This window comes from Bacillus sp. FSL M8-0277 (assembly GCF_037975305.1).
GTDB classification, from domain to species: Bacteria; Bacillota; Bacilli; order Bacillales; family Bacillaceae; genus Bacillus; species Bacillus pumilus.
Genome location: NZ_CP150255.1, coordinates 2,473,396 through 2,704,081 on the forward strand (window position 1 = coordinate 2,473,396; position 230,686 = coordinate 2,704,081).

Annotated in this window: 218 protein-coding genes, 1 tRNA gene, 1 riboswitch and 4 other annotated features (1 of these 224 cut by a window edge); of the genes, 49 read left to right on the forward strand and 170 right to left on the reverse strand. The window is 42.0% G+C overall.

Going from position 1 to position 230,686, the window contains the following annotated elements:
- The 4 genes from MKZ05_RS12495 to MKZ05_RS12510 all read right to left on the reverse strand — a co-directional run.
- A protein-coding gene (locus MKZ05_RS12495; protein ID WP_212046181.1) for an A24 family peptidase crosses the window boundary here: on the reverse strand, positions 1 to 585 show its 5' portion. Its footprint begins 135 nt before the window's first position; the window shows 585 of its 720 coding nt (coding positions 1-585); the start codon lies at positions 583 to 585; the stop codon falls past the left edge of the window.
- 763 nt (positions 586 to 1,348) lie between these two features.
- Complete coding sequence (locus MKZ05_RS12500) at positions 1,349 to 1,567, reverse strand: DUF3951 domain-containing protein (protein ID WP_339160298.1); 219 nt, start codon at positions 1,565 to 1,567, stop codon at positions 1,349 to 1,351.
- Positions 1,568 to 2,150: 583 nt separating this feature from the next.
- Entirely contained in the window at positions 2,151 to 3,455 is a 1,305-nt protein-coding gene (locus tag MKZ05_RS12505) for a folylpolyglutamate synthase/dihydrofolate synthase family protein (protein ID WP_339160299.1), read from the reverse strand.
- 65 nt (positions 3,456 to 3,520) lie between these two features.
- Positions 3,521 to 6,163, reverse strand: a complete 2,643-nt coding sequence (locus tag MKZ05_RS12510) for a valine--tRNA ligase (protein ID WP_321999437.1) — start codon at positions 6,161 to 6,163, stop codon at positions 3,521 to 3,523.
- 58 nt (positions 6,164 to 6,221) lie between these two features.
- Positions 6,222 to 6,451 (reverse strand) — a binding site (T-box leader).
- Positions 6,452 to 6,619: 168 nt separating this feature from the next.
- Between MKZ05_RS12510 and MKZ05_RS12515 the strand changes: the two genes are divergently transcribed.
- Entirely contained in the window at positions 6,620 to 6,808 is a 189-nt protein-coding gene (locus MKZ05_RS12515; RefSeq protein ID WP_003216497.1) for a hypothetical protein, read from the forward strand.
- 34 nt (positions 6,809 to 6,842) lie between these two features.
- Here the strand turns inward: MKZ05_RS12515 and ysxE are convergent, their stop codons facing one another.
- The 8 genes from ysxE to hemA all read right to left on the reverse strand — a co-directional run bounded on the left by ysxE (position 6,843) and on the right by hemA (position 15,744).
- Positions 6,843 to 7,874: a spore coat protein YsxE gene (ysxE, locus tag MKZ05_RS12520; protein ID WP_050943646.1), complete on the reverse strand. Its 1,032-nt coding sequence runs from the start codon at positions 7,872 to 7,874 to the stop codon at positions 6,843 to 6,845.
- 37 nt (positions 7,875 to 7,911) lie between these two features.
- A complete protein-coding gene (locus tag MKZ05_RS12525; protein WP_339160302.1) occupies positions 7,912 to 9,162 on the reverse strand; it encodes a LysM peptidoglycan-binding domain-containing protein in 1,251 nt (416 codons plus the stop codon).
- A 323-nt stretch (positions 9,163 to 9,485) separates the two neighbouring features.
- Positions 9,486 to 10,778, reverse strand: a complete 1,293-nt coding sequence (gene hemL, locus MKZ05_RS12530; protein WP_003216796.1) for a glutamate-1-semialdehyde 2,1-aminomutase — start codon at positions 10,776 to 10,778, stop codon at positions 9,486 to 9,488.
- Between the two features lie 27 nt (positions 10,779 to 10,805).
- Positions 10,806 to 11,777 carry a porphobilinogen synthase gene (gene hemB / locus MKZ05_RS12535; RefSeq protein ID WP_339160304.1) on the reverse strand — a complete coding sequence of 324 codons (972 nt, stop codon included), beginning with the start codon at positions 11,775 to 11,777 and terminating at the stop codon, positions 10,806 to 10,808.
- Entirely contained in the window at positions 11,774 to 12,565 is a 792-nt protein-coding gene (locus tag MKZ05_RS12540) for a uroporphyrinogen-III synthase (RefSeq protein ID WP_335365421.1), read from the reverse strand. The genes hemB and MKZ05_RS12540 overlap by 4 nt, the downstream gene beginning before the upstream one ends.
- The gene (hemC, locus tag MKZ05_RS12545) at positions 12,562 to 13,497 is read right to left on the reverse strand and encodes a hydroxymethylbilane synthase (RefSeq protein WP_251190245.1); all 936 of its coding nucleotides are present in this window, start codon (positions 13,495 to 13,497) and stop codon (positions 12,562 to 12,564) included. The genes MKZ05_RS12540 and hemC overlap by 4 nt, the downstream gene beginning before the upstream one ends.
- A gap of 41 nt (positions 13,498 to 13,538) precedes the next feature.
- A complete protein-coding gene (locus tag MKZ05_RS12550) occupies positions 13,539 to 14,369 on the reverse strand; it encodes a cytochrome c biogenesis protein (protein ID WP_050943641.1) in 831 nt (276 codons plus the stop codon).
- A gap of 7 nt (positions 14,370 to 14,376) precedes the next feature.
- Positions 14,377 to 15,744, reverse strand: coding sequence for a glutamyl-tRNA reductase (gene hemA, locus MKZ05_RS12555; protein ID WP_106029071.1), 1,368 nt, complete (start codon positions 15,742 to 15,744; stop codon positions 14,377 to 14,379).
- A gap of 242 nt (positions 15,745 to 15,986) precedes the next feature.
- Here hemA and MKZ05_RS12560 point away from each other — a divergent pair, with 242 nt between their 5' ends.
- Positions 15,987 to 16,472 (forward strand): hypothetical protein, encoded by a 486-nt coding sequence (locus tag MKZ05_RS12560; RefSeq protein ID WP_044139987.1) that lies wholly within the window; start codon positions 15,987 to 15,989, stop codon positions 16,470 to 16,472.
- 43 nt (positions 16,473 to 16,515) lie between these two features.
- Here MKZ05_RS12560 and yihA read toward each other — a convergent pair whose 3' ends face one another.
- The 14 genes from yihA to ilvE form a co-directional block, all read right to left on the reverse strand.
- Entirely contained in the window at positions 16,516 to 17,103 is a 588-nt protein-coding gene (gene yihA, locus MKZ05_RS12565; RefSeq protein ID WP_003216344.1) for a ribosome biogenesis GTP-binding protein YihA/YsxC, read from the reverse strand.
- Positions 17,100 to 19,424: an endopeptidase La gene (gene lon / locus MKZ05_RS12570; RefSeq protein ID WP_003216539.1), complete on the reverse strand. Its 2,325-nt coding sequence runs from the start codon at positions 19,422 to 19,424 to the stop codon at positions 17,100 to 17,102. The genes yihA and lon overlap by 4 nt, the downstream gene beginning before the upstream one ends.
- Before the next feature lie 171 nt (positions 19,425 to 19,595).
- Positions 19,596 to 21,257: an ATP-dependent protease LonB gene (gene lonB, locus MKZ05_RS12575; RefSeq protein WP_339160308.1), complete on the reverse strand. Its 1,662-nt coding sequence runs from the start codon at positions 21,255 to 21,257 to the stop codon at positions 19,596 to 19,598.
- 136 nt (positions 21,258 to 21,393) lie between these two features.
- Positions 21,394 to 22,659: an ATP-dependent protease ATP-binding subunit ClpX gene (clpX, locus tag MKZ05_RS12580; RefSeq protein WP_003216176.1), complete on the reverse strand. Its 1,266-nt coding sequence runs from the start codon at positions 22,657 to 22,659 to the stop codon at positions 21,394 to 21,396.
- A gap of 251 nt (positions 22,660 to 22,910) precedes the next feature.
- Complete coding sequence (tig, locus tag MKZ05_RS12585; protein WP_226803790.1) at positions 22,911 to 24,185, reverse strand: trigger factor; 1,275 nt, start codon at positions 24,183 to 24,185, stop codon at positions 22,911 to 22,913.
- A 239-nt stretch (positions 24,186 to 24,424) separates the two neighbouring features.
- A complete protein-coding gene (ddcA, locus tag MKZ05_RS12590; protein WP_339160310.1) occupies positions 24,425 to 25,432 on the reverse strand; it encodes a DNA damage checkpoint antagonist DdcA in 1,008 nt (335 codons plus the stop codon).
- A 125-nt stretch (positions 25,433 to 25,557) separates the two neighbouring features.
- The gene (leuD, locus tag MKZ05_RS12595; RefSeq protein WP_003216415.1) at positions 25,558 to 26,157 is read right to left on the reverse strand and encodes a 3-isopropylmalate dehydratase small subunit; all 600 of its coding nucleotides are present in this window, start codon (positions 26,155 to 26,157) and stop codon (positions 25,558 to 25,560) included.
- Between the two features lie 13 nt (positions 26,158 to 26,170).
- A complete protein-coding gene (gene leuC, locus MKZ05_RS12600; RefSeq protein ID WP_339160311.1) occupies positions 26,171 to 27,586 on the reverse strand; it encodes a 3-isopropylmalate dehydratase large subunit in 1,416 nt (471 codons plus the stop codon).
- Positions 27,587 to 27,626: 40 nt separating this feature from the next.
- Positions 27,627 to 28,724: a 3-isopropylmalate dehydrogenase gene (gene leuB, locus MKZ05_RS12605; RefSeq protein ID WP_106035293.1), complete on the reverse strand. Its 1,098-nt coding sequence runs from the start codon at positions 28,722 to 28,724 to the stop codon at positions 27,627 to 27,629.
- 18 nt (positions 28,725 to 28,742) lie between these two features.
- Positions 28,743 to 30,296 carry a 2-isopropylmalate synthase gene (locus tag MKZ05_RS12610; RefSeq protein WP_050943635.1) on the reverse strand — a complete coding sequence of 518 codons (1,554 nt, stop codon included), beginning with the start codon at positions 30,294 to 30,296 and terminating at the stop codon, positions 28,743 to 28,745.
- Positions 30,283 to 31,311 carry a ketol-acid reductoisomerase gene (gene ilvC / locus MKZ05_RS12615; protein ID WP_003216490.1) on the reverse strand — a complete coding sequence of 343 codons (1,029 nt, stop codon included), beginning with the start codon at positions 31,309 to 31,311 and terminating at the stop codon, positions 30,283 to 30,285. The genes MKZ05_RS12610 and ilvC overlap by 14 nt, the downstream gene beginning before the upstream one ends.
- An 18-nt stretch (positions 31,312 to 31,329) precedes the next feature.
- Positions 31,330 to 31,848, reverse strand: a complete 519-nt coding sequence (gene ilvN / locus MKZ05_RS12620; RefSeq protein ID WP_003216637.1) for an acetolactate synthase small subunit — start codon at positions 31,846 to 31,848, stop codon at positions 31,330 to 31,332.
- Positions 31,845 to 33,569: an acetolactate synthase large subunit gene (gene ilvB, locus MKZ05_RS12625; RefSeq protein ID WP_003216845.1), complete on the reverse strand. Its 1,725-nt coding sequence runs from the start codon at positions 33,567 to 33,569 to the stop codon at positions 31,845 to 31,847. Before ilvB ends, ilvN begins: the two co-directional genes overlap by 4 nt.
- A 122-nt stretch (positions 33,570 to 33,691) precedes the next feature.
- Positions 33,692 to 33,938 (reverse strand) — a binding site (T-box leader).
- A gap of 8 nt (positions 33,939 to 33,946) precedes the next feature.
- Positions 33,947 to 34,861: a branched-chain-amino-acid transaminase gene (ilvE, locus tag MKZ05_RS12630; RefSeq protein WP_339160312.1), complete on the reverse strand. Its 915-nt coding sequence runs from the start codon at positions 34,859 to 34,861 to the stop codon at positions 33,947 to 33,949.
- A 433-nt stretch (positions 34,862 to 35,294) separates the two neighbouring features.
- Between ilvE and MKZ05_RS12635 the strand changes: the two genes are divergently transcribed.
- Positions 35,295 to 36,338 carry a lactonase family protein gene (locus MKZ05_RS12635; protein WP_339160313.1) on the forward strand — a complete coding sequence of 348 codons (1,044 nt, stop codon included), beginning with the start codon at positions 35,295 to 35,297 and terminating at the stop codon, positions 36,336 to 36,338.
- A gap of 83 nt (positions 36,339 to 36,421) precedes the next feature.
- Here the strand turns inward: MKZ05_RS12635 and MKZ05_RS12640 are convergent, their stop codons facing one another.
- The 9 genes from MKZ05_RS12640 to MKZ05_RS12680 form a co-directional block, all read right to left on the reverse strand.
- The gene (locus MKZ05_RS12640) at positions 36,422 to 36,844 is read right to left on the reverse strand and encodes a YkvA family protein (RefSeq protein ID WP_339160314.1); all 423 of its coding nucleotides are present in this window, start codon (positions 36,842 to 36,844) and stop codon (positions 36,422 to 36,424) included.
- A 95-nt stretch (positions 36,845 to 36,939) separates the two neighbouring features.
- Complete coding sequence (dltD, locus tag MKZ05_RS12645) at positions 36,940 to 38,106, reverse strand: D-alanyl-lipoteichoic acid biosynthesis protein DltD (RefSeq protein WP_268459525.1); 1,167 nt, start codon at positions 38,104 to 38,106, stop codon at positions 36,940 to 36,942.
- A complete protein-coding gene (gene dltC, locus MKZ05_RS12650; RefSeq protein WP_003216498.1) occupies positions 38,106 to 38,342 on the reverse strand; it encodes a D-alanine--poly(phosphoribitol) ligase subunit 2 in 237 nt (78 codons plus the stop codon). Before dltC ends, dltD begins: the two co-directional genes overlap by 1 nt.
- Positions 38,343 to 38,363: 21 nt before the next feature.
- Positions 38,364 to 39,548 (reverse strand): D-alanyl-lipoteichoic acid biosynthesis protein DltB, encoded by a 1,185-nt coding sequence (gene dltB, locus MKZ05_RS12655; RefSeq protein ID WP_050943632.1) that lies wholly within the window; start codon positions 39,546 to 39,548, stop codon positions 38,364 to 38,366.
- On the reverse strand, positions 39,545 to 41,050 hold the full coding sequence (dltA, locus tag MKZ05_RS12660; RefSeq protein WP_050943631.1) for a D-alanine--poly(phosphoribitol) ligase subunit DltA: 1,506 nt from the start codon (positions 41,048 to 41,050) through the stop codon (positions 39,545 to 39,547). Before dltA ends, dltB begins: the two co-directional genes overlap by 4 nt.
- Before the next feature lie 14 nt (positions 41,051 to 41,064).
- Positions 41,065 to 41,214, reverse strand: a complete 150-nt coding sequence (locus MKZ05_RS12665; protein WP_024427820.1) for a teichoic acid D-Ala incorporation-associated protein DltX — start codon at positions 41,212 to 41,214, stop codon at positions 41,065 to 41,067.
- A 253-nt stretch (positions 41,215 to 41,467) separates the two neighbouring features.
- A complete protein-coding gene (locus MKZ05_RS12670; protein ID WP_339160315.1) occupies positions 41,468 to 42,694 on the reverse strand; it encodes a DUF1668 domain-containing protein in 1,227 nt (408 codons plus the stop codon).
- Positions 42,695 to 42,909: 215 nt separating this feature from the next.
- Positions 42,910 to 43,551, reverse strand: coding sequence for a DUF4241 domain-containing protein (locus MKZ05_RS12675; RefSeq protein ID WP_339160316.1), 642 nt, complete (start codon positions 43,549 to 43,551; stop codon positions 42,910 to 42,912).
- Between the two features lie 408 nt (positions 43,552 to 43,959).
- Positions 43,960 to 44,124, reverse strand: coding sequence for a hypothetical protein (locus tag MKZ05_RS12680; protein ID WP_162531759.1), 165 nt, complete (start codon positions 44,122 to 44,124; stop codon positions 43,960 to 43,962).
- Positions 44,125 to 44,364: 240 nt separating this feature from the next.
- Between MKZ05_RS12680 and MKZ05_RS12685 the strand changes: the two genes are divergently transcribed.
- The 3 genes from MKZ05_RS12685 to MKZ05_RS12695 all read left to right on the forward strand — a co-directional run bounded on the left by MKZ05_RS12685 (position 44,365) and on the right by MKZ05_RS12695 (position 46,604).
- Positions 44,365 to 44,553: a hypothetical protein gene (locus MKZ05_RS12685; RefSeq protein WP_212046193.1), complete on the forward strand. Its 189-nt coding sequence runs from the start codon at positions 44,365 to 44,367 to the stop codon at positions 44,551 to 44,553.
- 136 nt (positions 44,554 to 44,689) lie between these two features.
- The gene (locus MKZ05_RS12690; RefSeq protein WP_339160317.1) at positions 44,690 to 46,246 is read left to right on the forward strand and encodes a T7SS effector LXG polymorphic toxin; all 1,557 of its coding nucleotides are present in this window, start codon (positions 44,690 to 44,692) and stop codon (positions 46,244 to 46,246) included.
- 19 nt (positions 46,247 to 46,265) lie between these two features.
- The gene (locus MKZ05_RS12695; protein WP_113387203.1) at positions 46,266 to 46,604 is read left to right on the forward strand and encodes a hypothetical protein; all 339 of its coding nucleotides are present in this window, start codon (positions 46,266 to 46,268) and stop codon (positions 46,602 to 46,604) included.
- A 338-nt stretch (positions 46,605 to 46,942) separates the two neighbouring features.
- Here the strand turns inward: MKZ05_RS12695 and MKZ05_RS12700 are convergent.
- From MKZ05_RS12700 to MKZ05_RS12745, 10 genes are all read right to left on the reverse strand, one after another.
- A tRNA-Arg gene (locus tag MKZ05_RS12700) sits at positions 46,943 to 47,016 on the reverse strand.
- A gap of 120 nt (positions 47,017 to 47,136) precedes the next feature.
- Complete coding sequence (locus MKZ05_RS12705; protein ID WP_339160318.1) at positions 47,137 to 47,661, reverse strand: metallophosphoesterase; 525 nt, start codon at positions 47,659 to 47,661, stop codon at positions 47,137 to 47,139.
- A gap of 14 nt (positions 47,662 to 47,675) precedes the next feature.
- Positions 47,676 to 48,278 carry an XTP/dITP diphosphatase gene (locus MKZ05_RS12710; RefSeq protein ID WP_181185471.1) on the reverse strand — a complete coding sequence of 201 codons (603 nt, stop codon included), beginning with the start codon at positions 48,276 to 48,278 and terminating at the stop codon, positions 47,676 to 47,678.
- Positions 48,279 to 48,288: 10 nt separating this feature from the next.
- Complete coding sequence (gene rph / locus MKZ05_RS12715; RefSeq protein WP_003216792.1) at positions 48,289 to 49,017, reverse strand: ribonuclease PH; 729 nt, start codon at positions 49,015 to 49,017, stop codon at positions 48,289 to 48,291.
- Between the two features lie 151 nt (positions 49,018 to 49,168).
- Positions 49,169 to 50,230 (reverse strand): GerMN domain-containing protein, encoded by a 1,062-nt coding sequence (locus tag MKZ05_RS12720; RefSeq protein ID WP_003216461.1) that lies wholly within the window; start codon positions 50,228 to 50,230, stop codon positions 49,169 to 49,171.
- Positions 50,231 to 50,331: 101 nt separating this feature from the next.
- Positions 50,332 to 51,150 (reverse strand): glutamate racemase, encoded by an 819-nt coding sequence (racE, locus tag MKZ05_RS12725; protein WP_339160319.1) that lies wholly within the window; start codon positions 51,148 to 51,150, stop codon positions 50,332 to 50,334.
- 7 nt (positions 51,151 to 51,157) lie between these two features.
- The gene (locus tag MKZ05_RS12730) at positions 51,158 to 51,598 is read right to left on the reverse strand and encodes a MarR family transcriptional regulator (protein WP_003216546.1); all 441 of its coding nucleotides are present in this window, start codon (positions 51,596 to 51,598) and stop codon (positions 51,158 to 51,160) included.
- A gap of 149 nt (positions 51,599 to 51,747) precedes the next feature.
- The gene (gene gerE / locus MKZ05_RS12735) at positions 51,748 to 51,972 is read right to left on the reverse strand and encodes a spore germination transcription factor GerE (protein WP_003184172.1); all 225 of its coding nucleotides are present in this window, start codon (positions 51,970 to 51,972) and stop codon (positions 51,748 to 51,750) included.
- Positions 51,973 to 52,177: 205 nt separating this feature from the next.
- On the reverse strand, positions 52,178 to 53,494 hold the full coding sequence (locus tag MKZ05_RS12740) for a citrate:proton symporter (protein WP_113387207.1): 1,317 nt from the start codon (positions 53,492 to 53,494) through the stop codon (positions 52,178 to 52,180).
- Positions 53,495 to 53,647: 153 nt separating this feature from the next.
- The gene (locus MKZ05_RS12745) at positions 53,648 to 54,508 is read right to left on the reverse strand and encodes a LysR family transcriptional regulator (RefSeq protein ID WP_113387208.1); all 861 of its coding nucleotides are present in this window, start codon (positions 54,506 to 54,508) and stop codon (positions 53,648 to 53,650) included.
- Positions 54,509 to 54,644: 136 nt separating this feature from the next.
- On the opposite strand from MKZ05_RS12745, the gene MKZ05_RS12750 reads away from it, so the two are divergent.
- Positions 54,645 to 55,775: a PrpF domain-containing protein gene (locus tag MKZ05_RS12750; RefSeq protein ID WP_339160320.1), complete on the forward strand. Its 1,131-nt coding sequence runs from the start codon at positions 54,645 to 54,647 to the stop codon at positions 55,773 to 55,775.
- 27 nt (positions 55,776 to 55,802) lie between these two features.
- On the opposite strand, the gene MKZ05_RS12755 is transcribed toward MKZ05_RS12750, so the two are convergent.
- The 5 genes from MKZ05_RS12755 to MKZ05_RS12775 all read right to left on the reverse strand — a co-directional run bounded on the left by MKZ05_RS12755 (position 55,803) and on the right by MKZ05_RS12775 (position 60,356).
- A complete protein-coding gene (locus tag MKZ05_RS12755; protein WP_339160321.1) occupies positions 55,803 to 56,522 on the reverse strand; it encodes a biotin--[acetyl-CoA-carboxylase] ligase in 720 nt (239 codons plus the stop codon).
- 78 nt (positions 56,523 to 56,600) lie between these two features.
- Positions 56,601 to 57,062 (reverse strand): thioesterase family protein, encoded by a 462-nt coding sequence (locus MKZ05_RS12760; RefSeq protein ID WP_050943617.1) that lies wholly within the window; start codon positions 57,060 to 57,062, stop codon positions 56,601 to 56,603.
- Between the two features lie 121 nt (positions 57,063 to 57,183).
- Positions 57,184 to 57,948, reverse strand: a complete 765-nt coding sequence (gene sdhB, locus MKZ05_RS12765; protein ID WP_050943616.1) for a succinate dehydrogenase iron-sulfur subunit — start codon at positions 57,946 to 57,948, stop codon at positions 57,184 to 57,186.
- Position 57,949: 1 nt separating this feature from the next.
- Entirely contained in the window at positions 57,950 to 59,710 is a 1,761-nt protein-coding gene (sdhA, locus tag MKZ05_RS12770) for a succinate dehydrogenase flavoprotein subunit (RefSeq protein ID WP_003216403.1), read from the reverse strand.
- 37 nt (positions 59,711 to 59,747) lie between these two features.
- Entirely contained in the window at positions 59,748 to 60,356 is a 609-nt protein-coding gene (locus tag MKZ05_RS12775; protein WP_106032633.1) for a succinate dehydrogenase cytochrome b558 subunit, read from the reverse strand.
- 280 nt (positions 60,357 to 60,636) lie between these two features.
- Between MKZ05_RS12775 and MKZ05_RS12780 the strand changes: the two genes are divergently transcribed.
- Positions 60,637 to 61,080, forward strand: a complete 444-nt coding sequence (locus MKZ05_RS12780) for a YslB family protein (RefSeq protein WP_003216293.1) — start codon at positions 60,637 to 60,639, stop codon at positions 61,078 to 61,080.
- 166 nt (positions 61,081 to 61,246) lie between these two features.
- Here MKZ05_RS12780 and MKZ05_RS12785 read toward each other — a convergent pair whose 3' ends face one another.
- The 15 genes from MKZ05_RS12785 to zapA form a co-directional block, all read right to left on the reverse strand.
- Complete coding sequence (locus tag MKZ05_RS12785) at positions 61,247 to 62,476, reverse strand: aspartate kinase (RefSeq protein ID WP_339160322.1); 1,230 nt, start codon at positions 62,474 to 62,476, stop codon at positions 61,247 to 61,249.
- Positions 62,477 to 62,617: 141 nt separating this feature from the next.
- Positions 62,618 to 62,795, reverse strand: a riboswitch (Lysine riboswitch).
- Between the two features lie 63 nt (positions 62,796 to 62,858).
- The gene (gene uvrC, locus MKZ05_RS12790; RefSeq protein WP_050943614.1) at positions 62,859 to 64,631 is read right to left on the reverse strand and encodes an excinuclease ABC subunit UvrC; all 1,773 of its coding nucleotides are present in this window, start codon (positions 64,629 to 64,631) and stop codon (positions 62,859 to 62,861) included.
- A gap of 139 nt (positions 64,632 to 64,770) precedes the next feature.
- Complete coding sequence (gene trxA, locus MKZ05_RS12795; RefSeq protein ID WP_003216330.1) at positions 64,771 to 65,085, reverse strand: thioredoxin; 315 nt, start codon at positions 65,083 to 65,085, stop codon at positions 64,771 to 64,773.
- 245 nt (positions 65,086 to 65,330) lie between these two features.
- Positions 65,331 to 66,809 carry an alpha-N-arabinofuranosidase gene (locus tag MKZ05_RS12800; RefSeq protein WP_339160323.1) on the reverse strand — a complete coding sequence of 493 codons (1,479 nt, stop codon included), beginning with the start codon at positions 66,807 to 66,809 and terminating at the stop codon, positions 65,331 to 65,333.
- Positions 66,810 to 66,884: 75 nt separating this feature from the next.
- Positions 66,885 to 67,862, reverse strand: coding sequence for an electron transfer flavoprotein subunit alpha/FixB family protein (locus MKZ05_RS12805; protein WP_339160324.1), 978 nt, complete (start codon positions 67,860 to 67,862; stop codon positions 66,885 to 66,887).
- A 44-nt stretch (positions 67,863 to 67,906) separates the two neighbouring features.
- Positions 67,907 to 68,680, reverse strand: a complete 774-nt coding sequence (locus MKZ05_RS12810) for an electron transfer flavoprotein subunit beta/FixA family protein (protein WP_339160325.1) — start codon at positions 68,678 to 68,680, stop codon at positions 67,907 to 67,909.
- Positions 68,681 to 68,711: 31 nt separating this feature from the next.
- The gene (locus tag MKZ05_RS12815; RefSeq protein WP_339160326.1) at positions 68,712 to 69,491 is read right to left on the reverse strand and encodes an enoyl-CoA hydratase; all 780 of its coding nucleotides are present in this window, start codon (positions 69,489 to 69,491) and stop codon (positions 68,712 to 68,714) included.
- A gap of 26 nt (positions 69,492 to 69,517) precedes the next feature.
- Positions 69,518 to 70,102, reverse strand: coding sequence for a TetR/AcrR family transcriptional regulator (locus MKZ05_RS12820; protein ID WP_003216590.1), 585 nt, complete (start codon positions 70,100 to 70,102; stop codon positions 69,518 to 69,520).
- A gap of 167 nt (positions 70,103 to 70,269) precedes the next feature.
- Entirely contained in the window at positions 70,270 to 71,991 is a 1,722-nt protein-coding gene (locus MKZ05_RS12825; protein ID WP_335353041.1) for an AMP-binding protein, read from the reverse strand.
- A 101-nt stretch (positions 71,992 to 72,092) separates the two neighbouring features.
- Positions 72,093 to 72,548, reverse strand: a complete 456-nt coding sequence (locus MKZ05_RS12830) for an immunity 63 family protein (RefSeq protein ID WP_050943611.1) — start codon at positions 72,546 to 72,548, stop codon at positions 72,093 to 72,095.
- A gap of 163 nt (positions 72,549 to 72,711) precedes the next feature.
- Positions 72,712 to 73,116, reverse strand: a complete 405-nt coding sequence (locus MKZ05_RS12835; protein ID WP_008345990.1) for a DUF350 domain-containing protein — start codon at positions 73,114 to 73,116, stop codon at positions 72,712 to 72,714.
- Positions 73,117 to 73,130: 14 nt separating this feature from the next.
- Positions 73,131 to 75,488, reverse strand: a complete 2,358-nt coding sequence (locus MKZ05_RS12840) for an endonuclease MutS2 (protein ID WP_309217196.1) — start codon at positions 75,486 to 75,488, stop codon at positions 73,131 to 73,133.
- A gap of 21 nt (positions 75,489 to 75,509) precedes the next feature.
- Positions 75,510 to 77,222 carry a DNA polymerase/3'-5' exonuclease PolX gene (gene polX / locus MKZ05_RS12845; RefSeq protein ID WP_339160327.1) on the reverse strand — a complete coding sequence of 571 codons (1,713 nt, stop codon included), beginning with the start codon at positions 77,220 to 77,222 and terminating at the stop codon, positions 75,510 to 75,512.
- Between the two features lie 114 nt (positions 77,223 to 77,336).
- On the reverse strand, positions 77,337 to 77,870 hold the full coding sequence (locus tag MKZ05_RS12850) for a CvpA family protein (RefSeq protein WP_003216761.1): 534 nt from the start codon (positions 77,868 to 77,870) through the stop codon (positions 77,337 to 77,339).
- Between the two features lie 7 nt (positions 77,871 to 77,877).
- Positions 77,878 to 78,144, reverse strand: coding sequence for a cell division protein ZapA (gene zapA, locus MKZ05_RS12855; RefSeq protein ID WP_044139945.1), 267 nt, complete (start codon positions 78,142 to 78,144; stop codon positions 77,878 to 77,880).
- 134 nt (positions 78,145 to 78,278) lie between these two features.
- On the opposite strand from zapA, the gene rnhC reads away from it, so the two are divergent.
- Positions 78,279 to 79,202 carry a ribonuclease HIII gene (gene rnhC / locus MKZ05_RS12860; protein WP_339160328.1) on the forward strand — a complete coding sequence of 308 codons (924 nt, stop codon included), beginning with the start codon at positions 78,279 to 78,281 and terminating at the stop codon, positions 79,200 to 79,202.
- Positions 79,203 to 79,240: 38 nt separating this feature from the next.
- Here rnhC and pheT read toward each other — a convergent pair whose 3' ends face one another.
- The 3 genes from pheT to MKZ05_RS12875 all read right to left on the reverse strand — a co-directional run bounded on the left by pheT (position 79,241) and on the right by MKZ05_RS12875 (position 83,826).
- Positions 79,241 to 81,655 carry a phenylalanine--tRNA ligase subunit beta gene (pheT, locus tag MKZ05_RS12865; protein WP_339160329.1) on the reverse strand — a complete coding sequence of 805 codons (2,415 nt, stop codon included), beginning with the start codon at positions 81,653 to 81,655 and terminating at the stop codon, positions 79,241 to 79,243.
- Between the two features lie 15 nt (positions 81,656 to 81,670).
- The gene (pheS, locus tag MKZ05_RS12870) at positions 81,671 to 82,705 is read right to left on the reverse strand and encodes a phenylalanine--tRNA ligase subunit alpha (protein WP_050943608.1); all 1,035 of its coding nucleotides are present in this window, start codon (positions 82,703 to 82,705) and stop codon (positions 81,671 to 81,673) included.
- A 377-nt stretch (positions 82,706 to 83,082) separates the two neighbouring features.
- Positions 83,083 to 83,826, reverse strand: a complete 744-nt coding sequence (locus tag MKZ05_RS12875) for an RNA methyltransferase (protein WP_339160330.1) — start codon at positions 83,824 to 83,826, stop codon at positions 83,083 to 83,085.
- A gap of 113 nt (positions 83,827 to 83,939) precedes the next feature.
- On the opposite strand from MKZ05_RS12875, the gene sspI reads away from it, so the two are divergent.
- On the forward strand, positions 83,940 to 84,161 hold the full coding sequence (gene sspI, locus MKZ05_RS12880) for a small acid-soluble spore protein SspI (protein WP_003216243.1): 222 nt from the start codon (positions 83,940 to 83,942) through the stop codon (positions 84,159 to 84,161).
- Positions 84,162 to 84,202: 41 nt separating this feature from the next.
- Here the strand turns inward: sspI and cstA are convergent, their stop codons facing one another.
- Both cstA and MKZ05_RS12890 read right to left on the reverse strand, forming a co-directional pair.
- The gene (cstA, locus tag MKZ05_RS12885; protein WP_050943606.1) at positions 84,203 to 85,999 is read right to left on the reverse strand and encodes a carbon starvation protein CstA; all 1,797 of its coding nucleotides are present in this window, start codon (positions 85,997 to 85,999) and stop codon (positions 84,203 to 84,205) included.
- 352 nt (positions 86,000 to 86,351) lie between these two features.
- Positions 86,352 to 87,440: a M42 family metallopeptidase gene (locus MKZ05_RS12890; protein WP_050943605.1), complete on the reverse strand. Its 1,089-nt coding sequence runs from the start codon at positions 87,438 to 87,440 to the stop codon at positions 86,352 to 86,354.
- Between the two features lie 179 nt (positions 87,441 to 87,619).
- On the opposite strand from MKZ05_RS12890, the gene MKZ05_RS12895 reads away from it, so the two are divergent.
- Positions 87,620 to 88,024, forward strand: coding sequence for a hypothetical protein (locus tag MKZ05_RS12895; RefSeq protein ID WP_003216690.1), 405 nt, complete (start codon positions 87,620 to 87,622; stop codon positions 88,022 to 88,024).
- A 17-nt stretch (positions 88,025 to 88,041) separates the two neighbouring features.
- Here the strand turns inward: MKZ05_RS12895 and MKZ05_RS12900 are convergent, their stop codons facing one another.
- The 8 genes from MKZ05_RS12900 to MKZ05_RS12935 all read right to left on the reverse strand — a co-directional run bounded on the left by MKZ05_RS12900 (position 88,042) and on the right by MKZ05_RS12935 (position 93,618).
- Positions 88,042 to 88,308 carry a DUF1294 domain-containing protein gene (locus MKZ05_RS12900; RefSeq protein ID WP_003216616.1) on the reverse strand — a complete coding sequence of 89 codons (267 nt, stop codon included), beginning with the start codon at positions 88,306 to 88,308 and terminating at the stop codon, positions 88,042 to 88,044.
- A 63-nt stretch (positions 88,309 to 88,371) separates the two neighbouring features.
- On the reverse strand, positions 88,372 to 88,731 hold the full coding sequence (gene rplT, locus MKZ05_RS12905) for a 50S ribosomal protein L20 (RefSeq protein ID WP_003216409.1): 360 nt from the start codon (positions 88,729 to 88,731) through the stop codon (positions 88,372 to 88,374).
- Between the two features lie 31 nt (positions 88,732 to 88,762).
- Positions 88,763 to 88,963, reverse strand: coding sequence for a 50S ribosomal protein L35 (rpmI, locus tag MKZ05_RS12910; protein WP_003216324.1), 201 nt, complete (start codon positions 88,961 to 88,963; stop codon positions 88,763 to 88,765).
- A gap of 24 nt (positions 88,964 to 88,987) precedes the next feature.
- Positions 88,988 to 89,503 carry a translation initiation factor IF-3 gene (gene infC, locus MKZ05_RS12915; RefSeq protein ID WP_034620611.1) on the reverse strand — a complete coding sequence of 172 codons (516 nt, stop codon included), beginning with the start codon at positions 89,501 to 89,503 and terminating at the stop codon, positions 88,988 to 88,990.
- Between the two features lie 71 nt (positions 89,504 to 89,574).
- Positions 89,575 to 89,706: a sequence feature (ribosomal protein L20 leader region), on the reverse strand.
- Positions 89,707 to 89,835: 129 nt separating this feature from the next.
- Positions 89,836 to 90,531 carry an antiholin-like protein LrgB gene (gene lrgB / locus MKZ05_RS12920; protein WP_170966027.1) on the reverse strand — a complete coding sequence of 232 codons (696 nt, stop codon included), beginning with the start codon at positions 90,529 to 90,531 and terminating at the stop codon, positions 89,836 to 89,838.
- A gap of 14 nt (positions 90,532 to 90,545) precedes the next feature.
- Positions 90,546 to 90,989, reverse strand: coding sequence for an antiholin-like murein hydrolase modulator LrgA (gene lrgA / locus MKZ05_RS12925; protein WP_003216712.1), 444 nt, complete (start codon positions 90,987 to 90,989; stop codon positions 90,546 to 90,548).
- Between the two features lie 137 nt (positions 90,990 to 91,126).
- The gene (locus MKZ05_RS12930; protein ID WP_044139936.1) at positions 91,127 to 91,864 is read right to left on the reverse strand and encodes a LytTR family transcriptional regulator DNA-binding domain-containing protein; all 738 of its coding nucleotides are present in this window, start codon (positions 91,862 to 91,864) and stop codon (positions 91,127 to 91,129) included.
- Positions 91,861 to 93,618 carry a sensor histidine kinase gene (locus MKZ05_RS12935; RefSeq protein WP_050943603.1) on the reverse strand — a complete coding sequence of 586 codons (1,758 nt, stop codon included), beginning with the start codon at positions 93,616 to 93,618 and terminating at the stop codon, positions 91,861 to 91,863. The genes MKZ05_RS12930 and MKZ05_RS12935 overlap by 4 nt, the downstream gene beginning before the upstream one ends.
- Before the next feature lie 175 nt (positions 93,619 to 93,793).
- Between MKZ05_RS12935 and MKZ05_RS12940 the strand changes: the two genes are divergently transcribed.
- Complete coding sequence (locus MKZ05_RS12940; RefSeq protein WP_113387222.1) at positions 93,794 to 94,573, forward strand: HAD family hydrolase; 780 nt, start codon at positions 93,794 to 93,796, stop codon at positions 94,571 to 94,573.
- Between the two features lie 57 nt (positions 94,574 to 94,630).
- Here the strand turns inward: MKZ05_RS12940 and MKZ05_RS12945 are convergent, their stop codons facing one another.
- The 20 genes from MKZ05_RS12945 to MKZ05_RS13040 all read right to left on the reverse strand — a co-directional run bounded on the left by MKZ05_RS12945 (position 94,631) and on the right by MKZ05_RS13040 (position 117,105).
- Positions 94,631 to 95,551 (reverse strand): methyl-accepting chemotaxis protein, encoded by a 921-nt coding sequence (locus MKZ05_RS12945; protein WP_137055316.1) that lies wholly within the window; start codon positions 95,549 to 95,551, stop codon positions 94,631 to 94,633.
- A gap of 170 nt (positions 95,552 to 95,721) precedes the next feature.
- Positions 95,722 to 97,662: a threonine--tRNA ligase gene (thrS, locus tag MKZ05_RS12950; RefSeq protein WP_050943600.1), complete on the reverse strand. Its 1,941-nt coding sequence runs from the start codon at positions 97,660 to 97,662 to the stop codon at positions 95,722 to 95,724.
- 337 nt (positions 97,663 to 97,999) lie between these two features.
- Entirely contained in the window at positions 98,000 to 98,869 is an 870-nt protein-coding gene (ytxC, locus tag MKZ05_RS12955) for a putative sporulation protein YtxC (RefSeq protein ID WP_050943599.1), read from the reverse strand.
- A gap of 60 nt (positions 98,870 to 98,929) precedes the next feature.
- On the reverse strand, positions 98,930 to 99,568 hold the full coding sequence (locus tag MKZ05_RS12960; protein WP_003216366.1) for a TVP38/TMEM64 family protein: 639 nt from the start codon (positions 99,566 to 99,568) through the stop codon (positions 98,930 to 98,932).
- Positions 99,569 to 99,601: 33 nt separating this feature from the next.
- Positions 99,602 to 100,531 (reverse strand): primosomal protein DnaI, encoded by a 930-nt coding sequence (gene dnaI, locus MKZ05_RS12965; RefSeq protein WP_034620615.1) that lies wholly within the window; start codon positions 100,529 to 100,531, stop codon positions 99,602 to 99,604.
- Positions 100,532 to 100,548: 17 nt separating this feature from the next.
- Entirely contained in the window at positions 100,549 to 101,973 is a 1,425-nt protein-coding gene (locus MKZ05_RS12970; RefSeq protein WP_339160331.1) for a replication initiation and membrane attachment family protein, read from the reverse strand.
- Positions 101,974 to 102,075: 102 nt separating this feature from the next.
- Positions 102,076 to 102,534 carry a transcriptional regulator NrdR gene (gene nrdR, locus MKZ05_RS12975; RefSeq protein WP_003216720.1) on the reverse strand — a complete coding sequence of 153 codons (459 nt, stop codon included), beginning with the start codon at positions 102,532 to 102,534 and terminating at the stop codon, positions 102,076 to 102,078.
- Between the two features lie 4 nt (positions 102,535 to 102,538).
- Entirely contained in the window at positions 102,539 to 102,925 is a 387-nt protein-coding gene (locus MKZ05_RS12980; protein WP_003216254.1) for a hypothetical protein, read from the reverse strand.
- 186 nt (positions 102,926 to 103,111) lie between these two features.
- The gene (speD, locus tag MKZ05_RS12985) at positions 103,112 to 103,492 is read right to left on the reverse strand and encodes an adenosylmethionine decarboxylase (protein ID WP_003216492.1); all 381 of its coding nucleotides are present in this window, start codon (positions 103,490 to 103,492) and stop codon (positions 103,112 to 103,114) included.
- Between the two features lie 234 nt (positions 103,493 to 103,726).
- Positions 103,727 to 104,749 carry a glyceraldehyde-3-phosphate dehydrogenase gene (locus tag MKZ05_RS12990; RefSeq protein WP_003216683.1) on the reverse strand — a complete coding sequence of 341 codons (1,023 nt, stop codon included), beginning with the start codon at positions 104,747 to 104,749 and terminating at the stop codon, positions 103,727 to 103,729.
- A gap of 170 nt (positions 104,750 to 104,919) precedes the next feature.
- Complete coding sequence (gene coaE, locus MKZ05_RS12995; RefSeq protein WP_050943596.1) at positions 104,920 to 105,525, reverse strand: dephospho-CoA kinase; 606 nt, start codon at positions 105,523 to 105,525, stop codon at positions 104,920 to 104,922.
- 14 nt (positions 105,526 to 105,539) lie between these two features.
- A complete protein-coding gene (gene ytaF / locus MKZ05_RS13000) occupies positions 105,540 to 106,172 on the reverse strand; it encodes a sporulation membrane protein YtaF (protein WP_339160332.1) in 633 nt (210 codons plus the stop codon).
- Between the two features lie 174 nt (positions 106,173 to 106,346).
- Positions 106,347 to 107,180 carry a DNA-formamidopyrimidine glycosylase gene (gene mutM, locus MKZ05_RS13005; protein ID WP_003216358.1) on the reverse strand — a complete coding sequence of 278 codons (834 nt, stop codon included), beginning with the start codon at positions 107,178 to 107,180 and terminating at the stop codon, positions 106,347 to 106,349.
- 28 nt (positions 107,181 to 107,208) lie between these two features.
- Positions 107,209 to 109,848 (reverse strand): DNA polymerase I, encoded by a 2,640-nt coding sequence (polA, locus tag MKZ05_RS13010; protein ID WP_050943594.1) that lies wholly within the window; start codon positions 109,846 to 109,848, stop codon positions 107,209 to 107,211.
- 253 nt (positions 109,849 to 110,101) lie between these two features.
- Positions 110,102 to 111,844 (reverse strand): ATP-binding protein, encoded by a 1,743-nt coding sequence (locus tag MKZ05_RS13015; protein ID WP_253622347.1) that lies wholly within the window; start codon positions 111,842 to 111,844, stop codon positions 110,102 to 110,104.
- Positions 111,837 to 112,565: a response regulator transcription factor gene (locus MKZ05_RS13020; protein WP_003216596.1), complete on the reverse strand. Its 729-nt coding sequence runs from the start codon at positions 112,563 to 112,565 to the stop codon at positions 111,837 to 111,839. Before MKZ05_RS13020 ends, MKZ05_RS13015 begins: the two co-directional genes overlap by 8 nt.
- A 187-nt stretch (positions 112,566 to 112,752) precedes the next feature.
- Positions 112,753 to 113,691, reverse strand: coding sequence for a malate dehydrogenase (gene mdh / locus MKZ05_RS13025; protein ID WP_003216833.1), 939 nt, complete (start codon positions 113,689 to 113,691; stop codon positions 112,753 to 112,755).
- Between the two features lie 34 nt (positions 113,692 to 113,725).
- A complete protein-coding gene (gene icd / locus MKZ05_RS13030; protein WP_003216780.1) occupies positions 113,726 to 114,997 on the reverse strand; it encodes an NADP-dependent isocitrate dehydrogenase in 1,272 nt (423 codons plus the stop codon).
- 149 nt (positions 114,998 to 115,146) lie between these two features.
- Positions 115,147 to 116,265, reverse strand: a complete 1,119-nt coding sequence (gene citZ, locus MKZ05_RS13035) for a citrate synthase (RefSeq protein WP_008346063.1) — start codon at positions 116,263 to 116,265, stop codon at positions 115,147 to 115,149.
- Between the two features lie 375 nt (positions 116,266 to 116,640).
- Positions 116,641 to 117,105, reverse strand: coding sequence for a DUF441 domain-containing protein (locus tag MKZ05_RS13040; protein WP_044139290.1), 465 nt, complete (start codon positions 117,103 to 117,105; stop codon positions 116,641 to 116,643).
- Between the two features lie 100 nt (positions 117,106 to 117,205).
- Here MKZ05_RS13040 and ytvI point away from each other — a divergent pair, with 100 nt between their 5' ends.
- Positions 117,206 to 118,324: a sporulation integral membrane protein YtvI gene (gene ytvI / locus MKZ05_RS13045; RefSeq protein WP_113387226.1), complete on the forward strand. Its 1,119-nt coding sequence runs from the start codon at positions 117,206 to 117,208 to the stop codon at positions 118,322 to 118,324.
- A gap of 25 nt (positions 118,325 to 118,349) precedes the next feature.
- Here ytvI and MKZ05_RS13050 read toward each other — a convergent pair whose 3' ends face one another.
- The 7 genes from MKZ05_RS13050 to dnaE form a co-directional block, all read right to left on the reverse strand.
- Complete coding sequence (locus tag MKZ05_RS13050; protein ID WP_003216718.1) at positions 118,350 to 118,739, reverse strand: FxsA family protein; 390 nt, start codon at positions 118,737 to 118,739, stop codon at positions 118,350 to 118,352.
- A gap of 103 nt (positions 118,740 to 118,842) precedes the next feature.
- The gene (pyk, locus tag MKZ05_RS13055; protein ID WP_050943588.1) at positions 118,843 to 120,603 is read right to left on the reverse strand and encodes a pyruvate kinase; all 1,761 of its coding nucleotides are present in this window, start codon (positions 120,601 to 120,603) and stop codon (positions 118,843 to 118,845) included.
- A 27-nt stretch (positions 120,604 to 120,630) separates the two neighbouring features.
- The gene (gene pfkA / locus MKZ05_RS13060) at positions 120,631 to 121,590 is read right to left on the reverse strand and encodes a 6-phosphofructokinase (protein WP_012010865.1); all 960 of its coding nucleotides are present in this window, start codon (positions 121,588 to 121,590) and stop codon (positions 120,631 to 120,633) included.
- A 342-nt stretch (positions 121,591 to 121,932) separates the two neighbouring features.
- Entirely contained in the window at positions 121,933 to 122,910 is a 978-nt protein-coding gene (gene accA / locus MKZ05_RS13065) for an acetyl-CoA carboxylase carboxyl transferase subunit alpha (RefSeq protein ID WP_003216264.1), read from the reverse strand.
- Positions 122,895 to 123,770 carry an acetyl-CoA carboxylase, carboxyltransferase subunit beta gene (gene accD / locus MKZ05_RS13070; RefSeq protein WP_034661853.1) on the reverse strand — a complete coding sequence of 292 codons (876 nt, stop codon included), beginning with the start codon at positions 123,768 to 123,770 and terminating at the stop codon, positions 122,895 to 122,897. The genes accA and accD overlap by 16 nt, the downstream gene beginning before the upstream one ends.
- Before the next feature lie 304 nt (positions 123,771 to 124,074).
- Entirely contained in the window at positions 124,075 to 125,307 is a 1,233-nt protein-coding gene (locus MKZ05_RS13075) for a malic enzyme-like NAD(P)-binding protein (RefSeq protein WP_335353035.1), read from the reverse strand.
- Positions 125,308 to 125,448: 141 nt separating this feature from the next.
- Positions 125,449 to 128,784 carry a DNA polymerase III subunit alpha gene (gene dnaE / locus MKZ05_RS13080; protein ID WP_335353034.1) on the reverse strand — a complete coding sequence of 1,112 codons (3,336 nt, stop codon included), beginning with the start codon at positions 128,782 to 128,784 and terminating at the stop codon, positions 125,449 to 125,451.
- Positions 128,785 to 128,921: 137 nt separating this feature from the next.
- On the opposite strand from dnaE, the gene MKZ05_RS13085 reads away from it, so the two are divergent.
- The 3 genes from MKZ05_RS13085 to MKZ05_RS13095 all read left to right on the forward strand — a co-directional run bounded on the left by MKZ05_RS13085 (position 128,922) and on the right by MKZ05_RS13095 (position 130,058).
- Positions 128,922 to 129,263: a YtrH family sporulation protein gene (locus MKZ05_RS13085; RefSeq protein WP_034661856.1), complete on the forward strand. Its 342-nt coding sequence runs from the start codon at positions 128,922 to 128,924 to the stop codon at positions 129,261 to 129,263.
- Positions 129,260 to 129,763, forward strand: coding sequence for a sporulation membrane protein YtrI (ytrI, locus tag MKZ05_RS13090; protein ID WP_003216226.1), 504 nt, complete (start codon positions 129,260 to 129,262; stop codon positions 129,761 to 129,763). Before MKZ05_RS13085 ends, ytrI begins: the two co-directional genes overlap by 4 nt.
- Positions 129,764 to 129,872: 109 nt before the next feature.
- A complete protein-coding gene (locus MKZ05_RS13095) occupies positions 129,873 to 130,058 on the forward strand; it encodes a hypothetical protein (RefSeq protein ID WP_003216400.1) in 186 nt (61 codons plus the stop codon).
- 49 nt (positions 130,059 to 130,107) lie between these two features.
- On the opposite strand, the gene MKZ05_RS13100 is transcribed toward MKZ05_RS13095, so the two are convergent.
- On the reverse strand, positions 130,108 to 131,049 hold the full coding sequence (locus MKZ05_RS13100) for a bifunctional oligoribonuclease/PAP phosphatase NrnA (protein ID WP_044139298.1): 942 nt from the start codon (positions 131,047 to 131,049) through the stop codon (positions 130,108 to 130,110).
- A gap of 147 nt (positions 131,050 to 131,196) precedes the next feature.
- On the opposite strand from MKZ05_RS13100, the gene MKZ05_RS13105 reads away from it, so the two are divergent.
- A complete protein-coding gene (locus tag MKZ05_RS13105) occupies positions 131,197 to 131,499 on the forward strand; it encodes a YtpI family protein (RefSeq protein ID WP_003216665.1) in 303 nt (100 codons plus the stop codon).
- A gap of 55 nt (positions 131,500 to 131,554) precedes the next feature.
- On the opposite strand, the gene MKZ05_RS13110 is transcribed toward MKZ05_RS13105, so the two are convergent.
- The 14 genes from MKZ05_RS13110 to sppA form a co-directional block, all read right to left on the reverse strand.
- Positions 131,555 to 132,877, reverse strand: a complete 1,323-nt coding sequence (locus tag MKZ05_RS13110) for a CBS domain-containing protein (RefSeq protein ID WP_003216834.1) — start codon at positions 132,875 to 132,877, stop codon at positions 131,555 to 131,557.
- Between the two features lie 145 nt (positions 132,878 to 133,022).
- A complete protein-coding gene (locus tag MKZ05_RS13115; protein WP_050943583.1) occupies positions 133,023 to 133,706 on the reverse strand; it encodes a metal-dependent hydrolase in 684 nt (227 codons plus the stop codon).
- A 66-nt stretch (positions 133,707 to 133,772) separates the two neighbouring features.
- Positions 133,773 to 134,528: an SDR family oxidoreductase gene (locus MKZ05_RS13120; protein WP_050943582.1), complete on the reverse strand. Its 756-nt coding sequence runs from the start codon at positions 134,526 to 134,528 to the stop codon at positions 133,773 to 133,775.
- A gap of 106 nt (positions 134,529 to 134,634) precedes the next feature.
- Positions 134,635 to 135,537 carry an aminoglycoside phosphotransferase family protein gene (locus tag MKZ05_RS13125; RefSeq protein ID WP_335353033.1) on the reverse strand — a complete coding sequence of 301 codons (903 nt, stop codon included), beginning with the start codon at positions 135,535 to 135,537 and terminating at the stop codon, positions 134,635 to 134,637.
- A 118-nt stretch (positions 135,538 to 135,655) separates the two neighbouring features.
- A complete protein-coding gene (gene argH, locus MKZ05_RS13130) occupies positions 135,656 to 137,029 on the reverse strand; it encodes an argininosuccinate lyase (protein WP_339160333.1) in 1,374 nt (457 codons plus the stop codon).
- Positions 137,026 to 138,237, reverse strand: coding sequence for an argininosuccinate synthase (locus MKZ05_RS13135; RefSeq protein WP_335353032.1), 1,212 nt, complete (start codon positions 138,235 to 138,237; stop codon positions 137,026 to 137,028). The genes argH and MKZ05_RS13135 overlap by 4 nt, the downstream gene beginning before the upstream one ends.
- 173 nt (positions 138,238 to 138,410) lie before the next feature.
- Entirely contained in the window at positions 138,411 to 138,926 is a 516-nt protein-coding gene (locus MKZ05_RS13140) for a MogA/MoaB family molybdenum cofactor biosynthesis protein (protein ID WP_034620671.1), read from the reverse strand.
- Positions 138,927 to 139,030: 104 nt separating this feature from the next.
- Positions 139,031 to 140,215 carry an acetate kinase gene (locus tag MKZ05_RS13145; RefSeq protein WP_003216471.1) on the reverse strand — a complete coding sequence of 395 codons (1,185 nt, stop codon included), beginning with the start codon at positions 140,213 to 140,215 and terminating at the stop codon, positions 139,031 to 139,033.
- 229 nt (positions 140,216 to 140,444) lie between these two features.
- Positions 140,445 to 141,419 carry a class I SAM-dependent methyltransferase gene (locus tag MKZ05_RS13150; RefSeq protein ID WP_003216620.1) on the reverse strand — a complete coding sequence of 325 codons (975 nt, stop codon included), beginning with the start codon at positions 141,417 to 141,419 and terminating at the stop codon, positions 140,445 to 140,447.
- A gap of 88 nt (positions 141,420 to 141,507) precedes the next feature.
- Positions 141,508 to 142,008 carry a thiol peroxidase gene (tpx, locus tag MKZ05_RS13155; protein WP_003216787.1) on the reverse strand — a complete coding sequence of 167 codons (501 nt, stop codon included), beginning with the start codon at positions 142,006 to 142,008 and terminating at the stop codon, positions 141,508 to 141,510.
- 112 nt (positions 142,009 to 142,120) lie between these two features.
- Positions 142,121 to 142,573, reverse strand: a complete 453-nt coding sequence (gene ytfJ / locus MKZ05_RS13160) for a GerW family sporulation protein (protein ID WP_003216488.1) — start codon at positions 142,571 to 142,573, stop codon at positions 142,121 to 142,123.
- Positions 142,574 to 142,587: 14 nt separating this feature from the next.
- A complete protein-coding gene (locus tag MKZ05_RS13165) occupies positions 142,588 to 143,295 on the reverse strand; it encodes a DUF2953 domain-containing protein (protein WP_339160334.1) in 708 nt (235 codons plus the stop codon).
- Between the two features lie 99 nt (positions 143,296 to 143,394).
- Positions 143,395 to 143,916: an RDD family protein gene (locus MKZ05_RS13170; RefSeq protein ID WP_050943577.1), complete on the reverse strand. Its 522-nt coding sequence runs from the start codon at positions 143,914 to 143,916 to the stop codon at positions 143,395 to 143,397.
- A 14-nt stretch (positions 143,917 to 143,930) separates the two neighbouring features.
- Positions 143,931 to 144,932 (reverse strand): signal peptide peptidase SppA, encoded by a 1,002-nt coding sequence (gene sppA, locus MKZ05_RS13175; protein ID WP_050943576.1) that lies wholly within the window; start codon positions 144,930 to 144,932, stop codon positions 143,931 to 143,933.
- A 445-nt stretch (positions 144,933 to 145,377) separates the two neighbouring features.
- Here sppA and MKZ05_RS13180 point away from each other — a divergent pair, with 445 nt between their 5' ends.
- The 8 genes from MKZ05_RS13180 (at position 145,378) to MKZ05_RS13215 (ending at position 153,897) form a co-directional block, all read left to right on the forward strand.
- Positions 145,378 to 146,181, forward strand: coding sequence for an NAD kinase (locus MKZ05_RS13180; RefSeq protein WP_003216672.1), 804 nt, complete (start codon positions 145,378 to 145,380; stop codon positions 146,179 to 146,181).
- A gap of 252 nt (positions 146,182 to 146,433) precedes the next feature.
- Positions 146,434 to 147,876: a DEAD/DEAH box helicase gene (locus MKZ05_RS13185; protein WP_251190226.1), complete on the forward strand. Its 1,443-nt coding sequence runs from the start codon at positions 146,434 to 146,436 to the stop codon at positions 147,874 to 147,876.
- A 189-nt stretch (positions 147,877 to 148,065) separates the two neighbouring features.
- Positions 148,066 to 149,121 carry a fatty acid desaturase gene (locus MKZ05_RS13190; RefSeq protein ID WP_050943573.1) on the forward strand — a complete coding sequence of 352 codons (1,056 nt, stop codon included), beginning with the start codon at positions 148,066 to 148,068 and terminating at the stop codon, positions 149,119 to 149,121.
- Positions 149,122 to 149,237: 116 nt separating this feature from the next.
- On the forward strand, positions 149,238 to 150,374 hold the full coding sequence (locus MKZ05_RS13195; protein WP_003216252.1) for a sensor histidine kinase: 1,137 nt from the start codon (positions 149,238 to 149,240) through the stop codon (positions 150,372 to 150,374).
- Positions 150,371 to 150,970, forward strand: coding sequence for a response regulator transcription factor (locus MKZ05_RS13200; RefSeq protein WP_058015072.1), 600 nt, complete (start codon positions 150,371 to 150,373; stop codon positions 150,968 to 150,970). Before MKZ05_RS13195 ends, MKZ05_RS13200 begins: the two co-directional genes overlap by 4 nt.
- 202 nt (positions 150,971 to 151,172) lie before the next feature.
- Positions 151,173 to 152,093, forward strand: a complete 921-nt coding sequence (locus MKZ05_RS13205) for an iron-hydroxamate ABC transporter substrate-binding protein (RefSeq protein ID WP_003216500.1) — start codon at positions 151,173 to 151,175, stop codon at positions 152,091 to 152,093.
- Between the two features lie 110 nt (positions 152,094 to 152,203).
- Entirely contained in the window at positions 152,204 to 152,893 is a 690-nt protein-coding gene (locus tag MKZ05_RS13210; RefSeq protein WP_226805363.1) for a response regulator transcription factor, read from the forward strand.
- Positions 152,893 to 153,897, forward strand: coding sequence for a sensor histidine kinase (locus MKZ05_RS13215; protein ID WP_251190223.1), 1,005 nt, complete (start codon positions 152,893 to 152,895; stop codon positions 153,895 to 153,897). Before MKZ05_RS13210 ends, MKZ05_RS13215 begins: the two co-directional genes overlap by 1 nt.
- Positions 153,898 to 153,967: 70 nt before the next feature.
- Here MKZ05_RS13215 and MKZ05_RS13220 read toward each other — a convergent pair whose 3' ends face one another.
- A complete protein-coding gene (locus tag MKZ05_RS13220) occupies positions 153,968 to 155,215 on the reverse strand; it encodes an FtsW/RodA/SpoVE family cell cycle protein (RefSeq protein WP_335353030.1) in 1,248 nt (415 codons plus the stop codon).
- Positions 155,206 to 155,550, reverse strand: coding sequence for a PadR family transcriptional regulator (locus tag MKZ05_RS13225; protein WP_003216467.1), 345 nt, complete (start codon positions 155,548 to 155,550; stop codon positions 155,206 to 155,208). Before MKZ05_RS13225 ends, MKZ05_RS13220 begins: the two co-directional genes overlap by 10 nt.
- A 322-nt stretch (positions 155,551 to 155,872) precedes the next feature.
- Between MKZ05_RS13225 and MKZ05_RS13230 the strand changes: the two genes are divergently transcribed.
- Positions 155,873 to 156,634 carry an ABC transporter ATP-binding protein gene (locus MKZ05_RS13230; RefSeq protein ID WP_003216695.1) on the forward strand — a complete coding sequence of 254 codons (762 nt, stop codon included), beginning with the start codon at positions 155,873 to 155,875 and terminating at the stop codon, positions 156,632 to 156,634.
- Entirely contained in the window at positions 156,624 to 158,561 is a 1,938-nt protein-coding gene (locus tag MKZ05_RS13235; protein ID WP_050943568.1) for an ABC transporter permease, read from the forward strand. Before MKZ05_RS13230 ends, MKZ05_RS13235 begins: the two co-directional genes overlap by 11 nt.
- A gap of 40 nt (positions 158,562 to 158,601) precedes the next feature.
- Here the strand turns inward: MKZ05_RS13235 and MKZ05_RS13240 are convergent, their stop codons facing one another.
- Both MKZ05_RS13240 and MKZ05_RS13245 read right to left on the reverse strand, forming a co-directional pair.
- A complete protein-coding gene (locus tag MKZ05_RS13240) occupies positions 158,602 to 159,954 on the reverse strand; it encodes an amidohydrolase family protein (protein WP_321999459.1) in 1,353 nt (450 codons plus the stop codon).
- A 104-nt stretch (positions 159,955 to 160,058) separates the two neighbouring features.
- On the reverse strand, positions 160,059 to 160,646 hold the full coding sequence (locus MKZ05_RS13245) for an NAD(P)H-dependent oxidoreductase (protein WP_003216455.1): 588 nt from the start codon (positions 160,644 to 160,646) through the stop codon (positions 160,059 to 160,061).
- Positions 160,647 to 160,763: 117 nt separating this feature from the next.
- Between MKZ05_RS13245 and MKZ05_RS13250 the strand changes: the two genes are divergently transcribed.
- Positions 160,764 to 161,195, forward strand: a complete 432-nt coding sequence (locus MKZ05_RS13250) for a MarR family transcriptional regulator (protein ID WP_212046213.1) — start codon at positions 160,764 to 160,766, stop codon at positions 161,193 to 161,195.
- Positions 161,196 to 161,306: 111 nt separating this feature from the next.
- Here the strand turns inward: MKZ05_RS13250 and MKZ05_RS13255 are convergent, their stop codons facing one another.
- From MKZ05_RS13255 to MKZ05_RS13275, 5 genes are all read right to left on the reverse strand, one after another.
- Positions 161,307 to 161,921 carry a LysE/ArgO family amino acid transporter gene (locus MKZ05_RS13255; protein ID WP_212046214.1) on the reverse strand — a complete coding sequence of 205 codons (615 nt, stop codon included), beginning with the start codon at positions 161,919 to 161,921 and terminating at the stop codon, positions 161,307 to 161,309.
- Positions 161,922 to 162,051: 130 nt separating this feature from the next.
- Positions 162,052 to 163,632 carry an acyl--CoA ligase gene (locus MKZ05_RS13260; protein ID WP_003216281.1) on the reverse strand — a complete coding sequence of 527 codons (1,581 nt, stop codon included), beginning with the start codon at positions 163,630 to 163,632 and terminating at the stop codon, positions 162,052 to 162,054.
- A gap of 225 nt (positions 163,633 to 163,857) precedes the next feature.
- A complete protein-coding gene (locus MKZ05_RS13265; RefSeq protein ID WP_003216385.1) occupies positions 163,858 to 164,070 on the reverse strand; it encodes an alpha/beta-type small acid-soluble spore protein in 213 nt (70 codons plus the stop codon).
- Between the two features lie 89 nt (positions 164,071 to 164,159).
- A complete protein-coding gene (gene thiI, locus MKZ05_RS13270; RefSeq protein WP_050943563.1) occupies positions 164,160 to 165,365 on the reverse strand; it encodes a tRNA uracil 4-sulfurtransferase ThiI in 1,206 nt (401 codons plus the stop codon).
- A gap of 4 nt (positions 165,366 to 165,369) precedes the next feature.
- Entirely contained in the window at positions 165,370 to 166,512 is a 1,143-nt protein-coding gene (locus MKZ05_RS13275; protein WP_339160337.1) for a cysteine desulfurase family protein, read from the reverse strand.
- Positions 166,513 to 166,712: 200 nt separating this feature from the next.
- Between MKZ05_RS13275 and brnQ (MKZ05_RS13280) the strand changes: the two genes are divergently transcribed.
- Positions 166,713 to 168,056: a branched-chain amino acid transport system II carrier protein gene (gene brnQ / locus MKZ05_RS13280; RefSeq protein WP_050943561.1), complete on the forward strand. Its 1,344-nt coding sequence runs from the start codon at positions 166,713 to 166,715 to the stop codon at positions 168,054 to 168,056.
- Positions 168,057 to 168,264: 208 nt separating this feature from the next.
- Complete coding sequence (brnQ, locus tag MKZ05_RS13285; protein WP_003216733.1) at positions 168,265 to 169,608, forward strand: branched-chain amino acid transport system II carrier protein; 1,344 nt, start codon at positions 168,265 to 168,267, stop codon at positions 169,606 to 169,608.
- Positions 169,609 to 169,648: 40 nt separating this feature from the next.
- Here brnQ (MKZ05_RS13285) and ezrA read toward each other — a convergent pair whose 3' ends face one another.
- On the reverse strand, positions 169,649 to 171,352 hold the full coding sequence (ezrA, locus tag MKZ05_RS13290) for a septation ring formation regulator EzrA (protein WP_106033049.1): 1,704 nt from the start codon (positions 171,350 to 171,352) through the stop codon (positions 169,649 to 169,651).
- Positions 171,353 to 171,692: 340 nt separating this feature from the next.
- Here ezrA and hisJ point away from each other — a divergent pair, with 340 nt between their 5' ends.
- The gene (hisJ, locus tag MKZ05_RS13295) at positions 171,693 to 172,508 is read left to right on the forward strand and encodes a histidinol-phosphatase HisJ (protein WP_106035227.1); all 816 of its coding nucleotides are present in this window, start codon (positions 171,693 to 171,695) and stop codon (positions 172,506 to 172,508) included.
- On the opposite strand, the gene refZ is transcribed toward hisJ, so the two are convergent.
- Entirely contained in the window at positions 172,478 to 173,143 is a 666-nt protein-coding gene (gene refZ / locus MKZ05_RS13300) for a forespore capture DNA-binding protein RefZ (RefSeq protein WP_050943558.1), read from the reverse strand. The two genes, hisJ and refZ, sit on opposite strands and share 31 nt — an antisense overlap.
- A gap of 126 nt (positions 173,144 to 173,269) precedes the next feature.
- Between refZ and MKZ05_RS13305 the strand changes: the two genes are divergently transcribed.
- Positions 173,270 to 173,767, forward strand: a complete 498-nt coding sequence (locus MKZ05_RS13305; protein ID WP_335355728.1) for a GAF domain-containing protein — start codon at positions 173,270 to 173,272, stop codon at positions 173,765 to 173,767.
- Positions 173,768 to 174,064: 297 nt separating this feature from the next.
- Positions 174,065 to 174,667 carry a 30S ribosomal protein S4 gene (gene rpsD, locus MKZ05_RS13310; RefSeq protein WP_012010904.1) on the forward strand — a complete coding sequence of 201 codons (603 nt, stop codon included), beginning with the start codon at positions 174,065 to 174,067 and terminating at the stop codon, positions 174,665 to 174,667.
- Between the two features lie 181 nt (positions 174,668 to 174,848).
- Here rpsD and MKZ05_RS13315 read toward each other — a convergent pair whose 3' ends face one another.
- The 6 genes from MKZ05_RS13315 to acsA all read right to left on the reverse strand — a co-directional run bounded on the left by MKZ05_RS13315 (position 174,849) and on the right by acsA (position 181,746).
- A complete protein-coding gene (locus tag MKZ05_RS13315; RefSeq protein ID WP_339160341.1) occupies positions 174,849 to 176,267 on the reverse strand; it encodes a collagen-like protein in 1,419 nt (472 codons plus the stop codon).
- 294 nt (positions 176,268 to 176,561) lie between these two features.
- A complete protein-coding gene (locus tag MKZ05_RS13320; protein ID WP_050943556.1) occupies positions 176,562 to 177,125 on the reverse strand; it encodes a cysteine hydrolase family protein in 564 nt (187 codons plus the stop codon).
- A 71-nt stretch (positions 177,126 to 177,196) separates the two neighbouring features.
- Positions 177,197 to 177,406, reverse strand: coding sequence for a hypothetical protein (locus MKZ05_RS13325; RefSeq protein WP_106029022.1), 210 nt, complete (start codon positions 177,404 to 177,406; stop codon positions 177,197 to 177,199).
- Between the two features lie 98 nt (positions 177,407 to 177,504).
- On the reverse strand, positions 177,505 to 178,152 hold the full coding sequence (locus tag MKZ05_RS13330; protein ID WP_339160342.1) for a triacylglycerol lipase: 648 nt from the start codon (positions 178,150 to 178,152) through the stop codon (positions 177,505 to 177,507).
- A 250-nt stretch (positions 178,153 to 178,402) separates the two neighbouring features.
- The gene (tyrS, locus tag MKZ05_RS13335; RefSeq protein WP_050943554.1) at positions 178,403 to 179,671 is read right to left on the reverse strand and encodes a tyrosine--tRNA ligase; all 1,269 of its coding nucleotides are present in this window, start codon (positions 179,669 to 179,671) and stop codon (positions 178,403 to 178,405) included.
- 53 nt (positions 179,672 to 179,724) lie between these two features.
- Positions 179,725 to 179,963 (reverse strand) — a binding site (T-box leader).
- 58 nt (positions 179,964 to 180,021) lie between these two features.
- A complete protein-coding gene (acsA, locus tag MKZ05_RS13340) occupies positions 180,022 to 181,746 on the reverse strand; it encodes an acetate--CoA ligase (protein ID WP_310024139.1) in 1,725 nt (574 codons plus the stop codon).
- Positions 181,747 to 181,901: 155 nt separating this feature from the next.
- Between acsA and MKZ05_RS13345 the strand changes: the two genes are divergently transcribed.
- The 3 genes from MKZ05_RS13345 to MKZ05_RS13355 are packed head-to-tail and all read left to right on the forward strand — an operon-like array spanning position 181,902 to position 184,372.
- On the forward strand, positions 181,902 to 182,534 hold the full coding sequence (locus MKZ05_RS13345) for a GNAT family N-acetyltransferase (RefSeq protein WP_003217598.1): 633 nt from the start codon (positions 181,902 to 181,904) through the stop codon (positions 182,532 to 182,534).
- 39 nt (positions 182,535 to 182,573) lie between these two features.
- A complete protein-coding gene (locus MKZ05_RS13350) occupies positions 182,574 to 183,215 on the forward strand; it encodes a CBS and ACT domain-containing protein (protein WP_003217690.1) in 642 nt (213 codons plus the stop codon).
- The gene (locus MKZ05_RS13355) at positions 183,212 to 184,372 is read left to right on the forward strand and encodes an acetoin utilization protein AcuC (RefSeq protein ID WP_003217659.1); all 1,161 of its coding nucleotides are present in this window, start codon (positions 183,212 to 183,214) and stop codon (positions 184,370 to 184,372) included. Before MKZ05_RS13350 ends, MKZ05_RS13355 begins: the two co-directional genes overlap by 4 nt.
- A gap of 42 nt (positions 184,373 to 184,414) precedes the next feature.
- On the opposite strand, the gene ccpA is transcribed toward MKZ05_RS13355, so the two are convergent.
- The 11 genes from ccpA to MKZ05_RS13410 all read right to left on the reverse strand — a co-directional run bounded on the left by ccpA (position 184,415) and on the right by MKZ05_RS13410 (position 196,199).
- The gene (gene ccpA / locus MKZ05_RS13360; RefSeq protein ID WP_003217727.1) at positions 184,415 to 185,416 is read right to left on the reverse strand and encodes a catabolite control protein A; all 1,002 of its coding nucleotides are present in this window, start codon (positions 185,414 to 185,416) and stop codon (positions 184,415 to 184,417) included.
- A 450-nt stretch (positions 185,417 to 185,866) separates the two neighbouring features.
- Positions 185,867 to 186,943, reverse strand: coding sequence for a bifunctional 3-deoxy-7-phosphoheptulonate synthase/chorismate mutase (locus MKZ05_RS13365; protein ID WP_003217626.1), 1,077 nt, complete (start codon positions 186,941 to 186,943; stop codon positions 185,867 to 185,869).
- A 412-nt stretch (positions 186,944 to 187,355) separates the two neighbouring features.
- Entirely contained in the window at positions 187,356 to 187,679 is a 324-nt protein-coding gene (ytxJ, locus tag MKZ05_RS13370; protein ID WP_003217729.1) for a bacillithiol system redox-active protein YtxJ, read from the reverse strand.
- A 33-nt stretch (positions 187,680 to 187,712) separates the two neighbouring features.
- A complete protein-coding gene (locus MKZ05_RS13375; protein WP_003217681.1) occupies positions 187,713 to 188,183 on the reverse strand; it encodes a YtxH domain-containing protein in 471 nt (156 codons plus the stop codon).
- Between the two features lie 26 nt (positions 188,184 to 188,209).
- A complete protein-coding gene (locus tag MKZ05_RS13380; RefSeq protein ID WP_024424855.1) occupies positions 188,210 to 188,629 on the reverse strand; it encodes a DUF948 domain-containing protein in 420 nt (139 codons plus the stop codon).
- A gap of 225 nt (positions 188,630 to 188,854) precedes the next feature.
- Positions 188,855 to 190,153 carry a UDP-N-acetylmuramate--L-alanine ligase gene (gene murC / locus MKZ05_RS13385; RefSeq protein WP_003217748.1) on the reverse strand — a complete coding sequence of 433 codons (1,299 nt, stop codon included), beginning with the start codon at positions 190,151 to 190,153 and terminating at the stop codon, positions 188,855 to 188,857.
- A gap of 303 nt (positions 190,154 to 190,456) precedes the next feature.
- Positions 190,457 to 193,213, reverse strand: a complete 2,757-nt coding sequence (locus tag MKZ05_RS13390) for a DNA translocase FtsK (RefSeq protein ID WP_339160346.1) — start codon at positions 193,211 to 193,213, stop codon at positions 190,457 to 190,459.
- A 196-nt stretch (positions 193,214 to 193,409) separates the two neighbouring features.
- Entirely contained in the window at positions 193,410 to 194,015 is a 606-nt protein-coding gene (ytpR, locus tag MKZ05_RS13395; protein WP_339160347.1) for a YtpR family tRNA-binding protein, read from the reverse strand.
- A 16-nt stretch (positions 194,016 to 194,031) separates the two neighbouring features.
- Positions 194,032 to 194,844, reverse strand: a complete 813-nt coding sequence (locus MKZ05_RS13400) for a DUF1444 domain-containing protein (RefSeq protein ID WP_044142203.1) — start codon at positions 194,842 to 194,844, stop codon at positions 194,032 to 194,034.
- Positions 194,845 to 194,863: 19 nt separating this feature from the next.
- The gene (locus MKZ05_RS13405) at positions 194,864 to 195,184 is read right to left on the reverse strand and encodes a thioredoxin family protein (RefSeq protein WP_003217665.1); all 321 of its coding nucleotides are present in this window, start codon (positions 195,182 to 195,184) and stop codon (positions 194,864 to 194,866) included.
- A complete protein-coding gene (locus MKZ05_RS13410) occupies positions 195,171 to 196,199 on the reverse strand; it encodes a PTS sugar transporter subunit IIC (RefSeq protein ID WP_050943550.1) in 1,029 nt (342 codons plus the stop codon). The genes MKZ05_RS13405 and MKZ05_RS13410 overlap by 14 nt, the downstream gene beginning before the upstream one ends.
- 200 nt (positions 196,200 to 196,399) lie before the next feature.
- Between MKZ05_RS13410 and MKZ05_RS13415 the strand changes: the two genes are divergently transcribed.
- Positions 196,400 to 196,846 (forward strand): YtoQ family protein, encoded by a 447-nt coding sequence (locus MKZ05_RS13415; RefSeq protein ID WP_003217634.1) that lies wholly within the window; start codon positions 196,400 to 196,402, stop codon positions 196,844 to 196,846.
- Between the two features lie 42 nt (positions 196,847 to 196,888).
- Here MKZ05_RS13415 and MKZ05_RS13420 read toward each other — a convergent pair whose 3' ends face one another.
- A complete protein-coding gene (locus MKZ05_RS13420) occupies positions 196,889 to 197,962 on the reverse strand; it encodes a M42 family metallopeptidase (RefSeq protein ID WP_003217679.1) in 1,074 nt (357 codons plus the stop codon).
- A 199-nt stretch (positions 197,963 to 198,161) separates the two neighbouring features.
- On the opposite strand from MKZ05_RS13420, the gene MKZ05_RS13425 reads away from it, so the two are divergent.
- Positions 198,162 to 198,476, forward strand: coding sequence for a PepSY domain-containing protein (locus MKZ05_RS13425; protein WP_003217759.1), 315 nt, complete (start codon positions 198,162 to 198,164; stop codon positions 198,474 to 198,476).
- Between the two features lie 43 nt (positions 198,477 to 198,519).
- On the opposite strand, the gene MKZ05_RS13430 is transcribed toward MKZ05_RS13425, so the two are convergent.
- The 3 genes from MKZ05_RS13430 to trmB form a co-directional block, all read right to left on the reverse strand.
- Positions 198,520 to 200,217, reverse strand: coding sequence for an NAD-dependent malic enzyme (locus MKZ05_RS13430; protein WP_113768674.1), 1,698 nt, complete (start codon positions 200,215 to 200,217; stop codon positions 198,520 to 198,522).
- Between the two features lie 73 nt (positions 200,218 to 200,290).
- Complete coding sequence (locus MKZ05_RS13435) at positions 200,291 to 201,139, reverse strand: MBL fold metallo-hydrolase (protein WP_339160349.1); 849 nt, start codon at positions 201,137 to 201,139, stop codon at positions 200,291 to 200,293.
- Positions 201,140 to 201,254: 115 nt separating this feature from the next.
- Positions 201,255 to 201,896, reverse strand: a complete 642-nt coding sequence (gene trmB / locus MKZ05_RS13440; protein ID WP_050943547.1) for a tRNA (guanosine(46)-N7)-methyltransferase TrmB — start codon at positions 201,894 to 201,896, stop codon at positions 201,255 to 201,257.
- Between the two features lie 188 nt (positions 201,897 to 202,084).
- Between trmB and MKZ05_RS13445 the strand changes: the two genes are divergently transcribed.
- Positions 202,085 to 202,360 carry a YtzH-like family protein gene (locus MKZ05_RS13445; RefSeq protein WP_126740821.1) on the forward strand — a complete coding sequence of 92 codons (276 nt, stop codon included), beginning with the start codon at positions 202,085 to 202,087 and terminating at the stop codon, positions 202,358 to 202,360.
- Here MKZ05_RS13445 and MKZ05_RS13450 read toward each other — a convergent pair.
- From MKZ05_RS13450 to thpR, 4 genes are all read right to left on the reverse strand, one after another.
- Positions 202,357 to 203,157 (reverse strand): phosphotransferase family protein, encoded by an 801-nt coding sequence (locus tag MKZ05_RS13450; protein WP_170966030.1) that lies wholly within the window; start codon positions 203,155 to 203,157, stop codon positions 202,357 to 202,359. The genes MKZ05_RS13445 and MKZ05_RS13450 overlap by 4 nt on opposite strands.
- 285 nt (positions 203,158 to 203,442) lie before the next feature.
- Positions 203,443 to 204,372, reverse strand: coding sequence for a YegS/Rv2252/BmrU family lipid kinase (locus tag MKZ05_RS13455; RefSeq protein WP_284906085.1), 930 nt, complete (start codon positions 204,370 to 204,372; stop codon positions 203,443 to 203,445).
- Between the two features lie 48 nt (positions 204,373 to 204,420).
- On the reverse strand, positions 204,421 to 205,356 hold the full coding sequence (locus MKZ05_RS13460) for a hypothetical protein (RefSeq protein WP_106033037.1): 936 nt from the start codon (positions 205,354 to 205,356) through the stop codon (positions 204,421 to 204,423).
- Positions 205,357 to 205,381: 25 nt separating this feature from the next.
- The gene (gene thpR / locus MKZ05_RS13465; protein ID WP_003217661.1) at positions 205,382 to 205,933 is read right to left on the reverse strand and encodes an RNA 2',3'-cyclic phosphodiesterase; all 552 of its coding nucleotides are present in this window, start codon (positions 205,931 to 205,933) and stop codon (positions 205,382 to 205,384) included.
- A 91-nt stretch (positions 205,934 to 206,024) separates the two neighbouring features.
- Between thpR and cysK the strand changes: the two genes are divergently transcribed.
- Positions 206,025 to 206,957, forward strand: a complete 933-nt coding sequence (gene cysK / locus MKZ05_RS13470) for a cysteine synthase A (RefSeq protein ID WP_339160352.1) — start codon at positions 206,025 to 206,027, stop codon at positions 206,955 to 206,957.
- A 217-nt stretch (positions 206,958 to 207,174) separates the two neighbouring features.
- Here the strand turns inward: cysK and MKZ05_RS13475 are convergent, their stop codons facing one another.
- Positions 207,175 to 207,801 (reverse strand): Type 1 glutamine amidotransferase-like domain-containing protein, encoded by a 627-nt coding sequence (locus MKZ05_RS13475; protein WP_137055369.1) that lies wholly within the window; start codon positions 207,799 to 207,801, stop codon positions 207,175 to 207,177.
- A gap of 22 nt (positions 207,802 to 207,823) precedes the next feature.
- Positions 207,824 to 209,224: a dipeptidase PepV gene (gene pepV / locus MKZ05_RS13480; protein ID WP_339160354.1), complete on the reverse strand. Its 1,401-nt coding sequence runs from the start codon at positions 209,222 to 209,224 to the stop codon at positions 207,824 to 207,826.
- 94 nt (positions 209,225 to 209,318) lie between these two features.
- Here pepV and MKZ05_RS13485 point away from each other — a divergent pair, with 94 nt between their 5' ends.
- Both MKZ05_RS13485 and MKZ05_RS13490 read left to right on the forward strand, forming a co-directional pair.
- On the forward strand, positions 209,319 to 210,617 hold the full coding sequence (locus MKZ05_RS13485; RefSeq protein WP_339160356.1) for an NCS2 family permease: 1,299 nt from the start codon (positions 209,319 to 209,321) through the stop codon (positions 210,615 to 210,617).
- A gap of 371 nt (positions 210,618 to 210,988) precedes the next feature.
- On the forward strand, positions 210,989 to 211,210 hold the full coding sequence (locus MKZ05_RS13490; protein ID WP_008356419.1) for a DeoR family transcriptional regulator: 222 nt from the start codon (positions 210,989 to 210,991) through the stop codon (positions 211,208 to 211,210).
- A gap of 69 nt (positions 211,211 to 211,279) precedes the next feature.
- Here MKZ05_RS13490 and MKZ05_RS13495 read toward each other — a convergent pair whose 3' ends face one another.
- Together MKZ05_RS13495 and MKZ05_RS13500 are read right to left on the reverse strand one after the other, a co-directional pair.
- Positions 211,280 to 211,996, reverse strand: a complete 717-nt coding sequence (locus MKZ05_RS13495) for a pseudouridine synthase (protein ID WP_339160357.1) — start codon at positions 211,994 to 211,996, stop codon at positions 211,280 to 211,282.
- Between the two features lie 16 nt (positions 211,997 to 212,012).
- Positions 212,013 to 213,635: a polysaccharide biosynthesis protein gene (locus MKZ05_RS13500; RefSeq protein WP_003217649.1), complete on the reverse strand. Its 1,623-nt coding sequence runs from the start codon at positions 213,633 to 213,635 to the stop codon at positions 212,013 to 212,015.
- 175 nt (positions 213,636 to 213,810) lie between these two features.
- Between MKZ05_RS13500 and MKZ05_RS13505 the strand changes: the two genes are divergently transcribed.
- From MKZ05_RS13505 to MKZ05_RS13520, 4 genes are all read left to right on the forward strand, one after another.
- Positions 213,811 to 215,082, forward strand: a complete 1,272-nt coding sequence (locus MKZ05_RS13505; protein WP_050943539.1) for an NAD(P)/FAD-dependent oxidoreductase — start codon at positions 213,811 to 213,813, stop codon at positions 215,080 to 215,082.
- Positions 215,079 to 215,276 (forward strand): hypothetical protein, encoded by a 198-nt coding sequence (locus MKZ05_RS13510; RefSeq protein WP_050943538.1) that lies wholly within the window; start codon positions 215,079 to 215,081, stop codon positions 215,274 to 215,276. Before MKZ05_RS13505 ends, MKZ05_RS13510 begins: the two co-directional genes overlap by 4 nt.
- A 139-nt stretch (positions 215,277 to 215,415) precedes the next feature.
- Complete coding sequence (locus tag MKZ05_RS13515) at positions 215,416 to 216,948, forward strand: BCCT family transporter (protein ID WP_003217541.1); 1,533 nt, start codon at positions 215,416 to 215,418, stop codon at positions 216,946 to 216,948.
- A gap of 325 nt (positions 216,949 to 217,273) precedes the next feature.
- Entirely contained in the window at positions 217,274 to 217,798 is a 525-nt protein-coding gene (locus tag MKZ05_RS13520; RefSeq protein ID WP_137055375.1) for a CbrC family protein, read from the forward strand.
- A 29-nt stretch (positions 217,799 to 217,827) separates the two neighbouring features.
- Here MKZ05_RS13520 and MKZ05_RS13525 read toward each other — a convergent pair whose 3' ends face one another.
- From MKZ05_RS13525 to MKZ05_RS13555, 7 genes are all read right to left on the reverse strand, one after another.
- Positions 217,828 to 218,010, reverse strand: coding sequence for a sporulation protein Cse60 (locus MKZ05_RS13525; protein ID WP_003217582.1), 183 nt, complete (start codon positions 218,008 to 218,010; stop codon positions 217,828 to 217,830).
- 101 nt (positions 218,011 to 218,111) lie between these two features.
- Positions 218,112 to 218,423, reverse strand: a complete 312-nt coding sequence (locus MKZ05_RS13530) for a rhodanese-like domain-containing protein (protein ID WP_003217560.1) — start codon at positions 218,421 to 218,423, stop codon at positions 218,112 to 218,114.
- A gap of 54 nt (positions 218,424 to 218,477) precedes the next feature.
- Complete coding sequence (locus MKZ05_RS13535; protein ID WP_050943535.1) at positions 218,478 to 219,161, reverse strand: YesL family protein; 684 nt, start codon at positions 219,159 to 219,161, stop codon at positions 218,478 to 218,480.
- Positions 219,162 to 219,182: 21 nt separating this feature from the next.
- Positions 219,183 to 220,475, reverse strand: coding sequence for a Gfo/Idh/MocA family oxidoreductase (locus tag MKZ05_RS13540; protein WP_339160360.1), 1,293 nt, complete (start codon positions 220,473 to 220,475; stop codon positions 219,183 to 219,185).
- 17 nt (positions 220,476 to 220,492) lie between these two features.
- Entirely contained in the window at positions 220,493 to 221,017 is a 525-nt protein-coding gene (locus MKZ05_RS13545) for a lipoprotein YteS (RefSeq protein WP_339160362.1), read from the reverse strand.
- Positions 221,014 to 222,126, reverse strand: a complete 1,113-nt coding sequence (locus tag MKZ05_RS13550; protein WP_339160363.1) for a glycoside hydrolase family 105 protein — start codon at positions 222,124 to 222,126, stop codon at positions 221,014 to 221,016. The genes MKZ05_RS13545 and MKZ05_RS13550 overlap by 4 nt, the downstream gene beginning before the upstream one ends.
- Positions 222,127 to 222,144: 18 nt before the next feature.
- Positions 222,145 to 223,110 (reverse strand): sugar ABC transporter permease, encoded by a 966-nt coding sequence (locus MKZ05_RS13555; protein ID WP_003217645.1) that lies wholly within the window; start codon positions 223,108 to 223,110, stop codon positions 222,145 to 222,147.
- Between the two features lie 231 nt (positions 223,111 to 223,341).
- On the opposite strand from MKZ05_RS13555, the gene MKZ05_RS13560 reads away from it, so the two are divergent.
- Positions 223,342 to 225,642, forward strand: coding sequence for a helix-turn-helix domain-containing protein (locus tag MKZ05_RS13560; RefSeq protein ID WP_339160365.1), 2,301 nt, complete (start codon positions 223,342 to 223,344; stop codon positions 225,640 to 225,642).
- A gap of 40 nt (positions 225,643 to 225,682) precedes the next feature.
- Here MKZ05_RS13560 and MKZ05_RS13565 read toward each other — a convergent pair whose 3' ends face one another.
- Positions 225,683 to 226,054 carry a winged helix-turn-helix transcriptional regulator gene (locus tag MKZ05_RS13565; RefSeq protein WP_003217763.1) on the reverse strand — a complete coding sequence of 124 codons (372 nt, stop codon included), beginning with the start codon at positions 226,052 to 226,054 and terminating at the stop codon, positions 225,683 to 225,685.
- Positions 226,055 to 226,209: 155 nt separating this feature from the next.
- Here MKZ05_RS13565 and MKZ05_RS13570 point away from each other — a divergent pair, with 155 nt between their 5' ends.
- Both MKZ05_RS13570 and MKZ05_RS13575 read left to right on the forward strand, forming a co-directional pair.
- Positions 226,210 to 227,397, forward strand: coding sequence for an MFS transporter (locus MKZ05_RS13570; protein WP_226803838.1), 1,188 nt, complete (start codon positions 226,210 to 226,212; stop codon positions 227,395 to 227,397).
- Between the two features lie 12 nt (positions 227,398 to 227,409).
- The gene (locus MKZ05_RS13575; protein ID WP_251190203.1) at positions 227,410 to 228,249 is read left to right on the forward strand and encodes an aldo/keto reductase; all 840 of its coding nucleotides are present in this window, start codon (positions 227,410 to 227,412) and stop codon (positions 228,247 to 228,249) included.
- Between the two features lie 45 nt (positions 228,250 to 228,294).
- Here the strand turns inward: MKZ05_RS13575 and MKZ05_RS13580 are convergent, their stop codons facing one another.
- Both MKZ05_RS13580 and MKZ05_RS13585 read right to left on the reverse strand, forming a co-directional pair.
- Positions 228,295 to 229,791 (reverse strand): extracellular solute-binding protein, encoded by a 1,497-nt coding sequence (locus MKZ05_RS13580; RefSeq protein WP_339160367.1) that lies wholly within the window; start codon positions 229,789 to 229,791, stop codon positions 228,295 to 228,297.
- 25 nt (positions 229,792 to 229,816) lie between these two features.
- A complete protein-coding gene (locus MKZ05_RS13585) occupies positions 229,817 to 230,677 on the reverse strand; it encodes a carbohydrate ABC transporter permease (RefSeq protein ID WP_087976618.1) in 861 nt (286 codons plus the stop codon).
- Positions 230,678 to 230,686 lie beyond the last annotated feature (9 nt).

Below are 230,686 nucleotides of genomic sequence, written 5' to 3' on the forward strand. Positions count from 1 at the left end.
GAGAAAAAGCATGAGAAGGAACGGCTTGAAGCCAAAGCAAAACGCAAGCACACTGAACAGCTTCATATCAGCTCCGCCCAGACTATTCGGCTTAAAATAATCTAAACTAGAAAACAAAAGAATGCAAAAAATCAGAGAAGCCGCCCCTTCCCACCAGATCAGAAGCGGTTCCAGCGTGCGGTATATGACGAAAAGAGGGAAAAAGAAGAGAAACAGCTCGTTCGGCACCCTCATATAGAGAAGATCACTCACGACAGCAATCACGAATAAACTACAAAGAATCACAAGGAAAAGACTTTCAAACGAAACACCAGCGATCCTATAAATGAACAAAAAAAGACCGCCTGACAGCATTTCAATCGTTGGATAGAGCCAAGATAGCCGAATGCCGCAATGTTTACAAGACCCCTTCCATACAGCATAAGAAACGAGCGGGATCATCTCATGCAGGGATAGCGGCTGTTTACAGGCTGTGCAGTGAGATCGAGGAAGAAGAATAGACCGCTTAAGTGGCAGCCTTTCACCAACTAGATGAAAGAACGACCCCATGGTGATGCCTGCAAGAAACACAAAAATGCCAATCATATATCGCGGCTCCTTCCGGAAATAGAATATCCCGGATTGTACCATAGCGATTCACCTTGAACACCTAATGAAAATGTGATTTCCCCTCTCATTTACATTTCAAAAGAAAAAAAGACGCACATTACATACAACCAATTGCGTCTTTTGATTACCTTAAAATACGATTTCGGATATCTGAGAAAAAAGTGTTACAAATACCCTCCCCTTTTTCCTTCAAACTCACAAATTTTTGATCAAATATTACAAGTTAATAAAGCAAATATCCTAACAAGAAAGAGCACAAGATAGAAGTTTATCACTCCTTTATAAAATTCCCCTATAAATACACGTGTAGACAAACTCTCGCATTCGTTGTCTGTCCTGCGCGCTGATGCTCACGAATGTTCAATGCGCTCCGCAAAAGTAGATTTTCTTCCTAGACTTCAATGGTTTTCTATCACACTGAAAAGAAGACAAAAAATAAAGATCATTTTAGCCTTTGTCAACAATCTGAATGTTGAATAAGCAATTATTTTACGTCCGTTTTTTAAAGAAGAGTGTTAAAAATAACACAACATATTATCTCAATTACATAATATTTAAATAGAGGAAATAACAAGCCCCTACTATAAGTATTGAATATGGACTTATGTTCTAGTTAAAAAGAAATAAAATTCGTTTGAAGAGATGTTTATTTAAATATAAGGGGATGAATATGTCCCTGATAGACGTTATATAATTGGCTTTTTTATACAGGTGGATATAATTAATTATTTAATAGTGACTAGAACCTTTTTTCTTTATTTCTATCCTTATCATTACCTTGATTGTCTTCATTTTGCTCTTCATGAAATTCAATACTGGTGTTTCCAGTAATATTGTCAAAGGGAGTATAGTGAACACCTATGCTTTTACCTAAAATAATTCGTTTAAAAAGGATTATAACTATTAAAACAACTACTAATAACATAAAAGAAAGAAGTACTCCACTGATAATAAACATGCTATCCTTCCTTTCAGATGAACCTTGCAGGAAAGCCTTTTAAAAATTAAATTATGTGATACATTTTTTATTTATTGTACCATATAATTACATTAAACCTAAAATAAACTATGATGTTTAAAGGCTTCTTTAAACATTTTGCGTGGGTGGACAATCGATGAAGAACTTGATTTTTTGTATTGAGATAAAGACAAACAAAGTTCTCATGTGTAAGAAATCTCACCTCTTCCATCACAACACAATTACGCCTCGCCCTCTTGTATACGAATGACATATTGACCGCCAAATAATTGCAGAAGTCTTGCGAATAATTGAAGAACAAATTTTTTGTGCAATTTCTTAAAAGGATCGCGACAAGTTCATGGTTTGACAAACTACTTGGACCATATTTGAAAAATCGTTCTCGAGGCTTTTCATTATGAAGAAAATGCTTGAGCAACATGGATAAACGGCCCATGCCGCTCACTCCATTTAGAATTCCTTCCCGTCATCAGCGAATTACCTTGAGTGCCTAGTAAACTCAATCTTTTACATTTCAAAAGAAAAAAGACGCACATTGCCTAAAAGCAATTGCGTCTTTTGACTACCTTAAAATACGATTTCGTATATCTGAAATAAAATAAAGAGAGCCTGTCACAAGGATCACCGCTGAAGGATCATCACTTTTTTTCTGAATGAACTCAAGCACTGTTCGAGGGTCATCATCATACGATGTTGCCTCTAACTGACTGCATGCATAAAGCTTTTCCGCTGATTCAGCTCTTGGAAAATCAAATGAAACAAAATGGATAGAGGAACTAATGGCTTCAAGTTTTTGAATCATTTGCTTGTACGGCTTATCTTTTAAAGCACTAAAACAGACATGCACTTGTTTACTAGAAAAATGAGCTTGTACCGTTTCAATTAAACGGTCGATCCCTTCTTCATTATGAGCGCCGTCTAAATAAACTGGTGGATGGTCTTTGACTTTTTCAAATCTTCCAGCCCAAACTGCATGCCGAATACCTTCATATACCTGCTCTTCTGTCACGCTAATATAGCCTTCTTGCTCCAGCCATTCAATGAGTAGAACAGCAAGGGAAGCATTTTGCTGTTGATGCGTTCCGATTAACCCTGTTTCAAGCTGCGGATACTGCCTTTTTGATGTGCTTAACGTAAATCGTTCTCCTGTTTCTGTTGGCTGCTGATGACTGAAGGTACAAGTATCCTGTAATGAAATGCATTCCGTCTTCTTTTCTTTTGCGATATTTTGAATGACCGCAAGTGCTTCCGGTTGATGAACTGCGGTGATCATCGGAATACCCTCTTTGATAATGCCCGCTTTTTCAGATGCAATTTGTTCAAGTGTATCACCTAGAATCGCCATATGATCATGACCAATCGATGTAATCGCTGTTAAGATAGGTACGGCAACATTTGTTGAATCAAGTCTTCCACCAAGCCCTGTCTCTAATAGGACAAAGTCTACTTGCTGCACATCGGCAAAATAAGCAAATGCACATGCGGTAATGATTTCAAACTCTGTTGCTGCGCCAAGCTCTGTTTGATCTAACTCATCAACAAAAGGCTTGATTTTATTCACCAAACTCAGCCATTCTTCATCCTGTATAGGTGCTCCGTTCACGCTGATTCGTTCATTGAACGTTAAAATAAACGGGGAGGTGAAGGTGCCGACTGAATAGCCTGCTGCCTGTAAAACGGAACGAGTAAACGCAATCGTTGAACCTTTTCCATTTGTACCTGCAACATGTACCGCTTTTATGCGTTGTTCCGGATGGCTTAGTTTGTTCATCAGCCACTTCATTCTTTCAAGACCCGGTTTTACACCAAAGGCCAGTCTACTGTGAATCCACTCAATGGCTTCATGATAGGTTGTAAACAATGTCATCTCTCATTTCATCCGAAATTTTCAAAAAAGACGACTCCATTTTGTTAGGAGCCGTCTTTTCAACCTTATGCTTTCAGCTCTTCAATACGCTTTTGAACAGCTTCGCGTTTTGCGACATAGTCACGTTCTTTCGCACGCTCTTCTTCTACGACACTTTCAGGCGCTTTTTTCATAAAGCCTTCGTTGCCAAGCTTTTTCTGGACGCGCTCTACTTCTTTTGTCAACTTATCAAGCTCTTTTTGCAGACGAGCGATTTCCTCATCTAAGTTGATTAAGCCTTCAAGCGGCAGAATGAGCTCTGCTCCAGAAATAACAGCCGTCATCGCTTTATCACTAGCTGGGACATCTGTGCCAATTTCAAGTACACTTGGGTTCGTAAAACGCTCAATATATGAACGGTTTTTCTCTAAGCGTTCCTGCACATCAGATGTAGAAGCTTTAATGTAAAGCTCCACCTGTTTGCTCATTGGCGTATTCACTTCACTGCGGATGTTACGAACAGAACGGATGAGTTCCACAAGCAGCTTCATATCAGCAGACGCTTGTTCGTTTGAAAGCTCTGGCTTCACCTCAGGCCAAGCCGCTACAGTAATCGATTCACCTTCGTGCGGAAGATGCTGCCAGATTTCTTCTGTTAAGAATGGCATGAACGGATGAAGAAGTCTCATCGTCTGATCTAATACGTACGCAAGGATCGAACGAGTCGTTTTCTTCGCTGCTTCATCTTCTCCATAAAGCGGAAGCTTCGCCATCTCAATGTACCAATCACAGAAATCATCCCAAATGAAGTTGTATAAATGTCTGCCCACTTCACCGAATTCATACTTGTCAGCTAGCTGTGTGACACTTTCAATCGTTTCATTTAAGCGGGTTAAAATCCATTGGTCAGCAACTGATTTTTCTCCTGTTAAATCAAGCTCATCATACGTTAAGCCATCCATGTTCATTAAAGCAAAACGTGATGCGTTCCAAATTTTGTTCGCAAAGTTCCAAGTGGATTCAACCTTTTCAAAGCTAAAGCGAAGATCCTGACCTGGTGAGCTTCCAGTTGCTAAGAAATATCTTAATGAATCTGCACCGTACTTGTCGATGACCTCCATTGGATCAATTCCGTTACCTAGCGACTTACTCATTTTACGTCCTTGCTCGTCACGGATCAGCCCATGAATCAGAACGTCTTTAAACGGTTTTTCTCCTGTGAATTCAAGACCTTGGAAGATCATGCGAGAGACCCAGAAGAAAATGATGTCATAGCCTGTAACAAGCAGGTTTGTTGGATAGTAGCGCTTGAAGTCTTCACTATCTGCATCCGGCCAGCCCATTGTAGAGAAAGGCCAAAGCGCTGAACTAAACCATGTATCAAGCACATCGTTATCCTGTTCCCAGTTTTCTATATCTTCTGGTGCTTCCAGTCCAACGTATACTTCTTTCGTTTCTTTATGATACCAAGCTGGAATGCGGTGTCCCCACCATAGCTGACGAGAAATACACCAGTCACGGATATTTTCCATCCAGTGTAAATACGTCTTTTCAAAGCGGTCAGGAACAAATTGAACTTGGTCGTCCCCATTTTGAAGGTTAATGGCTTCGTCTGCCAGCGGCTGCATTTTTACAAACCATTGAGTAGATAAATAAGGTTCAACGACAGCTCCGCTTCGCTCACTATGACCAACTGAATGCATATGGTCCTCAATTTTGAACAAAATACCCTCTTCTTGCAAGTCTTTTACAAGCTGTTTACGGCATTCAAAGCGGTCCATTCCTTTGTATTGCAGTGCATTTGCATTCATTGTGCCATCTTCATTCATGACAAGAATACGCTCTAAGTTATGGCGGTTTCCAAGCTCAAAGTCATTCGGGTCATGAGCAGGTGTAATTTTCACAGCTCCTGATCCAAACTCCATATCGACATAGTCATCAGCAACGATTGGAATCTCGCGTCCTGTAATTGGCAAGACCACTGTTTTTCCAATTAAATGCTGATAACGTTCGTCATCAGGATGCACGGCAACGGCTGTATCTCCGAGCATTGTTTCAGGTCTTGTCGTCGCAATTTCAATTGAACCCGTGCCATCTGAAAGTGGGTATCTTAAGTGATAAAACGCGCCTTGAACATCTTTATAAATGACTTCAATATCAGAAAGTGCCGTTTTCGTCGCTGGATCCCAGTTAATGATGTACTCTCCGCGATAGATCAGCCCTTTTTCATACAATTGAACAAACACTTGGCGTACCGCTTTATTCAGACCTTCATCTAATGTAAAACGTTCACGTGAGTAATCAAGACCAAGTCCCATTTTCGCCCACTGACTGCGAATAAAGTCCGCATATTCTTCTTTCCATTTCCACGTTTCTTCCACAAATTTCTCCCGGCCAAGGTCATAACGGCTTACGCCTTCTTCGCGAAGCTTTGCCTCAACCTTTGCTTGGGTCGCAATACCGGCATGATCCATTCCTGGAAGCCATAGAACGTCATAGCCCTGCATCCGCTTCATACGTGTCACGATGTCTTGAAGGGTCGAATCCCACGCATGCCCAAGGTGCAGTTTTCCTGTCACGTTTGGTGGAGGAATGACGACTGTATATGGATCTTTCGTTTTGTCATTTTGTGCTTCAAAGAATTTTCCTTCAAGCCAGTACGTATAGCGGTCTTTTTCAATCGCATTTGGGTCGTACTTTGTTGGCATTTCTTGATTATTTGTTTCCATTTATGTAACCTCCACATTTTTTCGGCTGATGAAACATAAAAAAGCCTTTTCATCCTTATAAAAGGACGAAAAAGCTTTTTCGCGGTACCACCTTTTTTCATGGAACACATAGACGTGTCCCATACACTCTAAAGGATAACGGGGTTCTCCCGAATTTCTCTACTTGTTCATTCAAGAAATTAAGCTCACAGGCGACCTTCCAAACAAGTGCATCCTAGGAAACCTTTCAGCTCATGGTCTCCCTCTCTTTAGGGTCTTGCTTGTACTCTTCCTGATCCACGCTTACGATATATCACGTTCATCAGCACATACTCATCTTTTATTTATATTACTAAATGCCTTTTGTTTTCGTCAATCATCTTTTCCGCTTTTCTTCTTCTTTATACAAATTGGGCAAGCACCCTTTTCCTCTTTGCCCATATGATAATAACAAAATGAAGAAGGAGGGCGTTTGCTTTGAAAAAGATCAATCCTTACACACTTCCCCCCTGGCTGAGACAAATTCGGGCAGTGGCCTCCCAAGTCGTTCTCCCGATTGCGATATTTCAAGGGTTTCGTACGATCATTTTCCCCACAACATTTGACGTCCTCATCCTAGGTATTCTCATTTTTCTCGCCTGCGCCTTTCACCTTGATTGGTTTTAAACACTCGCGCTTATGTACACACAAAATAACCTCGTCATTCCGCTGATGACGAGGCACTTTGTTCTTCTTCAAGCCGTCTAGCCTGCTCAATCTCGTGAATCTTCATGACGGTCGGCTCTGAATTTTTCATCTGCCAATACGCTCTTAACAGCTGTTGACAGCTTTCCATCTCATCCTGCCCGCCTGCTTCATAGGTTTTAACTGTATCAAACAGACCTTGCGGATAAGCAAGGTAACTAAGAAACAAATGAAGCTCTTCCTCCCGAAGAGGATTTCCTTTTTGGTACGTATAAAACAAGGAAGTGCATTCAGGACAAGACGTGGGATAGGTTTTGAATGTCCGATAGTAAAAGGTCAGAAGGTCATAAATGGGGGCGGCTTTTTTTGACCGCTCAAAATTGGTGAAATGTCCTGTACCCACATCATTATACAAAAAGTGATGAATCGACAGCTGCCCATGATTTAACACAACACGTGTTGTTTCTTTATCTTTCATTTCTTCATGCCAGTCTTCTAGTCGTTCGAGGGCAAATTCGCTGGCAGACATCGCCTCTGAAAAATACATCGCAGCAGCCAGTTCAAATGGCGACATATACCAAGTTTGCTCTGCCCGCTCTATGAATCGTTCATACATGTCTTTCTCTGTTTCCCATTTGGTCTTGATTTGTGTGTAGTGCGCTTCGATCTCTTGCTCTGTGATATCCATCATCACTTCAGTCCGCTTATGAAGTCTTGCAATCTCCTGAAATAAATATTCATGTTTATCGTCCTGCTCTTCTCTCTTTTCATTCGTCAGCCAAGGCATGAGATAGTATGCGTACTGGCTTTCACGATGACTTGAGAAAAAAGAACCGCTCTTCGTCCGATAAATCGGCACAAAAGAGCGATAGCCCTTTGATTCTAGTTCAAGCATTTGCTCTGTAAACTGCATATGCCTGTTGGCTTTTACTCGCTTTAAGGCAAATACGCCCTGCTTTGTATATACTTTGACGACAGCAGGACTGACAGGTTCAACGTATTCCGCCTCAAGCCCGTATTCGTATAGGACAGATTGGATCTCATCCACGTTCACTCACCACATTTTCTCGATCGGTCATCTCTTGTTAGGCATTGCTTTTTTGATATTCAGGAATATAAAGAATCTGCCCTTCTTCAAGCTCCGCATCCACCGATAATGAGTTTGTGCGAAGAAGCTGCTGCACATTCAACTGATATCGCTCACAAATACGATCGACCGTATCTTCTTGCTGAACTATACATATTTTCATGCGAGAAAAATCTTCCTCCTCCTGCTTAGCAAACAGCTTTGTTAAATAAAGAGAGTTTTCACTGCCAGACGTTTCTCTCACATCTTCTTCAAACTCCTCTTCTTCTTGAGCTGCCTCATATACTTTTGGCGCTTCTCGTTCATATAACCGTCCGAGCTGGTACGTGTCATCCTGCGCCTCTTGCTCCTCTTCCATGTGATAAGCCGGTGATTCAAATACCGGATACGGCTGAACCGTTTCTTCCAGCTCTTCAGCTGCTTCGGGATCTTTTCTCACTTCCACCTCAAAGAATGTATCCTCCCGTTTCTCTTCTTCTAAGAGCTTAGGCGGTTCAAAAAATGGTGGTTCTTGCACCTGAGCTTCTGGTAAAGAGCGATAACCAAGCGCCACTTCTTCTTGGCTCTCCGATTCTTCCAGTTCTTCGGTTTCTTCTTCCCTACTCATCAGCTCTATCTCAATTTCTTCTTCCTGCTTTTCTTCTTCGGCGCGCGTGTCATGCTGTAATACAGCCTGATCCTCATCAATCTCACGTTCATAGCCTTGTAGCTCTTCTTGCTCTTCATCTTCTGGCTGCAGCTGATAATCGTAGGTCACGTCGCCATATTCTTCTTCAGAACGATGAACAAATTCATACGACTCCTCTACAGGCGCTTGGGGCATTTCCTCGTCTAATAGACCCTCAATCGCCAGATCAGCTTGAATGGTGAGCAAACGATTTTCTGTCAGCTGGTAATCAAACGCATCAATAAACACAAACACATCATTTAAATGACTGATTTTGTTTTTAGGAATCGTGATATCGACTGGGAATTGATGCAGAAGCTCCGCCGTCCCGTCTTCTCTGACCTTCACCTCATCAGCTTCTCTGTATGATGCATAGGAACTCAATTCACCCAATAGCTCCTCTTGATTTATGTTGTATTCTCCTGTTAGCTCGAGTGAACCTCTAATCGAAACATAATCATTCACTTCTTGAACGAGAATGTCAGGATCGAGAGAAATAGACAGCAGCTCACTGACTTCCTGTCCGCTTTTGAAATAGATGGATTCTTCTACTGAAAACTGTAATCGATTGTTTTGAGACAAGTCGGTGTCCTCCTTTCATCTAATCCTTCAAAATAAAATTAGATGTCAATACAGATGTATGAGAGAGGCAGTGAAAATATGATTGGTTTTCAGCAACACAAAAAAACCGATATGTCTCCATATCGGCGCAGCGTGTAGACAAACCCTCGCATTCGTTGTCAGTCCTGCGCGCAGGTGCTCACGAATATCAATTCGCTCCGCTCCTGTGCTCGACCTTCCTAGACTTCAAAGGTTTTCAATTCACGCTGAAAGGAAGAACACAAGGCTGAAAGCAAGCCTTGTGTCATGATCAAAAGCCGATATGTTTCCATATCGGCTTTCGTTTATCGACGTAGTTTTTGAAATACTTTTTCCACTGTCTCAATCGTATATTCGATGTCTTCATCTGTGTGAGCTGTTGACAGGAATAGTCCTTCGAATTGAGAAGGGGGAAGGAAGATGCCGTGGTCGGCCATTTCCTTGTAAAATTCAGCAAATAAAGCGAGATCAGCTGTTTTGGCTTTGTCATAATTGACCACTTCTTCATTTGTAAAGAAGAATCCAATCATCGAACCCGCACGGTTAAACGTTAATGGAATTCCATGTGCTTTCGCCGCATTTGAAATGCCTTCTTCCAGCCGGTCTCCTTTTCGTCTAAACTCTTCATAAGACTCAGGTGTCAGCTGTTTTAAGGTTTCTAAGCCTGCTGTCATCGCAAGTGGGTTACCAGATAACGTTCCTGCTTGATAAATTGGACCGCTTGGCGCAATTTGTCTCATAATATCCGCTCTTCCGCCATAAGCGCCGACCGGAAGACCGCCTCCGATCACTTTACCAAGACACGTCAGATCAGGTGTGATGCCAAAGTAGCCTTGCGCGCAATGATAATCCACACGGAAGCCGGTCATGACCTCATCAAAAATGAGTAAAGCTCCGTATTGCTCTGTAATGTCTCTCAGCCCTTGTAAGAAACCGTCTTGCGGAGGGACAACCCCCATATTTCCTGCAACCGGCTCGACAATGACACCTGCAATATCGTCTCCAAATTCCTGAAAGGCAACTTGAATGCTTTCTAAATCATTGTACGGCACTGTGATCGTGTTGCTTGCAGTTCCTTCAGGTACCCCTGGGCTATCTGGAAGCCCTAGCGTTGCGACACCTGAACCTGCTTTAATGAGCAAAGAATCACCGTGGCCATGATAGCAGCCTTCAAATTTCACAATTTTATTTCTGCCTGTAAAGCCTCGAGCCAGACGAAGTGCACTCATGGTTGCCTCTGTACCAGAGCTGACCATACGAATGACTTCGATAGAAGGAACCCGCTCTGATACAAGCTTAGCTAGTTCATTTTCAACTAATGTCGAAGCACCAAAGCTTGTCCCCTTTTCTGCCACTCGCTGAATGCTTTCAACCACACGGTCATTCGTATGCCCTAAAATAAGCGGTCCCCATGATAAGACATAATCGATGTATTCATTTCCATCAATATCATAGATTTTGGCGCCTTTGCCTCGTTCCATAAAAATCGGATCTGTGTTCACTGATTTAAATGCACGTACAGGGCTGTTGACACCACCAGGCATTAAATGCTGCGCTTCTTCAAATGCTTGCTTTGATTTTTCATAGCTACGTCCCATTTCAACGTCCTCCTGTCTATCCGTTCTTTATTCTGAGAGCCATTTTGCTGCATCTTTTGCATGATACGTAATGATGAGTTCTGCTCCTGCACGTTTCATGCTTGTCAGCATTTCAAGAACAAGCTCTTTTTCAGAAATCCACCCATTTTGAGCAGCGGCTTTGACCATTGCATATTCTCCGCTCACATTGTAAGCAACAATAGGGAGTGTAAATTCATTTTTCACATCACGCATAATGTCTAAATAAGAAAGAGATGGTTTCACAATGAGGAAGTCAGCTCCCTCTTCTACGTCAGATTGCGCTTCTCTTAGTGCCTCTAAACGGTTTGCAGGGTCCATTTGGTATGTTTTACGATCTCCAAACTGCGGTGTGCTATGCGCCGCGTCACGAAACGGACCGTAAAACGCACTTGCATATTTCACAGCATATGACATGACAGGTACATGAATAAAGCCAGCTTCATCAAGCGCCTCACGAATGGCAATAACAAATCCATCCATCATATTGGAAGGAGCAATGATATCTGCACCTGCGCGCGCTTGGCTAACAGCAGTTTTCGCTAATAGCTGAAGAGATTCATCATTTAAAACTTCTCCATCTTCAACGATTCCGCAGTGTCCGTGATCTGTATATTGGCATAAGCAAGTGTCTGCAGTGACCACGAGCTCTGGGAAATGCTTTTTGATCTCAAGCGTCGCTCTTTGCACAATGCCATGGTCGTGATACGCTTCACTGCCCACATGGTCTTTATGATCTGGAACACCAAATACAATAATTGATTTGATGCCTAGGTCGACAAGCTCTTGGACTTCTTCTTTTACAAGGTCCACTGAAATGTGATAAACACCCGGCATTGAAGAGACTTCTTTTCGGACATTTTCTCCCTCTACAAAAAAGATCGGGTAAATGAAATCAGATGGTCTTAAAAAGGTTTCTCTGACTAATTCTCTCATTCCTGCACTTGTCCGCAGTCTGCGGTGTCTGTTAAATTTCATCATTTATTCAACTTCCTTTCAGATAAACGGCACATCAATTCAAGCATTCCGTCTATCGTATAAGTATCTGGGGTTTCAGAAGAAATCCCGTATTGAAGCAGCGCCTCTTTTGTCAGAGGACCGATCGTCACAAAACAGGTGTCAGAAGCAGCTAGCTTCGCTGCATCTGCCTCCATGGCATGCATAAATGAATGGACAGTGGATGAGCTCGTAAATGTAATAAAATCAAATGATTGCTTCGTCATTGCCGTTTTGAGAGCGGCAATTCCTTCCTCATCCTTGACCGTTTCATATAAAATCCATTCCTTTACTTCTATGCCAAGTGGAACGAGTGTTTTCTTCACGACATCTCGAGACAGGTGTCCTTTTGCTACAAACACACGCTCTCCCGGACGCACATGGTCAAGCAGCGCATCTGCGAGCTCTTCCGCTATGAATCGTTCTGGTACGACATCCACCTTCAAGCCGTGCTGCTCAAGATAGGCAGAGGTTTTCTCACCTACCGCAGCCACTTTCAAATGGGATAAACTCTTATGTAAATGATGGTCTTCTATGTAGCTCAGAAAAAAAGACGCGCCATTTACACTCGTGAAAACAAGCCATTGGCTATTTTCTAAGTCCTTTAAAAAGGCCTGCGCTTTTTCATTTGTGAGCGTAGGCTCAAACCGAATAAGAGAGGTTAAAACAGCATGGCCGTTCAGCTCTTCAATCTTCTGCTGAAACACACCCGCTTGACGTTCATTTCGAGTGACAAGCACCGTCTGTCCGTGAAGCGATTGGCCTATGGTCATTGGGAGGACAGATCCTTTTTCACCTTGTCGATTAAATCCTTTGCTCCCTTATCAGCCATCTGCTTCGCACATGCTGTTCCAATTGCCTCAGGGTCAGAGCCTGATACAGTTTCTCGAATAATCGTGTGTCCGTCAGCAGATGCCACAAGACCCGTCAGTTCAATTTCATCGCGCTCATTTATCGTTGCATAGCCAGCGATCGGTACCTGACAGCTGCCATCCATTTGTTTGAGGAAGGCTCGTTCAGCGAGAACCGTTTTCTTTGTGTATGCATTCGTAAATTGAGCGAGGAGCTGCAATAGCTCTTCATCATCTCCACGGCACTCAATTGACAAAGCGCCTTGGCCAACTGCGGGCAGGCAAGTCTCAGGAGATAAAAATTCAGACACGACCTCTTTGCTCCAGCCCATTCTGGACAGACCGGCAGCCGCTAGAATAATGGCATCATATTCTTCATTTTTCAGCTTTTCCAATCGTGTATCAATGTTTCCTCGAATCCATTTAATGTTCAGATCTGGTCTTTCCTGAAGAAGCTGGGCACTGCGCCGTAAGCTGCTCGTTCCCACAATAGCACCCTTCGGCAGCTCGTGAAGACGCAGATGATCCTTCGATATAAGAGCGTCCCTTACATCTTCACGCTCAGGAATACAGCCAATGACTAATCCTTCAGGAAGAGCAGCCGGCATATCCTTCATACTGTGAACGGCCATATCGATGTCGTGATTTAGCATCGCCTGTTCAATTTCTTTGACAAACAGTCCTTTTCCGCCAACCTTTGATAAGGTCACATCTAAAATTTGATCACCCTTTGTCACAATCTCTTTTATTTCAAAAGAATAAGAAGGGTTTAGTTCAGACAGCTTTTGAATGACCCATTTTGTTTGTGTAATTGCAAGCTTACTTCTTCTAGAACCTACTTTAATTGTACGCAATTCGTCTTCCTCCCGACAATGCCCTTAAGACTCATCATTATTTATTGAAACCAATGAAAGGTTGATAAGCTACCAAGCAGAAAATAATTGATCATCAGCACAAGGAATGAACCGACATTCCACAGTGCCACGACTTTGCCCTGCATATTTCTCACCAATCTGATATATAAGTAAACACCATATAAAAACAGCATAATAAACGAACCAAGCACCTTTGTATCTGTCCAGTACAACGTATCATACGAAATATATGCCCAAATGATGCCAAGAATCAAACTAAGTAAGAGCATCGGCACGCCAATAATGTTTAATACGTATGCCATATGATCAAGCTTCGATAAATCTTCAATTCTTAGAAGCCATTTTCCCCATTTTTTCTTTTTCAGCAAACGATATTGAAAGAGATAGAGAAGAGAGAAAGCAAATGAAAGTGAAAAGGCACCGTATGATAAAATCGCCATCGTAATATGGATCACTAGCAATTCACTCGTCAGCTTCCCCGTTAGTTCTGCTGAGTGGAGATCCGATGGTGTAAAGGTGTGAATCGCCATCAAGGAAAAACCGATGACATTTGTAAAAAAGACGATAAATTCAACACGCAGTACTTTTGTGAGAACAAGTGAAAGTGTCACAAGCACCCACGTATAAAAATATAACCCCTCTGCTACATTCAACACAGGGAATCGGTCTGTTTCCATCATAATATAGAACATGTAGACTGTTTGCAGCAGCCAGACAATAGAAAGCAACCAGAAAGCCATTTTTCCAGCCTTCCGGTTGTGTTGAAGAAAATCTATGAAATAGAACAAGACACTTAGTGCATAGATCAAGGTCGTCGCTTCGCCTAGTCTCGCTACAATGGATTCCATCATCGCTTAATCACTCACTGGCAACTGTAGCAAGGCCTTGTGCCATATTTGGTTTAAACAGCTGAAATGACCCTTGCTCCACCTGCATCGGCTCCGCCTTTTGCTCTTCATCTTCAACCTGTAAATCAAAGATTTCTTTGAAGAGTAAAAGTTTTTCCTCTGCATTCGGCTCCGCGGCAATTTCTTTTGCCTTTAAGATAGGATCTTTCAGCATTTGATTGATAATGCTTTTCGTATGTTTATTTAATAGCTTCATTTCACGGTGTGTGAGATTCGGAAGCTTTCGCTCAATACTCTGCATCGTATCCGCTTGAATCGTCAGCGCCTTTTCTCTAAGTGCAGAAATGACAGGAACCACACCAAGCGTATTCAGCCATTGCTTAAATTCCACAATTTCTGCTTCAATGAGGAGCTCAACCTGCTCAGCCACCGCACGGCGTTCTTTTAAGTTAGCTGCCACGATGCCCTCAAGGTCATCAATGTCATACAAAAAAGCACCTTCTACTTCAGAAATGGCTGGATCTAAATCACGGGGCACAGCAATATCCACCATAAATAGAGGTCTGCCTTTCCGCTTTTTATTCGCACTTTCGACCATTTCTTTTGTAATGACAAATTGTTTCGCACCAGTGGAACTAATTAAAATGTCCGCTTCGGATAATGTTTTTTCCAATTGGTTTAAGCTTTTAGGCTCTCCTGAAAAACGGCCCGCCAATTCTTTTGCTTTCTCATACGTTCGATTGATAACCGTTACTTGACCAATCCCTTGACCTTGAAGGTTTTGAGCCGCTAGTTCGCCCATTTTACCCGCACCAAGAATCAGGACATGTTTATCAGAAAGACGTCCAAAGATTTTTTTCGCAAGCTCGACAGCTGCATAGCTGACAGACACGGCATTAGACGCAATGTCTGTTTCCGCATGAGAGCGTTTTGCAACGGTGACCGCCTGTTTGAATAAATAATTGAAAACGGTACCAATGGTCTTCTCCTCTTGAGCTACTTTAAAGCTAGAGCGCACTTGACCAAGTATTTGTGTTTCGCCAATCACCATGGAATCAAGTCCACAGGCCACACGGAATAAATGCTCGACCGCTCCATCATTTTCATAGAACTTCAAATACGGCGAGACATCTTCCTTTTCTAAACCGAACCAATCAGCTAAAAATCTTTTTATATAAAACCGTCCAGTATGAAGCTGATCTACCACTGCGTAGATCTCTGTTCGATTACATGTTGAGATGACGATATTCTCTAGAATGCTTTTTTCTTCTTTAAGCTTGGACATCGCTGTTCCGAGCTCGCTCGGTTCAAAGCTCAGCTGTTCCCGTATCTCAACAGGGGCTGTTTTATAATCTAAACCCACAACAAGAATATGCATAACTTCAGCTTGCACCCCCAACGCCCTGTCTAATTTATAATAATTACAATATAGAATTTATTATTTATAGTGATTATAACATATATTCATTTTTAACTGGATGAAAATTGTGAACAGATTTCAAAAATGTTGTGATATAGTAGAAAAATGTTCGACACCCATTATGCCATATCATCACTTCAAGCAATTTACCAGATTTGGCGCGTGCGGACAAATGATCTGCTTAAAAGAAGGTGACATCTTTGAAGAAGAAATCCATTTTGCTACCGCTCACTTTGCTGGCTGTAGCGCTATATGCCATTCTCTCAGGAGGTCAATTTGACATTTGGAAGGATCAAGAGAAATGGTATACACTCGTACTGCTTTTTGGCCTTGCTTTCTTATATCAAGGAAAGAAGGAGCAAGAAAGCGCTCATGTGTTTATCGGTATGCTGATGACGGGCCTTTCGCTACACTTTATTCTTCAGCCAAAATTGGACTACTGGCCAGACACATTTACGATGATCGTATTCATCGTTGGACTTGCTCTTTTTGTGAAATCATCTCAGAAAAAAGAATATCGTATTGAAAGTGTTGTTCTCATTGCACTCGGTCTGTTCCTTTATTTCTTTCAGCAAATTACAAAGCAGCTAAGTTCCCTTTCGATCCCTACTTCCGGTTTTGAATTGTACTGGCCTTATGTACTGATTGCTGTCAGTCTCCTCTTATTATTTTTAAAAAGGAAATAACTTATACAATAAAAAGGCATCTGCTCATGACAGATGCCTTTTTTTAGTTATTTATCTTCGCAAGGATGGCATTCCAGGCTTCGTCTTTTCCCTTTTTTGTTTCAGAAGAGAATAGGACTAGTTCATCTGATGGGGCAATGTCGAGTGTCTGTTTGACAACTTTCGCATGTTTTTCCCATTTGCCTTTTGGAATTTTGTCCGCCTTTGTTGCGATGACGATCACGGGAACGCCGTAATATTTCAGGAATTCATACATGTTCACATCATCTACTGATGGCTTATGACGCAGGTCCACAATTTGGACAACTGCTTTTAATTCTTCACGCATTGTAATATACGTTTCGATCATTCTACCCCAGGCTTCACGCTCTGTCTTTGATACTTTAGCAAAGCCGTAGCCCGGAACGTCCACAAAATGGAGCATATCATTAATAATGTAGAAATTAAGCGTTTGAGTCTTTCCTGGTTTAGAAGACGTACGCGCTAAATTTTTACGATTAATCAATGAGTTGATGAACGAGGACTTCCCAACATTTGATCGTCCAGCAAGAGCGATTTCAGGCAGTCCCCCGCTCGGGTACTGCTCTGGTTTTACCGCACTAATGACGATATCTGATTTTGTTACTTTCATCTTCCCTCTCCTACCAACGCTTTCTCAAGCACCTCATCTAAATGCGAGACCGGAATAAAGGTTAGTCCTTCTCTCACACTTTCAGGAATATCATCAATATCCTTTTCATTGTCCTTTGGAAGAATAATGGTTTTCAGTCCTGCACGATGTGCGCCTAATGCTTTTTCTTTTAGTCCGCCAATTGGAAGCACTCTTCCTCTTAACGTGATCTCTCCTGTCATACCAACCTCTTTTGACACAGGTCGTCCTGTGAGGGCTGATACAAGAGCCGTCGCAATGGTGATACCAGCTGATGGCCCGTCCTTTGGAACCGCACCCTCTGGAACATGGATATGAATATCATGCTTTTCATTAAAATTAGGATCAATGTTCAGTTCATCTGCTTTCGAACGAATATAACTGAATGCCGCCTGTGCAGATTCTCTCATGACATCACCAAGCTTACCTGTTAACAACAGCTTGCCTTTACCCGGAGAAAGTGATACCTCAATTGACAAGGTGTCTCCGCCAACAGTGGTATACGCAAGTCCTGTGACAACTCCCACTTGGTCTGTCGTTTCAGCCTGACCATAACGGTAAAGTCTTTTTCCGAGAAATTCAGATAAGTTCTTTTCTGTCACCGTGATGCGTTTGCGGTCTTCAGCCACAATCGCTCTTGCCGCTTTACGGCATATCGCCGCAAGCTGACGCTCTAATCCACGAACACCAGCTTCTCTTGTGTAATAGCGAATCGTATCATAAATCGCTGCTTCACGGAGCTGCAAGTTCCCTTTCTTTAATCCGTGCTCCTTTAGCTGCTTCGGCAGAAGGTGATCTTTCACAATTTCTGCTTTTTCAACCTCTGTATACCCTGCAATCGTGATAATCTCCATTCTATCACGAAGTGGACCTGGAATGGTTGCTAAATTGTTGGCAGTGGCAATAAATAGCACCTGAGACAAATCAAATGTTTCTTCAATATAGTGATCGCTGAAGTTATGATTTTGCTCTGGATCTAAGACTTCGAGCATCGCAGAAGATGGATCGCCTCTAAAATCAGAGGACATTTTATCAATTTCATCTAAAAGGAAGACCGGATTCATCGTTCCTGCCTTGCTCATTCCGCGAATGATACGGCCTGGCATCGCACCTACATACGTTCTTCTATGTCCACGAATCTCAGACTCATCACGCACACCGCCAAGGGAGATACGGATAAACTTTCGGTCAAGTGATTTGGCAATCGATTTGGCAAGTGACGTTTTCCCTACGCCAGGAGGTCCTGCTAAGCAAAGAATCGGTCCTTTTAATGAATTGGTCAGCTTCTGTACAGCAAGATATTCAAGCACCCGTTCTTTGACCTTTTCCAGCCCGTGATGCTCATCATCTAAAATTTCACTTGCAAGCTTTAAATCGAGACGATCTTCTGTATAGATGCCCCACGGGAGGCCGATCAGCCAATCAATATAATTTCGAATCACAGAGCTCTCAGCAGAGCTTGAAGGAATTTTTTCATAACGATTCAATTCTTTTAGCGCCGTTTCACGAACAGAATCCGGCATGCTCGACTCTTCGATTTTAGACATTAAAGAACTGACTTCGCCCGTTTTCCCTTCTTTGTCTCCAAGCTCTTTTTGAATGGCTTTCATTTGTTCACGTAAATAATATTCTTTTTGCGTTCGTTCCATTGAACGTTTCACGCGCTGCCCGATTTTCTTTTCAATCTCGAGCACTTCTTTTTCATTGTGAATTAAGCTGATGACCCGATTCAGCCGTTTTTTGACATCTACTGTTTCCAGTACTTCTTGTTTGTCCTTTAATTTAAGCGGCAGGTGAGAAGCAACGATATCTGCCATTCTCCCCGGTTCTTCAATGTCCGTCACTGTTGCATATGTTTCAGCTGAGATTTTTTTTGAAATTTTTATGTATTGATCAAAGTGATCTAACAATGTACGCATGAGGGCTTCTGCTTCTGCGTCCTTTAATTCTTCTTCTGTCAATTCTTTAATGTCGACGGACGTATAGTCCTCCAGCTCGACATATGATTCGATCTGCGCTCGATTTAGGCCTTCAACGAGTACACGAATCGTTCCATTTGGCAGCTTCAGCATTTGTTTAATTTTTGTGTAGGTGCCGACTTTGAAAATTTCCTCTTCACCTGGTTCATCTATTGAAATTTCCCGCTGTGTAGCTAGAAAAATCATATGATCGTTCATCATCGCCTGTTCTAATGCTTGAACAGACTTTTCGCGTCCAACGTCCAAATGCAAGACCATTGTTGGATAAACAAGCAAACCTCGCAATGGAAGGAGCGGAACATTCTTTTTGATTTCATCTGCCATGTTGATTGACACCTCCGTCACTAGTATGAATCATTATAATATACCTGTTTCAGTCTTGTACAATGTAAAAGACTTGAGAAATGTTGATCTTACCGTAGTATACCCTTTCTTTTTATCTTGAAAAAGAAAAAAAGATCTATTTCACTAAAAAATCCCCATATGTGATGGGGATTAAACAGATTTTCTTTTCATTTCTTCTTCTAGTCCATCTTTCTTCTCGTCTGGCGGGTTAACCAAACACTGATCCAGCACTTCTTGGAAGTGCTTCACAGGCATAATGGTGACCCCTTCAATCTCTTTTAAGATCGACTGCTGGTTGTCATAAGGAATAATGACGGTTGTGGCACCAGCCTGCTTCGCTGCCTTTATCTTCGGTATCACACCACCGATCGGCTTCACCTGACCTTGCAATCCGATTTCACCCGTCATGGCTGTCAGATGATCAATCGGGATTTGATGTATGGCTGAGAAGATTGCGGTCGCCATGGCAATCCCAGCAGACGGCCCATCAATAGGGGCACCGCCTGGAAAATTAATATGGATGTCATATTCATTTGTCCGAATGCCTAAATTTCGAAGTACCGTTAATACATTTTCAACTGACCCTTTGGCCATACTTTTTCGTCTAATGGATTTCGATTGATTGCCAATGCTTTCTTCTTCTGCAATCCCTGTAATGTTGATACTACCTTTTTCAAGCGCCTTACAGATGTTCACTTCAATCTCAAGCAAGGCACCGCTGTTTGGTCCATAAACAGCCAATCCATTGACTACCCCCACTTTTGGCTTTTCTGGTACTTTTTGTTCATATCTTGGTGTCAGCTGGCTCGAATGAATAACCCATTCTACATCTTCGATCGTGATGTCTTTTCGATTTTCCGTGACCGCCATGCCAGCGGCAATCTGCACCATGTTGACGGCTTCACGTCCATTTTTCACATAGGAGGTTAACAGGTTCAGCCCTTCATCACTTAATTCCTTTTGAATTTTTTGGACAGCCTTGGCAGCGACGATTTTCAGTTCATGCTGGTCAAGGTCTTTAAAGAAAATTTCGAGACATCTTGACCGGATCGCTGGTGGAATTTCGTCAGGTGTTCTTGTCGTGGCACCAATCAATCGAAAATCGGCCGGAAGTCCATTTTGGAAAATATCATGAATGTGATTCGGGATTTGGGTATTTTCTTCACTGTAGTAGGCACTGTCTAAAAAGACTTTCCGATCTTCCAGCACTTTGAGCATTTTGTTCATTTGGATCGGATGCAGCTCACCAATTTCATCGATAAACAGAACCCCGCCATGAGCATGTGTGACGGCTCCTTGTTTTGGCTGCGGAATGCCTGCCTGTCCCATTGCTCCAGCCCCTTGGTAAATTGGGTCATGCACAGAACCAATGAGCGGATCTGCAATGCCTCGTTCATCGAATCTCGCGGTTGTGGCATCGAGCTCTACAAAGACCGCATCTTTTTTAAAAGGAGAATCAGCGTGACGCTTTGCTTCTTCCATCACAAGACGGGCAGCGGCTGTTTTACCGACTCCCGGTGGTCCGTAGACGATGACATGCTGTGGGTTCGGCCCGCATAGTGCCGCTTTTAGTGCACGAATGCCGTCTTCCTGCCCTACAATATCCTGAAACCCCTTTGGCCGGACTCTCTCTGATAAAGGTTCACTCAGCTTGATTGACCGCATCTTTCTGAGTGCCTCCATTTCTTTCTTTGACTCTTTGTCTATCGTCACCTTTTGTGTGCGCTGATTTCGCAGTAAGTTCCAAAAGTACAGCCCGATGACGATACCAAAGAACAGCTGTATGAATAAAACGATTCCTGTCCAGCTCAATCGGTGCTCCCTCCTTCATCTATCGTATGTATTGGTTTCTGTCTGCTAGTATTTCCTAGAGCTGGACGGAATAAACACAACTTCCACGATAAATAAAAAACTCCTGAATCAAAAGGATTCAGGAGTGAGACTACTCTTATGCAGATGTTTTCGTATCTTTATTAACGACTGTGCCGTCCTTTAACACAAGACGCGGCGACACGCCATCAGCAACTGTTGCACCAGTGATGACACATTTTTCAATATCATCACGTGATGGAAGGTCAAACATCACATCAAGCATGATGCCTTCAATGATTGAACGTAGACCACGAGCTCCTGTTTTACGCTCAATTGCTTTTTTCGCAATTTCGCTAAGAGCATCTTCTTCAAATTCTAGCTCTACATCATCAAGCTCAAGCATTTTTGTATACTGCTTAACGAGTGCATTTTTAGGCTTCGTCAAGATCTCTACAAGTGCTTTTTCATCTAACGGCTCTAGGCTTGCAATAACCGGTAGACGGCCGATGAATTCTGGGATTAAACCGAAGCGAAGCAAGTCTTCTGGGAGTACTTTTGATAAAAGAACTTCTTTTTCAAGATCTTCGATTTTATTTTCCGCACCGAATCCAATGACTTTTTGACCTAAGCGGCGTTTGATGATTTGCTCAATGCCGTCAAAGGCTCCACCACAAATAAAGAGGATATTTGTTGTATCGATTTGAATGAATTCTTGATGAGGATGCTTACGTCCACCTTGAGGCGGTACACTAGCGACAGTTCCTTCAAGAATTTTTAATAGTGCTTGCTGAACACCTTCCCCAGATACATCACGAGTGATAGAAGGGTTTTCTGATTTTCTTGCTACTTTATCGATTTCATCGATGTAGATAATACCTTTTTCTGCTTTTTCTACATCATAATCGGCTGCTTGGATCAGCTTTAGTAAAATATTCTCTACGTCTTCACCAACATAACCTGCTTCAGTTAAAGATGTTGCATCTGCAATCGCAAATGGCACATTTAAAATACGAGCAAGCGTTTGAGCAAGTAATGTTTTACCGCTTCCTGTTGGCCCAATCATAGAGATATTACTTTTCGAAAGCTCAACATCATCAATCTTGCTGTTGGAATTGATCCGTTTGTAGTGATTATAAACCGCTACAGCTAAGGATTTCTTCGCATTTTCTTGGCCGATGACATATTCATCAAGAATCTCCCGAATTTCATGAGGCTTCGGAACATCCTTGAATTCAACTTCTTCCTCAGTGCCGAGCTCTTCTTCAACTATTTCCGTGCAAAGCTCGATACATTCATCACATATATATACGCCAGGTCCTGCGACCAGTTTACGCACTTGATCTTGCGTTTTTCCGCAAAACGAGCATTTTAATTGACCTTTTTCCTCGTTGAATTTAAACATTCTTTCACCCCTTATTCTTCTTCACTTGCCTGTAGCTAACAGTCAGCTACCTTTCTGGGTCCAGTATGTATGCATTTTACCATACTTTCCTAAAAGACGGTAATGATGTGTTTCTAACACTGCACATCGAGATATGTATAACAGAAAGATGCGACTTACACTATCGTTTCCAAAAGAAGCGATGATAAGTCAAAAATTGTACAAAACAAGGCACGAGTCACTCGCGCCCTGTTTTATTATTATGCACCATATTAACGGTTTTCTACAAGAAAATCAATTGCTTTACGAACTTTTAGATCTTCTTTCATTGCGTCAGTAGATCCGATCGCTTGTTTAATATTTTCAATTGGCATGTTGTATGCTTCAGCCATTTTTGAAAGCTCTTCTTCTACTTCTTCATCAGACACTTGTACGTTTTCTGCAGCAGCAATTGCTTCAAGTGTTAGGTTAGATTTTACGCGTTTAGCAGCATCTTCTTTCATTTGCTCTTTCAGCGCATTTTCATCTTGTCCTGAGAATTGGAAGTAAAGCTCAAGGTTCATTCCTTGCATTTGAAGGCGTTGTTCGAATTCTTTCATCATACGGTCTAGCTCTGTGTCAACCATCGCTTGTGGGATGTCAACTTCCGCATTTTCAGAAGCTTTCTCAACTAGCTCTTCACGAAGTTTACCTTCTGCTTCGTTTTCTTTCGCTTCTTCAAGACGTTTCTTTGTTTTTTCAGTTAGTTCAGCAAGAGTTTCTACTTCTTCATCAACATCTTTCGCGAACTCATCGTCAAGTGCTGGAAGTTCTTTTGCTTTGATTTCGTGAATTTTCACTTTGAATACAGCTGGTTTACCTGCAAGGTCTTCAGCATGGTATTCTTCTGGGAAAGTGACTTCTACGTCTTTTTCAGCTCCAGTTTCAAGACCAACTAACTGCTCTTCAAAACCAGGGATGAATGAATTAGACCCTACTTCAAGAGAGTAGTTCTCAGCTTTTCCGCCTTCGAATGCTTCTCCATCAACGAATCCTTCGAAATCAAGAACAACTGTATCGCCGTTTTCGATTGCGCCTTCTTCTTTGACAACAAGCTCAGCTTGACGGTTTTGCATGCCTTTTAACTCTTCTTGTACATCTTCATCAGTGACAGTAGCGTCGTCTTTTTCTACGTTAAGACCTTTGTAGTCACCAAGTTTCACTTCAGGCTTCACTGTTACTTTTGCAGTGAAGATTAAGCTTTCGCCTTTTTCGATTTTCTCAACATCGATTTCAGGGCGGTCAACTGGCTCGATACCAGCTTCGTCGATTGCTTTTGGATACTCAACTGGAAGAAGAATATCTAATGCATCTTGATAAAGAGATTCTACACCAAAACGCTGTTCGAAAAGACCACGTGGTACTTTCCCTTTACGGAATCCAGGGATCGATACTTGCTTAACAACTTTCTTAAACGCATCATCAAGTGCTTTGTTAAATGTTTCAGCATCAACTTCTACCGTTAAGATGCCTTCGTTACCTTCTTGTTTTTCCCATTTTACTGACATGTGTGTTTCCCTCCAAAAATCTATTCAGATTGTGCGTTGTTACATTCTAAAGCATCATAAAGACTTCGTCCAATTAAAAACCACGCACGCCGCTAAAGAAGCGGTATTATGTATACAACATTTGACTTGATTATACATATCGTCTTTCAACCATTGGAATCGACAACTGCACGATATATGCACAAATACAACCATTATATTATAACATAACAAGTCCGTCTTTCAACTAAATCGACAAATTACAAATAAGAAATTTCTTCAATATCTTTCAGCATTGTGCAAGCTTCTCTCAGCTCTCGTTCATCAAATTCATACAATAGATGCAATTCTTCGAGGTCAATCTCGATCCCATGCATTTCATAGCCGACTTTATGAAGTGCTGCTGCCCAAAGATTCGGATCTGTGTATTTAGGAAGAAATGGATATAGTACAAATAAGTGCCGGCGCCATAACTCTTCCACGCCTTGGTAAAGGGTTGGGTTCTCGTTGCCGAGTGTGTCATCGAGCTTTCGAAGGACTTGCTGAAGCAGCGGCATTTGCTCTGGTTTAACAGCCTCAGAAGGAACAAGCGTTAAAGAATCACCGAACTTCGTCACATGAACCGGCTTTACCACATCATGATCTGACAGAAGCTGCAGAATCAATGATTTGACCAAAGGGTTTCCATCAGGCTTTTGTAGGATCGTATTTAATAGACCCATGTGCGGCGTGATGTTTCGGTCTTTCAGCGAATGGATGAACTGCACCTGCTCCTCTGGACGCTCGAGCAGATCATCTATATTGATTTCGCTGCCGCCCTCTTCATCTTCATCTAAAATCTGTTCAGGCGATTCGATCATTTTTCTACTAAATTCGAGCAGCTTGTAAAAATGCTCCGCGCTTTCTGCTGGAAGGTGGTTTTCCTCAAGTACTGCTTCAATTGTCTGCTTCACTTCTTCATATTCTTTCAGCTGAATTAAGATTGTCATATACACTTGAAGCACGGTGAAGTAATGACCATATCCTTCATGCAGCATCTTTTCACACACACGCTTTGCATCCTGCAGCTCGCCCAGCTCCAGAAAACAAATCGCCATACCGAGATGAATATCGGATTCTTCATCGTCATCATAAGATTTTGCTTCTGAAAACAAGTGAAGTGCCTCTTGATACTGTTTATCTTTTAATGCTGCCATTCCTTTTTCAATCAGTCTTTCTTTCAGACCAGGAAACAAAATGACATTATCTTTCTTCTTGTCATGTTTCATGCTTACGTTCCTTTCGGGCGCATATTTTTTATCAGTTTACCAACGAAGGTTAGTAAACACAAGTAACGAGAGGTTTTCATGCAAAAAAGAAGCCGTCACACCTCGGGCGGACGGCTTCTTGTTGTTTACGCACGCAGCCAGCTGCTGCGCTTATCTTCAAATGCTTGAATGTCATCTTCTAGTAGTAAAGTTAATGAGATTTCATCATAGCCATTCAGGAGCATTTCTCTCCAGTGAGGATCCACATCAAAAGGAGTGATATTCCCTTCGTGATCTTCTATTTGCTGTTTTTCAAGATCAACCGTCATCTCATACCCTTTGTTCTCATATGACGCAGCGAATGTTTTCCACACATCATAATCAAGACGAATCGGAAGCATCCCATTTTTAAAGCAGTTTTGGTGAAAAATATCTGCGAATGATGGTGCGATGACAATTTTGAAACCATAATCATCAAGTGCCCAAGGAGCATGTTCCCTTGATGATCCGCAGCCAAAGTTTTCTCCTGCGATCAAAATGGATGAACCTTCATAAATCGGCTGATTCAGTTCGAAATCAGGATTTGGGCTGCCATCGGCTAAATACCGCCAGTCGAAAAAGGCAAACCGGCCATATCCTGTTCGTTCAATTCTTTTCAAAAATTGCTTCGGAATAATTTGATCTGTATCTACGTTGATACGGTTAAGCACAGCGGCTTTTCCTTTGTGTGTGACTAAAGGCTCCATCTATGACAACTCCTTACACGACTGTTTTCTCTTGATTAAACTTCCTGACATCGACAAACCGGCCATGTATTGCAGCCATTGCGGCCATTGCCGGGCTGACAAGATGCGTTCTCGCACCTTTTCCTTGACGACCCTCAAAGTTACGGTTTGATGTGGATGCGCAGCGTTCTCCTTCTGGTACCACATCGTTATTCATGCTGAGACACATACTGCAGCCAGATTCTCTCCATTCAAATCCTGCTTCAAGGAAGATTTCATGAAGACCTTCTTCTTCTGCCTGCAATTTGACGCTTTGAGAGCCAGGCACGACAATCGCTCTGACATGATCAGCTACCTTTTGTCCTTCTATCATAGAAGCTGCTTGGCGTAAATCAGTCATTCTTGAGTTCGTACATGAGCCAATAAACACATGCTCAATCGTAATATCTTCAATACGCTGATGCGGATGAACACCCATGTATTCGTACGCACGGACCGCTTCCTTTTGGTCATCCTCTTGCGCAAAATCTTCAGGTCCTGGGATGGATGCATCTACAGGCAGCACCATTCCTGGGTTAATTCCCCATGTGACCATTGGTGAAATCTCATTCCCATCTAAAACAATCGTTTTATCATAGGTTGCACCCGGATCTGTTTTAAGTTCTTCCCATTCTTTAATCGCTGCTTCGAAGTCTTCTCCCTGCGGTGCATATTTGCGGCCGCGGCAATATTCAAAGGTGACTTCATCAGGTGCAATCAATCCTGCTCTTGCGCCTGCTTCAATCGACATATTACAAACGGTCATACGTTCATCCATCGTCATGTTTCTGAATACTTCCCCAGTGTATTCAATGACATAACCTGATCCAAACTTCACGCCATGCGCACCAATGACTGCTAAAATGACATCTTTGGCCGTTACCCCTTTTTGCAGCTTTCCGTCTACTCTAATTTCTAATGTTTTCGGACGCTGCTGCCAAAGTGTTTGTGTGGATAGTACATGTTCAACCTCACTTGTACCGATGCCAAAAGCAAGTGCGCCAAATGCGCCATGAGTGGATGTATGACTATCTCCGCAAACGATTGTTTTTCCCGGAAGTGTCAAACCAAGCTCTGGTCCAACGACATGGACGATTCCTTGGTCTACACTGTGAAGGTCAGCTAGACGGACACCAAATTCAGCACAGTTGCGCTCTAGAGCACTCACTTGTTTTTTAGCAACCTCATCTTTGATCACAAATCGATTCACAGTCGGGATGTTGTGATCCATCGTCGCAAACGTATTTTGAGGTCTTCTCACCTTGCGCCCTTTTTGTCTTAATCCTTCAAACGCTTGAGGCGATGTCACTTCATGCACCAAGTGCAGATCAATATATAAAAGGTCTGGTTTCCCCTCGCCGCTTTTGACAACGTGCTGATCCCATATTTTTTCGATGATTGTTCGAGGCATAACCCTTTTCCTCCCTCTACCTAATTCCACAAGATTCTATTTATACAATTGTTTTCGCGCGCTGCTTGAGTGCGTCTACAACTGCATGAGTGATGTCTTCAGTTGTTTGATACGTTCCCTCTTTTGCAGATAAATCCTTTGTTCTTTTGCCAGAGGCAAGAACAGCTTCAACAGCTTCTTCTATGGCAGCCGCTTCATCTTCTAATGCAAAGGATGTTCTAAGCAAGCTTGCTGCCGACAAAATAGTTGCCAGAGGGTTTGCGACGTTTTGCCCCGCAATATCGGGTGCTGATCCATGAATCGGCTCATATAAATGAAGGCCGGTGCTTGATAGACTAGCAGATGGCAACATACCGAGTGATCCAGTAATCATTGAAGCCTCGTCACTTAAGATGTCACCAAACATATTCTCTGTCACAATGACATCAAATTGTGCAGGCTTATAAATCAGCTGCATGGCGGCATTATCAACTAGCATGTGCTCAAATTCAACGTCTGGATATTGAGAAGCCACTTCTTCTACCGCATCCCGCCATAGTTTACTAGAAGCCAGAACATTCGCTTTATCCACAGACGTTACTTTTTTCCGTCTCGTTAACGCCATGTCGAATGCTTCTTTTAGTACACGGACAATCTCTTCCTTTGTATAAAGAAGCGTATCAACCGCAGCTTCTTTTCCTTCTTCATCTGTATAGCGCTCGCTTGGTTCACCAAAATAGAGACCACCTGTTAATTCACGAACGATGACAAAATCGACTCCGTTAATGTGATCCTGTTTTAACGGTGACGCCTCGCTTAAGCTATCGAACACTTTGACAGGACGAATATTAGCAAATAAGTCCAATTGTTTACGAATGGCGAGCAAGCCTTTTTCCGGACGAAGCTCTGGTGGGTTTTGATCCCATTTTGGTCCGCCGACTGCTCCTAATAAAATCGCATCCGCGCTCTTGCAAACATTAACCGTTTCTTTTGGGAGCGGATTGTTTTTTTCATCTATTGCGATACCACCAATGAGCGCCGTTTCGAATTCGAATTCGTGCCTAAATTGAGCCGCTGTCTCTTTGAGGACAGCGACCGCTGATGTCACAACTTCCGGTCCGATTCCATCGCCGGGCAAAAGTGCAATTTTCTTTTTCATGAGGACCTACCTCCTTTCCTATGAGATCGCGTGATGTTTCTCAATTTCAATGAGATTTGATTTAAAGATTAAATGCCTGTTTACTGCATTGACGTAGGCTTTCGCCGATGCTTCCAGCACATCTTGCGCTACACCGCGTCCAGCTGTTTCTTTTCCTTCTATTGAAACATTCACATATACTTCCGCTAGTGCATCTCTGCCTTTTCCATTTGATTGAATACGGTAGTCTAGCAAATGAATTCTTTCCTCCATACAGCGCTCCAGTGTGTTGTACACAGCTTCTACACTGCCTGCGCCTGTAGCTGCTTCTTGAATAACTTCTTGCGTTTCTTGATTTTTCAGAGAGACCGTTGCTGTCGGCATCTGTTCTGTTCCATAATGCACTTGAAGACTTTCAAATTCGTAGCCAATTTTTCGGTCTGCTACTTTTTCTTCCAATATAATAGAAATCAAATCATCATCTGTAATTTCTTTTTTCTTCTCCGTCAAATTCTTGAAGGTTTCGAAGAACTTATTGATTTCTTCTTCTGTTAGTTTAAAACCTAACGTTTTCATGCGGTCTTTAAACGCATGTCTTCCGGAGTGTTTCCCAAGGACAAGTACATCTGTTGTCACACCGACAAGCTCTGGAGATATGATTTCATAGGTTGTTTTTTCTTTGAGGAAACCATCTTGGTGAATACCTGATTCATGTGCAAAAGCGTTGTTACCAACGACAGCTTTATTGCGCGGTACAATCATTCCTGAGTATTTGCTCACTACATCACTTGTACGCTTAATTTCATTCAATTGAATCGTTGATTCGACCTGGTAGAAGTCTTTTCGAATATGAAGAGCGACTGCAATTTCTTCTAAAGCGGCATTTCCTGCACGTTCTCCAATTCCGTTAACAGCCGTTTCAATTTGATTTGCTCCATTTTCAATGGCTGCAAGTGAGTTTGCTACAGCCATCCCTAGATCATCATGACAGTGAGCAGACAAGTTGACGCGGTCGATATTTGGAACGTGTTCCTTCATATATTTAAAGATATTGCCATACTCTTTTGGCGCTAAGTATCCAACTGTATCTGGCAAGTTAATGACACTCGCTCCAGCGTCAATGACCTTCTCTACAATTTCTGCTAAGAAAGCAAGATCTGTACGACATGCATCTTCTGCTGACCACTGGACAACTGGAAAACGTTCCTTCGCGTATTTCACCATGGAGACAGCCTGTTCTACGACCTCTTCACGTGTTTTCTTTAGTTTATGCTCCAAGTGAATATCAGAAGTAGCGATAAAGATATGAATTCTTGGTTCCACTCCATCTTTTAACGCTTCCCATGCAGCATCAATGTCACCTTTTACACATCTCGCAAGACCAGCAACTGAACAATTTTTGATCGTTCTAGCAATTTCTTGTACGCCTAAGAAATCCCCTCGGGATGAAGCGGGAAAACCCGCTTCAATGATATTAACCCCAAGGCGCTCAAGCTGCTTTGCAATGATTAGCTTTTCTTGTGCATTTAAGTTCACTCCTGGTGATTGCTCTCCATCTCGAAGTGTTGTGTCAAAAAAATTAATTTTCCGCACCGACGCTCACCGCTTCCTTTTTCTTTCCTTGTTTGACGAAAGGCATCATTTCACGAAGCTTTCTTCCGACGATTTCAATTTGGTGCTCATTTTCATTAGCATTGATCGCATTGAAACGTGGACGATTCACTTGGTTTTCAACAATCCATTCTTTTGCAAATGTTCCGTTTTGGATATCAGTCAAGACGGCTTTCATCGATTCTTTTACGTTTGCATCCACAACGCGTGGTCCTGATACGAAGTCACCCCATTGTGCTGTATCAGAGATTGAATATCTCATGCCTTCTAATCCTTCTTCGTACATAAGGTCAACGATCAGTTTCAGTTCATGTAGACACTCGAAGTATGCAAGCTCTGGCTGATAACCAGCTTCTGTTAATGTTTCAAATCCTGCTTTTACTAGTGAAGTAAGACCCCCGCAAAGGACTGCTTGCTCACCGAATAGATCCGTTTCCGTTTCTTCTTTAAATGTTGTTTCAAGAACGCCCGCTCTTGCTCCACCAATTGCTTTTGCATAAGCAAGTGCTTTATCTTTCGCTTGACCAGATACATCTTGATAGATGGCAAATAGTGCAGGTACACCAGCGCCTTGCTCATATGTTCTTCTCACAAGATGTCCTGGACCTTTTGGAGCCACAAGATACACATCTACGTCACTTGGAGGAACGATTTGATGGAAATGAACGTTGAATCCGTGTGCGAATACAAGTGAGTTGCCTGCTTCTAATTGATCTTTGATTTCTTCGTCATATACTTTCTTTTGCTGCTCATCTGGAAGTAGTACCATGACGATGTCTGCTTGTGCTGCCGCTTCTTTTACTGTGAATACTTGATGGCCGTCTTCTTGTGCTTTTGTATAAGATCCGCCTTTTCTCACGCCGACGATGACATCTACGCCGCTTTCTTTTAAGTTCAATGCATGTGCATGACCTTGTGATCCATATCCAATGATGGCAACCTTTTGACCATTTAATACGTTTTCTTGAATATCACCGTTATAATATACTTTTACCATTTGACTCTCTCCTTTTGTTTAGACAATTGAAATTGTTTTATTTTGTTGCGGCTTTTGCTGATTATCTCTCGCAAAGGCCGTGGTGCCAGTTCTGGCGACTTCTTTAATGCCGTATGGCTTAAGTAATTCAATGAGTGCTTCAATTTTTGAAGACTCACCTGTCACCTGAATGACGACACTCTCTCTGCTCACATCTACAATAGAAGCTCTAAAAGGTTCAATGACCCCCGTGATCTCCATTCTAGATGCTGGTGCAGATACGACTTTTATCAAAGCCAGCTCTCGCTGAACGATTGATTGGTTTGTAATGTCTGTTACTTTGAGAACATCGATTTGTTTGTTCAGCTGTTTTGTCAGCTGTTCGATGTCTTTCTCTTGGTCTACATGGACGACGAACGTGATGCGTGATACATCTTGAATCTCAGAATGGCCGACCGTAATGCTTTCAATGTTGTAATGTCGTTTAGTAAAAAGGCCAGTGATTCGGTTCAGTACGCCTGATCGATTTAATACAGTCAACACAATAATTCTTTTCAAGGTTTCACCCCCACCATCTCATGAAGTCCTTTCCCCGGTGCTACCATCGGGAATACTTTTTCATCTCTCGCTACATTGACATCGATGAAAACAGGCTCTCTAGAGGTTAGCGCTTCTTCAAGCTTTTCTTTCGCCTCTTCGTCTGTTGAGATTCTGATTCCTTTAATGCCATAAGCTTCAGATAATTTAACGAAGTCTGGCTGCTCTGAAAATTTAGAATATGAGTAGCGTTCTTCGTAGAAAATTTCTTGCCATTGTCTTACCATTCCAAGGCTATGATTATTTAGAACAATCACTTTCACTGGAAGGTTCAGCTCACGGATAACGGCAAGTTCTTGCAAGGTCATTTGGAAACCTCCGTCTCCTAAAATCGCCACAACCGTTGCCTCTTGATCAGCCAGCTGAGCGCCGATGGCTGCCGGTAAACCGAAGCCCATTGTACCAAGGCCACCAGATGTGACCCACTTATCAGCATTTTCAAACGGGTAGAACTGCGCTGCCCACATTTGATGCTGCCCAACATCAGTTGCCACAATGGCTTCACCTTTTGTGAATTGATGAATGTATTCAATCAGCTTTTGAGGTTTAAAACCCTCTGCTTCGTTTTCAACGTACCAGAGTGGATATTCTTCCTTCCACTGATCTAGTTGGTTTTTCCATTCGTCTGACTCTCCTTGCTTCCCGTCTTGCTTAATCAGCTCTTCAAGGACTAGCTTACTGTCTCCAACAACCGGGATATGGGTATGAATGTTCTTGCCAATTTCTGCTGGGTCGATATCGATATGTGCTACCTTCGCATGTTTCGCAAAGTGATTGAGATTGCCAGTTACCCTGTCATCGAATCTCGCACCAATTGAAATGAGCAAATCACATTGATGAAGAGCCATGTTCGCTGCATATGTGCCATGCATACCAGCCATCCCTAGGAAAAGAGGATGCTTTGCCGGGAAGCCGCCAAGTCCTAGCAGTGTATGAGCGACTGGAATTTGCTGCTGCTCTACATACTGCCTTAACTCTTCAGATGCTTTGCCATGAAGAACGCCAGCTCCTGCTAGAATGACCGGTTTCTTCGCTCTACTGACAGCTTCTACTAATTTGCGAATTTGCAAATAGTTTGGCTCTACTTTTGGCTGATAACCAGGTAAATCAATTGGCTGATCGTATTCAAACGTTCCTTCAATGCCTGCCACATCTTTTGGAATATCAATCAAGACTGGGCCAGGTCTCCCTGTCGTTGCGATGTGGAATGCTTCTTTAATGACACCCGGTAATTCCTCTGGATTTCTCACCTGGTAGCTGTGCTTTGTGATAGGCATTGTGATGCCGAGCACGTCTGCTTCCTGGAAAGCGTCTGATCCAATAACTGAGGTTGCCACCTGTCCTGTGAAGACGACAAGAGGAAGTGAATCAATCATCGCATCTGCAATTCCTGTGACTAGGTTTGTCGCTCCTGGTCCTGATGTAGCAATGACAACACCCGGTTTACCAGATACTCTAGCGTATCCTTCTGCCGCATGAATCGCTCCCTGCTCATGCCTTGGCAGGACATGAAATAAACCAGAATCATAAATTTTATCGTAGATCGGTAAAACCGCTCCGCCTGGATATCCGAAAATGACTTCTACTTTTTCTCTTTTGAGTGCTTCAATTAGCATGAGTGCACCGTTCATCGTTTGTGGTGCTTTAGATGTTTCCGTCTCCACTTGTACATTTGTCCCCATTTGATTTCCTCCTCTTTGTCTTGCTTCAGTCAAGTTTTTTCACCCTTTTCTATTCAAGGTCGAGATTTTAACCATATAAAAAAAGCCTTCTCACCCCACAATGACACTACTTTTCACTAGGTCAAAGGGGCGAAAAAGCTTTGTTTTTCGCGGTACCACCCTTGTTCACGGCAACATCTGCTGCCGTCTCATGGACATCTTTCATCCATTTTGGTAACGAGTGAGCAATGTCACTCGGTCTGCCCTACTATCATTTCAAGCAGACACTCAGAGGTGAGTTCACTTTAGAAAGTAACACCGGTTTCCAGCTACCACCGGCTCTCTGTAGATACTGACTCTAAAACTACTAGTCCTCTTCAACGTTTATCGATATCTATTTAGCTTGCGTGAATGTTTTCATCTGTAAAAACGACTTTTTCTCCTTCTTCAACGACTCGCTTGCGGAATTGTTCAAGAAGTTTGTTTGTGTGAACCCCAGGTTTCCCTTCACCGATTGTACGGCCGTCAACCTTTACAACGGCAATCACTTCGGCTGCGGTTCCAGTTAGAAAAACTTCTTCTGCTGTATACACATCGTGCCTTGTGAATGGTTCTTCTTTCACTTCATAGCCTAAGTCTTCTGCAATCTCCATAATGGCATTTCTTGTGATGCCTTCAAGAGCGCCGATATAACCTGGCGGTGTATAGAGCTTACCTTTTTTATAAATAAACACATTGTCTGCAGAACCTTCTGCCACGTACCCTTGATCGTTCAGCATCAGTGCTTCACTCACACCGGCCATATGGGCTTCGATTCGGACAAGGATGTTATTCAAATAATTTAATGATTTCACTTTTGGACTCAGTACATCGGGACGATTTCGCCTCGTCGGTACCGTCACAATATCAATACCTGTTTCATATAGGTGCTTTGGAAAGATGGCCAGCGGCTCTACAATGATCACTGTGTTGGCTCTCCCGCAGTTGTTTGGATCTAAACCAAGATCACCAGCTCCTCTTGAGACAACAAGACGGATATAGGCATCCTTCAGTCCGTTCCTTTCAACTGTATGAATCATTTTTTCCGTGAGTTCCTCAAGTGAATATGGAATGTTCAGCATAATCGATCTGGCGGAATCATACAGGCGGTCTAAATGTTCTTTCATTCGAAAGATATTTTCGTTATACACGCGTATCCCTTCGAACACACCGTCACCGTATAAGAAGCCATGATCATAAACTGAAATTTTCGCATCCTCTTTTTTCACGAGTTCATCGTTTAAAAAGATCCACTGTTCCTTTTGGTCTTCCATTTTCAGTGAGCACCCTCTCTTTCAAACAAAAAGTAGTTGAATTTTCAGACACTTTATATTAAAGCGCCTCACGCTTGCTCTGCGTGTTTGTTTAGCTTTTGTTGAACCCATCTTACGCCGCTTTCCATACAGTGTCAACAGCATTTTTAAAATTATTAGACAATTTAGACTAATCAAAATTAAATGTATACGCTTACACCTTTGCTAGACAAGGAATGAAAAAAACTTAAAATTTTTTGTATTTTTTCTTCAATTGATTTACTTTACCTGAACGCTTTTCATTTGAGAAAACGTTTGTCATATTTTTTCACATTATTTTTAATGAAGATTGGTAGATTCCAGCGCTTTTGATTTTCTTTCGGTATGCCTTTCTAAAGCGTTTTCCTATGAATTTATGATAGAATGAGAGCATCTTATAGAAGGAGGGCAATACATGGCTAACATCAGAGGTTATATCGGAACGTATACAAAGGGAGACAGTAAAGGCATTTATACTTTTACATTAAATACGGACAAGCAGCAGATCGAACAAGTAGAAGTGGCTGCTGAACTTGAAAATCCTACATATTTAACCGTCTCAGATTCTCAAAAATTTGTGTATGCTGTTGTGAAAGAAGGATCACAGGGCGGCGTGGCTGCTTATCAAATCGATGCTGAAACCGGCACACTTCGTTTCATCAACCAAGAACTTGCCGAAGGCGCTTCTCCTTGTCACGTCAGCGTGGACAGTCAAACAAAAACAGCTTTTACAGCAAACTATCATAAAGGAACAGCAGAGATGTATGAAATCGATGCTGAAAATGGCTCAGTGATTCGCACGCTGTCACAGGCGCAGCATGAAGGAACTGGCCCTAATGAAGATCGTCAGGAAAAACCGCACACTCACTTTATGGGTCTGACACCAGATGAACAATTTGCAGTAGCGGTTGACCTTGGGACAGATGGCATTTATACGTATAAGAAAGAAAACGGCAAACTTGAGCTAGCTCTTACATTTGAAGCAAAACCAGGCACCGGGCCTCGCCATATTACATTCCATCCAACGAAACCTGTGGCATATGTGATGACAGAGCTAAGCTCAGAGGTGATTGTGCTTCGTTACTTTGAAGATGGTCATTTCGAAGAGATTCAAACGATCGCAACCATTCCAAGCGACTTTACAGAGAACAATCAAGGCAGTGCCATTCACGTCTCTTCAGACGGCCAATTTGTTTATGCAGGAAATCGCGGACATGACAGCATTGCGATTTTTAAAGCAGACGCTGACGGCCAATTAAGTCTTGTCGAGATTGCTTCTTCTGAAGGAAACTGGCCTAGAGACTTTGTGCTTGATCCAACTGAAGAATTCCTCGTCGGTTCAAACCAAGAGTCTAGCAACCTAGTGTTATACAAACGCGACAAAGAAACAGGACGACTCACTGTCTTACAATCAGACATCTCAGTCCCTCATCCAGTTTGCGTGAAATTTTTAGGATAATGAAAAAAAGCCTCCAACTGTGGAGGCTTCATATTGTTGACAAAGGGCTAAAATGATCTTGATTTTAGCCCTTTGTCTTCTTTTCAGCGTGTAGACGGCATCCCGCCATCTTCAAGCTTTTGATCAATCAGAGACGTATCGGTTTTTTCACTGAACCATTTTGACAGCCTGTCCTGCGCTTTTCCTTTCACATCATCATCAATGTAGACCGCTACTTGAATCAGAGCAAATGTGATCGCTCCTAAATCATCTGTATAGCCTACACCAATCAATGTATCGGGAATGAGGTCAATTGGAAGGATAAAGTATCCGAGTGCCCCAATAATAAGGGTCTTCGCTTTGACAGGTACTTCAGGTTTTTGCAATGTATAGTAAAGTAATAGCACAGCATAGACAAGAGAGACACCAGCTTTTTGTGCCGTCTTTTTTAACTTTTCCCAAAAGGCATGATCATTAAAATGCTTCTTTGAACGCTTCAATAGTTCTTTTTTCTCAGAACGATTCATCATATCGCCTCCATTTACAGCATAGACCTTTTCCCTTCGTTATACAAGATATTCGCCAATTCGACAAACAAAAAGCAGCAGAAAGCTGCTGCATTCTACTGCTCTTTGTAAAACTTTTCGATTGCCTTATCGATGTACACCCATCCTTTATAAGACACATGAATCGTATCTTTAAAGAAATAAGGATCGTACTCATGCTTAGTCAAATCTGCGACTTCATACCCGTTATCGCGTATTTGACGATTGATTTTCTCATAATACTCTGTACGTCCCTCTTTCGGAAAACCGGTATAATCATACCATTTTCCGTTAACAGGAATCGTCACAAACAAAGGCTTTGCCCCTGCCTGTTTTAAAATATCCAGCATGATTTGAAAATCTTTGTATTCTGGTGATTCCGCATAAGAATGACCTTCACGGGAATCTTTCATCTTTTTCATGATCGGTTTCAGCTTGCGGTCAAACAGTTTTTGATTAATATAAAACGGGTTGTTCCCTGCTTTTTCCGCACCTAAGACACTTGCTTCTTTTTCAAGCTCAGTCCATGTTTTTCCTTTGACTGATGGAGACGGTTGAAGCTTACGTTCATGTCCCGATCCAATTGTATAGTACATGTCTTTCTTTTGAAGCATGCCATAATACATTTTTGCAATAGGAGAAATCGCGCCATAAGCGAATTTGTTCCCAGAAAGCTCTGCTTTAAAAAGCTCTGTGATGACCATGTCGTTCTTCACTGCTTTAAACTTCATGATTCTCTTGATCAGTTCTTTTTTCACAGCTGGATCAATTTCTTTATTATAAGCGAGATTCAGTGCTTGAAGCGCTGAATAGTTCGGTGCAAAGTGATTTTCGTCAGATCCCCATTTCACAAACCACTGCGGGGACACGATAAACACAAGCTTCTTCCCTTTTAATTCATCCATATGCGCTGCAAAGTTCATCGCATGAATTAATGATTGCGATCCACCTTTTCCAATAAGATAAGGTGTAAACCCTTGAGGATTCTCATGAAAGAAATTTGAAGGGTGATATGGATCAAAACGTGATAGTTCAGAAGATCCATAGATCGGCAAATAAGTTGGATCTTTTAGCATTTCGTCTTGTAAATAAAGCCCTTGGAACATCCCCGGATCTAATTCTGTGGCTGACTTTTGTAATTTGTCTTTTGGGATCATATGTGAGAGCCATGCATTTGGTACAAGAAGAACACCAATGAATAGAACAGCCGCTAAAATAAGCGGCCCAAAAAAACGCTTTTTCATTACTTCATCTCTGCCAGCTGCTCAGCAATGTGATTCGGTGTATCCCACACATCACGATCAAACTCTGTAATCGGAACAGTAATTCCAAGTTGACTTTCGATTGCCATAAGCAGTTCTACTGTACCAAATGAATCTAGAAGACCTTCGTCAAAAATTGCAATCTCTGGATTTTCTTTCACAACGTCATCCTGACAAACCTCTGCAATAATACCGTATACTTGATTTTTAAATTCCATAATTTTCTACTCCCTTAATCATTAATGATGAAATGGTTTTCCTGAAAAAATATAAAATCCGAAACAAATCACATGGAATGTAATAATGATCGACACAACCATTGTGACCTTATTATCCGGCCACCACTTGTGTTTTTTATTCCATTTCTCAAATAAATTGTAACCGGACATCACAACTGCGTGATATAGTCCGTAAATAATATATTGAAGTGCTAGACCATGCCAAGCACCCATCAATAGAAAGAGGACAAAGTACCCAATATTTGATACTGCCATACGGTTCTTGATCCACTTCTTTTTTGTCATAAAGAACACAAATCTCATAAACACGTAGTCTCTGAACCAGAAGGACAGGGACATGTGCCAGCGATTCCAGAAGTCTTTAATGTTCCGGCTGATAAACGGTTTGTTAAAGTTTTCTGGTGATTTAATGCCCATCATATAACTCACACCAACAGCAAATGCTGTATAACCAGCAAAGTCAAAGAACAAATACATACTGTACGCATACATATATGTTAACTGTTGAACAAAGTGACTGCTGCTAATGTGATGAATATTCATGAGAATATACGTGTGAATCAGATAACCAATAATGAACTTGTATAAGAAGCCGATAAAAATTTTATGAATACCGGCGTATAGAAGATCACTGTACGCTTCCTTTTCAGGGGGCGTATCCATATCCTTTTCAAACCGGCGGTAACGATCAATCGGACCTGATGAAATCGTCGGGAAAAAGACAATGAAATAGACCAAACGATGAATCGGCATTTTCTTCTTAATCAAGCCGTCTCTTGTCTCGATAATTAACTGAACACCTTTAAATGTTAAGTACGAGATCCCTAAAAAGCTCAGCCAGTTCATTGGCGGCGGTTGATGCGGCTGATGAGTTAAAAAGAACGGTAAAACCTTTGATAGCACTAGCGGCAAAATCGATGCCACCACTGCCATATAGAAAACAGACGCTTGATTCGCTTTCAACCGGTACGAAAGGTACAGGCGGATGATCAAGACTTGCCACACTGTAAACAAGAAAAGCAGCAGCGCGCCATGTGCATCCTTAGAGAAAATAAGGGCGAGTGCCACAACCGTTGCAAACATGTTGTAGCCCTGCATTCTTTTGCCGCGAAGACCAAGAATGATCGTCGGCAAAAGAAGAACACCAATTAGAATGAAGAAAAAGAATGAACTAAACGGAATCATAGAAGAACCTCTTTCGCGATTCTTTTACGGTCAACCTTCCCGTTTGGCGTCATGTATAGCTGCTCAAGATAGACAAACTTTCTTGGAATCATGTACGCAGGCAGTGAATCCGCCATTTCTTTCTTAATTGCACTTGTCAGCTGATATTCTTTTTCAAAAGAATGCGCTGCTGGAACAATGGCTGCAATTAAGTACTCCACATGACCGTTTGGCTGGAACGGCACAATCACACAAGCATTGACATACGTTGTCTCACTCACATGATATTCAATTTCTTCAAGCTCCATTCGGTATCCATGCAGCTTAATTTGATAGTCCAGACGGCCGTGGCATGTAATCAAACCATCCTGCGTCACACCTGCGTCACCTGTACGGTAAGCAGGGCGTCCTTCGTATTCAAAGAACACTTTATCTGTTAAGGCTTGTTCACCTAAGTAACCTCTCGTGACGCTTGGCCCCACGATGACAATTTCCCCTTTTTCACCGTCAGGAAGTGCATTGCCTTCTTCATCTAAAATAACGATATCTGTATCCGGTTTGGCGTAGCCGACTGGTAAAGAATCGTGCTGATCAAGAATCGCTTGCGTGACTTCAATCGATGTGATCGCAACAGTTGCTTCAGTCGGACCATACGTATTAAAGACCTGCGCCTTTGGAAAACGCTCAAGGAGCGCACTTGCTACAGATACAGGAAGTGCCTCTCCGCAGAACAAGAAAACTTTCAACTCTGGTAAAAGCTCCCCTGTAAAGGAAGGGTCCATTAAGCACATTTGCACAAAGGAAGGTGTTGATGTCCACACTTCAACGTCAGATTGACCAAGTGCTGCAAACATATCCTTCGGCTTATTCACTAGATCTTTCACTAAACAGTAAAGCGTGCCGCCTGATTGAAGCGCTGGATACAAATCCATCACTGATAAGTCAAAAGAAAATGGTGCTTGATTTAAGAACGTGCGTCCCCCGCCAATTGGGAAGTCTCGGCACATCCACTCTGTAAAGCTTTCTAAATTATTGGCTGTTACCTGAACGCCTTTCGGTTTTCCGGTACTGCCAGACGTATAAATGATGTAAAAGACATCATCCTGTTGAACCCACTGCGAGGATGGCGGTGCTTCTTTTTCAAGAGCTAAAAGAGATGCCGCACTTTTCACTTCAATGTGTTCTTCTACATCTAGTACATTCAGCTCATTTGCACAAATCAACAGACTGGCTTTTGAGCTTTCAATAATTGAGACGATACGCTCGGCAGGGATTGAGATGTCGACCGGAATGTATGGTCTACCTGATTTCACACTGCCTAAGAAAGAAATGAGCATCTCTGGCTCCATATGACCGTATACAATGACAGGTGCACTATCTGTAGCGACTGCATCTATGGCACCAGCCATTTGGTCTGATAGATGCCAAAGCTCATCATATGTGATCGAAGCATGTTGAGAAACAAATGCTGGCTGTGTTGGTTTCGTTTGTTGGTATTCTTGAATCGTGTGTAATAGTTTCATAGTTTAATCTCCAATTAAAAATCGTTGTAAATGAATGATCCCGTATTAGCTGTGTGGAATCCGTAAATAAAGAACAATAATAGCAAAATAAGTAAGTAAAAGCTCGTATATCCTATCCATTTTACAGACTTATTTTCTGATAGCTTTTTGAATAGCATATTGATAACCTCTTTTCTTTTGACACTTATAGAGACGCATGAATCATTAAAAGAGTTTCATATCAAAACATAAAAATTTTAAGAAATCATGAAAAAAGATGTCGAACCTTGGAACGTCTCTTTTGGCAAAGCTGTCTTATTGTAACAAAGATTTAATACATTTGAAATAAAATCCGAGCTTAAATTTGCCTTAAAATTGGTGAAAGCTGTCGAATAAACACAAAAGCCACCTAGTTTACCTAGATGGCTTTGATTTTAATTACTTCTTATATTTATTGACTTCGAACATGAGAATATTTTTGAACACCACATAATCCTTTTTACTTTCAAAGGGACCTTTATTGTTGTCATGCTCGTCAATCTCATAAAACCCTGGTCCTTCTCCGGCATCACGCTTTTTGTACCAGGATAGGAAGCCGTTGACTTCTTTCATGGAGAGGTCATACTCTTTTTGCAATCCATTGACCATAGTGATGATGAGGAGAGCATCTCCGTCTTCATCTGTTGCATCGTCTTTTGGTGGTGTGGTTGGTTCTGGGTCTTTGTCACCCGGGGTTTCTGTATTGTTTGGAAATTCTAGGTCTTTTAAAGATAAAGAGATAAAAGATTTGTAGTTTTTGTCTGCAGTCTCTGTATAATTCAAATTATAATCTCGACCACCTAAAAGGTATAACATGTCTCCAATAACTACTGATGAAGCTCCTATACGCATATTATGGTAAGGCACATCTATTCTAACTAATTCTTCTTGCTCTGTATCATATGTAATTAAACTTCTTGTTGAACTACCGGGAAATATCATGTTATTTTTATAAGTTACACCATTCAAATAACCACTGACAAACCCTTTTTTCTTTGCAGTCCAAACTTCTTTTTTAGCGTCAAATTCAAAAACTTCACGTTTATCGTTTTTGCCAAAGATATAAAACTTCTCATCTAATACTAGACCGATTGCTCCTTCTATTTTAACATTTAGAGGAGCTTCTTCTTTCCATGTTTGACTGGTTAGATCATAACTAAAAAATTCTTTACCGCCTAGTACATAAATTTTATTTCCAATAACACCCGCTTGAACGTTATAAGAGCCTTTTGATTTGCTAACAAAGGGAATATCAGGTAGCGTTTCCCATTCATCTTTTTTTGTATCATACACTTCGAACTTATTATAAGTAAAACCCGTATGTTTTCCAGCAAGGACATAAATTTTTGAACCTACTACTACTGATGCTGCTCCCCCTCTTCCAGTTGGTATATTATTCTTTTTAGTCCATTTATTTATAGATGGATCATATTCTAACGTTTCTTTGTCCGCATTAAACCCACCAATTACATAAATTTTCCCATCTACAGCATTAGCTACAGCTCCCACTCTTGCTGTTGGCAAATCAGCTAATTGATTCCATTCATCCTTAGCAGCATTTACAACTTGAAATACCTGTGTGAATGAAAGAATTACTAGTAACATCATGACGATCCATTTTTTCAAAAATAACACTCCCTTTTCATTATCTTACTTCTTCATTATCGGAGTGTTTTTTAATTTGTATAGAATAATTCATCTTTTTAAAGAGAAATTAATAGAAAAAACATCGAAAAAGTAACTTACTAAAGAGTCGCTTAAAATAATAGGTTCAATCAAAAACTGCCTGAGTCTATAATCAAAGAACACAATAAAAAACCCATGATTTCATGAGTTTCTTCTCAGTCCATTATTAAAAAATCCGTCACAAGGCAAGCAGGCTCTCCGTTTTGATCTAGCCCCCAAAAGCTTGGATACATCCCGTCGCCGAAGCCTGTTGTAAACATGGCAATGTCCACTTTGTCATGAAAACGGGCGACGAGCCAGTCCCATGTGTGCTTGTAGTTTTGCTCAAGGGCTTCTGCAAATTCTTCATAAAGATAGAAATCATTGTCCTCTTTATATCGTTTATCTTCATAAGCTTGTAAATATCGTGCTGCTTCCGCATCCATGAAACAACCCATTCCCGTATTTACACCGTAGCCGAAGAACTCGTCTTCTTTCAATTGATTGAGTTCTTGCCCTGCTCTTGTGGCAAGCTCCCATTCTGTTGCTTGCTCGTTTGTGAACTTGACCATTGCATAGGCAACGCGTTCGTCACCGCTTTGCAACCGCTTAACTATAAGTAGAATAGGATATTTTCCTAGAGCAACCTTCCTCGTAAACGATTGGTCTCCTTCAGAAACAAAAGGATCACATGCAACGATATGACCGCTAGTGATCTCGATATGGCCTAACTGTTTGGCGAATAATTGATCACCTTCTGAGCTGCTTGATTTCTCTCTATTTTCATATAGTAGGTTTGTTGGATTGATGTTGTACAAGTGACCATTCCTTTCAATGTTTTTCTAGGGCGTTTGGGATTATGTGCTTTTTCCCCATTTAATCCGTCAATAAAAAATCTGTAACGAGACAAGTTTCATCTCCATTCTCGTCCATCCCCCAAAAGCTTGGGTATACGCCATCACCAAAACGAGTAGAAAAGATCGCTAAATCAACTTTCTCCTGAAAGCGCGTGACTAACCAGCTTCTTGTATCCTCATAACTTTTCTCCAAACAGTTCTATGAGAGGGTTCTCCTTCTACTATACACTTTAATTTTTTTAGTTGGAAAATGAATATTCTCTCTTTTGAACATTTATCCCTTTGCGATGTCTTTTTCATTAGTTAAAAATAAATGGAAGGTTCATTAAAAAACGCCCTTCCAATGGAGGGGCTGTGTTATTAACTATTTTATTTTGAATATCTCTTAATAAATGTTTCGCTAATCCTGCTTACGATATAGATCGCAACCGCTAAAATCAGCATCAACGGAAACATACTTAAACGATCATCTGCAGCATAAACAATGATCCCCACAATGATAGCCACTACGATTGCCGTTAAAAAATGCTTCACCGCCATCTCACCCCTTTGTATACATCATATACATTTTATTACACAAAAGGTTCTATTGAAATAATTTCCACAAAATCAGATATACGCAAGTCTAGATTGATTTCGACCACAAGCAGAAGTGGGTTTCCTTTGTTTCGCTCTATAAGTGGGTTTCTCCCCTCCCTTATATTGTTCGTATAATCTCTATATGCTAAAATTAACTAAAATACCTAGATAATGGATCAACCAGGAGGTCATTCAGTGACACAGCAAAGCAAACCATCCAAAATGTTATTAATTACTTTACCCGGCGCTATTATCGCCCTTGTGATGGTCTTAGGAAAAATTGATACACCTGTAACAAATGTTTTATTTTATATTGTGGCTTTTAGTGTTATGGGTTTAGTGGTTTCAAGCTTAGTGAAAGACTACAGAAAAAAGAATAGTTAAACTCTTCGTCTAGGAAGCTGTCGTTTATGCAGCTCCCTTTCTTTATGTGAACCCTCTCAAATTTCTACATTAAAGCAAAAACAACTGGAATTAAAAAGAGGGAAGTAAATGAGTAGAGAAATTAAAGGAGAATGGAATGAAAACCCTTGACGTCTTTGAGTTGAAGAATGGAATTGACCAAACGCTGAACAAGTTGAAGCAGCAATTACAGAATGTTAAGTCCCTAGAAAAACAAATCAATCAAATCATCTCCTTGGATGGCGCATTAAAGGGAGAAGCTGGACAAGCGATAAAAGCTTTTTATTTGGAGTGTCACATTCCCTTTTTGCAATTCTTTCAGATCATCATTGAAGAATACAGTGGTGCGCTAAAAAAGACAAAACAGGCACTTCATGCTTTTGAATCAAACCCGAATGGTTTTATCTCTCAATCATTCATTGAACACGAGCTTGACCAAGGGTTAAAAAAAGCCGAACGGGCCATTTCTGATATCGTATCAGATGTGAATCAAGCCATTGGCAGAGTAAACCATATTGTGCATTTGCCTCATGTAGACGAATCTACTTTCCAACAAAGCTATCAAAAAGCATGGCTTGAGACGTCCAAAACCATTGGGCTACTTCATGCTTTTGACAGAGAACAAACAAGTGCACTAAATGAAACAAAAAGTTCCCTTCACACAATGAAGCAATACATAGACACTTTAAGTACGATGTTCACTGGCCCGAAAATTGAGATGACCAGTTATCAAAAGGGCTCTATTTTCAAAGATGGAAAAGAAGAAAAAATCAAGAGCACCATCAACGGATTGAATGAAAAAATAGACAACCCTAAAGAAAACCCAATGATGATCATGCTCAAGAAGCTGAATGAAAAAGAGCGATCGAATGTGGATACGGTTGTGAAGAAGAAACCATCTAATAAAATCAATCAAAACGCCGTGTTCGTAAATAGAAAAGTATATAATACAAATGAAAAGATTGACTTCGCAAATGCCAAAACAGTTGAAGTTATTCGAGATGGAATGCTGTATCGGTTACGAATATCGGATCAAAACAAAGTGAATATTGAAAGCATCACAAAGATTTCTGATGTGAAAACGGTTGAACAAACCTCAAACATCTTAAATACGGCGGTTGAATTTACAGGAATAAATGATGCAATTCGAGTCATCACAGGGAGAGATCCTGTAACAGGTGACAAAGTCGCTGACATGGACCGTCTAGTATCAAGCTTGTACATGATACCAGGAGCTAAAATCGCTAAAGTTGGAAAATACGTTTTTAAAATCATGAAAGGAGAGAAAGTAGCCAAGAAGATTGTCAAAACACCTTCCTTCGGCAAACACTCCGTACCAAAAGGTCCGTATCGTGAAGTAAATGGTTTCCCTGCAAAAGTAAAACCAGGAGCTCAAGAGAAACATATTCCTGATGCACCTAACTATAAACAGGAGCTAGCTAATGGAAAGAAAAAAAGCATCTTTTACGGTGACAATAAAAAAGCACAAGAATTGCTTGATAAATATGCTGGTAAAGGAGAAATGATGGTAAATGGAAGGGAAGTTGTCAATTTCGGTCAAAAAATAGGACAGACCTATGACTTAAAAACCGGGAAATATATAGAGACTACAAGAGGTACTATCCATTATTCAAAAAACGGTGCTCATATAGTCCCTTCAAAACCATTAGAATGAATGAAAAGGATGATTAACTATGGAATATAACTCTTTAATAAAAACATTAGATGAAAATGGAGGGAAAGAACTTATATTAGTTTGGAAAAATGGATTAAAGATCGTTGGTAAACCAGACACACTCTATGAATCAGATAATGGTTTAGAGGACGATGATGTAAATTATACAGAATACTATGCTGTTGCTTTTAGGGTAATAGAAGTTTTGACCCAGCCTACTCATAACGAAAGCAGTATATATGATTGGATTAGTACAGGAAAAAGCTCATTAGTAGAAATATCTCTTTATAAAGATACACCAAATGCAGTATATTTAGCAGACGGTCAAAAATTATGGGAATTGGACAGTGATAATTAACAAAGGAAGGCCCCTCCAAATTGGAAGGGCTTTTCGTTTGTTTTTGCTTTACCTCAATATATTAAGTAGCAACCCTACATATAAGCCCATTTTCAATTTATACATTTTTGATTTTGATCCATTTACGTTCATAGTCATTGAAGAAGCTAATCAGAAATCAGCCACCCATCTTGATAGCTTCTTTGATACAAAAATAGGGAACGGAAATACTTAAAAACAAATTCGCCCCCAACCCGCTCCCAAAACCCTAATTTGAAGCGATAAACGAACTTATATTCCAAGAAACAAAAAAGCCTGAAATCCTTTCATATCAAGGATTTCAGGCTTTTACATTAGTACGTCCCAGGAGAGATTCGAACTCCCGACCGACGCCTTAGAAGGGCGTTGCTCTATCCAGCTGAGCTACTGGGACATGTTGTTATGTAGTGTTCTGTTGGTGAGTACCTCACCGACAAGATTTATTATATTACTATTGTTCTTTAAAGTCAACGGTTTTTCGAAAGTTTTTTCATAAGGGGCAAATGCTGCACCCTTATGAAATACCTTCCAATGTGACAGTGTTTTCGAGGTCTTGTATGGCTTGACCTTCGTCTGTGAAAAACTGTACGTTTGCTTCGCTTCCATCTAGTGTCAGTATAGCGTAGCTGCGCTCTTTACGCACTCTTGGCAGGTGCACACTGCCTGGGTTAATGAGCAGTTTTCCTCTTAGCAGCTCACTGCCTGGGATGTGCGAGTGACCAAAGCAGATGATATCTGCGCCTAGCTCTTCTGCACGGTAGTAGACTTGAAGCAAGGATTGTTTGATGCCATGCAGATGTCCGTGAGTGAGAAATAGTTTTCCGCCTCCATCCAGTGGGAGCAGGAGCTCTTCTGCAAAATCGCCCATAAAGTCACAATTTCCTTTGACGACTTTGTATCCTTCGAGAGCTGGGTGGTTCGTGTCGAGTTCTGAATCTCCGCAGTGAATCATCATGTCGACTTCAGCCGCATGCCGTTTGGCAATGGTTTGAAGTTCGTCTGTGAGTCCATGACTGTCACTAATGATGAGTATCTTCATGGCTTCATTCCCCCTTATTCATTTGCGTCTAGCAGTGATGAAAGCTTTTGAAGCGCGACCGCTCGATGGCTGATCTTGTTTTTCTCCTCAGGTGATAATTCAGCCATCGTCTGGTCTTTGTCTTTGACGATGAAAATCGGGTCGTATCCGAAGCCGTTTTCGCCGATTGGTTCCTCTGCGATGAAGCCTTCTACTGATCCTTCTACCGTCTTTGTTTCTTTACCCGGTATGCTGACAGCAAGGGCACATCTGAATCTAGCTGTACGGTCTTCTTTTTCAATGCCTTGAAGCTCGCTCAGCACTTTTTCTACATTCTCAGCATCGTTTTTATGTTCACCAGCGTATCTCGCTGAATATACGCCAGGTTTTCCGCCAAGATAGTCAATCGACAAACCGGAATCGTCTGCAATGACCATTTCACCTGCTTTGGCTTGAATCGCCTCGGCTTTGATGATGGCATTTTCTTCGAAGGTTTGTCCTGTTTCTTCAATCTCTTCAGTAAAGCCGATGTCTGCTAGTGTTTTGACCGTGAATCCTTTTGGCTCAAGAATGGCTTTGAATTCTTTCGCTTTGCCCGCATTGTGCGTTGCAATGATGGCTGTTTTCATCCTGATCAAACCCTTCTCTTTATTCGATGACTTCTCCTGTCACTGCTTTTTGCTTTTCGATTAATTCTTTGATGCCCTTTTCGGCTAAATCAAGCAGTCCGTTTAGCTGTTCTCTTGAGAATGTCGCTTCTTCGCCTGTGCCTTGAAGTTCAACAAAGCGTCCAGCGCCTGTCATGATGACATTCATATCTACTTCAGCTGAAGAATCTTCTTCATAATTTAAATCTAACAGAAGACCTTGCTGAGAATCAATTCCGACGGATATCGCCGCTAAATAATCAGTGATCGGGTTTTGTTTGATGACACCTTCTGCTCGAAGCTTTTGAATCGCAAGCGTCATGGCGACAAAAGCACCGGTAATAGATGCTGTGCGTGTGCCCCCGTCTGCTTGAATGACATCACAGTCAATCCAAATCGTGCGTTCGCCAAGCTTTTCTAAGTCAACGACTGCACGGAGTGCTCGTCCAATTAATCGCTGAATTTCCATTGTACGTCCTGTCACTTTTCCTTTAGATGATTCTCTAATGGTTCTTTGAGCGGTTGCTCTTGGAAGCATGCTATATTCTGCTGTAATCCAGCCTTTTCCTTGTCCTCTTAAAAAAGGAGGTACGCGGTCTTCGATGGATGCGTTACAAATCACCTTCGTATTGCCCGCTGAGATTAAGACAGAGCCTTCTGGATGCGTAATGTAGCCTGCCTCTATTTCAATTTTTCTTAATTCGTCATAGTGTCTTTCATCTAATCTCATGATTTACCTCCGTTACAATATACATTCCGCGCGGATGCCAGCGGGGTTCTCCTACTAACTTTGACAACCTCGGCTCGTTCTAATCGCTTGGAATAAAAAAGAGGCAGCGAATATGCATGCCTCTTTTTCTCCATTATATCAATGTGTGCCGTTAAAAACTACCTGTATTCACTTGTTCTGGTCTTGAAACCGGCTTTGTCAGCTCTGCTCCTTTTTCGTTCACAAGCTCAGCCTTGCCGTTTACCTTAACGGATACGCTTTTGACGTCCGGCAGCTCTGTTAATGTGAGCACGATGCTATCAAGAACTTTTTGTGAAATCACCTTTTTCTTTTCATCTGCGCTGCCGAAAATGGATTCGTTGAAATCAAGTGTCACATGTCCGTCTTTTACTTTCGGGATATCATTCAGCTTTACATCTTGATCAAAGTCTGTGAGCAAATGGCTTTTTTTGCTTGGTCCAGAGACGAGCTCATCAATGGCTGCTGTAATTTGATCATCCTCATCTTTTGGCGCCCTTTTGGTCACAGGAACATAGTACGTCTGTTCATCAGATTCAGCTAAGTAATAAACTGTCACTGGCTTTGTCGATGTCATATCAGCGGCAGCCTCGTGCTGAATATTAATACCGTCTTCTCTGCTTAAATCATCTGAAATCGGTGTGCCGTTCACAGGCATTTCTTTTAGTTCATGACCATTCATTTTCAATTTGACTTTGGCGACAGAATCAAACTGCGTTAACGTCCAAGTGACCGATTGCAGGATGCGCTGTTCGTCTTCTTTTTTATAGTTTTTGAATTCATTTGAAAAATCTACTACGGCCGTTCCGTCTTTAATGTCGACAGATACACTCGTGTCGGCCGGCAAAACAGCCCGGAATCCATTTGGCATGAGGTTAGAAATCGGTCCTCCGTCCACGAGGTATTCTAAGGTTTGTTTGGCACTCCCCTCATTTTTCGGCAGTGGAATGGATTGAGAAACGACATACCCGTTTTTATCAATTAAATATAATTCTCTCATGACTGTATCTGCCTTCTTCTCTTCTTTTCCTTCTTTCGCTGTTTGTTTATCTTCTTTATTTTCTTTCACATATGTGACGTTTTGTGGCGGGTCAATCTCTGTTTTCGCTTGGTCTGTTTGAAACAATCCGCATCCTGACAAAAGCATGGCTGACGCGATACACGTCACAGCTGCTGTAGATCCTTTTTTCAGCATACTTCACCCTCCTCTAGTAGTTTGTACTACTATGTATACGAGCTCCTCCTGCGGATTAGACCCTTTTCATAAAAAAATAACCCACTTCAAATAGAAGGGGGTTATTGCTGATAGACGTGTTCGAGTGATACGGTTTCGACCTTCCCTGGCAGGTAGCCAAACCAGTCACGAGCGATGTTTTCAAAATTTTGCTGCTGCCCTGTTGTATAAAATGTATGAACAGGCGCTTCTTTAGAGGTATTTAACAGCCCTTTATAGGAAAGAATCGTACTTGCTTCTCTCGCTGTCTCGTCCCCTGATGAAATGATGCTCACATCACTGCCCATAAAGCGCTGAATCGACTCTTTTAAAATTGGATAGTGTGTACAGCCAAGAATGAGTGTATCAATTCCTGTTTCTTTCATCGGTTCAAGGGAATCTTTCACCACTTCATCTGCTGTCTGATCTAAAAACGTCCCGCTTTCCACAAAGGGAACAAGCAACGGACATGCCAGACTTTGAACCGCTAGTCCTGCTTTTAGGGATAGCAAAGCTTCTTTGTATGCCTCGCTTTTGATCGTATTGGCTGTACCAATGACACCAATCTGCTGATTGTTTGTCACCTTGATGGCTGTGCGGGCGCCGGGCTGAATCACGCCAATGACCGGAATATCAAGCGTTCCTTTGATTTCATCTAGTGCGATCGCCGTCGCTGTGTTGCATGCGATGACGAGCATTTTAATATGATGATGTCTTAATAAGTAGTTTGCCATTTCCCAAGTATATTGAAGAACCTCTTCTTCTTTCCGAGGGCCATACGGGCACCGTTTTGTATCGCCTACGTAAATGATTTTTTCTTTTGGCAGTTGTCTCATGATTTCCTTTGCAACGGTTAAACCGCCGACGCCGGAATCAATGACGCCGATTGGTTGATCCAACAAAATCGCCTCATTTTCTTTTCATTTGCTGCTGTAGTTTCGTTAAGGATTGGTTGAAAACGATGGCTTCTTCTTCTGAGAAAGCCCCTAGAAGTTCACTGACGTATTCTTGGCGTTTAACAATCACTTCTTGAATGATCCGCTCGCCTTCAGGCAATAAATGAATGCGAACCACGCGGCGGTCAGAAGGATCTTTTACTCGTTCGACAAGTTCACTTTTTTCCATTCGATCAATTAAGTCGGTGGTTGTACTGCAAGCCAAATACATCTTTTGTGATAGCTCACCTATTGTCATATCTCCGAATTCATAAAGCCACTGAAGCCCTACAAATTGAGGAGGTGTAATCGTATATTGATTCAGGATTTCTCTGCCTTTTTGCTTAATAATTGCAGCAATATGGCGCAATGATTTTTCAATCTCTGCTACATGGTCGAACTCATTCGTTTCCATTTCATTGATACCTCACTATAGCATCTCACTTTGATTAAAACGTACATTCCTATTTTCCTCGTTTTTCAGAGAAAATGCAAGAAGAGACTCATGGAAACCATATAGAAATAACCGGTTCCTTCCTAGAGTGGAAGGAAAACCGGCTGACTTTAGAGCTCTAGCTCACCCATACGCAGAAGCTCGACTACGGCCTGTGAACGACCTTTGACTCCTAGCTTTTGCATGGCATTCGAAATATGATTTCGAACAGTCTTTTCGCTAATAAAAAGCTCGCTTGCAATTTCTTTTGTTGTTTTATCTTGGACGAGCAATTCGAATACTTCTCTTTCTCTTTTGGTTAATAGCGGCTTGGATTGAAACTCTTTCTCCTTCAAGTATTGTAACCCTCCTTGCTAAGGTGAGAGCTCTAGTCTCTATAGAATGGGATTCTGTATAGTCGAGATATCATATGCTGGCTGCCCGAGGTAGGTGACGTTAAAATCGAGAATTCCTGCATATGAGCGTCCATTTTGTACGGTTTTATCCGCACAAAAAAGGACGAGTCTCCTACCCGAGACGTCGTCCTTTTCATACACGTATTTAAAAGATAGAAATGGCTCCTGTTAACAAAGCAATAAGCGTTGTAAAAAGGGCAGTTAACACGGTCCACAGCAATGCGTATTTTTGCAAATCGCCAATATCTTTGTTCAGCATACTGACAAGAAGTAGCGTTGAAGCCACAAGAGGGCTCAGCAGATGAACAGGCTGTCCTATAATAGAGGCGCGTGCAATTTCCACTGGATCAATTCCGTAAGCTGCGCCGGCTTCTGCCAAGATTGGCAGCACCCCGAAATAATAAGCATCATTTGAAAGAACAAATGTAAATGGCATACTCGTTAAAGCCACAATGAGCGGAAAAAACGAACTGTAAGAATCTGGAATTAAGTAAATCACCAAGTTGGCAATCGACTCCACCATTTTTGTCCCCGAAAAGATTCCTGTAAAAATTCCTGCTGCAAACACAAGGGTAATGACCGTTAAGGCATTTCCCGCATGTGATAAGATTCTCTCGCGCTGATCTTCAACCTTTGGATAGTTGATCATGAGAGCGATGACAAATCCAATTAAGAAGAGAACTGGAATCGGTACGATATCTAAAACAAGTGTCGCCATCACCGCAATCGTCAAGAAGAAGTTCACCCAAATGAGATTCGGTCTCTTTATATCTTCTACGCCATCTTCGATTGACGCTGCCAGTTCAGGGGAGATCGAGACCTCTTCTTTGTACTGAATTTCTGCAACCCCAATTCGCTTTCGCTCTTTTTTCCCAAGCACATAAGCAGTAAAAAGGATGAATAGACCGCCAGCTACCATCGTTGGAATTAATGGAATAAAAAATTCAGCTGCATCCAAGCCAAGCGCAGCAATTGCTCGAGTAGCTGGACCACCCCACGGGGTCATACCGCTCATAATGCCTAATGATAATAATGAAATCGTTCCTAAAATCAGCGGGTTCATCCCAATTCTTAAGAAAAGCGGCAGCAAAGCGGATACGGTAATCATGTAAGTTGTCGTCCCATCACCATCTAATGCAACAAGCATAGACAAAATCGCTACCCCAAACGCAATTTTGACAGGATCCCCTTTCACAATACGTAAAATGAGTTTAATCAGTGGATCAAACAGCCCAGCATCCAGCATGACACCGAAGAATAAAATGGCAAATAACAATAAAGCAGCAGATGGCGCAACCGTTTTGAGTCCATCGAGCATCATATCCCCTAACCCACTGTAAAACCCACCAATCAATGCAAAGATGATCGGTACTACGGTTAACGCCACCACCGGATGCATACGTTTTGTCATAATAAGAAATGTAAAAGTCACGACCATTAAGAGCCCTAAAATAGCTAGCACTATATATCCCTCCATCCTCTTCTTTACACGATCAGCAAGCGCCCCTTTGCACTTGTGATCTGAATGTTAGCGCTTTCTATTTCAAGGATATAATAGCTTTTTTCATAATGAAAATATTGATTTTTTCGTATCTTCTATAAATTCTTTTTATAATCAGCCTTGCTGGCTTCTTAAAAATTCGATGAATGCTTTCACAACAGATAAATGAAGGGAGTCAGGCTGGTACATAAGCCATGTATCTCTTAAAACAGGCTGTCCATCTTTATACGAAAGACCTTTTACAAATAGCTCATCACTTGGCCTGAGGCAAATTTCCGGGACAATGGCATAGCCTAAACCGTGCTTGACCATCTCTTTTGATGTATCCTGGCGATCTGTCTCCATCGTCACAAGCGGAGGCATGGCAAACGTTTCCTGCCACCATCTGTTAATCAATCGTTTTAATGAACTATCTGTATGATAGTCAATGAGCGGCAGCTTCGGAAGGTCCTTTAGCTGAATTTCTGATTTTGAAATGATACAAAGCCGCTCTTTATCAAGCAAAAACCGCTCTCCATTCCAGTCGTAATCCCCTCTTAAAATCCCTAAATGAACACTTGATGTGCCTAATAAATCCATGACTTTCGTACTCCAGCCTGTATTCACCATGAATTGAACATGTGGATACTGCTTAGAAAATTCTCTTAAAATTTCTGGGAGCTTATACTGAGCAAAGTTACTTGAGACCCCTAACCGGATTGTCCCTTTGACCTTTTTTTGCATGTTGAGCATACCATCTTTTGTTTGCTGAAGCTGTTTGAGCATGTCATTTGCATATGCAGCCAAGTACTCGCCTTCTGACGTAAATTCAATCCCTCGTTTTCTTTTAAAGAAAAGCTTCATATCAAACTCCTCTTCAAGCTGCTTCAACCGATAGCTTAAGGCAGGCTGAGAGACAAATAATTTCTCCGCCGCTTTTGTGATGTTCTTTTCTTCATAGAGCACCTTTAGAAACCGCCAGTCTTTCTCATCCATGGTGTGCCCTCCTTTTTCACTAGTTATAAAAAAATTTTATTGATTCATCTTAAAATAATGTATTTAACTTATTTCTTATTATACTTTACCATTTTGATTAGATAAACAGTTCATTAAAAAATTGAGGGTGAGAGCAATGAGAAAAGTTCCAATCACAATGATGCGAGGCGGTACAAGTAAAGGGGTATTCATTCAAGCAAACAATTCACCATTTGAACACGATGAGCTCGAGGCATTTCTTTTAGACATTATGGGCAGTCCTGACCGGCTGCAGGTCGATGGAATCGGCGGCGGTAATTCTTTAACAAGCAAAGTGGCCATTATCGATAAAGCCACACGTCCAGATGTGGATGTGAACTATACGTTTGCACAAGTCAGCATCAATGAGAGATATGTCGACTTTAAAGGAAACTGCGGGAATATCTCATCAGCGGTTGGACCATACGCCATCATTAAAGGACTTGTTCAAGCGGTTGAACCCATTACGACTGTACGTATCCTCAATACCAACACAAATAAAGTCATCGTAGCAGAGGTTGAGGTTGAAAACGGTGAAGTGAAATTTGAGGGAGATGTAGAAATTCCAGGTGTAAAAGGGACAGGATCTCCCATCTATCTATCCTTTGAAAAACCTGAAGGCGCTGTGACTGGTAAAACCTTTCCGACAGGGAACCGCATGGATACGATTCAGACAAAATTCGGAGAGATTCCGATCTCGATCGTTGACATCGCAAATCCCATTGCCTTTGTCCGTGCGAAGGATCTTCATTTAAAAGGAACCGAATTACCTGAGGAGTTTACAGACGCATTACTGAATGATTTAGAAGAGATTCGTTCCATCGCTGCTGAAATGTGTCACTTTGCACCAAAAGACATGGCGACATTACAGTCACCAGCTGTTCCGAAGCTTGCGATCATTAGCGAGCCTGCTGATTATGTGGATACAACCGGAGTGATGAGACGAGCAGCCGATATGGATATCATCGTACGCATGTTATCGATGCAAAGACCACACCAAGCGCTTGCCATTACCGGTTCTGTCTGCGTGTCAGCCAGCTGTTTTATGGAACAAACACTTCCTGCACAGCTTTATGATGGACAACATGATACGCTTCGAATCGGTCACCCTGCCGGAATTATGCAAACAGACATTGACGTGTCCCAAAATAGAGTCAAAGTCATTCGAACTGCAAGAGAAATTCTAGACGGGGTTGTCTTTACGAAACAAGATTATATTGTGCAGCCTCATATTAAAAGAGAAGCCTAAAGCAGACGAGAACATCGTCTGCTTTTTTTAATGCTGAAGCGGGGCATCAATATCTCCGGCAGAATGAGCTTTGATCTGTCCTTTATCATCTTTTAGCTGAAGATGACCAAAGCGGTTAACGCCGCAGCAAATGCCTTCTTCCCATGTTTGTTTTTCACGATCTAACGAAATGCGAAGCGGCTTGTTGAGACGATATAACCGTTTGTTATAAAGTGCAGTGAGTGCTTCAAACCCTTCATTCTGCCAGCGTGTATGGTATTTTTTAAAAGCCGCTGCCAGGTTTTTCACTAGCTGATCGGCTTTCACCTCTGTCAGCTCTGATAAGCAAATGGTTTTGTACGGGACATGCTCCGGCTTCGTCTCTACATTGATGCCAACACCGATATAAATGGCGCTGCGATCTGCTTCAATTAATGTGCCGGATACCTTTGCTTCATTAATGAGGATATCATTCGGCCATTTGATCGCCAGCTGATCGTCCGCTCTTATGAGTGGTTTCAGCACATCATAGATTGCTAGCGCTGTTAGCGGGGCGATCGTTGACTGGGTGGAGAGTTCTTCTGGCGGCATGACTGTCATGGTCACTGCCACATTCCCTAAAGGTGTTTCCCACGGCCTGCCGAGTCTGCCTCTTCCTTCTGTCTGCTGGCGTGCATAGACAGCAAATGAGGGCTTTTCTCCTTGCTGCATGAGCCTTTTCGCTTCATTATTTGTACTATCAATGGTGTCATATTGAAAAATCTTCATATGTTCTCCTCTTGTTTCTTCTTGATATGGTGCTTTTATTATAACAAAATGAAGCGTGCACGTTGATGAGCCAGCATGCTACTCATTTCGCTGCGCCCTAAATGTCTCTTTTTCTTCTTCAGTAAATGGGACAGATGTGCCTGTATCTTTACTAATTTGCACCATGGTGACTGAGCCTGTAAAGCATGGTTCCTGCTGTTCATTTTCTCCTAAATAATGAAGAATGAGTGAGCTTGAGCCGACCTTCTCAGGCTTAACATACACTCGAAGCCTCTCTCCAATCTCTACCTGCTTGATGTAATCACATTGCAGGTTAGCGACGACTGTCATGGTTTCTCGCACACGTTTCATCCGTTTATCAACAATTCCTGTTTTTTGAAAAAAGGCAATGCGCGCCTCTTCAAAATACACAAAAGGGGTAACATTGTTCATGTGGCCAAACATATCCGTTTCTGAAAACCGAACGGTCGTTTCGACATAAAATCGAAAGGATGCCCTCCACTCTTCAAACGGTGCTTCAATATATGACGGCAATCTCACTTGATCATCTCCTTATTTGGAAACAAAACGCCTCTCCCGTATTGGAAGAGGCGTTTGTTTCAATATTGCATCCAGCCTCTTAAACACTCATCATGATTGGCAAAGAGGACTGAATGTGATGTTATTCTGCGTGATCGCTTCCGAAGAAGTTACGGAATGCTTGTAAAGTTGTATCTCGGTTAAGTGCAGCAATTGACGTTGTCAGCGGGATTCCTTTCGGACAAGACTGCACACAGTTTTGGGAGTTCCCGCAGTTCGCAAGACCACCGTCCCCCATAATTTCTTCTAGACGGTCAGACTTATTCATCGCACCTGTCGGATGTGCGTTAAATAAACGAACTTGCGAAAGCGGTGCAGGTCCCATAAAGGAAGATTTATCATTCACGTTTGGACAAGCTTCAAGGCAGACACCACATGTCATACATTTCGAAAGCTCATAAGCCCATTGACGTTTTTTCTCAGGCATTCTTGGTCCAGGACCAAGGTCATACGTGCCATCGATCGGTACCCATGCTTTCACCTTTTTCAAGGAATTGAACATCCGGCTTCTATCAACCTGCAAATCTCTCACAACCGGGAATGTCTTCATCGGCTGAAGACGAATCGGCTGGTCTAATTGATCAATAAGAGCTGTACATGATTGGCGCGGCTTTCCATTAATGACCATAGAACAAGCTCCGCACACCTCTTCAAGACAGTTCATATCCCAGTTGATCGCCGTTGTTTTTTTCCCTTGTTTATTGACCGGGTTCCGTCTAATTTCCATGAGTGCGGAAATGACGTTCATATTTGGGCGGTAAGGGATTTCGAATTCTTCATCATAAGGCTTTCCATCTGCTGTATCTTGACGTGTGATTATAAATTGAATCGTGTTTTTTTCACTCATCTTATTTCTCCACCTTTTTCTTCGAGTAATCTCGTTTACGAGGTGCAATTAACGATACATCGACGTCCTCATAGTGGAATGCAGGCTTTTGATTTTTTCCTTTGAACGTAGCCATCGTTGTTTTTAGGAACTCTTCATCGTTTCTCTCTGGGAAGTCCGGTTTGTAGTGTGCGCCTCGGCTCTCATTCCGGTTGTAAGCCCCGATCGTAATGACTCTTGCCAGCTGAAGCATGTTGTCAAGCTGACGTGTGAAGGCAGCGCCTTGGTTGCTCCATGAAGCTGTATCGTTGATGTTGATCTGCTTGTAGCGCTCCATTAGTTCTTCGATTTTCTGATCTGTTTTTAAGAGTTTGTCATTGTAACGAACAACTGTGACGTTATCCGTCATCCATTCTCCAAGCTCTTTATGAAGCACGTACGCATTTTCTGTTCCGTCCATGCCGAGGATGTTGTCCCATTTCTCCTGCTCTTTCTTCACGGCGCTGTCAAATGTTGCAGAAGATAGGTCTTCCGCAGACTTTTCAAGACCGCTAATGTACTTCACAGCATTTGGTCCAGCGACCATTCCGCCGTAAATGGCAGAAAGCAGTGAGTTTGCACCAAGTCTGTTTCCGCCGTGCATAGAGTAATCACATTCTCCGGCAGCAAATAGACCTTTGATATTCGTCATTTGATCATAGTCAACCCATAATCCGCCCATTGAGTAATGAACAGCAGGGAAAATTTTCATTGGAAGCTTACGCGGGTCATCACCCATGAATTTTTCATAGATTTCAATGATGCCGCCAAGTTTAATATCAAGTTCTTTTGGATCTTTATGAGAAAGATCGAGATATACCATGTTCTCTCCGTTGATGCCAAGCTTTTGCTCGACACATACGTCAAAGATCTCACGTGTTGCAATATCACGCGGTACAAGGTTTCCGTATGCTGGATATTTTTCTTCTAGGAAGTACCAAGGCTTCCCGTCTTTATATGTCCAAACACGTCCGCCTTCACCACGAGCCGATTCACTCATGAGACGAAGCTTGTCATCTCCAGGGATCGCTGTTGGATGAATCTGAATGAATTCTCCATTTGCGTAATGAGCCCCTTGCTGATAGACGATAGATGCAGCAGATCCAGTGTTAATCATGGAGTTCGTTGATTTTCCGAACACGATTCCAGGACCGCCTGTTGCCATGATCACTGCATCTGAACGGAAGGATTCAATTTCCATTGTTGTTAAGTTCTGCGCGACAATGCCTCGGCATACTTCCTCGTCATCTAACACAGCGCCAAGGAATTCCCAGCCTTCATATTTCGTGACAAGTCCTGCTACTTCATAGCGGCGAACCTGCTCATCAAGTGCATATAATAGCTGCTGGCCTGTTGTAGCTCCAGCAAATGCTGTACGGTGGTGCTGTGTTCCCCCGAAGCGGCGGAAGTCCAATAATCCCTCTGGTGTTCTGTTAAACATCACACCCATCCGATCAAGTAAATGGATAATGGACGGCGCTGCTTCACACATTGCCTTAACTGGCGGCTGGTTGGCTAAGAAGTCTCCGCCATACACCGTGTCGTCAAAATGCTCATAAGGTGAATCCCCTTCACCTTTTGTATTCACCGCTCCGTTGATTCCGCCCTGTGCACATACAGAATGCGAACGTTTTACAGGTACGATTGAAAATAGTTTAACAGCTGTTCCCGCTTCTGCTGCTTTAATAGTTGCCATGAGACCAGCTAAGCCGCCTCCGACAACGATGATGCTAGAATTACTCATTGTAGCCCCTCTCCCTCTTCTACTAATCTATTTCCTCTTAAACAAAAGCGAAAATTGCTCTTAGCCCTACATATGAAAGCGCTATAAATATACCTAATGTCACATATGTGGAGATTCTTTGTGAGCGTGGTGAAACAGTAATTCCCCAGCTGACAGCAAATGACCACAAGCCATTAGCAAAGTGGAAAATAGTAGATAAAACGCCGACAATATAGAAGCCTAGCATAAATGGAGAGCTTAAAATATTCGCCATCATGTCATAGTTCACTTCAGCTCCAAGCTGAGCTTGAATTCGTGTTTCCCATACATGCCAAGTCACAAAAATCAATGTGATGATACCTGAAATCCTTTGCAGTCTGAACAACCAGTTTCTTAAGTAACTGAAGCGAGACGTATTGTTTTGTGCCGTAAAGGCTATGTACACCCCATAAACAGCATGATAGATCAGTGGTAAGAAAATCACGAACAGCTCAAGTGCATATCTGAATGGAAGCTGTTCCATAAAGTGTGCAGCTTTGTTAAACGCCTCTGGTCCATTCGTCGCAAAGTGGTTAATCACTAAGTGCTGAATTAAAAATAGACCGACCGGAATGACGCCAAGCAAAGAATGCAATCTCCGATAAAAAAATTCTTTGTTCCCCGACATTACTTTACCCCCTAGTAAAAAGTGCAATTGCTGAAAATTGTCTTACCCCCGCTTCTTTCAATTGTAAGCACTTTATTCAAATTTATTGACAATTTCATTTTACTCCTATGTCAAAAAAGCGTCAAGAAACCGCGTACATAAATTAAAATTTTCCGAAATTTAAAAGTTTTAAATCAAAATTCGTTTTACTACAATAAGAATTTCTTAGACTTCAGGGAAAACTCTGTCATCATATGCTCACATAAGCTATAATAAATTGTTGAAAGAGGGGAGCCGTACAATGAATAAATTCGAATCTAACTTAGAACAGCTAAAAGAAATTGAAGTCAATGGATTTGCCTACGAGCTGATACGCGAAGTTCTGCTGCCTGATATTTTGGGTCAGGATCATTCATCTATGATGTATTTTGCGGGTAAGCTGCTTGCTCGTAAATTCCCTCAAGAGTCATGGGAGAAAATCCCCGAATTTTTCCATGATGCCGGATGGGGAACTCTCACGATGGTCCATTCGAAAAAACAGGAAATTGAGTTTGAGCTCGAAGGTCCACTTGTATCAAATCGACTTACCTATCAAAAGGAGCCATGCTTTCAGATGGAAGCAGGTTTTATTGCTGAACAAATCCAGCTTCTCAACGAGCACGTGGCTGAATCTTATGAACAAGTGAAAAAGCGTGCTGATAAAGTCATTTTAACCGTTAAATGGGATTTAAGAGACCCTAGCTAACACTCTTTATGAAAGGCGCGGACTTTAGGTCACGCCTTTTTTGTTTGCCTTCTTCTATCATAGCATACTTAGTGAATGGGTTTACGCACGTTTTCCTTTCTAGCATGGGGAGTTTCGGATATAAAAAAGAGGTGCACTCTTTCAAGAGATACACCTCTCTGCCTGTTTAAGAATGGGCAGCTACCTTTGATAAATCAAACGCATCATGCAGTGCTTCAACTGCTTTGACCATATCGTCACGGCCAACCACTGTTGAGACTTTGATTTCAGACGTACTGACCATTTTCACTTGTATGTCTTTTTCCGCTAACACAGCGAACATTTCAGCGGCTACGCCTGGATTTGAGACCATACCAGATCCAACGATAGATACTTTGGCTAATTTGCTTTCTGTCTCGATCTGTTCGTAGCCAAGTGCTCCTTTATATTCTTCTAACACTTCAACTGTTTTAGACAAATCATCCGTTTTCACAGAGAAAGAGATCGACGTCTGATTGGTGCTTGTGACGGACTGAATGATGATATCCACATTGATATTTTGTTTCGCAAGTGTCGTAAAAATGGTCGATAATGTGGTGAGACCGCTTGAAAGACCGCACACCGTCACGCGTGTAATCTGATCCTCAAATGCAATGCCTCTGACGACTAAATTTTGTTCCATGGATGATTCCTCCTCAATTAACGTACCCGATTCATTTTCAATACTAGAACGGACTTCTAGTGGGACTTGATAATTTTTCGCAAATTCGACAGCTCTCGGATGCAAGACACCAGCTCCTAAATTAGCCAGTTCGAGCATCTCATCGTATGAAATACCTGCAAGCTTCCGCGCGGCCGGTACATAGCGCGGATCTGTCGTAAATACTCCTGGTACATCTGTGTAAATATCACATTTATCCGCTTTTAGTACGGCAGCAAGTGCTACAGCCGTCGTATCTGATCCACCGCGTCCAAGTGTTGTGATATGCAGGTCATCTGCAATTCCTTGGAAGCCTGCCACAACAACGACTTTCCCAGCACTTAATTCCTCTTTTATTCTTGATTCATCGATGTCCACGATTCTTGCGTTACCGTGTACTTGCTCTGTTTTCATACCAGCCTGCCAGCCTGTAAAGGAAATCGCATCATAGCCTTTTGCTTGCAGCGCCATCGTTAATAAAGAAATGGTCACTTGCTCTCCAGTTGCGAGCAGCATATCCATTTCTCTTTTGCTCGGATGATCTGTGAGTTCTTTCGCTAGGTCTACTAGAACATCCGTTGATTTACCCATTGCCGACACAACCACAACCACATCATGTCCGGCCTCGCGTTCAGCGATGACCCTTTCTGCAGCATTGCGAATTTTTTCTGTCGATCCAACAGACGTTCCGCCAAATTTTTGTACAATTAGTCCCATGTCTACCACCCTTTTTCAAAAGATCACGTGTGAGAGAAGAGGCAAGAAGCGGCTTTGGAGACTGCCTGCTCACTGCAAATAAAAAAAGCAATGAGAGAACAGATCTCCCATTGCTTTATAATCATCATCAAACGATGCAAACAATGAGATAGCCCTCCAAGAAATACATTCTTGACAGCCCTACATTTCTTCAATGTACAGCCAGCGAATAAAATGAGTGGATTTTATTCACTTCGGCGACGCTCCCCTTTTAGCCCTCTTCCTAGATCCCATCGATCTCTGAAGGCTTACTCTTGAAGTTCGCACCTCTATCTTCAACAAACAACACGTTCATTTATTAAATTTAGTCACAATCTTAACAGACTTTTGGAAAAAGTACAATCTATTTTTTTAAAGCTTCCATTAAAAGCTCGGCCGTTTGTTTCGGGATACCAGCCTCCTGAAAGTCTTGGATAGAGGCTTCTTTCATCTTTTTCACAGAGCCAAAATGTTTAAGAAGCTGTTTTTTACGCTTTTCTCCGATACCTGGCACATCGTCTAAAATAGATTGAAATGCATTTTTTCCGCGCAGCTGCCGGTGAAAGCTAATCGCGAACCGGTGCACTTCATCTTGAATGCGCTGCAATAAATAGAAGGCTTGGCTATTTCGCTCTAGTGCAACAATTTCCAGTGTATCGCCCATCATCAAATTGGATGTCCGGTGCTTTTCATCTTTGACTAGACCTGCTACTGGAACAGACAGATTCAATTCATTTTCAAGCACATCTATCGCTGCATTGATCTGTCCCTTTCCCCCGTCAATTAAAATCAAATCTGGTAGCGGGAGCTCATCCTTTAACACGCGGGTATATCGCCTTCTAATGACTTCACGCATCGATGCATAATCATCTGGACCTGTGACGGTTTTAATTTTGTATTTTCGATATTCTTTTTTATACGGCTTCCCGTCCTGAAAGACGACCATGGCAGAAACCGGGTCTGCACCTTGAATATTCGAGTTATCAAATGCCTCAATCCGGTAAGGCATATAAATATTTAGTGCATCTCCAAGCTGCTTCACTGCACCAATGGACCGCTCTTCATCACGCTCAATGAGCGAAAATTTTTCTTTTAAGGCGATTTTGGCATTTTGATGGGCAAGTAATAGCAAATCCTTTTTCTTTCCTTTTTTTGGCTGATGAACGTTCGTCTCAAGCAATTGTTCAATCATCTCTTGATCTACGCTATCTGGCACCAAAATTTCCTTCGGCAGAAAGTGGTTGTTCTTTGCATAAAATTGTCCCATAAATGTGAGAAACTCTTCCTCAGGGTCTTGATACATAGGAAACAGGCTGACATCACGTTCAATCAATTTCCCTTGCCTGATGAAGAAGACCTGGACACACATCCAGCCCTTGTCATAGGCATATGCAAAAACATCTCGATCTGATAAATCGCTCATCGTCATTTTCTGCTTTTCCATCGTTGAGTCGATGTAAGCGATTTGGTCTCTCAGTTCTTTTGCCCGTTCGAACTCTAATTGTTCGGCGGCTTCCTGCATCTTTTCGGTGAGTTCTTTTTTGATTTGCTGATGTCCTCCGTTTAGAAACCTTATGATTTCGTCCACGAGCTGCTTATTCGTTTCTTCAGAAATGTCATACACACATGGCGCGAGACATTGTCCAAGATGATAATAGAGACAGACACGGTCAGGGAGGGTGCTACATTTTCTGAGAGGATATAAACGGTCGAGCAGCTTTTTCGTTTCTCTTGCTGCTTGAACGTTCGGGTATGGACCGAAATATTTCCCTTTATCCTTCTTCACATTGCGTGTGACGATCAGCTTAGGATGCCGTTCATTCGTAATTTTAATAAAAGGATACGTTTTGTCATCCTTGAGCATGACATTGTATTTTGGGTCGTATTTTTTGATTAAATTCAGCTCTAAAATGAGTGCCTCGATATTAGAAGAGGTGACAATGTATTCAAAGTCCTCAATTTCACTGACAAGCCGCTGCGTTTTGGCGTCATGAGATCCAGTGAAATAAGAGCGTACTCTATTTTTTAAGACCTTTGCCTTCCCCACATAAATGACTGTATTTTGCCGATCTTTCATTAAATAGCAGCCTGGTTGATCTGGCAAGACCGATAGCTTTTCTTTGATCAGTTTGTTCATCTTTTCATCCGTCCTTGTTTTCCTCTTTCACTCCTTCTAGTGTATCACGAACATTTGTTTTATACCATATTGAAAGAAAAGCGGCTCTCGTCTTTACGAGAACCGCTTTAGTGAGTATGCCGATTGGGCATAGACAGGTTTATAGATGTTTGTTAACAAGCTCAGCAAGTGCTTCTTTTGGTTTGAAACCAACAGAAGTTTCTACCACTTCACCGTCTTTTAAAACAAGAAGTGTTGGGATACTCATCACGCCGTATTTACCAGCAGTTTCTTGGTTATCGTCTACATCAATTTTTACAATTTTCATTTTATCGCCCATTTCTTGATCAAGTTCTTCAAGAACTGGAGCAATCATTTTACAAGGTCCGCACCATGGTGCCCAAAAGTCCGCAATAACAACACCTTCTGCAGTTTCTTGTGAAAATGTTGCGTCAGTAGCTTTTACGATTGCCATTATTCATTCCTCCAATGTAAATTATGCTTTTTAGTATAGCATCTACCAATGTGACTTGCGAATGAAATGCTTACGAATCATTTTTTATGAAATGAATTAAAAAACAAACCGTACAATCGCACCAATGACAACAATTGCACCGATAATCATGAGAATCGTTCTAAGCATATAAATAACTCCCTTTCCGCTTCGTTTACAATGTATGATGCCCCAACATCCTGCTCATCAAACATCTAAATATGCGATCAAGCGAGATCAATCGTAATCATCACCACAGACATTGGCGGCAGCTCTATGCTCAACTCACCGGGTTTTACAGCAAATTGCTCAAACTCTGCTGGCTGGACAGCATGAGGATCATCAAATGTGTTGTGCGCATTCATGCGGTTTGCTGTCAGCACGCGGCCTGTGACTTTCGTTTCTGCATCCACACCTTCAATGGCAAGGGATACTTCGTTTTGTTCATGCGGATTCAGGTGACAGAAGCTAATATGCATCTTATCTGACGAACGCGAAGCTGACACGCTAACCTGAGGTATTTTTTCTCCTCTGCGTTCATAAGGCGTTGACACGAATTCCACTTCAAGTGCTTCTTCCTCTTGATGCACTTGAAACATGTGAAACACATGATACGTAGGTGTCAGAAGTATCTTTTCGTCTTCCGTTAACACCATTGCTTGCAGAACATTGACCGTCTGGGCAATATTCGCCATATGAATCCGCTGGCAATGACGATGAAAGATATGAAAATGAAGGGCACAAACAAGTGCGTCTCTTAGTGTGTTTTGCTGATACAAAAACCCTGGATTTGTTCCTGGTTCTGGGTCATACCATGTCCCCCATTCATCAATGATCATCCCGATTCGCTTATCTGGATCATAACGATCCATGATCTCTCCATGATCCACGACAAGCTGTTCCATCTCATAGGCTTTTTTCAACGTAATAAACCATTCATTTTCATCAAATTCAGTCGCTGACCCTTTCTTCTCCCACGTACCAGGTACAGTGTAGTAATGCAAACTGAGTCCATCCATCCAAGGTGCGGCGCGCTCCATTAATACTTTTGTCCAATTCACATCATTTGAATTGGCTCCGCACGCAATTTTGTATATGGATTGACCTGCAAACTCTCTCACATACGTTTGATATCGTTTATATAAATCGGCATAGTATTCAGGCGTCATATTCCCGCCACAGCCCCAGCTTTCGTTTCCTACACCAACATAGGTCAAATCCCAAGGTTCTTGTTTTCCATTTTGAATGCGCCAATCAGACATAGGTGTTCCCTTTGGAAAGGTGATGTACTCGACCCAGTCTGCTAATTCTTGAACAGTCCCACTTCCCACATTTCCGCAAATATAAGGCTCACATTCAAGCAGCTCACACAATTTCATAAACTCATGTGTACCAAATTCATTGGATTCAACCGTACCACCCCAATGAGTGTTCACCATCGGCTTTCGTTCGCTGAGATCACCTACACCATTTGCCCAATGATACTCGTCTGCAAAGCAGCCGCCCGGCCACCTAAGCACCGGAATATGTAATGCTTGAAGGGCTTTTAGCACATCCGTACGAATCCCCTCAATATGATCGATCTCTGAATCTTTTCCGACCCAAATCCCATCATAAATCCCTCTTCCTAAATGCTCTTGAAAATGTCCATAGATGTGTTTAGAAATACGTCCGATCACGTCATTCACTTTTACTGTCCCCTTCACTTGTCAACCGCTCCTTTGTGTATTGATTACATACAAAAAAACCCAGAATACCTAGGCATTCTGAGTGTATGAGCGTTACGAGTGGATATTCATCTTTTTTAACTCTTCATTCAAAAGCGGTACCACTTCAAACAAGTCACCGACGATTCCGTAATCGGCAATTTTGAAGATCTCAGCTTCTGGGTCTTTGTTAATCGCCACAATGACTTTACTGTTAGACATCCCGGCTAAATGCTGAATCGCTCCTGATATCCCGCACGCAATATAGAGATCAGGTGTGACGACCTTGCCTGTTTGCCCAATTTGCAGGGCATAATCACAGTAGTCTGCGTCACAGGCACCACGCGAGGCACCGACTGCTGCGCCCAGCGTCTCAGCGAGTTCATTCAGCGGTTCAAACCCTTCCTTACTCTTGACCCCGCGTCCCCCGGCGACGATAACTTTTGCTTCAGATAAATCTACACCTTCTGACGTTTTTTTAATGACTTCCTTCACGATCGTTCGCAGGTTCTGAATATCGACAGAAACCGGTGTAATGTCTCCGCTGCGTGAGGCATCCCGCTCAAGAGGTGCCACGTTGTTCGGGCGTATGGTGGCCAAAAGCAGACGATCTGTTGAAATCACTTTTTCGAAGGCTTTTCCAGAGTAAATCGGTCTTGTGAAAACAAGATGTTCTCCGGTAACGCTTACATCAATCGCATCTGAAATTAAACCAGTCTGCAAGCGTGCAGCTATTTTCGGCGACAAGTCTTTTCCGATAGATGTATGGCCAAAGAGGACGGCATCTGGGTCAACCTGATCTAATATGGCTTGAAGTGCCTGCGCAAAACCATCTGACGTATAGTATGAAAGGTGCGGATGCTCCACAATCATGATATGATCCGCTCCATAGTATAGCAGTTCATTCGCTTGGTCTTTGACGTCATCCCCTATTAACACGCCAATGACTTCACCGCCATCTGCCACTTGATGAGCGGCAGCAATGGCTTCAAATGTCACATTTCTTAATTTACCGTCACGACTTTCTCCAAGTACAACAACTTTTTTACTCATCTTTCAAGTTCCCCCTTGTTCTCGTGATATCGTAAAGTGGATGTTTAGATGACCTTTGCTTCATTTCTTAATAAATCTGTCAGTTCTTTGACTTGATCCTGAAGCTCACCGCTCAGCACCTTGCCACCCTCTTTTTTCTCCGGTAAGAAACGTTCAATTGTTTTGATTTTATATGGCACATCGTCTTCATCGATATCTAAATCATCCAGTTCCAATTCTTCTAAAGGCTTTTTCTTTGCCTTCATAATGCCTGGTAATGATGGATAGCGAGGCTCGTTGAGACCTTGCTGCGCAGTGACGACAAGCGGGAGATCAGCAGAAATGACTTCCACATCACCTTCTGCATCTCGTTCAATCGAAGCAGAGCCGCCGTCAATTTGAATACTTGTAATCGTTGTGACATATGAAAACCCAAGTAATTCAGCAAGACGCGGGGCAACCTGTCCAGAGCCACCGTCAATCGCCACATTCCCTGCTAAAATCAAGGAAGCCTCTTTGTCTTTTAAATAATGGTAAAGAATCGTAGAAGCTGAATATTGATCCCACTCTTCTAAGTCGTCTTCCACATTTAATAAAACGGCTTGATCGCAGCCCATAGCAAGCGCTGTTCTCAGCTGCTTTTCCGCATCCTCACTGCCAACTGTCACAACGGTCACTTCTCCCCCGTGCTCGTCGCGAAGCTGGATGGCTTCTTCTATGGCGTACTCGTCATAAGGATTAATAATGAACTCTGCTCCATCTTCTTGAATTGCACCAGACTGAATGGAAATCTTCTCTTCCGTGTCAAACGTACGCTTCATCAAAACAAATATATTCATCCATTTCTCCCCCTTGTTTCGTTTGAATCCTTTATTCCCCTTTAAAATTCGGTTTGCGCTTTTCGATAAAGGCTTGTATGCCTTCTTTGGCGTCATTCGATTGGAAAATCTCACCGAACTTTTTGGCTTCTAGCTTCATACCGCCATCATATGAATACAATTTTGTCGCATTCAATAAATCCAGCACATACTCGAGTGATTTTGGGCTTTTTGTTGCAAATTTTGACGCAAGTATTTTGGCTGCTTCGAGCGCCTCTTCCTCTGTTTCTGCCAGCTTTGAAACAAGTCCGCAGGCAAATGCTTCTTCACCTGTAATCGGTTCAGCTGTACCCATCATTTCCAGCGCTTTAGCAGAACCAACATAGCGCGGCAGGCGCTGCGTACCGCCGAATCCCGGAATGATGCCGAGGTTTAGTTCCGGCAGTCCAAGCTTCGCATCTTTTGTGGCAATTCGGATATCACAAGACATGGCAAGCTCAAGGCCCCCGCCTAATGCCGCTCCGTGAATTGAAGCAATGACCGGTTTTGGACATTGTTCAATCCGTTCAAAGACCTGCTGCCCTCTGTCTGCAAGGCTTGAATAGTCAGACACTTCCTGTAACGTCGTAAATTCCTTAATATCAGCTCCTGCTGAGAAAAATCTTCCTTCCCCGTGGATCACAATGGCTCTTACTTCTTCATTTTGTTCGAGCTGGTCAAACATGTCATTAAGCTCGGTGAGCAGCTGAGAAGATAAGGCGTTTGCTGGTGGATGCTGAATCGTGATAAGTGCTGTCTGTCCTTCATGATGTAAGGTGAGTATCTTTTCCATGTCAATCATCCTTTTTCAAAATGTCTTTAAGATTGATGTATTCCGTTTAAGAGTAGATCACGTACGTTTTCTGCGAGTGCAGGAAGATCATATTTTTGATCATTCATGACCCATGTTGTAGCGGTTTCATCAATCGTCCCAAATACCATTTGTCTCGCTAAGCGGACATCTAGATTTTGTCTGAATTCTCCTGTTTTCTTTCCTTCTGCTAATATCGACTCGAGCATATTTAAATACCCTTTCAGCACCTCATTGATTTTTTGCCGCAGCTCAAGGTTTGACTGCCTGAGTTCAAGCTGTGTCACAAGAGCCAAATGATGATTTTGCGCAAGCATACGAAAATGCTCCTCAATAAGCAGTAGAAGCTTTTCTTTCGCCGACGGTTTCTTTTGAATATCTGTTTCCATTCGTTCGATGAATTGTCCCATTTTTTCTTTGAACAATGAGATCAAAATATCCTCTTTATTTTTGAAATAAAGATAAATGGTTCCGTCTGCTACCCCTGCTTGTTTCGCAATTTTTGAAACTTGTGATTGGTGATAGCCGTTCTCTGCAATCACCACAACTGCTGCATCAATAATTTGCATGTACTTCGGTCTTTTCTGCTTCAATGTGCTTCGTCCCTTTCTGGATTGAATGAGTATTCATTCATAACTTTATGTTAAAAAGAAACGGGCGATTTGTCAAGTGATCTTCTTCTTTCTTTTCCACCTTTAGCATACCAGAGGAGGCGGTCAACATTCAAATCATCCGGCCGGTGGACCGGATGATGAAGCCGTTATGTTTTCGGTTGATCGGCAGGCGTTTCAGATGAAGAAGCGTGCTTTCTTTTTTCTTCTTCAATTAATACTCTGCGCAAAATCTTCCCGACGGCTGTTTTAGGCAGTGACTCTTTAAATTCATACACGCGCGGTACTTTAAATGAGGCAATTCTCGTCCTGACAAAGCGATCAAGTTCGTCCTCTGTTAAGTAGGCATCCTTTTTCGGTACAATAAATGCTTTCACTGTTTCTCCTCTGTACGGATCTGGAATACCTGCGACGACGACTTCTTGTACAAGCTCATGCTCATAAAGGGCTTCTTCGACTTCTCTTGGGTAAATATTATAGCCGCTCGCAATGATGACATCTTTTTTCCGGTCGACGATATAGAAAAAACCGTCCTCATCCATATACCCTATATCTCCGGTGAAAAACCAGCCATCTCGTAATACAGCCTCTGTCTCCTCTGGCTGATTCCAGTATCCTTTCATGATCTGAGGCCCTTTGACAATGATTTCTCCATGCTCATATGGTTCTTTGAGGCCTCCGGTTTCCTCGCAATAAATACCGGCATCTGTATTAGGCCACGGACAGCCAATGCTGCCTGTTTTGTTCGCTCCCCATAAAAAGTTAGAATGAGTGACGGGTGAGGTTTCTGAAAGTCCGTACCCCTCCACTAAGCGTCCTCCTGTTAATTTTTCAAAGCTTTGTTTGACTTCAACAGGAAGTGCCGCTGAGCCGCTTAGACATGCAGTGATGGACGATAGATCATACTTTTCAATGTTCGGATGATGCAGCAAGGCGATATACATGGTTGGTGCACCTGGAAAGAGCGTCGGCTTCTGTTTTTCAATCGTTTTGAGGGTATCAGCTGCGTCAAATCGCGGAAGTAGAATCATTGAATGCCCTTCTTTGACAGCAAGATTTAAGACGGTCGTCATTCCGTAGACATGAAAAAACGGAATGATGCCGAGGATGCGTTCTTTCCCCCTGGTCGTTTTATACATCCAGGAAGCGCACATTTCAGTATTCGCTAAAATATTTTCATGTGTGAGCATGACGCCTTTTGGTAACCCGGTCGTTCCGCCAGTATATTGCAAAACAGCGATATCCTCTTTCGGATCAAAGGCAAGTGCGGGTATCTGCTGTTCACCTTCCGATTCTTTCATAATCTGCGCGAAGTGATGAATGGTGTCATTTTTCTCCACTTGGATGACCATTTTATTTTTTCTTCTTTGCACAATAGGAAACAGTATGTTTTTCGGGAATGGTAAATAATCTTGTAGTTTGGAGACGATTAAGTGCTCCACACTTGTCAGCGCTTTCATTTTATAAGCCTTTGGATACAACAAATCTAGCGTGATCAGCACTTTGGCGCCGCTGTCTTCCATTTGATATTCCAGTTCTTTCTCCGTATAAAGCGGGTTTGTTTGAACAACGATGCCGCCTGCTATTAAAACAGCATAATAAGAAATGACCGATTGAGGACAGTTCGGCAGCATGATCGCTACTCTGTCGCCTTTTTTCACGCCAATTTTCAGCAGATGACTGGCTAGTTTCAATACGTCTTCTTGCAGCTGTTCATAGGTGATGTTCTTTCCTAGAAAATGAATGGCTGTATGCTCAGGTGCAGCCTCTGCGGAGCTGAATAAGTAAGATTGTAATGTTTCATTTGGGATGGTGAGTTCGTGGGGAATTTGATTCGGGTAATGCAGAAGCCAACGTTTATCTGCCTGCATAAAAACCCTCCTTCCTGAACTTTCGTACTATTATATTATAGCAAACTTTTCCTTAGGGCAGTTTGCTTTTTTCTAATAGGGCTTGGTTCAATTGCATATGTTTACTTTTTCGCCGGTGTTTCGATAGAGGCTCTTTTTCCTTCATGATGCCACTGTTCATATAATCCACCGATTGCACGAAATGAGTCGTTGACTCTTTCTACGATCTGTTGATGGATACTAGGGTCATTCGGTAAATGCGTCTGGATGTTGTCGACTTGATACTTCCTCATCATGTCGATATAAACCGTGAGAAAAATCGTGTCTTCTAAAATCCAGTAAATGACTTCATCCGCCACTTTTGTTCTTTTATGCAGCATTTGAATGCCTCGTTCATATTGAATGAGGATATAACCACTCGAATCGATTTGAATATAGGGACTCAAATCATCAAAAAATCCTGACGTTTGAAACGGACGTGCAATATACGGTTTGTATATGTCTCTTGGAAGGGATGTCATTTGAAGACAAGTATCAATGCGCTTGATCAGTTCGTCTTTTTGCAGAATGTGCTTCATGTCATTCGCCGCCTTTGATGAGATAAAAGCTGCCAAGGGATTCCCTGACAGCTTTCTAACGCCTGTTTTTTTCATTTCACAGGAACAGATAAACGGCACCAATGACCGCAAAAGTGCAGGCAACTACGATTAATACTTTTGCTAGCTTTTCCATGTCGTCTCCTTAAATGCCGGCTGCTACTACGTAAGACAGCCCAACTGAAATGATGAGTGAAATAAACCCGACCGCTCTATTATCATTTTCAATCTCTTTGTCTACTTTAAAACGTGGTGTTAAAAATTCAAAAATGAAATAGCTGACAAGCAGCATCACAAAGCCGTATACGCCCCATCCAATCATTTGAAGAAGGGAATTGTGCTGAGCGATTGAATGCTGAAACACATTCGCAATCCCAAAGATTTTCCCGCCTGTTGCCATGGCAACGGCTAAGTTCCCCCGCTGAATCTCTTCCCAATTCTTATAGGAGGTGACGAGTTCAAAAATGGTTAGAAATAAGACGAGACACAGGACGGCCACGCTATAATAGGCGGCAATTTCCACAAGTTCATTTTCCCAAAAGGCTTTCATGCGTTTTCTCCTTTTTACTTTAATTCGACGATGGTGACGCCTGATCCTCCCTCACCTTGTTCGCCAAAACGAGCATTTTTCACACTTCGATGCTGTTTCAATAATTCCTGAACCCCTTTTCTAAGGGCGCCAGTTCCTTTACCGTGAATAATAGACACACGCGGATAACCAGCTAATACAGCATCATCTAAATATTTTTCGACTCTGCTTAAAGCATTTTCATAACGCTCGCCTCTTAAATCGAGTTCCAGCGAGACATGATAATCTTTCCCTTTGACTGCCGTGATGGCTTTTTCTTGCTTAAATTCAGGTGCTGATTTGATAAATTCCATGTCTTTTTCTTTTACCTTCATTTTCAGAATGCCCATTTGGACACTCCATTCTTTGTCGCCTGTTTGTTCAAGCAGCGTTCCTTTTTGCCCGAAGGTAAGCACTTTGACTTCGTCGCCTGACTTCAGCTGTCTTACTGCTTTTTTCGCTGGCTCTGGCTTCTTTTTCCTGTCAAACTCAGGAACAGCTTCTTCAAGACGCTTTCGCGCATCGATGAGTTCATGCTCTTTGAATGAGCGGTGCTCACTTTTTATTGAACGGAGCTCTTGAATGATATCTTCTGCTTCTTTTGATGCTTGTTCAATTTTCTCTTTCGCTTTCTGTTCAGCTTCTTCAAGCAGTTTGTCCTTTTGCTCATTCCATTCAAGAATTTGTCTTTGCAATTCTTTATGAAGCTTTTCTGCTTCTTTTCTATAGACTTCTGTCTCATGCAGTTCTTCTTCTGCTTGTTTCTTGCTATCTTCTAATGAAGCAATCATTTGGTCTACTTCATTATGCTCTGCATGCATATCTGCTTTTGCCCGGTCTATAAGGTGATCTGGCAAACCAAGACGCTTTGAAATTTCAAATGCGTTACTTCGTCCAGGCACACCGATGAGCAGGCGGTACGTTGGAGATAAGGTTTCAATATCAAACTCCACGCTTGCATTTGTGACGCCTTCCCGGTTATACCCATATGCCTTCAGCTCGGGGTAATGAGTCGTTGCGATGACACGTGCATTCGTTTGATGCACTTCATCTAATATGCTCATCGCAAGTGCCGCACCTTCAGCTGGGTCTGTTCCTGCCCCTAATTCATCAAATAAGACGAGAGAATTTGAAGTCAAATGCTTTAAGATATCGACAATATTGACCATATGAGATGAGAACGTACTCAAGCTTTGTTCAATGGATTGTTCGTCTCCAATATCAGCAAAGACTTGGTCGAACACAGCCACTTCAGAGCCTTCTTCAACTGGAATATGGAGGCCCGCCTGTGTCATCAGCGTCAGAAGACCTAGCGTTTTTAAAGTAACGGTCTTTCCCCCTGTATTTGGTCCAGTGATCACGATCGTTGAAAAATCTTTACCGAGCTCAATATCATTTGCGACAACTTGATCCCGGGGCAATAGAGGATGTCTTGCTCGTTTTAAATAGATTTCTCCTTGATCATTCACAGCAGGTTTTGTGGCTTTTTCTGTCTTTGCATATTTAGCTTTAGCAAAAATAAAATCTAGCGTCTGCAGTTCCTTTACATTGTGAAGCAGTTCCCCAATGTGCTCTGACACGCTCTCTGTCAGCATTTGCAGAATCTTTTCAACCTCTTGCTTCTCTTTTAAACGGGTTTGCTGCAAGGTGTTATTTACATCCACGACCACTTGCGGCTCAATAAAAAGGGTCGCCCCTGATGAAGACTGGTCATGAACAATTCCACCGTAATTCGAGCGGTACTCTTGTTTCACAGGAATAACAAACCGGTCATTACGAATGGTGACAATTGTGTCTGACAGCATTTTCGAAGCCGATTGTGAACGAATCATCGCTTCTAATTTATCACGAACCTTTGATTCTAGTGAGCGTAATTGAATGCGTAATGAACGAAGGGCAGGAGTTGCATGATCAAGCACTTCTCCATTATCACCAATACAGCTTTCGATTTCTTTTCTGATTTCAGGCAGTAATATCAGTGTCTCAGCATATGTATGAAGGCGCGGTATATCTACTCCATCTTCATACATGGACGTGAGAAAGTGCTTCATATTTTTCACCGCATATAATAGCCCTGCGATTTCCATCAGCTCAGAAGGGCTTAATGTACTGCCGATTTCTGCCCGTTTCACTGCGCGTCTAATATCTGTTAACCCGCCAAATGGCGCAGATCCCTTTAAGCGGATCACATCTTGCGCTTCTGCTACCTCTTCCAGCAAATGCTGAATGGTTTCTATATCCGTCAGAGGTGTTAAATCCTGCGCTCTTTCTTTTCCTAATGTGGATGCGGTATAGGACATCACTTTTTCTTTTACTTTATGAAATTCTAATGATGCTAACACTTTTTGTTGCAGCATGGTCCAGCCTCCTAACGACTACCTGTCACGCGTTAAAAACTTTTTGATCTCGTTTAGAGTAAAAGTATTCACGACATTTGCTTTTGGTGTCCAGCCCTTTCTTGCAGCTGTTACACCGACTTCCATATGTTCCAGCATGGCGATGTTGTGCGCATCTGTATTGATCATGATGTGCACACCCGCTTCATTTGCTTTGATTAAATGCTCTGTTTTTAAATCAAGTCTTGACGGATTGCTGTTGAGCTCAAGTGCAGTGCCCGTTTTCTTCGCAAGCTCTATGAGTTGATCTATATTTAAGGCATAGCCATCCCGTCTGCCGATCAAACGGCCTGTTGGATGTGCAATTAAATCGACATGCTGATTACGCAAGGCATTTTCAAGGCGTTCCATAATGACTTCTTCCGGCTGAGAGAAGCTAGAATGAATAGACGCAATGACAAAATCCATGTCTTTTAAAAAGTCATCATCATAATCTAACGATCCATCCGGCAGGATATCCATTTCGACCCCTTTGAAAATGTGAAAATGCTCGAATTCCTGATTAAGCTTGTCAATTTCTTTTGCTTGCAGACGCAAACGTTCTTTTGTTAAGCCGTTGGCTACTTTTAAATATTGCGAGTGATCTGTAATCGCCATGTATTCATAGCCTTTTGCGATACATGCTTCCGCCATTTCACGAATAGAGAAGGCTCCGTCACTCCATGTCGAGTGCATATGTAGGTCGCCTTTGATATCTTTCAGTTCTACAAACTGCATACTTTCTTTATACGTATCAATCTCCGCTCCGGTTTCACGAATTTCTGGCGGAATGAGCGGAAGTTGAAAATGTGCATAAAAAGCGCTCTCGTCTTCAAACGTTTTTACTTCTCCAGTTTCAATTGTTTCCACACCATATTCGCTAATGCGCTCTCCGCGTTCCTTCGCAAGCTGACGCATTCGAATATTGTGATCTTTTGAGCCAGTGAAATGGTGCAGTGTAGTTGCGAATTGGTCTACTGTCACAAGCCGGAAGTCGACACTGATCTCAAAATCAAGGGCAAGCACAACAGATACCTTCGTATCACCGCTTGCGATGACATCTTTCACATCATCAAGTGCAACGAGCTGCTCTCTGACTTGCTCAGGATTGTCTGTTGCAATGATATAATCTAAATCTTTGACGGTTTCGCGTGCACGTCTTAAACTGCCAGCTCTTGAAAAACGGATGATACCTTTCATCTCTTCAAGCGCATAATCAATCCGCTCTGCCACATCTAATGCAAAGCCAATTGGCAGTCGTTCCGGCTGCTTTCCTGCTTCCTCAAGAGCTGCGAGAATCTTTTCTTCTGTTTTTTTGCCGAAGCCAGCAAGCGCTTGTACCTTTTCCGCTTCGCATGCTTCTTTTAGAGACTGTGCATCATGGACGCCAAGCTCTTGGTAAAGCTTAGCGATCTTTTTGCCGCCGAGTCCTGGCAATTTCAAAAGCGGGACAAGTCCTTCAGGCACTTCCCTTTTTAATTGTTCGAGTGTTTCTGATTGTCCTTTTTCGATATACTCAGTGATCACAGCAAAGGTTCCTTTTCCAATGCCGGATAATGCTAGTAGATCATCTATTTGAGAAAGGCTGCGGTCATCTTGTTCCAGTGCCGCTGCTGCTTTACGAAAGGCAGAAATCTTAAAAGGATTATCTCCTTTTAGCTCCATATATACTGCAATTGTTTCAAGAAGTTTGATAATATCTTTTTTATTCATCTCTCATCCTCCAGCCACTTTGGCATCTTCCTTTATAAATATACAAACTTTTCCTTCATCCTACAACTTTCTGTCATGGAATGAGAAAAAACTTCTCCAAGAAAGGAGAAGTTTTTAAACTCCATACGTCGTCCATAAGTCTTTAACAAGACCGGACAGATAAGGGGTGTTGCTTACGATCGCATCTGCTAATATGGATTTGCTCAACATTGTTTGCAGTGCATCGACTGGAAGTAATGCAGCGACAAACAAGAGAATAAATACAAATAGATAGGTTTCGAGAAATCCTAAAACACCGCCAAGCAGTTTGTTGACCTGTTTAATCACAGGTATACTTGCAATGGTTGTGAGCAATCCGCCAATGATGGCGAGCAGGATTTTGGTCAAGATAAACAGAATGATAAACGCAATGGTATTATAATAAGCTGTTTCTAGATTCCCACTAAAGAAAGCGAGCTGCGCTTGACCGCCGCTAAAATTAGGTGCTGGAATCCACGTAAGCTGTGGTGCAAGTGACTGATAAAACATGGAAGCCACTAAGATAGAAACAACAAAGCTGATCAATTTAATAAATTGAAGAATAAACCCGCGTTTTAGACCGACAAGCGTTCCCATAAGAAGCAAAAACAAAATGATGATATCGATCACGGTAATTTCATTCCTTTTCTTTAAGCTGAATCTCTAGTTTTTCGTATTGCTCTTTTAATTTCATGTAGTCGTGGACGACATTGACTGCTGTCAGTACAGCTAGTTTGTTTATATCAAGGTATGGGTTTTTTTCATTTATTTCTCTCATTTTATCATCAACAATTGAAGCAACGTGTCGCATATGCATCTTCGTTTCTTGACCGATGATCGTAAAGGACTGTCCGTAAATCTCAACTGTTGTTTTTGTTGTTTTCGTTTTACCGCCGTCAGACAACGTTTCTCCTCCATTCCACGAGAATCCTAGTCTCTATCATAACATGTTTAGACATTGAATGGAAAGACGAGCCCTTCCCTGTTATGGTACACTTTAGAAATCAATGATATCAAGGTAAAAAGGAGTTATCCACTGTGCCCCAATCCGTCTTAAAAGCAACATCAGAAGACCTTAAAAAAATGAAGAGCGCGTATGCGCACCACTTAACTGATACGTTACCACCAGGCGCCCTTTTTCAAGCAAAGGTTCCTGGCTGTACGATTACAGCCTATCGATCTGGAAAAGTGCTGTTTCAAGGACAAAAAGCAGAAGTTGAAGCCAGTCAATTCAGCCATTTAAAAGCAGCTGAAACGAAGAGCACAAAAGCACCGACTGTCACAAAATATAGTCCGCCGTCAGGGATTGCTTCTATGTCCGTCATCGGTTCAGATGAAGTAGGAACAGGTGATTATTTTGGACCGATGACGGTCTGTGCCGCTTATGTTGATGCTAGCCAGCTTGCTCTTATGAAAGAGCTTGGCGTAAAAGACTCAAAAGGTCTAAAAGACCCGCAGATTATCAACATTGCCAAAGATCTCATCAAAACCATTCCATTCAGCATTCTCGTGCTCCGAAATGAAAAGTACAATGCGATGCAGGAAAAGGGCATGAGCCAAGGAAAAATGAAGGCGCTCCTTCATAACCAAGTCATCACCTCTGTGCTGGAGAAATTAGATGGGAAACAGCCTGAAGCTATTTTAATTGACCAATTTGCAGAACCGGGTATTTATTTCAAGCATCTTGCTGGAAAAAAAATTATTCGGGAACGGACGTACTTTAGCACAAAAGCAGAAGGCATTCATTTGTCAGTTGCTGCCGCATCCATTATTGCAAGGTACTCTTTTTTAATTGAAATGGATAAGTTATCTAAAGCAGCAGGGTTTGACATTCCAAAAGGAGCCGGTCCTCATGTGGACAAGGCGGCTGCAAAGCTCATCAAGCTGCACGGCGAAGAGGCTTTACGTCAATTTACAAAGCTGCATTTTGCCAACACACAAAAAGCGAAAAAATGGTTATAAAAAAGAGCTAGGCCCATATGGCCTTAGCTCTTTTTTCTTTAACCGCGCAAGACGGCTTGATACGTATTTTCTAATGCTTTCAATACGTTTGTATGAACAGCGGTGACTTCTTCCTCTGTCAATGTTTGTTCCGGATTTAAATATTGGAGAGAGAATGCAACAGATTTTTTGCCTTCTTCCATGTGTTCACCTTCATACACGTCAAAGACGGATAGATCAGTCAGTAAATCCCCGCCTGCCTCATAGATGACCCGCTCCAACTGTCCGCTTGAGATATGCTGATCTACAACAAGTGCAATATCTCTTGTCACAGCAGGGAATCTCGGAATCGCTGTATATTTCATATCCTTCGATTCAGACGTCATCACATCTGTTAAATCAAACTCGAAGACATATGTTTCTTTTAAATCTAATTCCTTTTCAACGACTGGATGAAGTGCAGCAACAAACCCAATGACTTTTCCATTTAAATGAACATCTGCTGTACGACCTGGGTGAAGACCCTCACGCTCTGCTTGAACATACGTGATTTGGTCTGATACACCAAGCTTTTCAAATAGACCTTCTGCAATTCCTTTCGCTACATAAAAATCGACGGCTTTTTTCTCGCCCTGCCAAATATTTTTATGCCATAAGCCTGTCAGCGCACCAGCGACATGCTCTTTTTCCACCGGTTTTGCTCCTTCAGCTTCTGCTAAGAACACAGAACCCGTTTCATAAAAACCAAATGAATCAGCTTGTCTTGCCAAGTTATATGCAACAGAATCAAGTAAGTTTGGCAGAAGACTTTGTCTAAGCACACTTCGTTCTTCACTCATTGGCAGGGAAAGTCTCGTTTTATAAGCTGGATTCAATGCAAAAGCTGTAGACTTATGCTGATTTGTCAATGAATACGTGATCGCTTGAGAAAGACCTGCGCCTTCTAAGAAGCGTCTCACCTTTCTGCGCTTCACTTGATATGGCGTGAGACCGCCAACTGTACCAGCTGTCGCAGGCAGTGTAGACGGGATATTATCGTAGCCATATAATCTCGCAACTTCTTCAGTGAGGTCTTCTTCAATCGTGATATCCATTCTACGAGAAGGAACCGTTACAACAAGAACGTCATTTGATTCGCCTACTGTAAAGCCCAATTTGTTGAAAATTTGAATCATATCTTCTTTTGAAATGCTCATGCCAAGCACCTTGTTCACACGCTCAGTAGATACTTGGATGACATTCATACTTGTTTCAAGGTGGTTTTCCTCCACAGTCCCGCTTAGCACTTCACCACCTGCATAGAGACTGATCAGTTGCGCTGCTCTTTCGGCTGCTGATTTCGTACGTTGCGGATCAAGTCCTTTTTCAAATCGTGTACTTGATTCACTGCGAAGCCCCAAGTCTCTAGATGCTTGACGGACTGTTTGACCGTTGAAATATGCCGCTTCTAAAAGAATTGTTGTCGTTTCATCACGCACCTCTGATTCAAGACCGCCCATGACGCCTGCGACAGCGTGCGCTTTCGTCCCATTAGTGATCACAAGATGCTTTGATGAAAGTGTACGCTCTTGCTCATCAAGTGTTTGAATGCTTTCGCTATCAGTCGCTTTACGTACGACCACTTGCTTTGAACCAAAGCGGTCATAATCAAATGCATGAAGCGGCTGACCGTATTCAAGCAGTACAAAGTTCGTAATATCGACGACGTTGTTAATTGGGCGAATGCCTGCATTCATCAATCTTGTTTGAATCCAAAGCGGTGCTGGTCCAATCTTTACATGTTTAATGATCTTCGCAGCATAAAGTGGATTCGCTTCTTGATCCTCAATTTTCACTGAAATATAGTCTGCTGCTTTTTCTGAAGACGTGTCATGTGCTGTATCAGGAAGTTTGATATCCTTCCCTAAAATGGCTGCAACCTCATAGGCGACACCTAGCATATTCAGGGCATCCGCACGGTTTGGCGTTAAGCCAAGCTCAAGTACCGCATCGTCTAATTGAAGTGCCTGAAGGGCATCATCTCCGGGCTTGACGTCATTTGGGAAAACAAAAATACCTTCTGCATATTCCTTTGGTACGAGTTTGCTTTCTACACCTAATTCTTGCAGAGAACAAATCATGCCATGAGACTCTTCGCCGCGCAGCTTTGCTTTTTTAATTTTAAAATTCCCAGGAAGGACTGCGCCAACCGTTGCGACAGCCACATATTGTCCTTTATCCACATTCGGAGCTCCGCAAATAATTTGAACCGGTTCGTCTTCTCCGATATCTACGAGACATTTGTTTAATTTGTCGGCATTTGGGTGCTGTTCTCGCTCCACGACGTGTCCAACGACAACTCCTTTAATGCCTTCGCCTTTATATTCAACGGCTTCCACTTCAATTCCGCTTCTTGTGATTTTTTCTGCTAATTCATCCGGCTGAATGCCTTCTAAATCGACATAGTCTTCTAACCATTTATATGAAACAAACATGTTGATTTCCTCCTCTTAGTCCTGCTTGAATTGCTTTGTGAATCTAATATCATTTGTGTAGAAATGGCGAATATCATCAATGCCGTATTTGAGCATCGCAATCCGTTCAACACCCATTCCAAAAGCAAAGCCTTGGTAAGTTTCTGGATCAAATCCGCTCATTTTCAGGACATTTGGATGAACCATCCCAGCTCCTAAAATCTCAATCCAGCCTGTTCCTTTACATACAGAACAGCCTTTTCCTCCGCATTTAAAGCAAGACACATCCACTTCGACAGATGGTTCTGTGAATGGGAAAAAGCTTGGACGCAGTCTAATTTCACGATCTTCACCAAACATTTTTCTTGCGACTGTCTCAAGCGTACCTTTTAAATCACTCATACTAATATTGTGATCGACAACAAGCCCTTCAATCTGCATAAATTGATGTGAATGAGTCGCGTCATCACTATCACGTCTATATACTTTTCCAGGGCAGATGATCTTCACAGGACCTTGTCCTTTATATTTTTCGAGTGTACGTGCTTGAACTGGTGACGTTTGTGTTCTAAGCAGTGTATCCTCGGTAATATAGAAGCTGTCCTGCATATCACGTGCCGGATGCTCCTTTGGAAGATTCAGCGCTTCAAAGTTATAATAATCCGTTTCTACCTCAGGACCTTCCTCAACGGTATAGCCCATACCAATAAATAAATCTTCAATATCTTCGACAACAATCGTTAATGGATGTCTTGCCCCCATTTTGATTGGACTTGCTGGCAATGTAACATCGATCGTTTGTGACGCAAGTTTCTTCTTCACTTCTTCTTTTTCTAGCTGTTCATTTTTTTCAGCAATAGCACCAGCAATCTGCTCTCTCACTTCGTTTGCGAGTGCGCCCATTTTTGGTCTTTCTTCTGCGGAGAGCTTGCCCATTCCGCGAAGCACCTCTGTGATCGGCCCTTTTTTCCCTAAATATTGAACACGAATGTCATTGACTTCTTTGAGCGAGCTAGCTGCTTCAACCTTCGCTATCGCTTCTAATTCAAGCTGTTTTAACGTTTCTTGCATGAGTGTAATCCTCCTTTTGATATACAAAACCGTCTGGATAAACGGCTGTTTGATCGTTTGAAGACAATAAAAAAACCCGTCTCCTCTAGAAAAGAAGGGACGAGTTGTGGTCGCGGTACCACCCTTGTTAAGCACAAATACATGTGCGAATAAGCTTCATTGACATAACGGAATCAAACGAATCCGGTTCACCTTTACGCAAAGCTTGCGGTCCCGGTGACAACTCCAGAGGTGAATTCCTGTTTCAGCATTCCTTAAATGCACTTTCAGTCTACGATGCATTCTCCCTATAAGGCCGCTCCTTGAAACAATCTTCCTCTATCATGGTTTTTAAAATATTAGTTTCATTATAGTGAAAATAAGCGCATGTTGCAACACTATCCACGCAAATGATAGACAAGAACAGCTGCTGCAACAGCCACATTTAATGATTCTGCCTGTCCATACATTGGCACATATAAATTATGGTCTGTCATTTGCAGAATCTCTGGGTTTATACCCGCGCCTTCATTGCCCACAATTAATGCAAACGAACCTTCTGCCGTTACGCTTCTATACGCTTTCGCATTGTTTAGAGCACTTCCGTATACAGGAATGCCTTGCTCCTTACATGCTGGTATGGTCTGCTGAAGGCTTTGCTTTAAAATGGGCAGGTGGAAATGTGACCCTTGTGCGGAACGGAGCGTTTTTCCGTTAAACGCATCCACTGTTCCATCGCCTAAGATCACAGCATCAAGTCCAGCGGCATCTGCTGTCCGAATGAGTGTGCCTAGATTCCCTGGGTCCTGCACTGCATCTAATAGAAGAAGTCGTTCATACTTCTTTTCTTCAAATACAGGAACTGTACAAACTGCCGCGATGTGCTGAGGCGTTTCCGTTTCGGTCATGGCAGAAAAGGCTTCCTCGCTCAGTTCATAAAGTTCAATGTCCGGATCAATATGAGAAGGAAGCTTATCAGGCGATGTGACCATTAATTCTTTCACAACTCCGCTCTTCAATGCTTCTTCCACTAAGTGGATTCCCTCCACAAGAAACAGCCCCGTTTTCGTTCGTTCTTTTTTCGTATGGAGCTTTTTCCACTGTTTAATGTTTGTGTTTTTAGCTGATTCTATATATTTCAAGCGACTTTAACTCCTTTAAATATCATGAATTTATTATATCTCATGCACACTACATAATAAACCTGTCTTTGAGACAGAATAGGGCTATTACCATCAAAAAAGGAGTGTGGGCAATGGATTTTAATTTAAGAGGCGCAGTCATTCAAAACATCACTGGCCATAATCAAGAGCAGCTTGAGCATACGATTTTAGATGCCATTCAAAGCGGTGAGGAAAAAATGCTGCCAGGCCTTGGCGTGTTGTTCGAAGTGCTATGGCAAGAAGCATCAGAAAACGAGAAAAACGAGATTCTTGAAACATTAGAGCAAGGCTTAAAGCCTCATCAGCAGCAATAAAAGAAGCCGGTTTGCTTATCATAGCAAACCGGCTTTTTCATTTAGCCAGTGATCGGTGTTTCCATCCGAAGCGCTGGATCACGCCAAATGTCGACCCATTTTTTAATCGCAAACACAATAATCACAAATCCTAAGATCAGCATAATGATTGACAGCACAGCATTCAGCACGCTGTAACCTGCTGCCTCGGGATTAAGGTATACATTTGCTACCATCCAATAGCCCGCATAATTCACTGTCACATATAAGTAAGCAAGTGGAATTAAACAAGTCAGCATATATCGCCTTTTATCTGCAATTTTTAAGACAACGGTTGCTCCTATGATGAGACCGACCGATGCCATTAACTGGTTTGATACCCCAAACAGTGCCCAAATGGACCCGATGTCTCCAGAGTAAAGCAAGTACCCCCACATAAAACAAGCAAGCGCACTTGCGAACACCGACCCAGGGACCCAGTCATTTCGTTTAAGCGGTTTATAAGCTTCGCCAAAGAAGTCTTGAATCAAATATCGTGCCACACGTGTCCCTGCATCAATAGCGGTTAAAATAAAGACGGCCTCAAACATAATGACGAATTGGAAAAAATAAGACGCCAAATGACCAAAGAACGGAATTCCCGTAAAGATATACGCCATCCCTACAGCTAATGTCACAGCTCCACCCGTTCTTCCTTCTAAATCAAGACCAATTTCCTTACTCAACTGCGGAAGGTTCTCGACACTCATCCCGAGTGTTCTGAACACTTCTGGCGTACTGTTTATCGCAAAATAATCGCCTGGATGAAGAGCGGTAGCGGCAATTAACGCCATAATTCCAACTAGACATTCTACTAGCATTGCGCCAAAAGCGACAGGCTTCATATCACTCCAGCGGTCAAGCATTTTAGGTGTTGTCCCAGATCCAACAAATGCGTGGAAACCAGATATGGCACCGCAAGCAATGGTTATTGAAATAAAAGGCCAGACAGGACCAGCTAAAACAGGACCTCCTCCATTCACAAACTCCGTAAAGGCTGGGAATTGAATCGTTGGATTGACGACAAAGATTCCAGCAATCAATGCGATAAAAACACCTATTTTCATAAAGCTGCTTAAATAGTCCCTCGGTGCGAGCAGCAGCCAAACCGGCAATGCCGCAGCAAAAAAAGCATAGATCGGCAAGGCAAGAGCAAGTGTTTTTGTATCAAGTGTTAAAAGATCGCCAAGTGCCGTTCCTTGAATATTCGGCCCAAGGAATACACCAACCATCAGCAAGATAAATCCCGCAGTTGTGGCTAGTTTTAAATTGCCTGTCTTTTTATAATAAAGACCAACCCCCATCGCAATTGGAATCGTGATTCCAACTGCAAATGTCCCCCAAGGGTTACGTTCTAACGCATGAAGCACAACCATAGACAGTCCTGCCATTGTGATCGTAATGATAAACAGCATCGCAAGCCCTGTACAAAATCCTGCGACAGGTCCTAGCTCTTCCTTCGCTACCTCTGATAACGATTTCCCCTTTTTTCGCATTGACGCAAATAAGACGACAAGATCATGTACAGCTCCGCCTATCACTGCGCCAATTAACAGCCAAAGAAGACCCGGTAAATACCCAAATTGCGCGGCTAAAATCGGACCCACTAACGGACCTGCAGCTGCAATCGCAGCAAAGTGATGCCCAAATGTGACCCATTTATTGGTTGGCACATAATCCTTCCCGTCCTCTAATGTGTGAGCCGGTGTAGGATGATCGTCTGTCACCTTTAAGACCTTGACCATCATAAATGTGCCATAAAGACGATAGGCAATCGCTAAAATACACATAGATGCTATGACAATTGTAACCGCATTCATTTAACCATCCCCTTTGCACAAACAATTTGTTACAAATATAACATAAATTGATTGATTTTTCTTTCCTTTAAAACCAAGTTGACAAATAAGAATAATGTGTTTATTCTTAAGGTAGCTTCACCTACTTCCATAAACTCTCTTTTGACAGGGCATTCTTTAGGCTCTGTCCTTTTTATTGCTTTCATCTTACAAAAATAAAAGCCAGATCACATGTGCCTTATTCACTAGAATATTTTTTCTTCTTCTCTCAAAAACAGTTCTTTTGGCGTAACTTAAAATGACAGTTCATTTCCTGGGAAATTCAATGAAATAAAAAAAGCCCTTCCCCTATACTGAGGAAAGGCTTTCTTACTTAAGAACCGTACGTGATCTGCTCAACCGTTTTTTGATCAAGTCTTTTGATCACTTCTGTTAAAAGCTTCACTGCATTTTCATAATCATCTCGGTGAATCATTGCTGCATGGGTATGGATATATCTACTTGGTATCCCGATCGATAGTGATGGCACACCATGACCTGTTAAATGGATACCGCCAGCATCTGTCCCGCCGCCAGGCATAGAGTCATATTGGTACGGAATGTTCAATTCATCCGCTGTTTGGACAACAAAATCCCGAAGCCCTTTATGAGATACCATAGAAGCATCAAATACAACAATCGTTGGTCCTTTGCCAAGTTTGCTTGTTGCTTCTTTTTCAGTAATGCCCGGTGTGTCTCCTGCTACACCAACATCAATGGCAAATCCAATATCAGGCTGGATTGTAGCCGCTGCTGTTTTGGCACCACGCAGGCCAACTTCCTCTTGTACAGTTGCAACACTGTAAGCAATATTCTCATGCTGAGTATTGTGTAAGTTCTTCATGACATCAATCGCAACTGCACAGCCGATACGGTTGTCCCATGCTTTTGCAAGGAGCATTTTTTCATCATTCATCACTGTAAACTCAAAATAAGGGACGATTTGATCTCCAGGCAGAACGCCCCACTCCATTGCCTGTTCTTTGCTTGATGCACCGATATCAATAAACATATCTGTAATCTCAATCGATTTTTTTCGAGCTTCAGGTGACAAGACGTGCGGCGGCTTTGAGCCAATCACACCTGTTATGTCTCCCTTTTTCGTTACAATCGTCACACGCTGCGCGAGCATGACCTGCGACCACCATCCGCCGACAGTTTGGAAGCGAATGTAGCCTTTGTCATCAATTTTTGTCACCATGAATCCTACTTCATCTAAGTGACCAGCAAGCATAATTTTAGGTCCGTTTGCGTTTCCTTCCTTCTTAGCAATTAAGCTGCCAAGGCGGTCACTAGAGACTTCATCTGCATATGATTCTATGTATGTCTGCATGACTTTTTTGACATCACGTTCATTTCCTGGAATCCCTTTTGCATCCGTTAGGTCTTTCAGCATAGTTAATGTTTGATCTAGCTTTGTCATTCCATATATCCTCCTTTATCTTCATGGTGCATTCTTATTATACAAAACCTTTTTCGTTCAATACGATCTTTTTATGAATATTTTTTCGTTTTCCGAAATATTTTTTTAAAAAAAGTTGAAACCTTTTGGCCTTTTCATTCGTAGTACATCAGATAACGGTATTGGAGGTGCATCCTGTCATGTTTGTAATCCTCATTAGACTAGCTCTTGTTGCACTGCTTGTCTACATCTTCTACATGGCGGTAAAATTCTTCTCAAATCCGAGAAGAAAGCTGAAACAAGCACAATTAAAAGAAGGCTTTTATTTTATGGACGAACAACAAAATGCACGTAAAAATTTTAATTTCGTCTATAAAGGTGTCTTGTTTGAAGGGGAGAAGCATGTTCCTTCTAAGGATCATCCTCTATTTGTCCACTCCATTTACGTTTGGACGGAGTCACCTGAGAAGCTAAGTGAATTTACATTAGAAGACTTTGAAAAATTGGAGGAAAACATTATCGAACGTTATCCTCAAACAAAAATTGATTGGGATCAGCCCATTAAAAAAATCAAACAAAAAAAAGGAGCAGACACGCCGTCTTGATGGCGTCTGCTCCTTTTTCAGATGAACTTGATATATCCTAATATGATCAACTGCACCATGATTAACACTGGCATGCCAATTTGAAAGGCAGGATGCTTTGTTTTATGACGGAAATACTGCATCCCTAGATACGATCCAGCAGCCCCAAAAAGCACGGCAGCACTCCATAAGTGCGCCTCTGAAATTCTCCATTTATGCGCTTTTGCCCGGCGTTTGTCCTCTCCCATGAGAAAGAAACCATAGCCATTTACCAAGATCAGCAGCACAATCAACGCGATATTCATTCATTTCACCTCACATGATGAGCAAAAAAGATCACCCCTCGACGGAATGATCTTTCATATGACTTACTTGTCTAGTTGTGCTTTTGCAGCATCAGCAAGCTGATTGAATGCACTTAGGTCATTCACAGCAAGGTCAGCAAGCATTTTGCGGTTTACTTCGATACCAGAAAGCTTTAGGCCATGCATTAAACGGCTGTAAGAAAGACCGTTCATACGAGCTGCAGCATTGATACGAGTGATCCATAGTTTACGGAAGTCACGTTTTTTCTGACGACGGTCACGGAAAGCGTAGTTTCCAGATTTCATCACCTGTTGGTTTGCTACTTTGTATAATCTATGTTTTGAACCGAAATAACCTTTTGCTAATTTAAGAACCTTTTTACGACGCTGACGCGACACAGTTCCGCCTTTTACTCTTGGCATTGTAATTCCCTCCTATGATTCCTATTCCAAATTACTTGATGTTTGCAAGTTGTTGTTTGATACGTTTGAAATCTCCAGCACTTACGATTGCGCTCTTACGCAATTTACGTTTTTGCTTTGTAGATTTGTTAGCGAACAGGTGACTTGTGTACGCATGAGAACGTTTAAGTTTACCAGAACCTGTTTTTTTGAAACGTTTAGCAGATCCGCGGTGAGTTTTCATTTTTGGCATTGGATATTTCCTCCCTCTGTTACTTTACTTTTCGACTTTTGGTGCAAGCATGAGGAACATGCTACGTCCGTCCATCTTAGGTTTTGTTTCTACTGTTGCTACTTCAGCGCAAGCTTCAGAGAAACGGTCTAACACGCGCTGTCCGATTTCTTTATGCGTAATCGCACGCCCTTTAAAGCGGATAGAAGCTTTCACTTTATCGCCCTTTTCAAGGAATTTGATTGCATTACGGAGCTTCGTGTTAAAATCATGTTCATCAATTGTCGGGCTCAACCGAACTTCTTTTAAGCTAATGATTTTTTGATTCTTACGTGCCTCTTTATCCTTCTTCTGCTGTTCGAATCGGAACTTACCATAGTCCATGATTCGGCAAACAGGTGGTTTTGCATTTGCAGCAACTAACACAAGGTCAAGATTGGCTTTCGTAGCAATTTCCAGAGCTTCCTGGCGGGTTTTAATCCCCAGCTGATCGCCATTTTGTCCGATCAAACGAACTTCACGCGCACGAATACCTTCATTAACTAATTGATCTTTGCTAATAGTGAGCCACCTCCATGAGATTTTGAATTGAGTTCACAATTCATTTTGACCATTTCGTTGTATGTTTTACAGGCAAACAAAAAGTGTGGGCATATAAAACACCCACACTGCGAACATTTGCATGAAAAAATAAATGTACGGTCAACCTGTCAACTACAAACACGTGTCAATCAGGTGAGAAGCGGGTGCTTCTGCTTGTGATATCTATTCAATTCGTTAATTATTCTACACAATTTTCATTTGTCCGTCAAGTAACCGAACTCTTGAAACAACTTTTTCATTTTAGCATGATTAAACGAATTGGGCAAGGCTTTTTCAAAACAATCACGTCATCAAAGAATGAATTGCATAAAGATTGGGATGACAATGACAGTCACAACTCCTACGACCACAACAGCAATACTTGCCATGGCCGCTTCCACTTCACCCATCTCAATCCCAACAGAGACGCCAAGTGCATGTCCTGATGTACCGAGTGCAAGCCCTTTTGCCACTGGATTTTTAATTCGAAACCATTTTAAGAAGAAAGCACCTAGTGCATACACAATGACTGCATTAAATATGACCGCAAAGGCTGTGATATCTGCAATTCCGCCAATATCCTTTGCAATCGGAAGAGCAATCGCTGTCGTCGCTGCCTGCGGGAGCATACTTTTCATTACAGCCGCATCAAGATGAATGCCTTTTGCTACGACATACACAATTGTAATGGAGCAAAGTGATCCTACAAAAATAGCGGATAAAATCTGCCACCAATATTTTTTAAGCAATGCGCGCTGCTTATAAAGCGGAATAGCGAAAGCAATCGTCGCAGGCTCTAAGAAAAACTTGATAATCTTGCCGCCCTCATTATAATCTGCATAGGAAAAACCGCCAATTTTCAAAAATAAAATACCTAACACCATGGCGACAAAAAGTGGTGTAAATAAGAAGAAGCCTTTTGATTTTTTAAATAAGAATGTACCGATTCCAAAGGCGACCAATGAGACGACTATACCAAAATAAGGACTCATCGTACTTGTACCCATCCTGCATCTCTCCTTTAATGCGTACTTGAAGCTGGTTTATTAGAATGAGAAGGAGTCGATTTGCTCTCCTTTGTCTCTTTACGTTTCTGTGGTTTGTCTGATAATTGCATGAGAAGCTGCGTGAATAGCCCTGTCGCTGCTAGTAACATAATCGTTGCAATGATAATGACACCGACGACTTGCACACCTACTTCTTGCATGACACCTAATGATTGAATAACCGAGATACCAGAGGGAACAAATAGAAAGCTAATGAGCCCTGTCAATGATGTACCTAATTGCTCCACTTGCTCCAGTTTGACGATTTTCGTTGTCAGCAAAACAAATAATAGAACCAGACCGATCACAGATGCAGGCATCGGAATTGGTAAATACATTGAAATGAGATTAGAAACGAACATTACAGTTGCAAAGATAAATGCTTGAGATAGAAATCCATATACTTTAGTGGCACTCATGCCCCTTCACCTCTTTCTTCGACTGCCCTCAGTATACGGCATGAAATAAACGAATGAAGCGTTTACAATCAAACTCGCCGGATTCAATGAATGAAATGCAGAAAACGAGTATTGAAATACAAATAAAAAAAGCCGTCCTACTCTAGCAGGAGCGACTTCTTTAGTTCTTTGGCGTAAGTGCGGCTGACAGGAATAATCGACCCGTCTGTCATATGCAGATTATACGTCGAATTAAACCACGGCTGTACTTCTTTCATATGAGAGGTGTTCACGATATAACTTCGATGAACCCTCATAAAGTAAGCCTCAGGGAGTTTCTTTTCAATGACCACAAGCGGTTCTGTGACCTCATACATGTGATCCTTTGTTTTCACAACCTTTTTCCCCTCACTAAGCCCTACATACATGATCTCTTCTACTTGCAGAATGACAATTGAATCATCGACTGAGATGGCTAATTTTTGCTGATGGGGAATTTTCTCATCTGATAGCTGGTGGTCTTGCGTCTCAACAGATTTCCACTTTTTAAACTTTTGGATCGTTTGCAAAAGCCGTTCTTCATCAAATGGTTTTGTTAAATAATCGAGCGCACTGACCTCAAACGCCTTCAGCGCATACTGATCAAAGGCTGTCGCAAATACAATTGCTGGCGGATCAGACATCCGGTTGAGCCTTTTGGCAATATCAAATCCATTTTCACCAGATAAATCAATGTCTAAAAAGAGCAGGTCCGGCTTATGATCCACCATCCGGTCAAAAGCTGATTCTATATTTTCTGCTTCCTCTATTTGAACATCCTCTTTCGTTCTGCGTAATAAGTATTTTAATTCGTCTCTTGCTAACACTTCATCATCTACGATTAATACATTTATCAACGAAAATCATCCTCTTTTACATAGTCCATTGGAATGCGAAATGAGATGTCAGTGCCTTGGCCGCTATGAATAGATAGAGCGGCTTGTCTGCCAAAAATCCCTCTTAACCGCTGATCTAAATTAAAAAGAGCCGTACCTGTTCCTTCTTTGGATTCAACAGGCGCTTTTAATAACTGAGCCATCTTGTCATTCTCGATTCCCTGTCCATTATCCGTCACTTTCATATTGACATGCCCATCTTTCATCACAGCAGATACGATGACTTCACAGCTCGTTTGATGTTTAGGAAATGCGTGTCTCACTGCATTTTCAACAAGCACCTGAAGCACAAATGGCGGAATCATCACCTGCTCTAGCTCCTTTTCAATTTGAAAGGTCACGTGGTATTTATTTGGAAACCTTGCTTGTTCAAGTGACAAATAGGCTTCTACATGCTGAATTTCTTTATGAAGTGGAATGAGCAGCTGGCGGGCGCCTTGCAAATTGGATCGAAAATATATACTCAGCTGAAGCAGCAGCTTTCTAGCCATCTCTACGTTCGTTCTGCACAAGACAGAGATGGTATTAATGGCGTTAAATAAAAAGTGCGGATTCACTTGCGCTTGAAGCGCTTTGATCTCTGCATCTTTTAGCAGACGGCTTTGGGTTTCTGCCTCCCCAAGCTCAAGCTGTGTGGAAAACAGCATCGCCAAGCCTTCTGCAAGTTCCTCCTCTACCCTGCTTAATCCGACCGGAGAATTGAAATACATTTTTAACGTTCCGATCGTTTGACCATTGGAGGTGAGGGGCAGCACAATCGCCGCTTGAAGCGGGCAATGGGTGACTGAACAATTGATTTCATCTTTCGAATGTGCCTTCATAATTTTGCCGCTCATTAATACTTGTTTCGACAGTCCTGTAATGAGGCTTTTCGATGGAATATGATGATCCGTCCCATCTCCAACATGCGCTAAAATCTTTTCTGTATCGGTTAAGGAGACCGCATCCGTCTCTGTTAATCGATGAATGATCTCCGCCACGCTTTTACATGACTGTTCATTTAACCCTTGGCGGAAGAAAGGCAGCGTTTGATCGGCGATTGAAAATACACGGTGTGTCTGCATTGCCTTTGCCTGCTCTTCTTGCCGAATGACTGACTGTAAAATCGATAAAAAGATAAAGCTACCAATTCCATTCACAAAAATCATCGGCAGGGCAATAATACTCACAAGCCCCCAAGCTTCAGCAAATGGCTTTGCAAATAGAAGGATAATGATCATCTGCAAGGATTCCATTGCCACACCAAAAAGTGCGGCTTGGCGAGGTGTCACCATTCGATTCTTCCGCTTAAACCTGCTGCCGACATAGCCTGCAATCACACCGGCTAAAATCGAAGAAATCGCACAGCTAAGTGCCGTGCTTCCTCCTAATGAATAGCGATGAATCCCAGCTAAAAGCCCTGCGCCAATGCCAACAAACGGCCCTCCTATTAATCCGCCCATTTCGATTCCCATGATTCTCGTATTGGCAATTGAGCTTGACGAGCCGAGATGATAGGAAAACTCATGATTCATGACCATCTGCTGCTGGATTTCAATTCCTGTGTAATTGCTGATAATACTAAAAGAAGCAAAAATAAAGACAAGGACTGCCTTTTTTCGAAACCCTTCATTATGAAGCAATAGATTGCGAAAGCCCTTCACATGGGCAAGCACAAACCCTAAAATAACGATGATCCCAACACGCTCGATCATCATAATAATTAAATGAAGCAAACCTGCCACCTCAATTGATGTATGTATTATTTACTGTCTTTCTATTCTATCATGTGCGGTCAATGTTCAAATATCTCTCAAATCTTTTCTTTATTGCCCTCATCTTCTATTGTAAAATGAACTTGAGCCGTCACTTGCAATTGAAGGTAACATATACATAACAAGGGAGAAGATCATGAAAGCCGTATTTTTCGATTTAGATGATACTTTGCTTTGGGATGAAAAAAGCATTCACACCACTTTTCAGGAAACATGCCGCGAAGCGGAAAAGAAATATGGACTGAATCCAGAAACATTTGAACAAATTGTACGTGAAGAAGCAAGAAAGCTGTATTCGTCCTATGAAACATATGATTATACTGTCATGATCGGAATTAATCCTTTCGAAGGACTGTGGTCCAATTTTAGTGAACCGATTAGCGAAGGCTTTCAAAAATTGAATGCCCTTGCACCAGAGTATCGCAAGAACGCTTGGACCAATGGCTTAAAAGAAGCAGGAATTGACGATAAGGCATTTGGACAATATTTGGCTGATTTCTTTGCAGCAGAGCGGAGAAAACGCCCATTTGTCTATGAAGAAACGTACCCTGTTTTAGACCGTCTGAAAGGCAGCTATGAATTGCTCCTTTTAACAAACGGAGATCCTAGTCTTCAAAAGGAAAAACTGGCAGGTGTTCCTGAGCTTGCACCTTATTTTAATGAAATTGTCATTTCAGGAGATTACGGGAAAGGCAAACCTGACCCTGGCATCTTTGAGCACTGCCTTCAGCTGTTAAATCTAACAAAAGACGATGTGATCATGGTGGGAGATAATCCAAAAACAGATATTCTTGGGGCATCTCGAGCCGGGATTCAAACCGTTTGGATCAATCGACATGGCAAAAAGAACGAAACAGATGTAACGCCAGATTATGAAATCAAAGACTTACATGAATTGTTTGATATATTAAAATAGAACAAACGAGAAAACACCCTTCTCCTAACGAGATTGGGTGTTTTTTGTGTGCTCAAACTACACAATTCCCGCTAGACTTTGCGCTTGCTTGTCTAAGCTGCGGGCTGCTTCTCCTACATTCATAAATTCCTCGCTTGCCTGCTTTACAAGATCGCGATTTGTAAACACCGTTGTCTTGGCCCGGCTCGTTCCGCTGCTGACCTTCTCTACTTCCGCATGAATCGCCTTTACATATTGATCTACTTTGACGATCGCTTCTTTTGAATCAGTTGCAAGCTTTCGAATTTCTGCCGCCACTACACTAAAGCCATTTCCATAGGAACCTGCATGGGCTGCTTCGATCGCCGCATTTAATGCAAGGAGCTGGGTTTGTGAGGAAATGCTGTTAATCGTTGTAGCGATGGAGCTGATGGACTCTACCTGCTCTGTTAATCCTTCTAGTAAGCTCATATTTTGATCTGTTTCGTTTGCTATATGATCAAAGGAGACATTGACTCTTTGACTATGCTGGATGCCCACTTCTGCTCGCTCCATTAATTTCGCAGACATGTCCTTTAAATCGCCTACGACCTGTTTCATCGTGCTTTCTCTTTCTGTTATGTCTGTTGCGACTTTCACAACACCCACTACGCGTTCCTCTTCATTGCGGACAGGTGTATATGTCGCTTCAAGCCATAAATTGTCACCATTCTTCGTCGTCCGCTGCACCTTTTCCTGAAAGACTTGCCCCTCTTTCAAACGCTTCCAAAACATTTGATAGCTTGCGTGTTCTGCAATATGAGGAGGACAAAACTGTCTATGTTTTAAACCAATCATCTCTTGCTTTGAATATCCCATGGCTTTTGCAAAAATATCATTGACCCATAGCACTTCACCTGTCACATCAAATTCAATCATCGCCAGTGAGTGTTCCAATGCACGAAGTACTGCTGATCGCTCCAATACTTGTGATGATAAAGTGTTTGTTGTTTTCATCATCGCTTTCATACCCCCAATTTAACTCGAACCAATAGTACATACTTACCCATACTTTCATACTATCTAAACGTATCATTCAAGGGACTGGATCACTAGTGGAGAATTTTTCCCAAAAAGAAAAAGCCAGTGATCTAAGGAGAAAGATCACTGACTGCTTCGCTTGAAAAAGATTATTTTTTCGCTTCTGCTACTGCATGTTTCACAAAGGCTTCAAGATCCATTGTTTCTGAATCTTGCTCTCCGTATTTTCTTACATTGACTGCGCCATTTTCTGCTTCTTGATCTCCGACGACTAGCATGTACGGAATCTTTTGCATTTGCGCTTCTCTAATTTTGTATCCGATTTTTTCATCACGGCTGTCAAGCTCTACACGAAGACCTTCAAGCTGCAAACGTTCTTGTACTTTTTTCGCATAGTCTAAATGGACAGAAGGTGAAACCGGGATGACTTGGAATTGTACAGGTGCCAGCCAAGTTGGTAGGGCTCCTTTGTATTCTTCAATTAAGAAGGCAACAAAACGCTCCATTGTAGAAACAACACCTCTATGAATCACGACTGGACGATGGTGCTTGCCATCTTCTCCGATATATGTGAGATCGAAGCGCTCTGGAAGTAAGAAATCAAGCTGTACAGTAGACAGTGTCTCTTCTTTTCCAAGAGCTGTCTTCACTTGAACGTCAAGCTTCGGACCATAAAATGCCGCTTCGCCTTCTGCCTCATAATAGTCATGACCAAGCTCGTCCATTGCATCCTTTAGCATCGATTGCGCTTTATTCCACATGGCATCATCGTCGAAATACTTCTCAGTATCTTCTGGATCACGGTAAGATAAGCGGAATGTGTAGTCATTCAAGCCAAAGTCTTGATACACTTCTTCAATTAGGCGAACTGTACGAATGAATTCGTCTTTGATTTGATCTGGACGTACAAAGATATGGGCATCGTTTAATGTCATACCGCGAACACGCTGAAGGCCGGATAAAGCACCTGACATTTCATAACGGTGCATTGTACCAAGCTCTGCAATACGAATTGGCAATTCGCGATAGCTATGCGGCTCGTTTTTGTAAATCATCATATGGTGAGGACAGTTCATCGGACGAAGAACAAGATCTTCATTGTCCATTTCCATCACAGGGAACATGTCTTCTTGATAATGCGCCCAGTGCCCTGATGTTTTATACAATTCAACATTTGCAAGAACTGGTGTATACACATGCTCATAACCAAGGCGTACTTCTTTATCGACAATGTAACGCTCAATAACGCGGCGGATCGTTGCGCCTTTTGGCAGCCAAAGCGGTAGACCTTGACCTACCTTTTGAGAGTTCGCAAACAGTTTCAGCTCTTTTCCTAGTTTACGGTGATCGCGTTCTTTCGCTTCTTCAAGCAGGCGTAGATGCTCATTTAGATCATCTTTGCTGAAGAAAGCTGTACCGTAAATACGCTGAAGCATTTGATTGTTGCTGTCACCTCTCCAGTATGCACCTGCAAGGCTTAACAGCTTAAACTCTTTGATTTTCCCTGTTGATGGCAAGTGAATGCCGCGGCAGAGGTCAAAGAATTCACCCTGCTCATAAATCGTGACAGCTTCACCTTCTGGAATCGCCTCTAACAGCTCAAGCTTTAATTGATCACCAATCGCTTCAAAGCGTTTTTTCGCTTCTTCTCTTGATACTTCAATTCGCTCGATTGGCAGATTGCTGTTAATGATTTTTTTCATTTCTTTTTCAATCTTTGGTAAATCTTCCGGTGTGATGGCAACATCGATGTCCACATCGTAGTAGAAGCCATTTTCAATCACAGGACCTACGCCAAACTGAACGTGATGCTCTTTTCCATACAGGCGTTTGATTGCCTGTGCTAGCAAATGAGCTGTGCTGTGGCGCATAATGTCGAGTGCTTCATCACTTTTATCTGTGATGATCTCAATTGTTCCACTTTCTAGTAGCGGCGTACGCAGATCTATTTCTTTGCCGTTCAATTTACCGGCAAGCGCTTTTTTCTTTAGGCCTGGGCTAATTGATGCCGCGATGTCTTCTGTTGTAGCTGTGTTGTCAAACTCCTTGACTGCTCCATCTGGAAATGTAAGTTGAATTTGTTCTGACATCTCTGGTCACTCCTTTTTTTGGCAATATAAAAACCCCGCCCCCTGGAAAGGGACGAGGTTGAATAAAACGGAATCGTGGTTCCACCCTTTTTCCCGTATTTGCAGCTTACTTTTTCATAAGCAAACACGGCTTGTGGTTCGATAACGGGAATTCCCGTCAGCCATTACTAAAACGTTCACAGCTGATGTTCAAAGGTGGTAAAGCAAATGGTCCTCTGCTAGGAAGCTTTCAGCCGCGGCTTCCCTCTCTTTAAGCGGGTGTTCATTTGTTCATGTCCTTATCAATACGGTCTTTGTATGAAGTTACACCGTATTATAAAACGTTTTTTCGTGAAAATCAAGAAAGCTTTTCACTTTTCTGTTCCAAATGGTCATGGACAAATTGAACATTGTGTTCTTGAAATGAATGAGCCGGGAATACCTCGACCCTTTCTTGAAAAATATTTTGAATGGTCTGTACCATCGAGTGACCTGTATCATTTGTAAACAGGTCAATCTTTTTGGGCGCTATGGATACGAGTGGTGCAATCAGCTGCGAATCAATATACATTGGATGCTCTCTTACAAACTGTCTGTCTATGTATTGTTTTTGATCACGCTCAGAAGCGTACCGAAATTCCCAAATCATCAGGCGATCCTGATGCACAACATGTACTTTTTCGAGCTTCGGTTCTTTTGCCATCACATAGTCTCGAAGCGATTGAATGAAGTTTTGATATTCTTGTTCCATTTTGTATTCTTCAATGGAGACTTCAACATAGTTCTTCAGCCTCCTGTCATACTCTGACAGTCTGAATGTCATAAATGAACCAATTGAAAAAATACCTTGCTGTAAAGAAATCGTCTCGAGCTCCTTTGTTAACAGGGCTTCTCTTGACGGTTCTTGATGAATGCCGGGAATATCATCTAAATCCCCGTTCATGATGCTGTGGGCAATTGAAAGAATTTGGTGCTGCTCTTCAGGATCTTTAAATAGATACGTGTTTTCAAGAATGCTGCGCATGCGCTCATTTTCTTTGCATTCCAAAAAAAAGTGAACCAGTAATGGCCGCACAATGGACTCAAGTCCTTCCTTTGATTCCTTCGCCTCTATGAGAAGCCGGTCTTTCCCTTGTTGAATTGACATGTGATGCCGACTGTCCAAGTGTTCAGCAAGATGTAAAAAAGCGGCGGTGTCATATTCATCTTCAAAGATTATTTCAAGCATGTTTGTCCCCCCTAACGACATCTGTTACATATATATGGGGAGAACATAAAAAATAGACGCCTAAAATAAATCAGGCATCTTTCTTTTTAAAATGAGCGGAACTGAGATAAAGATTAGATAAATCAAACAAACGATTGCTAAAGCGGCATAATTGCCACTGACAAAGCTTGAGCCAAGGACATTTAATGCAACTGTACCCGGTATTAAGCCTAAAAAGGTAGCTGCCGTAAATGCACGATAATTTGCACGTGAAGCTGCTGCCGCATAGCTGACAAAGTCAAAATGGATTGGGGCAATACGCAATAACAAAATGTAAAGAAACCCATGCTCCTGAATGCGGGACGTCACCGCTTTCAGCTTCCGGCTGCTTGATTGTGTTTCCTTCTTTTTTGCACGAAAGGTTGTGGCAAGCAGGAAGGAGCATGTTGCTCCGGCGGTAGCACCAACGAGGGCATAAATCGTCCCAAGAACACTGCCAAATGCCAAACCTGCTGCCAGCGAAAAAACCGTAATAGGGACGAGAACAAACGGGCGAAAAAGAGATAAGAAAAGAAAAACAAATGGTGCCAGCATCCCAAATTGAAGCACCCAATTTTTCACATCTTTCGGCGCCAGCTGAAGATGCTGTTTGTTCAGCCACCACAGTAAAACTGCGAGACCTGCAATCACGAGAAAAAGCAGCCATTTTCTTTTGTTCATTTCATTTGCTCCTCCTTCAAGTGATAAACGCTTTTATAAATGACGGCGGTTTTCTCCTTCGAGCAAGACTGCCTCTGCTAAATAGAGAATCCGTTCCATTAAACGAGCGGCTTTGACCTCTTCTTTTTCCCCGCGCTGTGAGTACGTAAAGTGATGCTTCAGTTCACTTGGTGAGAAATTAGAAGAGAAGAAAGTCGGCAGCTGCTCTGCCATACGGTATTGTAAAATCGTTCCGAGTAGTTCATCTCGAACCCAGCTTGTCATCGACTCTGCCCCAATATCATCAAGCATTAAAATAGGGGTGGATTTGACCATGTTCAGTTTTGATTCTAGTGTATGATCGGCTAACGAATTTTTTAGCTCTCTCACAAATTCAGGCACGTACACAAGGAGAGATGGGTATTCCTTCTCCGCTAACTGCTGCGCAATGGCTGCCAGAATATACGTTTTTCCTACTCCAAACTTTCCGTGTAAATATAGGCCCTTCCCTTTGCCCGTCTCATCATAGCTTTGCAGGAATTGCCCTACTTTTTGAATGACTTCCTGTCTTCCCACAACGTTCAAATCAGCGAACGTCGCTTGAAGAACATTTTGCGGAATGTACATACTTTTCATGAGCTCTTGCTGTTTTTTCTGTCTATCGAGCCGCAGCTTGACTGGACAAGGGGAATATTCAATATCAATACTCTGACCTTTGATCACAAGCTTCGGGTGATAACCGTCTAAAATCGCATTGACGTTCTCTTCATCTAAGCAATATGAACAGCCCTTCGACTGCTGCACATATTCAAAAAGCCGGTTCAAGCTGCGATTGATCATGTCTTCGTGTATGTCTTCTTGGTGCTCCTGTAAAAAGGCTTTTACATCTTCATCAGATAACACACTCTCTTTAATCTGATTGTATCTCACACGAAAATCTACGCGCCCTTTTAGCTGTTCAAATGAACGACCGATCGGTTTCATCCTCATCTCACCTCATCTTAATGTGCATTGTACTTTTTCATATTTTTAAACTGATCTAACAGTTTTTCTTTTTCTCGTTCGAGGTCTTCTGTCGACAGGCTGTCTGTTTGTTCTTTTGCTGGCTGTTCTTTCGTTTCGGTTTCTTTCATCCAGTCAGGAAGCTTCTCTTCACGGACAACTTTCCCTGATCCGTATGTGCTACGCTGCTTTTTCTGCTGCGCCCACTCTGTCATTTGCCTGTTCTCTTCTTTGGCCATTTTCATGGCCGCCGCTACGGTTTTAATTTTCTTTCTCACCCAATGAGCGGCGATTTTTTGCATATATGTTTTCGACAGCTTCATATCTGTTTTCAGTAATGTATAGTAGATCAAAACGTTCATGACACCTGGCTCTAGCTGCTGCTCAAGCATAATATCTTCGACAATTCTTAAGTCGGCATATGTTGGCTCAATGCCGTCAGCCATATCTTTTAGCAGCTCCCTAGGCGAAATATGATCAAGCTTTTCAATCAATTTGGCATCCGGCGTATTTGCCACTGGCGCTTTTGAAGCATCTTGACGCAAGTGTCTCGGCTGTTTTTGATCAATGAGTTTTGGCTGCTCGCCTCTGTATTCAATTTGGTACCAGTCTCTTGCCGCTTTTCTCAGCTCTTCTGTTGAGATCATTTGATCCGAACCACAGGCGCCTGCTACAATATTTTGCATTTGAAGCGGGGTGATGCCGTATACAACGGCTAACTTCTTAATGGTTTCTTTCACCTGCTTTGTCAAAGCCTTTCTTGGAATCATCATATCAGACATGCCTGCTAACAATAAATCGAAATCAAAGGATTCGTCTGAGAGAGGAGCCGGCTGACTCGATCCAACGGTCACATATTCATAGCCCTGATCAAGTGATGACGCCTGATTGATTTCTTCTGTCATCCTGCGTTCACCTGGCTGCAATACGTGAAAAACTTCTTCAAACGACCGCGAGATGTTCTTTGCCTCTGCCGGAACACCGGGATATGAGAAATAATCACGAAGCTGCATATATTTCGCTTTCTCTACACGATGGTACAGCAGAACATTCAGCATACCATCTTGGAAAAACTCATCTGGTCTTAACGGCGGCACAAGCTCATATGTAAACAGTCTGCCTTCTTCCGTTTCCTGTTCATATGTGCGGAGTAAACCAATCGCTTCAAGCTTTAAACGTTCCTCAAAAATATCATTCAAATTCGTTTGCAGCATGACCATGAGCTGCCGATGAGGTGCGGGTTTCCCCCACATACGATTTTGTTCCAGCTCTCCCCACAGCGTCATATATAAGCTGAAAGCGGACATGCCTATAAGCGGCTGATATAAAAGAGTGATGAGCTGTCTATCGATGTCACCGAGCAATGAAGCGCTTTTGACGACATACGGATCGACGGCTAGCACTTCCTTCCAATGCTCTGTCATATGCTGATCCTCCCCATGAATTGCAATTGTTTCTATTGTACACCCTTTTTGCGTTTTACGCTTTACGCAGGAAAAAGAGCATGAAGTATCTTCAGCTCTTTTTTAGCGTTCTTTCTTTAATAAATCTTTTAATTCATCAATAAAGACGTTGATATCTTTAAACTGCCGGTAAACGGAGGCAAACCTGACGTAAGACACTTCATCAATTTTTGCCAGCTCGTCCATCACCATTTCACCTACAAGCTCACTTTTCACTTCTGACATACCTTGATTACGCAGTTCTTTTTCAATATTAAAGCAGACATCCTCCAGCTGCTTTAAAGCAACAGGTCGCTTTTCACATGCTTTAATGAGTCCTCTCAGCATCTTTTCGCGGCTGAATTCTTCTCGAATTCCTTCTTTTTTCACCACAATCAGTGGTAATTCTTCTAATTTCTCAAACGTCGTAAAGCGATATTGGCAGCTTTCGCACTCTCTTCTACGACGGATGGATTTCCCTTCATCTACTGGTCTTGAATCAAGCACCCTTGTGCCAAGGTGCTGACATGTGGGACATTTCATTTCATCAGCTCCGATCTATTCTTGGAAGTTGTTTGTCTAGTTCATCATAAAGGGAAAAAACCGTTTTCTCACTATAGCCAAAATCTGTTGGCAAGGCTGTTTCTGTTGTCACATTAAAATCGACAGCTGTTTCAAAAGGACGAATTGAAATGACAGTCGCTACGAGAAAGGCTTTTTTCGGCATACTGATGTTTGCGCTGATTTCACCTCGTTCTGCTGAAACAGATGTCACTTGATAGGAAGCGTGCCCAGAAAGCATGGCTTCCACCGCTTGAAAAACTTGCGCATTCGTCGATTTGTAGTAATGGCTTTTCAGTTCTGACACTGGATGCTCGTCAGATGTTTCTGTATGGTTTGACATGAACCGTTTGAACTTTTGTCCTAAAATCATCTACGTATCCCCTTTGCCATAATGCCTCTTCTTTATTTTATAAAAAAAACCTTTGTTTTCCTAGAACAAAAGTATAGGCGAGTTGGGGAATGTTGGATTTTCTCTATCAAACAAATATAAAAAGGAGCATAACACAAAGGCATTTCAATGCTTTTGGCCAGCTCCCATTGCGATCTTTTTTTATGTTTACAGTGCTTTGGCTTGCGCCTGTTTCACTTGTACAGGTCCCATGCCTCGAGGAATTTCAATGTTTTCTCTTGTTTCAGCACCTAATTCATCTCCGATATGATCTGCTGCGATATTCGGATCTAGGTCGCCGCAAGTATAAACATCTATGCTCGCATAACCATGTTCAGGAAAGCTGTGAATTGTCAGATGAGATTCAGAAATAATGACAACTCCACTTACTCCTTGAGGTGCAAATTTGTGAAAAGCAACCTCTCTTACTTCAGCTCCTGATTTCAAAGCTGCATTTACAAACGTTTTTTCAATAAAATCCATGTCGTTCAGTTTATCACAGTCGCATCCCCATAGCTCGGAGATAACGTGACGTCCGATTGTTTCCATCATGGACCCCCCTTAAACAAGAATGAAAGAGTGAAGTTCTAAGCAGCCGGACCGGACATATACCACGGGGGAAAGTTAGTCCAAAGAGGTCCTAACCCTTTAAGTATACCCGAATGAGTCTGCGAACAAGAAGTTCACGAAAAATAGTATACTTTGTTTAGACCCATTTTGCAAGCTGTGTTTTCAATGGGATTTTCTCTCATTCCTTGAAAAGGGACGTTCGTCTTCTTCATTTCAAACAGCAGAAAGCTCTTTCATCTGCGATCCGACAAACTTCACAAGATCCACCACTCTGCATGAATAACCCCATTCATTGTCATACCATGCAAGAACTTTTACTTTTCTATCCCCCATCACCATCGTTGTCAGTCCATCTACGACAGCTGAATAAGGGTTCGTATTAAAGTCTGTAGAAACAAGCGGCTCATCCGTGTAATCTAAAATACCGGAAAGAGAAGTTTTTGATGCATTTGAGAAGGCTGCATTGACTTCTTCTGCTGTGACATCTTTTTTCAAGTCGACAACAAGATCAACCATCGATACATTGGAAACTGGCACGCGAAGTGCAAGTCCATGCAATTTCCCTTTCATGTGCGGCAGCACTAAAGAAAGCGCTTTAGCGGCACCCGTCGTCGTTGGAATAATGGACTGGGCACATGCTCTTGCCCGGCGCAAATCCTTATGCGGGTTATCGATATTTTTTTGATCATTTGTATACGCATGAACCGTTGTCATTAAACCGTTGTCGATACCGAATTCATCATCTAACAATTTGACAACTGGTGCTAAACAGTTTGTTGTACAAGATGCGTTTGAAATAACGACGTGCTTTTCAGGATCAAGATCATCCTCATTGACACCCATCACAATTGTAATGTCTTCATTTTTACCTGGAGCTGTAAGTACGACCTTTTTCGCTCCGGCATCTATATGGCCCATCGCTTGATCTTTTGAATTAAATTTTCCGGTTGCTTCTATGACGATATCAATCCCAAGCTCTCCCCACGGAAGCTGCTTTGGGTCTCTGTTATTGAGCAAAAGCACTCTTTTCCCATTTACAATCAGTGCGTCATCTTCTGCTGTCACATCGCATTCGTAACGTCCATGATTTGTATCATATTTAATTAAATGTGCTAGCGTTTCGGCAGGATAGCTTGCGTTCACCGCTACAATTTGAATTTGATCATCAAGCATTGCTTTTCTGAAGACCATGCGTCCAATTCTGCCAAACCCATTGATCGCTGCTTTTACCTTCATGAACAGGTCACTCCTCTATTATGTGTTATACTCAATAAATTTATTTATGAAATTAGTATATCACATTAGATTGTAATTGCCAGTATATAAACGTATATTTTCTAAAAAGGGCTGTTCTTTTCATGAGAAATATAAAAAGCATAAAAAAAGAAGAGTACGTGTATGTACTCTTACTTATCAGTATGTTCCCATTCATTTAATATGTTCTGCAACTGCTTTCTAATAAAAGCAAGATCTTGTGTATTTTCTATCACCCGGTCTGCTTTCTTACATTTTTCCTCAAGAGGCTGCTGAGAGTGAATCCGATTCAGCGCTTCTTCCGCGCTAAGGTCGTTTCGATTCATGAGTCGTGATAGCTGTAATTCTGGTGTTGTATACACCACAATAATGCGGTCGACGAGACTTTCCAGCTGACTCTCAAATAAAAGCGGGATATCCAGGACAACGAATGTTTCTCGGCTGTCGATTCCTTCATCTCGCTGCCTGAGCATTTCCTTTCGCACTTCTGGGTGAACGATCGCATTTAGCTGCTTTCTTTTCTCTTCATTAGAAAAAATAATGGCTCCCAGCTGCTGCCGGTCTAGCTCTCCATTTGGCAGGAGGACACCCTCACCAAAGGTTTGAACGATATGATGAAGGGCGGGTGTTCCTTTGGCGACCGCTTCTTTTGCAATCACATCTGCGTCCACAACCCGGATGCCCTGCTCTTTTATCATCTGCGAGACTGTGCTTTTTCCGCTAGCAATCCCGCCGGTTAATCCAATGACAAGCGTCAATTGATTTCCTCCTTTTACAGCTTCCAAACCCCAATTAATATGAGCAGAAGCCCTGGTAAGCATGCGAGTTTATCGATCCAGCGCCAATTTGCCAAGTAATGACCGGCACGCAGACCGATACATACAAAAAGTGAGCTCATCACTGCGACCGTGATACTCATGACAATTGGAGAAAAGCCTAGTATCGCTGCGCCAATCCCTGCGCCAAATGCATCAATGGATAAAGCAATTCCAAGAAGTACCGCTTCTATTCCATTAATCGTCCCAGATCGGTCAATATCTGCACTTGTTGGCTTTCTTAAAATGTGAATGACAAGCCCAAGCGATTGGACTTCCACATTAAGCAATGTCTTTTCATGAAGAAGCAAATCACGCTCTTTCGCTGGTTTGTAAAATTGATACAGGACCCAAAGACCAATGGCAATTAAGATGCCTCCCCCAAGTTTATCGGTCACTGAGACAGGGAGAAATGTCATCAGCAAGCTGCCAATCAGCATAGAAATGAGCAGCACAATCCCTGAGCAGCATGCAATAATGACGATGGCTTTAAATGGGATCCTCATTTTGCGGAGACCATACGTAAAGCCTACAGAAAAGCTGTCGATGCTGACTGCAATAGCTAAAAACAGGAGCGAAATCGAAATCATACCTGAACTCTTCCTTTCTGTTCATGCAACGATGATCAAGAGTCTCTAGGCGTTCTTAGACTCTTCTTCACTATATGAAGAGCAGGTGGGCTGTGTGTCAGTCTACACCTTGCTGAAAAATGAATGTTTTTTATCGTATGCATCGCAAAAAGGAAGCATGCTCATGGCTAAGCTTTATTGAGGACGTTTTTGGCAGGTCACACAAAAGTGTGTACCGCGCCCTCCGACTACTGTTTTCTCAATGATGCTTCCGCATGTTTGGCAAGGCTCTCCCCGCCGGTCATATACAAGAAGCTGCAATTGAAATGTGCCAATATCACCTTGTGAGTTGATATAAGAACGAATTGTACTTCCTCCCGCATCTACCGCCACCTGAAGCGTATCGATGATCTGTTTGTGAAGCACTTTGCAGGATTCCAGGCTGAGCTGATTCGCTTTCGTTTCTGGATGAATCCCTGATTTAAACAGGACCTCATCTACGTAAATGTTACCAAGTCCTACGACAATCTTTTGATCAAGCAGTGCTGTTTTGACCACGCGGGTTGTTTTTTTCAATTGCTCCCATAAATACTCAGGAGTAAACTGTTCATCGAATGGTTCATATCCCAGCTGTGATAGCGGGAGTTCTCTTTCCTCTTCACCCGGCTGAAATAAATGCATCGTGCCAAATTTACGCACATCATGGTACCGAAGCTCCGTCCCATCTGTAAACGTAAAGACGACGTGTACGTGTTTATCATAAGGCTCATGCGCTTCATGTACACGGTATTTCCCTTCCATCCTTAAATGGGAGACCATCACATAATGGTCTAAATGAAAGAGGAGGAACTTTCCTCTTCTTTCAATGGTTTGTATGGTTTCTCCTACCAATCTTCTTGCGAACTCTTCCGGCTCCCCAGGACGTTTGATGATGTTTGGCCATTTGATATCGACCGTTTCAATCGTCTTTCCTTCGACTAACCGCTTGAGAGTGCGCCGGACGGTTTCAACTTCTGGTAATTCCGGCATGCTCCTCGCTCCTTTTTCTCTCTATTATTTATTTCGCATCGTACCAAGATGGACCTGAAGCAAAATCAACTTTTAGCGGCACATCAAGCTGAAGTGCATTTTCCATGACTTCAGGAACAATCTTTTCAAGAATGGCGATTTCTTCTTTCGGCGCTTCAAAGATCAATTCATCGTGCACCTGTAATAAAAGATTTGTCTGCAGGTTTTCTTCTTTGAGCCTTCGCGCCATATCAATCATCGCTTTTTTAATAATATCGGCTGCGCTGCCTTGGATCGGTGTGTTCATGGCTGTTCGTTCTGCAAAGCTTTTGATATTAAAATTTCGACTTGTGATATCTGGGATATACCGTCTGCGTTTAAGAAGCGTCGTGACGTAGCCTTTTTGTTTCGCTTCCTGAACGATTTCTTCCATATAGGTTTTCACGCCTTTAAAGCTTGTTAAATAGCGCTCGATAAATGCGGCGGCTTCTTTTCTTGTGATCCCAAGGTTTTGAGAAAGTCCATAGTCGCTGATTCCGTATACAATACCGAAATTTACCGCCTTGGCTTGTCTTCTCATAGCGGAAGTCACTTCTTCTTCTGAGACATGGAACACATCCATCGCTGTTTTCGTGTGAATGTCCATGTCCCTCGTAAATGCTTCGATCAAATTCTCATCTTGTGAAATATGAGCGAGTACACGCAGCTCGATTTGTGAATAGTCAGCTGCAAACATGAGCCAGCCTTCTTTTGAAGGAACGAATGCTTGACGAATCTTCCGTCCTTCTTCTAAACGAATCGGGATGTTTTGAAGGTTTGGATCTGTTGAGCTTAATCTTCCTGTTTGGGTGAGTGCTTGATTAAATCTTGTATGCACTTTATGGGTATCCTTGCGCGTTACTTTCATTAACCCTTCTACATAGGTCGATTGCAGCTTTCCAATTTGTCTGTAGTGCAGAATGGACCGAATGATTTCATGCTTATCTTCAAGCTTTTCGAGCACATCTGCAGACGTTGAATAGCCTGTTTTTGTCTTCTTGATAATTGGGAGACCTAATTTTTCAAAAAGGATGACACCAAGCTGTTTAGGAGAATTGATGTTAAACGTTTCTCCTGCTAAGCGGTGAATGGTTTCTTCATATTCTTTAAGCTTTTTCGTTAATTCTTCACCCATTTTCTCTAGGCGCTTTATATCTACCTTTACTCCAAGAGATTCCATTTCGCCTAAGATGAGTGCTAGCGGCAGCTCTAAATCTTCATATAGTTCATGCTGATCATTTTTTTCTAATGCTTCTAATGTTAAATCATGCAAGGCTGAGATCGCCGCTGCTTTTCGTCCGAGATGTCCTTTCAGTTCATCTTCAGGTGGAATCGCCTGTTTTGCTCCTTTTCCGTATACTTTTTCATCAGAAAGAGCGATATTCAGACCATATTCCTTCGCTACACTTGCGACGTCTTCGTATGATTTCTGCGGGTTGACGACGTAGGAAGCGAGCAGAACATCATTGTCGACACCTTTTAGGTCGACATCATGCCATCTGAGAGCGACAACTGCTCTTTTTGAATCAAAGACCCATTTTTTCTTCGTTTCATCCTGTACCCATTCTTTAAATGCATCTGATTGAAGCGCATCTTCTTTCGTCATAAAGAACGCACCATTTTCATTATGGATCGCAAAACCGATCAAATCCGCTTCGTGATAATTATCTCCAAGCTGTTCTACCACAAGGGCTGCATGATCTGTCAGCATGTCGCCTCCTGCAGCTGTCATTTTTTTCACTTCTAATGCGTCTACTTCAACCTGTTCATCTGTTTCTGGTGCTTCTCCTAGACGCTCTAGCAGGGTTTGAAAGCCTAGTTCTTTATAAAGAGAGATCACTTGATCCATGTGTGGACCTTCGTAGGCAAGATCTTTGCTCGACACATCAATAGGTGCTTCTACGAGAATGGTCGCCAGCTCTTTACTCATGACTGCTTGTTCTTTATATTCTTCAAGCTTTTCTTTGAGCTTTTTCCCGCTCACTTCATCAATATGTTCAAGCAGGTTCTCAACTGTTTCAAACTGCTTTAACAATTTAATGGCTGTTTTTTCGCCTACACCTGGGACGCCTGGGATATTATCTGAGGAATCTCCCATCAGCCCTTTCATATCAATGATTTGATCTGGTCGCAGGCCATATTTCTCTTCAATATGAGCAGGTGTGTAGTATTCTACTTCTGTGATGCCTTTTTTCGTAATAGCCACTGTCGTATGATCTGTTGAGAGCTGGGTTAAGTCTTTATCTCCTGAGAAAATTTTGACTTCAAAGCCGTTTTTTTCTGCCTCGACAGCCAATGTACCGATAATATCATCTGCCTCATATTGAGGAAGCTCGTACCTTTTCACCTGATAGGCATCTAATAGTTCACGGATGAATGGCATTTGTTCTGATAGCTCTGGCGGGGTTTTTTGTCTTCCGCCTTTATATTCTTTAAATGTCTCGTGGCGGAAGGTTGTTTTTCCCGCATCAAATGCGACGAGCATATGGGTTGGCTTCTCGTCCTCCAGCATTTTCATTAAAATCATCGCAAAGCCATAAATAGCATTTGTATGTACGCCTTTATCATTTGATAATAGCGGCAAAGCAAAGAAGGCTCGATATGCGAGGCTGTTTCCATCCACTAACACTAATTTCTTTTTGTCTGTCATGTTTTAATCCTCCATCGGCTGAGCATTTCAGCCGTCTCTTTCACACATTGTATCTTCATTTTATCAAAGTTTATTTTGAAAAGAAAATAGTCGAGCCTGCATAAAAAAGGGACGAAAACAACAAGTGTTTTCGTCCTTCCAAAATTGGCTCCTTGGATGAAGGGGTTCCTATTCATCCTATCAATGAATGTTTAACAAAACATGAATTCATTGTAAAGATCATGTAAATTTTAACGTGACTTTCCTTTTTTCTCTATGTCGATTTCAGGCTCACTGTAAAAGTCGTTCCTTTACCTTGTTTGCTGCCGACAGAAATCGTTCCTTCATGCGCCTCTACAAGGTGTTTGACAATGGCAAGACCAAGACCTGTACCGCCTGAATTCCTGCTTCTATCTTTATCAATTCGATAAAATCTCTCAAATATTCTTGGAATCTCACTTTTCTTCATACCGATCCCTGTATCTGCTACATCAAATTCATAGGCACCTTTTCTCGGTCTTGCTGAGATGGTGACACTTCCTCCCTCTGGTGTATAGGTCAGGGCATTATTAACGAGATTGAGGAAGATTTGCTTTAACCTTAGCGGGTCTGCCATGACATAGACCGGTTCTTTCGGGACACGCACGTGTAATTGAATGCCTTTTTCTGTAGCCTTTTGTTTTAACAGCACTTGAATCTCTTGGATGATTTCTGTCGCATTGGCTTCTTGAATATTCAGCTTGAATTGCTGCTGCTCAATTTTAGAAAGATCAAGTAAGTCTTGAATCAATGTTTCTAGACGGACACTCTCTTTTAAAATGATAGAAAGGAATTCAGTCAGTGCTTCTTTGTCATCAATCGCGCCATCAAGAAGGGTTTCAGAAAATCCTTTAATCGACGTAATCGGTGTTTTTAACTCATGAGACACATTGGCGACAAAGTCTTTTCGCATCTGCTCCAGCTGCTTCGTTTCTGTCACGTCATGAAACACGAGGACAATTCCTTTCCATTCATCGTCTGTACTTAAAATGGGTACACCATCCACTTGGAAGTAGCGTCGTTCAATGTCAACGGCTAGACGTAAAAACTTCCGCACCTTCGTTTCTGTCATGAAAATTTCGTCAATTAATTCGATAATCTCTTCATGGGTAAACGCTTCGTGATACAGCTTGTGCATGTAAATGTGCTTTTGCACCTTAAACTGCTTGCGGAAGGTTCGATTGACGAGGTGGATATACCCCATCTTATCAATCAATATAATCCCCGCTCCAATATTTTCAATGACCGTTTGCAGCCGGTCTCTCTGCATTTCACCAGCACTTGTCATTTCTTGAAGACTTTCTGCCAAACGCTTCATGGAAGTATTCAGTTCACTTGTTTCAATCATCAGCTCTTCATAATTATTCGTATCATAGTTCCCGCGTTCTAGCTGTTTAGCTACCTTTGTCGCATAATCAATTGGTTTCACATATTTCATCGACATGCGGTACCCGAAGAAAACGATAATGATAATCGCCGAGCCAAGACAAAAGGCTAGGGCAAGCCAAAGCTGGCCGTCAATTTCATTTAAAGGCTCGTATGACGCATGGAGAAATAAATAACCCGCCGGTTCGTTTTGTTTTAAGATCGGGACAGCATAATGGAACAGCGCATCCTTCTCATCGTCAATAACGACCCCTTTTGTTTGGAGACGTTCATTGTTTAGTGTGTTTTGAATGACGGCCTTTTGTTCTGCTTGACCCGTTGTATGTATGATCTTCCCCTTTAAATCCACAATCGACGCATTCATATCAAAATGCTGCTTTGCCTGATTGAGGACCTCTTTGTTTTGCTTCGCCTTTAAATCATCACCATTCATAGAAGACAGGAGAAAGCTCGATTCCTTTTCCATTCGTTCCGTTAATTTTGTTTCATAGAAAACATGGAACATGTGATCCAGGAAAAGACCAAGTGCCACAAACACAATAAAAAGGAGAAAAATGAGTCCCGAAAACAGACGGGTTCTAATTTTACTCATTTGACTTTGGCTCCTCCAATTTGTAGCCTAAGCCGCGAATCGTTTTAATGTATGTTGGTTTTTTTGTGTTCTTTTCAATTTTGTCCCGCAAGTGACTAATATGGACATCCACAATACGAGTGTCACCTGCAAAGTCATAATTCCAAACGGCACTTAGCAATAAATCACGCGTGAGGACACGTCCTTTATGCTTCGCCAAATAAAGCAGCAGTTCAAATTCTTTTGGCGTCAGCTCTAGACGTTCTTCCTGGAAATAGACTTCGTAGTGTTCTGGTAAAATACGCAGTTCACCAATTTTGATTTGATCTGCAATGATCTCATCCTTCTCCTCTTGCGTGGGGGTAGGCTGAGATTGCTGTGCTCTTCTCAAGATGGCTTTTACCCGAGCACCCACTTCTCTAGGACTGAATGGCTTTGTCATGTAATCATCGGCCCCGAGCTCAAGACCTAGCACCTTATCAAATTCATCGTCCTTTGCTGTCAGCATTAAAATAGGGAACATCATTTTTTGAATTCTCAGTTGTTTGCACACTTCAATGCCGTCCATCTTCGGAAGCATTAAATCTAATACAATGAGATCAGGCTGTTCACTTGCTGCTTTTTCAAGTGCTTCTTCCCCGTCTCTTGCTGTGACGACATCATAGCCCGCTCTTTCGAGGTTATAGCTTAGAAGTGTTACAATCGATTCTTCATCATCCACAACTAATATTTTTTTATTCATGTTGTGCCTCCAATTAGTGATTTCCCCTGCATCCGTTTTTTTGTATCTTATGTGAAAAGCGAGAAGTCATGCTTTCTCTTTCATTTTAACGAAAGCTTAACAAGAGAACAATTTAAAATTTCGACAAGATTTGTTTTGTAAACAAAAAGAAGACTCCTCATCAGAGAAGCCTTCTTTTTTATTCATATTAAGACAATACTTTCATGACATTCTTAACAGATTCAACAGAACGGTCAAGCTGACTTCTTTCTTCTTCTGTCAGCTCAAGCTCGATGATCTGCTCAAGGCCGTTTCCACCTACGATTGTTGGTACACCTAGGTAAATGCCTTCGTAGCCATATTCACCTTCAAGGTAAGCAATCGTCGGCATGACGCGGCGCTGATCTTTAAGGATCGCCTCAACCATTTCAACTAGTGAAGCAGCAGGAGCATAATATGCACTACCGTTACCTAATAGGTTCACGATTTCGCCGCCGCCTTTTCTTGTTCTTTCAACAATTGCATCAATTCGCTCTTTAGGAATCAATGTTTCAAGCGGGATACCGCCTGCATAAGAGTAACGAACAAGAGGAACCATGTCATCGCCATGTCCACCAAGCACAAAGCCCGTCACGTCTTTAACAGATAGGTTTAATTCTTGAGCAACGAACGTACGGAAACGTGCTGTATCAAGAATGCCCGATTGTCCAATGACTTTTTCTTTTGGTAATCCTGATTCTTTATAAACTGCATACGTCATTGCATCAACAGGGTTTGTTAATACAACAATGATTGTTTCTGGAGAATATTTAACGATTTCGCGTGTCACACTGCGCATAATTTTTTCATTTGTTGACACGAGATCATCACGGCTCATTCCCGGCTTTCTTGCAATTCCCGCCGTAATGACCACGACATCAGAACCGGCTGTATCTTCGTAGTTAGAAGTTCCTGTAATGTTTGCATCGAAGCCTTGAACAGGACTTGCTTCCAGCATATCAAGTGCTTTCCCTTTTGTTGGGTTCTCAAGCTGCGGGATATCGACTAATACGACGTCCGCTAATTCTTTTTGAGCCGTTAGAAATGCTGTAGTTGCTCCAGTAAAGCCTGCTCCGATAACAGATACTTTTTTACGCTTGTTTGCCATTTCCTTTTTCCCCTTTAACTTTAAAGTTTAAGAATCAAGACAAGTTTTTGATGAGCTCGTCAGCAAACTCAGAACATTTCACTTCTGTTGCGCCATCCATTAATCTAGCAAAATCGTAAGTGACGACTTTTGATGCAATTGTATTTTCAACAGATTGAATCACTAGATCAGCTGCTTCCTGCCAGCCAAGGTGCTCAAGTAAAAGCACGCCTGATAGAAGAACAGAAGATGGGTTCACTTTATCAAGACCAGCATATTTTGGTGCTGTTCCGTGAGTCGCTTCAAAAATAGCGTGTCCTGTTTCGTAGTTGATGTTCGCACCTGGTGCGATACCAATTCCACCTACTTGTGCTGCAAGAGCATCAGAGATGTAATCTCCGTTTAAGTTCATTGTTGCCACAACATCGAACTCAGCTGGACGAGTTAGGATTTGTTGAAGGAAAATATCTGCAATGCTGTCTTTGACAATAATTTTGCCAGCAGCTTCTGCTTCACTTTGCGCTTTATTTGCCGCATCTTTTCCATCTTGTTCTACAATACGATCATATTGTGCCCATGTAAAGACCTTGTCGCCAAACTCTTTTTCAGCCACTTCGTAGCCCCAGTTTTTGAAGGCACCTTCTGTGAATTTCATGATGTTTCCTTTGTGAACTAGTGTCACAGACTTACGGCCTTGGTCGATTGCATATTGGATAGCCGCTCTGACAAGGCGAGAAGTTCCTTCTTCAGAAACTGGCTTGATTCCGATACCTGATGTTTCTGGGAAACGGATTTTGTTTACACCTAATTCGTTTTTCAAGAAGTCAATTAACTTCTTCACTTCGTCTGATCCTTGTGCATACTCGATACCAGCATAGATATCTTCTGTATTCTCACGGAAGATGACCATATCTGTGTCTTCTGGACGTTTCACAGGAGACGGTACGCCTTTGAACCAGCGAACTGGACGTAAGCATGTGAATAGATCAAGCTCTTGTCTAAGTGCCACGTTTAATGAACGGATTCCTCCGCCGATTGGTGTTGTCAGTGGTCCTTTGATTGCGATTAAGTATTCACGAATGTCTTCAAGTGTTTGCTCAGGAAGCCATTCTCCAGTTTTATTGTAAGCTTTCTCACCGGCATATACTTCTTTCCAAGTGATTTGCTTTTCACCTTTATATGCTTTTTCTACAGCGGCTTCAAGTACTCTTGATGCTGCTTTCCAAATGTCAGGACCGATTCCGTCCCCTTCGATAAACGGGATGATTGGATTATTTGGTACATTCAATACGCCGCCAGTAACTGTAATTTTTTCGCCTTGTGACAATGATATTACCTCCCAGGTTATGTAGTGAATATTTGAAACTTCTTGGCTTGATGTCTGCAAGCGAAGAAGTTTTTCACGTGATTCGTTTTTTGTTGATCTAGAGGCTGATTGGCCTTCGTGAGGATCAGCCCCCGCTTATTCTATAAACATTAGTCTCTTTCACTGATCGGAACAAACGTTTGAAGATCAGGTCCAATGTAGTCAGCTCTTGGACGGATGAGACGATTGTTGTCATACTGCTCTAAAATGTGAGCAATCCATCCAGAGAATCGGCTGATCACGAAAATTGGTGTAAACAAGTCATGATCAATCCCAAGACTGTGATATACAGATGCAGAATAAAAATCAACATTTGGTGGAAGATTTTTCTCTGATGTCACGATTTCCTCTGCGCGAACAGACATTTCATACCATTTCGGCTCGCCAGTCAGGTTTGTTAAACGCTGGCTCATTTCTTTTAGATGCTTTGCACGCGGGTCACCTTGACGGTATACGCGGTGGCCAAAGCCCATAATTTTTTCTTTCTTCTCTAGCTTACCATGAATATAGGAATCTACGTTTTCAACTTCGCCAATTTCTGAAAGCATCTTCATCACGCCTTCGTTGGCTCCACCATGAAGTGGTCCTTTCAGCGCACCGATAGCCGCTGTTACACCAGAGTAGATATCTGATAGTGTAGCAACACATACACGCGCTGTAAATGTCGATGCGTTTAATTCATGATCCGCATGTAGAATGAGTGCCTTATCAATTGCCTCAATTTCTACTGGTGACGGCTCTTCGCCATTTAGCATATACAAGAAGTTCGCAGCATAGCTGTATTCTTCTTTTGGCTGTACAGGCTCAAGTCCCTTACGAATGCGTGAAAACGCAGCGACTAGTCCAGAAATTTTCGCCTGTAAGCGAATGGCTTTTCTGTAATTTGCTTCTTTGTCCATAATCTCTGATTCGTCATCAAGTAATCCTAGTAAGGATACCGCTGTACGAATCGCAGACATTGGATGAACCCCATCCAGCGAATACGATTTAAAGTGCTCAATGATTTCTTGCGGAATGTGAGCATTTTCGTTGAGCTGCTGTTTTAACTCACTCAGCTCTTGCTCATTCGGCAGCTTTAAGTGCCATAACAGGTAGACAATTTCTTCGAATGTAGCTTTTTCAGTTAAATCATCGATATTGTACCCTACATAAGTAAGAGTATCATCAATAATTGAGCTTACGGATGAAGTTGTTGCCACGATACCTTCAAGACCTCTTGTTGCTGTCATGTTCAATCTCCCCTTTTTAAAAAGATTCCCCTTCGTTGCAGAATTCTCGCTTTTTGAAAGCGCTATCCAATCCGAATAAGTCGGCACGTTCAGAAAAGAAAATGCTTACATTTACCTATACGGTTAGAGCGCTTTTAGCCTCATATCTCTTGTGTGATCAATGAGTTCAAAATTAAGCCTATTCCCATTATAAACAATAATCAGACATTTGTTAAATGTTTAACTATAATTTTTTTTGATATTTTTTTTTCCAGTCTTCCATATCAGGCATGGAATAAAGGGATTTTGCTTCTTTTATTATATTTAATTATGTTTTTTTGCAAAAGCTCACGCAAGAAAAAAATAAAAAAGAAAGTGGCATGAACCACTCTCTTTTCAACCGCTGAAAAATTTCACAGCCTGCATCGCCAAATAAGCAATTCCTGCTCCGATCAGCGGACCGACAGCTACACCTTTAAATAAGCTAACTGCCAAAATCGTCCCGAACACAAGTGCTGCCGTGATATGCGGATCATTTTCGAGTAGCACAATACCGTTTTTTGCGATTAATGCTACTAATATACCCGCTCCTAGTGCAATCCAAGCATAAGAAGATTTCATGGCTTCTCCAAGCTGCTTAAATCCAATGTCACCTGTTGCAATAGGAACAAGCACAGCAATTGTAATGACGGTGACCCCCCAATTGATGCCCTTCGACTGAAGAACTGGGAAAATTTTTTGATCCAAACCAATCAGCTTAATCCCAATGAGCACAGAAACCGCTAAAATTAATGAATTGTTTTTTGCAATAAGTGCAATAACGAGTAAAAGAACCAAAAATAAATTTGCTTGAGTAAACATACGCCGCCCCTTCCTTTCTTTTTATTGCGACCTTTTCATATTACTAATCTTTTTGAATAAAATGAAGTATCGGACATGCTTGTTTTTTGGAGGGGATTGTGTGAATCACACCTATATGGCCATTTTTCTACGAAGTTTGATGATGATCGGCATTGCTGTATTTGCGGTTGTCTTTTTATATCAGTCTTTTCCTTTTTTATATCCTTTTTGGATTGCACTTATTGTATCCTGCCTGATTCACCCTGCTGTATGCAAAATAGAAGAGATCACCGGAATGCCGAGAGGATTTGTTGTCGTCATTGTACTACTGCTCTTTTTAGTAGTAGCAGCCGGTTTCATCACACTCTTAGTAGCAGAAATCATTTCAGGAAGTGCTTATTTGGCAAAGGTTCTGCCTGGTCACCTTGATCGCATGATTGGGATTGTGGAACAGTTTTTTACAGATAAGATCCTGCCTTTGTACCATGATGTAACCGCCCAATTTAATACACTTCAAGCTGGTCAAAAGGAATCGATTTTGGGACAAATCCAAGCGCTAGGCGATGAAGCTGCCGCAAAAATAGGGACTTTTCTTTCAAAAACACTCGAGCTCATCCCGGCTTTTTTAGGTCTTTTGCCTGATGCAGCCGCAACCCTTTTGTTTTCTGCGCTGGCGACTTTTTTTATCACGAAAGATTGGTTTACATTAAAAAAATATGGCTCTCGTATCTTTCCCGCAAAATGGATGCAGCATACACGAGCCATTTTATCTGAAATCAAAAAAGCCATTACCGGTTTTATGAAGGCGCAGCTTTTGCTTGTTGCGATGACCATCGGCCTCGTCATCATTGGACTGATCATCTTAAAAGTCGAGCACGCCCTTGTCATTGCTTTATGTATTGGGTTTGTCGATTTACTTCCTTATATCGGGAGCGGCACCGTTTTTCTGCCGTGGATCATTTACTCCGCCATGACAGGAAACCTTTCACTCGCCATCGGGCTCGGCATTTTGTATATTGTCGTGCTCATTCAAAGACAAATATCAGAGCCAAAAGTCTTAAGCAAATCCATTGGGCTTAATCCTTTAGCCACGCTTGTGGCGCTATTTGTCGGGTTAAAATGGTTGGGTTTCCTCGGACTCGTCATTGGCCCTGCTTCCCTTGTCGTGTGGCAAGCATTTCGTAATGCAGGTGTTTTCAGGGATATCTATCAGTACATTCGGTACGGCATGCAAAAGTAAAAGAGACCTTCAGCTCAAGGTCTCTTTAGCGAATAATTGTATAGCGACTGCGATTAGACATGTTTCTGAGCCAGCGTTCAAAAAGCGGCTTGATTTGCTTTCTCGTCATCGGAATGAGCAGCAGCGCACCGATGATATCTGATAAGAAGCCGGGAATGAGTAGCAGCAGACCGCCGATTAGAATGCAAAAACCATCGACAATCGCTACCCCTGGCATTTTGCCATATTGTAAATCTCTTTGCACTTTTTGAAAAGCTTCGATTCCTTGTTTTCTTGCAAAATAAGCACCTAATGCACTCGTGAGTACGATCATCAGCATCGTTGGCAAAATGCCAATGATTTTACTTGATATTAAAAATAAACTGATTTCCACGGCAGGGAACAGGATCAATAATAGTAGCAAATATTTTTTCAAGCCATATCACCTCATGGGGTATCTTTCACCCGAAAGCTGTTTTACTTTTTTAGTGTAACATAAAAAAAGAGAGGAGTCAGACAACTCCCCTCGTGTGTATCAATTAAAGGACGCTTGCACGGCCTTTGTAGATCGCTCCGCGTGCCGGATCTACTGTAATCTCTTCGCCTTCTTTTAGCAGTGTTGTTGCACCATCAAGACCTACAATCACTGGAATGCCAAGGCTAAGTCCAACGACTGCTGCATGGCTTGTTAGTCCGCCTTCTTCAGTGATCAGGGCAGATGCTTTTTCTAAAGCACCCATCATATCACGGTCTGTACAGTTTGCAACAAGAATTGCACCATCATACATTTTTTCCTCTGCTTCTTTTCCGCTTTGCGCAATGACAACCGGTCCAAATGCAGATTTACGGCCAATTCCTTGACCTTTCGCAATGATGTCACCGACAACATAAACTTTCATTAAGTTTGTTGTACCTGTTTCACCAACTGGCACACCAGCTGTAATAACGATTAAATCGCCATGTCTCACGTAGCCTGTTTCAATCGATTTCTCGACTGCATTCTCAAGCATTTCATCAGTAGACGTCGTTTTTGAGCCGCTCTTTGCAAATACACCGAATACAAGAGATAGCTTTCTCGCAACTGATTCGTTTGCTGTAACTGCTACGATTGGTGCTTTTGGTCTATATTTTGAAATCATTCTTGCTGTATGACCGCTTTCCGTAGGTGTCACAATCGCTGCAACGTCAAGCTTCATCGCTGTATGTGCAACAGATTGACCGATGGCATCTGTAATGCTGACATCTACTTCTTCGCTTCTGCGAGAAAGAATGGCTTTATAGTTGAGTGCATCTTCTGAACGTGATGCAATGTTATGCATCGTTTGTACAGCTTCTACTGGATATGTTCCTGCTGCTGTTTCACCAGAAAGCATAATCGCATCTGTGCCATCAAAAATGGCATTTGCCACGTCACTTGCTTCCGCACGAGTTGGACGAGGATTACGCTGCATGCTATCAAGCATTTGGGTCGCTGTGATGACTGGTTTGCCTAAGCGATTGCATTTTTTGATCAGCATTTTTTGAACAAGTGGTACTTCTTCTGCCGGGATCTCTACACCAAGATCTCCACGTGCAACCATCAAACCGTCTGATACCTCAAGGATTTCATCGATGTTATCAACACCCTCTTGGTTTTCAATCTTAGGAATGATTTGAATGTCAGCCGCGTTATTCTTTTCAAGAAGCTCACGAATTTCAAGAACATCAGAAGCTCGTCTCACAAAAGAAGCTGCGATGAAATCGACGCCTTGTTCAACTCCGAACAGAATATCATTGGCATCCTTTTCTGTAATACCTGGCAGGTTCACACTTACACCTGGTACGTTTACACCTTTTTTGTTTTTGAGCGTGCCTGTATTCATGACTTTTGTGACGATTTCTTTGCGGTCCATGTTAATTTCTTTCACTTCTAAACCAATAAGACCATCATCTAATAGAATCGTTGAGCCTACTTCTACATCATGAATTAACTCTTCATACGTCACACTAATTTTTTCCGTATTTCCAACAATGTCTTCCATACTTACGATAAGATCTGCACCAGCGACTAGCTCAATTGAGCCGTTTTCAACTGTGCGTGTACGGATCTCTGGACCTTTTGTATCAAGAAGGATCGCAATGTCCTTGCCTAATGTTTTACCTGCTTTACGAATGTTTTCAATGCGTGCACCATGCTCTTCAAAATCTCCATGAGAGAAGTTTAGTCTGGCTACATTCATTCCTGCTTCAATCAATTCAGTCAGCTTTTCAATAGTTTCACTTGCTGGACCGATTGTACAAACGATTTTTGTCTTTCTCATTACTGTTCCTCCTAAGGTCTTCTCGTTTTATATAGAGAGCTCTTGTGAAAGTCGGTACATATTTTGATCGACTGTATGTTTTTTATCTAAGATATCTAAAATATCGTGGTGAACGAGTTCGTTGCTTTGAATACCCACACAGCGTCCGCCTTTTCCTTCAAGAAGAAGTTCTACTGCGTATGCTCCTAAACGGCTTGCGAGTACTCGGTCAAATGCGCTTGGAGAACCTCCGCGCTGAATATGTCCTAAGACAGATACACGGGTTTCAAGGCTTGTCTCCTCTTCAATCCGCTTACCAAATTCAACACCGCTGCCTACGCCTTCTGCGACGATGATGATACTGTGCTTCTTGCCGCGCTCGTGCCCTCTTCTTAATCTCGCGATAATTTCATCCATGTCATAGTCTGCTTCAGGAATCAAAATAGATTCGGCTCCGCCTGCAAGACCTGACCAAAGAGCAATATCACCAGCATGTCTTCCCATTACTTCCACTACGTATGTACGTTCATGAGATGTGGCTGTATCACGAATTTTATCAATGGCGTCAATGACTGTATTCAGTGCTGTATCAAAGCCAATAGTGAAATCAGTACCTGGGATATCGTTGTCAATTGTACCCGGGACACCTACACATGGAAAACCGAGCTCAGTTAATTTCTTCGCTCCCATGAATGAACCGTCTCCGCCAATCACAACAAGTCCTTCAATACCGAATTTTTTTAAGTTCTCAATGCCTTTTTCACGACCTTCAACTGTCTTGAATTCAGGGCATCTTGCCGTGTAAAGTTTTGTTCCTCCACGATGAATGATATCGCCAACTGAACCTATTTCAAGTTTCTCAATTTTACCGTTAATTAGACCTGAATATCCATTATAAATACCGTAAACTTCAACATTATGGTAAATCGCTTTCCTTACAACTGCGCGCACAGCTGCATTCATTCCTGGGGAATCCCCACCGCTCGTTAAAACTCCTATACGCTTCATCTTTTTCACCTCAGAGACCATATATGAATTAAACATACCATTTCCACTGCTTGAAAACAATCATGAGCAAAACCAGATGTTTTCAATACGTATTTCTAAAACCGTACTTATTATACAATTAAATAAACCGTTTTTAAACAAAAGTTAAGAAAGTCATGAAAGCAATTCTTTCAAAAGCGAGGAAGATCCAGCCTTCTAAAGCCCACCGTATCAGGGTTTTCAGACGTTTCAAACTTTATGAAAACAAAAGAAAATTATTTTCAAATAGCGCTTACATGAAGTCGGTTTTCATGAAAAAGGATGAAAAAAAATAAACGCCAGCCAAAAAGGCTGTACGTTTATTTAGTTTACCCCAATATATTGATTTTCAACCGATACTTTCCCGATTGCTTTGTATTTTTGATATCTTTGTTCGACTAGTTCTTCAGGTGTTAGTTTGAGCAAAGATGTAAGTGACTGTTTTAATGTTTTTTCAATGTAGGCTGCTTGTTGTTTCACGTCTCGGTGTGCTCCACCTTGCACTTCTTTAATAACATCATCTATAATATCTAATTCTTTTAGGTCTGGAGCCGTAATTTTCATTGATTCTGCAGCTTTTTTCGCAAGTGATGAGTCCTTCCAGAGCAGTGCTGCTGCACCTTCAGGTGAAATCACTGAATACGTTGAATTCTCTAGCATGTATAGGTGGTTTCCTACGCCTAAGCCTAGTGCGCCGCCACTTCCGCCTTCTCCAATGACAATACAGACAACCGGTACACGAAGTCCTGCCATTTCGAATAGGTTTTTCGCAATTGCTTCACTTTGCCCGCGTTCTTCAGCTGCTTTACCAGGATAAGCTCCTTTTGTATCAATAAAGCAAATGATCGGGCGATTAAATTTATCTGCTTGTTTCATCAAGCGCAGCGCTTTACGGTAGCCTTCTGGATGAGGCATTCCGAAATTACGGCGCAAGTTTTCTTTTGTATCTTTACCGCGCTGATGGCCAATCACCGTGACAGGAAGCCCTTTAAACGTGGCAATTCCTCCAACGATCGCTTCATCATCGCCATAAAAACGGTCACCGTGACACTCGAAAAAGTTGTCAAACAGCTCTTGAATGTAATCGAGAGTTGTTGGGCGCATCGCATGACGAGCAATCTGTACTCTGTCCCACGGTTTTAAATTTGTATAAATGTCTGCTTCAAGTTTGCTCAGACGTGTTTCAAGACGCTCAATTTCTGCACTTAAATCCATTTCTGAGTTTTGTGTGAACTTTTTCAGTTCATCAATTTTCGCTCGAAGTTCAATGACAGGTTTTTCAAATTCTAGTTCTCCAGCCACTCTCGTTCACCTCCTGTGCTGTGTAATGCTAAGATTCGGCCTAGTGTTTCTTTCATCTCTGCACGATGAATGACAGCATCCAATTGACCATGCTTCATTAAAAATTCAGCCGTTTGGAAGTCCTCTGGCAGGTCTTCACGAATGGTTTGTTCAATGATTCTACGACCTGCAAACCCAATTAAAGCACCAGGTTCTGCAAAGTTGTAATCACCAAGAGACGCGAAACTAGCTGATACACCGCCAGTTGTTGGGTTCGTCATCACAGAGATAATCAAACCTTGATCCTCGCTGAACAGCTTTAATGCTGAGCTTGTTTTTGCCATTTGCATAAGACTGAGGATCCCCTCTTGCATTCTCGCTCCGCCAGATGCAGTAAAGATGATAAATGGCACCTTGTCCGCTTTTGCTTTCTCGATCGCAAGTGTGATCTTTTCACCAACAACTGAGCCCATGCTGCCCATACGGAATGTGGCATCCATGACAGCGATCACAGCACGCTGGCCTTCAATTTCACCTTGACCTGTGACAATGGCTTCATTCAAAGACGTTTTTTCTCTGTCTTTCTCAAGCTTTTCTTCGTAGCCTGGGAATCCGAGCGGGTTTTCTGAGATCAGGTGCCCGTTAAATTCTTCAAATGTGCCTTCGTCAACAAGGCTGTCAATACGCTGTTTTGCATTCATTTGCAAATGTCTACCGCAATTCATGCAAACACGTAAATTTTTATCTAGTTCTTTGGTGAGCATTATTTTTTTACATTGCGGACATTTGGTCATGATGCCTTCAGGCACATCTTGACTTGCCTGTTCAGAGGGTACAGATGCATATTTTTTCTTTTTACTGAAAATATTTTTGATTGACAAATGACTACCTCCCTTTTTGAAGGGTTTTTTCTTTACACGCACATCCACTATTATAGGACATGTCATAACTGTACCGAAACTATTGTACTTTTTTTGTCAAACGCTGTCATCCTTCATTCAATTTTTTCAGTGGGGAATTGATGAGAAATGAGTATGTGTTTGGGGCGCTGAGCAGTTGATATATGTGAATTGTGAACGTCTACAAAAAAATATCATTCCGGATGAAAAAATTTTCGCGTATGAGAGGAAATGGTGCACGTCTTTCCTCCAATTTCAGAAAGAACGTGCACACTTTTCCAATTGATTATTCGCCGATAATCGTTAATTTTCTTGTTTTTTCAGCAACTTCTTCTGGGTCGACTTTGATTCTTGCAACGCCAGTTTCCATTGCTGCTTTTGCTACTGCTTTTGCTACCGCTGGTGCTACACGTGCATCAAATGGTTCAGGGATGACGTATTCAGCTGACAATTTATCATCTGAAACAAGAGAAGCAATTGCTTCAACGGCTGCAATTTTCATTTCTTCGTTAATGTGGGTTGCACGTACATCTAGTGCTCCGCGGAAAATTCCTGGGAATGCCAGTACGTTGTTTACTTGGTTCGGGAAGTCAGAACGGCCAGTTCCTACAACACTTGCGCCTGCTGCATGTGCATCTTCTGGCATGATCTCTGGATTAGGATTCGCCATTGCGAAGATGACAGGATCTTTTGCCATTTTGCCAACCATTTCTTTTGTTAGAGCGCCTGCTGCTGAAACCCCAATGAAGACGTCAGCGCCTTCAATCACTTCTTCTAATGAACCTTCTTTACGGTCTTGGTTCGTGAATTTAGCCACTTCGCTTTTCACTGCATTCATACCGTTCGGGCGGCCTTCGTAAATTGCGCCTTTTGTATCACACATGATGATATCACGTACACCGAAATGATATAGAAGCTTGATAATCGCAATTCCCGCTGCTCCAGCGCCGTTTGCCACCACTTTGATAGAGGACATTGATTTTCCAGACAGTTTCAGTGCATTTACAAGTCCAGCTACTGTCACAATCGCTGTTCCGTGCTGATCATCGTGGAACACTGGAATGTTTGTCTCTTTTTTCAAGCGCTCTTCGATAATAAAGCAGTTTGGAGCTGCAATATCTTCAAGGTTGACACCGCCAAACGTTGGCTCAAGAAGCTTTACTGTTTCAACGATTTTGTCTACATCGTTTGTCGCAAGCGCGATTGGGAAGGCATCAACGCCAGCGAAGCTTTTGAATAATACAGCTTTTCCTTCCATGACTGGAAGAGATGCTTCTGCACCAATATTTCCAAGCCCTAAAACAGCACTTCCGTCTGTGACAACAGCGACCATGTTGCCTTTCATTGTATAATCATACACTTTGCTTGTGTCGTCATAAATATCTTTACATGGTTCTGCAACACCAGGTGAGTAAGCCAAGCTCAAGTCTTTCGCATTTTTCACTTGTACTTTTGATTTTGATTCAAGTTTGCCTTGATTCTCTTTGTGCATATGTAATGCTTCTTCTCTTAATGACATGTGATGAACACTCCTTCAAGTGGAAAATGATTTAATGAATTGCTAAGTTGATAAGCACATACTGGCAGTTTTAAATACACAGAATCTTTAAAATGATAACACAATAGGTGAATTTGTAAAACATATTCAGGCGATTTGTCATCATTTAATCACAACGTTTTGTTCACCGAGCAGCTCTTTTAACTGGAAAATGACAGCATGATCTGCATGAACTTTGTATGCATCTGGAAGTCTCACTGTCTTTTTTTGCTTCTCATAATACAAATAAACATCTGCTTCTCCGCTGTGCATCGAGATCACCCGCTTTACTTGCTCTAGCAGCTCCTGCGTATGATTTTCTTCTTTCACTCGAATGTAGACAGACTCTTTTCTTTGTGTGCCCATCTCTTCAAGCAGAACGGCTTCTTGCACGATGATCTGGCTGCTGTCATTTCTGACATCTATTCTGCCTTCAACATAAAGCATGGCGCCCTCCTCAAGTAAGGGGGACAGCTTTCTAAATTGCTCTGGAAAGACGACGCCTTCCATTTCTCCCGTTTCATCCCCAAATGTGATAAATGCCATCGATTGTCCATTTTTTGTTCGAATCGATTTCACTTTTGTCAAAAGACCACCCATTGAGACCTTTCGCTTTATATAGGAAGAAAGTCTGATGATGTCCACTGCACCATTCTCTCTTAAGCGATCTCGGTACGCTTGTACAGGATGATTTGATAAATATAGTCCAAGTGCCTCTTTTTCAAATTGCAGGAGATCGACAAGCGGCAATTCTTCTATCTCCGCATATTTTGGCTTAATGGAGAAGGTTGTATCCCCCAGAAAGTCGAGCTGATCATCTGGATTTAAAAATGACACGTGGTCTAATGCAATATCTATTGATGCCAATAACGAAGCACGATTTGGATAAAGCTCATCCATCGCCCCTGAAAAAATGAGCGCTTCAATCGTTTTTCGGTTGACACTCTTTGCTGATACTCTTGCGCAAAAATCAAATAAATCTTCAAACGGCTTTTCCTGTCTTGCCCTGTATATATCCTTTACAGCTGACACTCCGACATTTTTGATCGCTCTTAAGCTGTAGCGGATCTCCCCTTTTTCAACCGTAAATGGAAATTCACTCTTATTAATAGAAGGCTTCAACACAGATATCCCTTTTTCCTTTGCCTCATAGAAATATTGAGCGACTTTGTCTTCATTTCCAATCACACTCGTTAAAAGTCCGCACATAAAATATAACGGATAATGCGCTTTTAAGTAAGCAAGCTGAAAGCCAATCATGCTATATGCAACAGCATGGCTTCTATTAAAACCATAGTTTGCAAATTTGACGATTAAGTCATAAACGTCATTTGCAATGTTAACAGGATACTCCTTTTTTAGGCATCCTTCAACAAAATGGCTCCGCTCTTCATCAAGGACCTTTTTATCCTTCTTCGAAACAGCTCTTCTTAATAGATCTGCCTCGCCAAGCTGAAAGCCTGCCATCTTCGCTGCAATCAGCATAATTTGCTCCTGATAGACGATGACCCCATATGTGTCTTTTAAAATGTCATACAAATCAGGATGCGGGTAAGAGACCTTGACTCTGCCGTGCTTTCGATCGATAAAAAGCGGGATATTCTCCATTGGACCTGGGCGATAGAGGGCATTGACTGCCACGATGTCTTCTAAACTAGAGGGCTTAAGGCGTCTCAGCACCTGACGCATCCCTTGTGATTCAAGCTGGAAAATCCCAGTTGTATCTCCCGCTGATAACAATTCAAATGTTTTCTGATCTTCATATGAAATGTCACTAAAGTTAATGTGGACGTTTTCCTGTCTTTCAATCTGGTTTTTAATGGATTCAATTAAGGTTAAGTTCCTTAGTCCTAAGAAATCCATCTTTAAAAGCCCGAGATCTTCTAAATAATTCATCGCATACTGCGTTAAATACACACCATCATGGCCGTCTTGAATAGGAACAATCTCTGTCAGCGGCTCCTCGCTCAGCACAACGCCGGCTGCATGTGTCGAGGTATGTCTTGGCAAGCCTTCTACCTTTAAAGCAGTTTGAAAGACTTGCCTGAGCTCTTCGGACTGCTGGAGCATTGTTTTTAATTCAGGAGATGCAGCTAGCGCTTCTTTCAGCGTCGTTCCTGGCTTTGATGGAATCAGCTTTGCGAGACGGTCCGCTGCCTTTGAATCAATCCCCATCACACGTCCGACATCTCTTAAGGCTGCTTTTGCTGCAAGGGTTCCAAACGTGACAATTTGCGCCACATGCATGTCTCCGTATTTGTCTTTTACATAAGAAATGATTTCATCTCTTCTCGTATCGGGGAAATCAATATCAATATCAGGCATACTGATTCGCTCAGGATTTAAAAAACGCTCAAATAACAGACCGTGACGGAGCGGATCAACATCTGTAATAAACAAAACATATGCAACAAGTGAACCTGCTGCCGATCCACGGCCCGGCCCTGTGACAATGCCTTGGTCATGGGCATACTTCATAAAATCCCACACGATGAGAAAATAATCACTGAAATTCATTTTTTGGATAATGCTCAGTTCGTACTCAAGTCTTTTCACATACGCGTCATTTGAAGCAATCTTTCTTTGCTTCATCCCTTCTACACACACTTTGCGTAAAAACTGATCTGCTGTTGATTGATCAGGGGTCGGATAGGATGGGAGTTTTGTCTGCCCAAGATTTAAATCGACTTCACAGCGGTCTGCGATCTCCACCGTTCTTGATAGCAGCTCCGTATCCTGCGTATACCATTCCTTCATTTCTTCAAAGGTTCTGAAATGCTTTTCTGCTCGGTCTTCCTCAACCTCAGGCAGCTGCTGCCCTGCTTTAATAGCCTTTAAACACGTATAGGCCGTTTTGTCTTCCATGTTGATGTAGTGGACATCTCCTGTCGCAACAAGAGGAATGTCCGCACTTTTTGAGACATCCCTCAGTTTACGGGCAAGCGATTCGTCTTGCTGAAATGGCTGAAGTGCGATGTATACATGTCCCTCACCGAAAATATGTTTCAATTGTTTCGCCGCATCATGCGCTTCTTCTAGCTGATCCTGCTGAAGCAGCGTTTCAATGTAACCAGAAACGCCTGGTGTGATGGCAATGAGCCCGCGGTGGTAGCTTTTCAGCCATTTCTCTTTCAGTCCAGCTTTTGATTTTGATTTCAGCACACTGCTGATCTTGATCAAATTTTGGTAGCCTTCATTGTTTTTGGCAAGGAGTACCAAGGGATAAGCCTCTGTCTCTTGTTCATCTATGAAGACAGAAGCTGTTAAACCGATGACAGGCTTGATGCCATGTTTTTTACATTCCTTATAAAATTCAACCGTTCCATACATCACATGGTCATCGGTAAGAGCGAGCGCCTTGCAGCCAAGTTCTTTCGCTTTCAGCACGAGCTCCTTTACTTTTGCTGCACTGCTTAATAAGCTGTATCCACTGTGGACCTGAAGATGAACATAAGACATGCTTAATCCACTCCTTTCGTCTAAAGTCATTCTTTCATTATAAAACGCGATGCGATGAGAAACAAATGTTCTTTCTTTTCTGTCCGTTCATACTTGTCCCGCACGCACCATATATTGAATAGAGTGAGGTGGACAAAATGGATGTGAAGGAAGCTTTTATTCCAAATTTTATTAGCTGTTATTTTATTGCACTTGGGGTCATTTTGGGTGGTGCCATTATAGGCGGTGTTGGTGCTTATTTGTCCGGTCAGCCGCCTTTATCCATTATTACAAGTCTTGCCAACCGTTTAAAGATTTGGGCGCTTGTCGCAGCTATCGGCGGAACGTTTGATGCTGTTTATAGCTTTGAAAGAGGTATTTTTGAAGGGAACACGCGTGATATTTTCAAGCAGATTTTATTAATTGTCTCTGCCATGGGCGGTGCGCAAACGGGTTATCTTATTATCACGTGGCTCACACAGGAGCATGTGTCATCATGAGGGTGCCGGAGCTGTACAAACGTCCAGGCTGGCAGCGTTTTTTTGCGGGGATGATGTTTGGCGCGATTGTGAGCTGGCTCATTTTCCTCTTTACATACGGAACCTTTCAGGAAAAGCAGGTGACACTGCTGAGAAGCCAGCAGCACCATATGGACAGTCTGAAAGAACAAATCACACTCTATCGGGAAGATTTGCATAAGTTAAATGAGGATAATAAGAAGCGGCTGCTGATCCAAAGCGTAGATGTCCATCTCGTCAATCGTGAGCAATATAAAATCCCAGAGCCAGATACGCTAAAATTTGAAGATCAGGTCAAGGAGGATATCTCAGAGGTTATTACAAAGGATATTGAAAGTGTCTATAAAACAAAGGAATTATTAAAACGCACGGTCGAAAACAAAGAATATACCATTCGGGAAAAGGCATACCGCGCCAAAGTGACAGAGCTGACAATTTATACAAAGCTTTCACTTGAAGTGCGCATTTCATTTGCTGAATAAATGATCATGTGGAATTTTTATGAATTTCTGCCCTCAATGATCGCTTTTCCCCCTTAATTTTTATACACTAAAAGTAGAACGAGATCTAAAACAGAAAGAGGTGAGGACAATGGAGGTTTATAGCTATCGTCAAATGGCACGAGACAAAGCAAGCCGGATCAAGGACGGCATGTGTGCTTATGCTGAGACAGAAATGATGGCTCATTTAATTAAAAAAGAATTAAAACATCAAAATCTCCAAGCCTATGAAGATTCAACTGACATCGGCTGCTGGTTTATCCCTGTATGCAAGTAACCCTTTTCTCATGACAAAAAAAGAGAGAGGGGACTTGAAGCCCCCTCTCTCATGATGATGATTTACATACTTCTTCTAAATCACGCAAAATCTCATCTGCCACGGCCCAATCATAAATAGACGCACCAGCTGCAAGCGGGTGGCCGCCGCCATGATATTTTTTCGCAATGGTATTAATGACGACGCCTTTCGAACGGAATCTAACACGAATCTGATCATTTTCTTCCACAAAAAAGACCCATGCCTTAATCCCTGCAATATTTCCAAGTGTTCCAACAAGCTGTGAGGCTTGCTGCGCTGTCGTTTGGAACGATTCCAAAATATCCTGCTTAATGAAAACAGAAGCGACCCCATTCTCTGACAAAGAAATATGTTGAAAAATATAGCCATTTAATTTCACGACATTGAGATCCGTCTCATACAATTGATTGAAAAGGTCTGAAGATGAAAATGGATATTCAATCAGTTCTCCAGCATATTTGAGCGTCTTTTTCGTCGTGTTTGGGAAAAGGAAGCGGCCTGTGTCTCCTACAATGCCGGCATAAATGAGTTCTGCCGCCTTTGTATTCAGCTGATATCCTTCTTCTTTCCCCTCTAAATACAATTCATAAATCATCTCGCTCACAGAGCTTGCCTCTGTATCTACCCAAAGCAAATCACCATAAGGATCTTCATTTGGATGATGATCAATTTTCATCAGCTTGTCACCCATTGAATAGCGCTGATCGTCAATTCTTGCTTGATTGGCTGTATCACAGACAATGACAAGGGCATCTTTGTACACGTCATCCGGCACCTCATCAAGTTCATACAAAAATGAAAGGGTTGGCTCCGGGGTTCCTGTCGCATAAATATTTTTTTCTGGATAGGTGGCACGCAAGATTTCCGTAAGGCCGCACTGCGATCCATACGCATCAGGATCTGGTCTTACATGTCTATGAATGATGATGGTGTCATATAATGATATGGTTCTAATCAGTTCTTTTTTCATAAAAACTCCTTCTTATCCGATACTCTTTTTATTATTAAATCATAATCTATCCTGACGGAAAAGTGAGAAATAGACAATTTATTCTAGTAAGCAAGCCTATTTACGTTTAAAATAGGGTTGTAACCACTTACAATGGAGGCTTGGCACATGCTTGTTTTGATTGTGTTTATTATTTGTTCTGCCATGTTTTATTTATACTACAAAGCAAAGAATGTACGTACGAACCGCCCAGTCGAAAAGAAATTCTGGTCGGCGAAATCCAGTATGGCACTTGGCTGCTTTGTCCTGCTCTTCGGTGTGAATCAATTATTTTTAAACCGCTCGTCACTCGCATTTGTCATTGGATTTATTTTTGTTGCTGTCGGTATCGGCAGTACGTGGGCTGGATATAAAGCCTACAAGCATTACCTTCCGCTCTTTTTAAAGGAAGGCGAAAAAGATCACGCATAATAAGAGAGAAGGGCTAAAATGATGTTTATTTTAGCCCTTTGTCTTTTTCAGCAGATTATCCTCTCTCCATGAGCTGCACCATCAGCATCGCTTTACCGACGATATTCGATTGATGATAAACTTCCACTTCCAGCTTTCCAAACTTGCGTCCTACTTCTAAAATATTTGGCTTGATCTGTATCGTGGATTCCATTTGAACCGGTTTTAAGAAGTAGACAGAGAGACTTTCGACAATCAGCTCCCCTTTTTTATGAGACTTTAAGAAGCGGTTGGCGGATTCAATTAAAATTTGCGTGAACACGCCATATGAAATGTTTCCAAGCTGGTTTGTCATTTGTGGTGTGACCTCATATTGATACACGGCATCTGCCTTTGGTTTTTCTGTATCGGTCTCTTTAAACCCTCTTGAGACAACATCATCCAGTTTTTCTCCGACCTGCGGCTGCTTTTGAATCATTTGAAGCGCCTTCAGCACGTCCTGACGACTGATCATTCCAATCAGTTTCGCATAATCATCTACAACAGGCAGCACCTCAATGCCTTCCCATACCATCATTTGAGCAGCAGAAGCGACAGAGGTTTTTCCAATGACTGTCAGTGGGTTTTTCGTCATGACCTTTTCAATCGGTGTGGAGCGGTCATGCCCCGCGATATCCTTTGAGGTGAGAATGCCGTGAATTTTCATTTGGTCGTCTGCGACCGGAAAGCGTCCGTGGCCAGTTTCATAGTTCTTTTCATACCATTTTTCAAGCTTATCCTCTGGTGATAAATACACTGTTCGTTCTATCGGCGTTAAAATATCTTCCACAAGCACAATCTCTTTTTTTATGAGTTGGTCATAAATGGCCCGGTTAATGAGAGCTGCTACGGTAAATGTATCGTAGCTTGTCGATAAGATCGGCAGCTCAAGCTCATCTGCGAGCTGAATGATTTCATCATCTGTTGAGAAGCCGCCCGTGACCAGCACAGCTGCTCCTGCCTCTAATGCTTGTCTGTGGGCATTGATCCGGTTTCCGACAATTAGCAGGTTTCCAGCTGCCGTATAGCGCATCATCGCATCAAGCTCCATCGCTCCGATGACAAATTTGTTTAATGTTTTATGTAAGCCCGCTCGTCCTCCAAGCACCTGTCCGTCAATCACATTGACCACTTCTGCATATGTCAGTTTTTCAATATTTTCTTTTTTCTTCTGTTCAATTCGAATGGTACCAACTCGTTCAATGGTACTGACGAATCCTTTATTTTCAGCATCCTTGATGGCCCGGTAAGCGGTCCCTTCACTCACTTTCATTTCTTTCGCAATACGCCGGACAGAAATTTTCTCTCCGACTTCTAATGAATCAATATACGATAAAATTTGTTCATGCTTTGTCGCCAATCCCGTTCACCCTTTTTGTTTTCAGCGTTTTCATCTAACTTTCATTATAAGGGCAGGAGGCTTTTAATAGCAATTTGTCTTTTTTCAGCGCGATACATGTAAACAAAAAAGCCGGCATTTGAGTGCCGACCTTTTGCTATGTTGATTAAATCTCGATCGATTCTCCGCTGTTTAACACATGACCGACGCCGCCATGGAGGCTGTCTGCAAATGCATGTGGGTCCTGCTCAATCGGCGGGAATGTGCTGTAGTGAATTGGCACGACTTGCTTCGCCCGAAGCCATTCGGCTGCGATTCTTGCATCGTCCGGTCCCATCGTGAAGTTATCACCGATCGGAAGGAATGCAAGCTCAATATGATTCAGCTCACCGATCAGCTTCATATCTGAAAAGAGTGCAGTGTCTCCGGCATGATAAATCGTTTTGCCCTCTGCGGTAAATAGAATACCTGATGGCATGCCTGTATACGTAATCGTTTTGGCATCTTCATCAATGATAGCAGAACCATGGAACGCTTGAGTGAGCTTCACTTTACCAAATTCAAACTCACGTCCGCCTCCAATCGAAAGCGGGTGCGTTTTCACCCCTTGCCAGCTTAAATAAGTGGCAAGCTCGAATGGCGCAATAACGAGCGCATCATTGTTTTTGGCGATTTCAATGGTGTCACCGATGTGATCTCCATGCCCGTGCGTGAGCAAAATGACATCCGCTTTGACATCTTGCGGTTTGATATCTGTGTGCTTATTTCCATTTAAAAATGGATCAATCCAAATATGGTATCCGTTTGTTTCAATGTGTACGACTGAATGTCCGTGATATGTAGCTTTCATGTGAGTATATCCACCTTTCGAATTTGATCTCATTTCATCTATTCCCTGTATAAAAAACTGAAAAACTTAATGTCTGTGAATGACGTTAAGACCACCTGTTGCTTCAATAACGGTTCCTGTAATCAGATCAGAGCGGTCATCGCATAAAAAGGAAATGATGCGCCCGATATCTTCTCCAGTACCAGACCTGCCAATCGGCGTTTCATCGTCTTTCATCTGGCGCGCTTCTTCTATTGTCGATTCTTTCATGTCTCCAACGATTTTGCCTGGACAAACCATATTGGCTGTGATGCCATTTTCGGCTTCTTCAATCGCAATGGTTTTCGTCAGTGACGCCAGCCCCACTTTTGCTGCTCCGAAGGCTGATCTGTGCATCCATCCCGGCGCATGGTCTGCGCCTTGAAAGCCATATGTGACAATTCGGCCGAAGCTTTGCTTTCTCATCATTGGGATGACCATACGGAACAAATGGAACACAGCAGATAGGTTGCCTTCCATCATTTGATACCATTCATCTTCGGAATAATCCGCTAGTTTTTTTCGTTCAAAAATATAAGGTCCGGCATTGTTAATCAAGGCATCGATCCGCCCAAATCGCTCGGCTGCCAGCTCGACCATATTTTTTAAATCTTCTTTGTTTGTCACGTCACCTTGGACAAATTGAAGCTTCTCTTCATATTGCTGCAATTCTTCTTTCATCTGGCGCACAGCTTCATCATCACTTCGATAATTTACTGTCACAGAATACCCCATATTCAGTAAAGACTCGGTGACTTTCCTGCCAAGTCCCTTAGAACCCGCTGTTATTAATGCGTGTCGCACACAATCTCCTCCTAAAACAAAGGTTGCAAGTTCATGTGTTTCTTTTGTTATCTTTACTTTACTATAAACCAGCATCTGGCGCACTTATGAACCCTTTCTGCTATTTCTATTTAGAATGAAAAAATGAAGGATGATTCATCCACTTTTGGATATCCCACGAGCCATGAATATCAAGAAGCAGCGAAACAAAACGGTAGCATTCTCTCACCTCATAAAGCTGGCGAGGAAGCGGGCAAATCTCTTCATAGCCCAACTGAACATCGTGTGCAGCTTCTTTCGTCAAAAGGTATTCCAATGCAATAAAATCAAACGCAGCTGGTCCAAATACGACGTATTCCGTATCAACTAGACTCGTCACTTGATCATACTTTTCAATATATTGCGACGGATCTAAATCAATTAAAATGAGACTGGCTGAATCAGGAGGACTGAGGTGGTCTAGCTTTTGCTGCACCATTTCTCCATAGCACTGAAATTCAGGCTGATCAGCGTAATAGCGGCTTATAAGTTTAGACACAGCCCTTTTTAAAAGAGCATGGAATTCACTCAAATGTCTCTTTTCTGCTCCGTATATAGTACCGAAGGAGTGAGTTCGATGTGAATGAAGATGTGCTAGTTTCCTCCCGTAATCCAAATAGAAATCTGATGAACGTCCCTTAAAAGATGTTAAAGGTGTTCCTTCTACTTTTTCCATGACATCATAATGTCTCCCCGCCATCTTCACTTTACGAACAACTTCCGGAATATGAAAGGAATTCGTCAGAGCCAGCTTTTCATTGATTTGATCGAGATGCTCTTGTCCCATATCGGCATTGACCCCATAGATCATGTTGATCCCATATACAAATTCACTTTCTGCTTTTGTCATTTTAGGAGATTTCACCACATATTCCGTTTTGTCTTGTAAGGAGATCAGCCACACATCATTGGCCCGTCCGTCGTACTGTTCTCCTAACGTCTTAACTGAGGCGATGGGCTGGTCAAACAAAGCCTGAAGCGTTTTCTTCATGGACTGCTGTCACTCCCTCTTTAGCTTGGCACTGGTATGCTTTCAACTTCTCTAATGATGATCAATTTCCTTGTTCCATTACAAAAAACCATCCGTATAAACGAATGGTTTTGGTCAGTTATGCTAGGCAGGCTTTTGCTTTTTCTAAAGCGAGCTGAATTTGTTTAAATCCAGTTCCACCTGCGCTTGTTCTTTTTTCAACAGCAACATAAGGATCAAGAACGGTGTAAATGTCTTCTTCAAAAAGATCGCTCGCTTCTGTAAATGTCTCAAACGGAAGATCACTTAAGTAGATGCCTTTTTGAATGCATGTATACACGAGCTTGCCAACGATTTCGTGTGCTTCACGGAATGGCATGCCTTTTTTCGCAAGGTAGTCTGCCACTTCGGTCGCATTTGAGAAATCTTCTTTCGTTGCTTTTTTCATGACATCTTCGTTCACTGTCATTGTTTGAATCATGCCTGTGAAGATTTGCAGGCTGCCAGCGATGGTTTTCACTGTATCAAACATGCCTTCTTTATCTTCTTGCAGGTCTTTGTTATACGTAAGCGGCAAGCCTTTCATAATGGTGAGAAGCCCCATCAGGTTGCCATACACACGGCCTGTTTTCCCGCGGATCAATTCTGCCATATCCGGGTTTTTCTTTTGCGGCATCATGCTGCTCCCTGTTGCATATGTGTCATCAAGCTCAATGAATTTGAATTCTTGAGAGCACCATAAAATGATTTCCTCACAAAGACGTGAGAGATGCATCATGACAAGGCTGCTGTTAGACAAGAACTCTAAAATGAAATCCCGATCACTTACGCCATCAAGGCTGTTTTCGTAAATATGAGCAAAACCAAGCAGCTCAGCTGTATATTCACGATCAATTGGGAATGTCGTTCCTGCTAGCGCTCCGCATCCGAGTGGAGACACGTTAATTCGTTTCAAAGAATCTTGAAAACGCGCTTTGTCACGCTCTAGCATCCAGAAATAGGCGAGCATATGATGCGCAAAGGAAATAGGCTGTGCACGCTGTAAGTGCGTATAACCTGGAAAAATCGTTTCAACGTGCTGTTCTGCTTTTTCCACAAGCACTGTTTGAAAGGAAGAGATCAGTTCAATGATATGCTCTACTTGGTTATTCAAATATAAATGCATATCAGTGGCAACCTGATCATTCCGGCTTCTCGCTGTATGCAATTTGCCGCCAAGCGGACCAATCTCATCAATGAGCATTTTTTCAAGGTTTAAATGGATGTCCTCATAATCCACTGAGAATTCGAGTTCATTTGCCTCTGCCTTTTTCATGAGCGTATTCAGTCCATCTTTAATGGCAGCGGCCTCGTCATCGCCCAGGATACCGCATGTATTCAGCATACTTGCATGAGCAAGGGAGCCGGTCAGATCTTCTTTGACTAATTGTTTGTCGAAATGAATGGACGCGCCAAACTCATCGACCCATTTTTCTGGTGTTTTTTGAAATCGGCCTCCCCAAAGCTTTTTCATGCTTTAACCTGCTCCTTTTTATTCACGATGCTGTTCACTTTTGTTGGTAAGCCCCAAAGGTTAATAAATCCTACCGCTGCATCATGATCGAATTCATCTGCTTTTGTGTAAGTTGCTAAATTTTCATCATAAAGTGAATATGGTGATTTACGTCCTTCAACAATGGCATGGCCTTTAAATAGTTTTACACGTACAACACCTGTTACGTTCTGTTGTGTTTGTTGTAAGAAAGCATCTAGTGCTCCTTTAAGAGGTGAGAACCATAATCCGTTGTATATTAATTCAGCCATTTTTTGTTCAACGATTGGCTTAAAGTGTGCGACTTCCTTCACTAGCGTTAAGTCTTCAAGCTCTTTATGTGCTTTTAGAAGTGTGACAGCACCTGGGCATTCGTACACTTCACGAGATTTAATGCCTACAAGACGGTTTTCAACGTGGTCGATTCTGCCAACCCCATGCTGACCAGCGACTTCATTTAAATGAAGAATAAGATCTGATAAGGAATACTGAATACCATCAATAGCTGTTGGTTTTCCTTTTTCAAACGTGATTTCAATGATTTCAGGTGTGTCAGGTGTTTTTTCAAGTGGCGTCGTTAAATCATACGCTCCTTCTGGCGGTGCAGCCCAAGGATCTTCTAAAATGCCGCACTCGTTACTTCTGCCCCAAAGGTTTTGGTCGATTGAATATGGGCTGTCTAAGTTAATCGGAATTGGAATACCATGTTTTTGTGCATAATCGATTTCTTCATCACGAGACCATTTCCACTCACGCACTGGTGCAAGAACTTCTAGGTCTGGATTCAACGCTTTAATGGATACTTCAAAACGGACTTGGTCGTTTCCTTTTCCAGTACATCCGTGCGCAACCGCTACTGCATTTTCTTTCTCTGCGACTTCCACTAGTTTTTTTGCAATAAGTGGACGAGATAATGCAGATACAAGCGGATATTTCCCTTCATACATCGTGTGTGCTTGTAAGGCAGTTAGTGCAAATTCCTCTGCGAATTCTTCTTTTGCGTCAATCATGTAAGACTGAACCGCTCCGACTTGAAGTGCTTTTTGTTGAACGAATGCTAAGTCTTTTCCTTCACCTACGTCTAGGCAGCAAGCGACGACTTCGTATCCTTGCTCTTGTAACCATTTAACTGCAACAGAGGTATCAAGACCTCCGGAATATGCTAATACGACTTTTTTATTTTGTGACATGATTGAAAAGCTCCTCTCACTTGTTTTGATTCTGTGAATGTTTTTTGCATAAAAATAAGTTTTAATTTATAAACATGCATTTAGTATGTATACACTGTAACAAGGAAAAATTGTTTTTTCAACCCCTTTATGAAAAAAACTCCGCCAAATTTTCTTGGCAGAGTCATTTTGGGCTATTTTTGATCCTTTTCAAGCTCTCGTAAGACGTGAGGAAGCTCTGGAATGATGAGTTTTGTCATGGCTAAACGAACAGCTCCAGTAGAGCCTGGTGTGGCAAAGACGGCTTTTTGATTGACGACCCCTGCCGCTGCCCGGGACAACATAGCGGCTGAACCGATGTCTTCTGTATAGCTTAGCATGCGGAAAATTTCGCCAAAGCCAGGCAGCTCCTTGGAGAAAAGCGGGGTGATCGCTTCAATGGTGACATCCCTTGCGGCAATTCCTGTGCCTCCGTTTAACAAGACGGCATCTATTTTGGGTTCGCTTGTTCCCTCTAGCACAGCGTCTTGGATCGCTCCAATGTCATCTTTTACAATATCATATGCAAGAATGAGATGTCCCTGTTCTTTAAGCAAATCAATCATCAGACGGCCGCTTTTATCTGTTTCTTTCGTTCTTGTATCACTGACCGTAATGACTTTCACATAAAGCCTCGCTTTCGCCTCACGTTTATGTTCTGTCACGCCCATTTTCGCACCGCTCCCTTTTGCTTCGTATTGGACAACATTATAGCATGCTGCTTTTAACAGAAAAAAGCTCTTTTCCTTATTGGAAAAGAGCTTCTTCATTTTAATTACGCTAAGCGCATAACGTCTCTTGCAATCATGACTTCTTCGTTCGTTGGAATAACGATCACTTTTACAGGAGAGTGCGGGTAGCTGATGAATGCTTCTTCGCCTCTCATGTTGTTAAGAGAAGGATCCCAGTAAACGCCCATGAATTCTAGACCACGAAGGACACGTGCTCTTACTTCTGAACTGTTTTCACCGATTCCAGCTGTGAAGATGATCGCATCTACGCCATTCATTCTCGCTGCATAAGAACCGATATATTTATGAATACGGCTTGCAAAAATATCAAGAGCTACTTCTGCACGGTCGTTTCCTTCTTCTGTTGCTTCTTCAATATCACGAAGGTCACTTGATAGACCAGACACACCTAAAAGACCACTCTTCTTATTCAAAGTTGAAAGTACTTCTTCAGCTGTATGTCCTGTTTTCTCCATAATAAATGGAATAAGGGCAGGGTCAATGTTACCTGAACGTGTTCCCATTGCAACACCCGCAAGCGGCGTGAAGCCCATTGAAGTATCGATTGATCTTCCGCCTTCAACTGCTGCGATACTCGCACCATTTCCAAGGTGACAAGAGATCAGACGAAGCTCTTCAAGAGGACGGCCTAATAGCTCTGATGCACGCTCTGTTACGAACTTATGGCTTGTCCCGTGGAATCCGTATTTACGAATACCAAAGTTTTTGTAGTAGTCGTACGGAAGGCTGTATAGGTAAGACTGCTCTGGCATTGTTTGGTGGAAAGCTGTATCGAACACAGCAATCGCTGGTACGTCAGGCAGAATTTGTTTGAATGCTTTGATTCCTACAACGTTTGCAGGGTTGTGCAGTGGTGCTAGCTCTGAAAGCTGATCAATGTCATTGATGACTTCATCAGTTAAAAGAACAGAGTCGCTGAATTTCTCTCCACCGTGAACAACACGGTGTCCTACGCCATCAATTTCATTAAAGTCTTTGATGATGTTAAATTCAATTAGTTTTTCAAGTAGCATTTTAACCGCTACTGCATGATCTGGAATATCTGTGACTTCTGTTTTCTTTTCTCCATCTACAGAAATCGTGAAGATACTGTTGTCCATTCCGATTCTTTCAACAAGACCTTTTGTTAAAACGGTTTCTTCTGGCATGTCGAACAATTGGAATTTAAGAGATGAGCTTCCTGCGTTGATTGCAATAATTTTAGACATTCTTGTCGCTCCTTTTACTCAGTTGTTATATAAGGTTTCACGTTTTTTCCGGTGCTATATTCAACCTGTATGACGGGTCTTTTATAGTTTAACGATAAGTCCGAAAAATATCTGACTTTTTCATTTAAACATTGAAAACTTTGCATTTCAAGTGCACCTTCGAACTGTTATCGCTTACATCGATAAGTCGATATTTTCTGAATAATAAAAAAGCCAGACATCACTCTGGCTATTCTTTCGTTTCTTTTTCTTCTATAAACCATTGGTCTAATTTTCTCATTACACCCAACATTGATTCTTTTTGTGAGAAAGACGGTAGATTGGCAAACAGCATCCGTTTTGGTGCTTCGAGCCCTTCCTTTTTCTTTTGCATCACAAACAAGCTTTTGGCGTGCTTTTTGTCCTTGAACATGGAGACCGGCAGCTGAATTAATGCATTCATATATGCATGATCTTTGATAAAGTCCTTTAATTGCACGCTTTCTTTTCCTTCAAACAAATCGTTTGGAATGATGAAGAACAAGAAGCCGCCTTCTTTTGTATAACGAAGGCTTTGTTCAATAAATAAATAATGCGCAAAGGCATGTCCTTCTTTTGCCTTTAATTCATAGTCTGCTGCACGCTCATCATTTGGATAATAACCAACTGGCAGACTGCATACAGTGACATCTACTGGAGAGATCAAAAGCGGCTCAAGACTGTCTTGATGGAAAAGCTCGACTTCCTTCTCTTCCAAGTTCGCCTGTGCCCATGCAATTTTAATGAGGACATCATCAATTTCAGACGCAAAGCCGCGCTTTGTTTCTGCAGTGAGATTATTTAAGACAGCAAGCAGTAAGTTCCCTGTTCCTGCTGCTGGATCAAAGACAACTAGCTCTTTTTGTCCTTCTAAAAATTTATTCACCAAGTAGCTGACAAACAGCCCGATCGTATCTGGTGTCATCTGACGATTTGGATGGGAAATATCCTTTTGTCCTTTCAATACGGCGAGCTGAAACGCTTTACGAATCTGCTCATGATCATAAGAGGCAAAATCTGCTTTCTCTATTAAATCCTTTAGTAAACCGTCTCGATCATTTGCTTGGAAAAAGGCTTCTCCTGCTTCAGCTAATGCCTCAATATAGGAAATGCTTTGGTCCTTTTTTAATCGAATAGAAGCTGTATCGAGCAGCTCGAAAATCGTACTTACTTGATCTTTCTGCAATGCTTTTCTCTCCTCGCTTTGTTAAAAGCTATATGTTCTCATTGAAAAGAGCCCCAGTATGAAGCCGGAGCTCTTGTCGATGCTGCTTTTATAACAGTGATTTTGCAGCTTCAATGGCTTTTTCATAATTTGGGTGATTCGTTGCTTCGCTTACGTATTCAGTGTAAACCACTTTCCCATTAGGGTCTAATACGAAAACTGCACGCGCCAATAAACGCAATTCTTTCATATACACACCGAATGCTTCACCAAATGACATATCTCTGTGATCAGATAATGTTTCGACATTTTCAATTCCGTTTGCTCCGCACCAGCGTGCTTGTGCAAATGGAAGGTCTGCACTAATTGTATAGATATTGACCGGACCTAAACCGGCTGCCTCTTCATTGAAACGTCTTGTTTGTGCGTCACACACACCTGTATCAATAGAAGGAATCACTGAGATGATCGTCACTTTTCCTGTTAAATCAGAAAGTGAAACTTCCCCTAGTGAGTTCGTTAATACCGTGAAATCCGGAGCCTGCTCGCCTACTTTTACTTCATTTCCTACAAGCGTGACAGAACTCCCTTTAAATGTGATCGATGCCAAAACAATTCCTCCCTTATCAAATGTATGGTTCTATCATAGTAGAGAAAGCAAAAAACTGCAAAGCCTAATCTTCGCTTTTGAAAAAAAAGTTAACTGCAGCGCAGCTAACTTTTTAAAGGTCTATGTCATCTAGTTTTCGTTCTTTATGACGGTTCTCCCGTTCATCCTTCTTAAACATGTGCTGAAGACGTTCAATTGCTTGAGGAGCAGAATCCAATATTTTATCAAGCAGATGTGTATGTTCATCCAAATGAAGCATTCGAACGCCGTTTGTTCCGACAATTAAGAAGGCGATTGGTGTAATAGACACACCTCCGCCGCTTCCTCCGCCAAATGGGAGTCTCGGTTCTTTTCGTTCTTGATCATCAGAACGTTTTTCTTTCTTTTGGTTTCCGTTAAATTCACTGCCACCGGCTGCAAATCCAAAACCAACCTTCGACACAGTAAGGATGACACTGCCGTCAGGGGTTTCGACTGGATCGCCGATGATCGTATTCACATCTATCATTTCTTTTAAGTTTTCCATCGCTGTCTTCATAAGACCTTGGATTGGATGATCTGCCATTTTCGGGTTCCTCCTTAAACAGATGATTCATTCTTCGTTGCTTGAAGAGAGGCACTTTTTCTCGCCTTTCTTCCTTTTAACCAATGAACAAGTAAACGAATGGCTGCAAGCATAGCATGTCCAATACGAAAATAAGCTATACATGTAAACTGGGTCTGTGACACATTGTGCTGAAAGGTAGGAATGACTTCATATACCGGTTTATGCTTAAAGGTGAGATGCTCCTGCATAAAGGCAAGTAGTGCTCCTTTCACTGACCATACACCGCCGGCTGCTACACCTGTCAAAGCAGCGTCATGAAAGCCGATCCATGTTGACCAGTGAAACGAGACAATTCTCATGCGAATGAAGAATTTACGCATGATCCGGTTTAAATCGACGATCTCTTTTGTGATGCGCTCCATTTGATGAAGGATCTGCTTCATATCACGTTTTCCCACTTTTTTATGTATGGATTCTTTTTCGTGACTAGGGGTTTTGGCGCTCGCCATTTTCTTTTCACGTATATCAATCGTTTGATCCTCTGGATTGACCCTCACCATCGGAATGTCTTTTTTGAGTCTGATGATTCCATATAAGGTGATGATCTTCAGTGCAAGATGATCATCGTCATTTGCATGTGAATAATCCAGTGAAATGGTCACTTTCATGAAGATTAATAAGATTCCAAGGAACAAAAAAGCTGCGATCCAAACGTAAAGCACTGTGCTCACTTCCTTCATAACAAATGATGCTTCCTCTACGATTATGGCTCTCATTCTGGATTTTATACCCAATCATAAAAAAAAGAGTTTGACCGGTACCCGGCCAAACTCCTCTGATTATACGTTTGCTTCTGTTTTTTCATATAGGTGTTCATGGACGACCACCGTATCAGCAAAGTAATCATGAACCCCTTGCTTTTTCGGTGTGAATCCAACAACAGCATAGAGAACAAAGAGCGTATTGATATAGCGTCCTACAATCTCTCTAAAGAAAATGACATCCCATGCCAGCTTCTTTTCAGGCTGAAGTGAGACCACTTTGATTCCAAACACCATTTTCCCAAGTGTTTGCTGAAAGAATTTCGTCATGATGGCGAAATAAAGCAGGAATACAATCGTCGTTGTGACGGAGAATGGAGAAAACCATCCTCCTCCTTTGGACCAGCCGAACAGACTAAAGATTGGAGAAACCGTCAAATGGTTGACACCCCAGACGACGAGCCAATCAAGAATAAACGCCCAAAACCTAATCCAAAAGCCTGCAAACGCCTGTGCTTCAATCACTGCACGTTTCGCAAGAGCCGGATTCGATTCTTCTTGGCTACGGCTTTCGGTTACTTCATCGAATGTAGAATCCATCTATGATCCCTCCTTTATTTTGAATAGAGATACATCGGTTTAGACCCATTTGAGCCAGCCAGTGTTTCTTTTAGATTGAGAAAATCAATTTCACTTTTAAAGAGTTTGCTTGCGCTCATATTGAAGAGAGAGTTCCAGCCAAAGCTTTGAGAATAGCTGATCACTGTCGCTCCTTTTAACCCTTTTTCATTTTTCTTCATTGCTTTGATTGCATCTTCATAATATCCAAGCTCATCGACTAATCCGTTCGATTTCGCCTGTGTTCCGTCATAGACCCGGCCGTCAGCAATTTTCTTGACGTTCTGTTTTGACATGCCGCGTCCTTCAGAGATGACTTTGACAAATCCTTCATACGAGTTATCCACCATGCTTTGCATGATGTCGCGCTCATCTTTTGTCATGTCACGATTTGGCGACATGATGTCTTTGAATTTTCCGCTCTTAATTGTTTCGTATTTAATACCTAAATTATCTGCCAGCTTTGAATAGTTCAAGCTTTGCATGATCACACCTAACGATCCTGTTAATGTTTCAGGTGAAGCAAAGATTTTTTTGGCTGGAGTTGATACGTAGTAGCCGCCAGAAGCTGCCATAGAGCCCATGGAGACGTAAATCGGCTTCTTCGCTTTTTTCACTTCTTCTAATTTTTTATGTATTTCTGCACTTTCATAGACACCGCCGCCAGGAGAGTTAACGCGTAGCAGTACACCTTTTACTGAAGCATCATCTTTCGCTTTTTCTAGTTCCTTGAGGAATGCACGATGATCATAGCCTTCTCCGCCTAACAGACTTGATGCGCCGCCATTATCTTGAATGGTTCCATTAATCTCAAGAACCGCTATTTTTCCAGCACCGCTTCCATCCTCTAGTACCTTCTCTTCTATTTCATCCCCAAATTGATAGCTCATTTTATTGTCATTGAAGCTTTCATACAAAGCCGTCGTGACACTAATCACAATTGAAAATCCGAAAACTCCAAGTGCAATGATTAACGCTACCCATCTTTTCGCATTCATCTTTTTCTCCTCCTTTTTGTCTCTCTTCATTGATACGAATATTCACATGAAATGTTTCACAGGAATTGTGGTTTTTTTACATTTCATTTCATCATATGATAGCACCTCTCTTCTTTCACGATCAACTTTACATCGTCTGCCAAGAGATACGTGTGACGAAAAATTGGCTTTTTTATCCTCTCTCTGCACCTATTAGGCTAGGTCTTCACCACAACAAAACACCTAAGCCACTCTTTCATAAGAAAACAGCTATTCAATTATGCTCAAATTCTGCCCTTTTCAAATCCCTTACATTGACTCATTTCTAAAAACGAATGCCACCATCATGAAGGTTTTTCTAATGTTTTTACTTTCATATGAAAAAAGTGTAAAATGTGAGCAAGGCTTCATATGTAAGCCCTTTATTACTCTAAATCTACTTTTGACAACGAAGGGGAGAACGTCAATGACAGACAATCGTCGCAATGTATTTTTCTTTTACAAAAAAGATCATGAATTGGATGGACACATTTCTTCTCTGGAGAAGCTCGCTACCGATCAAGGCTTTCAAGTCGTCAAGCGTGCAGAGGATGCCCATATTATTGCTTCAATTGGCGGAGATGGCACATTTCTTCAAGCAGTCCGCAAAACGAACTTCCGGGATGACTGCTTGTATGTAGGGGTATCAAAAACAGAGAATTCGCATCTATACTGCGATTTTTCATTAGAACATTTTGATAAAATGATTGATGCCATGAACACTGAACAGATTGAAGTGAGAAAATATCCGATCATTGATGTAAGCGTTGACAGTACAAACCAGTTCCATTGCTTAAATGAACTGTCGATCCGCTCAAGCATTATTAAAACATTTGTGATCGATGTGTATATAGATGATTTCCACTTTGAAACATTTAGAGGAGACGGAATGATTATTTCTACTCCGACTGGCTCAACAGCCTACAATAAATCGGTAAACGGCGCCGTGGTTGATCCGATGCTCCCTTGTATGCAAGTTACAGAGCTTGCATCGCTAAACAACAACTCGTACCGTACACTGGGCGCTCCTTTCATCTTAAGCAGTGACCGCAAGCTAACGCTAAAGGTTGTGCAGGACGGAAACGACCATCCGATTATCGGTCTTGATAACGAAGCGCTTGGCACGAAACACGTCAAACAAATCGACATCGGCCTTTCAGGAAAAGTCATTAAAACGGTAAAATTAAAAGACAACTCCTACTGGGAAAAAGTAAAACGCAGATTCCTTTAATCAAAAAGCTCCTTTACGGGGCTTTTGTTTTCTTTTCAGCGTGATAGAAAACCTTTGAAGTCTAGGAAGAGTGAGCACCGGAACGGAGCGAATTTGACATTCGTGAGTACCGGAGCGCAAATCTGACACCGAATGCGAGGGTTTGTCTACACGCTGAAAGCTCCTTTACGGGGCTTTTTTTCATGTCTTTTCATTCACGGTCATGATTATGGTATGATGTCACAAGTATGAATGTACGAAAAGGAGAACACGATGACATTACAACAATTTGATCAATATCCATTAAGCGATGATTTAAAACAAGCGCTAAAAGCACTTCACTTCCATACACCTACACCTGTTCAGCACGAGACATTATCCGTTGCTTTTTCAAGGCAGGATCTGATCGTCAAATCTCAGACTGGCAGCGGGAAGACCGCAGCCTATGGTCTGCCGATTTGTGAAATGGTCGATTGGGCTGAAAATAAACCTCAAGCCCTCATCCTCGTTCCAACGCGAGAACTCGCCATGCAGGTAAAACAGGACCTTACAAGCCTTGGACGATTGAAACGAATTAAAGCCGCAGCCATTTATGGAAAAGCCCCTTTTCAAGCCCAAAAAGTAGAGCTTGCACAAAAAAACCACATTGTGTGCGGAACACCAGGACGAGTCTTGGATCACCTTGAGAAAGGTACTCTTTCATTAGAAAACCTCAAATTTTTCGTGTTAGATGAAGCGGATGAAATGCTGAACATGGGATTTATTGATCAAGTCTCTTCTATTATTCAGTATCTGCCGCCAAAGCGAATGTCGATGCTGTTTTCAGCGACTATGTCTAATGAGATGAAGAAATTAAGTGGACAGTTTCTACAATCACCAAAAGTGATTGAAATTGCACGCGCGGAAACGTCTGTACAACAAATCACCCACACCGTGATTGAAACGGAAGAAGAAGCGAAATTCTCTCTTCTTCAGCGTACGATCGTCATTGAAAATCCAGATAGCTGCATTATTTTCTGTAATACACAGGATCGAGTCAATGAACTCACGATGAAGCTGGATGATTGGGATGTGCCTTGTGACAAAATTCATGGAGGCATGAGACAGGAAGACCGTTTCGCTGTTATGGATGAATTCAAAAACGGGGAATTCCGCTATTTGATCGCAACCGATATAGCAGCCCGGGGCATTGATGTCAGTGACATGACACATGTGATTCATTATGACCTCCCCTATGAAAAAGAGCGCTATATTCACCGAACAGGAAGAACAGGCAGAGCGGGAAAAAGCGGAAAAACCATTGCGTTTATGACGAAAAATGCAAAACCTCTGATTGATGAATTAAAAGAGGAAGCAGGTATTGATTTCAAAACGCAGCCTTATCCAACAAAGGAAGATGCAGAGCAGCATGTAGAAGGCTTTGAAAAAAAGATTGAAACGCCAGTTCAAAAGGAAAATAAACAGGCGGGCGTTGAGAAAGATATTATGAAGCTTTATTTTAACGGCGGGAAGAAAAAAAAGCTGCGGGCCGTTGATTTCGTTGGGACCATTGCCAAAATAGAAGGCGTTGCCTTTGATGACATTGGGATTATTACCATTCAAGATACGAAAACATATGTCGATATTTTAAACGGCAAAGGCCCTCTTGTGCTAAATGCTATGCGCCACACAACCATTAAAGGCAAGCAGTTAAAAGTTCATGAAGCACGTTCATAAAAAGTGAAGGCTAAGCGCCTTTACTTTTTTATTTAAAATAAAATAAGCTTACAAACCCTGATACCGTCAGCCTTTCCTGCAATCAACATGACAAATGTCATATTAAATACATGATGGGTGCTACTATGAGCATGACACCTTTCCTTCTATACTTTGAAGTAGAAAGAAACGGAAAGGACTTGAACGTTCATGACGACTTCAACAAACACACAGCAGCAAGCCACTTTAAGAAAACAAGTTGGCCAATTCTCTGGTGCTGATTCAAAAAAAAGTATCATGCAACTCATTAATACATTTATTCCATTTTTGGGGCTTTGGTTTCTTGCCTATTATAGCCTGAACATCTCCTACCTTTTAACCCTCTTCTTTGCGGTTATTGCAGCTGGTTTTTTAGTACGTGTCTTTATTATTTTTCACGACTGCTGCCACCAATCCTTTTTTAAACAGAAGCCGCTGAATCACCTGTTTGGTTTCATAACGGGTGTACTCACCCTTTTCCCTTATCTTCAATGGCAAAGAGATCATTCAATTCACCATGCCACAAGCAGTAATTTAGACAAACGAGGTACTGGTGACATTTGGCTCCTGACAGTCAAAGAATATCAAGAAGCATCTGCATGGACGAAATTCCGCTACAGATTTTATCGTAATCCTTTTGTGATGTTTATTTTAGGACCGATCTTTGTTTTTCTCTTAAAAAACCGTTTCAACGTCAAAAATGCTCGTAAAAAAGAGCGCTGGAACACGTATTTCACAAATGTGAGCATCATTGCGCTAGCAGCTGCAACGTGTCTACTTTTTGGCTGGCAGGAGTTCCTGCTTGTCCAAGGTCCAATCTTCCTGATCTCAGGATCAATCGGTGTATGGCTGTTTTATGTGCAGCATACATTTGAGGATTCTTACTTTGAAGAAGATGAACATTGGAATTATGTGCAGGCGGCAGTAGAAGGCAGTTCTTTTTACAAATTGCCAAAGCTTCTTCAGTGGTTAACAGGCAATATCGGCTATCACCATGTTCATCATTTAAGTCCGAGGGTACCGAATTATCACTTGGAACATGCACATGATCATAGTGAGCCGCTTCAAAATGTTCCAACCATCACTTTAAAAACAAGTATCGAATCAATGAAATTTAGACTTTGGGATGAAGAAACGAAAGCATTCGTTACCTTTAAAGAAGCACGGCAATCTAAGAAGATGCCCGCACCTGTCATTAAAGGAGACATTCTAAAGAAAAATGCATAATTGGTGCAAGCTCTTTCTTACACTAGAAGGAGCTTGTTGTCATTTACAGGATGCAACCATAAGTTGAATTTGATAAAGTAAGGAAAAAGAACGAAAACGGAAAAGGTGGCACACGGATGAAAAAACAGTTAAAAATTCAAAAATTACATGGGATTTCTCCCTATATATGGGCCATTTTTTTCATCCTTCCCTTTTATTTTATCATTAAGGCTCCTTCGACTTTAGGCATTGTAATCGGCATTATTTTGAACGTTGTCTTTTTCGCTGTCTATCGTTTTGCCTTTATCGCAAAAGGCTGGTCTTTATATGTATTAGGCCTTCTCTTGATTGCGATTTCTACTGGCTATGTCATGCTCTACAGCTACATTTATTTCGCTTTTTGCATCGCCTATTTCAATGGGCATATTAAAAGAAAAGTACCTTTCTATATCTTATACTATATTCATGTCGGGAGCGCCGCCATTGCTGTAAACTTCAGTCTGATCTTAAAAAAGGGCTGGTTTCTCACGCAAATCCCCTTGGTTCTCATTACACTCATTAGTGCCATTCTCCTCCCTCTCAGCATTCGAAGCAGGAAGGAACGTGAACGGCTCGAAGAGAAATTAGAAGATGCCAATGAACGGATCGCTGACCTTGTAAAAATTGAAGAAAGGCAGCGCATTGCACGTGATCTGCATGATACCCTTGGACAAAAGCTTTCCCTCATCGGTTTAAAGAGTGATCTTGCCCGAAAACTGGTTTATAAAGACCCAGAGCAGGCACGCGCCGAACTGAAAAGCATCCAGCAAACAGCCAGAACGTCTCTCAATGAAGTGCGGAAAATTGTTTCCTCCATGAAAGGTATTCGGATCAAGGATGAAATGTCGAACATCGAGCAAATTCTCGAAGCAGCGGGGATTGAATTGATTTATGATGAAAAGGAAGCGCCAAAACACATCTCTCTTCTTAACGAAAACATTGTAAGCATGTGCATCAAAGAGGCCGTGACAAATGTCGTCAAACATAGTGATGCGACCGTTTGCAAAGTCACCATTCATCAAAAATCAAAGGAAGCTATCATCACCGTAGAGGATGACGGGACATTTAAAGGCGATGATCCACTCTCTCCAATGAAGGGGCATGGCCTTTTAGGAATTAGAGAAAGATTGGAATTTGCAAATGGGCGCCTGCGTATTGAGACAAAGGACGGAACAAAGCTGATCATGAGCATTCCAAATGATTCAGCAGCAAAAGACAAGGAGGGGATGAAATGATCAACATCTTTATCGCAGAAGATCAGCAAATGCTGCTCGGTGCGCTCGGTTCACTTCTTGATTTAGAAGACGATATGACGGTTGTTGGAAAAGGTACGAACGGTCAGGACGCCATCGATTTTGCCAAAAAACACCCTGTTGATATTTGCTTAATGGATATTGAAATGCCAGGAAAAACGGGACTTGATGCAGCGGAAGAGCTCAAAGGAACAGATGTAAAAATCATCATTTTAACGACCTTTGCCCGCTCTGGTTATTTCCAAAGGGCGCTCAAAGCTGGCGTCAGCGGCTATATGCTGAAAGATAGTCCAAGTGAAGATCTGGCAAGTGCCATTCGCAGTGTGATGAAAGGGAAAAAGGTGTACGCCCCTGAATTAATGGAAGACTTATATAGTGACGAAAACCCTTTAACAGATCGAGAGAAATCAGTCCTTGAACTCGTCGCCGACGGCAAAAACACAAAAGAAATTGCGAAGGAGCTCAGCATTAAAAGCGGCACTGTCCGAAACTACATTTCCATTATTTTAGATAAGCTAGAAGTGAAAAACCGCATTGAAGCTATTACACGCTCAAAAGAAAAAGGCTGGTTTAAATAAGAAAAAAGATCAGGACACATGCTGCCTTGATCTTTTTTTTCTACCAAAAATCTCCTCTCCTATTTTTTATCACCAACTATCAAAATGTAATTGACAACAGACCGCACTTCTATGATATGATATCCAAGTGATAATAATTATCATTATCACTCATACAATCAAATACCCGGCTAATGTGCCGATTTCAAAGGAGTCTACATTCATGAAGAAAATATTGTTCCCTCTGATGCTCATCTTTGTACTTGCATTGAGCGCATGTGGCAATAGCAGCAGCTCTTCCTCAAATAAAGGAAATCAATCAACATCATCAGACAAAATTACATATGAATCTGAAAATGGCCCTGTGAAGCTGCCAGCGCACCCAAAACGTGTCGTTGTACTTGGTTCTTACACTGGTAATGTCATGTCACTTGGTGTGAACCTGGTCGGCGTCGACTCTTGGTCAAAAAAGAACCCTCGCTTCCAAAAGGAATTAAAAAATGTGGAAGAAGTGTCAGATGCCAATGTCGAAAAAATCATGAAGCTAAAGCCTGATGTCATCATTGGCTTAAGCAATACAAAAAATGTAGAAAAACTAAAAAAAATTGCACCAACCGTCTTGTTTACGTATAACAAAGTCGATTACCTACAGCAGCATATTGAAATTGGAAAAGTATTAAACAAAGAAAAAGAAGCCAAAGCATGGGTAAAAGATTTTAAAGAACGCGCAGCTGAAGCTGGAAAAGAAATTAAAGCAAAAATCGGCGAGGATGCGACGGTTTCTGTGTTTGAAAGTGGCACAAAAGATCTTTACGTGTTCGGAGATGCATGGGGCCGGGGCACAGAAATTCTTTACCAAGCAATGAAACTAAAAATGCCTGAAAAAGTGAAAGAAAAAGCATTAAAGGCTGGCTACTATGCGGTTTCACAAGAAGTTATTCCTGAATTTGCTGGAGACTATATGATCATTAGTAAAAACAGCGAAATGGACAATTCCTATCAAAACAGTGAAATTTACAAGTCCATACCAGCTGTGAAAAAACATCGTGTGTATGTGGCAAATGCAGAAGAATTCTATTTTAATGATCCGCTCACACTTGAGTATCAACTATCATTCTTTAAAAAGCACTTTTTAGGTAAATAAACTGAAGCAAGGGAGCCCTTCCCTTGCTTTTTTCTTATCTGCTTCTAGCGGCAGCATCTTTTTTCCGCTACAATGACATACAAGCGAATACAAAAAGTGTGGTGCTGGTTTTGTTTAAAATTTTACTCATTGAGGATGATACAACCCTCTTCCAAGAAATCAAAGAACGTTTAGTGAATTGGTCCTATGATGTTTATGGGATTCACGATTTTCAACAGGTGATGCAGGAATTCACTTCTGTTCAGCCTGATCTCGTCATTATCGATATACAGCTCCCAAAATACGATGGCTTTCATTGGTGCCGGATGATTCGGCATCATTCAAATGTACCAATCATCTTCCTCTCCTCACGTGACCATCCTGCTGATATGGTCATGTCAATGCAGCTCGGTGCCGATGATTTTGTACAAAAACCCTTTCACTTTGACGTGCTTATTGCCAAAGTCAGTGCCGTTCTTCGCCGCGTGCATGATTATAATGCAGAACCGGCTAGCTTAAAGTTATGGTGCGGCGCTACGATTGATCTAGAAAAAAACACCGTCACAAATGATCACGGTGAAGTTGAATTAACGAAAAATGAGTTATTTATTCTCAAGGAATTGATTCAGCATAAAAATCATATTGTCAGCCGGGAATCACTCATTCAAGCACTGTGGGAGGATGAACGGTTTGTCAGTGACAATACACTTACTGTGAACGTCAATCGCCTTAGAAAAAAACTAGATGAGATCTCCCTTGGCACCTACATTGAAACAAAAGTGGGCCAAGGCTATCTTGCAAAGGAAAAGGATGATCAATGATGCTGCACGCATTTTTAAAAGAACGAAGAAGCTGGATTCTGTTCTTTCTTAGTTTGCAGCTCCTCATTCTGTTTGTTGCTTATTTGGATACGACCATTCCAATGGCATCTCTTTTTTATATTGTGTTATTATCTACGTTTTTCATGATCGTCTTTCTCTTTTTCCGATACCGTAAAGAAACGGCGTATTATGAGCGGCTGAAAGAATGGGATGATCATATTGATCATCAAATGCGGCTCACGCCATCTTCCCCATTTGAACAGCTTGTACATGATGCGACGTCTGAGCAAATTGCCCGCTACCGAAAAATGGCAGCAGAACAGCAAATTGCCCTTGAAGAAGAGAAAGATGAATTACTCTCATGGATACATGAAGTGAAGACACCTCTCACAGCGATGCACTTGATGATTGACCGCTTAACAGAGCAGCCGCTGAAATCAAATATGACGTACGAATGGCTCAGAATTCATTTATTACTCGATGCCCAGCTGCATCAAAGCAGAATACGTCATATCGAAAATGATTTATTTATTGAACAGCTGGACCTGCAAAGCATCATAGCGAAGGAAATCAAAGCGCTCCAATCATGGTGCATGCAAAAAGGGATCGGCTTTGAACTCACGCTAGAAGAACGTCACGTATTAAGTGATACAAAATGGTTATCCTTTATGATCAGACAGGTACTCACAAATGCAGTCAAGTACAGCCAATCGTCCGATATTGCCATTGAAAGCAAGAAAATGGATGACCAAGTGATGCTGACGATTACAGATCAAGGCAGAGGAATTGACCCAAGAGACCTTCCGCGTATTTTTGAAAAAGGCTTTACCTCAACTAGACATCACAATGACACAGCCTCAACAGGAATGGGACTCTATTTAACAAAAAAAGGAGCAGACGCTCTTCATATCAAGATCGAGGTCAATTCCACGATAGATCAAGGCACAACCTTCACCTTCATCTTTCCGAAAAAGAATGATTTTGTGCATATTGCGAGCATGTGACAAAACAGACGAATCAAAATCTCTTCGCATCTGGCTCCCAAGCTAGTGCGAAGAGATTTCATTCTTTTATTTAAGAAATGCTCTCTGCCTCTTGACGCACAATATCTTCCACCTTTCTACGTCTATAAATACTTAAAATCATCCCAACAGCCATCAATTCAAGCAGAATATGAGAACCGCCATAGCTCATGAAAGGCATGGACAATCCAGAAAAAGGCAGAAAGCCGAAATTAGTAACAATGCTTAAAATCAATTTTGCTGCAAACACAGCTGCAAAACCTGTCATCAGCATTTTTCCATAAGCCATTTTTACGCGTTTTGTTGTATGAAAGATTCGGTAAATAAAAATGACAAACAACATAAGTACAACGACTCCTGCTAGCCAGCCAAATGAAAAAATGATATATGTAAACATCCAATCAGTGTGAACCTCGGACATTGCAGAAGGAATGATTTGAAGTCCGTTTGAACTAAATTGATGGACTGTGTAAAGTTGTCTACCTGCTTGAAAAAGAGAAAACATTTCAAACATTAGATATAAACCGACTGCTGCTGCCAGCGGAATGATTTGCCTTAAACTAGCACTAGACACACACATCATCGTTAAACACATGACAAAACAAATAACGGTCGCAGGAAGAAAACCAATCGCACTGATTAGAATAACTGGTAAAGCCATAATCCCTACTCCAAGCCAAGCTTTGAGACCATTCTCCCAATTCCAAGAGTGAAAGATACCTGCTAAAGAAACAGCCACAAGAAATGGTACGACCTCCGTCAAATTGATTGAGATATCGCTTAATCTTAAAAACAGAACACCGTTTACTCTTATGCCAAAAATCATCGTCAGAAGCACCATTCCAAGCGTCCCTATATATAAATGCCAGGAGTATTTCAATAAGCGCCGATAATCGAAGGAAAATAAAACAAACATAAGCACTAGTCCAACTAAATAAAAGGCGAGACTTTTATAAAAAATATTCATGTCTTGTAGATTTGTAAACTCCGAATGAAACTGCAAAAAGTACATGATAAGCAGTCCAAAAGAACAAGCGGCTAATACAAGAAGAAACATTTTAAGATCCATTTCGGTTTTATGTGTTTCATGAAGCTGCGCTCCAAGAATGGCCGCATCCCCAATTTGCTCTAGCGCTTGATCCACCGCCTCTTCTTCAGACATCCCAGCATTCATCGCTTCCTCTTTTAGCGTGTATAGATGATCCATAAGTTCAAGCTTGATTTCCGAATGGACATCTTTATTTTTGACTCGTTTACATACATTCTTCATATATTTTTCAAACTTTTTTTCTAATCCCATGCGATTTTCACTCCGTTCAACACGCCATCGACTGCATTTTTGAAAACATCCCATTCTTCTTTCTTTTCCTGCATAAATGCTTTTCCTTGTTCATTTATTTTGTAATATTTTCTTTTCCGATTGCCATTCCCTTCGCCCCAGTAAGAGATAATGAATTCTTTCCCCTCCAAGTTGTGCAAAATCGGATAGATTGTTCCTTCTTTAAAGCTGAAAATACCTTCAGACTTCTCCTCCAATGCTTTGATCATTTCATATCCATACATTGGCTTTTCATTTAACAAGCTTAAAATCAGGGTAGCTGTACTTCCCTTTAAAAGCTCTTTACTTACTTTCATTCCTGGTCACTCCTAATACATAGATTTACTATGCATATATTTAATATGCATATCATACATGATTAAAATGACCGTGTAAAGCTCCTAAACGTCTTCATACCAAGAAAAATCCAAGAAGATTGATACATAAGAATGAAAAACAGATAAAATGAATGTGTGATGATCAGAAACAAACTTAAACAAAACATATGAACCGTTTAAAAAAACAAGCATGTGACAACAATGTCACATGCTCGTCTGTTTTGTTCGCCAAATCGAAGGAAGTCCGGCGGGCTTCTTTTTATACTAGAGATATCAATTAAATAGAAAAGGGGATCGACAAATGAACATTTTAGAAGCTCGCAAAATATATAAAAGCTACGGAAATAAATTCAACAAACAAGAGGTGCTGAGTGGCATTGATTTGACCATTGAAGCCGGAGAATTTGTCAGTATTATGGGGCCATCAGGCTCGGGGAAAACAACCCTTCTGAACGTATTGTCCTCTATTGATCATGTGTCCAGCGGATCAATTCGTATCGCAGATGTTGAGATGACACAAATGAAAGATCAGCAGCTCGCAGAATTCAGAAAAAAGCAGCTTGGCTTTGTTTTTCAGGATTATAACTTACTTGATACACTCACGGTCAAAGAGAACATCCTCTTGCCATTATCCATCTCCAAAACGCCGAAAAAAGAAGCTTTCGAACGTTTTCAACAGCTTGCGGAGGACATGGGCATCTATGAACTAAGAGACAAATACCCAAATGAACTCTCTGGTGGACAAAAGCAGCGGACATCAGCGGTTCGTGCCTTCATTCATGAGCCGAGTCTGATTTTTGCGGATGAACCTACTGGAGCGCTTGATTCCAAATCTGCATCTGATTTACTCAATAAACTGCAAGATTTCAATCGAAAACGAAAAGCGACCATTGTCATGGTGACACATGATCCTGTCGCAGCCAGCTATTCAAGACGCGTCATTTTTATCAAGGATGGACAGATTTATACTCAGTTAAATAAAGGTGCTTTAGAGAGAAAGATGTTTTTCGAGGATATTATGAAAACGCAAGGTGTTTTAGGCGGTGTGAAGCATGAACATTAATCAGCTCATTCTCCGTAACCTGAAGAAAAATTTGAAGAATTACTATTTATATGTGTTTGCTCTCGTGTTTAGTGTGGCGCTCTACTTTTCTTTTGTCACCTTGCAGTACTCACCAGCACTTGATGATGTAAAAGGGTCCATTAAAGGCGGTGCGTCGATTAAAGCCGCTTCGGTGCTGCTTATTGCCATCGTTGGGATCTTCCTGTTATATGCGAACAGCATTTTTATTAAACGCCGAGGGAAAGAAATAGGTCTCCTGCAACTCATTGGCATGACGAAACAAAAAATTGCCAAACTGCTCAATGCAGAAAATTTTATCCTCTACGTGTTCTCAATGGCTGTTGGCATCATAGCTGGATTTATTGGTTCAAAGCTCATGCTGATGGTGTTATTTAAAGTAACCGGCGTGAACGCCATCGCCAACCTGCATTTTTCAGGCATGGCCCTTTTGCAGACACTTATCGTCTTTTTCATCATCTATGGATTAATTATGCTAAGAAATAGACGGTTTATTAGTAAACAGACAATTTTATCTTTGTTTCGAACCACGTCTTCTACAGAGCAGCGTGTGAAAAAGATCTCTGTGTTTGAAATCATCATTGGGGTTTTCGGTATTGCCTTGATCAGCTCAGGCTATTATATTTCTTCTCAGCTTTTTAGCGGCTCATATACGTCTATACTTGAATTATTTTTAGCCATGATTTATATTCTAGCCTCTGTCATTATCGGTACCTTTCTTTTTTATAAAGGCTCTGTTTCTTTCATTGCCAATATTGTACGTAAAAGAAAAAATGGCTATCTCGCCATTCATGAAGTCCTGTCTTTGTCATCTATTATGTTCCGATTAAAATCAAATGCACTGCTTTTAACGATTATTACAACCGTATCTGCTCTTGCCATCGGGTTGTTATCTTTAAGCTACATTTCCTATTACTCAGCAGAAAAAACGGCTGAACAACAGATTCCATCACATTTTGTCATGGGCTCAGAGAAAGAAGCCAATACCTTCGCTCGTGCACTTTCTGACAAACATATTGCATATGAAAAAAAGCAGTTCAAGGTCATTCAAGCGGATTTTGACGCAAAGAAGATCATGGATTCGGAATTAGATAGTTTGAAGAAGGATCCAGGAGTCTTGACACTGTCTGTGATCAGTGAGAAAAATGCACCTCATATTCATGTGGAGAACAACGAAGTCATTTTAAGCGGCTACAGTGATATATTGAAGAAATTCATGCCGATTCAAAGCTCAGGTGATGTGAAACTTCTTATCAAGAAACCGCTTGATTTAAAAGTCATTGATATGAAGAAAGATTACATCATCTCTTACAAGTTCACTTTTGGCGGTCTGCCTGTTGCCGTCGTAAGTCAAAGTGTTTTTGAGCAGCTTGACCAGCAGAAAGATCCTAAACTGCAGCTTGAGAATAACCAATATAACGCAATCAATATAAAAGATGATCAAAATCTTGAACAAGCCAATGATGTGTTTACATCTTTAAAACTAAGTGACAACAGCATGTCTCAATTAGCTTCAGCTCAGCAGCAAAAGCAAACAATGGGACTGATGATGTTTGTGGTTGGATTTTTAGGTTTAAGCTTCCTTGTCACATCAGGCTGTATTTTATACTTCAAACAGATGAATGAAAGTGAAGAAGAACAAAGCTCGTACACGATCTTACGTAAGCTTGGCTTTACAGAGAAAGATCTATTAAAAGGCATACGACTCAAACAGCTATTTAACTTTGGGATTCCGCTCATCATCGGATTGCTGCACAGCTACTTTGCCGTACAGTCAGGCTGGTTTTTATTCGGCGGTGAACTGTGGACACCAATGCTCATCGTCATGTCGATTTATACGGTGTTATATTCTATCTTCGGATTCCTATCTGTCCAGTATTACAAAAAGGTCATTAAAGAATCCTTGTAATTTATTCCCCATAGGCCGCTGCCTATGGGGATATGTTTGTTTATGATGGAGTTGATTCAAACTTATGCGATAGAATATGATCTCTTGCCGCATAAGCTTTCCGTTTGACCTCTTCTAGGTTCACACCGACAAGCTTTCCGTTTCGTTTCACTGCTTTTCCAGCCACATAGACAGAATCAACATTTGAAGGATGTGCCGTTTGGACAACTGCTCCAGCCGGATCTGTCATCGGCAGAAGATTCATGCTTGTCCGGTCGATCAGGATGAAATCAGCTTCTTTTCCAGGTGTGAGCGAGCCAATTTTATGATCAAGCTGTAATGCACGAGCTCCATTGATCGTCGCAGCTTCAAGCATTTGATGAGCAGAAATCCCAAGTTCAGGTCCTGGCATAATGCCCTCCATCAGCAATGATTGATTTTGGAGCGCGCGCTCTGCCTGAAGTCCAAATTTCATTTGAGCAAACAAATCACCGCCTGTCGCTGTGACCACGTCTACACCGAGTGTTGGAAGAACACCTTGTTCGATCGCAAGTCCTGTGACAGGATAACCGTGACCCATCATCATCTCAATTTCAGGTGTAATGGATATGGAGCTTCCGCTGTCTGCCAGCATCTTCATTTGATCCGCATCGATTGCATTGATATGCACCATGTTGAGATCAGGTCCAAGTAATCCCGCTTTGTGAAGTCGCTCAATTGAACGATCCTCCGCTCCCCAGTTCCCAAAGCCAATATGCATACTGCATAAAGCATCTAGAGACCGGGCTGTTTCAATTTCAAATACTGAAGTTTCCCATGAAGAAAACTCTGGTCCACGAATAGCAAGCCCCATCGTCAAAAGCTGATCTGATGATTGAAAATGCGCTTTTTTCACGCGTGCTGCGTCCTCCATATTGGTGAGCGTGCTCTCCCTATCCCAATACTCAGCATCTCCAGAGGAACCGAAAGCAAAAACAGCTCGAATGCCCGCATCTTTCAAACCTCCGATGAGTTCTTCTGTATGATCCATTGAATTGATCATCGTCCAGTCTAGAAATGTGGTCACTCCTGCATCTAATGCCTCTAATGCCCCTAAATAATTTGCGATTCGATCATCGGATGGGCGTCTCATCGCACCATAGTTTCCATAATAGATTTTGCTCAAATATGTCTGCAACGACCAATCTGTGCCTATGCCTCTGATAACAGACTGCCACACATGGCGATGTGTATCCACAAGCCCTGGCATGATCACCATATCGGACGCATCGACGATGTCAGCATCATTTGCTTCAATGAAAGGTCCGACCTCTAAAATGTGTGTCCCTTCAATTAATAAATCTCCTTTTTCTAAAAAACCTAAAGTTGGATCAAGTGTTAAAAGCGCTGCATCTTTAAACAATGTTTTCTTCATCCATATCCCCCTTTTCAAATGACGAGGAAGAGTTCTCCCACCCTCACTGTTATTTTAAAACATAAAAGGATTGAATTAGAAGAAAAGTGACTTCGCTAACTATTTTATGAGCTGATTTTTCTGAAATAGTTGTAGATACGTTTTAATTTGACCTCATGTTTTCCTTTTGGGCTTTCCATCATGCCGAACTCAAAGAACTTCACAGGTTTGATTCCGACATAGTGTAAAAGGGCTCGTTTCATTAAGATCTTGTGTGCATTTTGCAAAAAGAACAAAGGGTAGTTGGTTGGCCCTTGCATCGTCGATACACAAACAGCACTTTTTCCTTTTAACAGTCCTTCTGGAAACAGCCCGCCTGTTTGACGATAAGCAAAATTCGCAGCAAACATGCGGTCAATAAAGCCAAGCAGCATGGCTGGAGGTCTTCCCCACCAAATAGGATATACGAACACGATTTTGTCCGCCCATTTGATCTTCTCCTGATACATCCGAATGTCAGGGTCTTTATGCATGTCACGCCTTTTTTTCTCTTTATTAAAAATCAGCACAGGATCAAATTCTTCTTTGTATAAATCGATGATTTTCACTTCATGAACTAGTGGATTTTCTTCACTGCCTTTCATGATTTCTTTTAAAAAAGCACCATTTAAACTATTGTGATGGGGGTGAGTATAAATAATGAGTACATTCATGTATGATCTCCTTTTATTATCATTTGATAACCAAATGATATACCTCCGTTAAATAGTTGTCAAATGATAATTGTTTTTTGATAATAATTTTGGTATGTTACGTAGGAGGTGATAAACATGAAACATCCCCATTTCTTCAAGGAATTCGTAGCATTTGCTTCTACTTTTTCAGAACTAAAACATGACCTGATGAACAAAGTCAAACCAGCTAGCTTAACGACCTTACAATACTTAATACTAGAGCAACTAGCTGTCAGCGAGCCGCTTACGCCTAGTGAAATTGCCGACTGTCAGCACATGTCTCTTCCGAATGTCAGCAGAGAACTTAAAAAACTGCACGAGAAACAATTCATTGATAGAGAAGAAGACCGTGATGACAAACGAAAACATGTCATTATGCTGTCTGACAAAGGCCGTGCCTGTATGAACGAAGCCTTTCAGCATATCGAAGGGATGCTATTAGACAGCCTAACTTCCTCGGATATAGAACAAATGGATGATATCGTACAAGCTTTCCGTCTTTTAAATCAAACGATTTTCAAAAAATAACCTAAAAAGGCATGAGCGATACGCTCATGCAAAGGTGGCTAAACGTCAAAATACAAAAAAGCGCGGGCTCTCATCTACCCAAACGCTTCTCGCTTTTTTCTCTATGTACTTTTATACAATCAATTGATAGGCAATGTATAACGCGACAAGCCAGATCATGACCGCTGAAGCTTTATTGATACGGTTCATCCACTTACCGTTTGTATCTAACTTCCCTAGCATTTTCCCTAAAAGAGTGAGCCCAATAAACCATAACCAGGACACGATGATACAAGCAAGTGTAAATGCCCATTTTTCTGCCCCGTTATATTGAAGCGAATTTGTTCCAATCACACCAATGGTATCGAGAATGGCGTGGGGATTTAAAAGTGAAACTGAACAGGCAAAGACAATTTGTTTTCTCGCAGGCATGAATTCCTGCTTCTCTTTAGCATCTGCTGATGAGCTTGTGTTCCACACGGACCATCCCATATAAACTAAAAAACAAAACCCAATGATATAAAGACACATTTGCAGTACAGGAATGGTGAACACCACAACAGAAACACCAATGACAGCTAATGCAATTAATAGTGTATCACAAAGAGCAGCAGTGATAACGACAGGTAAAGCCTGATATAATCGCGGCTGAAGCGCTCCTTGCTGAAACACAAATACATTTTGTGCGCCCAATGGTAAGATGAGGCCAAAAGCAAGCACGATTCCATGAATGATGGCAATGAACATCTTCTAACATTCTCCTTTTCCAGCAATTTCTTCACATTTTAACATAAAACATCATGATCGCTTCCAGCAGATTTGATTTTCCATAAAAAAAGCGCTGGATGCTTTCATCCAAACGCTTTTCGTTTATTCATCAAGATCCTTTTCGTGCAAGTTCTCTTTCTCTCAGCTCGACACGGCGAATTTTCGCTGACGGTGTTTTTGGCAGCTCGTCGATAAATTCGATTTCTCTTGGGTATTTGTAAGGTGCTGTTGTGTTTTTCACATGCGTTTGCAGCTCTTTGATTAGCTCGTCACTTTGTGCAGTTCCATCACGTAGGACGACATATGCTTTGACGATTGATCCTCTGATTTCATCAGGGCTAGCCACGACCGCACATTCTTTGACTGCTGCGTGTTTGATCAGTGCATCTTCTACTTCAAACGGTCCAATGGTATAGCCTGAGCTGACGATGATATCATCTCTACGGCTTTCAAACCAGAAGTACCCATCTTCGTCTTTTTTCGCGCGGTCACCCGTAATAAAGTAATTCCCGCGGCGCTGCGCCTTTGTACGCTCTTCATCTTTGTAGTATTCCTTAAATAAAGCCGGCGTTTCAAGATGAACCGCAATATCACCAATTTCTCCAGGAGCGCATACGCTGCCGTCCTCATCAATGATCTCGACTTCGTTTCCAGGTGTTGGTTTTCCCATACTACCAGGCTTGATGTCCATTCCTTTTAGCACCCCTACGAGCAGTGTGCTTTCTGTTTGGCCATAGCCATCTCGTACTTCTATATCGAAATGCTTTTTGAATGTATCAATGACTTCACGGTTCAGTGGCTCTCCCGCAGAAACGGCACTATGCAGCTTTGGAAGCTCGTACTGACTTAAGTCATCTACTTTCGCCATAAATCGGTATTCTGTCGGCGTACAGCATAGGACATTGATTTCATTTTTTTGAAGCAGCTCTAAGTACGTATTTGGATTGAATTTTCCTCCGTATACAAAGCCTTCTGCGCCACTTCCTAACACAGATAAGAGTGGGCTCCACACCCATTTTTGCCAGCCTGGTCCTGCTGTCGCCCATACTTTATCTCCTTCATTAATGGAGAGCCATGCTTTGGCAGCGGTGCGTAAATGTGCATATGCCCAGCCATGTGTATGAACAACCCCTTTTGGGTTGCCTGTTGTACCAGATGTATAGGATAAGAACGCCATGTCTGTGCGTGTTGTTGGAGCCATTGGAAGCTCGCTTGATTGGTGATCCTTTTCCGCAAGAATATTTGTCCAGCCATGATCGTTTTCACCGATTGAGAATGTTTTAAAATCGTTTGGCTGATTGGTTCCGTCGAACGATTGAATGAATGAAGAGTAAACGATCGCTCCCTTTGCTTCTGCATGTTCAATTCGGTAATCTAAATCTTTTGCACGCAGCATTTCTGAACAAGGAATGACGACCATTCCTGTTTTCAAGATCGCTAAATAAATGCTGTATGCCTCTAGCATGCGCGGCACCATCACAATGATTTTATCGCCTTTTTTAAAGCCTGCATTTAATAATACATGACCAATTTTATTTGCTTCTTCCACTAAAGATGCATACGTCACATGTGCTTCGTAGCCATTTCCATCCTGCCAGTGCAGGGCCTTTTTCTCCTTGTCATGACTGAACGCTTCAATCTCACTGACTAAGTTATATTGTTCTGGTGCAATTAAGTCTTCTCTTTTCATGGTACAGCTCCTTTTAGCCTCTTTCTCTGAAACGAAACATGTTTCAATTTACCTATTCTAACATTCATAACTGAAAAATGCTTGAATTAGGACCTACTCCTAGTATTATGCCATAATTTTTTCATTCCGTCTTCTTTTTTGTAAATATTCAAACTATTTTTATGTACAAAAAGAAAAGAGCGGGAATGATCCCGCTCCTAAGCCATAGCTTTTTAATTGTGTGTCTTAGAAAGATCCGCCACCCATATGTTGTTGAGCGTAAGATACAAGACGTTTAGTGATTTCTCCACCAACTGATCCGTTAGCGCGAGCTGTTGTTTCTGGTCCAAGGTTTACACCAAATTCTGAAGCGATTTCATACTTCATTTGGTCGATCGCTTGTGCAGCGCCTGGAACGACTAATTGATTAGAACTGCTTTGTCTGTTTTGTTGAGCCATGTGTTCTCACCTCCTTGTGAATATAGAATGTGTAGAAACACATGACTTCATGCGATTGATTTTATGGTAATTATTATGAAATTTTTATTTTAGAATAAATCAGCGAATTCGTCTGCCGTTTTCTTCTCATTTGTGACGATGATCGTTTCGATTTGATCCACTGCCTCATCAAGCATTGGCTCGAAATCAGCAAAGCTTTCGTAGCGTTCTACTTTCTCAAGCTTTGGTTTTGTTTTAGGAGACGGCGGCGTAAAGATCGTACAGCAATCCTCGAAAGGTTGAATACTTGTATCGTATGTGCCAATTCGTCTCGCTTCTTCAATAATGTCATTCTTATCAACCGCAATAAGCGGGCGAATGATTGGTGTATTGGTTACATGGTTAATGGCATACATGCTTTCAAGTGTCTGACTTGCGACTTGTCCAAGGCTTTCACCGGTAATAATCGCAAGAGCATCACGCTTCTCTCTTATTTTATCTGCGATTTTCAGCATCATTCTTCTTGTTGATGTCATCGTATAGTTTTCAGGTACTTGTTTGTGAATCAGCTCTTGAATTTTTGTGAAAGGTACGATGTGAAGCTTCACTTCGCCCCCATATGCAGCTAAGCATTCTGTAAGATCAATGACCTTTTGTTTGGCACGTTCACTTGTATATGGGGGACTAAAGAAATGGACGGCCTCAATTTGAATTCCGCGTTTCATCGCTTGGTAGCCGGCAACTGGGCTGTCAAAGCCGCCTGAAAGCATGAGCATCGCTCTTCCGCTTGAACCCACTGGCAGTCCGCCTGCACCCTTGACATCTTTAAATGTAATGTATGTCGCATGTTCTCTTATTTCAATGCGCAAATGTACATCCGGCTGTTTGACATTGACCGTTAAGTTTTCCGTATTCTTCAGCACATGTCCGCCAATTTCCCGGTTCATTTCATTTGAATCAAGTTCAAATTGCTTATAAGAGCGTTTCGTTGAGACCTTAAATGTATTTCCTTGTTCATATACTTCCTGTACCGCTGTGAGTGCCGCTTCTTTGATGGCATCGAGGTTTGTCTCACATTTCACTGCCAGACTAAAGCTCTGAATGCCAAATACACCTTTAAGCTGTTCTGAAATCGGTTCAGGGTCTTCACCGTTCAGCATGATCGTGATGCGGTCTCTGTCAGATGCATACTTTAATGCTTCAAAGTCTTTTAATACAAACCGGATATGCTGCCTTAGTTTTTCAATAAATTTCTTTCTATTTTTTCCTTTTGTTGAAATTTCACCAAAACGGACTAAAATATGATCATATTTCATGCTGTTATCTCATTCCTTTTAATTTTTTCACACTTTGTGCGATCGATGTGATGATTTGCGGCGCTAGTTCGGGTCCTTGTCCATACGTCAAACTGATTCTCATACTGCTTTTTGCCACTTCTTCCGGCCTCCCCATCGCTAGGAGAACTTGGCTTGGCTCTTTTTTCTTGGCTGAACAGGCAGATGTTGTCGAAACATACATGCCTTCTTTTTCAAGCATATGAAGAAGGACCTCAATTTGAATACCTGGTACTGAAAAATTCACAATGTGCGGCGCACTTTGCGTCAGCGGTGTGTTGATGACAATACCTTCTATTTCTCCAAGCTGCTTTTGCAGCTGCGTTTTTAAGTTTAACATTTCATCATGATGTTTTTTTTGCAGCTCGAATGATTGTTTCATGGCTTTTGCTAAGCTGACAGCACCAGCAGGGTTTTCGGTACCTGAACGTAGGCCTAATTCCTGCTCTCCTCCTGTGATAAAAGGGGCAAGCACTACACCTTTCTTTAAAAAGAGCGCTCCTGTGCCTTTTAAGCCATGAATTTTATGGCCAGATATCGTCAAAAGATCCACATCCAGTTGTTTATTAAATGCTACTCTGCACATTCCCTGCACCCCGTCGACATGAAATAGGGCATTTTCAGCATGCTCACGAATCATGCCAGCAGCTTCTTCAATTGGCTGGGTGGCACCCGTTTCGTTATTGACGTGCATCATGCTGACAAGCACTGTATCAGGGCGAAGCACTTCTTTTAAATGATTCATATCTGCATGGCCATGCTCATTTACTTGAATATAGGAGATGTCAAAACCAAATAAAGCCTTCAGCTGTTCAAACGATTCGATGACAGACGGGTGTTCAATTGCTGTTGTCACAATATGTTTCCCCCGATTCATTTTGGCGAGAGCTGCTCCTTTAATGGCGATGTTATTTGCTTCTGTTGCACCAGAAGTAAAAATAACCTCATATTGTTTCAAACCTGTATAGTGAAGGATTTGTTTTCTCGTTTCACTTAGCAAGCGGCTCGCATCAATTCCAAGCTGATGTAGCGAAGACGGATTCCCAAAAAAACGTTCATTCACTTGCTGATATACTTGTAAAACCTCAGGGTACGGTTTTGTTGTTGCACTATTATCGAGATAAATCATACTTGGACTCCTTACAAAAAGCTTTAAAAATAAATGCATTTATATGTTACCATAATGAAGTCAGACAGAGAATTTTCTGAAAATGGCAGTTGACAACTTTTCATTTTCACTATATCATGCATAGTGCAATTGGCACATAAACACCTAAATTGTCAGAATATTTAAATTTAGCACATTACATTGGATAAGGAGGAACTATTTTGAAAAATAGTTTAAGTATAAAAGAGACATTAGCCATTGGTTTAATGCTTTTTGCATTATTCTTTGGCGCAGGAAATATGATTTTCCCGCCTGTCCTTGGACAATATGCAGGTGAGAATGTTTGGCTTGCTATCGGTGGATTTTTACTCACAGGAGTTGGTCTTCCGCTTCTAGGAGTTATTGCTATCGCCCTTACAGGTACCGGTGCGAAAGGCCTTGCGGATAAAGCCCATCCTATATTTGGAACCATTTTCACTGTCATTCTGTATTTATCCATAGGACCATTTTTTGCTATCCCGCGAACAGGTACGGTTTCTTACGAGATTGGTTTAGCACCGTTTCTATCTGAAACACAAACCTCTTCATGGGTACCGCTTTTCTTATTCACCCTTGTGTTTTTCACGATTACGTATCTGCTCGCTTTGAACCCTTCAAAGCTTGTTGATCGAATCGGCAAAGTGTTGACACCTATCTTATTAACGGTCATTGCAATTATTGTATTTAAAGCCATAGCTACACCGATGGGAATAATCGGTGCGCCTGATGCGACTTATAAAGCAAACCCTCTCTTCACTGGGTTTTTAGAGGGCTATAAAACAATGGATGCTCTCGCTTCTCTCGTATTTGGAATCGTTGTTGTGACAGCTGTTAAAGAAAGAGGCATCACAGAGCGCAAATCTCTTGCGGCGGCCTGTATAAAAGCTGGCCTTGTTGCAGCAGCTGGACTAGCACTAGTGTATATCTCGCTTGCTTATGTCGGTGCTTCAAGTCCTGATACAACCGGAATGGTTGGGGCAAATGAAGGCGGCAAACTGCTTTCACTATCAGCAAACTTTTTATTTGGTTCTGCTGGTAACATTGTCCTTGGTGTAGCCATTTTATTTGCTTGTCTCACAACAAGTGTTGGGCTTGTCTCATCATGCGGCGAATATTTTTCTAAGCTTTTCCCAGCACTTTCTTATCGCACAGTCGTACTCATTGTTTCTTTATTTAGCACATTGGTTGCAAACCTTGGACTGGCACAAATCATCTCTCTATCGGTCCCTGTACTCGTAGCGATATATCCACTGGCAATTGTCATTATTTTATTGTCATTCCTTGACCGCTGGATTAACGGTAGACGAGTGATTTATGTAGTATCCCTCATCTTTACTGGTTTCTTTGCCATCATTGATGGATTATTAGCTGCCAAAATCAATCTCGGTGGGTTGCCTGCCTTCTTAGATGCATTCATTCCATTTTACGATTTGGGCATTGGATGGGTCGTACCAGCAATTATCGGCGCAGGTATTGGCGTACTCATCTCTATGTTGACTAGCCCGCCTAAACAGCTCGCATCATAATCATGCTTCAAGCATCCCCTTCCAAAGATGAAGGGGATGTTTTTTTATTGTCCTCCATATACTAAAATAGAAAAATTCATGACTTTTGTACGAAAACACATGTTGACATCAGACGCACATCCTTTATAATTAGTGAATGTTAATGAAGAACGGTTTTAGCAACTAATTAACAGAATATTTCAACATAATATTGGAGGCTTTATATTCAATGAAGGCAACATTGTCGACGAAAGATACAGTTATTATCGGTTTTATGTTATTTGCTCTATTCTTCGGCGCCGGAAATATGATTTATCCACCAGAACTTGGGCAATATGCTGGCACAAATGTATGGAAAGCAATGGGCGGATTTTTATTAACAGGTGTCGGTTTACCTCTTCTAGGGATTATTGCGATCGCTTTAACAGGTCGAGATGCGAAAGGATTAGCTGATAAAGCTCACCCAGCTTTTGGAACAGCGTTTACCGTCATTTTATATTTATCTATTGGGCCGCTTTTCGCTATTCCTCGAACAGGAACGGTTTCATATGAAATTGGTGCATTACCCTTTTTAGCAGGTGTACCAGCTTGGCTCTCCCTTCTTTTATTCACACTTGTCTTTTTTGGTATTACGTATTATCTTGCTCTAAATCCAACGAAGATTGTAGATCGTGTAGGGAAAGTGTTAACACCGATTAAATTTACGATCATTCTTATTATTATTGTCAAAGCCATTTTAACGCCGATGGGCGTCATTGGCACACCTGATGTATCCTATAGCAACGGATCATTTTTCAAAGGATTTTTAGAGGGCTATAAAACAATGGATGCTCTTGCCTCAATTGTGTTTGGGGTTGTTGTCATCAACGCCATTAAAGGACGCGGTGTGACAAGTAAAAAGGCACTGACCTCTGCTTGTATCAAAGCAGGTTTAATTGCAGCTTGCGGATTAACGTTTGTTTATCTATCTCTTGCTTATTTAGGCGCTTCAAGTACACACGCCATTGGTTTTGTTGGAGATGGCAGTAAAATCTTGGCTCAGTCTTCTCAATTCCTATTTGGCAGCTTAGGAAATATTGTGTTGGGTGCTGCGATTACGGTTGCTTGTTTAACAACAAGTATCGGCCTCGTTACATCATGCGGAGAGTATTTCTCGAAGTTACTACCTAAGCTTTCGTATAAAATGGTCGTTACACTCGTGACATTATTCAGTTTTATCATTTCGAATTTTGGACTTGCTCATATTATCGCTTTCTCTGTACCAGTTTTAACTGCGATTTATCCGCTAGCGATTGTGATCATTGTTTTGTCACTTGCTGATAAGTGGCTTGGACATAGAAGACCTGTATATGCTCTCTCTTTAATTTTAACAGGCTGCGTTAGCTTATTTGACGGCTTAGCAGCAGCGAAACTTCCAATCGATCCAATAAAAGACGTCTTCCAATCAATACTGCCTTTATATGACCTTGGCATAGGCTGGATTGTCCCTGCAATACTTGGAATCGTGATCGGATTTGTAATCTCTCTTTTCACTTCTTCTGCTTCAGAAGAGCGTCAAAAACAAGCGTCATAATATAAAAAAGCTGAAGTCCATTGATAGGACTTCAGCTTTTTTATTGATGCTGATACTCTTTTTCTTGCTGAGCTAACAGCTTTTGAACAGCTCCGGGTGATGCTTTTTCAACAGCCGCTGCTGCTATATCAAATGATCCGTTGTAATCATAGGCGTAAAATCTTCGTTCAGCCTCTTTCAATTGTTCTGAAAGAATGTGGTTTTGACTTCTAAAGCGATTGCCATATTGAATGATTCGTTCAATTTGATCCACTTTACCAAGTATTTCTTCTGTCTCATCCACAACATTTTTGACTGTGTCAGAAGCATCTTTTAATTGCTGATTTACAGCCGGCATGTTGAGTGGCAGGTTTTCCAGCTGCTCGTGCACTTGATGAATCATCTCCTGCGCTTTTTCAGCCCGCTCTTTCATCTCAGCAGGTACACCTGGAATATTGCTTTTATGCAGCTGGCGTACTGTATCTGTCAGCATGGTTTTGAGCTCAGTCAGTGTTTCTCTCGCTTGTAATTCTTCTTTTCTTAATGATTGGAGATGACCTTTAAATGTGTCATGCAATGCTTTTGCATCCTCGATAAAGGTGTCCAGCTGATTGATTTCATCCATTAATAATGAATATGCCACGTGATCACGATCAAGCTTCTCACGGATTTGTTTCATCAGCTTTTCAATTTCTTCTAAACGTTTTTCAAATGCCTTCTGTTGATCGAGTTCTCCTGCTGTCAGCTTGTAGCTTTCTTTCACAAGAGCCGTTTCTGCCTTTGTTTGTGTGTGATCTTGCTCGAGCTTTTCGAATGCTTCTGTGAGCTCAGGCATTCTGCTTTTAATTTCCTGACCTGCCTCTACTTCCGCCTCTAGCTGATCATACAGCGTCTCAATCGCATCATCAATCATTTGCAGAATGCTTGATGCCTCTTCTAAATTGAGTTCATCAATGAGCAATTTTTCCGCTCTCGCAAGCTGTTTGTTTAAAGTCTCCAGCTCTTTCGTGATCTGGATGTGCTCCAGCTTGTAGCCTTTTTCCGACATTTCTTGATATCCGTCTTTCAGCTTCGTCAGCTGACCTGGTACGGTTTGTTTGCAGTCTGCAATAAGCTTTGGTACATCATTGATATATAGTTGAAGCTGGTCGAGTCTGCGGTCTTGCTCAAGCAAAATCTTTCTTGCTTTCATGTAGTTTCCGTTTTCTGTTTCTTCCTCGTACTGCTTGATCCCTTCCCAGGCCTCATCTAAGTCCTGCTCCATTTTGTCATAAAGGGTGCCATACAAATGGCTGTACGCAAGCAGATTTTTTCGAACCGTTTGATATTGCTCTTTGACCTTTTCAATGTCCTTGCGATTTTGCTCCTCGCTTGTGACAAGGTCTGCAATTTCTTTTAAAATGTCTTCAATGTTCGAATCAGCAGCACTCAGCAAATCCTCAATATGCGTTAGAACCTGCTTGGCTTTGGAGAATCGATATTTATCAGAATACTCTTCTGCGTCATATAATAGCTCCTCTACCTTTGGAAGATGGGCTGTGACGATATCGTCCCACTCTGCACGCCATCTTTCAAAAAACTGCTCTGTTTCTCCGGTCATTTTTAAGTGTTTGATTTTTGAAATTTCTTCTACAATTGATCTGTTTAAAATTTCAATTTTCCATGCTTCCAATCGGTCAATCTCTTTATATATATTTTTTCTGAGGAAATAACCGACTGAAAACAAAGCAAGCAAAATGACAATTAAACCGATGATAAACTCCATAATGAGCCCCCTTGTTGTGATCTAAGTGATGTCAGGGTAAAAGTGTCCCGAGTAGACCTGAGAACCCTTTCGTGTCCGCTTTGCATTTGTCTTTTTATAAACAGGATCGTATGTTTTCCAATACCATCCATTCACGGTTGTAAGTATGTTTTTCAAGAAAGTATTTGAGCGCTTTCTATCATTTGATCACACGTATCCATGTGACCTGCTTTTATGTATGCGGAAGCTGTCGTTTTCATTGTTATTATGATACCATGTAACCAGCATTTTTGGTCATGATTTTTCATTATTTTCGCTGATAAACATGACGTTTTTCAAAATATCGACAAGAGGTGACGACATGCTGAAGCAAGATGCACATCTACATACACCGTTTTGCCCTCACGGCTCGCTTGATTCTTTTCATTCTTATATTGAAAAAGCCATCAAAAAGGGATTTGATTCCATAACCTTTACCGAGCATGCCCCTCTGCCTCCATCGTTTCAAGATCCAACACCAGAGCAGGATAGTGCCATGAAGCTCCAAGAACTTGACTCGTATATAACGAAATTGGATCAGTTGAAACAGGAATACAAAGGCCAATTAATAGTAAAAACTGGGCTTGAGGTTGACTATATCAAAGAGTATGAAGAGGAAACAAGTGCCTTTTTAGACTGCTATGGTCCAGAATTAGACGATAGCATTTTATCTGTTCACTTTCTTCCTGCTGGCGATGATTATATTTGCCTTGATTTTGACGAGCATGCCTTCCAGCAGCTAATAAGCCTCTATGGCAGCATCGAACAGGTCTATCAAAGCTACTATGACCAAATTCATTCTTCTATTCTATCATCTTTAGGTCGCTATAAGCCAAATAGAATCGGTCATATCACCCTTGTGCAGAAATTCAAACAGCTTTTCCCATTTGAGATGACTTCTGCACTTTGTCAAAAGGTCACCCTTTGTCTTGAAGAAACGGCAAAAAAAGGCATGTCCTTAGATTTTAATACATCAGGTCTTCGTAAAACATATGCCAGAAGTATCTATTTAGATCAATGGATGATTGATCTTGCAAAACAGAAAAAAATTCCGCTCATTTTTGGGTCTGATGCCCATCAAGCGGAAGATCTCGGATATGCTTATGATCAATTCGAAGACATCATGAGTTTTAAATGAGAATCTAATGCCGGCTTTTTTGGTTCTAGTAAATGATGAAGCGAGCGGCTCAGTTCTTTAAAATACGTTTGATAGAAATAAGGCTCATTTGGATTTAAATAAAGCACCTCTGTTAAATATTGCGGCTGTAAATAGGGCATCATGAGTAGTGATTTCAGCTGAATCATAAAAGAGGAGATGGAGAGCTGCTCACAAATCACATGGGTGCTTTTTCCTTTTTCAATGATGAGCTGAAACAAATATTTTTCTTTCGTTAAATAGGTCGACATAATTTCTCTAATGAGCGTCGAATCAATCGTTACCTCTCGATAAACGAAACGGGTTAATTGACGGTGCTCGTGCTGATAAGATAAAATATCAAAAACCACATGTAGTAAGCATTCTTTTGCATGACGAGTTTCCATGTGATGGATATGTGATTCAATCATGTGAATATAGCCTTCATAAAAATCGGATACGAGCTGCTCAAGCAGCCCTCCTTTTCCTTGAAAGTAATAAGAAATGTGGGCAACATTGACGTTTGCTTCCTTCGCAATCTCACGGACAGAGGTTCCAGAAAATCCTTTTTGGTTAAAAAGTCTGATGGCAGCTTCAATAATACGGTCTTTTGTTTGCACGGTTGTTGATGCTTTCATCCGCTCACCCCTCTTCATGTGTACATACTTCAAGATGAAGGCGGAAGTTCCTTTTACAATTGCTCGACAAATCCCACATGTGAGACGCAAGTTATGTATTTTTGAGATAGAAAGTAGGAGATTTTCATGTTTCATGTCGAAAAACAGTCTGGCGATCCATCAAAAGACTATCAATTGCTCGTTAAACAGGTAGCAGCCATTACAGATGGTGAGCCTGATCTAATTGCCAACCTAGCAAATGCGGCGGCGCTATTGTATCATTCACTCCCAGAGGTCAATTGGGCAGGGTTTTATTTGGCTAAAGGCGGCGAGCTTGTGCTCGGGCCGTTTAACGGACTGCCTGCATGTGTGCGTATCCCATCTGGAAAAGGCGTTTGCGGTACGGCATTTGCAACAGGTGAAGTCCAGCGTATCGCTGATGTGCACGCATTCCCTGGGCATATCGCATGTGATGCAGCATCACAATCTGAAATTGTCGTTCCGCTCAAGGTAAATGGAGAGATCATTGGGGTGCTCGACATTGACAGTCCCGTGAAAGACCGTTTCAGTGAAGTAGATGAAACCTACTTAATTCAATTTACCGAGGTACTCCAAAAGGCATTATCAGCCTCTACAAATGAGTAATCTTACAAAAAGCAGGCATATTGTCTGCTTTTTTATTTTCTTCGCAGACGCAAGGCACCGCCATTGCCTCTAAATAGGTTGACTTCTCCTATCCAGCGTCATATAATAGAGTTTGTGTGAAATATGGCAGCCTTTTTGTTCGGCTTTTTTGTATCATTTTGTTCCTTCTATATGAAGGTGCATCTTGTAACTCCCTGCTGCTGGAGCGAGGATGCATGAAAACATAATGACGGAAAAGACAAAGAACAGACGGTTTTTATTTTTCACAAATAAAAACAAATAAGGAGGAGTCACATTATGGCTCGCTATACAGGTCCAAGTTGGAAGATTTCCCGCCGTTTAGGCATTTCATTAAGCGGAACAGGTAAGGAACTTGAAAAACGCCCTTACGCTCCAGGCCCACATGGTCCAGGACAACGCAAAAAACTATCTGAATACGGTTTACAATTACAAGAGAAGCAAAAACTTCGTCACATGTACGGTGTCAACGAACGTCAATTCCGTACACTATTTGACAAAGCTGCTAAACTTCCTGGTAAACAAGGTGAAAACTTCATGATCCTTCTTGAAACTCGCCTTGACAACTTAGTATACCGTCTTGGCCTTGCTCGTACTCGTCGCCAAGCTCGTCAGCTAGTCAACCATGGTCACATCCTTGTTGATGGAAGCCGTGTAGACATCCCATCTTTCTCTGTGAAACCAGGTCAAACGATTGCTCTTCGTGAGAAATCTCAAAACCTTGCAGTTGTGAAAGAATCAGTTGAAGTTAACAGCTTCGTTCCTGAATACCTTACTTTCGATGCTGAAAAGCTTGAAGGAACTTTCACTCGTCTTCCAGAGCGTTCTGAATTAGCGCCTGAAATCAGCGAACAACTAATCGTTGAGTTCTACTCTCGTTAATTTCATGACTCTCCAAAGAGAGATCAAACAAACCCTAGATCCCTTGATTGTTCAAGGTGGTCTAGGGTTTTTTGTTTGCGATTCTCCTATGAACAAATCAATTTAAAACATATATAGAAAACAGACTATACACAAGACGAGCACCAGGCAAAACTTCTAAAAGCATTTCTACACATTTAAGTTAGTCTAATTTTTTAATAATAATAGAGGCATTCACGTTTGTTTGAGTCCCTCCTGCTAGGGTTTGAAGAGTAACTGCTGCTGCGGAAGTATGGTTTACAAGAGTAAGCGTGTCACCCGCTGCTAGAGCGAGGATTGCCTGACCGTTATTCTGTTGAGTACCAGCTCCTGACCCATAAACTGTGTTCGTCACAGGACCTCCATTTACAAATAGGGTAAATTGATTTGGCTCTACGCCAGAAACTGAAAAAGTAACCTCGTAGTTTCCTGGATTGGTGACTATAATTTGAGAAGTCCCAGGGGCATGTGTAATACCAGAAGTAATAATTCCAGTTGAGTCAAAAATCACCGGGGCCTCTAAAGCTACTGTTTCAGCACTTAGATTGTATACATATGCAAATTCAGCTAGCCCTGCTCCTGTGGCTCCCGTTGCTCCTGTGGCTCCTGTTACTCCCGCTGGACCGGTCGCTCCGGTATCTCCCGTGGCTCCTGTTACTCCCGTTGGACCAGTCGCTCCGGTATCTCCTGTGGCTCCTGTTACTCCCGCTGGACCGGTCGCTCCGGTATCTCCCGTGGCTCCTGTTACTCCCGCTGGACCGGTCGCTCCGGTATCTCCCGTGGCTCCTGTTACTCCCGTTGGACCAGTCGCTCCGATATCTCCCGTGGCTCCTGTGACCCCCGTTGGACCGATCGCTCCGGTATCTCCCGTGGCTCCTGTGACCCCCGTTGGACCGGTCGCTCCAGTATCTCCTGTGGCTCCTGTTACTCCCGTTGGACCAGTCGCTCCAGTATCTCCTGCGGCTCCTGTTACTCCCGTTGGACCGGTCGCTCCAGTATCTCCTGTGGCTCCTGTTACTCCCGTTGGACCGGTCGCTCCTGTAGCTCCTGCGGCGCCTGTTACTCCCGCTGGACCAGTCGCTCCGGTATCTCCCGTGGCCCCTGTTACTCCCGTTGGACCGATCGCTCCGGTATCTCCTGTGGCCCCTGTTACTCCCGTTGGACCGATCGCTCCGGTATCTCCCGTGGCCCCTGTTACTCCCGTTGGACCGATCGCTCCGGTATCTCCTGTGGCTCCTGTTACTCCCGTTGGACCAGTCGCTCCTGCGGCTCCCGCTGGACCGGTCGCTCCGGTATCTCCCGTGGCCCCTGTTACTCCCGTTGGACCGATCGCTCCGGTATCTCCTGTGGCTCCTGTTACTCCCGTTGGACCAGTTGCTCCTGCGGCTCCCGCTGGACCGGTCGCTCCGGTACCTCCTGTTACTCCCGTTGGACCGATCGCTCCTGAAGCTCCTTGAACCCCTCGTAATCCACGTGGTCCTCGTCGTCCTACAATTAATTTTGTATGACAGATGATGCAACAATTTGATTTTGATAGTTTCTGTTTACATTTAGGGCATTTTTTATACTTATCACAACCCATCAGTTATTCATCTCCTTTATCATTATTCATATGCCACATCTGTAAATAGGTGTGGATAAGTAAAACGTACAAAGAATAAAGATAAGCGTAGAATAAACACAAATTGCTAGATTATTCTAAAATTCTTTTGGTTTTGAAAATTTGATTGTATTTTGCGCTAAATTTGTCTATTGTTTTTTCATAAAAAGCTATTCAAAACCATATAATCTATCATGAAAAAAATCCCCTAGAATTCTAGAGGATTTTTTTGTTCCAAGGTTCTCTCAAGTATTATTAAGCGTATGACGGTATCTTTTATTTTACCATCCAATTACTAATCAATTGATCTGTTGTCATGACAGTCGCAAATTCATCATGCAGTGTGGCAAGTGAGAGCTGATGGATCGTTTCTGGGTCAAAATATGTACCGGTATGATCTGTTAGTCCAAAGGCGGCTGTCGCATCTGAGATGAGGTACGTATCAAAGCCAAGGTTTCCGCTCATTCTTGTGGTTGTGGATACGCAGTGCGGTGTTGTGAGCCCTGCAATCACGACCGTGTCAATATGGTTTGATCTTAACTGTTCCTCCAAGTTCGTACCAATGAAACTGCTGTTGACTTTCTTTTGGATCACCGTTTCTTCCTCTAACGGTCTGGCGATATCTTTGAACAGATGTCCTTCATTTGCCGGATGAAACACAGAGTCTGGATTGCCGGATGTATGCTGAATATGAATGACTGTCCAGCCTTTCTCTCTCCAAAACCTCAATAGGCGGCTGATATTCTCCTCTGCCTCTAGATTATTTCGTTCTCCCCATTTTTCATGCTCGAACGCCTTCTGTACATCGACAATGATCAAAGCCTTTTGACTCGTTTGCACAAACGCTCACCTCCGAATATTATTATCCACTACTTGTAGTGTAAGGAATGGTGATCCATTTGTACATGCTTTTACTGGTGTTTTACCTGTTTTTGCATCAAAAAGACAAACCACACACTAGTGATGATGTAATAGATACCGATAATTGATGTACAATTAGATAGCACCTCATCTATTGGAACTGATTTGACGAACTTCATCCAAATGAAATAGATGATGAGAAATGAGCATGGAAAATAGAGAAAGTATCCGAAGAAATAATGCTTGAGTTTTTGCGTCATCGTTTTTCCTCCCTTTTCAATATCTCTTTCATCTAGCAGTTGCCATATGTCAGATGACATCAAAAAAGACAGCGGCTTTCGCTGTCTTTTTTTGCTTTTTAATTCGTATTCTGTCCTCCGCCGTTCAGTCCTTCTTTAATATACCCTTTCACTTGGCTTGAGGTTAATAGACCGATATGACCAACGCCATGGATCAGGACGTTTTTTGCGCCAATTAAACGCGAGAGACTGTTGACAACAATCATATCGGCTGAGCTATAGACAGATGTGTAAAGAATTTTTTGATTTGGATCCGTGCCTGGTAGTGCTCTGCTTGAAACAAGTCCGTTTGCTCCACCAATTGTGACGACGTTTTCAATTTTATCACCGCCGTCTAGATTCTTAATATAATATAGCGTGTTCGCTCCGCCCATACTATGACCCACAATATCTACTTTTTTAGCACCCGTTGTGTCTAACACATCTTTGACGAATCTAGATAGACGCGGACCATTGTTGCGGTTATTCCCTGTTTTGTCTATGAAATCGATAGCAAATAATTTGTTACGATCCCAGCCTTGTGTGACCAAGTAACTTTTAATAGAAGCAAAGTTATAAGACGCACCGCCAATGCCATGTACCATCACAACCGGATTGTGCTCAGCCGCTTTGATCTCTTTCGGCTGGATGAAGGCCATTGAACCTATCACTAATGCAAGCGCAACAAGAATTTGCAAACTCTTTTTCTTAAAACAAATCACTTTCATTCCCCCTTATTCATCTTATTCGACTCTATTTTATACAAGAAAAATATGTCATAAAAGTGAACAAGGCACTGTTTGTTGCTCTATTTTATAGAAAATAATTACTGAAAAAGCACCTTTGACTTTCTAAGCGTCAATGCCAAAAGACTAGGCAATGTCTCTATGAGCAGTCTATTAGACTCTTAACTGAGCACCCTCCTCACATTTTGAATAAAAAAAGCAGCCGGTAATCTCAGCCGGCTGCACATCGTTTTTATTTGTAATTCACAAGGAAGTATTTCTTTTTCCCTCTTCTTAAGACGGTAAATTGGTTTTCAATTCTATCTTCAGCTGAAAGGACGTAGTCTTTATCGGTTTGTCTCTCTCCGTTGATGGAAACTGCACCATTTGTGATGTCTTCACGCGCTTGACGTTTTGATGGTGACAGCTTTGATTCCACAAGGATATCGACAAGTGTTAACTCTTCCGTGCTGCTTTTCTCCATTGATGGAACATCTTTAAAGCCTACTTTGACTTCTTCGGCTGAAAGAGATTTAATCTCGCCTTTGAATAGCGCATTTGAGATGTTGACCGCCTGTTCTAGTGATTCACGGCCATGTACAAGTGTCGTCACTTCCTCTGCTAGACGGCGCTGTGCTTCACGTTTTTCAGGTGCTGTTTGCACTTTTTCTTCGTACGATGCGATCTCTTCTTTTGATAAGAACGTAAAGTATTTTAAGTATTTCACGACGTCACGGTCATCTGTGTTGATCCAAAATTGGTAGAACTCATATGGAGATGTTTTTTCTTTATCTAACCAGATGGCGCCGCCTTCTGTTTTACCAAATTTCGTACCGTCTGCTTTCGTGACGAGCGGCATCGTTAAACCGAATGCTTTTGCCCCTTCTGCTTCAGACTTACGGATCAGTTCAAGTCCAGATGTGATATTTCCCCACTGGTCGCTTCCGCCAATTTGCAGCTTACAGTTTTCATTTCTGTAAAGATTTAAGAAGTCTAAAGATTGCAGGATGACGTAGCTAAACTCTGTGTACGAAATGCCTGTCTCAATCCGTGAGCTGACGATATCTTTTGCCAGCATGAAGTTCACACCGAAATTCTTTCCAATATCACGAAGGAACGTGATGACATTCATTTGGCTGATCCAGTCGTAGTTATTCACGATAACGGCTGGATTCTCGCCTGCTTCAAAATCAAGAAATTGAGAGAGCTGTCCTTTGATTTTATCTGACCACTGTTCGACGATTTCTGCTGGGTTTAGTGAACGTTCTGCTTTTTTGAAGCTAGGGTCGCCGATTAGCCCAGTTGCGCCGCCAACAAGAGCAATCGGATGATGGCCTGCTTCCTGGAATCTGCGTAATGTTAAAATTGGCAATAGGTGACCAATGTGTAAGCTGTCCGCTGTTGGGTCAAAACCGGAGTAAAGCTTGATTTTTTCTTCCGATAATAATTTTGTTAAACCTTCTTCATCTGTTTGCTGCTGAATTAATCCTCTGAACGATAACTCTTCCATCAATTGACTCATATCCAATTCTCCTTTTTTTACAATTCAACATAAAAAACGCCCCTTCGAATGAACGAAGGGACGATATATATCGCGGTACCACCCTGCTTAAAAGACAATAAATCACGCCTTTTCACTTACACTGATAACGGATAGATCCGTTCTTTCACTAATCAGGACAGCATACATGCTCCTTTTCGTAAAAGCGGTTCGTGAGGGTAATTCGAATATCTCTTTGTACTGACTCGCACCAGCCGTCAGCTCTCTTGGACAGGGAAAGATGATTCTACTGAATCTCAGTCAAAACCTTTACATATTCAACTAATGTCATTTTAAACATATTTTTGATATCAAGTCAACTGATGAAAAAATTAATCTTCCATTGTCGATAGGTCGCCAGCCGGTAAATTCAGCTCCCACGCCTTTAGCACACGTCTCATAATTTTTCCGCTTCGCGTCTTAGGCAGTTTGTCCTTAAACTCGATTTCTCTCGGTGCCGCATGTGCAGCGAGTCCTTTTTTCACAAACGTACGGATCTCTTCTTTCAGCTCATCTGTCGGCTCATATCCACTTCTAAGCGCAATGAATGCTTTAATAATTTCGCCGCGGACCGGATCTGGTTTTCCAATGACACCAGCCTCTGCAATGGCCGGATGTTCGACCAGTTTGCTTTCCACCTCAAAAGGACCAACCCGCTCTCCTGATGTCATGATCACATCATCGACACGTCCCTGGAACCAAAAGTATCCGTCTTCGTCCATATAAGCTGAATCTCCTGAAACATACCAATCTCCCGGCATAAAGTAAGATTCATATTTTTCAGGATTGTTCCAGATCGTATGCATCATAGACGGCCAGCCTTTTTTGATGGCGAGGTTGCCCATCCGATATGGCGGAAGTTCATTTCCGGCATTATCCACAATCGCAGCTTCTACGCCTGGAATCGGTTTCCCCATTGAACCTGGTTTAATGTCCATGCATGGATAATTACAAATCAGCTGTGCACCGGTTTCCGTCATCCACCAAGTATCATGAATTCGTTTGCCAAATACAGCGTCTCCCCAGCGGATGACTTCTGGATTAAGAGGCTCACCTACACTTAACACATGACGGAGCGATCTGAGATCATATTTTTGAATGAGGTCATCTCCTGCCCCCATTAGCATTCTAAAGGCGGTCGGTGCACTGTACCAAACGGTCACACCTAGTGATTCAATCGTTTCATACCACGTATCAGGGCTAAATCTGCCGCCTAAAATGACATTCGTCGCCCCATTTAACCACGGTGAAAAAATGCCGTACACTGTGCCTGTTACCCAGCCTGGGTCAGCTGTACACCAGTAGACATCGTCTTCTTTCAGATCAAGCACCCATTTACCAGTCTGATCCTGCTGCACCATTGCGCCATGGACATGCAGCACACCTTTTGGCGTACCTGTCGACCCTGACGTGTAATGAAGCAGAAAGCCGTCTTTTTCATCCATCCATTCGATTTCAAGGTCCTTCGCCGCCTGCGCAAAAGCCTCTTCATAATGGATTGTCCGAACGCCATCGACGTCTTCCTTTTCACCGCCGACAATGATGACAGATTCAAGTTTTGGAAGCTCTGCAAATGGAATTCGTTCAAGCAGATCCGGCGTTGTCACAATGACCTTCGCCTCGCTATTTTCTAAACGGTCTTTGACCGCACCTTCCATAAATGCCTCAAATAACGGGCCAACGATCGCACCAATTTTGACTGCGCCAAGCAGAAGAAAATAGAGCTCAGGTGATCTTGGCATAAAGATAAATACGCGATCCCCTTTTTGCACATGCGCATTTTCTCTGAATAGATTGCCCGCTTTATTTGTGTTGATTTTCATATCTCTGAACGTATACTTTTCATCCCGCTGTGAATCTCTGTAGTGAAGCGCCACCTTGTTCTTACGAAACGAGTCCGCATGTCTGTCAATCGCTTCATAGGCTGCATTTATGTTTCCTGTTTCATACCATGAGAAGTTTTTTCTTGCTTCTTCCCATGAAAATTCTTTGTATGCCTGCTCATAATCATTTAAATGATAGTCCCCTTTTACTGATGGTAGCGTTTCCACTTTCATCAAACAGTCCCCCTTTGCATACGTTTACAATGACTATTATAGTATAGATGACTTTTTTTCTCAATTTTTAAAAAACTTATAGTGAAACCGTTTTAATTCTTGCAAGTTTTAAGATAAAATAGAGACGACTCACTAGAATTTGAGGCGGTGGATACGTGGAGCATCCTAAAACTTATTATTCAAAAACCATTAAGCGAGAAACAGGTACCATCCTGATTGAAGGTCCGGTACCTGCATCAGAGCTTGCGAACTATACGTTTCATGAAGGCCTAACGGCATTTCGCACGCCAGAGGAACAGAAACAAGCACTTGTTGAAATAGCAGACCTTCCAGAAGGACGTATTATCATTGCAAGAGTGGATGAGCTTGTTGTCGGCTATGTCACGTATTTGTATCCTGATCCGCTTGAGCGCTGGTCAGAGGGCAACATGGACAATTTAATCGAGCTTGGCGCGATTGAGGTCGCTCCTCCATTTAGAGGCTGCTCACTTGGTAAGCATTTACTTGATGTGAGCATGATGGATGAGCAAATGGAGAATTATATCGTCATTACAACTGAATATTACTGGCATTGGGATTTAAAGGGGACAAAGAAAAACGTGTGGGAGTACCGCAAGATGATGGAGAAAATGATGAACGCAGGCGGTCTTGTTTGGTTTGCAACAGACGAGCCAGAGATCAGCTCACATCCAGCCAATTGTTTAATGGCCAGAATCGGGAAAAACGTGAGTCCTGATTCGATTGAGCGTTTCGATCGTCTTCGCTTCCATCAACGCTTTATGTATTAACGTTCAATTCGTTTTTTTGGCAAAGGGGATTGGTAAACAATGATGATTGAACAAATTATGGAGCGTGATGTGATCACGCTGCGAAAAACCGATACGATTGAAGAAGCCATAAAAAAAATGAGTGCACATCACATTCGGCATATTCCAATCGTATCTGATCAAGATTCTGTCATTGGGATGGTGACAGATCGAGATATTAAAAATGCCAGTCCAAGTATATTTGAAACAGAAAAAAGGAAGCTCTTTATTCAGCGGCCTGTTGAAGAGATCATGGTATTAGAGACGATTACTGCTCATCCGCTTGATTTCGTTGAAGAGATTTCTAGTGTCTTTTTTGAACACGGAATTGGCTGCCTTCCAGTGGTGAGACGCGGCAAGCTTGTAGGCATTATCACAAAGACTGATTTGCTTCGTACGTTTGTCAGACTGACAGGTGCAGATCAGCCTGGGTCACACTTAGAGGTTGAAGTGGACCAAATGACAGAAGGTCTTGCAGACATTACGACCATTTTAAAAGAGCAGCATATTCAAATGCTGAGTGTGCTTGTGTATCCGCATGCAAATGAATCGTCTAAAGTGCTCGTCTTCCGCCTTCAAACCATGCATGCAGATCATGTGACGAAGCTGATTCGTGCAAAAGGCTATAAGGTGCTGTGGCCTATGGAGCAGACGATCAAATGAAGGAAGCGACCTTTGTTTTTTCACCCTCTTTTCAAACGTACCAGTTTCACCAAGACCATCCCTTCAATCAGCTTCGTGTCTACTTAACATATGACCTGCTTCAAAAAATGAAGGCGTTAACAGATGATGAGATCGTCGCACCGCGTATGGCGACCCTCGAGGAATTAAAGCTCGTCCATACAGCCGATTATATTCAAGCTGTGCAGCGGGCTAGTCAAGGAAAGCTCTCTACAGCAGAGGGGGAACGCTACGGTCTTGGCACGGAGGATACACCGATGTTTGCAGGTATGCATGAGGCAGCTTCTCTCCTTGTTGGCGGGACACTCACAGCCGTTGACCAAGTAATGATGGGACACTCGCAGCATGCACTGAATCTTGGCGGTGGACTTCATCACGGGTTTAAAGGGCGTGCATCTGGCTTCTGTATTTATAATGACAGCTCAGTGGCGATTCAATATATTCAAAAGACATATGGTGCAAGAATTTTATATATTGATACGGATGCCCATCATGGAGATGGTGTACAATTCAGCTTCTATGACGACCCTGAGGTATGTACGGTCTCGATTCATGAAACGGGACGCTATTTGTTCCCTGGAACTGGACAAGTACAGGAAAGAGGTCATGATAAAGGCTATGGCTACGCCTACAATATTCCGCTTGATGCATTTACAGAAGACGAATCGTTCCTTGAAGCATACCGAACAGCAGTGACGGAAATTGCTGCTTTTTTTAAACCAGATGTGATTTTGACGCAAAACGGCGCAGACGCACACTACTATGATCCGTTAACCCATTTATCTGCCACCATGAAAATATATGAGGAAATTCCTAGACTTGCCCATGAATTAGCGCATCAATATTGTGATGGCAAATGGATCGCTGTCGGCGGAGGAGGATATGATATTTGGCGTGTCGTGCCAAGGGCGTGGAGCCGAATTTGGCTTGAAATGAAAGGTATTACACCGCCTAATGAACTGCCTCAGGACTGGGTTCAGGCTTGGCATAAACAATCTCCTGTCACCCTGCCATCCACATGGAGAGACCCTGACGATTTATATCCACCGATCCCAAGAAAAGCAGAAATCACAGAAAAAAATGCTCAAACTGTAGAAAAAGCACTGATGCCCGTTAGAAGAGAAAAGAAAAATGCATAAGAAAAGCAGGCATTCACTGATGTGTAAGCCTGCTTTTTCGTTTTATTTTGTTGATTGTCTTTCTTCAATTCTGTGTGGAAGTTCCACAATTTGGTCATCTACTTGTTCTTTGTTCATCAGCTTTGTCAGCAGTCTCATTGCGACAGCACCAATATCATACGTCGGCTGAACAACAGTTGTCAGCTGAGGACGCACCATGAGAGAAAGTCTCGTGTTATCAAAGCCAATCACTTCTAAATCATCAGGAATGGATACGCCTCTATCTTGTGCTCCATGAATGACACCTAGCGCCATTTCATCCGTAGCCGCAATAACAGCTGTCGGCTTGTCAGACTGCTCAAGCAAGTGAGCAAGTGATTCAATTCCAGAATCATACGAATAATCGCCTTCAGCGACGAGCGCATCGTCAAATGCGATGCCCGCTTCTTCGAGCGCACGCTTATAGCCTGCAAGCTTTCTCATAGAGTTAATCGGTTCTGACATTGGGCCAGATACGAAGGCAATTCGCTTATGTCCTTTTTCAACTAAAAGCTGAACTGAATCATAAATCGCTTGCTCGTAGTTGATGTTGACAGACGGTGTTTGAGCTTGCTCTTCAACAGATGCAGCAAGAACAATTGGCACAGGAGAGCGCTTAAATTCTTCAACAAGCACATCTGTGATATTTCCACCCATAAAGACAATCCCATCTACTTGTTTACCTAGCATTGTATTTAAAAGATGAAGCTCTTTATCGGTATTTTGATCTGAGTTGCTCAAAATGATGTTGTACTTATACATCGTGGCGATATCTTCAATTCCGCGAGCAAGCTCTGAATAGAAGATACTCGAAATATCAGGGATGATAACCCCAACCGTCGTTGTTTTTTTACTTGCAAGGCCTCGTGCCACAGCATTCGGGCGATAGCCAAGGCGATCAATCGCTTCAAGTACCTTTTTTCTTGTTGTTGGTTTTACATTCGGATTCCCATTCACTACGCGTGATACCGTTGCCATACTTACATTTGCTTCTCTTGCTACATCATATATTGTAACATTATTCACATAAATCACTCCTTCAAATACACTTCATATCTATAGCATTCACCAATTGGATAGAGACATGTCAGATACGAGGAAAATAATATCCTATTTGTCATTAAAACGATGAAAAGAGACACATAATTTTTCAATCTACATCAAAATGACATTCTTTTATGAAATTATACACGTTTTTTCACCATATGAAAACGTTCCCTTTCTTTTTATAACTAAATTAAACAAACTTTAATGAGCTTGTTACCTGTAAATTGAATCATATTTCATGAAAAATCGTCGAGAACGTCAGCTATGACAATGATCTTAGCAGATTCTATTGAATTTTAAAAATGAAAACATTGTGAACAAGCACTTTTAAAGCTTGCAATGTGCTCTTTTCCTTTCATTCCCAATATCCATCATGTTTTATCCATAGAAAAACCGCCGGGCAGTCATCCGGCGGCTTTCTATCTATGATTACGCGTGAATGTTAACAAGTGGTCTTAACGCATCTAACCATTTTTCGAATTGAGGAATGTCCATTTGCTGCGCTGAGTCAGATAGAGCAACAGATGGATCTGGATGCACTTCTGCCATGACACCGTCTGCTCCAATCGCAAGAGCTGCTTTCGCTGTTGGAAGGAGAAGATCTCTACGTCCAGTTGAGTGTGTCACATCAACAAAGACTGGTAAATGTGTTTCTTGTTTCAAGATTGGCACAGCAGAAATATCTAGTGTATTTCTTGTCGCTGTTTCATATGTGCGGATACCGCGCTCGCAAAGGATGATTTGGTCATTTCCTTGGGCGATGATGTATTCAGCTGCATTGATGAATTCTGAAATAGTCGCTGCAAGACCACGTTTTAAAAGAACTGGTTTCTTCACAGATCCGGCTGCTTTTAATAGCTCGAAGTTTTGCATGTTTCGTGCACCAATTTGGATGACATCGATATGCTCAATCGCTTCTTCAATATGAGCAGGATTGACGATTTCACTAATGACAGCAAGACCGTATTCATCCGCTACACGCTTTAGAATTTTAAGACCGTCTACACCAAGTCCTTGGAAATCGTATGGACTTGTGCGAGGTTTAAATGCACCTCCGCGAAGTAGTTTTAGTCCTTGCTGTTTCGCTGCTGCCGCCACTTCTGCAACTTGCTCGTAGCTTTCAACAGCACATGGTCCAACGATGAAGCGCTGTTTCCCATCACCGATCGCTTCTCCATTGATGTTCACGATTGTATTTTCCGATTTTTTCTTACGAGAAACAAGAAGTGCTTTGCTGTGGTCATCTTCTTGAAGCTCTAGGCCTGCTTTGAAAATCTCTTTGAAAATATGCTGAATTGTTGAGTTTTCGAATGGTCCATCATTTGCTTCAAGAATTTGGTTCAGCATTGTGCGCTCTCTGACAGGATCATAACGGTTGACACCTTGCGCTTCTTTCGCCTTTCCAATTTCTTTTACAATGCTTCCTCTTTCATTGATCAGTTTTAAGATTTGAAGATTTAGTTCATCTGCCTGCTGTCTCAATTGTTCTAGTTCATTGTTGCTCATTTTTGTCATCCTTTCCTCTGCCTGTTCTCGCTTTTTTTTTCATTCTCTCATGATAGGGTTTATTATAAACAAAGATTTCGGAATTGTCACGAAAATTTTCTTTATTACCCAAACGCTTTTAAGCGATAAAGTATTATGTGTAAGATTATAGCATAGTTTTGATTGAAGTAAACCTTTTTTATAAAAAAAACGTCAGCAGTTGCTGACGTTCAGATTGTTGACAAAGGGCTAAAATGATCTTTATTTTAGCCCTTTGTCTTCTTTTCAGCGTGATAGAAAACCTTTGCAGTCTAGGAAGGGCGAGCACAGGAGCGGAGCGAATTTGACATTCGTGAGCACCGGAGCACAGTCCTGACAAAGAATGCGAGGGTTTGTCTACACGCTGAAACGTCAGCAGTTGCTGACGTTTCTTTTACACATTATGTTCAAGCGCTTCTTTTGTAATGCTTGAGTGGGATGCATGCCATTTTACTTTTCCACCGCTAAAGACGAGTGCCTGGGGACTTTCGTGCTTTACCCCTGACTTTTCTGTCACATAGGATGAAAGCTCTCTTGTGTTTTGAATTTGCAAGAAATAAGTTGGCACGTCTTCATGTGCAGACGCAAATGCTTCAAACTCTTGAAAAGCCGCTTGACTGATCGGACATGTCAAACTGTGCTTAAAAAAGACAAAGGTCCCATCTTGATTCGTTAGTTGATCAAACTGTTCTTCTGTTTCAATGAGTTGTTTTGACATGATGTTCTCCTTCTTCACTCTGTGCAGTAAGAGTTAGCCTTTAGTCGATTGTTCTACTTTTTCTTTGACATCTTTAATGCCATCTTCAATTTCTGATTTCGCTTCTTGTGCTCGTACTTTGGCTTCATCCGCTACATCTGATGCTTCACTTGCTATGTCAGCTGCCGCATCTTCTGCTTCACTTTTCACATGATTAGCTTTTCCAGCTGCACGTTCTTTTATGTCTTTCACTTTGTCTAAAATTTGGTTTGACTGTTCTGCCACCATTTGAGACAATTCAGACGTTTTATCTTTCGCAATCGTCACATATTCAGTGCCTCTTTCTTTTGCATCTGTTGTGAGTCGATCTGTTTTTTCTTTTAAAACATTCGCTTGGGTGTTCAAATCATCGCGAAGCTCTTTCCCTGACTTCGGTGCTAAAAATAAAGCTGTTGTTGCACCCACAATTCCACCAATAAGTGTTCCGATCAAAAAGTCTTTGCTATTGATTCCGTCTTTGCTCATGATTATTCCTCCTATGCGAAAATGGTTTATTTTTGGTGTTTTCGTTGTTTCCATTTTTTATAAATTTCAAGTGCTGCGTTACTCCAGCTTACCACATCCGTGACTTTTTCTTGATTTCGTTCAACGGATGAAGAAACCGCACCAGCTGCCTGCTTTATGCTTGTATTAAATTGGTTGATCGAGCCGCCAATTCCCTGCACCGCATCCACAACTGTGTTGAGTTTTGCCGATTTGTCTTGAATATCTTCAGCAAGCTGATTCGTCTTATGTAGCAACTGTGCTGTCTCTGTGGTGATCCCCTGCATCTGACCTTCAAGACCTTCTAAAGTTGATGCGACATTCTTTAATGTCAGCTGTAAGGATTTTAATGTTTTGGACAAGTAGATGACAAGAATGAGGAAAGCAATTGCAATCAGTGCAACGCTTAGATATAGAATAATAATCATCTGATACCTCCTTTGCTGCGGGCATATTCAATTCATTACCCTCTCGTTGTATCATTCAAACATCGCGTAGAATGACCGATTGAATAATAATTCTACACTTATTCGCTGATTCCTGTCCACAGCGAACGAAAAAAAGCGGAAGATGTTGACACAATTAGCCGCTTTGTCACATTTTATTCAAAATAAAAAAAGTGCCGATCAAAACGGCACTTTTCGTTTAAGTATTTATACAGCGACTTTTTCATAAGCACGCAAATATTTTTGAATGTCTCCTGCTCCCATAAAGACCAGAATCCCATCTTTGTGCGCTTTCAGCACAGATGTATCTTCTTCTGCAATCAATTGGGCCTGCGGGATTTTTTCTCGTAAGTCTTCGATACTCAGCTTCCCGATGTTTTCACGGGCTGAACCGAAAATATCACATAGGTATACATAGTCCGCTTTTTTCAAACTGTCAGCAAATTCACTTAAGAATTGCTGTGTACGTGTGAAGGTATGCGGCTGGAAGACAGCGACAATCTCACGGTCTGGATACTTTTGGCGTGCTGCTTCAATTGTGACTTCAATCTCCGTTGGGTGATGGGCATAGTCGTCAATTAAAACCTGCTCACCGACTACTTTTTCATTAAAGCGGCGTTTGACTCCACCAAATGTCGTTAGTGCCCCTTTGATGAGCTCTACATCAATGGCTTCATAGTGACATAATGCAATCACAGCTAATGAATTAAGGACATTGTGATTTCCGTAGGCAGGAATGTAGAAGGTATCATAAAACGTATTACGTACAAATACATCAAATGTAGTGCCTTCCGTGTTCTTCACAACATTGCGTGCTTGGAAATCATTTTCTTCATTGAAACCGTAGTATACAACAGGTACCTTCGCTTGAATTTTAGGCAGATGCTCGTCATCACCGCAAGCGATAATGGCCTTTTTCACTTGTAGCGCCATGTTTTGAAACGCATCAAACACGTCGTCAATATCCGAGAAGTAATCAGGATGATCAAAATCAATATTGGTCATGATCGCATAGTCTGGATGATAGCTGAGGAAGTGTCTGCGGTATTCGCATGCTTCAAATACAAAATACTCGCTGTTTTCTTTCCCCATACCAGATCCATCACCGATTAAGTATGAAGTTGGTTTCGCTGATTGCATCACATGGGCAAGCAGTCCTGTTGTTGACGTTTTACCATGAGCACCAGTAATCGCAACGTTTGTGAATGTATCCATGTATTCTCCAAGGAATTTATGGTAACGAATGACAGGAATCCCTTCAGAAAGGGCGCGTTCAATCTCAGGGTGTGTATCAGGAAATGCATTACCTGCAATGACGGTCATCCCTGGCTGAATATTATCTGGGTCAAATGGAAGAATTTTAATATTTCGTTCTTCTAATGCTTTTTGTGTAAAGATATGTTTTTCGATATCCGATCCTTGGACAGTATACCCAGTATCATGAAGAATTTGGGCCAGTGGACTCATACCTGTCCCTTTTATTCCAACAAAATGATAAACAGTCATAATTGTACCTCCAACAAACGTCTATCTGACTTACAGTATATGACGCTCATTTCAATTTGCAACTTGTGATTTTCGCCTCTAGCGGCTCACAGATCGCAGCTCCAAATAAAGATTTTTTTCCGATCTTCCTATTCTAATCAATATTAACTATGATTAGTATCCGACAACTTTCCTATTTCTAACACCTGTTTTCGCTCATTTTACATAAAAAAGCGTTCTGACAGGCATGCGAAAAGCGTCCAATTCCAAAATTGCACCTATGTGCTATCATACCATGTTTATGAAAAAAATGAAGTGGTTTGTTTAGATCAGCTGTTCTAAGTCACTCAGTGTCATGAGGACTTCCCTTGGCTTACTGCCTTTTGCACCAGAGATCATGCCCTCGCGTTCCATCATGTCGATCAATCTGGCTGCACGATTGTAGCCAATTCTAAATCTTCTCTGCAAACTCGATGTACTAGCGCTATTCTGCTCAATGGCAAAACGGCAGGCATCCATAAACAATTCGTCTTCATCTGTAATCGCAGAGCCTTGGAGCATTAATTCCTCCTGTTCGAAAAGGAACACCGGCTTACGCTGTTTTCTAACATGTGCCACCACTTGATCGATCTCGCGGTCTGATACAAAGTTCCCTTGCAGCCTCGTCGGCTTGCCGGAGCCATTTTCTAAAAAAAGCATGTCTCCTTTTCCGAGAAGCTTTTCTGCACCTGCCATGTCGATGATCGTTCTAGAATCTACCTGACTTGAGACAGAGAATGCAATTCTTGTTGGAATATTGGCTTTAATCAGACCTGTGATGACATCAACAGAAGGTCTTTGTGTGGCAATCAATAAGTGAATGCCGCACGCTCTTGCTTTTTGCGCGATTCGGCAAATGCTTTCTTCGACTTCATTTGGTGCGACCATCATTAAATCAGCAAGCTCATCGATCACCACGACAAGATAAGGTAGTTTTTCACCCATTTGTTTTTCTTTGACAAGCTCATTGAATCGTTTGATTTCTCTCACACCAGAGTGCGCAAACAGCTCGTAGCGTCTTTCCATTTCATCCACTACCCATTTCAGAGCAGCTGTCGCTGTCTTGGCATCGGTGATGACAGGACTCACGAGATGCGGAATATGATTATACGGCGCTAATTCGACCATTTTAGGGTCGATTAACAGCATTTTCACTTCATCTGGTGATGCTTTAAACATTAAGCTCACTAAAATGGTATTGATGCAGACACTTTTTCCTGAACCTGTTGCTCCAGCAATTAAGCCATGCGGCATTTTTTGCAAATCAACGACAACTGGCTGTCCTGAGATATCTAATCCGAGTGCTGCTGTTAAAGGAGATGGATTGTCTCTAAACGCACTGCTTCTGATCATCTCTCGTAAGAAAACCATTTTACTGTGAAGGTTCGGCACTTCGATCCCGATCGTGTTCTTTCCTGGTATCGGTGCTTCAATTCGAATATCCTTTGCGGACAAACTGAGTTTAATATCATCTGACAGGTTCGTGATTTTGTTCACTTTGACCCCTGGTTCTGGATGTACTTCAAACCTTGTCACAGAAGGACCTTGTGTGACATGAACCACACTTGCTCTGACATTGAAGTTTTTCAGCGTGGCATTGAGTAGCTCTGCTCGCTCTTTCACCCATGTCCCGTCCTCTTCTTTTTGAGCTGGAGGTACGTCTAAAAGGGCGAGGCTTGGAAACACATATCCTTGGGCACCTGCTGCTTTCTTTTGTCCTTGCACGCGCTGATCACTTTTTAACATCATGACGTTAAAAGGAACCGTTGAGGTTTGTCCACTTGCACGTTGTGGCTGAGGAGATGCCTGTTTCGGTTTTTCTTCGATCACTTCATGCACTTGTTCTTGCTTTTCTTGCTGCTCTATGACAGGTTCTATTCGTTCAGTAGCGGTCTGTTCGTCTGTTACTTGTTCTATTGGCATCACTTGATCTTCTACTATTTCCGCTTCTTCTATCGATTGCTCTTCTTGCAGATCAAGCTCGGCAACTGGCTCTGTTTCTTCTAATGCTGCCGCCGCTGGCTCTTCTTCTTGATGGTCTTCTAAGGAATCAGCTTCTATTTCCTCGACTGGTTCTGCTGAGATGACGTCTAGTACCTCTACTTCTTCTGCCGGCATGTCTACTTCCATTTCAATTGCGAAATGCGTGTCTTCCGCTGTTTCGAATGTCAACGGTTCTATTTCCTTCGTATGATCTACAAGCTGTTCTACCGGCTCGTCCTGTATTTCTTCGTTTTCACTGGAAACATCCTGTACAGGTACAGGCTCAGACTCTACCGGCGGCTTGTGATATACTTCGGCTTGCTGATGATGTAAGTCAGCTTCAATATGGTCTTGAGGCTCAGAAAAGGCTGGCTCTTTTTCCTCTGTTTGAATGAAAGGCTCGTCATTTAAACGCTCCATCGTTGATTGAACGTGATCGTGATAAGCGAGCTCCTCTTGCAAAGTAAGCGGGGTCACGTCTGTTTGCATGTCCACTCTTTCTTCTGCTGGCGCTGAAACTGTTTCTTCCATACGATTTTCTTTCCGTATTGATGGAATGTTCATTTGCTGTCTGACATTTCGTTCACGCTCTGCCTCTTCTGATAACAGGGTGACGCGCTGCGCTGTTTCTGCTGCTTTCATTTGAACAGAAGATGATTCTTCTTTCGACTCTGTTCGTTTCGGACGCATATCCTGATGATAGCCATAGATCGGTGATGGAATTTGCTCTGGTTTGAATGGCTTTTTATGAATGTCAGGCTGAACCGTTTGTTTTGACTCATAGGTCTTCTGCTTAGCCTTTGGCTGGCCTTGCTTCGGGCGTCTTCTTTCCTGCTTTACTCCGTCACGCTGAGGTTCATCTGGAACGAGCGGAAAGCGGAAGTTGCCTGTCGGATATTCATAATAGACTTTTGTATCTTCAATTTTTTTATATTCTTTATGCTGTTCAAAAACTGGCTGCTTTGGTGCAACTGGACCTTCCTCAGGTCTCACAGCTTTTTCTTCTTTCTTTTCTTCTCCTAAAAATACACTAAAAAATTTATCTAACCAACTCATCATTTATCACTCACTTTAACTCCCCTTACGTTTTCTTGGGCGATTTTTAGTATACCATTGCTTTTTCATGCAGAAAAGCGAGAAAAGTGCCGCTCTTTGCTATTTGTGCTGTCTGTAGATGAAAAAAAGTCACTAAGTACGTACTTAGTGACTTTTGGTATAACACAATCTTCGCTCTGATGTGCCCGTTTATGGGAGGTTATGCTTGAAAGGCTTTGCCAGCTTGATGGCTTCCTTCTAGAACAAGAATCCCTTTTTCAGCAGGCGCGTCTGGAAGATCTAGTTCTTTTGCTGAACAAATCATTCCGCTTGATGGAACACCTCTTAGCTCAGCATCTTTGATGATTAAACCGCTTGGCATCACCGCCCCAACCTTCGCAACCACGACATATTGCCCTTGATCAACGTTCGGTGCACCGCACACGATTTGTAATGTTTCATCGCCAACATCCACTTGGCAAATGTTTAATTTATCTGCATTCGGATGCTTTTCTTTTTCCTTTACATAACCGACAACAAATTTTGGTGATAGATCAACAGTCAACGTTTCACTGACACCGTTGCGGTTTAAAATTTCGTTCATATCTTGAACAAGTGTTTCAGAAAGCGGTACAGATCCGTTTTCTTCAATTTTCAAGTAAGTGGATGCGTTGAAGATATTAAAGCCTGTTGTTTCTTTTGTTTCTTGATTGAAGATTCTTACGACATCTCCAAACGTCTCATGACCTACTTCTTCTCTCGTCACATCTTTCAATGAGATAAGGAGTGTGTCGCCTACACCTTCTGCATTATAAAAAACGTTCATTCTTCAAAATTCCCTTCTACTGCTGTTTTGGTCTGCTTTTAGCAAGAATAAAAATCGGTTCAAGCTTGCCTTCATCATATAAAAATGACAGTGCGGTAATCGGAACCGTGCCGCTGGCGAAGAAGCTCATCGACATCTGTCCTAAAATATCATAGCCTGATTCATTGCGAACATCTGCAATGATGAATACATCTTGATGGGGGACAGAGATGGCCATCTGTCCTTCTATTTTTTGAGCGTATTCTTGTAAAATCGATTCATTTAAAAGTCTGCTGGCATCATATCCGTCATTCGCACGGAAGAAATAAAACCGGTTGCCTGCCACTTCATCCATTTTCACTACAGTTTCAAGTGAGCGGACATTGAAGCTTGCAGTTTCCCTGATTCGTTCTTTTGTCCAGTTTTCCTTTTGAAGCATCTTTTCATCAATTAATCTGTAGGTGCTTCCAAGGTCAAGTGCATAGTAGATTCTCGTTTCAGCTGTATGCTCATCAAAAACAAGCGGAATCTCGTCACTTGATGTCTCAGGAAAGGAAGTGGATCGAATGACCGGATAAATTTGCTTTTCTTTTCCTGAGATGTGCTGCGCTTCGCCTTTCATAGCACTTAGCGCCTCTTTCACATAATAAACGATCTCATCCAATGTTTCATCAGGCTTTACTTCCCACTTTGCAATGATTGGCGGGAGCTCTAGTGTGATCCCTTTGCCTGTTTGTTTATCTTCAATACGAAGCGTATCTTTTTCTCGGTCAAACTGGTGTGACCAGCTGTCATTTGTCAGACGGCTTTTGAGTTCGTTCGCAAGCTGTCTTGATGTCATTTTTGCCATGATTTAGACTCTCCTTTCATTATTTAGAAAGAGAATCTGTTAAAAATGCTTCAATCTCTTCCTTCGTTTTACGATCCTTGCTGACAAAGCGGTTAATCTCTTGCCCATTTTTAAATACTAAAAAGCTTGGAATGCCGTAAATTTCCCACTCTGCGCAAGTGTCAATAAATTGATCTCTATCCACATAGAAGTACTCAAATTCTGGGTAGTTTGCTTCAAGCTCTGGCAAGAATGGTTCGATAAAGGTGCAGTCCGGGCACCAGTCCGCTGAAAATAGCAATACTGTTAAGTCTTCTTGAATTACTTTTTGTAATTCTTCGTTAGATTCAATTTTTTTCATGTTTCATTCCTCCAGTTTGTATGGTTAAATCTCCGAATTGTATATAGCCTTTCTTTCTCATCCATTCTGATACTACCAAACTAATCACTGCCGGGCCAACGATATGCAAAAGAGCAATCGCCAGAAAAACGGATGGATGAAATCCCATAACGGTCAGTGTCATGAGCTGTCCAACAAGGCCACTCGTTCCCATTCCTGCCCCTGCCGCATTATTGACCATCCCAAAGCCAATAATACCAATTGGCGCGAGAATGAGGCCCGCTATCGTCGGCGGAATAAGGATAAGGGGATTTTTCACAATGTTCGGCAGCTGCAATTTTGACGTGCCAATACCGACAGCGGCAAGTCCGCCAAAACGATTTTCTCTAAAGCCTGCAGCGGCAAAACCGACCATTTGAGCGCAGCAGCCAATCGTTGCAGCACCAGCAGCTGTTCCGCTTAAGTCAAGCATGAGCGCAAGCGCAGCACTTGAAATCGGTGAGCTGAGAGCAAGTCCAACAATGGTTGCTACTAGCATGCCCATGATGAGCGGACTTTGGTCAGTCCCCCACATAATGAGCCTGCCAAGCCCTGTCATCATGGCTTCAATCCCAGGACCGATCAAAGCGGCGGTGGCAAAACCAGTGATGATAGTAACAAGCGGTGTCAAAATGATATCAATTTTTGTCTCACCACTGACCAGTTTGCCGAGTTCTACACCAATTAATGCTGCGACAAAGCTTCCAGCAGGTCCACCAAGCTCTGCTCCTGCAGCGCCTGAGACAACACTTGCAAAAATGATCAATGGAGATGCCTGTAACCGGTATGCAACGGCTACACCAATCGCTGGTCCCATGAGCCCCATGGCGAGTGTTCCCATTTTGATGATGAGCGGAAGTGATAACAGACCGCCTGCTGTTTTTAAAATCAGACCTACTACTAATGTAGCAAATAGACCTAAAGCCATATAAGAGAGTGCATCAATGAAGTACACTTTTGGCGAAAGGGAGATTCCCTTTCTTTTCAAATAAGTCATCAACGTCGTCTTCCTGCTTTCTCATAGGAAAGACGAAGAGGCCTGTCCTTCCCATTATATGTAGTATTCTTACGATGAAAAATAATCTCTACCATGAATATCATAATCATATTTTTTTTGCTTTATCAAGCACTTCTTGTGTAACATGAAAAGAAACAGGGCAAACCTTTACTAAGTTTGTACAAAAGGAGGAGATCGTTATGCAATTAACCGTCTATTTAGCAGGAGAAATTCATAGCCAGTGGCGCGATGAAATCAAGGAGAAAAGCCAATCGTTGAAACTGCCAGTGACATTTGTTGGTCCAATGGAGAATCATGACCGCTCCGATCACATTGGTGAGGACATTTTAGGTGAGCAGCCGAATGCCATATTCAAAGATGATGCCGCTTCTGATTTGAACAATTTTCGTACTGAGATCCTATTAAACAAGGCAGACGTCGTCATTGCCCGCTTTGGTGAGAAATATAAACAGTGGAACACGGCGATGGATGCATCTGCTGCCATCGCTAAAGGGAAACCTCTCATTTTGATCCGTCCAAAAGAACTGCACCATCCGTTAAAGGAGCTATCAAACAAAGCGAATATCACTGTGGAAACAGTGAACCAAGCGATCAAAGCGTTATCTTACGTGTTTGAACAGCAATAAAAAAAGGCTGCTCTCTTGAAAGAGGCAGCCTTTTGATTATATTTACACCTGTTGATAAATAGAATCCACTGTACTTTGATCACAGTTTTTCACAAGACGGACGATTAATTCTTTTGCCGCTGCATAGTCATCCACATGCAATACTGAATGACTTGTGTGAATGTAGCGAGCACACACTCCAATGACAGCAGAAGGCACGCCTTGGTTTGAAATATGCACACGTCCAGCGTCCGTACCACCTGGTGATACGAAGTATTGGTATGGAATACTGTTTGACTCAGCTGTATCGAGCACAAAATCTCTCATGCCGCGGTGCGTAATCATGGTTCGATCAAAAATACGCAGAAGTGCACCTTTTCCTAGCTGGCCGAATTGGGTTTTGTCACCTGTCACATCGTTTGCAGGGCTTGCATCTAAAGCAAAGAACAGATCTGGCTGAATCATATTCGCAGCTACTTCTGCCCCTCTAAGACCTACTTCTTCCTGAACCGTTGCACCAGAATACAGATGACATGAAAGTGGTTCGTCTTTTATTTCTTTTAATAATTCAATCGCAAGTCCGCAGCCATAGCGGTTATCCCAAGCCTTCGCTAAAATCTTCTTAGGATTCGCCATAGGAGTAAAGACTGTTGCAGGCACGATTTGCTGTCCTGGACGAATGCCAAGTTCTTTTGCCTCTTCTTCACTGTCTGCCCCAATATCAATGAGCATGTCTGATGGTTTCACAGGTTTGCTTTTTTGTTCTGGTGTTAGAAGATGAGGTGGTGTACTAGAGACGACACCAGGAATTGGCCCGTGATCGGTATGAACATCGACACGCTGCGCCAGCATGACTTGACTCCACCAGCCGCCGAGTGTTTGGAAGCGGATCATCCCGTTTTTCGTAATGGATGAAACCATGAATCCCACTTCATCCATATGACCAGCCACCATGATTTTAGGTGCGTTCTCTGGCCCCTTGCGTACCCCAAACACACCGCCAAGACGATCCTGAATGAGTTCGTCAGAATATTTCTCAAGTTCCTTTTTCATAAAAGCACGCACATGGTGCTCATTACCTGGGGTACCTTGTAATTCTGTTAAATTTCGGAAAAGCGACAATGTTTCTTCATTCATTCTACGATTTACCTCGTTTCTATGTAATGACCATATATATTCCTATAAAAATAACACTCACTTTATACTATAAGAATTCTTTCGGTTTTCCAAGTATCTCTCCAGAAATTTTGAATATGCTTTCAACTATTCAGATTCCTTAACATCAATGGACAAGTTTTGTATAATGGAAAAAACAGCAATACGGAGGTGCAGCACGTTGAAGTTAAAACATGTTCTGATTGGTGCGAGTATTGGCGTAGCCGCTGCAATTGTTGCAAAGAAAGTATTTTTCCCTACGTATATCTCGTCTGAAAAAGCATTAAAAATTGTGAAATCCGCTTTTAAACAGCGCGGCCCGATTGATGGCTCTTGGATTTATACTGTACCAGAACCGTATACCGTAAATGGTGAAACGATTGATGTGTACAAATCTGGCATTACTCGCTCAGCCTTTGGCGAGCTTGAACAGTACGAAGTCATGATTGATGCCAAAACAGGCATGATTGTGGATGTCATTGATTCTGTGGCTTGATAAAGAAAGCTTCGCAAAGTTGTGTCCTTGCGAAGCTTCTTTTTTATATGGCTTTGATTTTTTTGTACACAGGATGCCACATAGCGTCCTGTACAGCCTGAATAAGGTCCTCAGGCGTTTCCTCTGCAATTCCTTCATCGATCGCTGCTTGCGCCACACGAACAGCTACTGTTGCTGAAACGGTTCGAAGCTGATCGACACTTGGCAGCATCGCTGCACCCGGCTTTCCGACATTGACCATGCTGGCAATCGCTTCAGCACTCGCAACAAACATGCTGTCTGTCATGAGGCGTGCTTTAGACACAATCGTTCCAAGGCCAAGCCCTGGGAACACAAGAGCATTATTTGCTTGCCCAATTTCATATGTGACGCCGCCATATTCGACAGGATCAAATGGGCTTCCTGTTGTCACGAGGGCGCGTCCTTCTGTCCACTCAATGAGATCTTCAGGCTTTGCTTCTGAAAGAGGTGTCGGGTTCGACATCGGTAAAATCGCTGGGCGCTCTACGTGTGACGCCATTTCTTTCACAATTTCCTCTGTAAATGCTCCTCCTACTGTCGAGGTGCCAATTAAGATGGTTGGTTTAGCCTGTTTGACGACCTCTAATAAATCAATGGAATGCTTAGGACCATTACGGGCATAATCCTTTACTTCGTCAGAACGTCTTGCATATGGCTTTTGAAATGGCTGAATGTCAGGCGAATCATCTGTAAGTAAACCTGTTTTATCAATACACCAGAAATGATCATATGATTCCTCTTCTTTGACTCCGTCTCTGACAATCGCATCACGGATCTGCTCCGCTATGCCAATCCCTGCCGTACCCGCTCCGAAAATGACGATTCGGTGATCTTTCAGCGGAACCTTCGAAGCTTTTGCACATGCCAGAACCGCAGCAAGTGAAACAGCTCCAGTCCCTTGAATGTCATCATTAAATGTACAAATCCGTTCCTTATATTTTTCCAATATGGCTCGTGCATTTTTTGTCCCAAAGTCTTCCCAGTGAAGGAGGGCATTTGGAAAGGTTGCGCGGGCAAGCTCTACATATTGATCGATAAACTGATCATAACGCTCGCCTCGAACGCGAGAATGCTGATTTCCAACATAAAGCGGATCATTCAAGAGACTTTCTTGGTTCGTCCCCGCATCAAGTACTACGGCCAGCACGCGGCTAGGATCAATGCCTGCTGCGGCTGTATAAACAGCAAGTTTCCCGACTGAAATGGCAATACCGCCAACACCCCAGTCTCCAATACCTAAAATACCTTCTGCATCTGTCGCAACGATTAAGTCAATGGATTCATCCACACCGTAAGAGGCAAAGATCTCTTCCATGCCTTCCAAGTCATCAATTGATAAATAAAGCCCCCTTGGCTTTCGATACTCGTGGCTATAACGCTGAATGGCTGTACCAACCGTCGGTGTATAGACAATCGGCAGCATCTCTGCCAAGTGCTCATTTAGTAATTTGTAAAAAAGCACTTCGTTTCTGTCATGAAGTGATGTTAAATACACATTTTTCCCCAGTTCATCTGGCTGTGCCTTGAACTGCTCATATGCACGCTTTGCCTGATCCTCTAATGTTAAAACCTTAGGTGGTAGAAAGCCCTTTAAACCAAGCTCTTCCCGCTCTTCCTTCGTAAATGCAACCCCTTTGTTTAAATAAGGGACGGACATGACTTCCATCCCTCTTAATGGTGTTTCAATGACATCACCATGTACACGATAAAATTGGTTCACCTGCACTCTTCCTTTCACAAGTTCATTTTGTCGTTATTTTGTGTGAAAGGCGAAAAAACATGCAGATGATCTTTTATCTTCCTGTTTCTCTTTTGACTTCATGTGTGATTTGCCCATCTTCATCCCACTTAACAGCGCGGTAAATCGCATCATGATAAAACAAGTACCACGCATTTTTTTCTTCTGCAAATGCCTGCCATTTTTGCTTAGCTGGAATTGAGGTCATTGGGTAATCATCATATGCCAAGACCCATAATGGATTTTTATGAGCGTGCGTTGGCATAATGTCAGCTAAATGAATCGCTGTTTCACCCTGACTTGTGAGCGTTAAGATGCTATGGCCATTGCTATGACCGCCTGTATGATGCAGCTCAATGCCTTCTATTACTTCGATGCTTTCTTCAAATGGCACCACTTGATCTGCTATAGGCTCCCAGTTTTCTTTCCAATATGTATTTCTTGAGCGGATGTTAGGCGCCCTCATTTCATCCCATTCGATTTTGGATGTGATGATTTTTGCTTGCGGAAAAACAGACACGAGCTTTTCTCCTTCGAGTTTTGTTAATCCGCTTGCATGATCAAAGTGAAGATGCGTCATTAAGACGTAATCAATATCTGCTGTTTGCAGGCCGAGTGCCGCGAGTGACTCTTGCAATTTTGTCTCTTCTGTTACGCCGTAATTGCGTTTTTGTTTATCCGTCAGCTTCCCTGATCCGATGCCGGAATCCACTAAAAAATGGAGACCATTCCACCGTATGAGGATTGGGTCACACCGCAGTTCAATTTGATTGCGATCGTTCACCGGGTATTTTTTTGACCATAATGGCTTTGGCACCACACCAAACATCGCACCGCCGTCCATGTGTGTATCTCCCCCGTTTAACCAGAAAAGTTCCATGTCACCTATGTTCATTGTCTCCATTGCTGTCATCCCTCCTTTTTCTATCGTAGCAAATACAGCTGAAAATCGCATGCATCAACCTTTTCATGAAAAAAGCTGACTGCAATTCTTTTTGCAGCCAGCTTGATGTCACTTGTTATTCTGAAAATTTCACTTCTGATCTATAGATAGGTTGTCCCATAGACGAGAATTTCTCTTCGTATTCCGTCATCACATTTCCTTCTAGTCCGTCCTTATGTAAATCTAAGCTTACATACGTTAAAAGAAGGCCATATGCAGAAAAGCTCTTTAAGGAATATTCAAATAACCCGCGGTTATCTGTTTTGAAATGCAATTCACCGCCTGGACGGAGAATATGTTCATATCGCTCTAAAAAGGCCTTAAACGTCAATCTGCGCTTTTCATGTCTTGCTTTTGGCCACGGATCAGAGAAATTCAAATACACTCGGTCAATCTCATTTTCCGCAAACACATCTGTCAGCGTTTCCGCATTAATGTTCAAGAGCTTTACATTTTCAACATCTGTCTCTTTGATTTTATCTACTGCTGTCACAATGACACTTTTAAATAATTCAATGCCAATATAGTTGGTATCAGGATGAAGCTTGCCCATTCCAGCGATAAAGCTCCCTTTTCCTGTGCCAACTTCAATATGGATTGGATGATCATTTCCAAACAGCTCATGCCATTTCCCTTTATATTGCTCTGGGTTAGCTAAGGCAATATGAGCATTTTCAGCTAAGTAATCATCAGCCCATGGTTTATGTCGCATTCTCAATTTGATACACCTCTATTTTCTTTACATTTTATCAAGATACCATGAAACATAAAGACCCGCAAGACAGCATCTTTATGCGCATATGAAAAAGACCAGCCCTTCGCTTGAGCTGGTCTGCCGCATGTATAAATTGGGTGCTGAATGCACAGTTTAACCACATAAATGACACGCAGAAAAGGAGCATACGTATGGGATTAAACCGTCAACATCAGCTTCAATTAATCAAAGATATTTTAACCGATCACCAGTTGGATTGCTGCGGGACTGTTGCAGAATATGAACAGGTGGGACGCGTGATTCAATTCATGCTGGCAAAAGAAGACCTTGATGCCGACATTCGTCAATTATTAACTGATATTTATGATTACAGCCAAAAGGGCACTTCTGTCAGTTCAATCGATGCACATATTGAGGCGCATCAATCGCATTTGTCAGAGTGGGTCGAGAATATTCCTCTGTCTTAATGAATATTTAACCGCTGTAAGAGTGCGCACAGCTCCGCTTGCACTTCTTGCTGCGCTTTTTCATTCCCTTTTCTTTTATGCCACACGACAAACGATACGGTTTCAGCGAGGACGTACCAAGCCATGCGTTTTCGCAAATTGTCTGTCAGCGGGGCACCGTACATTGAGAGCCAGCTTTCCCAGTTCTCTTCTTCAACATAATGGTATAAAAGTGGTCCAAGATCAATGGCTGGGTCAGCAATCATCGCCCCATCCCAATCGATCAAGTAAAGCTGGTTTTCATCTGTCAGCAGCCAATTATTATGATTCAGGTCACAATGACACACGACCTTGTCTTCAAATTGAACTGCCTCCACATGCTTCTCTAAGTACTGGATAGCACGTGTGACGTCGCGCGAATCAATTTGCTCTTTAAATATGGACTGTTTTAAATGCTTCAGAATGGATGCTGGGTCTAGAGAGTGCTTCTCTAATCGTTTCAGCATATCAAGCAATTCTTTCGATGTATGAATTTTTCTTAGCTGCTCTGCGACAGGACGGTCATTCATGTCCTTTGGCTTCAGCTCTCTGCCGCTCAGCCAGTGCTGCGCAGTGATGACATCCCCATTTTCCATCCGTTTTGTCCAGACAAGCTTCGGCACAATGCCTTCAGCTGACAAAACCGCAAGAAACGGTGACGTATTGCGTTTTAAAAATAGCTTTTGGTCATTGTGTGTTGCGAAGTACGCATCTCCCGTAGCGCCTCCAGCAGGAGAGATGTGCCATTCGCTACCTAATATTTGTCCCAACCAGTTCATATCAATTTTCAACCCATCATTTCTTAAAATATTTTAAATCGTGCTTTTTTAGTCGACAAAATTCAGCCGATTGAAGGTCAATAGGCTGTTTCTTTTTTTATTTATATGATCATAAAAACAAAAAGGACAGCTATTGAGAATGAGATGCTAAACAATAGCCGTCCTATAGATTTTATCGTTACCTTCTTATACTCGTCAAGCAAAACTAGAAAATCAGGACAAGAACCTTATGAAAAGAAAGGCTTTTTTCATGGTTCTTTGACTAAGACATTCACGATAAGTGATTTAAGCACGTAATTTTAAGGAGTACTCACTCGCCTTCACAAAAACAGGCGTTGCGCCAATCACTTCTCCATCTGCATGAAATAAGATTTTTCCATCTGCCTCCAAGTACGCTTCTTCGTGCTGAAACAGGGTAACGCCCTTCATTCCAAGGTGCTTGCGAAACACCATCGCACTTAGAAACAAGAGCACTTTAAATGGATTCAAATCTGTGACAACGAGTGTTTGAAAGCCTGGCTGCCTTGCGCTTACTTCTGGCGCTGCTTCCAGCCCGCCTCCGTAATAGGGGTGATTACAAACAATCACAAACCACACTTGGCGAAAGACCTTCTTCTCGTTTTCAATAAACAGTGCAAGGTCGAACGGCTTAAAGGACCATAAAGAATGGAGAAATGACAGCGGGTAGATGATAAACCCAAGCCCCAGTCGTTTCAGCCACTTTTTTCCTCTGAAATGCACTGTTTTCCTTAGCACATGCGCATCAAACCCAGCACCGATATGATTGATAAAGAGAACGGATTGTGCGCTTTCTGCGTGATCTTGAAAGGAGCCGAGTGAAAATGTTTTGGTGAGCATTCTTTTTTGCTTTCTCACTTCTTTTAGGACATCTTGACGATGGATGCCAAGGCCCTTCGCCGCATCATTCCAATGACCGGCGGGGACAAAGCTTAGCTGCACATGATCCATTTCCTTTAAGCCATTTAGGACTTCATGAATGGTTCCGTCACCGCCAATGACAATCAGGCGCTTTAGCCTGTCATCTTGCATGGCGCTAATTTGTCTTGCCAATACTTCTGCATGACCTTCATGCTGGGTGAGAAACGATCGATATGAGATCTCCACCCTTTGTAGTTCTTTCTCTATGCTCCTCCATGTACGAAGTCCTTTTCCATGTCCTGCTGCTGGATTAACGATAAAGTACCATTCATTCATATATTAGCTCCACTCAGGTCTCTTTTTTCGTGACCTTCCATTATGCCTTTAATCGAGCCATTCCTGCCTTCTTTTGCTGTCTGATTCACCATAAGCAAGCAATGCTTTTGTCGCCTTAAATTGCTGATGCTTTGTCGGCGCAGTATTTTTCCGCTGCTTTTCAAACCAATCTTCCGCCTTCTTCTTATCGACAACCTCCATCCCGTATGGAACTTCCGGTAAGTCAATATACGAGGTACGGCTGATCAGGATTTTTTTCACAGGAAGATGGACACCGCTTTGCTGTAAGATCTTTGACACGACGGTGCCAGAGCGTAGAAGGCTTGCGCAAGGATTCAAAACGGACTGAACCGCTTTCCCATTCGCCCGCTTTTCCCAAAAACGTTCCTTCGTTCCGATATATACGCTGTCAGGCTCTGCCTCTAAGAAGGATAAACAAATCACTTCCAGCGGCGTAATGAGGACTGGACATAATTCCATCTCTGCTTTTTGAATGAGCAGCACCGGTTTGTACATCACAAAATATGAATCCGGAAGCTGCCTAGCAAGCATGCGCAGCTTTTCGTCATACCGAATGTGATGGGAAACGGTCGAAATGTTGGAAATCGTCGAGCTCGCCCATTTTAATTGAACATCATATAGATGATCCTTAAAAAAATGAATGAGCTTCGTTTCATCTGTAGGAACGTTTGTAAAGACACCTTGCTCTATATCTGTCGGCTCGTTAAAAAGACTCAGGTCCCGTTCCTTCTTCATATCGGCTTCTTTTTGCTTTCTCTTTAAGGAGAATTTCTTTCTCTTTTCCTCCTCTTGTTCAGGCGCTTGTTCAGAGATTTGGTCAAATGAATGCTGCGTCTTCTCTTTTGAAGCTTTTTTTAACTCGTCCCACCTTTGCTTTTTCAATCGAATAAATTGATTGATGTAGTGATGCGGGTCTTGTTCATATCGTGATATATAATCTTGAATTTTGATAATTTGCGCCATCTGCTGCTCACTCCAACTTTTAGAATCATTTATGTAGTGCAAATTGTTTGATTGCGTGATAACGCGGGGTTTCTCTCGGGCGTATTTCATATAGAGTCATACAAGAAACCTCTATCACGTATGGCTCTTTGCGTAAAGGCGCTTGTTCTGCAAAAGAGTGATCCGCGTTCCATTTGCGCGCAATCGTCATATGCGGATGAAACGGTCTCTTTTCAACAGGATGTCCTGCTGACAATACGGCTTCTCTCACCTTTTCTCTTAATTGCATGAGTGGTTCACTTTCATTAGGTTTTGCAAAAAAGACTCTCGGGCGTTCCTTCGTGCCAAACTGTCCGACCTCATTCAGCTCTAGTGAAAATGCAGTGGCTTCCTTTGAGAGGATCTCAAGCAGCTCGATGATCTTCTTTAAGCGCTCATCTGGAATGGCACCTAAAAAGATCAAGGTCACATGATAATCATGTGGTGCTGTCCACTTTTGAAAAGACAGTCCGCTTCTTTGATCAATGTCTTTTTTGATTTGATGCGCAAGTTGTTCAGGGATGTGAACCCCGATAAAATAATGACGGTTTTCTGACACAATATCACCTGTCCTTTTATAACAAACTTTACGAATCCCCATTGATGATAGTATAACTAAAGAAATGCGGAATGAGAAGAAAGGGTGTCACATGATGAAGGTTGCACAAAATATAGCGGAGCTGATTGGCGATACACCACTTGTTCAATTACAGCGGCTTCAGCCAGACAATGCGGCAGCTGTTTATTTAAAGCTGGAATCGTTTAATCCTAGCGGCAGTGTGAAGGACCGCGCTGCTTACAATATGATCGTCGAGGCTGAAAGGCAAGGGAAGCTTACAAAAGGAGCGACCATTATTGAACCGACGAGTGGGAATACAGGGATTGGTTTAGCTATGAATGCAGCAGCTAGAGGGTATCAAGCCATCCTTGTGATGCCTGATACGATGACAAAGGAACGAATCAATATTTTGAAGGCTTACGGGGCGCAGGTCGTTTTAACCCCAGGAGAAGAAAAAATGCCAGGCTGTATTCGCAAGGCAGAGGAGCTGGCAGCTCAAATTCCTCATAGCTTTATCCCGATGCAATTTGATAATAGAGCGAATCCAGATGCCCATAGAGGCACAACGGCTGTTGAAATCATGGAAGCTGTCAAACAACTTGGAAAGCCCCTTGGAGCCTTTGTCGCAACAGCAGGAACTGGCGGAACCATTACAGGCACTGGAGAGGAATTAAAGAAGGCTTTCCCTCATTTGACCATACGTGTGGCAGAGCCGAAGGGATCTCCAGTCTTATCTGGCGGGACACCTGGCAAACATAAACTTGTTGGCACAAGCCCAGGATTTATTCCCAAAATTTTAAACGAGCATGTCTATGATGAAATCGTGCAAGTAAGCGATGAAGATGCGTACAATATCACACGTCAGCTTGCCCGTATTGAAGGAATTTTAGTTGGTCCATCCTCTGGTGCAGCCTGCTATGCTGCGATTGAAACAGCCAAGCAATTGCCGGCAGATCAAATCGTGATCTGTATGACAGCAGATACAGGCGAACGATACTTATCAAGTGATGTTTTTCAAGATTAAAAAAGGAACAGGGTCATGAATCCCTGTTCCTTTCAGATTGTTGACAAAGGGCTAAAATGATCTTGATTTTAGCCCTTTATCTTCTTTTCAGCGTGTTAGAAAACCTTTGCAGCCCTAGGAAGGGCGAGCACCGGAACGGAGCGAATTTGACATTCGTGAGTACCGGCGCGCAGGACTGACACCGAATGCGAGGGTTTGTCTACATGCTGTTTCAAGGCTAGGACGATTTGTCGGACTTCACCTCAGCCTGCTCCCCTGTGATGAGTAAAGCCTGCTCATCAGTAAGCGGGCATAAATCGAGCGTCTGCTCATACTGCTCCATGATTTGCTGCGCAGCCTCGCCTAAATAGGTATTGTACATATGCGGTACCGGACAGTAGCTTATCTCATTGAATCCTTGATAAGATGAAAGCTCTGTTGCCTTCTGCCGATCATCCATCACGGAGATATATTCAATGCTTGGCGCCATGATGATACTCCCTGCGGATTCGCCAATGTACAACTTGCCTTTATTGATTTCTTCTTTTAGCACGTCATCGAGACCGTGATTTCTCAATTCCTGCAGCAAATAGAAGGTGTTGCCTCCTGATACGTACACCACATCATTTTGTTTTATCATCTTTATGATTTCTTCGGCAGACTGCTCAGCTATTTGAACGATTTCTAGCTGCATACCGAGTTGATGAAAGGCTTCTTTCGCTGCCTCCACATAGTGAGTGACTTCTTCCACAGCACTTGCTGTTGGAAAAAATGTCACACGTTTTCCTTTTAATGATTCACCCGTAAAGTCAGATAAGAGAGAATAGCTGTCTTTGAATGAAGAGCATAAGAACATTTTTTTCACTGTGAATCCCTCTTCTCTTTTTCTATTTTGCCAATTCATACATGGCTTGTGCATATAGAGCGGTTGCTCTTAGTAGATCATCGATTTCGATATATTCATCCTTCTGGTGTGCGCAATCTGGTCTGCCAGGGAAGAGAGGACCAAAGGCAACGCCTGCTTCTAAAGATCTCGCATACGTTCCTCCACCAATGGCAATCAGGTGAGCTGGATCTCCCGTTTGTTCCTCATATACCCACTGCAATGTTTTGACAAGTGGGTGATCTTTTGAGACGTGATGCGGGGGGCTGTCATCAAATTTTAGAAGGGTAGCCCCTTTGATGCCTTCGATCCCTTTTTTAACGTCCTTGCCGTCTGCTGTCACTGGATAGCGGACATTTAATCCTAGCTTCGCTTCCTCGCTTTGTGTATAGCGGATCGTGCCAACATTCAAGGTCAAATCTCCGCTAATGTCATCTTTGCAAGCAATCCCCAGCTTTTTCCCTCGTGTATCCTGATCAAATAAAGCGTTGATTTGGGAGGTAAAAGCAAGCCCGTCTTCATCTAATTCTTGTCCACATAGGAAATTGGCCATATGAATGCCCGCATTGATGCCATGCGCCGGCTCCATAGCATGAACTGATTCACCTTTTAATGTGAAATGCAGTCCATCCGCTACATTCTTTACCTCACCTGATAATTGATTGTCAGCAAGATAAGCTTCAAAAGCTGTTTTTAATGATTCAGCATCGTGTTCTTGTGCCGCTGTCACAGTGGCAGTTGCCTCATCCGGCACCATATTCAGCCGCATACCCGATGTGAATTGCTTGAGCGTATAGCGCTGATGTTGTTCTGTATGTTGATATGTAAATGACACAATGGCATCAATGATCCCTTTTTCAGCATGAATAATCGGAAAATCAGCATCTGGTGCAAATCCAATTTGCGGCATCGCCTCGTGCTTGAAATAATGGTCCACACAGCGCCAATCACTTTCTTCATCTGTTCCAATGATCATTCGAATCTTTTTTGACAGCTTCATCCCTGTATCTTTTAACATCTTCAGTGCGTAGAAAGCCGCCATGGTTGGCCCTTTATCATCAATTGCGCCTCGTGCAAATATTTTATTTTCTCTTATGTCCGCTGAAAATGGCGGGGTTGTCCAGCCGTCACCAGCAGGCACAACGTCCACATGGCATAGCACACCTACAATGTCTTCGCCTTCTCCATATTCAATATGACCAGCATAGCCATCCACATTCTTGACTGTGAATCCTTCGTCTTCCCCTTTTTTCAGCATATACTGAAGGGCCTGATCGACTTTTTCACCAAATGGCTTTCCTTCTTTTCCACCTTCTTCATCAAGGACACTTTCAATTTGTAAAAAAGATTGTGTGTCCTCAATCAAATCGTCTTTTTTTCGTATGACTTCAGCTTCCCAATTCATTTTTCCATTCCTCCTTGAAAAAAGGTTGCAATCCACCCTTAAAACGAATATTATATTAATTGTTTTGTAATAATGTTCGTAAATGGAGGATTTTATGTTTCAGTTAAAAGAAAACCAAACCAACATAAAGAGAGAATTAATCGCTGGTATGACGACATTCTTTACTATGGTATATATTGTTGCCGTTAACCCAGGAATTCTTTCAAAAGCAGGCATTCCTTTTGACCAAGTCTTTACTGCAACAATTATCGCTGCTGTCATCGGTACACTCTGGATGGCACTATTTGCAAACTATCCGATTGCGATTGCACCAGGCATGGGGCTGAATGTCTATTTCACCTTTACAGTTGTCGGTGGTGGCGGCATCAGCTATCAAACAGCGTTCAGTGCGGTATTTGTTGCTGGAATACTCTTTATTATTTTATCGTTAACATCCCTTAGAAAACAACTGATTCAAGCCATTCCAGATAATTTAAAATACGGCATTACAGCCGGAATCGGGCTTTTTATTGCATTTATCGGCCTCCGTCAGTCTGGGATTATCGCAGCTGACCCGGAAAATTTAGTGAAGCTTGGCAACTTAAGCTCGCCTGTTGTCATTTTAACGCTTGTCGGCTTAATGATCTCTGTTATTTTAATGGTACTTCAAGTAAATGGCGCTCTGTTTATCGGCATGTTAGCGACGACACTGATTGCGGTCGTAACAGGCCAGCTTCATTTTCCGAAAATGCTGATGGACATCCCTGCACTACCAGAAGGCATGCTGATTACAAACCCATTCGCTGCCTTCGGCGATGTATTCTCTCATCATTTATACGCTGTCGTCTTCTCCTTCTTACTAGTGACGATTTTTGATACAACGGGCACAATGATCGGAGTGGCCGAACAAGCAGGACTCATGAAAAATGGGCAGCTGCCAAAGGTACGCAGAGCCCTGCTCGCTGACTCTGCTGCAACGACGATCGGTTCTATGTTTGGAACAAGCCCAACGACAGCTTATATTGAATCATCATCTGGGGTTGCTGCTGGCGGAAGAACTGGACTCACTTCTTTAACGGTCGCTGCACTGTTTATTGTGGCATTGTTTTTCGGTCCGCTCGTTCAAGCCATTTCTTCTTTACCATCCATCACATCACCTGTTCTCATCATTGTCGGGTGCTTGATGATGAACTCCGTGTCACGCATTCGCTGGAACGAGCTAGACGAAGCATTCCCTGCTTTTCTAGTGATCCTTTCCATGCCGCTGACATCTAGTATTTCAACCGGAATTTCACTTGGATTTATTTCATATCCACTTGTGAAACTGGCAAAAGGGAAATGGAGAGAAGTACATGTACTTGTTCTCATCTTTGCCATTTTATTTTTCATTCAGCTCTTTTTCTTAGAAGGATAACAGAAACAAAAAAGGCACATTCTAACAAGGGATGTGTCTTTTTAAGATGAGTGAATTTTTTATTTTGTAAATTTTCTGTGTTTCATTTTTGGACGTTTGAATGTGACAGTATTCTCCATACGCCTTACGCCCATTGGGTTGTAACCGAATTCAAAACATGGTATATACCATGTTTCGATTCATGAAGACAAGTTAAATAACATGTAAAGTTGACTTTTTGGTGGAACTAGATGCATAATAACGTGTATAATAGAATAAAACATTAAGAAACACGAACATTTACCATTGTTGCATGTCCTTATTTCGCAGTTTTAGTGTAGTAAGTTGTGGTTAGTCAAGTCCATCCGATCTTATTGATAGGGAGTGGTTTTTTGAAACCTTCAACAAACCGTATGATGACTCGAATAAAATCAGTCTATATGTTCATTCAAGAGAAAGGTCTTGTGACGACACAAGAGCTGGTTGATGAATTCGGGATCACACCTAGAACCATTCAAAGAGACTTAAACGTGCTTGCCTATAACGATCTTGTTCATAGTCCAAGCAGAGGCAAATGGGAAACAACGAGAAAAAAAGTAAAAATATCATCTTAAGCGTATAATGAACTGTCCATATAACAAAAAGAACCGGCGACATGCCGGTTCTTTTCTTTTGTTCTACATTTATGGTCGATTGATTAAGCTGTCTAATTCTTCGTCCGTCAATTCACGGTACTCCCCTGGCGCTAGATCTTCATCTAAAGAGATAGCCCCCATCGAGCGTCTTTTTAAAAAGATGACTTCATTTCCCACTGCTTGCGCCATCAGCTTCACTTGATGGTACTTTCCTTCAGTAATTGTTAAACGGATGCGTGTATCTTCACTTTCATTCGCATCTACTTCAACCTTTGCCGGCTTCGTGCGGTAATCATCTAAAATGACAACACCCTCTTCAAGACGCTTGATGTCTTGATCTCCTAATGGATATTTCAAATGAACCTCGTACGTTTTTGGCACATGCTTTTTTGGAGAAAGTAATTGATGAGCAAGCTGTCCATCATTTGTGAGGAGGAGAAGACCGACTGTATCCTTGTCTAGTCTCCCAACAGGAAATGGCTCCCTTGCGATATCCTCCGGCTCAAGTAAACCGACGACCGTTTCATCCCGCAAATCTTCAGTAGCTGAGATGACACCATCTGGTTTGTTCATCATTAAGTAAATGAATTCTTTATATTCTACACGCTCTCCGTGTACGAGCACTTCATCATTCGATGGATCAACATGATCTTTCACCTGCTTCGCCAGTTCTCCATTCACGGTGACTGCCCGTGCCTTGACCAGCTTCTTTACATCTTTTCTTGAACCAAAGCCGCTGCTAGCAAGCAATTTATCAAGCCTCATGAAACTCCACCTCTTCTTAACTCTTTTTTCTTAAAAATTTGGGCATACGGCTGCCGAGTACACGCTCAAGTAATCCTACCTTATATGACAAGAACAGATACACACCGCCGCCAGTGATCATTGAAATTAAAATGACGATACCCGCGTTAATAATTCCACCTTCATACGAAATCACTTGGCTCACAAGCTGACATGTCGCATACGCCACTACAGCCATAATCGCAGTCAAAATACCAATGAGAATAAATCGTTTGAAAATCCTGCGGAACGAATAGCCGGCATGGCGCTTAATCATGATAAACATATACAAGATGGACGCACTATAGCCTAACGCAGTCGCAAGCACAGAACCATTTCCTTGCAGCCAGCTGATTAGCGGAATGTTCAGAACCGTTTTAATGATGATCCCTAACAACAGACTGACGATGGCAAATTTTTGTTTGTTAATTCCCTGCAAAATCGCTGCATTAATGGTGAATAAAGAAAACAATAACGCAACAGGTGCATACCAGAACAAAATTGACATCCCAATCTCAGGATGAACAGACGGATAGAAAAACCAATAAACCGGTCCAGCTAATGCCGAGATACCAAATGAAGCAGGCAGCACGAAAAATAATATGACCTGCATCGTCTGATCAATTTGTCTATTGAGCAGCTTGTAGTTACGAGCTGTAAATGATTCCGTAATCGTTGGAATCAAGGTTAAGCCAAACGCTGTTGCAAGGGACACAGGAATCATCACGAGCTTCGGTAAATATAACGTCACAATAGACAATACCGCTGTACTAATATCCTGATGGCCTGATGCAATCATGGCTCTGTTAATCGTGTTTGTATCTATATAAGAATAAATTGGAATCGCCAGTCCAACAAACACATACGGTGCGGCATAGCTAAATAGCTCTGTAAACATTTGCTTATAAGATAAGTCAGAGGAAGCACCTGTATTCGGTTGCATGGATAAGAGCCGATCCTTGCGCTTCAGCCAATATAAATAAAGCGTGAATAAGCCGCCAAATGCGCCGATAAGTGCTGCAAACGTAGCATATCCGACAGCGATGACAAGACCGCCGTCAAGCACTTTTAAAATAATAAACGTTGCTGTTAATAGGAAGATGATTCTGACAAGCTGCTCGATGACTTGGGAAACAGCTGTCGGTCCCATCATAGAGTGTCCTTGGAAGAACCCTCGCACGAGACTCATAATTGGTACAACCAAAAGACCTAAACTGACCATCCGAATCACATATACCACTTGGTCGACGGTCAAACCGCCTGTTTCATTTGATCCGCCAAGCTGAATTTTGGCGAAAATTGGTGCACTCAAATATAAAAGAGAAAAAGCGATAATCCCGGTGACAAGCATGACCGACATACCCGCCCTGAACATTTTTCTTGTTGTCTCATAATCGCCAATTGCATTATATTTAGAAACAAATTTTGATACCGCTGTTGGAAAACCAAGCGTAGCAATACTTAAAAAGATCGTATACTGATTGTATCCATATTGAAATAGCGCTCCACCAGTAGCTCCAACCATTGCGCTAAATGGAATTAAATAAATCATACCAAGAATACGAGAGAGATAAGTCCCTATCGTTAAAACCAACGTACCACGAAGCAGTTTATTAGACATGCGCTTAACCACCATTTTTCTAATGAATATTCAACTCAACTATTTTACCACATCATTTCGACGCACAGGTAACAAATCCAATACAGAAGGCACAAAACCAATCAATTCATATTTCAGCCTTCCCCAATTTTCGTTATAATAGATAAATGACTGAAAGTAGAAAGAGGAATGTAACATGAAACATTATGATGTCATTGTCATTGGCGGTGGACCTTCTGGACTGATGGCCGCTATTGCATCAGCAGAGCACGGTGCAACTGTTCTGTTAATTGACAAAGGAACCAAGCTTGGCAGAAAGCTCGCCATTTCTGGCGGTGGACGCTGTAACGTCACCAATCGCCTTCCAGTAGAAGAAATCATCAAGCATATTCCCGGAAACGGCCGTTTTTTATATAGTGCATTTTCTGAGTTCAATAACGAGGATATTATTTCGTTTTTTGAAAACCTCGGCATTGAACTTAAAGAAGAAGACCATGGACGTATGTTCCCTGTCTCAAACAAAGCACAATCTGTTGTGGATGCCCTTTTAGACAGGCTCCGTAACCTCAATGTGACCATTCGAACGAATGAGAAGATTAAAACAGTTCTGTATCAAGACGGACAAGCAGCCGGAATTGTTACAAATAATGATGAAAAAATTTCAAGTAAATCCGTTGTGATTGCTGTTGGCGGAAAAAGTGTGCCGCATACTGGTTCTACTGGTGACGGCTACGCATGGGCAGAAGCCGCTGGTCATACGATTACAGAGCTCTTCCCAACAGAAGTACCGGTCACATCAGATGAACGTTTTATAAAAGAAAAAGTGCTCCAAGGGCTTTCTTTAAGAAGTGTGGCTGTCAGCGTTTTAAATAAAAAGGGAAAACCTGTCGTCACACATGTCATGGATATGATCTTTACACACTTTGGCTTATCCGGCCCAGCTGTTCTTAGATGCAGCGGATTTGTGGTGAAAGAATTGAAAAAGCAGCAGGTCGTCCGTCTGCAAATAGACTTATATCCGAAGCTTAATGACGAAGAGCTTTTCCAAAAGCTTCATCGAGACCTAAAAGATGAACCAAAAAAAGCCATTAAAAATGTCCTAAAGTCTTGGATGCAAGAACGCTATTTATTGTTTTTGTTAGAGAGGAACGGTATAGATCCGCAAGACACTTTTTCTGGTCTTGCTAAGGACAAACTGCGCGCATTCGCCCATGATTGCAAACATTTTATCGTTCATGCCAATGGTACACTCTCTTTGGACAAAGCGTTTGTCACAGGAGGTGGCGTTTCTGTGAAAGAAATTGAACCGAAGAAAATGGCGTCTAAAAAAATGCCCGGTCTTTATTTCTGCGGAGAAATTCTAGACATTCATGGTTATACAGGCGGATACAATATCACGTCAGCACTTGTGACTGGCAGGCTTGCTGGTATGAATGCTGCACTCGAAGCAAAGGAGAGATTTTCATGATAAGACGTGCACTTCCGATTATCCTAGCAGTTGTGATTAGTTTGACAGCCGCTGTTTTCTTAAAGCTGTCCATTACCCCATTAAAAGTTGCCATTGTGTTGGCATTTACCATCTTCGCTGTTTGTTTAAAAGAATACGTTTATCGTCTTCGTAAACGTATTGAAGAAAAATCATCTTCACATATCGATAGTTGATTAATGGAAGCAAAACATGTTACGGTAAAGTAGAGGTCGAGTGAGAAGCTCGCCTCTTTTTGTTTGAAATTAGTTGAGTTAGGGGATATTAAGTAAATCCTCTGCTTAAACGTGTAGAACAACAGGAGAGTGAGATGGTGTGAAAAACGTATCAAGTGTATTTTGGATTGTGATTGCGATCACATTTGTTGCCGTCATATGGGGAGCTTTTTCTCCAGAAACACTGCAAAATGTCACAGATCAAATTCAAACATACATTACAAATGACTTTGGCTGGTATTACTTGTTAGTGGTGTCACTACTCGTCGGCTTTTGTCTATTCTTTATTTTTAGCCCAATCGGTAAGATTACGCTAGGAAAACCTGGGGAAGAGCCTGAATTCGGCTTATTTTCTTGGTTTGCGATGCTATTTAGTGCCGGTATGGGAATTGGTCTTGTTTTTTACGGAGCAGCTGAACCGATCAGCCACTATGCCATCCAGTCACCAACGGGTGATACTGAAACGGCGCAGGCATTCCGAGATTCCCTTCGATATACTTTTTTCCATTGGGGGCTTCATGCATGGGCTATTTATGCCATTGTTGCACTTTGTATTGCTTACTTTAAATTTAGAAAAGATGCACCTGGCTTAATCAGTGCAACGTTGCAGCCGGTTTTAGGAAATAAAACGAATGGATGGATCGGAAAAACCATCGATTGTATTGCGGTATTTGCAACTGTAGTTGGTGTTGCGACAAGCCTAGGATTAGGCGCGGCACAAATAAACGGTGGATTGAATTACCTGTTTCACATTCCGAATGCTTTTAGCACACAATTGATCATTATCATGATTGTGACGGTGCTTTTCCTTGCATCTGCTCTAAGCGGGATTGGAAAAGGCATTAAATATTTAAGTAATATCAACATGGTATTAGCAGCTGTTCTGATGTTTTTCTTACTTTTGGTAGGTCCAACTGTTTTTATCTTAAATTCATTTACTGACTCAATTGGGCAATACTTATCCAACATCGTTCAAATGAGCTTCCGTCTATCTCCAAATGATCCTGAGAAGAGAGAATGGATTAATGGATGGACAATCTTTTATTGGGCATGGTGGATTTCTTGGGCACCATTTGTCGGAATCTTTATCGCAAGGGTGTCACGCGGACGAACGATTCGAGAATTTTTAGTAGGTGTCTTAGTGGCTCCTTCTATCCTAGTATTTCTATGGTTCTCGATTTTCGGTGTATCTGCGATGGATTTACAGCAAAAGAATATTGTCGATGTTGCGGGTCTATCAACAGAAACAATGCTCTTCGGTGTACTAAATGAATATCCGCTGGCGATGATCACATCGATTCTAGCACTTATTTTAATCGCTATATTCTTTATTACATCGGCTGATTCAGCTACATTTGTGCTTGGAATGCAGACAACCTATGGATCATTGAACCCTTCTGGCAGTGTCAAAGTTAGCTGGGGTATCATCCAATCTTCTGTTGCTGCCGTACTTTTATTTTCAGGGGGACTTGAAGCCCTGCAAAATACAGCCAAGCTCGCAGCCTTGCCGTTCTCCGTTGTCATTATTTTGATGATTGTCTCACTGTACAAGTCATTGAATGATGAACGAAGAGCCATCAAGCAAGCCAATAAAGTCAGTAAACCACGAAGTCCAAGAGTAAAAAAAGCATAATCTCAAGCGAAAAAGCCGTTCCTCATAAGAACGGCTTTCAGATTGTTGACAAAGGGCTAAAATGATGTTTATTTTAGCCCTTTGTCTTCTTTTCAGCGTGATAGAAAACCTTTGCAGTCTAGGAAGGACGAGCACCGGAACGGAGCGAATTTAACATTCGTGAGTACCGACGCGCAGGACTGACACCGAATGCGAGGGTTTGTCTACACGCTGAAAGCCGTTCCTCATAAGAACGGCTTTTTTCTATATAGACAATTTAAGATTGTTGCAAGCAGGAGGATTCCTGTAAAATAATAATGAAATCATTTCTACAATGGAGGTTTATATGACGCTGCCTACATTCAAGTACAACCCAGATCCAGTTTCGTTAAACGTGATCAAAAAAGAGCCTACGACATGTCCTGTTTGTGAAAGAGAAAGAGAATATGTGTATCATGGTCCATTTTATTCTGTTGAAGATGTGAAAGGAATTTGCCCTTGGTGCATTAAAGATGGTTCAGCCGCTAAAAAATACGATGGCACCTTTCAAGACGATGCAAGTTGTGATGACGTTGAGCAAGAGGAATATATAGATGAACTGATCTTTAGAACGCCAGGTTATCGCGGCTGGCAGCAGGAATATTGGTTAAGCCATTGCGGAGATTTTTGCGCGATCGTCCAGTATGTCGGTTGGAAAGAGATAGAACATTTAGAGGAAGAGCTCACAGAAGATATCGAAGACATTTGCAGCGGCGGGGGATTAACGAAAGAAAACCTAAAACAATGGCTCGTCAACGGCGGAGATCTGCAAGGCTATCTCTTTCAATGTGTTCACTGCAACAAGCATCGTTTATATATTGACGCTAGTTAAACAAAGTAAAAGGACCCTTCAAATAGGTCCTATTTTTTATATAAAATGAGGGCAGAAAAACAGTAGAGCTGTTCTCCTCCTTGCTCACAGATCACTGCTACATTGTACTTGATGTCAATGATTTGGTCGTCATCCATTCCTTTTAAAAAAAGATTGATTTCGCTCTGCAAATCTTTTTCGTGCTCTTCATCAAATACAGCTACCTTTAGCACATATGCCACTCTCCCTTCTCTCGCTACTCTATCTTTATGCACATGAGGGCGGACATATGAACAAAAAAAGCCTTTCATCTATGAGATGAAAGGACTTCTGTTTACAGCTTCGGTTTTGTTTCTCCTGTCCAAGCAAGCATTCCGCCAACGACATTGGTCGCTTGATAGCCTTGGTCTTCTAGGAAATAGCAGACATTTTCACTACGTTTACCAGAGCGGCAAATAATATAATACTCCTGCGTTTGATCGAATGCATCCAGTTTCTCAGGGATATCTCCCATTCGGATGTGGACAGCTTCTGGAATCATTCCTTCTGCTACTTCCTCGTCCTCACGCACATCAACAAGCTGAATGGCTTCTTCTTGCTCTAGCTTTTGTTTTAATTCTTCTATTGAGATTTCTTTTACTGACACGACGCTCATCTCTCCTTTTAATCACAGTGACACCATTATAGCAAATGAACCCCATTACTGTGTATTCACCCGCTTCGATTGCAGGAAAGACGGCAGGCGTTTCTTTACTTCGGCTGTCTGCTGCTCACTTTCAAACTCTACTTTTTTGAATACTTGATAGGCGAGCCACATATGACCATAGGCGAGTATACTCACACTAAAGAACGGCACGATTCCCGGCAAATAAGCAAAGAGAACAAACAGCAGAGCCGAGAAAACGAGCATACAGAGTGTATATTGCAAATATGAGATACCAAGCAAAAGAGAGAATTTCAGATAGAGACGTTTTTTCCAATCATAATGAGCCAGCAGCGGAAAAATATAAAACAAGCTCACAACAAAGAGAAATCCAAAGATATAAATGGCAAAACGAAGCACATGCAAAAACCAGCTCGTTGGATAAATATACGCAAGGTCTACATATATAATCGTTCCTATGATCAATAGCGCCAATCCAATCAAGTTAGAGCGTACAAACTCCTCACGGTACACCTTCCAAAAAGTCCGGAAAACGCTCACTTGCTCATGCCCTTGTATCCACTTTCTCATCACCGAAAATAACGCAGTGGTCGCAGGCATCAATCCAAAGATCCCAAGTCCCAGCATGGTGAACAGCAACCATAGCAAATTTGTATAGGCGAGTCGCATCACCCACTCACACATTCGAAGCATTCTGCTCATTGAACCATCATGATCCATCTCTTTCCCCTCCTCTCTTTTTTATGACACCGTCTCTTTCTGAAGCAACTCTTCTATGTCAATTGGGCGCTTCTCTGCAACAGACCGCCACATGCCTTCCCCAAGTGCAATTGAATAAGCACCAGCCTCTGCCCCTGCTGATATGTCATAGTGAATTAAAGGATCTTTCCCGATAAATAAATCGGCCAAAAGCAGAGGATCTCCGCCGCCATGTCCTCCTGGCTGCTTCACGACTTCAATCGTCTCTTTTGCCCCAAACATCGGATAATAAGAAATCGTCTGTTCTGGGAATTGAAAAGGAATTCTGGATGGCACATGAAACTCATTTGTTTCAATACGCCCCTTCGTCCCATTTATAGCAAGCCGATATCCTTCATATGGAGCTGAGAATTGAATCGAATAGCTGAAGAGAGCCCCTTGGTCATATGCCACTGATGCCACATATGTATCCTCAATGTCAATTTCCTCATCAAAAATACAGGCGTCTGGGCGATAATTGGTGTATTGCTGCGTTTGCTCCTGACCGGATTCGATATGATCGTCCTCGACATTTGAGCGCACTACCCTCGGATTCCACCTTGCTTCATAATGACATGTATCCTTCACATGACATGTTCCGCAATACCTGTTTTCTTCCCCCTGCAAAGGATTCCAAGGACTTTTATCTCCGTAATAGTTCAGCGCCCCATAGGCAAATACTTGCTTCGGCTTTTGATTGATCCACCAATTGACCAAATCAAAATGATGCGTCGATTTATGAATGGATAGTCCGCCAGAGAATTGCCGCGTTCGGTTCCACCTTTTGAAATAACTAGCGCCATGATACGTATCAATGAGCCAGCTCAGTTCAACAGATGTGACCCTTCCAATCTTTCCTTCTAAAATGAGTTCTTTGATCTTTCGATGAAATGGATTGTAGCGATAATTGAAAGTGACTGTGACCTTTCCTTTACTTTCCTTTTCTTTTTCCATTACTTTTTTGGCGTCTTTTGCTGTTGTGACCATCGGCTTTTCAGTGATGACATCGAGGTCATAGTCAAGTGCTTGCAAAATATAGGTGACATGTGTGTCATCCCTGCCTGCCACAATGACGATATCTGGCTTTGCTTCCTTCACCATTTGATCAAATGCCTCTTCATGAAAAAACGAGACGCCCCGCAGTGATGGAAAACGCTCCTGACAAAGTGTATACCGATGATGATCTATATCTAAAAGCCCTGTAATCCTGTAATGCTCATTGAAATCCTCTGTGAGCGGTTTAATAAACATATTGAACGCACGCTGACTGAGTCCGCAAATTACGACCCGTTTCACAGTCCCCACCCCTATTTCTATCGATTTTCACGAAGCTGTTTCATGAGAGACAGCGCCTCTTTAGACTTGTCTGCATACACGGGAATAAAAGCGACCATATCTCGATGTAATCGAAAGGTATAGCCGTTTAGCTTCTTCGTGCCTTTACTAACTTGAACCGCATAATCAACCGTTTCACCTGTCCTTTGATCCTCGATCGTATATGGCCCTGCCGCTTGATCATCAATACCCATCTCTTCAAGCAGCTGAAAGCTTTCAGGATCATCATATGTTCGAAACATTTCTTCCGGGACAAGCATGATGTCCCCCTCTTTGGCGGTAATTTCAACAAGAAGCTTTTCGGGAATCGCCGGGAAGATGTGGACGCTATACGTTTCTTGTTCCGTTTGAAAAGCCTTCTCGACTAATTGATCCTTCATCCCCTTTGACATGTCAGAAAAAATCAGAACATCGATACCGTTTGTTTTCCCATGACAGGCTGACAAACAAAAGGCAGCGATAAAGCTGAGGAGCCATGCTGTAGCCCTTTTTTGCCTCTTCATGCCTTTTGAAAAACAGGCAGCTTCTCTAGCTCAGTTAACGCCATAATAAAAGCGCCTGCCCCGTGTAAATCATTTGTGCTTCTTTCTCTACCGACGTAGTAATCATAAAATCCAGCGGATGTTCCGATACATATATCATTGATGGTAAGATCACCGTTTTCTGTCACAGCCGTCTTATGCTGAATTAAGCCTTGGTAAGCTTTCACCACATGATCTGTGTAGCGGGGGCTGACATACCCTTCGTTCATGGCTTTTGCCATGGCGTACATGAATAAACACGATCCAGAGCTTTCAAGCCAATTGTCGCTATGAGTACCTTTATCAATGATTTGATGCCAGAGACCTGTGTCTTGATCCTGGTACCTAGCTACACTCTCCAGCATGTCTGTCAGCGTTTCCTTCCACATCTTTCGCCCTTCATGCTGCTCTGGCAGATCCTCGATCATATCTGCTAATGCAAGGACATACCAGCCAAATGACCTTGCCCAAAACTCGGGAGAACAGCCTGTCTTTTGATCAGCCCATGGCATCACTTTTCGTTCGTCCCACGCGTGATAATACAGACCTGTTTTTTCATCTTTTGTATGCTTTCTCATGAGATGCTCTTGCTGGATCACCATATCCACCAGTTCCTCTTCATCTTTCAGCTTTGCAAACTTTAAGGCAAAAGGTCCGCCCATGTAGAGACCATCCAGCCACATTTGATAAGCATAATTGTCTTTATGCCAAAATCCGCCCTCAGATGTGCGATTCAATGTGCGATAAAGCCCGCGGAGCTTCTCCGCTGCCAGCACATACCGCTTCTCTCCTGTTCGTTCATAAAGAGGGAATAAAATGAGCCCAGCTTGGATCGCATCAAGCTCATCTCTTCGAAATAACAGGTTTCCATACTCATCAATGAGCGAATCTGCGTAGCTTTTCACATAATTGAAATACGTCTCGTTCCCCGTTGACTCATATAGCTTCATCACACCGCAAAGAAAAACGCCTTGATGATAATGCCATCTTCCAGCTGGAGGTAGCTCGATTGGTGTATGCGCTTTCATAATTGTTTGTGCTAATTTCTCTGCATGCTCAAGTGGTGATCCCTTTTTAGTCGATAATGTCATTCTTTTTCATCTCCCTTTTTAGTAAATACCTTCTTCCCCAAATTTCTTCGCTAAACGGTTCGCCAGCATAACCAAAATGAGTCCAACGGCTGCTTTAAATAGACCAACAGCGGTACTATAGCTGAATTGCCCTTGCTTAAGACCAGCTGTATAAACGTACGTATCAAAGATTTCTGCTACTTCCCGGTTCGTTGCATTGAGTAATAAATAGACATGCTCAAAGCCAAGCTCTAATGTGTCACCAATTTTTAAAATAAGCAGAACGACAATCACACTTTTAATGGCAGGGAGCGTAATGTGCCACATTTGTCTCAGTCTGCCGGCTCCATCCATTTTCGCTGCTTCATATAGCTGCGGATCTACCGCTGTAATCGCCGCAAGGTAAATGATCGTCGACCAGCCTGCTTCCCGCCAGATTACTTGTAAAATGTACATCGGCCTGAACCATTCCTGACTAAGAAGGAAGTTAATCTTTTCCCCTCCAAAGAAAGCAATTAATTCATTGATTAACCCACCATCTACTGTTAACAAAACAAAGGATAAGGACACGACAATCACCCATGACATGAAGTGAGGAATGTATATCATCGTCTGCACAAATTTCTTAAACAATGCCAATCTGACCTCGTTTAAAAGCAGGGCCAATAAGATCGGAATTGGAAAGAAAATCACGACATTCATGGCAAATAAAATCAGTGTATTTTTTAATAAGATGAAAAATGTTGGTTCTGTAAACAATCGAATAAAGTGTTTGAAGCCAACCCACTCACTGCCGAGAATACCGAGAAACGGCTGGTAATCTTGAAAGGCAATGATCAGCCCCCACATCGGCACATATTTAAAGACAAGAAAATAAATGAGCCCTGGCAAAATCATGACATACAAAAACTTTTGACTAAGCATTTGATTAAGTAAGCGCTTTCTTCTTTCTTTTTTCAAAGCTGCCGCAGGCACACCCTTGGCAGTGACATCCTCTGTTTTCATAGATAAAGCCTCCCCTCATGCTGATGCATGTGTTAACTGTATCTTAAGGATGAAAAATCCGTCTACAATCATATCATCAGATCATATTTACTTAGGGGAAGCTACTCAAAACGTTACATAAAACATGAGAAAATGATCCTAATCTCAGAAAATGATTATTGACAAACCTACCAAATTTTTGGATTAATAAATAAAGAGGAAAAGATTGTTCCGTTTGAAATGGGGGGTTTTATGAAAAGAAGGCAATATAAATTTTATTACAAGCTCGTCACGTTTTTTTTCATGCTTAGTACGATTCCTGTCATCATTGTCGGTATTTTTTCTTATCAGCATTCACAAAAAACAGCACTCGAAAATATCTCAAATGAAAAGCTGGACAGCGTTAAACAAACGCAATCCAATATTGAGCATATTTTAAAGACAGTTGATCACTCTCTCACTCACTATGTCAGTTCGCCGCCTCTCCTTCAAACACTGGCAGAACCTTTAAATCCAGACCAATTCCAGCTTTATAATCAAGTACAGCAGGAACTGAACTACCTGCAAACCTTTGACACCGATCTTTCCAATATTACGCTCGTCAGTAAAATGGAAGACTGGTACATGAACAATTCGGGGCTTTATCATGTCACAAGCAGGGACCAAGAGAAAGCGCTCACCTCTTACCTCAATATTCCGAGTCATTCCAGCTGGGCACTTGAAGAGAATAATGCACTTGTTGCGACAAAGGAAGGAAAGGCCTCCTTTTGCAAATACAATGTGAACTTAATCAAACAACTCCCTATGAACAGTGTCCAGAAAAAAGGGATCGCTGTCGCCAGCATTCCCAGCTGCACGATTGCTGACAATATGCCTGACTTCTCTCAATCTGACAGTATGTTTGTCATTGATACTAACGGAAAAGTGCTGTTACATAACCGCAAAGAACAAATTGGTGAATCCTTGAAAAATCAAGAGTTCGTCAAGCATGTCCTATCGCGTGAAAAACGATCAGGTCAATTTAACATGAAGATCGAGGAACTAAACTATCAAATTACGTTTCAAAAATCAGACTATAACGAATGGACGTACCTATCCTTTGTTTCCATACCAGAACTCAAGGCACAAACGAAATCAATTGGGTGGATCACCTTTATTATCTGCTTTATTTTGTTAGCGCTTTCATTGCTATTTTCATGGTTTGGGTCCAGGCATTTTTATAAACCAATCCGCTTGTTATACGAGTCCTTTGCACGCAATGAATCCTTTTTGCAAAAGCAGCCTTTTCAAAATGAATTTGAGTTGATTGAGTCGAGTATTAAACAAATGAAGGATCAAAACAATGATTTAGAGGAACGTATTGAGCAGCAAGTCACGCACCTCCAGCAATACTTTATGGTGCGGCTATTGCTTGGAAAGCTGACAGAAGAAGAAATTAACAACCGGTTCCAAAGTTTAGGATTCCCTCAGGACTGGTCTCACTTATCCATGCTTGTGACCCAAATTGATACGCTAAAAGGAACACCTTATGAAAAAAAGGATGCTGACTTACTTTTATTTGCGATCAATGGACTTATTGAGCAGATTATTCCGCAAGAGGAGCATCTGCAGCCAACAGTTGTCAATCAGCATCAAACGACGATTATCCTAAATCACTCAAAGTCAGATGAAGAGTTTACTGAATATTTAAACCAATTAGCGGAAACGACTCAGCTGCGTATCGAGGAAGAGCTTGGTTTATCGATCAGCATCGGAATCAGCCGTCAGTTTCAGGAGCTCACGATGGCAAAACAGGCTTACATTGAAGGAAAAGAGGCCTTAAAATACAGACTCAAAGCAGAGAAAAAGTCCATTATCTTATATGAACATATCCAGCAAGGAAAAACGTTTAAAACTCATTTTCCAAAGCAGCTTCAACATGATTTATTTGATGCGATGAAAGCAGGTGATCAAGGCAAGGCAGATCACTATTTACATGTGCTCCTGCAATCCATTTTCTCTAAAAATGCAGGACCGCACGAGTACCATATCGCCCTCGCCCGTTTTTTAAACAATTTGATTGAGCTGATGCATTTGCTTGGCATTGAATTATTTGAGGTCGAAGACAATAAAATGCTGTATGATACGATTTTTGAATTTAAAACGTTTGAAGATACCGAAGCATGGCTGAAACATGAGATCATTCGGCCGATAATTGACCAGCTAGGTGCACGCGAGGAATCACAATACAAAAACATCTCAGAAAAGATCATCCATATCATTCATCAAGAATTCGACTCAGATCTCACATTGGATGAAATCGCCACACGCCTGCATTACAACCCAAATTATTTAAGCAGTATCTTTAGAAAGGAAATGGATATCTCCTTTAGTGAATATCTCTCATCCTACAGACACCATGTCGCCAAAAACTGGCTCGTGGAGACCGATATGTCCGTCAAAGAAATTTCGGAAAAACTGAAATATAAAAACCCGCAAAACTTCATCCGTTCCTTCAAAAAACTAGAAGGCACGACCCCTGGCAAATACCGCGACCAGAAAAAAGGCATATAAGACAAAAAGTCCCGCTCTCATAGGAGGAAGCGGGACTGTTTTATTTAAATTGTTCATTTAAAATGCTGTCTTCTAGCACTGAAAGCGGCTCTCCGTACACACGTTCAATATGAGCTGCTCCCCAATCACATAGCGCATTCAGAATTCTTTCGAGCGACTGACCGTATTCACTTAATTCATATTCCACTTTAGGCGGTACTTGCTCATACACAATCCGGTTAATCACCCCATCACTTTCAAGCTCTCTCAGCTGCTGCGTGAGCATTTTTTGTGTGATGTTTGGCATGAGTCTCTTCAATTCACTTGTGCGTTTTTTTCCATGTGTTAAATGACATAAAATCACGCACTTCCACTTCCCGCCAATGACCTCAAGGGTCGCTTCCACGGAGATATTATATTTTTTCTTTTCCATTAAATCCTCACTCCTCATTATACGAACAGGCACTTTTTAGTACCTATATTACAAAAAAGTACGTACTTTTTTTTTCGTCATCCATGTTAGATAATAACTCTTGCCGATCGGCTTCGTCTATCAAAATGTCATCTCAGAAGGATGTGAACTGATTCATGAAGAAAAAACAAAACCAATTTGCCCTTCTCGCACTAGCTATTAGTGCTTTTGCTATAGGAACCACTGAGTTTATTAGTGTCGGTCTTTTGCCGATGATTTCAGAGGACTTTGGAGTGAGCGTCAGCCAGGCGGGCTGGACCGTCTCTTTATATGCACTTGGTGTGACATTCGGCGCCCCTATTTTGACTTCTCTGACTTCAGCGATGAAAAGAAAAACATTGCTTTTGCTCATTATGCTCGTCTTTTTGATTGGAAATACACTCGCCACGATGGCTCCGACCTTTTCAGTGCTATTAATCGGCCGGGTCATTTCAGCCTTATCCCATGGAATCTTTATGTCCATCGGCTCTACGATCGCTGCAAGCCTTGTAGTGAAAGAAAAACGGGCAAGCGCGATTGCCTTTATGTTCACTGGATTAACAGTAGCGACTGTGACGGGCGTACCATTCGGGACATTTCTTGGTCATGAGCTCGGCTGGCGGACATCATTCGGTGTGATTGTCATTATTGGTCTGATCGCACTAATATCTAACTATTTTCTTGTTCCATCTCAATTAAAGCAAGGCGTGAAAACATCATTTAAGGATCAAGCTGTTTTATTAAAAACAAAAAGAATCTTGCTTCTATTTGTCATTACAGCAACAGGATACGGAGGAACCTTTGTCGTCTTTACGTATTTATCCCCTCTCTTACAGCATGTGACAGGTCTTGCGCCTGGGGCGGTAGCATTGATCCTGCTTTTATACGGGATCACGATCGCAGCTGGAAATGTCATTGGCGGAAAGGCTGCTAATGAGAAGCCAATGAAAGCACTCATTTACATGTTTATCATCCAAAGCATCATTTTGTTTATCCTTAGCTTGACTGCTGGATTTACGGTGCTAGGCATCGCAACCGTCATGCTGATGGGACTGTTTGCTTTCATGAATGTCCCAGGCCTTCAAGTAGCTGTCGTTGATTTTGCAGAAAGATACACACCAGGAGCAGTCGACGTCGCTTCCGCTATGAATATCGCTGCCTTTAATGCTGGTATCGCCATCGGCTCATTTTTAGGCGGCATCGTGACAGATACTCTTGGGCTTGTGCATACAGGCTGGATCGGTGGTATCATGGTCCTCATCGCTGCGATTCTCACGATGATTAGTTTTCGAATCGAACAACAAGAACAAAATCAAACCATCTAAGGAGTGTTCAATATGAATCATTTACAAAGTACAAAAACATTAAACAATGGAGTCCACATGCCAGGATTTGGTCTCGGTGTATTCAAGGTTGAAGATGGTGCAGAATTAATAGACGCCGTCAAAACAGCCATTCAAATAGGCTATCGCAGTATTGATACAGCGGCTATTTATGGCAATGAGGAAGGGGTTGGACGAGGCATACAACTTGGTCTTGCAGAAACAGGACTGCGCCGCGAAGACCTCTTTGTGACATCAAAAGTGTGGAATGCCGATTTAGGATATGAATCCACTCTACAAGCATATGAGGAAAGCTTGAAAAAACTTCAGCTTGACTACTTGGATCTATATTTAATCCATTGGCCGGTTGAGGGCAAATATAAAGACGCTTGGCGTGCGCTGGAAACCTTGTATCGTGAAGGAAAGGTGAGAGCAATCGGTGTGAGCAACTTCCAGCCGCATCATCTAGACGAACTATTAAAAGATGCAGACATCATACCAGCTATCAATCAAGTCGAGTTTCACCCAAAACTAACGCAGGAAGCACTCTATACGTATTTGAACACACATGGCATTCAAATGGAAGCTTGGTCACCGCTCATGCAGGGGGAACTGCTTCATCATCCGGTGATCAAAGAACTCTCGGACACATACGGCAAAACACCTGCTCAAATTATTTTGCGCTGGGATGTGCAAAAAGGCGTCATCACCATTCCAAAATCAACGAAAGCGCATCGTTTAAAAGAAAATGCAGATATATTTGATTTTGCTTTATCTGATGAGGATATGAAACGTCTTTCTGACTTAAATGAAAACAAACGGATCGGTCCAGACCCAGACAACTTTGACTTTTAATAGAAACACCCCCGCTCTTTAACTAGGCGGGGGTGTTGATGTTGATTATTTTGATTTTTTAAAGGAAGCTTCATATTCTTCAATGATTTTATTGCCACCATTTGATTTCCACTTCTCTACATCTTTCTTAAATTGATCTTCACTGATGTCTCCAAGAATGAACTTATAGGTCGCATCATCGATGATTTTTTTCAATTCATTTCCTCGTTCTGAGGCTGTTTCTGAATACAGGCTTTCAGCAGGGTTGGCGACGATGATCTTTTGATTGTCTTCTTCCAGCTCTTCATATTTTGTACGAACCGCATCCCCTTTATTTTTCAAGTAGCGTTTATCAATGCCTACTAGACTGACAAGCGGCTGTACATCTGTCTGCCAGCTTTTCACTTGGCTTTCTTCCCTGACAAATGTATTCCCTTCTTCTTTCTTATAATGCTCACCATCTATACCGTACGTCATGAGACCATAGACATCTTCTTCTGCAATGCGATCAAAGAAGGCCAAAATTCGCTTTAATTCTGCCTCTGATTTCACGCTTGTTTTAGGGAATGCGAAGATGCCATTATGACCACCTGATGCCCACACCCGTTCTTTGCCATCTGGACCTTTGATTCGGTTCAAGATATCGACTTTCATGTTTTTATCTGTCGCGTCATCTCTCAAGTTCACAGCATCTACCATATTTCCAACATAGATTCCTGCTTTTCCTTGTGAGAATAATTCCTGCTGCTGTGTTTTGCTTGTCACAGGGAAGTCTTTGTTGATATAGCCATTATCACGCAGTTTCTTCATGTACTTCATCGTATTCATGTACCCATCTGTCATAAAGTCTGGCGTGAATTTGCCGTTATCTTCTTTCCAGTCTGTTGGCATTCCCTCATATGAACCCAGCGTTTTAAATGCCCCATAAATCAAATCGTTCCGATCCGTAAAGCCAATTGTATCCGCTTTTCCGTTTTGATTCGGATCTTTTTCAGTAAAGGCTTTCGCTACCTCATAAAGATCATCCAACGTTTTTGGTGTATCCAAATTTAAATTTTCAAGCCAATCCTTTCGAATGACAATTCCTTGTCTTGAAAGTGGTCTCTCTCTATAAATACCATAAAGCTTACCGTCTATAGAGGCGTTTTTATTGATCAGTTCGTTCATCTTACTTAAATTTGGATAATCCTTTAAATACGGACCGACTTCCCAGAACATACCTGATCTGAATGCATTAATAGCAGACGAATTCTTAATGTCTTGAATTGTCACAATCTGCGGCAAATTCCCTGCAGCAAGGGCAGAATTTAACCGGTCTTCCTTCACAGCATCAGGCACCCACGTAATATCAAGTTCTGTATTTGTGAGCTTCTCAATCTCTTTTAAAACCGAATCTTTCGGCGGCTGCTGATGATACAAAATCGCCATCCATGTCAGCTTCACTTTTTTGTCTAAATCAACCTTTTCATTCGATGAACTTCCTTTGCTTGAACATGCGGATAAAATACCGCTTGCTGCAAATAACAGAACAAACGCAATCAACCATAATTTCTTTCTCCCCATAAGATCCCTCCGTTGTTCCTTCTTTTTAACCTTTTACAGAACCTAGTAATGCCCCTTTGTTGAAATGCTTTTGAATAAATGGATAGACAAGCAGAACGGGAATGGTGGCTACCACAATGACAGCCATTTTAATCGTTTGGTCTGGCGGTGGTGTGGATGATCCCATATCCGACATATCTCCCTGCATTCCGCTCGAAACAATGACAATCTGCCTTAGAAGTACCTGAATCGGCCATTTCACTGAATCATTTAAATACAGGATGGCGGTCATGTACGTATTCCAATACGTCACGGCATAAAAAAGTGAAATGGTCGCAATAGCTGGCAAAGAAAGTGGCAGCACAATTTTAAAGAAAATCCCTAAATCGTTACAGCCATCCATCTTCGCTGATTCCTCAAGGCTTGCGGGAATGTTTTGAAAGAAGTTTTTCAAAATGATCAAATTGAACGCATTGATCGCAACCGGTAGAATTAGTGACCAATAGGTATCAAGCAGACCAAGTGTTTTCACCACAATAAACGTCGGAATCATACCTCCGCTAAATAGCATCGTGAAGACAACGAGAAACATCAATGTTCTCCGGCCTTTTAACTCCTGACGAGACAGCCCATATGCCATGAGTGAGGACAAAAACATGCTGACAGCTGTTCCAACGAGTGTCACAAGAATGGACACGATAAGGCTGCGGTACACAATATCCGTAGAGAAAATATACCGATAGGCCTCTAAAGAAAACGTGGTCGGGAACAAGATAAACTTCTTGGTGATGACCTCTTCTACTGTAGCAAAAGAGGCTGCAATGACATGGATGAACGGAAGCACACATATTAATGCGAACATGAGTAGAAAAGAGTAATTAAATAAGTTGAACAATCGGCCTTTAATAGAACGATC

Excerpts from the sequence above, each read along its gene's own strand:
- MKZ05_RS12500 (WP_339160298.1), bottom strand. The coding sequence starts at position 1,567 with ATGTTTATTATCAGTGGAGTACTTCTTTCTTTTATGTTATTAGTAGTT.
- MKZ05_RS12505 (WP_339160299.1), bottom strand. The coding sequence starts at position 3,455 with ATGACATTGTTTACAACCTATCATGAAGCCATTGAGTGGATTCACAGT.
- MKZ05_RS12510 (WP_321999437.1), bottom strand. The coding sequence starts at position 6,163 with ATGGAAACAAATAATCAAGAAATGCCAACAAAGTACGACCCAAATGCG.
- hemL (WP_003216796.1), bottom strand. The coding sequence starts at position 10,778 with ATGGGACGTAGCTATGAAAAATCAAAGCAAGCATTTGAAGAAGCGCAG.
- hemB (WP_339160304.1), bottom strand. The coding sequence starts at position 11,777 with ATGATGAAATTTAACAGACACCGCAGACTGCGGACAAGTGCAGGAATG.
- MKZ05_RS12540 (WP_335365421.1), bottom strand. The coding sequence starts at position 12,565 with ATGACCATAGGCCAATCGCTTCACGGACAGACGGTGCTTGTCACTCGA.
- MKZ05_RS12550 (WP_050943641.1), bottom strand. The coding sequence starts at position 14,369 with ATGATGGAATCCATTGTAGCGAGACTAGGCGAAGCGACGACCTTGATC.
- hemA (WP_106029071.1), bottom strand. The coding sequence starts at position 15,744 with ATGCATATTCTTGTTGTGGGTTTAGATTATAAAACAGCCCCTGTTGAG.
- yihA (WP_003216344.1), bottom strand. The coding sequence starts at position 17,103 with ATGAAAGTAACAAAATCAGATATCGTCATTAGTGCGGTAAAACCAGAG.
- lon (WP_003216539.1), bottom strand. The coding sequence starts at position 19,424 with ATGGCAGATGAAATCAAAAAGAATGTTCCGCTCCTTCCATTGCGAGGT.
- clpX (WP_003216176.1), bottom strand. The coding sequence starts at position 22,659 with ATGTTTAAATTCAACGAGGAAAAAGGTCAATTAAAATGCTCGTTTTGC.
- tig (WP_226803790.1), bottom strand. The coding sequence starts at position 24,185 with ATGTCAGTAAAATGGGAAAAACAAGAAGGTAACGAAGGCATCTTAACG.
- ddcA (WP_339160310.1), bottom strand. The coding sequence starts at position 25,432 with ATGAAACATGACAAGAAGAAAGATAATGTCATTTTGTTTCCTGGTCTG.
- leuD (WP_003216415.1), bottom strand. The coding sequence starts at position 26,157 with ATGGAGCCTTTAGTCACACACAAAGGAAAAGCCGCTGTGCTTAACCGT.
- leuC (WP_339160311.1), bottom strand. The coding sequence starts at position 27,586 with ATGCCTCGAACAATCATCGAAAAAATATGGGATCAGCACGTTGTCAAA.
- leuB (WP_106035293.1), bottom strand. The coding sequence starts at position 28,724 with ATGAAAAAGAAAATTGCACTTTTGCCCGGCGATGGAATCGGACCGGAA.
- ilvC (WP_003216490.1), bottom strand. The coding sequence starts at position 31,311 with ATGGTAAAAGTATATTATAACGGTGATATTCAAGAAAACGTATTAAAT.
- ilvB (WP_003216845.1), bottom strand. The coding sequence starts at position 33,569 with ATGGGGACAAATGTACAAGTGGAGACGGAAACATCTAAAGCACCACAA.
- ilvE (WP_339160312.1), bottom strand. The coding sequence starts at position 34,861 with ATGGAAGACCAAAAGGAACAGTGGATCTTTTTAAACGATGAACTCGTG.
- MKZ05_RS12635 (WP_339160313.1), top strand. The coding sequence starts at position 35,295 with ATGGCTAACATCAGAGGTTATATCGGAACGTATACAAAGGGAGACAGT.
- MKZ05_RS12640 (WP_339160314.1), bottom strand. The coding sequence starts at position 36,844 with ATGAATCGTTCTGAGAAAAAAGAACTATTGAAGCGTTCAAAGAAGCAT.
- dltD (WP_268459525.1), bottom strand. The coding sequence starts at position 38,106 with ATGAAAAAGCGTTTTTTTGGGCCGCTTATTTTAGCGGCTGTTCTATTC.
- dltC (WP_003216498.1), bottom strand. The coding sequence starts at position 38,342 with ATGGAATTTAAAAATCAAGTATACGGTATTATTGCAGAGGTTTGTCAG.
- dltB (WP_050943632.1), bottom strand. The coding sequence starts at position 39,548 with ATGATTCCGTTTAGTTCATTCTTTTTCTTCATTCTAATTGGTGTTCTT.
- dltA (WP_050943631.1), bottom strand. The coding sequence starts at position 41,050 with ATGAAACTATTACACACGATTCAAGAATACCAACAAACGAAACCAACA.
- MKZ05_RS12690 (WP_339160317.1), top strand. The coding sequence starts at position 44,690 with ATGAAAACCCTTGACGTCTTTGAGTTGAAGAATGGAATTGACCAAACG.
- MKZ05_RS12695 (WP_113387203.1), top strand. The coding sequence starts at position 46,266 with ATGGAATATAACTCTTTAATAAAAACATTAGATGAAAATGGAGGGAAA.
- MKZ05_RS12705 (WP_339160318.1), bottom strand. The coding sequence starts at position 47,661 with ATGAAGATACTCATCATTAGTGACAGTCATGGACTCACAGACGAACTT.
- rph (WP_003216792.1), bottom strand. The coding sequence starts at position 49,017 with ATGAGATTAGATGAAAGACACTATGACGAATTAAGAAAAATTGAAATA.
- MKZ05_RS12720 (WP_003216461.1), bottom strand. The coding sequence starts at position 50,230 with ATGCTGAAAAAAGGATCTACAGCAGCTGTGACGTGTATCGCGTCAGCC.
- MKZ05_RS12730 (WP_003216546.1), bottom strand. The coding sequence starts at position 51,598 with ATGGAAACGAATGAGTTCGACCATGTAGCAGAGATTGAAAAATCATTG.
- MKZ05_RS12745 (WP_113387208.1), bottom strand. The coding sequence starts at position 54,508 with ATGGATGAGAAAGACTGGCGGTTTCTAAAGGTGCTCTATGAAGAAAAG.
- MKZ05_RS12750 (WP_339160320.1), top strand. The coding sequence starts at position 54,645 with ATGAGAAAAGTTCCAATCACAATGATGCGAGGCGGTACAAGTAAAGGG.
- MKZ05_RS12755 (WP_339160321.1), bottom strand. The coding sequence starts at position 56,522 with ATGAAGATTTTTCAATATGACACCATTGATAGTACAAATAATGAAGCG.
- sdhB (WP_050943616.1), bottom strand. The coding sequence starts at position 57,948 with ATGAGTGAAAAAAACACGATTCAATTTATAATCACACGTCAAGATACA.
- sdhA (WP_003216403.1), bottom strand. The coding sequence starts at position 59,710 with ATGAGTAATTCTAGCATCATCGTTGTCGGAGGCGGCTTAGCTGGTCTC.
- MKZ05_RS12775 (WP_106032633.1), bottom strand. The coding sequence starts at position 60,356 with ATGTCGGGGAACAAAGAATTTTTTTATCGGAGATTGCATTCTTTGCTT.
- MKZ05_RS12780 (WP_003216293.1), top strand. The coding sequence starts at position 60,637 with ATGAATAAATTCGAATCTAACTTAGAACAGCTAAAAGAAATTGAAGTC.
- MKZ05_RS12785 (WP_339160322.1), bottom strand. The coding sequence starts at position 62,476 with ATGGGACTAATTGTACAAAAATTTGGCGGAACGTCTGTTGGATCGACA.
- uvrC (WP_050943614.1), bottom strand. The coding sequence starts at position 64,631 with ATGAACAAACTGATCAAAGAAAAGCTATCGGTCTTGCCAGATCAACCA.
- trxA (WP_003216330.1), bottom strand. The coding sequence starts at position 65,085 with ATGGCAATCGTAAAAGCTACTGACGCAACATTTTCACAAGAAACTGCA.
- MKZ05_RS12805 (WP_339160324.1), bottom strand. The coding sequence starts at position 67,862 with ATGAGTAAAAAAGTTGTTGTACTTGGAGAAAGTCGTGACGGTAAATTA.
- MKZ05_RS12810 (WP_339160325.1), bottom strand. The coding sequence starts at position 68,680 with ATGAATATATTTGTTTTGATGAAGCGTACGTTTGACACGGAAGAGAAG.
- MKZ05_RS12815 (WP_339160326.1), bottom strand. The coding sequence starts at position 69,491 with ATGGAAAAGATACTCACCTTACATCATGAAGGACAGACAGCACTTATC.
- MKZ05_RS12825 (WP_335353041.1), bottom strand. The coding sequence starts at position 71,991 with ATGCAGGCAGATAAACGTTGGCTTCTGCATTACCCGAATCAAATTCCC.
- MKZ05_RS12830 (WP_050943611.1), bottom strand. The coding sequence starts at position 72,548 with ATGAAGCACATTCTGCAAAAAGACGAACTGATCAAGCGCATTGATACT.
- MKZ05_RS12835 (WP_008345990.1), bottom strand. The coding sequence starts at position 73,116 with ATGAAAGCCTTTTGGGAAAATGAACTTGTGGAAATTGCCGCCTATTAT.
- polX (WP_339160327.1), bottom strand. The coding sequence starts at position 77,222 with ATGAATAAAAAAGATATTATCAAACTTCTTGAAACAATTGCAGTATAT.
- pheT (WP_339160329.1), bottom strand. The coding sequence starts at position 81,655 with ATGTTTGTTTCATATAAATGGTTAGAAGACTATGTCGATTTAGAAGGC.
- pheS (WP_050943608.1), bottom strand. The coding sequence starts at position 82,705 with ATGCAAGAAACGTTAAAACAGCTTGAATTAGAAGCGATAGCGAAGGTT.
- sspI (WP_003216243.1), top strand. The coding sequence starts at position 83,940 with ATGGATTTTAATTTAAGAGGCGCAGTCATTCAAAACATCACTGGCCAT.
- cstA (WP_050943606.1), bottom strand. The coding sequence starts at position 85,999 with ATGAATGCGGTTACAATTGTCATAGCATCTATGTGTATTTTAGCGATT.
- MKZ05_RS12890 (WP_050943605.1), bottom strand. The coding sequence starts at position 87,440 with ATGACAAAGCTAGATCAAACATTAACTATGCTGAAAGACCTAACGGAT.
- MKZ05_RS12895 (WP_003216690.1), top strand. The coding sequence starts at position 87,620 with ATGTTTGTAATCCTCATTAGACTAGCTCTTGTTGCACTGCTTGTCTAC.
- MKZ05_RS12900 (WP_003216616.1), bottom strand. The coding sequence starts at position 88,308 with ATGAATATCGCGTTGATTGTGCTGCTGATCTTGGTAAATGGCTATGGT.
- rplT (WP_003216409.1), bottom strand. The coding sequence starts at position 88,731 with ATGCCAAGAGTAAAAGGCGGAACTGTGTCGCGTCAGCGTCGTAAAAAG.
- rpmI (WP_003216324.1), bottom strand. The coding sequence starts at position 88,963 with ATGCCAAAAATGAAAACTCACCGCGGATCTGCTAAACGTTTCAAAAAA.
- lrgB (WP_170966027.1), bottom strand. The coding sequence starts at position 90,531 with ATGGGTACAAGTACGATGAGTCCTTATTTTGGTATAGTCGTCTCATTG.
- lrgA (WP_003216712.1), bottom strand. The coding sequence starts at position 90,989 with ATGAGTGCCACTAAAGTATATGGATTTCTATCTCAAGCATTTATCTTT.
- MKZ05_RS12940 (WP_113387222.1), top strand. The coding sequence starts at position 93,794 with ATGAAAGCCGTATTTTTCGATTTAGATGATACTTTGCTTTGGGATGAA.
- MKZ05_RS12945 (WP_137055316.1), bottom strand. The coding sequence starts at position 95,551 with ATGATGAAAACAACAAACACTTTATCATCACAAGTATTGGAGCGATCA.
- thrS (WP_050943600.1), bottom strand. The coding sequence starts at position 97,662 with ATGTCAGAACAAATTCAACTTACATTTCCAGATGGAGCAGTCAAGGAG.
- ytxC (WP_050943599.1), bottom strand. The coding sequence starts at position 98,869 with ATGCTTGAAATAATCTTTGAAGATGAATATGACACCGCCGCTTTTTTA.
- MKZ05_RS12960 (WP_003216366.1), bottom strand. The coding sequence starts at position 99,568 with ATGAACAAAAGAAAATGGCTGCTTTTTCTCGTGATTGCAGGTCTCGCA.
- dnaI (WP_034620615.1), bottom strand. The coding sequence starts at position 100,531 with ATGAAACCGATCGGTCGTTCATTTGAACAGCTAAAAGGGCGCGTAGAT.
- MKZ05_RS12970 (WP_339160331.1), bottom strand. The coding sequence starts at position 101,973 with ATGACAGAGCATTGGAAGGAAGTGCTAGCCGTCGATCCGTATGTCGTC.
- nrdR (WP_003216720.1), bottom strand. The coding sequence starts at position 102,534 with ATGAAATGTCCCACATGTCAGCACCTTGGCACAAGGGTGCTTGATTCA.
- MKZ05_RS12980 (WP_003216254.1), bottom strand. The coding sequence starts at position 102,925 with ATGATTTTAGGACAAAAGTTCAAACGGTTCATGTCAAACCATACAGAA.
- speD (WP_003216492.1), bottom strand. The coding sequence starts at position 103,492 with ATGGAAACAATCGGACGTCACGTTATCTCCGAGCTATGGGGATGCGAC.
- MKZ05_RS12990 (WP_003216683.1), bottom strand. The coding sequence starts at position 104,749 with ATGAAGGTAAAAGCAGCGATCAATGGGTTTGGCAGAATTGGACGCATG.
- ytaF (WP_339160332.1), bottom strand. The coding sequence starts at position 106,172 with ATGATTTCGATTTCGCTCCTGTTTTTAGCTATTGCAGTCAGCATCGAC.
- mutM (WP_003216358.1), bottom strand. The coding sequence starts at position 107,180 with ATGCCGGAATTACCAGAAGTTGAAACCGTCCGGCGCACTCTCAAGCGG.
- polA (WP_050943594.1), bottom strand. The coding sequence starts at position 109,848 with ATGACAGACAAAAAGAAATTAGTGTTAGTGGATGGAAACAGCCTCGCA.
- MKZ05_RS13015 (WP_253622347.1), bottom strand. The coding sequence starts at position 111,844 with ATGAGTAAAATTAGAACCCGTCTGTTTTCGGGACTCATTTTTCTCCTT.
- MKZ05_RS13020 (WP_003216596.1), bottom strand. The coding sequence starts at position 112,565 with ATGAATAAAAAAATATTAGTTGTGGATGATGAAGAATCGATTGTAACA.
- mdh (WP_003216833.1), bottom strand. The coding sequence starts at position 113,691 with ATGGCAAACAAGCGTAAAAAAGTATCTGTTATCGGAGCAGGCTTTACT.
- citZ (WP_008346063.1), bottom strand. The coding sequence starts at position 116,265 with ATGACAGCAACAAGAGGTCTTGAAGGTATCGTGGCAACAACTTCATCC.
- MKZ05_RS13040 (WP_044139290.1), bottom strand. The coding sequence starts at position 117,105 with ATGTTTACTCAAGCAAATTTATTTTTGGTTCTTTTACTCGTTATTGCA.
- pyk (WP_050943588.1), bottom strand. The coding sequence starts at position 120,603 with ATGAGAAAGACAAAAATCGTTTGTACAATCGGTCCAGCAAGTGAAACT.
- pfkA (WP_012010865.1), bottom strand. The coding sequence starts at position 121,590 with ATGAAGCGTATAGGAGTTTTAACGAGCGGTGGGGATTCCCCAGGAATG.
- MKZ05_RS13075 (WP_335353035.1), bottom strand. The coding sequence starts at position 125,307 with ATGTCATTAAGAGAAGAAGCATTACATATGCACAAAGAGAATCAAGGC.
- dnaE (WP_335353034.1), bottom strand. The coding sequence starts at position 128,784 with ATGTCTTATGTTCATCTTCAGGTCCACAGTGGATACAGCTTATTAAGC.
- MKZ05_RS13085 (WP_034661856.1), top strand. The coding sequence starts at position 128,922 with ATGGATGTGAAGGAAGCTTTTATTCCAAATTTTATTAGCTGTTATTTT.
- ytrI (WP_003216226.1), top strand. The coding sequence starts at position 129,260 with ATGAGGGTGCCGGAGCTGTACAAACGTCCAGGCTGGCAGCGTTTTTTT.
- MKZ05_RS13095 (WP_003216400.1), top strand. The coding sequence starts at position 129,873 with ATGGAGGTTTATAGCTATCGTCAAATGGCACGAGACAAAGCAAGCCGG.
- MKZ05_RS13100 (WP_044139298.1), bottom strand. The coding sequence starts at position 131,049 with ATGAAAAAAGAACTGATTAGAACCATATCATTATATGACACCATCATC.
- MKZ05_RS13105 (WP_003216665.1), top strand. The coding sequence starts at position 131,197 with ATGCTTGTTTTGATTGTGTTTATTATTTGTTCTGCCATGTTTTATTTA.
- MKZ05_RS13115 (WP_050943583.1), bottom strand. The coding sequence starts at position 133,706 with ATGAAAGCTACATATCACGGACATTCAGTCGTACACATTGAAACAAAC.
- MKZ05_RS13125 (WP_335353033.1), bottom strand. The coding sequence starts at position 135,537 with ATGAAGAAAACGCTTCAGGCTTTGTTTGACCAGCCCATCGCCTCAGTT.
- argH (WP_339160333.1), bottom strand. The coding sequence starts at position 137,029 with ATGAAAAAGCTTTGGGGAGGCCGATTTCAAAAAACACCAGAAAAATGG.
- MKZ05_RS13135 (WP_335353032.1), bottom strand. The coding sequence starts at position 138,237 with ATGTCACAAAATAAAAAAGTCGTATTAGCATATTCCGGAGGTCTTGAT.
- MKZ05_RS13140 (WP_034620671.1), bottom strand. The coding sequence starts at position 138,926 with ATGGGCGTGACAGAACATAAACGTGAGGCGAAAGCGAGGCTTTATGTG.
- MKZ05_RS13145 (WP_003216471.1), bottom strand. The coding sequence starts at position 140,215 with ATGTCTAAAATTATTGCAATCAACGCAGGAAGCTCATCTCTTAAATTC.
- ytfJ (WP_003216488.1), bottom strand. The coding sequence starts at position 142,573 with ATGGCAGATCATCCAATCCAAGGTCTTATGAAGACAGCGATGGAAAAC.
- MKZ05_RS13165 (WP_339160334.1), bottom strand. The coding sequence starts at position 143,295 with ATGAAGGAAGTGAGCACAGTGCTTTACGTTTGGATCGCAGCTTTTTTG.
- MKZ05_RS13170 (WP_050943577.1), bottom strand. The coding sequence starts at position 143,916 with ATGGATTCTACATTCGATGAAGTAACCGAAAGCCGTAGCCAAGAAGAA.
- sppA (WP_050943576.1), bottom strand. The coding sequence starts at position 144,932 with ATGAATGCGAAAAGATGGGTAGCGTTAATCATTGCACTTGGAGTTTTC.
- MKZ05_RS13180 (WP_003216672.1), top strand. The coding sequence starts at position 145,378 with ATGACAGACAATCGTCGCAATGTATTTTTCTTTTACAAAAAAGATCAT.
- MKZ05_RS13185 (WP_251190226.1), top strand. The coding sequence starts at position 146,434 with ATGACATTACAACAATTTGATCAATATCCATTAAGCGATGATTTAAAA.
- MKZ05_RS13190 (WP_050943573.1), top strand. The coding sequence starts at position 148,066 with ATGACGACTTCAACAAACACACAGCAGCAAGCCACTTTAAGAAAACAA.
- MKZ05_RS13195 (WP_003216252.1), top strand. The coding sequence starts at position 149,238 with ATGAAAAAACAGTTAAAAATTCAAAAATTACATGGGATTTCTCCCTAT.
- MKZ05_RS13200 (WP_058015072.1), top strand. The coding sequence starts at position 150,371 with ATGATCAACATCTTTATCGCAGAAGATCAGCAAATGCTGCTCGGTGCG.
- MKZ05_RS13205 (WP_003216500.1), top strand. The coding sequence starts at position 151,173 with ATGAAGAAAATATTGTTCCCTCTGATGCTCATCTTTGTACTTGCATTG.
- MKZ05_RS13215 (WP_251190223.1), top strand. The coding sequence starts at position 152,893 with ATGCTGCACGCATTTTTAAAAGAACGAAGAAGCTGGATTCTGTTCTTT.
- MKZ05_RS13220 (WP_335353030.1), bottom strand. The coding sequence starts at position 155,215 with ATGGGATTAGAAAAAAAGTTTGAAAAATATATGAAGAATGTATGTAAA.
- MKZ05_RS13225 (WP_003216467.1), bottom strand. The coding sequence starts at position 155,550 with ATGAAAGTAAGTAAAGAGCTTTTAAAGGGAAGTACAGCTACCCTGATT.
- MKZ05_RS13230 (WP_003216695.1), top strand. The coding sequence starts at position 155,873 with ATGAACATTTTAGAAGCTCGCAAAATATATAAAAGCTACGGAAATAAA.
- MKZ05_RS13235 (WP_050943568.1), top strand. The coding sequence starts at position 156,624 with ATGAACATTAATCAGCTCATTCTCCGTAACCTGAAGAAAAATTTGAAG.
- MKZ05_RS13240 (WP_321999459.1), bottom strand. The coding sequence starts at position 159,954 with ATGAAGAAAACATTGTTTAAAGATGCAGCGCTTTTAACACTTGATCCA.
- MKZ05_RS13245 (WP_003216455.1), bottom strand. The coding sequence starts at position 160,646 with ATGAATGTACTCATTATTTATACTCACCCCCATCACAATAGTTTAAAT.
- MKZ05_RS13250 (WP_212046213.1), top strand. The coding sequence starts at position 160,764 with ATGAAACATCCCCATTTCTTCAAGGAATTCGTAGCATTTGCTTCTACT.
- MKZ05_RS13255 (WP_212046214.1), bottom strand. The coding sequence starts at position 161,921 with ATGTTCATTGCCATCATTCATGGAATCGTGCTTGCTTTTGGCCTCATC.
- MKZ05_RS13260 (WP_003216281.1), bottom strand. The coding sequence starts at position 163,632 with ATGAAAAGAGAAGACTTAATTGCACCAGAACAATATAACTTAGTCAGT.
- MKZ05_RS13265 (WP_003216385.1), bottom strand. The coding sequence starts at position 164,070 with ATGGCTCAACAAAACAGACAAAGCAGTTCTAATCAATTAGTCGTTCCA.
- thiI (WP_050943563.1), bottom strand. The coding sequence starts at position 165,365 with ATGAAATATGATCATATTTTAGTCCGTTTTGGTGAAATTTCAACAAAA.
- MKZ05_RS13275 (WP_339160337.1), bottom strand. The coding sequence starts at position 166,512 with ATGATTTATCTCGATAATAGTGCAACAACAAAACCGTACCCTGAGGTT.
- brnQ (WP_003216733.1), top strand. The coding sequence starts at position 168,265 with ATGAAGGCAACATTGTCGACGAAAGATACAGTTATTATCGGTTTTATG.
- ezrA (WP_106033049.1), bottom strand. The coding sequence starts at position 171,352 with ATGGAGTTTATCATCGGTTTAATTGTCATTTTGCTTGCTTTGTTTTCA.
- hisJ (WP_106035227.1), top strand. The coding sequence starts at position 171,693 with ATGCTGAAGCAAGATGCACATCTACATACACCGTTTTGCCCTCACGGC.
- refZ (WP_050943558.1), bottom strand. The coding sequence starts at position 173,143 with ATGAAAGCATCAACAACCGTGCAAACAAAAGACCGTATTATTGAAGCT.
- MKZ05_RS13305 (WP_335355728.1), top strand. The coding sequence starts at position 173,270 with ATGTTTCATGTCGAAAAACAGTCTGGCGATCCATCAAAAGACTATCAA.
- rpsD (WP_012010904.1), top strand. The coding sequence starts at position 174,065 with ATGGCTCGCTATACAGGTCCAAGTTGGAAGATTTCCCGCCGTTTAGGC.
- MKZ05_RS13315 (WP_339160341.1), bottom strand. The coding sequence starts at position 176,267 with ATGGGTTGTGATAAGTATAAAAAATGCCCTAAATGTAAACAGAAACTA.
- MKZ05_RS13325 (WP_106029022.1), bottom strand. The coding sequence starts at position 177,406 with ATGACGCAAAAACTCAAGCATTATTTCTTCGGATACTTTCTCTATTTT.
- MKZ05_RS13330 (WP_339160342.1), bottom strand. The coding sequence starts at position 178,152 with ATGAAAGTGATTTGTTTTAAGAAAAAGAGTTTGCAAATTCTTGTTGCG.
- tyrS (WP_050943554.1), bottom strand. The coding sequence starts at position 179,671 with ATGAGTCAATTGATGGAAGAGTTATCGTTCAGAGGATTAATTCAGCAG.
- acsA (WP_310024139.1), bottom strand. The coding sequence starts at position 181,746 with ATGAAAGTGGAAACGCTACCATCAGTAAAAGGGGACTATCATTTAAAT.
- MKZ05_RS13350 (WP_003217690.1), top strand. The coding sequence starts at position 182,574 with ATGATGATTGAACAAATTATGGAGCGTGATGTGATCACGCTGCGAAAA.
- MKZ05_RS13355 (WP_003217659.1), top strand. The coding sequence starts at position 183,212 with ATGAAGGAAGCGACCTTTGTTTTTTCACCCTCTTTTCAAACGTACCAG.
- MKZ05_RS13365 (WP_003217626.1), bottom strand. The coding sequence starts at position 186,943 with ATGAGCAACAATGAACTAGAACAATTGAGACAGCAGGCAGATGAACTA.
- ytxJ (WP_003217729.1), bottom strand. The coding sequence starts at position 187,679 with ATGTCAAAACAACTCATTGAAACAGAAGAACAGTTTGATCAACTAACG.
- MKZ05_RS13375 (WP_003217681.1), bottom strand. The coding sequence starts at position 188,183 with ATGAGCAAAGACGGAATCAATAGCAAAGACTTTTTGATCGGAACACTT.
- MKZ05_RS13380 (WP_024424855.1), bottom strand. The coding sequence starts at position 188,629 with ATGATTATTATTCTATATCTAAGCGTTGCACTGATTGCAATTGCTTTC.
- murC (WP_003217748.1), bottom strand. The coding sequence starts at position 190,153 with ATGACTGTTTATCATTTTGTTGGAATAAAAGGGACAGGTATGAGTCCA.
- MKZ05_RS13390 (WP_339160346.1), bottom strand. The coding sequence starts at position 193,213 with ATGATGAGTTGGTTAGATAAATTTTTTAGTGTATTTTTAGGAGAAGAA.
- ytpR (WP_339160347.1), bottom strand. The coding sequence starts at position 194,015 with ATGAACGTTTTTTATAATGCAGAAGGTGTAGGCGACACACTCCTTATC.
- MKZ05_RS13400 (WP_044142203.1), bottom strand. The coding sequence starts at position 194,844 with ATGGCAAAAATGACATCAAGACAGCTTGCGAACGAACTCAAAAGCCGT.
- MKZ05_RS13405 (WP_003217665.1), bottom strand. The coding sequence starts at position 195,184 with ATGAAAAAAATTGAATCTAACGAAGAATTACAAAAAGTAATTCAAGAA.
- MKZ05_RS13410 (WP_050943550.1), bottom strand. The coding sequence starts at position 196,199 with ATGACTTATTTGAAAAGAAAGGGAATCTCCCTTTCGCCAAAAGTGTAC.
- MKZ05_RS13415 (WP_003217634.1), top strand. The coding sequence starts at position 196,400 with ATGCAATTAACCGTCTATTTAGCAGGAGAAATTCATAGCCAGTGGCGC.
- MKZ05_RS13420 (WP_003217679.1), bottom strand. The coding sequence starts at position 197,962 with ATGAATGAAGAAACATTGTCGCTTTTCCGAAATTTAACAGAATTACAA.
- MKZ05_RS13435 (WP_339160349.1), bottom strand. The coding sequence starts at position 201,139 with ATGGAGACAATGAACATAGGTGACATGGAACTTTTCTGGTTAAACGGG.
- MKZ05_RS13445 (WP_126740821.1), top strand. The coding sequence starts at position 202,085 with ATGGGATTAAACCGTCAACATCAGCTTCAATTAATCAAAGATATTTTA.
- MKZ05_RS13450 (WP_170966030.1), bottom strand. The coding sequence starts at position 203,157 with ATGAACTGGTTGGGACAAATATTAGGTAGCGAATGGCACATCTCTCCT.
- MKZ05_RS13455 (WP_284906085.1), bottom strand. The coding sequence starts at position 204,372 with ATGAATGAATGGTACTTTATCGTTAATCCAGCAGCAGGACATGGAAAA.
- MKZ05_RS13460 (WP_106033037.1), bottom strand. The coding sequence starts at position 205,356 with ATGGCGCAAATTATCAAAATTCAAGATTATATATCACGATATGAACAA.
- cysK (WP_339160352.1), top strand. The coding sequence starts at position 206,025 with ATGATGAAGGTTGCACAAAATATAGCGGAGCTGATTGGCGATACACCA.
- pepV (WP_339160354.1), bottom strand. The coding sequence starts at position 209,224 with ATGAATTGGGAAGCTGAAGTCATACGAAAAAAAGACGATTTGATTGAG.
- MKZ05_RS13485 (WP_339160356.1), top strand. The coding sequence starts at position 209,319 with ATGTTTCAGTTAAAAGAAAACCAAACCAACATAAAGAGAGAATTAATC.
- MKZ05_RS13495 (WP_339160357.1), bottom strand. The coding sequence starts at position 211,996 with ATGAGGCTTGATAAATTGCTTGCTAGCAGCGGCTTTGGTTCAAGAAAA.
- MKZ05_RS13500 (WP_003217649.1), bottom strand. The coding sequence starts at position 213,635 with ATGTCTAATAAACTGCTTCGTGGTACGTTGGTTTTAACGATAGGGACT.
- MKZ05_RS13505 (WP_050943539.1), top strand. The coding sequence starts at position 213,811 with ATGAAACATTATGATGTCATTGTCATTGGCGGTGGACCTTCTGGACTG.
- MKZ05_RS13510 (WP_050943538.1), top strand. The coding sequence starts at position 215,079 with ATGATAAGACGTGCACTTCCGATTATCCTAGCAGTTGTGATTAGTTTG.
- MKZ05_RS13520 (WP_137055375.1), top strand. The coding sequence starts at position 217,274 with ATGACGCTGCCTACATTCAAGTACAACCCAGATCCAGTTTCGTTAAAC.
- MKZ05_RS13535 (WP_050943535.1), bottom strand. The coding sequence starts at position 219,161 with ATGGATCATGATGGTTCAATGAGCAGAATGCTTCGAATGTGTGAGTGG.
- MKZ05_RS13545 (WP_339160362.1), bottom strand. The coding sequence starts at position 221,017 with ATGAAGAGGCAAAAAAGGGCTACAGCATGGCTCCTCAGCTTTATCGCT.
- MKZ05_RS13550 (WP_339160363.1), bottom strand. The coding sequence starts at position 222,126 with ATGACATTATCGACTAAAAAGGGATCACCACTTGAGCATGCAGAGAAA.
- MKZ05_RS13555 (WP_003217645.1), bottom strand. The coding sequence starts at position 223,110 with ATGAAAACAGAGGATGTCACTGCCAAGGGTGTGCCTGCGGCAGCTTTG.
- MKZ05_RS13560 (WP_339160365.1), top strand. The coding sequence starts at position 223,342 with ATGAAAAGAAGGCAATATAAATTTTATTACAAGCTCGTCACGTTTTTT.
- MKZ05_RS13565 (WP_003217763.1), bottom strand. The coding sequence starts at position 226,054 with ATGGAAAAGAAAAAATATAATATCTCCGTGGAAGCGACCCTTGAGGTC.
- MKZ05_RS13570 (WP_226803838.1), top strand. The coding sequence starts at position 226,210 with ATGAAGAAAAAACAAAACCAATTTGCCCTTCTCGCACTAGCTATTAGT.
- MKZ05_RS13575 (WP_251190203.1), top strand. The coding sequence starts at position 227,410 with ATGAATCATTTACAAAGTACAAAAACATTAAACAATGGAGTCCACATG.
- MKZ05_RS13580 (WP_339160367.1), bottom strand. The coding sequence starts at position 229,791 with ATGGGGAGAAAGAAATTATGGTTGATTGCGTTTGTTCTGTTATTTGCA.